Genomic DNA, 223,577 nt, shown 5'->3' on the forward strand with positions numbered 1-223,577 from the left:
GGTCGCAGACCTCACAAACGTCCTCGGTATAACCCTCAATAAATGCAGATACACTCAAGGCGCTTACGGATACGAAGACGGATATTACTGAGGAGTGCGATGACGCTGGGCCGAAGCCCGGCTCAGCGGCGCAGGTGCATCTCGGGCGGGACGAATTCGAACTGGTCCTCGACGAAGAAGCGCAACCAGGGGCTGTTCGGCGCGGTTGACACCTCCGGTGCCACCTCGGGCCGATGCGATCCATCGCACGGCGGGGCCTTTACGGCAGGGGAATTCATCCCTTCCGCGACTCTCAGAAGGTGAAAGATCGCATCGCGGGAGCCGTGCAGCTCCGCCGGTACCGCGGGGTAGAGCGCGCCTTTGCGGCCGGGATTCCGGGCGGGATGAGATGACATTCGAGCCAGACTCCGCGATTGGCACTGGAAATTTAACTAATTCAACATGACGCGATAAAGCGCGCGTGATCAACGGTGACCGGCCGTGACCGCGGAGCGGCGGCGGGATTGCGCCGATGCGCCCGTCCCAAGCCCCACCTTCCGGATGGCGCCCTACCGCCACAAGTTACCGCGACGTCAAGAATTGCTTGCTCGATCCGTCCAGCGCGCCTTAGGGTTGTCACCGGCACCTGCCCCGCATTTTAAAGAGACTTTCACATGCCGCATTACCTGATCGCCCACGAAGGGTCCCTCCCGTATATCCGCAGCGTCACCCGCTTCCTCCATGACACGTTGTCGGACCAACTCGGCGACGTCACCTTCGCCACTGCCGCCCGCACCATCGACGAGGTCGCCACCGCAGCCCCCGCCACCGTCTTCATAATCGGCGAGCGCCTTGACCCCTTCACCCGCCGCCCCGGCCACGGCTACGTCTATTTCAACTTCTCCGTCGTCGCCCGCCTGGGCTCCCCCTTCGCCACCTCGCTCAAGGGCCTCAAGCAGATCCGCGGCAAGCAGAAGCTGCTGCGCGCCAAGCTCCCCCTCATCGACGCCGTGCTCGACTATTACCCGGCCCAGACCCCGCGCCTCGCCCGCCAGCTCCCGGTTCCCACCGCCGGCTTCCTCCCCTGCTCCGAACCGCAGCCGCAGCCCCTCACCCGCACATACGACATCGCCTTCGTCGGCGGCCTCAACCCGCGCCGCCAGCAGGTGCTCGACGCCCTCACCGCCCGCGGCATCTCTCTCTCCCCCACCTCCGGCGCCGATCTGGAGACGCTGACCGCGCAGTCCCGCCTCGCCCTCAACGTCCACACCCATCGCACCAACCACCTGGAAATACCGCGCATCATCGGCGCGCTCTCCACCGGGACGCCGGTGATCACCGAGCCCAGCTACGGCCTCAAGCACCTCTTCGACACGCCCGCCGTGATCGAGGCCGATCTGCCCGACATCCCCGCAACCGCCGCCGCCCTCCTCGCCGATCCCGGCCGCCTCGCCGCCCTCTCGGCCGAGGCCGCCGCGCATTTCACCGCCTACCACCGCCGCGCCACCGACAGCCTCTCCGCCGCCCTCGCGCAGCTGCAGCGGGCCAGCGCACCGCAGTACGCGCAGCAAACGCTCGCTTAACCCGGCCCTGCCACCCTCCTGCGCCGCGGCACAGGAGGACCCGATGCGCATTCCCATCCACCAGATCGACGAAACCGCGCTGATCCGCGACCGCACCGCGATCAACGCCGCCACCCAGGACGAGCTGCAGCAATCCATCGCCGCCAACGGCCTGCGCATGCCCATCGAGGTCTTCGCCATCGGCGCCGGGCCCGACCCGCGCTTCGCCCTGATCTCCGGCTACCGCCGCCTGATGGCCGTCCGCGCCCTGCACGAGATCACTGGCGACCCGCGCCATGCCGGGATCGAGGCGCTGATCCGCAAACCCGCCTCGCAGGCAGAGGCCCTCGCGGCCATGGTCGAGGAGAACGAGATCCGCGCGCCCCTTTCCCCTTGGGAACGCGCCCATATCGCCATCGCCACCCGCGACGCCGGCACCTTCGACACGCTCGACACCGCGCTGGCCGCGCTCTACCCGCACGCCCCGCGCCAGAAACGCTTCAAACTGCGCGCGGTGGCCGAGGTCGTCGAGGCCCTCGACGGCACCCTCGCCGAACCCGAAACCCTGACAGAGCGCCGCCTGATCCGCATCGCCAACGCCCTCCGCCTCGGCTGGGGCGAGATCCTCGAGGCCGCGCTCGCCACCGCCGCCTCCAATCCAACCGCGCAATGGCAGGCGATCACCGGCACCCTGCAGGAATGCGAGGGTCTCCTCGCCCGCGGCCAGCCCACCACGCCCAACGAGCCCAGACGCATCTCGCATCCCCGGTCATCCGTGACGATCCGGCGTGAAAGGACCCGCGCCGGCTACCTGCTCCACGTGACGGGACGTGGCGCAAACGACGCTCTGGTGACCGATGTTCTGGAGGAGGTGGAGCGGCTCTTCTCGTAGGGTGGGCAATCTGCCCACCTGTTTTGGAACCCCGGTCGGATGGTGGGCAGATTGCCCACCCTACGCCTCCCCGAAATCACCTTCCACACTGTCCCCGACCCACGCCGCATCCACGCGCCCCGCCCGCACCTCGCGCTGGAACGACGAAAACGGCCAGTCCGCCGCCCGCTGCACCAGCCCGTGCCGCACCGGATTGCTCCAGCAATAGGTGAGGTGCGCAGTGAAATCCCGCTCGTCCCGGATCGTGTGTTCCCAGAATCGCCGCTGCCAGATCCCGCATTCCCGCTTCGCCCGCTTGCTTGCCGACCGAGCACGCGCCTGACCGACCGAGCGCGAGAACCGCGCCTTGATCCTGCGCCACCGTTCCGAATAGGCGCTGTCCCCCTCCGGCAGAGTCCACAGCGCGTGCAGGTGATCCGGCAGCACCACCATCGCCTCGCAGCGGAACGGCGCCTCCGCCACGGTCCGGCGATAGGCCTCCCGCAGCGCCCCGATCTCATCGACCAGCAGCGAGCCGCCCCGCTCCGCCAGATTGACGGTGAAAAAGTAGGTTCCCCCGGCGACCCGGGCACGCCGATACTCCGACATGCCCCCACCGCTCCCACACCACGGTTAACACCACGTGTAGGGTGGGCAATCTGCCCACCAACATCCCCGCCCTCCTACGTAGGGTGGGCAATCTGCCCACCACGACATGGCCAACGAAAACCGTGTGGGTGTGGTGGGCAAATTGCCCACCCTACGGGTTATTGGGCAGTTCCAGCGGCTTCGCCACTTGGCAATTGGGGACAGTTTGCTACCCCTTGCTGGAAAAAGTCAGCTGCGGAAATAAAAACTCAAATTCTGCGGCTCGCTGAAATTCAATCTTAGTCAGGAACTACTTCAACATCGTCTTCGTCTTCGCCTTCGTCTTCGTACAACCCGATTACATCTTCCAAAGCTTCATCAACATCTTCAATCTGATCGATCCCTTGGAAAACAAAAGGAAGCTCACCGCTTCCGTAAAAGCTTGCACCGCCACCAATCAAATCGCCAAACACACTGTAATCGGCTCTATTCTTTGTTTTCAAACGATAATCAAAAGCTCTTTCTGCTTCGTATGATAGAAGCCAGTCATTCCCTAACATAGGGTGATCATCTAATCTTTCATGTATAAGTCTCTTTTGATTTCTTCCTTGCACAAGCCCTTTCGAATGCAAATCCACCGCAAGAAGAGCCGAAAATGGCCCACACCTATTTACAATACTCTTGTATGAATTCTCGTGAAGTTTCCCCTTAATTTCCTTTAAGAGCCAACACGCCCAAACTACCTCGCTATCATTCCCTTGGGGAGCATGATACGCAATCGCGATATTACACACATTTGCCCAGTTGCTGGTTTCAACACCATGGCGTCGGTTATACCAAACGACGACTCTGGAAACATAATCCAAACAATGCGGGAAGTTTACGGCCGCACGTTTCAAGAAATGTTCTAGAACATCCCAGTAGGGCAACCAGAGCTTTCTTTCATCCATTTTCCTGATCGCATACTTTACAATTCCATCATCATTTTCTTCATTTGCAATTCTAATAATTTGATCTAGGTAGGCTGTTAACTCCGTCTTCAAGTGTGACGTTGGCTTTCGGCCAGAAAATCCCTCTATTTCTCTTCTAATCTCAATCGGCCAAAATGGCTCCAAGTCACGTTTAGCTTCAAAAATCGCGGTTTTGGATTCGTTAATATCAAGCTCGTAACGGCGCACAGCATCCCTGTATGAGCTCAAGTACTGCTCTGCGAATTCTAGGCTCGGTGCGCCAATGTAGATGTCGTCCACCAATCTGGCAGCCGTTACGTTGCTTCCAACGTTCTTCAAAAACTCTTCATCAATTGCCGATGAAATCAGTTCGGATATTATTCTTGAAGTATCTGGTCCTACAGGTATCCCCACCGTCTGTTGATCCTGCGCCTGCCTTACAAGATAATCGAGTTTATTTGTGAATGCACCAGATGACTTAATACTTCTGTCGATCTTGCTTGCGCTTTTTCCGTGAACGGCCCAAGGAATTGAGTGCGTGTAGATTGAAGGGAAAAATCTTGATATATCTGTCTTGATTATGTATCTCGCCGTAGAAAGCTTTGATCTTCTGAATCTTGTGAATTCTGCGTGCGATTCTATCTTCAATGCTCGGCCAAATAACTCCTGATAGACAGGAATCGACCGAGAAATATTAGATCTTTTTAGAAATGGGTTTAATTTTGCGCGATACTCACCGAGATAGTTGGCCACATCGATAAAGAACAATGGATTGGGAGTAGAGAATATTCGACGTTGTCCGCCACGTTTTGTCTCGTTGTACCTGGAAAGAGCAAGAGGCTTGTTTCGCTCAATTTGGTCGCTATCCAGCAGGCCATTTCCATAGGCAGTGGAATAGAAATCTCTTACTTTAAATGCTGGAGGCAGGTTCTCAGGATAAAATCCTTTCTCCATTATGGCGCGCTGAAAAGAGGCCTTCGATCCTTTTACGATAGACATTCTGACGACGAGCCTTTTTACTTGTGGACAATGTTATGTGCGCAATTTCGATCCGGCATAGCAAGCGTAGAGTGCGTGTTTTCTTTTCGTTAGCTGCCATAACACACGCAGCCTAGGCATCCATACTCATCACCACCGCGCAAGCTTTCGCCCCTCCAATCTCCCTCCCACCCCTCCCCAAACCACGCTATCCTCCCACCACAAAACCACCCCGATCCCGCCTCCGTCCCCACTCCCGTCCCCACCCTAGGTTAGCGCCAACACGCCTGAAATCAATCACTTGACCCCCCGTCCCCATGGGGACGCCCCGTGGTATACTCCCCCATGCCCGCCCTTTGCCGAGACTGTCTGGAGCGCTTCCCCACCGGCCGCAGGTGCCCCGCCTGCCGGTCCCCCCGCACCCTCGACCACCCCGAGCTCGAGACCCTCTCCATCGCCCATATGGACTGCGACGCCTTCTACGCCTCGGTCGAGAAGCGGGAAGACCCCACCCTCTCCGATAAACCCGTCATCATAGGCGGCGGCCGCCGAGGCGTCGTCTCCACCGCCTGCTACATCGCCCGGATCAAGGGCGTCCGCTCCGCCATGCCCATGTTCCAGGCCCTCAAGCTCTGCCCCGAGGCCGTGGTCCTGAAGCCCCGCATGTCCCTCTATGCCGAGGTCTCGCGGCAGGTCCGCCAGATGATGGAGGACCTCACCCCCGCCATCGAGCCGCTTTCCCTCGACGAGGCCTTCCTCGATCTCACCGGCACCGCCCGCCTCCACGGCGCGCCCCCCGCCGTCCTCCTCGCCCGCCTCGTCAACCGGATGCAGGCCGAGCTCGGCATCACCGGCTCCATCGGCCTCTCCCACAACAAGTTCCTCGCCAAGGTCGCCTCCGACCTCGACAAGCCCCGCGGCTTCTCGATCATCGGCCGCGCCGAGACCGAGGCCTTCCTCGACCCGAAACCCGTCAGCCTCATCTGGGGCATCGGCCCCGCCGCCCGCCAGAGCCTCGAGGCCGCCGGCATCCGCACCTTCGCCGACCTCAAGCGCTGGGACCTCCGCGACCTCCACGCCCGCTTCGGCGCCATGGGCGACCGGCTCTGGCACCTCGCCCGCGGCCAGGACCACCGCCGCGTCACCCGCGACGCGCCGATCAAGTCGATCTCGAACGAGACCACCTTCCACGAGGACACCAACGACCCCGACATCCTCGACGGCCACATCTGGCGGCTGGCGGAAAAGGTCGCCGACCGCGCCAAGGCCAAGAACCAGGCCGGCCGCGTCGTGACCCTCAAGCTCAAGCGCGCCAACCACCGGATCCTGACCCGTCAGTCGCAGCTGACCGATCCCACCCAGATCGCCGACCGCATCTACCGCACCGCGCGGGAGCTTTTCGACATCGTCGGCGACGAGGGCCCCTACCGCCTGCTCGGCGTCGGCCTCAGCCACCTGACCGGATCCGAGGCCGCCGACCGCTCCGGCGACCTCCTTGATCCCGACGCCTCGAAACGGGCCGAGGCAGAACGCGCCACCGACGCGATCCGCGACCGTTTCGGCCCCGACGCTATCGTAAAGGGCCGGTCGCTGCGGTGACCCCCACAATCCCGGCGAAAGATTTCGCTTTACCTCGACCGGACTTGAGGTCGTAAGCCTTCCCTCCCAAGGAAGGAATCGCATGTCCGATTACGTCGCAGATACCGAAGACCCGCAGGACGGTTTCGTCTCCTGGCCGGAATTCCTGGCCCGCACCGACCGTGCCGCGCTGGCGCTGGTCTGCCTTGCTGTCTGGCTGCACGCGGCAGACAGTCTCATCGTGGCGACGATGCTGCCCGCCATCGTCGGCGATATCGGCGGCGCCGAACTGGTGGGCTGGAGCATCGCATTATACGAACTCGGCTCTATCGTGGCTGGCGCGGGCAGCGCGCTGCTGACCATGCGGCGCGGCTTGCGCATGCCGATGAGCCTCGCCGCGGCTCTTTTTGCCGCCGGCTGTGCGATCAGCGCCTTCAGCCCGACGATGCCGGTCCTTCTGGCAGGCCGCTGCCTGCAGGGGTTGGGCGGGGGCGGGCTGGTCTCGATGTGCTTCATCTCCGTCGGCCTGCTCTTCGAACGGCGCGACCGGGCGCGTGCACTGGCCGCCGTATCGCTGCTCTGGGGCGTCTCCGCCTTCCTCGGCCCGCTGATCGGCGGCGTCTTCGTCGATTACCTGAACTGGCGCCTCGGCTTCGGGTTCTTCGCCGCGCAGGCCGTGGCGCCGGCGCTCTGGATTGCCCTGTCGCGCGCGCAGCTTAGCCACCGGGTGCAGGGAGATGCCACGACGTTCCCCGTCACGCGCCTCGCCCTTCTCTGCCTCGGCGTCCTGCTGATCGCGGCGGGAGGGATCGACGTGGCTCCGCTCCGCACCACGCTCCTGGTCCTCGCCGGAATCGTACTGCTGGCCGCCTTCCTATTGCGCGACGCACGCGCCGGGGTTGACCGGCTGCTGCCAAACCACCCGCTCGACCCGCGCACGAGAACCGGCGCGGCGCTGGCGATGCTGCTCTTCATGTCCATCGCCACCATCGCCATCCTCGGTTTCGGACCGATCCTGATGGCGGTCATCCACGGCGTCACGCCGCTGACTGCGGGCTACATTATCGCCTGCTCCTCCATCGGCTGGACCGTGACAGCCATCGTTGTAAGCGGCGCGCCGGAAAGGCTGGACCCGCTGTTCATCGCGCTCGGCATGGGGGCCACCGCGCTCAGCGTTCCGGCCTTCGCATATGCGGTGCCGCACGGGCCGGTCTGGCTGATCGCCGCAGTCGCGGCGGTGGAGGGCGGCGGCTTCGGCCTCGCATGGACCTTCGTGATGCGCCGCGGCACTGTGGGCGCCACCCCGGAAGAGGCACAGCGTTTCGCCGGGGCCATGCCGGTGATCCAGCGGCTGGGCCTGGCGCTCGGTGCCGCCTATGCGGGGATCGTCGCCAATGCCGCCGGGTTCCTGACGATGCAGACACCGGCCGAGGCGGGCGCGGTCGCGCGCGCGATTTTCCTGGCGGGGTTCCCGTTCGCGGCGGCGGGGCTCATTGCGATGATCGGCCTGGTCAGGCGCTAACGGTGTGACGCTATTCCGCGGCCAGCGGCAGTTCCGCCAGACCGATCTCGGCGATCTCCGAAATCACACTACGCATCAGAGAGCGGAATTCGTCGAACCGCGAATTCGGTCGGATCATCCGCTCGTTCATGTAAAGCGAGCGGTCGATCTCTACCTGCACCACGTGCTGGCCGCGCGACGGGCGGCCGTAATGCTGTGCCGTGTAGGCGCCGGCAAAGGGAGAGTTACGCACCACTCGTAGCCCGGCACGGGCAAAGGCGGCCTCGATCCGGTCCACGATCACGCCATCGGCGGCGGCACCGAACCGGTCGCCCAGCACGATCTGCGGATGCGGCGTACCGGCGGTGCCAATGCTGTCGATCGCCTCGTGCGGCATCGAGTGGCAGTCGATCAATATCGCCCGCCCATGGGTCGCGCGGGTCGCGTCCAGCAACGCCTGCAATTGTTCGTGATAGGGCCGCCAGTGATCGCGCAGACGCTCATGCGCCTCTTCATGCGTCAGCTTTCCGCGATAAATCGCGCGGCCATTTGCCACAACGCGGGGAATCACCCCCAGCCCAGAGGTAACGCGCGGATTATGTGCCGACCGGCGCACTCCTTCGATCAGGGCCGGGTCCAGTTCATCGGCGCTGCGATTCAGGTCTATGTAGGCCCTTGGCGCGGTGGCCGTCAGCAGCGGCGCGCCGAAACCGGGGGCGCAGTCAAACAACTTGTCGACATAGTAGTCTTCGGAGGACCGAATCGAACGTTCGTCCAGTACGGATCGGCGCAAAAACGCGGCCGGATAGTCCCGCCCGCTGTGGGGCGAAGCAAAGACCACAGACGTGGTCTGGATGTCAGGCAGCCTTAAGGTAAACGCTGACTTGCTCAATCGGGACTCCTCTTCCCCCCAATATACCCTATTTTTTGGGGGTACCAAAAGCCCTTGAACAGGGCGCGCCGGTCTTTTATACGCTTGCCGGACCGGCGCGGGGGATTCCCGCGTCTTGTTCGTTAGGGACGGGACGCGCGGAGCCTGCGCAAGGACGGGCGGTTAGCTCAGCGGTAGAGCACTACGTTGACATCGTAGGGGTCACTGGTTCGATCCCAGTACCGCCCACCATCCCCGAAAGGGGAAGAATTCACCGCCTCCGCAAGGGGGCAGAACCGAAACACAGGCGCCCATGCGCCGCGCTAGAGGAGAGGACCGATGAAGGTCAGAAACTCGCTCCGCTCGCTGAAGAACCGGCACCGCGACTGCCGGATCGTGCGCCGCAAGGGCCGCGTGTACGTGATCAACAAGACCCAGCGGCGGTTCAAAGCCCGTCAGGGCTGAGACGCGACAAGCGCGATTGCCGCGCGAAAAGGGCCGCCCAACCGGGCGGCCCTTTCCTTTTCGGGAAGTCTCTGGGCTGGCTGAACGCCGCGGTCACGTGCTTGTGGACATTGCAGCGCAAGCAAGGCGCTCACCGCCTCAGATCGACGGAAGCCACAGCACCAGCAGCGGGAACATCAAGAGCAGCATCACGTGAACGACGTCGGCCACGACGAAGGGCGCGGTGCCGCGGAAAATCGTCGGCAGCGGCACGTCGCGCGCCACGCCCGCCAGCACGTAGACGTTCATGCCCACCGGCGGCGTGATCAGTGCGATCTCGGTCATGCGCACGACCAGCACCCCGAACAGCACCGCGTCGTAGCCCAGCCCGGTGACCAGCGGAAAGAACAATGGCACCGTCAGTGTCATCATCGCCGAAGCGTCGAGGATCATCCCGAGGAAGAAATAGACCATCAGGATGATCAGCAGCACCGCCAGCGGCGGCAGCGACATCTGCGTGACCCAGCCGACGATGTTGAGCGGAATGGTCGTTACCGTCACGAAGGCATTGAACACCAGCGCGCCGAACAGGATGCCGAAGATCATTCCCGTCGTCCGCAGAGTGTCGAAAACCGCCTCTTTCAGTGAGTCCCAGGTCAGCCGTTTCCGCGCCGCCGCGATCACCAGCGCACCGAAGGCGCCCATCGCGCCGGCCTCGGTCGGGGTGAAAAAGCCCCAGATGATGCCGCCCATGACGAAGCCGAACAGGACGATCACATCCACGGTCTTGCCCAGCCCTTCCAGCCTGTCGCGCCAGCCGAAGCGCGGCCCGGGGGGCCCGGCGGCCGGGTCGAGCCGGCAGCGCAGGGCGATGACGCCCATGTAAAACAGCGCCAGCAGGACGCCCGGCACGATCCCGGCGGCGAACATGTCGCCGATCGAGGTCTCGGTCAGGATGCCGTAGATGATGAACATGCCCGAGGGCGGGATCAGGCTGCCGATGGTGCCGCCCGCCGCCACGGCCCCGGAGGACAGCGACAGCGAATAGCCGTGCTTGCGCATCTCGGGCAGGGCGACCAGGCCCATGGTCGCGGTCGTCGCCAGCGACGAGGCGTTGACCGCAGCGAACCCGGCGGATGCGCCCACGGTTGCCATTGCAAGCCCGCCGCGACGGTGCCCGAGCATCCGGGCGGCGAAATCGTAAAGGTCCTTTCCGATCCCGGAGGCGAACAGCACGTGCGCCATGAACAGGAACAGCGGCACGGTTCCGATGGAATAGTTGGTGGACAGGTCGAAGGCGATGACGCCGACCTTGATGACCGCGGCGTGAAAGCTGATCAGCAGGCCGAAGCCGATGACGCCGACCAGCCCCATGGCAAAGCCGATGGGCATGCCGAAGGCGAGCATGGCGAACATCACCGCGATGCCGGCAAGGCCGGTGGCGACAGGGGTCATTTGCTGCTCTCCCGGCCGGAGGCGAGCTGCACCGCGCGCAGAAGGCAGACGGCGATCATCAGGCAGAGCGCCGCGACCATCAGCCAGCGGAAGGGCGCGACCGGGATATCCAGTAGCGGCGTCACCTCGCCCTGCCGGCCGCGGCGCAGCGCTTCTTCAGTGGCGGCATAGACGACGAACACCCAGAAGATCGTTCCCAGCAGCAGCATCAGGCCGTTCGACCAGCCTGCCGTGCGCGTGGACAGCCGGCTGGTCAGAAGGTCCACGCGGGTATGGGCGCTGTCCCAGGCGGCATAGACCAGCGCGCAGCTGACCGTCGGGATCAGCAGCAGTTCGGCCAGCACGTAGGTACCGGGAAAGGCGATGCCGATGGCGCGGAAGGTGACCGTGACCACCGTCAGGCCCATCAGCGCCAGCAGGGAGAGAACGCCGACCGCCGCCGCCAGCCGCACCAGGACCCTCAGAACCGCTTCGATGCCGCGCATGCCACCCCCTTCAGGACGCAGAGGCGCGGGACGCGCCCCTGCCGGTTTCACTCAGATCCGCTTATTCGCCGTAGGCTTCGCGGATCTTGCCCAGAACCTCGGTGCCGGGCTTGCCCATGTCGTCCAGCGTTTTTGCGACATCGGTAATGGCGGGCGCGAACGCCTCGGAATAATCGGCCACGACGGCCGGATCGACCGAGTTGAACACGACGCCCTTCTCCTCGCCATAGGCACGGCCCGCATCCTCGGCTTCCTGCGCCAGCTCCAGCGTGCGCAGGCTCAGCCACTCGGCATTGTCATCGAAGACCGCCTTTATGTCGTCGGGCAGGCTGGCCCAGACGTCGCCGTTGACCGCCCGCGACGGATAGGCCCCGCGCGAGTGCGGCAGTTCGGAGTAGTACTTGACCACCTCGGCGAAGCTGAGGGATTTCAGCGCCTCGTAGGGTGCGATCACTCCATCGACCACGCCTTTTTCAAGCGACGGGTAGGTTTCCGTCATCGGCATGGTCACGCCCTCGGCTCCGAAGGCGGCCAGCGGGCCGATGAAGTCTACCGCCGAGCGGATGCGCAGCCCTTTCAGATCTTCCAGCGAGTTGACCGGTCCCTCGCGCAGCAGCAGGTGCATCGGCGTGCCGACGTTGTAGCCGACCACGTGAACCCCGTTCAGCTCTTCGCCGAACTGCGGGAACTCACCGACGAGGTCCATGTAGACACCCAGCACCTTTTCCGGGTCGGTGTAGCCGTAGAACATCCCCGGCACGAGCCGGTTCATGTCGTAACCCGACCGCGCGTAGATCGGCGCGATATAGGCGATGTCCGCAACCCCGGCGGAAAGCTCGTCGACCCCTTCCCGCGAGGTGATCAGCGACCCGCCCCAGTAGGGCGTGATGTCGACGCGTCCGCCGGACTGCTCCTCGATACGGGCGATCCATTCGGCATCGGCCGCGCCATAAGGATGCGACTCGGTATAGGGCGAGGCGTAGCTCAGGTTGAAGTCGGCGGCCCAGGCAGGCATCGCCGACAGGCAAAGCGCGAAAAGTGTTGTTGTCCGTAGCATGGGGTCCTCCCTTGGACTGGGTTAACTGGATGCCGGGCTTGGCTGCCCGGTCTGTTGCGCATCGGCGGACCGCGCCAACGCGGAAATCTCGGTATCGCTCAGGCCGATCCGGGCCAGAATTTCGTGGGTATGGGCGCCGGGCATCGCAGCGGGCGCCGGGGCGACGAAATCGCCCAGCCGCACCGGCGGGCCGATCTGGCGCAGCGCGCCTTCGGGCGCGTCGAGACGGATGACCATGCCGCGCGTCTCGAAATGCGGCTCCGCCAGTGCCTCCGCGACGCTGTTGACCGGGGCGAACTGCGTGCCGGCGGCCTCAAGATGCTCCAGCCAGTGCGCGCGCGGCTTGATGGCAAAGACGGCCTGCAGCCCCTCGCGGATCTCGGCCCGCTTGTCCGGATCCATTTGCCAGGCGGCATAGTCCGGCTTGCCCATGGCGGTGCAGAACGCCGCCCAGTAGCGCGGCTCCATATCGGTGGTGCACAGCCATTCGCCGTCGCCGCAGCGCCAGAGCCCCAGATCCGCGCGCCGTGTGCCGCGTGGCGGCGCGTCGTCGGGGTTCTCATAGCGGGCGATCAGGTTGGCCAGCAGGGCCAGCGAACAATCGGCCATCGCGACGTCGACATGTTGTCCCTTGCCGGTTTCGCGCGCCGCCATCACGGCGCAGAGCGTGGCAAAGGCGGCATGGGCGCCTGTCGCCACGTCGGCGGCGGCGAAACCTGGCAGACTGGGGGCATCCGGGTCCTCGCCGGTCCGGCTTAATACACCCGACATGGCCAGCGCGACCGGATCATGCCCGGGCTTGTCGCGGTAAGGGCCGACTTGCCCGCAGAGCGTTAGCGAGGTGTAGACGAGTGTCGGGTTGTCCCACGACAGGGCGGCATGGCCAAGCCCCAGCCCTTCGAGCACGCCGGGTCGATAATCCTCGACCACCACGTCCACGGTCGCCGCGAGGCGCTGAAGTGCGTCCCGCGCCGCCGGGTCGCCTATGTCGAGGCAGATGGACTTTTTCCCGCGCGCCAGCATGTCCCGCGCCCGCTGCCGCGCCTGACCCGCGGCGTCCAGCCTGTCCCAGCCGAAGACCTTCGCCTGCTTGGCCAGTTCGCGCGGGTTTTCCACGCGGATGACCTCTGCCCCCTGATCGGCCAGCAGCCAGGTGCAGTAGGGCCCCGGCAGAAGCCGGGAGAAATCCAGAACGCGCAGGCCGCTCAGCGCACTCATGCCGCACCTCCGGGATGGACGGCGAACAGCGGACCGGGCAGGCCGTCCTCGAACATGCCGCGCGCCTGCATCTGCGGGCTGTCGGGCACCTCGGACAGGCGCATGATCGGCGACAGGCCCCAGCCGTGTTCCAGCGACCACTGCGCCAGTGTCTGGCGGTCGTGCCGGACGAAGAACGCCTCGACCACGCCCTGCCAGCGCTCGATGACCGCCTGATCGGTATCGGCGACAAGGATCGCGTCCCAGTCGATCTCTGCCAGTTCGCCCGCCGCATCCTCTGCCTGCATCACGCGGACCAGCGCGCGCATCATGCCGGGGTTGTCGATAATCGACCATGTCACGTAGCCGTCGGCACAGGGCCAGATCTGCCGCACCCCGGACTTGCCGCGCACCAGCATGTTGCCCTGCCGGTGTCCGATGCGACCGGTATGCTCGTACATCACCGCTTCGCGGTAGTTCGCCAGCGCCGCCGATTGCAAGGCGGACACCGCGATGCGCTGACCGCTGCCCGTCATGCGCCGCGCCCGCAGCCCCATCAGCGCGGCAGTCGCGGTCTGGATGGCGGTCAGTGCATAGGCCTGCTCTCCCGGCAGGCGCAGCGGCGGGCGGTCGGGCGTGCCGATCACCGTCATCAGCCCCGACTGCGCCATCAGCGTCAGGTCCGTCACCGGACGTGTGCCCTGCCCTTCGGGCCAGCCGGTAACCACGACATGGACCAGGCGCGAATAGCCGGCGGCGAGCGCGTCGATCCCCTTGCGCGCGTCGGTCCGCCGGTCGTCCAGCAGCACATCGGCACCGTCCAGAAGTTCGGCGAGGGGAGCAGCGGACCGGGTCATTCCCTTGTGCCAGGCCGCGGCACGCGGGGCCGTCAGCTCCGACGCGCCGGCCAGTACAACCTCAGCTCCCAGCCGCGCGAGCATGCTGCCCGCGAAATCAGCAAGGTGGTCGGCAAGAACGACGACGCGGGATCCAGAGAGCAGGGTCATGCCAGCACCCCCTCTTCGGTCAGCGCGGCGATCTCTGTCTCGGTCAGTCCGACCTCGGCGAAAACCTCGGCATTGTCCGCGCCAAGGCAGGGCGACGGCCCGACCGTTCCCGGCGTGGCCGAGAAGGTGTAGGGCGGCGCAGGCATTTTGGCGGCGCCGATCACCGGGTGATCCACCGTCACGAAATGCCCCGCCGCGTTCAGCGCCGGATGCTCCGACAGTCCCTTGCCATCCAGAACCGCGCCCGCCGGAACTCCTGCCGCCACAAGCGAGGCTTCCAGCGCGTCGCGATCCTGCGCGGTGGTCAGCACAGACAGCGCGGCATCCAGTTCCTCGCCAGCCGTATGGCGCGCGGCTGCATCGGGCCAGCGCCCGCTCAGGTCCCCGGCGCCCAGCACGCCGCACAGCGCCCACCACTGGGCGTCGTCCTCGCAGGCGATGGCGATCCACGCCTCCTCGCCTGCGCAGGGGTATACTCCGTGCGGCGCCATGACGGGGTCGCTGTTGGCCGGCTTCTCCTGCGGCATCTCGGCAAAGAGATCGCCGGCCACATGCACCATCGCTTCGATCTGGCTGACATCGACATGGCAGCCCTCTCCGGTCCGGTCGCGCTGTTCCAGCGCGGACAGGATCGCGACCGTCAGCATCATCGGCGCTACCACGTCGCCATAGGCGAAGGGCGGCATGTGCGGATCCGATCCGGGCCAGCCTGTCATGTCGCAATGGCCCGAATACGCGGCCGCAGAGTTGCCGTAGCCCCGGAACCCCGCCAGCGGCCCGCTGCGGCCCGCGACCGACACGCTGGCAAGAATGATGCCCGGCCTGACCTGCTGCAGCGTCGCCCAGTCCAGCCCGATCCGATCCATGTAGCCGGGGCCGAAATTCTCGACCACGACGTCCGACCAGGCCACCAGCCGCTTGGCAACCTCGACACCGCGCGGATCGCCCAGGTTGATCGTCACGCTTTTCTTCGAGGTATTCGTCTGCGCGAAAAAGACAGAGGCGTCATGATTGCGCCGGTCCCCGCCCGCGAAAGGCGGCGAGCGGCGGCCGAGATCCAGCCGCCTGCGCGACTCGATCTTGACCACGGTCGCGCCGTTATCCGCCAGGTCCTTCGTCGAGCGTGGGCCCGCGCCGACCCAGCTGAAATCGGCGACCTTCAACCCGGTGAGCGCACCCGTCGTCATCCTGTCACCTCGTCCAGCACCGCCGTCACCTGCGCCTTGACCGCGTCGCCATCCCAGTCGCGCGGGTCCACCATGTCCGACACGATCTCGACCACCCGGACCCCCGCCGCCTTCAGCGCCTCGCGCGCGAAATTGCTGCCATAGCCGGAAAACCGGTCGTGTTCGGGCACCAGCATCAGCGCCACTTCGATCCGATAGCGCCGCGCCTGCTCGACCATCCATTCATTGACCCAGGGCGGCTGGTGCAGCTGTTCGTTCATCGCCGACACGCGCGCCGCCAGCGCGCGCAACGGGTCGCCATGATCGGCGCGGATGTATCCGTCGGCGGCAAAGGGCAGGTACATCGACCATGCGAATACCGCCCCGTGGCTTTCCTCGAAGGCGGAATAGAACGACGTGTCGAACCACAGCCCCGCGCCGATCCACATCATGCGGATGCGCTCGTTCTCGCAGGCCGCGTGGCCGTCGCGGACACGGGCCTCCACCTCGTCCCGGAATGCCTCTACATGCGCCAGCGCCCAGTCGGAGCCGCGATGCCATTGCGGGATCATGACGTTGGGCATCTGTTCCGATATCCGCATCGGCGTCTTCGGCGCCTCCGCCATCATCGTCGAGACCTCGTCGAGCATACGCTCCTGCCGGTCGATCCGCTCCATGTAGGCGCCGAAGCCGTCCGCCGGGAAAGCCCGGCCGGTCAGGTCCTCGAGCTGCGCTATCACCTCCTGCATCTCGGCCACCAGCAGGTCCAGCCTGTCGGTGCCGTAGAACGCTTCCCATCCGTCGCGCGCCTGTTCCCACCAGCGCGGTTCCGGGTTCGGCACGCCGGGGGCCGACAGCATGTGCAACGGTGCGCCGCTCAGCTCGGACCAGCGCTGGAAAATACGCGCGTGCTCATCCGAACTGGCGCGCGCGCACAGCAGCGACGGCGGTGGCAGGCCGCCCCAAGGCTGGCGGTCGAAATCGCCTTCGATCTGCGCGATCAGCGGCAGGCTGGAATAACGCGGCAGGTGGCCGTGGAAGCCGAGTTCCTCCATCCGGTCGAAATAGGACGGCGCCAGCTGCTTGGCCGAAATCACGGCGGACCACCACTGGTTGGTGACCATCGGGATGTCCATGAAATGGAACAGCTCGTGCGGTGTGTCGGCGTTGACGAAGGCATAGGCCTCGCCGCCCGAGATTCGCTGCCGCAGCCCGCGCAGCCAGTCGCGCTGATAGTCTGTAGCCCGCTTCGCGCAGATCATGCGAGCGCCTCCTCGATCCGGCGGCGCGCGTTGGCACGCCAGGCTGCGTCGGGGCGGAACGGCCGGAACCCGAGGTCGAGGAACCTGCCGCCATTCGCTTCGACGGCGGTGCGCAGGCCGGGAACCTCCCAGCCGAAGCCATCGTCGTTGGGGTCGACCGACGCGATGACCAGATCTGCCCCCGCCGCCTCCGCGTGCAGGGCAGAGGTGAAGCGGGCCGGCGGCGCCGCGCGGATGTGTAGCGGATCGCAGGACAGACCGCGCAGGATCGCCGTGGGGGTTGTTTCTTCCGACGGCGCAGGCACGCGTCCGTATTCCTGCAGATCGGCCATCACCTGGCCCAGCCCTGCGCAGATCTCGTGCATCACCGGGATGTCGCAGGCCGTGCCGACCAGCACGATGCGGGGGCCTTCGCCTGAATCGGGCAGATCGGCCAGCAGCGCGGCATGCGTGTCCGGCGCCATCCAGCGCCCGGCATTCCGCGCCATGAAAGCGTCGGACCCGTGCTGCGGCAGGCGGGCCAGCGCCGCACGGCGCAGCGCCTCGCGCGCAATAGCGTCCTTGAGCGACTGCGCGTCGGCTTCGCCGCCCAGCACATCGCGCAGACAAACCTGAAGGCGCGCATATTCCGTCAGATTGAACGTCTCGGCGGGCGCGCTGTCAGTGTGCAGCATGTTCCACAGGTACAGCCGCGGGCCTTGACTCCGGACGCGCCCCTGCCGCCGCAGTTCCAGTGCGTACTGGTAAGCCGCCAGTCCGGCGACATCGTCACGGGCAAAGACGATCAGCGCGAAGTCATCGAAGGCCCCCGCCGCGAAACGGTGCAGGAAACGAACCGCGAAGGGATCGAGGAAGTATTCCGCCACCGCGTCCACGGCCGGAACCCGCGGGCCATCCGCCGCGTCGGCCAGTGGTGGCGCCTTGACGTCGGCCAACTGTCCGCCATGCGCCGCGATCAGGACCTCCGGCACACCTGCGCCGAATACGCCGACCAAAGGCGTGCCACCGGCCCGCAAACCATCGGCGCGCTGTTCGAAGGCTACCCGCAGGGCAGGCGCAAGTGGCACGTGATCCTCCCGATCATTTTAGTTCACTCTGGAAACTTTTTTCTGCCCTGTCAATACCGCGCATTTGACAGGGAAGGCGCCCGCGCCGTACCCATGTCCGAGCACCGAGGAGATGACCGCTTGCAAGACCGCGCCACCCCGGAAGACCAGGACCGGATAGAACTGGGCCACCTTTCCCACGACCTGTCCTTCGTCTCGCGGATACTGCGGGCCCACATTGTTGAACGAAACGCGCCGTTCTTTGACGCGCACGGCGTGGCTGGCGGCGAAGTCGCTCTGCTCAACCTGATCGGGCAGAACCCCGGCATCTCGCAAAAAGGGCTGGCCGAGGTTGTGGTCCTGAAGAAATCGGCGATCACGAAACTGGTCAATGAAATGGAGCGCAACGGCCTTATCACACGCCGCAAGGAGGGCGACGACCTGCGCGTGAACGCGCTGCACCTGACCGAGGGCGGGCAGGAAAAGCTGGCCCGCATGCGCGCGGACATGGATGCGCTGCAAAGCGAATTGCTGGCGGTGCTCAGCCCGGCCGAGCGTGGCATGCTGTTCGAACTGATGTGGCGGCTGATCGACGGGCTTGGCGGAATACCGTTGACGGGACACCGTTCCAAATCTTGACCTGATCGTAAAATTGGTTTCCAATAGAAACTAATTGTCGGACCAGAGCAGGAGAGCGCAGCGTGCCCAAACCCCTCGAAGGCGTCAGGGTCGCGGATTTCAGCCACGTGATCGCGGGGCCGCTGGCGACGCAGTTCCTCAACCTACTCGGCGCCGAGGTCATCAAGGTCGAGCCGCCCGCAGGCGACCCAATGCGTTACTATACCCGCGATCCCGCCCGGCGCGGCATGGCCGAACCTTTTGTCGGCGCCAATGCCGGAAAGAAATCCATCATGCTGGACCTCAAAGATCCGGCCGACTGCAAGACAGCGCATGAGCTGATCGCTGGATGCGATATCTTCGTCGAGAACTTCCGCCCCGGCGTCGCGGACCGTCTCGGCCTAGGGGCGAAGGCGTTGACCGCCCTCAATCCCGGTCTGATCTACTGCTCGGTCTCCGGCTTCGGGCAGACTGGCCCGATGCGGGACTTTCCCGCTATTGACCAGGTCATTCAAAGCGTCTCCGGCCTGATGCTCCTCTCAGGTCAGGAGGGCACGCCCGCCGAACGCATCGGCTTTCCCATCGTCGACACCTACAGCGCCCTGCTGACCGCCTTTGCTATCCTCGCCGCGCATACGCAGAAGCTCACAGACCCTCAGCGGCGAGGCCAGGTCATCGACGTGTCGATGATGGATGCGACCCTTGTCATGATGAGCTCGGTCGTCATGCCGTTCCTGCTATCCGGCATCAAACCAAAACGCGCCGGAAACCGGGGCTTTTCGGGCGCACCGACCGCCGACACGTTTCCGACAGCAGATGGCGAGATCACGATCGGCGCGGTTCAGCAGGTTCAGGTGGACCGCCTGTTCCGCGCATTGGGTTGCCCCCAACTACTCGACCAGCCCCGCTATGCGACCCCGGACGCGCGGATCGAGAACGACGGCGCCTTGCGCGAAACGCTCTTGCCCTACTTCGCGCAGCGGACCGCCGCGGAATGGGAAGACCTTCTGGCCGCAGCCGGTGTCCCGGCCGGCAAGGTTCGCGACGTCGAAGAAGCGCTGCAACTCGACCAGATCGCGGACCGCGACCTATTCATCGACCTGCCGAGCGGTGATAAGGCGATGAATGCCGGCTTCCGCTTTGCCCATAACGGCCCGGGTATATCAGACAACGCGCCAGGGCTTGGAGAGCATCGAGATGAAATCCTCCGCTCGCTCGGGCTGGGCTCTGTCGCGGAACGCTGAATCCGCACGGTGACGTACGCCAACGCCGCGCGGCATTTCGGTCCCACCCACGTTTACCGATAAGGTTGCAGCCGCCCGACCGTCAATGCACCTCACCCATACTCCCGCTGGTCGTCGATTACCTTGCCGTCATTCGGCAAGCTGCCCATTGGCACAAGCGCGACCTCGCCCTTTAGCTTCAGAACCTCCGCCACGCTCCCCTCGTAAGCGCCGGCGTCGGAAGCCTCGGTCTCCAGTTGCACCAGCATCACGTCGCGCTCGTCTTTACGTGTCACCGTCACCCGTGCCTTCGTGACCTCGGCATGCCGTGCGACAAGGTCGGCCACCTGCTCGGGCCGCACGAACATGCCCTTGATCTTGGCGGTCTGGTCGGCCCGGCCCATCCAGCCCTTGATTCGCATATTGGTGCGGCCACAGGGACTGGTGCCCGGCATCACTGCCGACAGGTCGCCTGTCGCGAAGCGGATCAGCGGATAGTCGGGGTTCAACGTCGTAACCAGCACTTCGCCTACATCGCCATCCGCAACCGGCGTTCCCGTACCCGGCGTCACGATCTCGACGATGACGCTCTCGTCCACGATCATCCCTTCCATCGCGGCGCTTTCGTAGGCGATCAGCCCGAGGTCGGCGGTCGCGTAGCATTGCAGGCATGCAATGCCGCGATCCGCGTATCCTTGCCGAAGAGACGGAAACAACGCGCCACCGCTTACCGCCGCCCGCGCGATCTTCAACTCCAGCCCGATTTCGTCCGCCTTGTCGATGATGGCCTTCAGGTAATCCGGCGTCCCGGCATAGGCGGTCACGCCGAGGTCATGTGCCGCCCGGGCCTGCAGTTCGGTCTGCCCTGTTCCAGCGGGAAACACCGTCGCGCCCACCGCATGCGCACCGTTCTCGAACATCATGCCCGCCGGAGTCATATGGTAGGAGAAACAGTTCTGCACGATATCCCCTGGCCCGATCCCCGCCGCGTGCAGGAATCGCGCAAAGCGCCACCAGTCCTTTGCCGTGCGCCCCGGCTCGTAGATCGGTCCCGGCGACTGGAACACATGCTCGAACCCCGCGGCCGCCTGCGCCGTGTAGCCTCCGAAGGGTGGCGCCGCCTTCTGCGCCGCGCCCAGCGCCGTCTTGCGCAGGACCGGCAGGGAAGCCAAAGCGCTGCGGCTGTCGACTTCCGCCGCCTCGACTCCTGCAAGCAAGTCCACCATCGCGGGAGCCTTCGACTTGGCTTGGGCGATCTGGCGCGGCAGAGCCTCGGCAATCGCCGCGACACGTTCGTCGGGCGCACGCGTTTCCAGTGCGTCGTAGTAAGACGTCATGGCTTCCTCCCTGCTTCCGCCGCTCCCCGCGGCCACGCGATTCCCGGCGTGTATGTTCTGAAATTCTACGCGGCGGATCGCCCATTCTGCTACCCCCGCCCCGCCTAGTCTGCGATTCGCCTTATGCGGGAATGCTGCACTGCGGCGAAACAGCGCGCGGCATTCTACGCAATTGCCCAGTTCCCGCGCCTTACGTAGCAACCCTTTCCATGGGACGCGCGGAAATGCGCGGGGAGAAGAGGAAGTTCATTGTGATGATTACGCAAGCCGATCCGCAGGCCGTTGAAGGCCTGTCCGCGGGGGAGATCGATCGCCGCATTACTTTTCATCCGGAGACCGAGACGATGGAGGTCGATTTTTCGGGCCTGCATTTCGAAACCTCGGCGCAGGTCAACGCCTTCTACGACCGCATTGAGGACCGCATCGACGACTCGGGCGAAAACCTGTGGTTCTTCCTGGTGATCTATTCCGGCAACCGCATCGATCCTGACGCCTGGTTTGCCCATGCCCGTCGCGGCAAGACACTTAACCTGGCACATTCCATGGGAACCGTCCGCGTCGACGCCTCCGACGAAACACGCCTTCAGATCGAGCGTGCGGCAGGCACCGAGGCATTTGACGCCAACCTTTTTGCCGAGCGTGACAGTGCGATCCGGCGGCTGGCGGAACTGCCTTCCAAACGGCGACAGAAAATCACGCACGAACCGAACCACAGCACCGAGGAAATCGCGCGCCGCGTCCGTTTTCTGGAGGCTGATCAGATCCTGGAAATCGACCTGTCGAAATTCCTGCTGGAACATGACCGGGACGTCGACGATCTCTACGACCACCTCGAAATGCGGATCGAGGCGACCAGCCAGCGCTGGTACTTCCTGATCAACTATAACGATACACGCATCATGCCGGAGGCGTGGATCCAGTTCGCGAGGCGCGGCAAGATTCTGAACCTAGGCGGCTCGCTCGGCACCGTGCGCTACGAGGCTGGCACCGATACAGAGGCCGACATCCGCCTGCGGGCTGAAAGCCAGGGCTTCCGCCCAAACATTCGTAACAGCCGCGATGCGGCTTTGGCACGGATCGAGGAAATCAAGCGCGGAGGTTGACGCTGTCCATTCGTGACATGACCGCGCCTCCTTTCATGGCCAACGGTCGCGCCGCGCCACCAGTTCCGTCACCAAAGCCACCTCAGCTTAGCCAGCGCTTTCTTCGCCGGTAGCTGCGCACGTCACGGAACGACTTCCGCCCTTCCTCCGACATGCCGAGGTAGAATTCCTTGACATCCGGGTTCTCGCGTAGCTCCTCGCCCGGCCCGTCCATCACCACGCGCCCGGATTCCAGGATGTACCCGTAATGCGCAAACCGGAGTGCCACGTTGGTGTTCTGCTCCGCCAGCAGGAACGACACCCCTTCGTTCTCGTTCAGCCCCTTAACGATGCCGAAGATCTCCTCGACCAGTTGCGGCGCCAGCCCCATCGAGGGCTCGTCCAGCAGGATCGTCTCGGGTTTGGACATCAGCGCCCGGCCAATCGCGCACATCTGCTGCTCTCCGCCCGAAGTATAGCCAGCCTGCGACCGCCGCCGCTCTTTCAGCCGCGGGAAGTAGCTGTAAACCATCTCCAGGTCTGCCGAGACGGCCGCCATCCCGTCCTTGCGGGTATAGGCGCCGGTCATCAGGTTTTCCTCGACCGTCAGGTGCTCGAAACAGTGTCGCCCCTCCATCACCTGCACCACTCCGCGCTCGACAAGATCGGACGGTGTCAGGTCCTGTACCCGCTCGCCGCGATACTGGATCGACCCCTTGGTCACCTCGCCACGCTCTGACCGCAGCAGGTTGGAGATAGCCTTCAAAGTCGTCGTTTTCCCCGCGCCGTTGCCTCCCAGAAGCGCCGTGATCCCGCCCTTCGGTACCGACAGGGACACACCCTTCAGTACAAGGATCACGTGGTTGTAGATCACCTCGATATTGTTGACCTCGAGCAGGGCCTCGTCCGTCCGTCCCGCATCCAGCATTGCAGCCTCACCGCCAGAAATCGTATCGCCCGCCCCGAGCTGAGGGCGGGCGAAGGTCGTCACTCGCAGCGCATCTCGACGCTGTTTTCCTCGGCATATGCCATGGAATCCTCAGCGATCAGCGGGTTGATCACGTCCTTGTCCGACTCGATGTAGTCGGTGATCTGAGTCCATTCGCCGGCAGCCGCATCCCATTGCTGCACGATGCCTAGCCCGGACCCGCCATGGTTCTCGCAGGACACATCGAATTCGGGACCGAAGTTCGGAATGCTCAGGCTTTCCATCAGCGCCGCATCGACCACCAGCGCCTCCATCCCGTCCCGCATCATTGACGGGGTGATCTGGGCCGTGCCGTGGATCTCCTGCGCTTTCTTCGCCGCCTCGACGGCCAGCATCGCGGCATAGAGCCCCCGGTTGTACAGGACCGACCCCGCCTGATCGCCGGCGCCCGCAGCCAGACCGGTGTCGTAGACGTGGGTTTTCAGGTCCTCGTAGATCGGGAAATCGTCGCCGGGCAGGTGCATGTTCAACGCCTTGTAGCCGTTGGCGCCGTCGCCCACTGGCAGCACGTCATTCTCCGACCCGGACCACCAGATGCCGATGAAGTTCTCCATCGGGAAGCGGATGTTCGCGGCCTCCTGGATGGCGACCTGGTTCATCACACCCCAGCCCCACATCAGCACGTAGTCCGGCCGTTCGCGGCGGATCTGAAGCCATTGCGATTTCTGTTCCTGCCCCGGATGATCCACTGGCAGCAGGCTCAGTTCATAGCCATGCTTCGCCGCAAGCTCCTCCAGCGTTCGGATCGGCTCCTTGCCGTAGGCCGAGTTGTGATAGACCAGCGCAATCTTCTTGCCTTCGAGGCTGCCGCCATTGATCTCCAGCAGGTGCTTGACCGCGATCGAGGCGCCGTCCCAGTAGTTGGCCGGATAGTTGAAGACCCACTCGAACACCTTGCCATTCGCGGCAGAGGTACGGCCATAACCCATCGAGTGCAGCGGGATCCCGTCGGCCGACATCTTGGGAATTAGCTGATAAGTGATGCCAGTCGACAGCGGCTGGTAAATCAGCGAGCCCTCGCCCTTGGTCGCCTCATAGCACTCGACACCCTTCTCGGTGTTGTACCCAGTCTCGCACTCGATCATTTTGATCATTTCGCCGCCGATACCGCCATCCCGCTGGTTGATCAGCGTGAAATAGTCGGCATAGCCGTCGGCAAACGGGATGCCGTTCGCGGCATAGGGCCCGGTCCGGTAGCTCAGCGACGGGAACACTAGATCCGCCATTGCCGGCGCCGCGGCGACAATGCCCGCCAGCGCCATAGTTGCCAGTTTCAGTCTCATCGGTCGATTTCCTCCCTTGTTGATCTGTCCGATGCCGCCGGTTTCCCCGGCTCTCTCTCCTTCCGTCTCCGGCCCTCCTAGTAGGGGAACGGCCAGAGTCGCAGTTTCTCTTTCGCGATCCTCCACAGCTGTGCCAGCCCGTGCGGCTCCGCGATCAGGAAGATAATGATCAGCGCCCCCACGATCATGAATTCCAAGTGCGCCGCCAGGTCCGTGGGCCAGCCCAGCCCGCCCACCAGCACGTTTTTCAGAAGCACCGGCATCAGCACCAGGAATGCCGCCCCCGCGAATGCGCCGAAGATCGAGCCGAGCCCGCCGATGATGATCATGAACAGCACCAGGAATGACTTGTTGATCCCGAACGCCTCGCCCACCTCGACCGCGCCCAGGTAGACCGCAAAGAACAGCGCACCGGCCACGCCGATGAAGAAAGACGACACCGCGAAGGCAGACAGCTTCGCCGCCAGCGGGTTCACCCCGATGATTTCCGCCGCGATGTCCATGTCGCGGATCGCCATCCACTTCCGCCCGACACTCCCCCGCGTCAGGTTTCGCGCGACCCAGGCCAGCACCACCACGAAGACCAGGCAGAAGAGATAGGCCGCCCAGGGTTCCGTCTCAGGCCCCGTCACCGGATGGCCGAATACCGTCCGCTCCGGCGCCGAGATCTGACCGGAGGCCGAGTAGTTGTAGAACCACGGCACCCGGTTGAAGAGCCAGACGAGGAAGAACTGCGCCGCCAGCGTCGCCACCGCCAGGTAGAACCCTTTGATCCGCAAGGATGGCAGACCGAACAGCAGCCCCACCGCCGCGGTGATGAAACCCGCGATGATTACGTGGAAAAAGATGTTCACTTCCGGGAAGGCGGTCATCAGCTTGTAGCAGCCATAGGCTCCCACCGCCATAAAACCGCCCGTCCCTAGCGACACCTGCCCGCAATAGCCCACAAGGATGTTCAGCCCTATCGCGGCGATGGCATAGATCAGGAACGGCAGAAAGATCGCGTTCGCCCAGTAGTCGTTGATGACGAAGGGAATGACTAGAAACGCCACCGCCAGAACCAGGTAATAGCGCCACCGGTCGAAGGCGATGGGAAACGTCTGCCCGTCCTCGACATAGGATGTCCGGTATTCGCCGGCCTCACGATAAAACATCGGCTTCCTCCCCCGCCCTCTCGGGCCAGTCGTCTCCCTGCGGCCCGACGATGCAGAACCGGTGGCCCGTGGGCGCCTGCATCACGATCCAGCCCTTGATCCGTTCCACTTCCTCCGTGCCCAGCGCCACGAGCCGCGCAAACTCAGCGTCCTTGTTGTCGGTCTCCAGGTCGATATGAACGCGCGGGTCGTGATCCACCTTCTGCAGCAGGAACTTCGGATAGCCCCTGTGCCCGCCCAGAGAGGCGTATTTCCCGTCCCCGTCGAATTCCGGTGCATCTTTCAGTCCCAGCGCCGCCGTCCAGAAGGCGGCGCCTTCGGTCAGGTCGTCCACCCTGCAGTCGATACACAATGCGCCGATCCGCGACCGGTGCGTGCCGCTCGCTCCCGGCCATTCCTTCGGCGTCGCATTCACCGCCTCGTCCCGCTCCCGCACCACGCAGAACCGGTGCCCGGTCGGCGCCTCCAGCACGATCCATGTGCTGATCCGCGCCACAATAGTGGCCCCAAGGCCGACCAGCCGCGCCGCCTCCGCTTCGACGTCTTCGGCGGCAAGGTCGATATGCACCCGGCTCGGATGGTCGACTTTCTGCACCTCGACATTCATCCCGAGCCGCCCGAGCTTGCGATAACTCCCGCGACCGCTGGCGCGCGTCCCCAGCACAGCCGACCAATAGGCCGCCGCCGCGTCGATACCGCCGGTCTCGCAATCGATGATGATCCCGCGAAAACGGCCGCCCTGCGTCATTCAGACCTCGCCCCGCATCAGCCGAAGCCAGCACCAGACACCCAGCAAAAGCCCCATGAAGGCCAGTACCGCCGCGCCCACCATCTGCACTGTGGCCTCCGCCGGCGCCGTCAACGCCAGGAACCCGAACACCCAGAACGCCGACCAGCCCAACACGTTTCCGTTGGCGATCCATTTCAATGCCGTCTTCCGAGACATCTTTCCTCCCGTCTCCTCCACTCTCCGCCCCCGGCTTCTTCTGGCTGAAAATACCCCGCCGGAGGCATGGCCCGCAGGGCCATTCGTTACCTACACCCTTTCGATGATACGCTCCCCGAACAGCCCTTGCGGCCGGAACACCAGGAACAGCAACGCCAGCACATAGGCGAACCAGTTCTCCGTCGCGCCACCGACGAGCGGCCCCACAAGGAACTCGAACAGCTTTTCGCCCACCCCGATGATCAGCCCGCCAACGATGGCGCCGGGGATCGAGGTGAAGCCGCCCAGCATCAGCACCGGCAGCGCCTTGAGCGCGATCAGCGACAGCGAGAACTGCACCCCCGATTTCGCACCCCACATGATCCCGGCGACCAGCGCCACGAAGCCGGCAATGGACCAGACCAGCACCCAGATGAAGTTCAGCGAGATCCCGACCGACAGCGCCGCCTGATGATCGTCCGCCACCGCGCGCAGCGCCCGGCCCTGCTTGGTATATTGCGAGAACACCACCAGCCCCACCACAAGCAGCGCCGCCACCACCGTCGCGACGATATCGAGATTGTCGATGAAGAAGCCGTAGCCGAACGCATTGAAGGTGATCTCGTCGATCCACAGGTTGATCCCCTGCGGCAGGCCGACATCAAGTTTCCGGATATCCGCGCCCCACATCAGGTCGCCGAAGCCTTCGAGGAAATAGGCCAGCCCGATGGTGGCCATGAACAGGATGATCGGCTCCTGGTTCACCAGATGGCGGAAGATGAAATGGTTCACCGCCCAGGCGAGGAATATCATCACTCCCATGGTCAGAACAATTGCCGCCAGCGCCGGCACGGTCCAGCCAAAATGGTGAATGTCCGTGCCGAACATGGCATTGATCAGGTGCGCGAAGGGCACCTGCCCTTCCATCATCCCTACCAACGTCAGCGCCGCGAACAGCGCCATGACACCCTGCGCGTAATTGAAGATGCCGCTGGCCTTGTAGATCAGCACGAAGCCGAGAGCCACGAGCGCATAGAGCACCCCGGCCATCAGCCCGTTCAGCGTCACTTCCATGGCAAAGAGGAATTGCTCGTTCATTCCTGGCCTCCCTTTGCTGGCGGGCACTTGTCGGCGTGATCCGCGGCGGGCCGCGCGGCTATCTGCAGAGGCAGCGCCTCGGCCGGCTCCGCGATCTCGCCGCGCACCACTTCCGGACTGGCCGACACCATCACCGGCTCCGGCCCGCCGCAGACAAGCCGGGTGACAGACCCGTCCGCAACCGGCACTTCAGTTCCGCCCAACGCGTCCATCGCAGCAACGGCGGCCGCGCGTCCGTCGCCCCAGGTCAGCTTGTCCTCTGCGACCGCAATACAGATGCCACCGGCCGATTTGACCGTCATCCGCACACCACTCTCGGCAATTCGCCCTTCTAGGAAGGCATGCGTCCGCGCCGCGGCCATGCACAGGTCCAACGCCTCCGCCACAAGATCCGCCGCCGCACTCTGCCCCGACCCGGCCGTGACCAGTCCCGCCAGAACCAGCGCCTTCGGAGCGTGGACCTGCACGCCTCCAAATCCAACATGGCTACGGGCGGGGCGAACACCGGGGCGAGCGGCCCGCATAGCTACTCCTCGTGCACATCCTGAATAAGGTAGGAGTGCGTCCGGGGCACATAGCGTTTCAGTCATGTGCCACCCCCAGATAGGCGTCGATCACGTCCTGGTTCGCGCGCACTTCGTCGGGTGTCCCGTCGCCGATCTTTTTGCCGTAATCCATGACCACGACCCGGTCGGACAGGTCCATCACCACACCCATATCGTGCTCGATCAGCGCGATTGTGGTGCCGAATTCATCATTCACATCAAGGATGAAGCGGGACATGTCCTCCTTCTCCTCGACGTTCATCCCAGCCATCGGCTCGTCGAGCAGCAGCAGCTTCGGCTCCGCCGCCAGCGCCCGCGCCAGTTCCACCCGCTTCTTCAGCCCGTAGGGCAGCCGCCCCACGGGCGTTTTCCGGATCGCCTGGATCTCGAGAAAATCAATGATCCGCTCGACCTGCGCCCGGTGTTCCACCTCTTCGGCCTCTGCCCGGCCCCACCACACCGCCTGGCTCCAGAGCCCGGTACTCATATGGGTGATCCGTCCGGTCATGACGTTGTCGAGAACCGTCATCCCCTCGAACAGGGCGATGTTCTGGAAGGTCCGTGCGATCCCCTGACGCGCCACCTCGTAGGGCTTCATCGGCCCGCGTTTCGCGCCCCGGAACCAGACCTCCCCTTCCTGCGGCTTGTAGAAGCCCGAGATCACGTTCAGCATAGAGGACTTGCCCGCGCCGTTCGGCCCGATGATCGCCCGGATCTCCCCCTCGCGGATGTCGAAGGAGATGTCCTTGATCGCGACAACTCCGCCGAACCTCAGGGTGATATTCCGCATTTCCATCAGCACGCCGCCGATGGTGCGGCCGTCCGGGGTGGTGTAATTCTCCACGGTATCCTTCACGCTCAAACCTCCCGGCGGGATGGCGGGCGGGGCGATGGCGAAGCCGAGCGTAGACCCGTCATTCCGCCGCCATCCTCGGTTCTCCCTCTCCGACAACCGCCACGTCCCGGATCTTCAGCGTCGCCCTGATTTTCCCCTTGCGGCCGTCCTCGTAAGTCACCTCGGTCTCGGTATAGACCTCCTCCGACCCATCGTAGAGTGCCGTCACGAGATCGGCGAATTTCTCTCCGATAATCGCCCGGCGCACCTTGCGCGTCCTGGTCAGTTCGCCGTCATCCGCGTCCAGTTCCTTGTGCAGGATCAGGAACCTGTGGATCTGGCAGCCCGACAGCATCTCGTCCTCGGCAACCGAACGGTTCACCTCTTCGACGTGATGTTGCACCATCTCATAGACCTTCGGATGCTGAGCCAGTTCCTGGTAGGAGCCATAAGCAATGTTATTGCGCTCCGCCCACGATCCCACCGCCGCGAGGTCGATATTGACGAAGGCGCAGCAGCGGTCGCGCCCGGCGCCGAACACCACTGCTTCCAGGATGTTCGGATAGAACTTCAGCTTGTTCTCAACGTATTTCGGCGCAAACAGGCGCCCGTCGGCCATCTTGCCGACGTCCTTCGCGCGGTCGATGATCCGCAGATGCCCGGTTCCCTCCTCCATGAACCCGGCATCCCCCGTCGCGACCCAGCCTTCTGGATCCTTGGTAGAGGCCGTGCTGTCGGGATTCTTGTAGTATTCCACGAAAGTTCCGGCAGAGCGGTAGAACACTTCTCCGCTGTCGGCGATCTTGATCTCCACACCCGGCGAGGGCACGCCCACCGTGTCCGCCCGTACCTCGTGATCCGGCTGCTGGGTGATGAAGACCGAGGCTTCTGTCTGTCCGTAAAGCTGTTTTAGGTTGATCCCCAGCGAGCGATAGAATTCGAAGATCTCCGGCCCGATCGCCTCGCCCGCCGTATAGCCCACGCGCACCCGGCTCATCCCGGCCCGGCTGCGCAGCGGCCCGATGATCACCACCTTCGCCAGTGCATATTTCAAGCGATCCCAGGCGCTTACCGGACGCCCGTCGAGGATGTCCCAGCCCACCCGTTTGGCCAATGCAAGGCAACGGTGGAACAGCCAGTACTTGAACCGCCCCGCATCCTCCATCCGGATCATCAGGAGCGTCAGGCGTTCCTCGAAATAACGCGGCGGGGCAAAGAAATAGGTCGGTGCAATCTCGTGCAGGTTCTCGTACATCGTCTCCGGGCTTTCCGGACAGTTCACGCAGAACCCGTTCCAGTAGGCCTGGCCGATTGAGAAGATGAAATCGCCGACCCAGGCCATCGGCAGGTAGGCCAGCACCTCGTCGGTCTCGCGCAGGTGGTCGAATTCCGACGATGCCTTCGAGCTTTCGATGATGTTCCGGTTCGACAGCACCACGCCCTTCGGCCGCCCGGTCGTGCCCGACGTATAGAGCATCACACAGGTGTCGTCGTAGCCGATCGCCGCCTCGCGCGCCTGCAGTTCCGCCTCGAACCGCTCATGCGCCGCGCGGCCCTCGGCGGACACATCGTTCAGCGAATGCAGTCGTGTATGGTCGTACTTCCGCAAGCCCCGCGGGTCGAGATAGAGAATATGCTCGATCGAGTGCACCTTCTCCTGCACCTCGATCACCTTGTCGACCTGCTCCTGATCGCCGCAGACGGCAAAGCGCGCGCCGCAATGCTCGAGGACATAGGCCATCTCCTCGGCCACCGCATCCTGGTACAGCGGCACCGGAATGGCGCCGACCTTCTGCGCGGCCACCATCGACCAGTACAGCGCGGGCCTGTTCCGCCCGATGATCGCGACGTAGTCCCCCTTGGCTACGCCCAGCGCCAGGAATCCCAGCGCCATCGACCTGATTTCCTCGGATGTCTCGATCCAGGTCCAGCACTGCCAGATCCCGAATTCCTTTTCCCGGTAGGCCGGCCTCGCCCCCCATTTCCGCGCATTGCGTGTCAGCAATGCCGGAATGGATATCAGCCCGCCTTCGGCGCCTAACCCAGTCAATCGCAATCCTCCCTCGCGCCTTTACGGCGCCCGGCCCGCGTTTCCCGCGATGTCCGGATGACAGGAGCATGACGCATCCGCAGAATATTTCAACAGGCGCGTTGGGGAAGGTTCGTTTCGCCTTGCAGCCCAAGCCGGCATCGCCCATCAACCCTCCCGGCACTATCGGATATAGGCAGGGTAAGATGGGCGAAGTCATCCTGGTCCGCCACGGACAGGCGAATTCCGGTGCGCAGGATGAAGAATCCTACGACCGCCTCTCCGATCTTGGCCGGCAACAGGCGATGTGGCTGGGTGAATGGCTGCGCGCCAACGAGGCGCCGTTCGACAGGGTTGTTACCGGCTCGCTGCTTCGCCACCGCCAGACCGCCGAAGCCATGGGCGACATGGGTGCCGCGTCGCAGATCGACCCGCGTCTGAACGAGATGGATTACTTCAATCTCGGCCATGCGCTGGAGGATCAGCATGGCGTGCCGATGCCGGGCCCGGAGAATTTCGCCGAGCACTCGGTACAGGTCATGGAAGCCTGGCACCGGGCCGAAATCCGCGGCAACGAGGATTTCACTGAGTTCGAGGGCCGCGTCACCGAGATCCTGCGCGAGGCGTCCGAACCTGGCGTCCGCGTCATCTGCATCACCTCCGGCGGCGTCATCGGCATGGCTCTGCGCAGTCTTCTGGGCGTCGACCCCAGGCGGCTCGCGCACCTGTTGATGCCGATCCGCAATTCCTCCCTGCACCGCGTCACCGTGGCTCCGCATGGCACAATCCTGTCCGGCTTCAACGCGACACCGCATCTCGACGCCCCGGACCGCGCCTACGCACGCACCACATTTTGAAGCCCAGTTCATGCCGCAGGCAATGTTGCCCCGCTAGTGATCTTGTCCGGCTTGCAAAATTCCCCACCGATGACACGCTTCACGGCGAATGAATGGTAAGCGAAAGGGACAGGTTTAATGACCATCCACTGGTGCGGCACCGGCCTGTCATCTCTCCCCGGCCTGCGGCGGCTGATCGGCGAGGGTCACGACATCGCCGTCTACAGCCGCACGCTGGGAGAGGTCCAGGCAGCCGTTGGCGACCTGACTGACCGTACCGCAGCCTTCGACATGGACGAACTGGAAGCGACCCTCACGGCAGGCGATGTGGTCGTCTCTATGCTTCCAGCCGACATGCACATGCCGCTTGCCAACCTCGCCGTCGCAAAAGGTACGCATTTTGTCTCGTCGTCCTACATCACGCCCGAGATGCGCGACCTGCAAGACAGCGCGTTAACCGCCGGGGTGGCGCTGGTGAATGAGGTCGGGCTGGATCCCGGCATAGACCACGTCATGGCGCATTGGCTGATGGCCGATTACCGCAGATCGCCGGCCTACAATCCGAAGAACACGCTTAGCTTCCTATCGTTCTGCGGCGGCGTGCCGATGCAGTCCAATGCCTTTCGCTACAAGTTCAGCTGGTCGCCGCTGGGTGTGCTGAAAGCTCTGAAATCGCCGTCGAAATCCATTCGGGACTTCTCAGAGCTGGAGGTACGCTGCCCATGGCATGCGCTCACCACCTACTCCGCACCTCTGCCGCAGCCGGAGACCTTCGAGGTCTATCCGAACCGCGACAGCCTGCCCTTCATGGCGCAATACGGGTTTGAGCCCGGCTGGCCGGTAAAGCAGTTCGTCCGCGGCACCCTGCGGCTGAACGGGTGGGCGGACGCCTGGTCGGAGGTGTTCGACGTGATCGACGCAGCCGAGGGACCGGAGGGCGACGAGCGCCTGCGCGCCCTGTCCGACGAGCTTTGGGCGAAATACGCCTACGAAAAGGACGAGCCCGATCGCGTGGTCCTGTGCGTCGCGTTGCTGGCGGAGGATCACGGTGTTCCGGTCTACCACAAGACCTATGCGCTGGAGGCTTGGGGCGATGCCCGCGGTTCCGCCATGGCGCGGCTGGTTTCCGGGTCCGTGGCGCTGGCGGTCGAAGCCGTGCTGAACCGCGAGATCCCGGTTGGCGTCAGCGCCGCGCCAAGCGACCCGAAACTGGTAGCGTGGTGGATGGAGGCCACCGACTGTCTGGCGCAGCACCTGCAGGTGGTGAACCACCTGCGCTAGGCGTCACGGGTTGCGTGCGGTGAAGACCGCGACGCAGCCCCTAAACCAGACCTCGACGTCTTCGAACCGCGCCTTCAGGTTCCGCTCCAGCGCGGCGGCGGTGTCCTGCTCGTTCGAGAAGATGCCTTTGCGATTGTACACCGCCATCAGTTTCCGGGCGCCGGCATTTACCGGCACGTCGCCCTGCACGATGCTTGCCCCGAACACAGCTGCGCCGGGGTATAGCGCCGCCTTGAGATGATCGAAGGCAACGGATTTCTGATCCATCGTTCCCGGCATGCAGTGCATCAGGTACGTCGCGCCGAGTGAATCGTATCGCTCGTGCGCAAATTCGAAGGGTTCCAGAAGATTCTCGCAATAGGTCTCGACCGTCTCCGCCGTCGCCCGTTCCGTCGCGCGCGCCAGACAGCGCTCGTCGATGTCGATCAGCCCCAGCCGCTGGCCCTGCCGAGGCAGCCGCGCGGTGTAATACCCGGTGCCAACCCCGGCATCGAGGTGATTGAGGCTGGCAAGCTGACGGTAAAGCTCCACCAGTTCCGGTGTCGGACATTTCCACAGGAACCGGTTGGAAAAGTACAGGACCATCGGGTCGTAGACGACCCGCAGGTTCAGGTTGGTGTAGATCGCATGACCCCTCGCCACCGCCTCGGCGGTTGCGTAGGGCCGATTCTGGTCAGGCATCGGAAAATCTCCGAACAAATGACTTGGAGAGCGCCCTTAGATGCCGGGCGCCGTAACGTCAACAAACCCGGCTGAGATCAGAGGAAATCTTCCTCGATCCCGCTCACGTCGACGTCAAGTTTCTCAAGCCCCGACTCGAGATAGTCGGCGAGGTGCGGGATGCCCAGAAGGTAATCCTCGGTCGGCGACGTGCGTTCATTCACGGCCGTTTCAACCGCCTCGTCCCACTCTTCCGCATCGAAGGTCTCGCGCCCGATCCACATGATCGCCACCAGTTCGGCCTGCTCATCCTCGGGCAGCTTGGCGATGAACTCACGCAGTTCCGCCTCGGTCGCGTCACCGCGGCGCGCTTCCAGGATGGTCTCGGCATCGGCCGAGTCACCGGGGCTGTCCCAGCGGCCGACCTTTGCATCGATCTCACGGGCCCGTACGATGACATGCGCCACGCGGCGCGGCGAAATCTGGGGCATGGTCCGATCCTCTCCTTTATGCTTCCCAGCGGTATATGCGGGATCGGACCGGCAATACAACAGGACGGTGACCTTGTGTCACTGCTCTCCCGCAGGATCGATCACGCCCCGGTCGCAGCCGGCGGAGACCGGATCCGCTGCCAGCATCAGCGCCCCGAGATCAGGCGTCTCGGTGATTTCTCCGATCAGCGAGATCCAAAGTTCCACCAGCAGAGTACGTCCACCGTCGCCTGTGCAATGCACCTGCACCCGGTCGCCGGCGCCATCACCGAACTCCTGATCGAACAGCGCGCGTATCTCAAGCGCGTCCACTTCGCCGCCCACATGGCTGGCAAGAAATGCTGCGATGGGGGAGTCGTTTATCCGGTCGACCAGCCGCAGCGTGTCGTCGAAGTATTCATCCGCGCCGCCCTCGGCCTTGTAACAAGTGCCGTGCTTGATCCATTCATGCCGCTCAAGAAAACTTGCCGTGCCCGGCATCACGACGTTCAGCGCCTCGCGCGTATCGGCGTCGATCTCGGGTTCCGGCAACTGATCCCACATGCTGGGCCGGTCGAGGTTCTCGATTGACTGCGGCACGCCGCAGAAAAACTTGCCGTTCGGCTGCGGCCATAGCCCATGCAGCGACAGTTGCGTCTCGGTGATCGGCAGCTGCCCCCCATTCAGCGCCAGGCATTCTTCCTTCGCTGGCCGCGTTTCGCAAAAGGCCGGCTGCCAGCTGAGCGTCAGCAGATTGTCGGTAGATTCCGGCCCGGTCTCCAACGAGATGTCGCCACCGTCGGCCGGCACCGCGCCGCTGCCCGTTCCGCTATCGACCACGTGCACGCCGCACGAGATATGCACCCAGCGATCCTCGGTCACCGGCGCGCCGGGGATGCGCACCTGGTAGAAGTCGCCCCCGGCCTTGTTGATGCCGATTATCTCGTACGCACGCATTTCCTCGGTCTGGATATCGCCCGGATTGGTCATCCGGTTCTTCGACTGGAACGCGTCACAGACCCTTTGGGCGATGAAGAACCCGTCCAGCGGCTCCTGAGCAAAGGCCGGAATGGCGGTAACGATCAACGCTGCGGCTAGGTAAACTCGCATGAATGTCTCCCATAAAATGACGTCGTTTTAATGGAAGATATTCTACCCCGATTCTCGCATCGCGATGATGACAGTTGCGTGCTTCCCGTTCAGGTGGTGCCGCCCACCATCGCACACAGCATCTCGAACATGATCGACACGCCAAGGTAAGCCGTTCCGCCAGACGCATCGAAGGGCGGCGAGACCTCGACAAGATCGGCGCCGACGATATCCACGCCCGCCAGTTCCCGCGCCACCGTCAGCGCCTGGTATGAATTCGGGCCACCGACCTCCGGCGTGCCGGTTCCGGGCGCAAAGGCCGGATCGACAAAGTCGATATCGTAGCTGACATAGGTCGGCTTGCCACCAGCCACTTCGCGCGCCTCTGCCATCACGTCGGGGATGCCACGGTCGAAGAATTCCTCGATCTCGATGATCCGCACCCCGTGCGAGCGGGCGAAATCCTTGTCTTCGCTGTCATAGGCCGTGCCACGGATTCCGATCTGGATTACCCGTTTCGGGTCAAGCAGCCCTTCCTCCAGCGCGCGTCGGAACGGCGTACCATGAGTGTATTTCGTGCCGCCGAAATACCCGTCGAAGAAATCGGTGTGGCTGTCGAAATGGATCATCCCGACCGGCGCGTCTTTCGCCACCGCCCGCAGGATCGGCAGGCTCGACAGGTGATCGCCGCCGGCGGTCAGCGGCCTGATCCCGGCCGCGACCACGGTGTCGTAGAACTTGGTGATCCGCTCCATGCTGTCGAGGATATCCGCCGGGTTCGGCCCGACATCCCCAAGATCGGCGCAGTTCACCGTCTCGAACGGGCGCACGCCGGTGGCGTGGTTCTGCGCCCGGATCATCGTCGACGCATCGCGCAGCTGGCGCGGGCCGTGGCGAGGCCCCGGTCGGTTGGTCGTTCCGCTGTCCCAGGGCACGCCGATCAGCCCCACCTGCACCTCACCGAACCGGTCATGTTCCGGCGGTACATGCGGCAGACGCATGAAAGTCGGCACACCGGCATAACGCGGCAGGTCGAAGCCGGAAACCGGCTTGAAGAAGGGATCGCTCATCGGGAACTCCTGCGGGAAGTGATCGGCGCGAGCCTAGCAAAGCGGCGGGCGCCTGCAAGCTTGCCTTCCGGTCGCTTCTGCGCTTTGGCTCCGGGCAGAAGCGAACAGGAACCGCCCCGATGCAGACCCGCCCCGCCACTGAAGCCGACGCCCATGGCATGAGCCAGGTCCTGCAGGATATCGCCTCCGCCGGGCTGAGGCGTAAGCCGACCGACCCCGACTTTGCCCTGTCGCATTACATCCTCGACCCCGGCCGCATCGAATGCACGGTCGCAGTCGACGATGACGGCACCATCCTCGGCTTCCAGTCGCTGAAGTTGGCCACCGAAGGCAATGCCTATGGCGTGACACCCGGCTGGGGTATCATCGGCACACATGTCAGTCCCCGCGCCGCCCGGCGCGGCGCCGGAACAGCCCTGTTCGCCGCGACGAAGATCGCCGCGAAAGCCGCAGGTATCGAGAACATCGACGCCACCATCGGCGCGACGAACGAGATGGGGCTGGCCTATTACGAGGCGATGGGGTTCCGCACCTATGGCACCGAGGAAGGCACCATCCGCAAACAATTCAATGTTGGCTGAAATACCGCACACGGCCCTGTCGCGTGCCGTCACGAGACCGAGAAACTCGACAAATCCAGATCACCGCTCCACCGCCATGCGCCTAAAAACGGCTGTTCCAGTGTCCGCCGACCGTGCCGCGCCCAAGCCGGATGATGCACGAAGCTACCCGGAGGCTTTTCCGTGTAGGAGGCGCCTTCCAGCACCCACTCAGCCGTGCCAGCCAGAACGAAGTAAGTCTCCTCCCCGGAATGGCTGGACAACGGATAGTCAGTGAAGCTCCGCGACACCAACAAACCCACCCGCACTTCTTTTTCTGCTACATGGCCGTCCGGCCCAACAAGTTCGGCTGTGAAGAGATTGGCCGACACCTCCGGCGCCAGCCCCTCGCCCGCCCAGCTCGTCCAGTCCAGCAAGTTACGCACGCCAAGCACCTGTTCTGCCAGTGGCAACGCGCCCGGAAGCGCAACCGCGGCGTCCAGCACGGTGCCCGGATCGCTATTCGATGCAGCACGTCGATAGCGCCCGGATTGCGCCCGACGCAGGGCAGCCGAAGCCTGCTCGCCGCCGGGCCTGCCTTCCTTGGCAAAAACCTCCGCCAGTCCGCCGAGCAGTTCGTTGAAGTGCATCTCCTCCGATACCGTCACGTTCTCGCCCTCCTGTCTATCAGGACGACCCCTGCGCTGCCCCCGGCGTCCGCAGTTCCAGAACCGACCGCTCGCCCTCCGGCTCCAGTTCCTCGAAGTCGAAATTGTCCAGTTTCGCCGCCCGTTTCCCGGCGCGTTCTGCGGCGATGCCGATCCCCTCGACATCCTCCCGCGCCTGGCGGAAATGATTGTCCAGCTTACCAACGCGCTCCACCACCAGCTCCACATCCCGGTGCAACTGGCGCAGCGTCTTGCGGATCGCGCCCGCCTGTTCCCGCATCCGCGCGTCTTTCAGGATGGCACGCATCGTGTTCAGCGTCGCCATGCATGTGGTGGGCGAGACAATCCAGACCCGGCTATCGAACCCTTCGCGTACCAGATCGGCAAAATTCGCGTGCAATTCGGCATAGACCGCCTCTGACGGCAGGAACATCAGCGCTCCGTCCGCCGTCTCGCCGTCGATGATGTACTTCTCCGAGATCGCCCGGATATGCGTCCGCACTGCCGTACGCATCATTTTGGCCGCCTCGCCTTGTTCGTAAGGCGTCGTGGCCGCGCGAAGTTTCTCGTAGGCCTCCAGGGGGAATTTCGCGTCGATCACGATCGGTCCCGGCGGGTTCGGAAGATGGATCAGACAATCCGCCCGCCGTCCGTTCGACAGCGTCGCCTGCAGCGAATAGCTGTCCGAGGGCAGCGCCTTACCGACGATATCGTTCAGCTGAATCTCTCCGAACGCCCCTCGCGTCTGCTTGTTCGACAGGATGTCCTGCAGCGACAGCACGTCCCCCGATAGCTTGGTGATGTTGTCCTGCGCCTTGTCGATGGCGGCCAGCCGCTCCTGCAGTTCGGTCAGCGATTTCGTCGTCTTCTCGGTGCCGCCGGTCAGAACCTCGTTCATCCGCTCCTGCATCTCGGATAGCGCGCGCGCCGATTTCATCGCGTTGTCGTGCAGCCGGTCGTTCATCTGCTGCTGCACGGCAGCCAGCCGCATTTCCATCGACTGGATTACCTGTGTCTGACCTGTCGCCTGGGCGTCGGACACGTTGCGCAGGCCACCCGTCAACTGCTCCTGCCCGCCCTGCAAGCCCTGCACGGCGCGGCCCAGCTGATCCATCTGGTAGATCAGCGGCTCGGCAAGGTTGGCAGACATCCGCGCGGAGCGCACGGCCATGACCAGCAGGAACAGGATCAGCAGCACGATCACGCCGCCGGCCAGCGCCACGATGACCAGTGGGTCGGCAAAGGAATAGGTCTGTCCGCCGATCTCGATCATTTGCGCCCGAACAGCTTTTCGATATCCGACAGCTTCAGTTCCACATAGGTGGGCCGGCCATGGTTGCACTGGCCCGAATGCGGCGTCGCTTCCATCTCGCGCAGCAACGCGTTCATCTCCTCGCCCGACATGCGCCGGCCGGAACGGACAGAGCCATGGCAGGCCACACGCGACAGGATCGCCTCGATCCGGGCCTGCACCGTCTGGCTCTCGCCCAGGTCGTCCAGCTCATCAAGGATGTCCCGCAGCATCGCCTTGGCATCGACCTGCCCGAGCACGGCAGGCGTTTCGCGCACAGCAACGGCGCCCTGCCCGAAAGGTTCGATCCCAAGGCCTAGCCGCCCCAGATCTTCGGACAACTCCAGCAGCCGTGCGGCATCGCCTTCCGACAGTTCCACGACCTCGGGGATCAGCAGCGCCTGCGCGGCGACGCCATTCTCTGCCATCTGCCGCTTGAGCTTTTCATAGACCAGCCGTTCATGCGCCGCGTGCTGGTCCACGATCACCATCCCATCGGCGGTCTGGGCGACGATGTAGTTCTCGTGCACCTGCCCGCGCGCCGCGCCGAGCGGATAAACCGGCGTCGGCGCCTCTTCCGTCTCCGGCGAAACCTCCTCAACGTCGACACGCGCAAAGACCGGGGCCGTCTCGGCAAAGCCCTGCTGCGGCGCCTGCCAGCCTCGCGCGGTGTTGAGCGCTCTCTGCGATGGCCGTTCCATTTGGTATACACGCGGCACTGACACCGCCGTGCTTTCCGCCCGCATCGCCCCAAGCGTCGCCCCGGCAACCGTGGTCGACGCCCTATGCCCCGCCTCGGCCAGCGCGTGACGCAGCCCCGAGACGATCAGCCCTCGCGCCATCCCCGGCTCGCGGAAACGCACCTCCGCCTTGGCCGGATGCACGTTCACATCCACCAGATGCGGGTCACATTCGATGAATAACACCGCCGCGGGATGCCGGTCGCGCGACAGGAAATCAGAATAGGCCGCGCGCAGTGCGCCCAGCAGCATCTTGTCCCGCACCGGGCGCCCGTTCACGAACAGGTACTGCGCCACAGACGAGCCCCGCGAGTAAGTCGGCAGGGCCGCATATCCCGACAGCGCCAGCCCGTTTCGCTCCGCGTCGATGCGAAGAGCGTTTTCCGCGAAATCAGCCCCCAGAACCCGCGCCAGCCGCCCGTGCAGCGCGTCGAACAGGTCACCGGACTCGGCTTCGGCGCGAAAGGTCACGCGACCCTCGCCGCCGCCCGTCACGTCGCGCAGAACAAAGCCCACATAGGGCTCCGCCATCGCCAGCCGCCGGACGACATCACCAACCGCCTGCACTTCTGCCCGGTCCGAGCGCAGGAACTTCAGCCGCGCGGGCGTGGCGTAGAAAATGTCGCGCAGCTCCACCACGGTGCCCGCGTTCAGCGCCGCCGGTTTCACCGGCCCGAGCTGCCCGCCAGAAACTGAAATCGTGGCCGCCTCCGATCCGGAACGAGAGGTGATCGACAGCCGCCCGACTGCGCCCAGCGACGGTAGGGCCTCTCCCCGGAACCCGAAGGAATGGATGTTCAGCAGGTCCGAACCGTCGATCTTGGATGTCGCATGCCGCGACAGGGCCAGCGGCAGCTCGTCGGCCGGTATCCCGTGCCCGTCATCGCTGACACGGATCAGTGTTTTGCCGCCGTCAGCAATGCAGACCTCGACCCGTGTCGCACCCGCATCCAGCGCGTTTTCCACCAGCTCCTTCACGGCAGAGGCTGGCCGTTCCACGACCTCACCCGCCGCGATCCGGTTGATCGCGCCTTCGTCAAGCTGGCGGATAGGCGTGCGACCCGGGTCTATCTTGGGGTTTGGAACGGACATGCCACTAGGGATAGCATGCCCGGATCCGATTCTGCCACGGCAAATCGCGCAACCAGCCGCCCCTACGGGGTCTCATATGTAAGCGGCACCCGAAGAAAACGACGCACGCAGGCTCAGTTCGTGGTTTCCAGCCCTTCCGGCTGCCCGACCACGACGAACTGCAGGTTCTCCGGCTGGATCAGCCGTTTCGCGACCCGCTTGATATCGTCCAGCGTCACCGCGTTCACCTTGTCGTTCCGCGTCGCAATGTAATCCAGTGGCAAATCGGACAGTTGCATCCCCACAAGGATGCCGGCAATCCGGCCATTGCCATCGAAGCGGAGGGGATAGGCGCCGGTCAGGTAGGTCTTGGCATCTTCCAGTTCGTCAGCGGTCACTCCTTCCTCGGAGATCTTGGTCCATTCCGCCTGGATCACCTCGATTGCATCTGCGATCCGGTCATTGCCCGACCTGACATGCCCCATCAGCAGGTCCGCATAATCCCCGTCGACCAAGTAAGTGTAGATGCCATAGGTCAGCCCACGCTTCTCGCGCACCTCTTCCATCAGGCGCGAGGTGCGTCCGCTGCCGCCAAGAATTTCGTCCAGCACGAAGGCCGCGAAGAAATCAGGGTCATCACGCTCGATACCCGTCTGGCCAAACATCGCAACGGATTGCGGCGTGTCGTAGGGTATGACCGTGATCCCGCCTTCAATGGTCAGATCGGCCATGCCAGGCAACGGTGCGCCTTCGGCCGGCAGATCGCCCAGAAGTTCGTCCAGCAGGAGCCCCAGTTCCTCGGCGGCGATGTCGCCCACTGCGCCGACATAGATGTGATCTAGGGTCAGAACGTTGCGATGTGCCGCGACGATGTCGTCCCGTGTCAGCGCGGTAACGCTCTCCACCGTGCCGCGAAGCGGCGTGGCATAGGGGTGGTCGCCATAGACCATCTTGTTGAACGCGTCGCCTGCGATCTTGTCGGGATCAGTGGCATCCGACCGGATCCCAGACAAGACCTGCTCGCGCACGCGTTCCACCGCATCCTCGTCGAACCGGGGCTCGGTCAGCGCCGCTTTCAGCAGTGCAACCGCCTCGTCGCGGTTCTCGGTCAGGAACTTCGCGCCAATCGACAGCGAGTCGTCGTAGACATCGAAATCGAACCGTGCCGCCAGCGTCTCCTGAGCAGTTGCGAACGCCTGCGCGTTCATGTCTGCGGCACCTTCCTCGATCAGGCCGGTCATCAGGTTGATGGCCCCACGTTTTCCGGGCTCCTCCAGCGACGCGCCGCCCTTGAACCGGATCTCCAGCGCGGTGAACGGGATGGAATGCTCTTCGACCAGCCAGGCGGTGATACCGCCGGGGGAGGTCACTTCCTGGATATCGACGGCGGCGCGGGCGGGGATCGCCGCGAAGAGCGCCAGGAATGTCAGGGCGAACCGGATCATTGGATCACCTCCTCTTCGGTCTGGGGCTGGCGAACCCAACCGGTGACAGCATGGCGTTTGTCAAAGACATTGCGGGCGGCGTCCAGGACATCCTCCTCGGTAACGGCCTGCAGGATATCCGGCCAAGCTTCCACGTCTTCCACTGTCAGCCCGGAAGACAGCGCTCCGCCATAGCGGCGGGCTAGGCTCTGTACCGAGTCCTCGGCATAGATCTGCGAGGCTCGAAGCTGAAATTTCACCCGCTCGAATTGCTCCGCATCAACGCCTTCCTCAAGGAACTCTGCCAGCGCCTTGTCGAGTGCCGCCTCCGCGTCTTCCAGCGACACTCCGGGTACCGGCAGGATACCGATACCGAAGGTCGTATCGTCGTAGTTGACGCCGCTGTAATAGGCCCAGGTGTAAAGCGCCTTCTGATCCTCGAAGACAAGCTTGCGCTGCAGGACCGAAGTAAAGCTGTTGCCGCCAAGGAGCGAGGACAGGATCTCGAGCGCCGCGGCCTCTTCCTGCGCGCCCGGATCGCGTTCGGGTGCCAGGTAGTTTCGGGTCACGTACGCATCTGACACCCGTGGGTCTTCGAAGATCAAGCGTCGTTCGGCAAGTTGCGGTGGCTCCTGAGGACGCATCCGCTCTCCCAGCCCAGGCGTCGGCTCTAATGGCCCGTAATAGGTATCAGCCAGCGCTTTGACCTCCTGAGGATCGACATCGCCCGCCACAATCAGGATCGCGTTGTTTGGCGCGTAGTACTTTTTGTAGAAGGCTTCGGCATCGTCCAGACCGAGCTCTTCCATCTCCTGCCGCCAACCTATGATCGGGATACCATAGGGGTGGTTCATGTACAGCGCCGACATCCATTGTTCGCCATATAGCGAGTTCGGGTCCGAGTCGGTGCGCTGGTTGCGTTCCTCCAGGATCACCTGGCGTTCCGTAGTGATATCGTCTTCGGTCAGCTGCAGGTCGCGCATCCTGTCGGCTTCCATCTTCATGACCAGCTCCAACCGGTCAGCGGCGACGCGCTGGAAATAGGCCGTATGGTCCCAGGAGGTGAAAGCGTTGTCCGACCCGCCGATGCGGGCGACAGTGTTCGAAAGTTCTCCGGAGGCGAGGTCGTCAGTCGCCTTGAACATCAGATGTTCCAGGAAATGCGCAATGCCAGAGACGCCGGGTGGCTCGTCGGCGGCGCCTGCCCTGTACCAGACCATTTGTACGGCAACTGGCGCGCGGTGATCTTCCAACACCACGACATCCATACCGTTGTCGAGAGTGTAGGTCGTGACCTCGGCCGCAGAGGCCGGCATGCCGACGAAACAGACGAGTATCAAAGACAGGAAACGGCGCATTCAGCCCTCTCTTCCAGTTTGGGAAACGGCAGCGCCCAACCTACACACGGACCCGAACCGCGCAAGCAGGGGCAACGGAGATGTGAGCGTATGGTTATTACCAGATCCCTAACGCCGCGCACGGACAGAGAGGGCGACCCCGCCCAGGACCAGCGTCGACGCGCCGATCACCTCCCACTTAAGCACCTCTCCCAGAAAAACTACGCCACCTAAAATGGCGATCACTGGCACGGTCAGCTGTGCGACCGCCGCCTGACTGGCCGGCAGGCGCGGCAGCACGGAATACCACAGCGCGTATCCCATAGCGGATGTCACGATGCCGGAAGTGAGCGCAAGGGCAAGGCCGACGTTGCTCATTTCGACCGTCGAAGCCGGCAATACCAGCGCGGCGGTAACGCAGACTGGCACCGCGAGAGCGAAATTTGCGGCCGTTGCCTTCAGCGGCTCTCCGGACACCCGGCCGATAAGCGAATAAAGTCCCCATCCCACGGCCGCCGCCGCCATCAGGGCACCGTGGCGCCAGGATATCGCTGCGCCACTGCCAGGCCAGAACAGCCAGGCAAGACCGGCCAACGCAACGCAGGCCCCGGCCCAGCGCATCGGCGGCACCCGTTCACCGCCGATAACGGCGCCCACAAACATCGTGATCTGCACGCCACCGAACAGGATCAAAGCACCCACGCCGGTGTCCAGAGACAGATAGGCAAGCGAAAAGGCCAGCATATAGACTGTCAGTGACACCACCCCGACGAGCCGGTACGGGCCGCCCAGCCGCAATCTGCCGCCGCGGGCGAGCACAAGGATCGCCAGGGCCACGGCTCCGGAGGCCACACGCCATACCGCAAACTCGGTGGCGCCGATCTCACCACCCGCCAGCGCCAGGCGGTTCAACACGGAATTTGCCGCGAAGGCGATCATCACCAGCGCTGTCAGCAAGAACAAATGCATAGCCACTCCTTGCATCCGGCCACACTGGACCGCCCCGCGCCCTTCGCGTAGCAGTGATCTGCGGTCCGGCCCAGCCCGGCCAGTCGAGGAGTTCAGAGATTCCGATCCCCGCCTCACCCATGAACACGGCGCCACCCCCGAGCGCACCGGACAACATGCGTGCATTGGCGCTGATGGGGCTGGCCTTTTTCATCTTCTCTGCGGTCGACACACAAGCGAAATTCCTGACAGGCACATTACACCCGATTCAGGTGACATGGGCACGCCAGTTCGGCCTGTTCGTCGCAGTCCTTTACCTGCTCGCCCGGCTCGGTCCCTCGATCCTGAAGACACAGAACCTACCACTGCAACTCGTACGGGGCGCACTCGCCGGTGGTTCTGCTGTTTTGTTCATAACCGGGGTCAGCTTCGTGCCGCTGGCCGATGCCGTTGCCGTCACCTTCGTGGCGCCGTTCATGGTCACCCTGCTCTCCGCTCTCGTGCTGAGAGAGCCGGTCGGCATCCGCCGCTGGACCGCCGTCTTCATCGGTTTCATCGGCACACTGATCGTGATCCGGCCCGGAATGGGTGTCATCCACCCCGCCGTCTTCCTCGTCCTTGCCGCCGCCTTCTTCTTTGCGCTGCGCCAGATCTTGTCGCGCGCCCTCGGCCGTACCGACCGTACGATCACCACCGTCGCCTATACCGCCCTGACAGGCACCGCGCTGCTATCGCTGCCGCTACCGTTCCTGTGGCGCACTCCAACAACCTGGCTGGAGGTCGCGCTGATGGTCGGTATCGCCGTGGCCGCGGGCCTTGGCGAATTCCTTCTCATCAAGGCACTGGAGATCGGTCAGGCCGCCGTCGTCGCGCCGATGCAGTACTCGATGCTGATCTGGGGCACATTTTATGGCTGGCTGGTCTTCGGCCACCTGCCCGACTTCTGGACGCTCGTCGGCGCCGCGATCATCATCGCGACAGGGCTATACACCCTGCAGCGCGAGCGCATCGCTGCGCGCGCATCACGTCAGTAAGGCCGCCTTAACTCAGGGCTCGGCAAAGAAACGCGGCCGGAACATACTTGCGCCCAGCACCCCGGCACCCGCGAAGGTGAGGCCAAGGACAAAGAGCCAGCCGACGAACGGGATCAGGGCCAGCAACCCCGCCAGCAGCGCCCCGACAAAAGCCGCAAGCGCGCGATGGCTGATCCGATAGGGCTCTGGTCGGCCGATTGCCAGCAGAACACCGACGCCCAGCGCATACGCCCCGATGACATAGCCCAAGAACCAGACGATCCCGGCCGCCACCAGCACAGCGGGGGTCAGCAGAATGCCGATCACCGTCAGGATGAACAGGAACGCCCCGCCGATCAGCGCGGACAGGAACAGGAACCCGATCCAGACCGCCCAGAATGGATGCTCCAGCAACCGCCGCCGCAGTTTGGCAAGGTATTCCGGCGCCACCGCTGCGATTACTGCCGCAATCGCGGCGATAAGGATGACGCCGCCGATCCACCCGGCGAGAACCTGCCAGAAGCTGACCGGCGCCACCTCGTCGGCCACGACTTCGGTGAACTCATCCTGCTCGTGGCGCATCACGCGGTCCGCCGGAATCACGCTTTCCGGCACCTCGATACCGCCAAGTTCGTTCTCGTAGAGGGTAAGGGTGCCGTCTATGGCGGCCTCCGGCCCGAATGTGACATCGCCTGCCGAGATCCGCACATCGCCGCTGATCCGGCCTTCGATCCGCACGTCCTCGCCTGCAACAACGACATAGCCGCCCACAGGCCCGGCCAGCGTCACATTGGATCCGCTGGCGCGCAGGTCGCCGCCGACGCTGCCGACAGACACCGAATACCCAGAAGCAGTCACGTCGCCCGCGACGGCCCCTGCAATCTGAACGTTGAACCCGAACGCGTAAACGTCGCCGCCAACCGCGCCGTCGATCCACACCCGACGTCCGGCCATATGCGCCGACCCGTCGATATCGCTCTCGATCCGAACCCGGTCGCCGGCGGCAAAGACGTCATCTGCCCCCGCCACGCTCTGCACCACGCGCCAGCCGGTCCGGTAGAAGTCATTGCCAAAACTGAACCCGACATCGCTGGCCGCCTCGTCCTCCTGCGCCACGGCCAATCCGGCAAGCCACACGAATAAGATCGAAAACAGAAACCGCTTCATCGGGGCCTCCCACCAAAACCGCACCGCAATCCGGCGCTTCAGCCCGAGTTTGCAACGAGCCCGGGCAAATGCAAAGAAGTACTCCCGCTCCACGTTTTATTGACAAACATCACAACAGAGCCCGATGCCACACGTCCATTTTGCCCCGAAAGCCGAACTTGCAACCGATTTGCTGCCGCATGCGATTGATGCCGGTGAGGACGGCTCGCACGACTTGTCACACCTGATCCGGGTCTGGGGGAACGTCCTGACGATACATGCGAACGAGGGCGGCGATATCGAGAGCCTCGCCGCCGCAACGCTGCTACACGACTGCGTCGCGGTGGAGAAGACGTCTCCCCAACGGAGCCAGGCATCGCGCATGGCCGCCGCCAAGGCACAGCAGTTGCTGGCAGCGCTAGATTGGCCCCTCGACCGAATAACCGCCACCTGCCACGCCATCGAAGCCCACAGTTTCTCTGCCGGAATCACACCCGAAACGCTGGAGGCGAAAATCCTGCGCGATGCCGACCGTCTGGACGCGATCGGCCTTATCGGCGTCGCCCGCTGCTTCTACGTGGCGGGCCGCACCGGCGCCGCGCTCTACGACCCCGAAGACCCCGAAGCGCGCAACCGGGACCTCGACGACACCCGCTTCGCACTCGACCACTTCCGCACCAAGCTCCTGACTCTGGCGGACGGCTTCCTGACCGAGACGGGCCGCAACCTCGCCCGGCAGAGGCACCGCGACATCGCGGAATTCCGTGATGCTTTCCTGGCGGAGGTGGCGACAGGACTGGTGATTTGAGCCTGCGGCAATCTCGCTCTGTCGAGCCCGGTTAAACCAGTTGAGAAAAGAAAGGGCGCCCGAAGGCGCCCTTTCCCTGTCTGACTGGCAGAGCAGCTTACATCATGCCGCCCATGCCGCCCATGTCGGGCATGCCGCCACCGGCGGGTGCTTCTTTCTGCGGCTTGTCGGCCACCATCGCTTCGGTGGTGATCAGCAGGCCGGCAACCGAAGCAGCGTCTTCCAGCGCGGTGCGGACGACCTTCGCCGGGTCGATCACGCCGAACTTGAACATGTCGCCATATTCTTCGGTCTGAGCGTTGAAGCCGAACTTCAGGTCGTCGGATTCGCGGATCTTGCCCGCAACCACCGAGCCGTCGACGCCGGAGTTCTCGGCGATCTGGCGCAGCGGAGCTTCCAGCGCGCGGCGCACGATGGCGATACCGGCGTTCTGGTCGCCGTTCTCGCCGGTCAGGCCTTCGAGAACCTTGGCGCCTTGAACCAGGGCGACGCCGCCGCCGACCACGATGCCTTCCTGAACGGCGGCACGAGTGGCGTTCAGCGCGTCGTCGACGCGGTCCTTACGCTCTTTCACTTCGACTTCGGTCATGCCGCCGACGCGGATGACGGCAACGCCGCCGGCCAGCTTGGCAACACGTTCCTGCAGCTTCTCGCGGTCGTAGTCCGAGGTGGTTTCCTCGATCTGCTGGCGGATCTGCGAAACGCGGGCTTCGATTTCTGCCTTGTCGCCAGCACCGTCGACGATGGTCGTTTCGTCCTTGGTGATCGAGACGCGCTTGGCCGAACCCAGCATGTCGATGGTCACGTTCTCGAGCTTCATGCCGAGATCTTCCGAGATCACCTGGCCGCCGGTCAGGATCGCGATGTCCTGCAGCATGGCCTTGCGGCGATCGCCGAAGCCCGGAGCCTTGACGGCAGCGATCTTCAGGCCGCCGCGCAGCTTGTTGACCACGAGGGTGGCCAGCGCTTCGCCTTCGACGTCTTCCGCGATGATCAGCAGCGGCTTCTGCGACTGGATCACGGACTCGAGCAGCGGAACCATCGGCTGCAGCGACGAGAGTTTCTTCTCGTGCAGCAGGATGACAGCGTCTTCCAGCTCGGCGGTCATCTTGTCCGGGTTGGTCACGAAGTAGGGCGACAGGTAGCCGCGGTCGAACTGCATGCCTTCGACGACCTCGGTCTCGGTCTCCAGGCCCTTGTTCTCTTCCACGGTGATGACGCCGTCGTTGCCGACTTTCTGCATCGCGTCGGCGATCTGGCGGCCGATTTCGGTTTCGCCGTTGGCCGAGATGGTGCCGACCTGAGCGACTTCAGCCGAGTCGTTCACTTCGCGGGCAGCGTTCTTGATGTGCTCGACGACTTTGGCGGTGGCCATGTCGATGCCGCGCTTCAGATCCATCGGGTTCATGCCGGCGGCAACCGACTTCATGCCTTCGCGTACGATGGCCTGGGCCAGAACGGTGGCGGTGGTGGTGCCGTCGCCAGCCTCGTCGTTGGTGCGGGAAGCGACTTCCTTCACCATCTGGGCGCCCATGTTCTCGAACTTGTCTTCCAGTTCGATTTCCTTCGCGACGGTCACACCGTCCTTGGTGATGCGCGGAGCGCCGAAGGATTTCTCGATGACCACGTTGCGGCCTTTCGGGCCCAGGGTCACTTTCACCGCATCGGCCAGGATGTTCACACCCTTGAGCATGCGGTTGCGGGCGTCGGTGTCGAACTTGACGTCCTTAGCAGCCATATCTGCTTCTCCTATCGAATTCGTTTAGCCATGAGACGGGCCGGGGCCCGCCGCTCAGCGACAAGCTCAGGCGATGATGCCCAGGATGTCGCTTTCCTTCATGATCAGCAGCTCTTCGCCATCCAGCGAGATCTCTGTACCCGACCATTTGCCGAACAGGATCTTGTCGCCAGCCTTGACGTCCATCGCGATGCGATCGCCTTCGTCGTCCTTGGCGCCGGCGCCCACGGCGACAACTTCGCCTTCGGCCGGTTTTTCCTTCGCGCTGTCGGGGATGATCAGACCGCCTTTGGTCTTCTCGTCGGACTCCACGCGGCGGACCAGCACACGGTCATGCAACGGAGTGAAAGCCATTTCTGAACGCTCCTTGGTTCATTGTTCTCCCAGCGTTAGCACTCACCTCCGTCGAGTGCTAACGAGGCGGATGTAGGGAAAGCCGTTCAGCGAGTCAACAGGTCGTGACCGGGTTTTTCAGCGTTTCGCGGCCGTTTCGAACCGCGCCCACGCGCCGGGACAAAGCGCCTCGATATCTGTCCGGCTCAGGGCCGCACCGTCAGGCGAGAATGCCCGCATTTCCTCGCCGGAGCGGACAAGAACCGCGACGGGTCGTTTCATCGCCGCGAGAACTGCTGCCCTTTGAAACCCTTGAAAGGACACACGCGCCTCGCAAATCGCGGCGACCGCTGCATCGCCGGTTCGTACCAGGGTGTCAAGCCGAACGCTCATCGCCGTGGTCCAAACACCGCCCAACCGAACTTCAGTGCTGGAACCAACAGCCGGAAAGGTATCGCCGCAACTGTCACATCCACGCGCCCTTCCAGGCATGCCCGATCGAACACCGGCTCCACGCTCACATGATTGTCCTGCCCGAACAGCATGCCGGATCCGTATGCGACCGGAGCAACCAGCCCATAGATCTGCCCCGTCTCTGCCGGATCACCCAGCCCGAAACGGCAATCGAGGTCACAACGCTCGATCTTCATCCGACGTAGTAACCCACCCAACAGCCGCGGTGCCGCTCTCAGCACGCGCATGCCGCGATCGGACTTTTTCCCAATGGCGGTTCGCTTCTTCGGTTGCGATTGCGAAAGTGCCTCACTTGAGGCCGAAACCTCGGTTTTAACCCGCTGCCGACGCTGTGCGCTGTTGAAAACCGAGAAATTAGGCAAAGCTCCACCGAACAGGCCAAGTTCCATGCGCGCCCAAAGCTCCGGTTCCGACTGGGCGAGCAGACGCAGGCGGACGGGCAGTGCCAGCACCAAGATCACCGCCAGAACAACCGCCAGCAGGAGCCACAGCAGCCCCTGCAATACGATCATTCGTCCGACTTCTCGCTCGACGACTTATCCATCGCCTTCGACGCGACACCGCCGATCACCTCCGCGAGGTTGCTCACCGCACCCTTCACTGCTTCGACCCGGGCGCCGTCGCCATCGATGATGATCGCACCCAGCGGTTTGATGCCGCCACCGCCCGCCGTGCCTCCGCCGGTACCGGCCTTGGCACCCTCGCCGCCGGTACCACCCCCGGCGCCGAATCCGAACCCGTAGCTGACCAGCGGAATGACCGTCGCTCCGTCTTTCTCGATCGGGGCACCCAGAACGTTCTTGGCGTTGAGTAGGCGTTCCAGTTCTTCCACGGTACCTTTCAGCAGTCGCTCCACGTCTTCCATGTCACCCTCCTCGGTGATGGCATTCGCGCGATGGCAGGACGTTAACCGATTCTCGTGACACCCGCTTTGATCCGCGTCACGCTTGCCCCGGATGCCGCCTTGCACATGCCAGCGGCGCCCTTACCTTGAGGGGAGTCAATAGAGGACCCTCATGCGCCGCCTGCTTGTCTGCCTTCTGATCCTGCTTGCCGGCCCCGCCGCCGCGCAATGCACCGGCACCGACCTCATCGCCGCGATGCCCGAAGACGAACGCCTTGCGATGGAACAGGAAGCGGCGGCGCAGCCTTACTCCGAAGGCATCCTCTGGCGCGCCGCGAAGGACGGCCGCTCCATCCATCTCGTCGGCACGATGCACACCTACGATTCGCGCCACCAGGCCACGCTCGACCGCATCGCGCCCTTTCTTGAAAACGCCAAGACAGTGTTGATGGAGCTGGGCGAAGGCGACGAAGCTCGCCTGCAGCGGATGATCGCAGAAACGCCCGATCTGGCCTTCATCACCGAGGGCCCGACCCTGCCAGAGCTACTGTCCAAGGAAGACTGGGACGCATTGCGAGTAGCCATGTCGGACCGAGGCATCCCCGGCTTCCTCGCCGCGAAGATGAAACCGTGGATGGCGATGGCCAACCTGTCGATCTCGAAATGCATGTTTCAGGATCTGCTCGCCGGCCGCCGCGGGCTGGACGCGCAGCTGATGGAACGCGCCGCGGAACTTGGCCGTCCCGCCGTCGCGCTGGAACCGCTGGACACCGCACTGAAGCTCTTCGGCGCATATTCCGAAGAGGAACAACTCGACCTCCTGCGCCTCGCCCTAGCCCAGCAGGATGCCGAGGATGCCTCATATGACGTAACCGTCGCCGAAGCCTATTTCCGCGAAGATGTCCTGCAGATCTGGCTCTGGTCGCTGAAGCTGATGGAAGAGCTTACGCCCCTGCCGCCGGAGGAAATGGACACCCAGATCGCCCTGTTTGAAGACCTGCTGCTGACCGCCCGCAACCGCGCATGGATCGACGAAATCCTGACAGCCGAAGGCGACACACTGGTCGCCGTTGGCGCAATGCACCTGCCGGGAGATGAAGGCGTGCTGAACCTGCTGGAACAGGAAGGTTTCGAGATCACGCGCCTGCCGCTGACGCAGTAGCCCTCAGGCCGCGCGGACCCGCTTGTCGGGATCACCAACACCCAGAGCATGCCCGTTGAACCGCTGCAGATGCTTGCGCAGCAGCAGCCGGCGCACGCGCTTCTTTATCGCCGGCATATGCCCGCCCGAGATCATGCGCTGCAGAACCGGATCGGCTGCCAGCGCCTCCTCGCCGGTGAACACGGTTTCGGTCCAGACCCCTTCGGCGCGGACCAGATGATGGCGGTCCATCAGCAGGTGAATATAGCTGACCGGCGCATCCACTAGTTCCACGAGCGTCGCGCACCCGATCTCCTCGGCGATATGCCGGGCTCGGACGAGTACCTCGCCCTTGCCATTGGGTCGGCCGTCCCAGGCCAGGAAAGCATGCTGCAGCGACACCTGCATCGGCCGCCGCGGCAGCCCCTCGCCAAACGCGCTCGCCGCGATCGCCACTGGCCGCAGCGTCGCATGCTCTGCAAGAGCCTCTACCGGAACCCGGTTTCGCAACACCGCCCGAAGCGGCTGCGCCCCCGCGTCGTATGTCAGAACCAGATCGCCGGGTTTCAGTGTCTCAACAGCGCGCGGACCCTGCGGCGTGTCGACCATCGTGCCTTCGGTCAGACAGATCGGTGACGGATAGGGATCCGTCGGCATCGGTCCATCGTCTTCTTCGGTGATGACCTGCTCGGTAAGTTCCTCGACCGATATCCCGGAATCCCAGTAGTACTGGAAATTGATCGTCAGACTGGAATCGGCCACTCCCTTGAGGGTTAGCACCCAGATTTTCGGATCGTCGGTCGGTGTAAGGATCACATCGTCCAGTGAAGCGCCGCGGATATATATCTTGTCATCCGCCGGGCTGAATCCGTCCACCGTATCGTTCCCGCTGTCGGCGCCGAAAACGATAGTATCCTGGCCGCCCTCGTAACCGCCCTCAAGGATCAGGTCGTCGCCGGCGCCACCATCGATGTAGTCGGAATCGGAGCCGCCGAACAGCGTATCGTTGCCAGCGCCACCAAAGAGCGAGTCACTCTGCGAGCCGCCTTCCAGGTAATCGTCGCCGTCGCCGCCGGACAGCACGTCGTCTTCGCTGCCGCCCTTGAGTGTGTCGTTCCCGGCACCGCCGGACAGAGTGTCCTTTTGCGATCCGCCATCAAGGCTGTCGTCGCCCTCGCCGCCGAACAGCTGATCCTCGCCGGAATCGCCCGACAGCGTATCGTTGCCGGCGCCGCCGTCGATCGTATCGTCACCGGACTTCCCGGAAATGCTGTCGTCGTCCGACGTACCGGTCAGAGAATCGTCTTTCCAGTCGCCATCTTTCTTGTTCGGCATGTTTGCTCAGCCCTGCGGCGCGGTTGATCTTCGGTTGGTAATTGGATGCGCGGCTCCGTCGCATGATAAGTTAACGCCTGTTTGGGGCGAAATTACAGCAATGCGCTCGCATCTTCGTGATATCGCTGCGCCATTGCGACGCAGCGGTCATCCTGCCGGCAGTTTGCCTGCATATGCGGAGACACCGCGCCGCCCCGCCTCCGTCAGCGCGTAGACGCCGCGCTCGACCCGTTCGAACCACCCATAGTGGTCGTCCGCCATGATTCGCGTTGCGCGGCCGACGCCCGTCGCCTTGGCCACCGCCGCACCCCGGCTTGGCCCTTGATCCGACAGATATCCCGCGATCCGTACGGCGTCCTGCCGGTACGCCGTCACCAGCCCGGCCACCGTTGCGCCGCCCGTCGCCGGATCACCCTGACGCCGCGCGAATTCCCGCAACAATCGCCCTTGTCGAGCCTTCGACTTCCGCGGAGCGTAGGGGCCCGGATCGCACAGCACTTCCACCAGCCCGTCCGACAGCCGCACCTGGATCACGCCCAGCCCCAGCCTCCGGCACAGCTTCACGTTCTCCTTCATTGCCGCCGCATGCGCCCGCCCCGCGCGGCGCGGCACGCATAGATAAACCGCATCCGTCACCGCCAGCCGCGCCACGCCCTGCCGCAGCAGCGCCAGCGAGAACCCGGTTTTCAGCTCGACGATCACCGGCAGGTCACCATCGCGGCAGGCCACGACATCCGCGCCCGCTACCTCGCCCTTCACCTCGTATCCCTGCCCTTCGAGGAACGCCTTCACCGGCGGGTAGAGATCGGTTTCCTTCATCGCACCCATGCGTCACATGAACCCGTCCCGCGCCCCGTGACAAGCCGTCCGCATCCCCCTATAGAGGCCCGCGAAATCCTGCCCTTTTTTCAACGCCAATCCAGACGGACCCGCGATATGACCATCAAAGTTTTCGGCCACAAATCCCCCGACACCGATTCTACAGGCTCACCGCTGATCTGGGCCTGGTACCTGACCGAGCACCGTAACCAGCCCGCCGAGGCGAAACTGCTTGGCGAACCCAACACCGAGGCCGCCTTCGTGCTGGAACGCTGGGGCTTTAAGAAGCCCGAGATCATCTCCGGCGTCGACGCCGGCGAGCAGGTCGTCATCGTCGACACCAACAACCCCGCCGAACTGCCGGACGCGATCAACGACGCCGACATCCTGCAGATCATCGACCACCACAAGCTGACCGGCGGGCTCGAAACCAAGGGGCCGATCGACATCACGATCAAGCCGCTCGCCTGCACCGCGACCATCATGCACAACCTGATGGGCCCGAACGCCGACAAGATGCCCGAGAACATCAAAGGCGCGATGCTGTCCTGCATCCTCTCCGACACGCTGGAATTCCGGTCGCCCACCACCACCGATCAGGACAAGGAACTGGCAGAGGAACTGGCCGCCGATCTCGGCCTGTCGATCCCCGATTACGCCGCCGAAATGTTCGCCGCCAAATCCGACGTTTCCGCCTTCTCCGATGCCGAACTGATCCGCATGGATTCCAAGGAATACGAGGTAGGCGGCAAGAAGTTCCGCGTCTCGGTTCTGGAAACCACCGCCCCGGATATCCCGCTCGACCGCAAGGCCAGCCTGATGGCCTCGATGACCGATGTCGCGAAAGAGGACGGCGTGGATGAGGTCCTGCTGTTTGTCGTCGACATCCTGAAGGAAGAAGCCACGCTGCTGGTCCCGAACGACACGGTCAAGACCGTCGCCGAGAAGAGCTTCGGCGCCTCGGTGTCCGGTGACAGCGTTGTCCTGCCGGGCATCATGTCCCGCAAGAAACAGATCATTCCGGCACTGACGCTGTAATGCTTCCCGGGCGGGGTATCGTACTCCCGCCCGTTCCCCCGGGGACCCGATGACAGACGATCCGTTCCGCCACCATCCGGGTCTCCGCGGCAAGATCACCGACCCGCACAAGTCCTTCTTCCGCACCTTCCAGCCTGCGGATATCGACGCCCACATGGCGGCCCAGGGCATTGGCCCCGACTGGCGCTATACCGACGAGACGCGCGAAGCCTTTCGTAACGCTGCCCTCGAGGGCCGCCGCGATCAGGATCTCTGGGTCTTCGCCTACGGCTCCCTGATGTGGGATCCGGCCCTTGACTTCGAGGAAGTTCGCCGCGCCCGCGTCACTGGCTACGCGCGACGCTTCATCCTGAAGGACGTGATGGGCGGCCGCGGCACAGCCGAGGTGCCCGGCGTCATGGCCGCGCTCGATACCGGCCCGGGCTGCGACGGCCTCGTTTTCCGCATCGCCGCTGCCCGCCTCGAAGAGGAAACCCGAATCCTCTGGAATCGAGAGCGGCTCTCACCCTGCTATCACGAAACCTTCGTCACCGCGGAAACCGACCAGGGCCGGGTCACCGCGCTCGCCTTCACGGCGGATTATTCGGCCAGGATGATCGTTCCGGACCTGCCGCATGACCTGCAGGTGCAATATGCCGCCACCGGCGCGGGCATTCTGGGCACCAGCCTCGAATACCTCGAAAACCTCGCCGAACATTTCGAGATCATGCGCATCGAGGATCACGACCTCACGCATTTCCTCGCCGAGGTCCACGCCTACCGCGCCGCCAATGGAGGCCCGCCGCTCTAGCCGGCACCACTCCTGTTCTGCACCACCATGTCAAAACGGCCAGTTCCAGGATGGCCAGCGCTCGCACCGCCTGCCCGTTGCCGGATCGCTCCAGCGCCCAAGTTTCAGAATGATCATGTGGATGTGGTCGTAATAGGCCATCTCGCGGCACCTCCTTGCGTTTCCGCGAAAGTGCCGCGACGCTCCTGACAGACTGTTGTCAGGGGATGTCGCTATCCTGTCAGCAGCCGCAGGACCCGATCATGCAACGCGTTACCCGCCTATTCGAAGTCATCCAGATTCTCCGTGCCAGCCCGCGTCCGATCCGCGCCGAGGACCTCGCCGATCAGCTCGAGGTATCGACGCGCACGATCTACCGCGACATCGCCTCGCTGCAGGCGATGGGCACGCCGATCGAAGGCGAGGCGGGCATAGGCTACGTCATGCGCCGCGGCTACGACCTGCCGCCCCTGAACTTCGACGAGGAGGAGCTGGAGGCGCTCCGCGTCGGGCTATCGATGCTCGCCCGTTCCGGAGACAGCGGCCTGCAGCGCGCCGCGCAGCGGATCTGCGACAAGGTCGCCGCGCTGAACGAGCCTGCCGACTGGCTGCAGGTCGCACCCTGGGGCGCGGCTCCCGACGACCCGGCGCAGGGATGTACGCGTATCGCCCTCTATAGGCAGGCGGTGCGCCAGGAACGGAAGCTGCGCATCGTCTACCGCGACGGCGACGGAACCGAGACCACGCGCACGATCCGGCCGATCGGTCTGGTCTACAATCTTGAAAGCGTCATGGTCGCCGCATGGTGCGAGCTGCGCGCCGGGTTTCGCCATTTCCGCACCGACCGGGTGTGGGGATGCGACCTGCTGGACGAGTCCTTCACCGGTCAGGGCGATGCGCTACGCGCGGTCTGGCGCGAAACCAACGGCTGGACCCACGTCGCCTAATCGGCTTTCCGCGCGCCCGCCTTCATGCCATAGGACAGGCGACACGCGGACCCAGCCAAGGCCAGCCATGACCCGGATCATCCACCACCTTTCCGAGATCTCCGATCAGTACGATGCCGTCTTCTGCGACGTCTGGGGCTGTCTGCATAACGGCCGCGAACCCTTCGCCGAGGCTGTCGCCGCGCTGCAGGGTTTCCGCGAACGGGGTGGTGCCGTGGTGCTGGTCACCAACGCCCCCCGTGCCTGGGGCGAAGTCGCGAAACAGCTCGACGGCATTGGCGTACCGCGCGACTGCTGGGATGCCATCGCCACCTCGGGCGACAGCGCGCGCGTGGCGATGTTCCAGGGTGCCGTGGGCGAAAAAGTCTGGTTCATGGGCTACGATCGCGACCTGACGATCTTCGAACCGATGAAGATCGTCGAAAATCCAGTGAACGTCCGGCGCGTGCCGCTGGAGGAAGCCGACGGCATCGTCTGCTGCGGCCCCGAAGATCCCTATGCCGACCCCGCCGTCTATCGTTCGGAGTTCCTGTACGCCAAGACCAAGGGCATGAAGCTGCTGTGCTTCAACCCGGACATCATCGTCGACGTGGGCGACAAGCGGCAATGGTGCGCCGGGGCGCTGGCGCAGCTCTATATCGAGATGGGAGGCGTCAGTCTCTATTTCGGCAAGCCGCATCCGCCGATCTATGACCTTGCCCGCCGCCGTCTCACGGCGCTGGACAAGCCGGTGCCCGACAACCGCATCCTCTGCATCGGCGACGGCATCGCCACCGACGTGGCCGGCGCGATGGGAGAGGACCTGGACGTTCTCTTCGTCACCGGGGGAATCGCCGCCGAGGAAACCAAGACCGAGGAACACCCGAATCCCGACGCGCTGATCGATTATCTGCGCGCGCAGGATTATGCGCCGGCATATTCGATTGGCTTTCTTCGTTAACAGCTTAAGGGCAAGAAAGTTTCAAAAGCTGCAGCGTAATTTGACATAAAATTACTTTTGTGATTGAATATTCCGCACTGCCGCGTTAAATGCTGCAGCGCAACAATCACAGGAACCGGGCCTATGCTCGACACCATTCAGCGCGGCACAATCTTTATCGAGGATCTCGAACTCGGCATGAGCCGCCACCTCGACAAGATCGTCACGGATCGCGACATCCAGATGTTCGCCGAAGTCTCGACAGACCGCAACCCGGTACATCTCGATGACGGTTATGCCGCCGACACCATCTTCGGCGGTCGCATCGCCCATGGCATCCTGACCGCCGGACTTATATCTGCCGTGATTGGTGAACAGCTGCCCGGCCACGGCACCGTTTACCTGAAGCAGTCGCTGACGTTCCTTGCCCCGGTCCGCCCCGGCGACACAGTCCGCGCCGAGGTCACAGTTGCCGCCATCGACTCGACTCGTCGCCGGGTTACCCTCGACTGCCGCTGCAGCGTCGGCAAGACCGCCGTGCTCAAAGGCGAGGCGGTTGTGCTCGCACCTAGCAACAAGCTCGACTGACAAAGGTCAAATCCGGTCAACGGCTTGATTGTCTGCGGCTGCTGGGCGATAGCTCGCCAAAGGGCAGCGGCGCTGCCAGTGCGTAACCAGCCAGGCGGGCTACCGTTTTCCGGGGACCGATGCGAACCTTCACCAACTGGACCGGCCTCAAGCCCGGCGACAAGGGCGCCGCAGCCGCGATCGGCAACTTCGACGGCGTGCATATCGGCCACCAGGCGGTGATCGGACTGACCCGCGAGATCGCCGCGAAATCCGGCGCCCCGCTTGGCCTCGTCACCTTCGAGCCGCACCCGCGAGAGGTCTTCGCGCCCGACGCCCCTCCCTTTCGCCTGATGAGCGCCGAGACCAAGGCGAACCGTCTGGCCAAGCTCGGCATCGACCACCTCTATCAGATCGAGTTCGACCGCGGCCTCGCCGGCCTGTCGCCGGAGGAATTCGCCCGCGCCGTCATCGCCGAAGGGCTTGGCCTGTCGCATGTCGTGGTCGGCCACGACTTCTGCTTCGGCAAGGCCCGCGCCGGAAATGCCGATGATCTGGAACGACTTGGCAGGGAACTGGGCTTCGGCGTGACCATCGCCGACCTCGTCGCCACCGGCGACCAGCGCGTCAGCTCCACCAGCATCCGTCAGGCCCTGACCGACGGCCGCCCGCGCGACGCCGCCGCCATGCTGGGCCACTGGCACCGCATCGACGGTCAGGTGATCCACGGCGAAAAGCGCGGCCGCGAACTGGGCTTCCCCACCGCGAACATGTCCATCGACCGCCTGCATCCGCCGAAGTTCGGCGTCTACGCGGTCAAGGCCGACGTGCTGACCGGCCCTCATGCAGGTACCTATGACGGCGCCGCCAGCATCGGCGTCCGCCCCATGTTCGGCGAGAACCGCGCCAATCTCGAAACCTACCTGTTCGACTTCACCGGCGACCTCTATGGCCATCATCTGTCGATCGCTCTGGTCGACTTCCTGCGTCCCGAACTGAAGTTCGACAGCCTGGACGCGCTGATCGCGCAGATGGGCGAGGATTGCGACAGGGCCCGCGCGATACTAGCTGACATCGCATGAAAGACCCGATCAACCGCGATGGCCTGCGCGACCAGTATTGGGAGCGGGTCCCGCTGAAGAACATGACCCCGCGCGAGTGGGAGGCGCTGTGCGACGGCTGCGGCAAGTGCTGCCTCAACAAGCTCGAGGACCCCGACACGCAGGAGATCGCCTTCACCCGCATCGCCTGCCGCCTGCTGGACGACGAGACCTGCCGCTGCGCGCAATACGAGATCCGCAAACAGTTCGTCCCCGACTGCGTCGTCCTGACCCCGCAGAACATCTCCCAGATCGCCTACTGGATGCCCGAAACCTGCGCCTACCGCCTGCTCTACGAGGGCAAGGCGCTGTACGACTGGCACCCGCTGATCTCCGGCACGCCCGAGACCGTGCACGAGGCAGGCGTGTCGGTGAAGGGATGGACAGTACCCGAGTTCGAGGTGCCGGAAGAAGACTGGGAAGACTACATCATCGAAGAGCCGCGCTGACCGCCCTCAAATCGTAAGCAATTTTCGAACGGTGGACCCAAAGCCAAAGCGGCAATGCAACCAGCTTCCGCGTTCAACTCGGCCTCACCGGAAAACCTTTGGCAGATCTCTTCGCATCCAGTTTCCTACCGCGACGCTTTCAAATCCGACCAAAGCTTTTCGTAGGCTGCATGAACCGTCTCTGACACCGGCTTCACGAACTGCACGCGCGCAATCGTCGCCGGATGGTCCACCAGAATTCGGTTGAAGCTCGTCTCCGGCAAGGCGGCGAGAGCCTTTGCGTTGGACGACACCGGCGCGCCTTCGGCATCCCATTTCACATAGAACTCCGGATCGATCATCCAATCGATGAAAGCTGCCGCCGCATCCTTGTGCCTGGAACCTGCCGGAATCGACAGTCCGTCGAGCCAGCCGATAGCGCCCTCCTCGGGCACAATAAAAGTGACAGGCAACCCCAGGGCCTGCGCATGCGCCACCGAGCCGGACCAATAGGTCGCCACGGCGAGTTCGCCGGCAGACATAGCCCGGTTCCACTCGGTTTCGGACGTCCAGAACATCCCGATCTGGGGCAGAAGCTGTTCCAGCTTCGCTTCGACTGACGCAAGATCGGTGATGTGGTTGATGCTCTGCCCGGTCGCCATCGCCGCGAACTGCACCGCTTCAAGGCCATCGTCGCGGATCGAGACCCGGCCCGTCCACTGCGGATCCCAAAGCACCGACAGCGAGCTCGGCAACTCGGTAAAGTCGTCGGTATTGACCGCGATCGAGGTCAGACCCCAGGTCCAGGGCACTCCGTAAAGTTCACCGCCGGGATTCAAATCGCCATTGTTCGCCAGGGACGGATCGATATCCCCGAAATTCGGGATCTTGGTCGTATCGATCCGAGCGATCAGCCCCTCCTCCTTGGCCTCGGCAGTATAGGCGGAGTTGACGAGGACGACGTCGTACGCATCGGGGCTGTTGCGCAGCTTCGCGAGCATCTCCTCCTCAGAGGTAAAATACTCATGGACAACGGTGTTGCCGGTCCTCGCGGTATAGGCCGCAACGGCCCAGTCCAGATCGGTGCCGTAGTCACGCCAGTTCAAAACCCGGATTTCTTCGGCCGATACAGCTTGCGAAATCAAGAGCAGCGGAAGTACCCCAACCAGACTTCTCAAGGGTTTCTCCTTCTTCCCGGGCTTTCCGAACGTTGCCGGCCTCATCCGTGTGCGCCGCGAGGGGGCCCAAGTATTCTGCTACATATCCGCCTCCGCGTCGAAGCTGCCATCTCACTAACGAAAAACACTTAAACACGCCCGTTTTTCCGCCGCATAGATGCGCTTTCGGTCACCAAGGTTCCAGGCGCGTGGAAACGTCGAAAAGGGCGGCCTCCCCTGGGCGCGGCTCCGATTGCTTTCCCGTCTTCAATATGGTCTCTGACCCGCAACAGCCCAAAGAATGCGCGCCTCATGTACTTCTCCTCCGACAACAGTTCGCCCGCCCATCCCAAGGTTCTGGAAGCCATTTCCAAAGCCAACGAGGGCTACATGCCCTCCTACGGCACCGATCCGATCATGGACGAGGTGCGCGCCCGGATCCGCGAAACCTTCGAGGCGCCGGAGGCCGCCGTCTATCTCGTCGCCACCGGCTCGACCGCCAACGCCCTGTCGCTCGCCTGCTTCTGCCCGCCCTGGGCTACGGTCTTCTGCCATCGCAACGCGCATATCGAGGAAGACGAATGCGGCGCGCCGGAATTCTACACCGGCGGCGCCAAGATGACGCTCGTTGAGGGCCCCCACGCCAAGATGACGCCCGCGAACCTGCGCCGCACCATCGAGTTCACCGGCCGCGGCGGTGTTCACAACGTGCAGCGCGGCATGGTCTCGATCACCAACGTGACCGAGGCCGGCACGGTCTATACCACGGCCGAAGTGGCCGAACTGGCTGGTATCGCCAAGGAATACAAGCTACCCGTCCATCTCGACGGAGCCCGCTTCGCCAATGCCCTCGCCACGTCGAATGCATCGCCCGCCGAAATGACCTGGCGCGCCGGCGTCGACGTGCTCAGCTTCGGCGGCACAAAGAACGGGCTGATCGGGGTCGAGGCGGTCGTGATCTTCGACCCCGCCAAAGCCTGGGAATTCGAGCTTCGCCGCAAACGCGGCGGGCACCTGTTCTCCAAGCACCGCTATCTCTCGGCGCAGATGCTCTCCTATCTCGAGGATAACCTCTGGCTGGATCTAGCCCGCGCCTCCAACCGCGCCGCGCAACGCCTGTCCGACGGTATCCTGAAAATCGGCGGCTCGTCCCTGATCCACCCTGCCGATGCAAATATGGTATTCCCGGCCCTCCCCCGCGCCCTGCACCGCAAGGCGATGGAGGGTGGCGCGAAATACTACATCTGGCCCGGCAACCAGTCTCTGGACGGCCCCGCGGACGAAGCCGTCTCTGCCCGCCTCGTCTGCTCGTGGTGCACGACGGACGAGGATGTCGACGGCTTTCTCGGGCTGATCAGCTAGAACCCACCCGAAACGCGAGCCAAATCAGGAAGCTAGGCTACAGCTTGCCCGCCAGGTGCACGTCGAGGTCGTCAAGCCTGTCATGTCCCCAGAACCGCTCGTCCCCGTCGGTTATGTAGAAGGGCGAGCCGAAGACACCGACATTCACCGCTTCTTCCAGGTTCGCGGCATACGTCTCAGCGCCAACCAGCAAACCGCTGTCTGCCAGCGAAGGATCGAACCCGGCACCCTCCAGGCAGCCCTTCACAACCGCATCCTCTGCGATGTCCTTCTCCTCGACCCAGACCGCGCGCAAAAGCGAATGCACCAGCGCACCGACATCGCCGCCACCGGCGGACTGCGCCGCGATCACGGCATAGGAAGACGGCGCCGCATTGGTCGGGAAATGTGCCGGCTGCAGATTGATCGGTAGTCCGGTCTTGACCCCAGCCCGCCGCAATTCCTGCAGGCGATACGCCTTGCGGCTTTCGTGCCGCTGCGGCGGCGGCGTGCCCCCGGTCCGCGAAAAGATCGCGCCGATGTCGAATGGCTTGTAGGTGATCCCTGCGCCGTGCTTATCGGCGATCTCCTCCAGCCGGGTACCGGCGAGGTAGGTAAAGGGCGAAATGGTCGAGAAATAGTAGTTGATATGTGCCAACGGCACGTCCTCCCTGCCCGCGCTATGTTTGCAAGACCGTACCGGGGTGCTAAGCGAAGTCAACGTCACGAATCCGTCACCTGACCCCTTCGGAAAAGCTGCCATGCCCACCATTCACGAACCGAAACTGATGTCCGGCAATGCCAACCTGTCGCTTGCCACGGCAGTCGCGCGGCGGATGTCGATGCATCGCGGAATGAGCGTCGGACTGGTCGATGCCCGGGTTGAACGGTTCAACGACGGCGAGATCTTCGTCGAGGTCTACGAGAACGTCCGTGGCGAGGACATGTTCATCATCCAGCCGACGTCCAACCCGGCGAACGACAACCTGATGGAACTGCTGATCATGGCCGACGCGCTGCGCCGGTCGTCGGCGGCCCGGATCACCGCCGTGATCCCCTATTTCGGCTACGCCCGGCAGGACCGCCGCACCAAGGCTCGCACACCGATCACCGCGAAACTCGTCGCCAACATGATCGTCGGCGCAGGGATCGAGCGGGTCCTGACCATGGACCTGCACGCGGCGCAGATTCAGGGCTTCTTCGACATCCCGGTGGACAACCTATACGCCGCACCGGTCTTCGCGCTGGATATCGAACACACGTTCAAGGGCAAGCTCCAGGACGTCACAGTCGTATCTCCCGATGTCGGCGGCGTGGCGCGCGCCCGCGAACTGGCCAAGCGGATCGGCGTTCAGCTTGCCATCGTCGACAAGCGCCGCGAACGGCCGGGCGAAGTGGCAGAGATGACCGTGATCGGCGACGTGAAGGGCAAGACCTGCATCATCGTCGACGACATCTGCGACACCGCCGGCACGCTCTGCAAGGCCGCTGAGACCCTTCTGGAGGCTGGCGCGTCAGAGGTTCACTCGTACATCACACATGGCGTGCTGTCCGGCCCCGCCATCGACCGCGTGACCAAATCGGTGATGAAAAGCCTCGTGATCACCGACACGATCGAGCCGTCGCAGGCGGTCAAGAACGCCAAGAACATCCGCATCGTCCCGACCGCGCCGATCTTCGCGCAGGCGATCCTGAACATCTGGAACGGCACCAGCGTGTCGTCGCTGTTCGAGACAGAGACGCTGCATCCGATCTACGAGGGAACCTATTCGCGGATCTGACCGCGGCACCCGATCCTTCAGGTACGGCTAGGAGCGGCGACGCGAAATGTGTTTCGCTCCCTTCGGGCCGTCTGCGCCTGAAGCCCCAGCAACACCGCAACGAATAGCGCCAGCAACGCGCCGGCGCCGATCGCGGCCCGCGGAAAATCTCCGGCAAATACCTGATCGAGGCCCAGGAAGAACGGCCAGCTCGTCAGGACTGCGGCCGACACCACCACCGCGGTCCCATAGGGCCTCGGCAAGAGCGTCAGCAGCGCTGGCAGCAGTAATATCTGCGGCAGGAAATAGAAGACCCAGCCCAAGGGTCCGAACAGGGAGCACAGCAACGAGAGCAGAAAGAACCGTGCCACCCGGCGTTTCTCGGGATCGAGAGAGGCGGTGACTTTCAGCATCCAGATTGCGCCCCCCACCATGATCGCCTTGCCGATCAGTCCGATCACGAACGGCGTTTCCGCGATACGCAGGCTTCGCTCGGCCATGTCGATCGGCGGCAGCAGCCCCATCTGCGCCGCGAAGCCATTCAGCAGTACCTCGGCGGAGAACGTCACGCCGGTTACCATCGTTCCCGCAACGGCATCCGAAACGCTTTCCAGGAACGCGTAGTGCATCTCGATACCCGCGACGGCGAGGCTGGTCACGATACAGACCGCCACTGTTGCCGCGAACCAGCCCGTCGCGCGCCAATTCCGCTCCAGCAGGAACAGCAACACAAGCGGCGCCGGGCTCAGCTTCATCGCTACCGCAAGACCAAGCGCCACGCCCGCCGCCGCCGACCGCCCTGCACCGAGCCGTTCGAAAGCCAGCAGCGTCAGAAAAACGACCAGGACATGGGGCTGAAGCTGCATCACCGCCATCTGCACCGCAACGGAGGTGGCGAGGATCGGCGCGCTGACCAGGATCCAGGCCCACAACGGAATGGCCCATCCCCGGGCCATCCGCCAGGCAAGGATCACCGACGCGCCAAGCAGCGAAATCAACAGCAATGCGCCGCCACGAAAGAACGTCTGCGGGGCCACTGCCTCAGCCAGTGGCGCCAGCAGGGCGGACCAAAGCGGCGGGTAGACATACGGCAGGACCAGCTCTTCCTGAAACTCAGGGAAGGTCCGGATTTCGCCGTACCATTGCGGCGGTGTGCCACCAAAGAAACCGTCCGGTGCGGCGTAGACGAGTTCCGTCTGACCGGAAGCAAAGAGATGCCCCGCCATATACAACGCCGACAGATCCGCAGGATGATGCCACCAGACCGATATTGCAGCCAGGTACAGCAACAATGCCAGCAGAACGAAGGACAGTTGCAGCCTGGTCCTGGATTGATGCGAGGTCACGACGGAATCCATCACAGAAACGGTTAACTGTTTCTGAATTTGGATTTTGTTTGAAATTTGACCGATCCAAAGCATTTCCCTGACGTAACGTCAGCGCCCATGCGGGGTCAGTACAAGGCCCAATCGTCCTCGCTCGTCACCTCTCCCACGGCCATCCAGTCCGCCCGGATCCTCGCCACGCGAGAGTCGCCCCAGGTGCGGAACACCAGCACGAAGCTTCCTTTGGTGACCTTTTCGGCTGTCAGATCCGCGCGTGCATTGCTCGAATTATCCATGTCCCACATCGAGATAGAGACATGCACAACGGGTTCCGCCAGAAACGGTTCAGAGAAGGTGACAGTCTTGCGCCGGATTCTCGGACCGGTACCGGACCACATCCGGCCGCCATGCTCGAAATCGGAAAACAGCATCTCGCTGCCACGGTCGACACCGACCATTCCCTTGCGCAACCGTTTCACCAGGCCGTCTCCCCGCACATCCTGAAGGATTTATGCCCAGAAATGGTTAATGCAAAGAAAAAGCCCCGGAAAACCGGGGCTTTTCTGTAACTTGGCGATGCGAAACGCTCAGACCATGTCCTCGGCCAGATGCGCCAGATCGGCGATGGCCTTGGCGGCGGCGTCCTTTTCCTCGTCCTCGGCAGCGGCGTGCGCCGCCTCGGCTTCCTTGCGCAGGTCGTCCAGGAAGTCCTGCGTCACCTCGGCGCGCGGAACTGCGCGTTCGGCAAGAACGGAAATCGACGTCCCGGTGATCTCGGCGAACCCACCGGAAACCACGTAGTCCGTGTTGCCGTCCGGACCCTGGGCTGAAACCAGCCCGGGGCGCAGGGTGGTGATGACGGGCGTGTGGCCCGGCATCGCCGTCATGTCACCCTCGGCACCGGGGATCTTCACCGCGGTGGCCTCGACCGAAGCCAGCATCCGCTCCGGCGAGACGAGGTCGAATTGCATGGTATCGGCCATGAGGTGCCTTCCTTACGCCGCTTCCGCGGCCATACGTTCGGCCTTGGCGATCACTTCGTCGATGTCGCCGACCATGTAGAACGCGCCTTCCGGCAGGTGGTCGAATTCGCCGGCAACGACACGCTTGAACGAGTCGATGGTCTTCTCCAGCGGCACCTGAACGCCGTCGGAACCGGTGAACACCTTCGCCACGTCGAACGGCTGCGAAAGGAAACGCTGGATCTTACGGGCGCGGGCCACGGTCAGCTTGTCCTCTTCCGAAAGTTCGTCCATCCCGAGAATGGCGATGATATCCTGAAGCGACTTGTAGCGCTGCAGGATCCCCTGCACTTCACGCGCGACGTTGTAGTGCTCCTCGCCCACGATCGCCGGGTCGAGGATCCGCGAGGACGAGTCCAGCGGGTCCACGGCCGGGTAGATGCCCAGCTCCGAGATCGCGCGCGACAGAACGGTCGTGGCGTCGAGGTGGGCAAAGGTCGTGGCCGGTGCCGGGTCGGTAAGGTCGTCCGCGGGCACGTACACGGCCTGGATCGAGGTGATCGAACCGGCCTTCGTCGAGGTGATGCGTTCCTGCATCGCGCCCATGTCGGTGGCCAGCGTAGGCTGGTAGCCCACGGCCGAAGGGATACGGCCCAGAAGCGCCGACACCTCGGAACCCGCCTGCGTGAAGCGGAAGATGTTGTCGACGAAGAACAGAACGTCGGTCCCGGACTGGTCGCGGAACTGCTCGGCCAGGGTCAGGCCGGTCAGCGCGACGCGGGCACGGGCTCCCGGAGGCTCGTTCATCTGACCATAGACAAGCGCCACCTGCGACTCCGACAGGTTGTCCGGCTTGATGACGTTGGATTCGATCATCTCGTGGTACAGGTCGTTACCCTCGCGCGTCCGTTCACCCACACCGGCGAAAACCGAGTAGCCGGAGTGCACCTTGGCGATGTTATTGATCAGTTCCATGATCAGAACCGTCTTGCCTACGCCGGCGCCGCCGAACAGGCCGATCTTGCCGCCCTTGGAGTAGGGGGCCAGCAGGTCGACGACCTTGATGCCGGTGACGAGGATCTCGGACTCGGTGGCCTGCTCGTCGAATTCCGGGGCCGGCTGGTGGATCGCACGACGCTCTTCGGCCTCGACCGGCGCACCTTCGTCCACCGGCTCGCCGATCACGTTCAGGATTCGGCCCAGCGTTGCGTTGCCGACCGGCACCATGATCGGGCCGCCGGTGTCGGTCACTACCTGACCGCGCACCAGGCCTTCGGACGCATCCATAGCGATGCAGCGCACGGTGCTTTCACCCAGGTGCTGCGCGACTTCCAGAACCAGGCGGTTGCCGTGGTTGTCGGTTTCCAGCGCGTTCAGGATTTCGGGCAGGTGATCGTCGAACTGCACGTCGACGACGGCGCCGATGACCTGGGTCACTTTGCCTTTCGCGTTTGCCATGTAAGTGTCTCCGGTTAGGTCAGAGCGCCTCGGCGCCCGAGATAATTTCGATAAGCTCGTTGGTGATCACGGCCTGACGCGAGCGGTTGAATTCGATGGTCAACCGGTCGATCATCTCGCCCGCGTTGCGGGTGGCGTTGTCCATCGCGGTCATCCGCGCGCCCTGTTCCGAGGCGCCGTTCTCCAGCAGACCCGCAAAGATCTGCGTGGCGACGGCTTTCGGCAGCAATTCGGCAAGGATGCCTTCCTCGCTGGGCTCGTAATCGTAGTTGCCGGTGGCGGCTTCGCCCGCATCCTCGAAGCTGGCGGGGATCACCTGCAGCTCCGTCGGCTTCTGGCTGATCACCGACTCGAACTTCGAGAAGTAGATCTTGGCCACGTCGAACTCTTCGTTCTCGAAGCGTTCGAGCACCTGCTTGGCGATGTCCTGCGCGTTGGCATAGCCGATGCGCTTCACCTCGCTCAGGTCCACGTGGCCGATGAACAGATCCGCATAGTCCCGCTTCAGCTGCTCGCGGCCCTTCTTGCCGACGGTCAGGATCTTGACGGTCTTCCCGGCGCCCCGCAGCTCGGCGATCTTCGTGCGGACAAGCCGCACGATCGACGAGTTGAAGCCGCCGCACAGGCCCTTCTCGGACGTCATGACGACCAGAAGCTGAACCTTGTCGTCGCCGGTTCCCAGCAGCAGCTTCGGCCCCTGCCCGGATTCCTGCGCCGATGCGGCAAGCCCGCCCAGCACCGCGTTGAAGCGTTCGGCATAGGGGCGCGCGGCCTCCGCGGCCTCCTGCGCCCGGCGCAGCTTGGCCGCGGCCACCATCTGCATGGCCTTGGTGATCTTCCGCGTCGACTTGACGCTGTCGATCCTGTTTTTCAGGTCCTTCAGAGACGGCATTCGCCTTCCCCCTTACGCGAAGTCTTTGGCGAATTCCTCGATCGCGGCTTTCAGCTTGTCAGCCGGTTCGCCCTTGATCTTCGGATCCTCGCTGGAAATCCAGTCGAGGATATCCTTCCGGTTGTTCCGCATATGGTTCAGCAGGCCATCTTCGAACGCCTTCACCCGGTTCAGCGGCAGCTTGTCGAGGTAGCCGTTGGTGCCGGCAAAGATCACGCACACGATCTCCGCGTTGGTCAGCGGCGAATACTGCGGCTGCTTCATCAGCTCGGTCAGGCGCGCGCCCCGGTTCAGCAACTGCTGGGTCGAAGCGTCGAGGTCGGAACCGAACTGCGCGAACGCCGCCATCTCGCGGTACTGCGCCAGCGACAGCTTCACCGGACCGGCGACCGAGGACATAGCCTTGGTCTGGGCCGACGAACCCACCCGCGACACCGACAGACCGGTGTTCACGGCCGGACGGATGCCCTGGAAGAACAGTTCCGTTTCCAGAAAGATCTGGCCGTCGGTGATCGAGATCACGTTGGTCGGAATGAACGCCGACACGTCGCCACCCTGGGTTTCGATGATCGGCAGCGCGGTCAGCGAACCGGCACCGTTATCCTCGTTCAGCTTCGCCGAACGCTCCAGCAGGCGGGAGTGCAGGTAGAACACGTCGCCCGGATAGGCTTCACGCCCCGGCGGACGGCGCAGCAGCAGCGACATCTGGCGATAGGCCACGGCCTGCTTCGACAGGTCGTCGTAGATCATCAGCGCGTGGCGGCCGTTGTCCCGGAAGAACTCGCCCATCGCGGTTGCGGTGTAGGGGGCGAGGTACTGCATCGGCGCAGGGTCGGACGCGGTGGCGGCAACGACGATCGAGTACTCGATCGCGCCGGTTTCCTCCAGGCGCTTCACCAGCTGCGCAACGGTCGAACGCTTCTGGCCCACGGCGACGTAGACGCAGTAAAGCTTCTTCGACTCGTCGTCTCCGGCGGCTTCGTTATAGGATTTCTGGTTCAGGATCGTGTCCAGCGCCACTGCGGTCTTGCCGGTCTGGCGGTCGCCGATGATCAGCTCGCGCTGACCTCGGCCGATCGGGATCATGGCGTCGATGGCCTTCAGGCCGGTCGCCATCGGCTCGTGCACCGATTTGCGCGGGATGATGCCCGGCGCCTTGACGTCGGCCACGCGGCTTTCATCGGTCTTGATCGGGCCCTTGCCGTCGATCGGGTTGCCCAGCGCGTCCACGACGCGGCCCAGCAGCGCATCGCCCACGCCGACCGACACGATGTCGTTGGTCCGCTTGACGGTGTCGCCTTCCTTGATGTCCCGGTCAGAACCGAAGATCACGACGCCGACGTTGTCGCTTTCCAGGTTCAGCGCCATCCCCATGATGCCGCCCGGGAACTCGACCATCTCGCCGGCCTGCACGTTGTCCAGGCCGAACACGCGGGCGATACCGTCCCCGACGGACAGCACGCGGCCCACTTCTGCAACTTCGGCCTCCTGGCCGAAATTCTTGATCTGGTCCTTCAGGATCGCAGAAATCTCTGCAGCTTGGATCGCCATGTTATCCGACCTCTTTCATTGCATTCTGTAGGTTCGCAAGCTTCGACCGGATCGAGGTATCGATCATCTTCGAGCCCACCTTAACGACAAGACCACCGATGAGTCCCTCATCGACGGCCAGATTGATCTTCACATCCTTGCCAACGGTCGCTTTCAGCGACTTGGCGAGCTTGTCCTGCTGGGTCTTCGTCAGTGCCTTTGCAGCCACCACGTCCGCAGTCACCTCGCCCTTGTCCTCGGCGATCATACCGCGCAGGCCGCGCAGCACGAAGGGCAGCACGAACAGGCGCCGCTTCGAGGCCATGAGGCCCAGAACATTGGTGAATGTCGCTGACAGGTTCATTTTCTGCGCGACCGCGGTGATCGCCTTGCCCTGCGCGTCGCGGCTGTAGATCGGGGAACCGATCAGGTTCCGCAGATCCTCGCTCTCGGCCAGAGCCGTTTCCAGTGCGTCGACATCGGATTCGATGGCGGAAAGGGATTTGTCTTCTTTGGCCAGTTCGAAGATGGCCGTGGCATAGCGCGCGGCGATGCCGGTCGAAATCGAAGCTGTCTCGGACACGTCGATCCTTCCGATGTTTTAGCCAAGGTCCCCCCCGCGAACGCCCCGCGGGCCAAGGCAGCCCAAACAGCAAGGCAAAGAGCCCAGCCGCTCAAAATCGGCGTCGGTCTAGCAGAGGCTTTCCGCGCCCGCAACATTCTTAGCCGCAATACGGATTTCCGCCAAACTCAATAAAACAAGGGCGTTGATGCAGTCGGAGCGAAAGCGCCGCACGGGAAACGAAAATAATTAATGAACTGTTGCGGTTGGATTTACCCAAATCGAACGAATCCACCCCGCGATCACCGCCGCGGAAGGGTCAGACAGGGTTCGGATTGGGCTCCGGCTGGGTCAGCCCTTCGAGCACCCGAAGCGGCCGCCGGACCCGTTCCTTCAGCCCGTTCGTCGGCGCCTTCACCTGCCGTGTCGCCTCAACGATTAGCACACCGCCGGCGAACCGCATCGACAGCTTGCGCCCGGTCTTTTCCCAGAAGCCACCGGTTTTCAGCCAGAACCGGCTGTCGAATGGCGGCTGATACAGTGCCGCGGTGTTCCGCGTCGGCTCGAACGCGTGCCGCTCCAGTTGCGTCTCCAGCTGTGTCAGCGAAAACGGCCGCCCGAAACCAAAGGGCGTCTGATCGCGCCGCGCCCACAGTCCGGCGCGGTTCGGAACGATGAACAGCGCCTTGCCCCCCGGCGCCAGCACGCGCCGGCATTCTTCCAGCAGCTTCGTCGGGTTCTCGCTGGTCTCCAGCCCGTGCAGCAGCACCAGCTTGTCCGCCAGCCCGGTCTGCAACGGCCAGAATGTCTCCTCGCACAGAACCGACAGGTTCGGCTGCCCGCTGGGCCAGGGCATCACCCCCTGCTGCCCCGGCATCAGGGCGATCACCCGTTCGGCGTCCGTCAGGTACGGTCGCAGCAGCGGCGCCGCGAATCCGAAACCGACGACCGTCTCGTTCCGCGCCGCCGGCCAGAAACCCAGCATCTCGGCACGGATCGACCGCTGCACCGCGCGTCCCAGCCCGGTCCGGTAGTAGAAGTTCCTCAGATCAAGCACGTCCAGGTGCATTGCGGCCCGCTCTCGGATCGGCAAGGTTGGAACGAAGCATACCTACGCCCGGAGGAAAGACCATGCCCCTCGACATCGTCACCATTCCCTGTCTCAGCGACAACTATGCATACCTCGTCAAGGGACCCGATGGCGTCTGCCTGATCGACGCGCCCGAAGCGGGGCCCATTGTTGACGCGCTGGAAACACGCGGCTGGTCGCTTGGCGCGATCATGATCACGCACCACCACCACGACCATGTCGGCGGCGTGGCGGAGCTTCGGTCGAAATACAACTGCCACGTCATGGGCCCGAAGGCCGAGGAGTCAAAGCTGCCCCCGCTGGACATGGCGCTGGAAGAAGGCATGAACGGCGGCAACGGCGACGCATACACCGTGCCGCTGATGGTTCCCGGACACACGCTGGGCCACATGGCGTTTCACTTCCCCAATGCACAAGCCGTCTTCACCGCCGACAGCCTGATGGCGCTCGGCTGCGGTCGCCTTTTCGAGGGCACACCCGAGATGATGTGGAACAGCCTGTCCAAATTCCTCGAAATGCCCGACGAAACGATGGTTTACTCCGGCCACGAATACACGGCGTCGAATGCGCGCTTTGCCCTGACCATCGAACCGGACAACGAGGCGCTGCAGGCGCGGGCGAAAGAAATCGAGGCCAAACGGGCCAAAGGCGAACCGACGGTGCCCTCGTCGATCGGCGAAGAGAAGGCGACAAATCCCTTCCTCCGGGCGGGCTTGCAGGAAATGAAAGACCGCCTAGATATGTCAGACGCGTCAGACGCCGAGGTCTTCGCCGAAATCCGGCACCGCAAGGATGTGTTCTGACGACGTTGATCCTATGAGCAACACCCGTTGCCGTTCTGCCCAAATTCCGGTCGCTTCACTAAAAATGTGACTGGACCCTTAAAGAAAATCCTTGAAGCGCGGACCCGGACAACCGAACTTTAAAGGTATGAGGTCACGGTGGGGTCGGGGCCCTCGCGCCTGGGCCGCCAAAGCGAAGGAGCACGACAGGTGCCGTCATTTTCGAACACCCTCGAGCAAGCAATTCACTCTGCGCTGGCGCTGGCCAACGCACGCCGGCACGAGCTTGCGACGCTGGAACACCTGCTTCTGGCACTGATCGACGAACCGGACGCGGCCAAGGTGATGCAGGCCTGCTCCGTCGATCTTGAGGCGCTGCGCAAGACACTCGTGGACTTCATCGACGACGATCTTTCGACCCTCGTAACCGATGTCGACGGGTCCGAGGCGGTCCCGACTGCCGCGTTCCAGCGCGTCATCCAGCGCGCCGCGATCCACGTGCAATCCTCCGGCCGCACAGAGGTTACCGGCGCGAACGTCCTCGTCGCGATATTCGCGGAACGGGAATCGAACGCCGCCTACTTCCTGCAGGAACAGGACATGACCCGCTACGACGCGGTGAATTTCATCGCGCACGGCGTGGCCAAGGATCCCTCCTATGGTGAATCCCGCCCCGTGCAGGGCGCCACCGAGCTGGAGGAAGAGGCCCAGACGCAGGAAGAAGAGCAGAAGGGCGAAAGCGCCCTCGCCAAATACTGCGTCGACCTGAACGCCAAATCCCGCAAGGGCGACGTGGACCCGCTGATTGGCCGCGACCTCGAGGTCGAACGCTGCATCCAGGTCCTGTGCCGCCGGCGCAAGAACAACCCGCTGCTCGTGGGCGACCCCGGCGTCGGCAAGACCGCCATCGCCGAGGGGCTCGCGCACAAGATCGTCCAGGGCGAAACCCCGGACGTGCTCAAGGGCGCGACCATCTACTCGCTCGACATGGGCGCGCTGCTGGCCGGCACCCGTTATCGCGGCGACTTCGAGGAACGGCTCAAGGCCGTCGTGTCCGAGCTCGAGGAGCATCCCGACGCAATCCTCTTCATAGACGAGATTCACACGGTGATCGGCGCCGGCGCCACCTCCGGCGGCGCGATGGACGCCTCCAACCTCCTGAAGCCCGCGCTTCAGGGCGGCAAGCTGCGCTGCATGGGTTCCACGACCTACAAGGAATTCCGTCAGCACTTCGAAAAGGACCGCGCGCTCAGCCGCCGGTTCCAGAAGATCGACGTGAACGAGCCGACGGTCGAGGATTCCGTCAAGATCCTGAAGGGCCTGAAGCCCTATTTCGAGAAGCACCACGAGATCAAGTACACCTCCGACGCGATCAAATCGGCGGTCGAACTCTCGGCGCGTTACATCCACGACCGCAAGCTGCCCGACAAGGCCATCGACGTCATCGACGAGGCTGGCGCGGCGCAGCACCTGGTTGCGGACTCGAAACGCCGCAAGACCATCGGTGCCAAGGAGATCGAGGCCGTCGTCGCCAAGATCGCTCGCATCCCGCCCAAGAACGTCTCCAAGGACGATGCAGAGGTGCTGAAGGATCTCGAAGCGACGCTCAAACGCGTGGTCTTCGGTCAGGATGACGCGATCACCGCGCTGTCCTCGGCGATCAAGCTGGCACGTGCCGGCCTGCGCGAACCCGAAAAGCCGATCGGCAACTACCTGTTCGCCGGTCCCACCGGCGTCGGCAAGACCGAGGTCGCGCGTCAGCTGGCCGACACGCTCGGCGTGGAACTCCTGCGTTTCGACATGTCCGAATACATGGAGAAACACGCGGTCTCCCGCCTGATCGGCGCGCCTCCGGGCTATGTCGGCTTCGACCAGGGCGGCATGCTGACCGACGGCGTCGACCAGCACCCGCACTGCGTGCTGCTGCTCGACGAGATCGAAAAGGCGCACCCGGATGTCTACAACATCCTGCTGCAGGTGATGGACCACGGCAAACTGACAGACCACAACGGCCGTCAGGTGGATTTCCGCAACGTGATCCTGATCATGACCACCAACGCGGGCGCCGCGGAGCAGGCCAAGGAAGCCATCGGCTTCGGGCGCGACCGGCGCGAGGGAGAGGACACTGCCGCCATCGAACGGCTGTTCACCCCCGAATTCCGCAACCGGCTGGACGCGGTCATCTCCTTCGGCGCCCTGCCGAAAGAGGTCATCCTGCAGGTGGTCGAGAAGTTCGTGCTGCAGCTCGAAGCACAGCTCATGGATCGCGGCGTGACCATCGAACTTACCAAGCCGGCGGCCGAATGGCTGGCCGACAAGGGGTACGACGACAAGATGGGCGCGCGCCCGCTGGGCCGCGTGATCCAGGAAAACATCAAGAAGCCGCTGGCGGAAGAGCTGCTCTTCGGCAAGCTCGCCAAGGGCGGCATCGTCAAGGTCGGCGTCAAGGACGGCAAGATCGATCTGCGGATCGAAGACGCCAAGCCACCGCGGCTGCAGTCCAAGAAGCCGCCGCTGCTAACAGCGGACTGACGACGGACGCTGGAATAGACGGCCACGCATTACATTGAAATTCCGGGCCACTCGGCCCGGAATTTTCTTTTTACGCCCATAGTCAGTTTGTGCCTGCCCATCCAGCTCAGAGACGCGAACGAAATCGCCAGTTGTCCCCAATACCTTTGACATTGCCGCGCCAAGGCAGACAGCGACCGCGCACCAGGATCGGGGCCCTTCGTCCGATCACTTTTCCAGGCACCGCCAGCGCGCAGAAATCCTGAGGCCTCCCGAATTTCTCCAAGCCGCCTCCAAGCTTACAGCAATCTGCTCGGCTACAGCTGCCGCGGATGACCGCTACCGATCACTGCCGGCGATGTCACCGCCGCGCGAATGCAAGGTACAGGATGTAAGGGAAACAAAATGAGCTTCCAAAAGAAATGGTCCCGAACTGTGATGGCGGCGCTTTCGCTTGTCGTTGCTGCGGCCGGCGCCGCAAATGCTACTAAGTGCGTACGCGAAGATACAATCTCAGTTGATTTTACAGTAAAATATACGGACTCTGACTTGATGTCTGACTATTACAAGAATGGTGGAATTGAAGGTTTAGAAATCAAGAAATTCTATATACTAAATGACTACGATAACCAGGCGCAAATATCTGATATTAAAATACACCTTAAAGACTCAAAAGGAAATACGCTTGCGACGGTACTACGTGGCGAAAACTTGACTTGGTCCCCAGATGGCTCAAACCAGGGAGCCGCGTTCAATGTGCCGTGGGAAGACGATTATGAACTCTGGTTGCTGATAAAATGGAAAGGCGACGAGCACTATAAGCCGTTCAATACCAAGATTGATGATGACAACGTCCCTTTCAAATTCACAGAACACAAGAACGGACTCATAGTTTGGCGGGACACGACCCTGAAACTCGCGCCGCTTTACAGCTGCTACTCCTAGCACTGGCCGGCAGCTATACGACAAACCTCGGAATGACCGGTCGAGACCGCAGATCGAACGCGGCTATCGGCCGGCTGGCCAACAGGGGCTACAATAACAGAGGGGGGGCGCCTCCACCGGGCGCGTGATCGGGGAAGCTAATGAAACCGCTGCGGTAAGCGGTGGACTAATCCGCGACCAAGGGCAACCGACCCAGTTTACGTGACTGCAATTGACCCAACCGACCGGCCACTGTGCCGGTCGGTTTTTTTGGCACATCGCCGCCGGCGCCCGCCCGGCGTTCCGTTGTCGAACCAATCGGCACACGGCGCCACGCGGCTACATGAAAAATCCCAAAGCTCTCCAAGCTTGCCGCCCCAAATTGTGCATAGTGTTTTTTGCTCCCACGGCTGTCGTGTCCCTGACTGGAAGACAGCGTCTAGAGCCGATTACCAAAAAAAAGAAAGATCAAGCGCATGACCTCATTCAAGAAGACCTTAGTCGCTCAAGCTTTGGCACTGTCGTTCCTGGCAGGGCTGGCGGGCAGCGCACAGGCCACATCATGCTACACTCAGTCCGATCTACGGATCAAATTCACACGAAAGTACGAAGACACGGGCCTGAGGGACGATTTTTATAACAGGGGCGGCAGCCGCTCGGTGGAGGTGAAGAAATTCTTCATCCACAATCTGGAAGCCGATCATCAGATCAATGATGTGCAGTTGCTGTTGTATGATCAGGACAAGAACCTTCTCGCACGGATTGCACGTGGGCCGGATATCTCCGACGCCATTACCGGCGCGAACACCGGCGCGATCTTCAACATCCCCTGGGAAGATACCTATCAGCTTTGGGTTGAAGTCCGCTGGAACGGTCACAGCGGTTATGAGAAGTTTCTTTCGAATGTGGACCAGGACTACGCGCCATTCAGGTTCACCGATAACCTGAATGGACTGGGGGTTCACTACAACAGCGATTACCTGCAGGTCTCACCGCTTTACAGCTGCTCCTAGCACTGGCCGGCAGCTATACGACAAACCTCGGAATGACCGGTCGAAACCGCAGATCGAACGCGGCTTTCGACCGGTCTGCCAGACGAACATTGGGTCGGCCAGAGGAGCGCACGAGCCCGGGAACGGGTGACCTCGGGACCAGGTGACTCTGGAAGCCTCTCGCTGCGGCTTCAGCAGCAGACATGTCGCGCCCGGACCAACGCCGGCAGCAAGCAATGTCATCCAGCTCGCGGCCGGCGGGCAGTTTCAAGCCCCCGGAAATTGCCAGGATCACGTATAGAGAATCTCCCAGCTTTCTGCATCCGGACTCCAAGCTTTGCGCGGTCGTTCCAGCTAACCTCGCTGCGGGCTTCCGCAACCTGTCTCTACTGGCGCTGAAACCGTTGCGATCCCCTGAATTTTCGAAAAGGAAACAGAATGCTCACGCGAATGAAGCAGGCAAAAATTGCGGTGGTGGCTATTTCTCTTACCGTTGTAGCGGCAGGATCCGCCCAAGCGACTACTTGCAAAATGCAAGACGACTCTGAAATCAAATTCACGAGGAAATACGAAGATACCGACTTGAAAGCTAATTACTACAGTAATGGTGGCAGTAAAAACGCGGAAATCAAAAAGTTCTATATTTATAATTGGCTCATGCAGGATGTTAACGTGGACGATATCCAATTGCTTCTCAGAGATGAAAAGGGGGATCTTCTCGCGCGCGTTCACCGGGGGCCAAACCTCACCCACACCCTCGGAGGCGCAAATGCGGGTGCCATTTTTGATGTTCCGTGGGAAGACGGTTACGAGCTTTGGGTCGAAGTCCGGTGGAAAGGCGATGTTCACTACAAGCACATGGACACGTCCGTCGACGACGACAACGTGCCATTCAAATTCACCGAAACCAAGAACGGGCTGATCGTCGCACGGAACACGAACCTGGAGGTTGCACCGCTCTACAGCTGCTCCTGACGCTGGTTTACCGACGTTCCGAATGCCTTCGATCAGTCAACGCACCGGCCTGGACAAAGACTGACCGTTAGCTTCCTGCGGATCTACCGCATGCACCGCATACCGGCAGGTATTCGAAGGAAGCCGCTCAATCTTGTCGAGCGGCCTGTCGTTTGCAGGTGCCACATCGGCAAGACAATCCGCGCCGCCAGTCCGGCTACGCGGTGCCGTGCCGAATTTCTCCAGGTATTCTCCCGATTTCCAGCATCCAAACTACAAGCATAGCCCACAGTCTTATGGCATTCGTGCGCGCAAGGGGTCGCTGCACAACCTTGGCAGTTTGAGCCTAATGTAATTGCTTCCCAAGACCAACCGGATCAGTCACATGAACTCGCTCGCCAAATATACAGCTCTCGTGGCGATGGTTATGGGTTTCACACCATCCGCTTCGACCGCAGAAATCAAATACAGCTGCATGTACTTGGACAGCAACGGCCAGATGACCAGGGAGCGGATAAACGGCTCCGTCGAGTACTCGGATACAGGTTTGTTCGAAGACTACGTCAAACGTGGCGGCAGCGAATCCGCGCCTACGAAGACCTTTTTCATCATCAACGGGCAAAACAAGGACATCGGAGACATTCGGCTCCGCCTATACGATGAAGAAAACGAACTTATCCTTGCCGCGCAGAAGACCCAGACTTCCCTGGAAGTGCGCAGTGAGTACAACACCGTAAAACCGACGCCAAGTTCAATGTCCCTTGGTACAAGATCTATCAAATCTACGTTCAGATACGGTGGAGGCAGAACGTACATTAAAAAAGCATGGATAAAGGAGCCATGTTTGACTTTGGTTCCAATAGAAATGGCCTCGTCTCAACCAGAAGCAAAACCCTGGGAACAGAAGCGATACACTACTGGTAGTGTACTCCACTTTCGACGCCGCTTTTAACTGGCAAATCTGAAAACCCGCCGTGGCCGCATCGGCTGACCCTTCCCGCTGATCATTCCGTGTAAAACAAAACAGGAAACATCACATGTCATACCTCAGGAAGTCTCTCAACATTGCGGCGATACAAATACTGACCTCAGTGGCGCTGACAGGCTCGGCGTTCGCATTTACTTGCGAGAAAGATGACGGCACCAAATTAGACATCGGGCAAAAGTATGCGGACATCTCGATGTGGCATGGAAATCAGACAGGAAAAGAAATTTATATCGTAAACGGAGAAGACACTAATCCCATAAACGAAGTTCAACTTTTGATAAACGACAAATCTGGGAACATTGTTGACCGGACAGTTGGCGAACCGGAAATAGACTCTTCCGATCATCTTAAAGCCGTGCTGGTTACGTCTGAGAAAGTCGAAAATGACGACGCTGAAATCGGCGCGCGTTTCACCATGAGCTGGGAGGAAGGCTATTCACTTTATGTAGAGGTGAAATGGAAAGGCGATATACATTACAAGCGGTATAACAAAGACTTGGACAATGGCTACGCACCATTCACGTTTCCGGTCGAAAATGGAAGAGCAGTGAACGGTATGATCGTTACACGGCATAGTTCCGGCCTGGGCGTCGTACCCCTCTATGATTGCGAGTGAAAAGGATAACTACACGTCCTTCTGATCGCCTGCAGCAACGCAGATTGGGTCGCCACACCAGAGGTCCGGTCACGCCACTCATGCAGCCCTACATCGGGAAACGGGCGGATCACCGTAGAAAGCCTGCAACTCGAGGACCTCACCTGCTCTCCAAGGGGCTTTCGAGACTGCCTCAGACAATCCAGCACGAGCTTATCGGCGTACTCCAGGCCCCCCTGATCAATCCCTGGTAAATAGCAACAGGAAACAACAAATGAACTGCCTGAAAAAATCTCTCAACATTGCTGCCCTAAATGCACTGACCTCGGTGGCGCTTACTACCTCCGCATTTGCGTTTACATGTAAAGATGAGGTTGGAAACTCTATCACCGTCGATCCGGTATATGAAGACGTATCCATGTGGCATGCCTCCAAGCCATCAAAGGAAATCTTCATTATTAATGGTGATGTTAAGAGAGACATAAACGAAATTCAGCTTCTGATAAATGACAAAGACGGAAATATTGTTGACCGGACAGTTGGAGAACCGGATATAGAATCGACTGAAACAGCACAATATGTCATGCCGGGAACTGCAATTATTGTGGTTGGTAATTCCGATATTGGCGCGCGATTCAGCATGAGCTGGGAGGATGACTACTCTCTCTATGTAGAAGTAAAGTGGAGAGGCGATGTTCATTACAAGCGGTTTAATAAAGATTTGGACAACGGCTACGCGCCATTCACATTTCCTGTTGAATATGGAAAGGCTGTGAATGGCCTGATCGTTACGCGGCACGGTTCGGGACTAGGTGTCGAACCGCTCTATGAATGTAGATGACAAGGATGACTCCACATCCTTCTGCTCGCCCCCAGGCAAACCACCATTCCATCGCCACAACGAAGGTCCGGTCGTACTCATCCCCCAGCTCAACATGAAGCTAAGGAAAACGGGCGGTCCATCGTAGAAAACCCGAAAAGCCAGGACCTCAACTGCTGGCCAACGGGATCCCGAGGCTGGCCCTGGGCACATCCGATCGCCTGGCAAGGATAGCCGGGGCGTCATCCGGCGCCCCTTCCGCTTCCAAAGGCTCACTTAACCGCAACGATGTCCGCTTCAGAGACGCCGCCAAAGATCGGCTGACGCAGGGCACCCCTGATCAATCCCTGATACAGAACAAAGGAAAAGACACATGATCTCTCACAGGAAGTCACTCGGCATTGCCGCGATACTTGCAATAACCTCAGTGGCGCTGACAGGCTCCGCGTCCGCCTTCACCTGTAAAAATGAGAATGGTGACGCTTTAAGCTTCGGGCAGAAATATGAAGACAATTCCTTGTTGCGTGACTCCGGAGCATCAAAGGAATTTTTCATTGTAAACGGCGAGGCAAAAATAGCCATAAATGAAGTTAAACTCGTAATTCACGAAGAAGACGGAAGCGTCGTTGACAGCACCGTTGGAGAACCGGATATCGATTCCGATGAGGACGTTTATGCCGTCTTCAATGGAGAGGCATATGTATTCGAGAATACTGACATTGGCGCGCGTTTCGGCCTGACTTGGGATGATGATTACCATCTTTATGTCATGGTCAAATGGCGTTATGACGTTCACTCTAAGGGCCTGAACGACGATCTTGATGGCGACTACAATCCATTCACATTTCCAGTCGAAGAGGCAGGAACTGTGAACGGCCTGATCGTTACGCGGCACGGTTCGGGACTAGGTGTCGATCCGCTCTATGACTGCGAGTAACTTGGTTAGCACCATATCCTGCTGATCACCTGCCTTGGCGACAGGGGCGCCGTCCGGCGTCCCTGTCGCCTCCGGGAGTTCACCCGAAGGTAACTCTAGCCGCTTGAATTGATCGCCCGATCCGTTATCGCACCCCAGGTGCACAGCGATCAGATCCACATAGACCACGGGCTCGTCTCCGCCCTGCTGCGGCAGCAGGTACCCGCTCTCGCGGACCGCCCCCTGCGCCGCCTGAACACAGGCGGCACCGAAAACGCCCTGTTCCGCCTTGGCGAAAGCCACGCGGTGCGCCTGCCGATCCGGCCCGGCGCCGCGGACTCCATGGCGCGCGAGATCCGCTGGCTGCCGCATCTTGTGCCCCACCTGCCGCTCGCTTCGCCCGGGCTGGTCCACGCAGGAACCGCGACCGATGCCTACCCATATCCGTGGATCGTCCAGCACTGGCTACCGGGCGACGACGCGGCCACCACACCGCCCGATGACCTGACTGCCGCCGCGGACACGCTCGCCGGTCTCATCCGCGCCCTGCATGCCATCCCGGTCCCTGTTCCCGCCCCCAGCGGCGGCCGCGGCGGCCCGCTTGTTACCCGCGACGAACCCTTCGCCGCCGCCCTCACGCAAAGCACCGGCCTCACGGACACCGAACGCGCCGCCGCCCACTGGCAGGCCGCGCGCGCCGTGCCGGCATGGCAGGGCGCGCCGGTCTGGATACATGGAGACCTGATCCCCGCGAACCTGCTGGTCCGCGACGGCCGTATCGCCGGCCTGCTCGATTTCGGCGCGATGGGGGTCGGCGATCCCGCCTACGACCTGATCCCTGCATGGTTCGTGCTGGATGCCGCTGCGCGCCGGCGTTTCCGTGCCATCACCGAAACCGATGACGCCACCTGGATCCGCGCCCGCGGGCTCGTCGTGTCGCAAAGCATTATCGCCCTGCCTTATTATCTGAATACCAACCCGACGATGGTCGCACTCGCCCGCCGCGGGTTGACCGAGGCGCTGCCCGAACCGGTTTAACCCGGCCTGTTTCTCGCTCGACTTCCGCTCGATGCGCCCGTTCACGCCCCCGCCTGGCTCGGCTCCCGGTCGTCGGCACCCCCCCGCCGCCCCGGATCCGCGCGTTGCCGCTATGCCCACCCACGCGCAGCACCTCCGCGAACACGAACCGGCATCCAGGCTGCGAGCGGACCGTAGAACCCGGACCGATACAGCTCCAGCGCGTCCTTCGAGCCCCGCTGGCTGCGCATCCCCGACCCATCCAGATGATCGGCGGTCGCGCCGGGGAAATACACATAATCTCCCGTATTTCGGCAGGCAATCTGCAAGCTGCAACCGCACCCTTATGGCACACTACCCGCGCAATGCCGCTGCTTACGCCAGGCAGGTGAAGCCCAGAGTAACCGTTCACCAAATCCAATCCGGAGCAGTCTCATGAACCTGTTAGTCAAATCAGCCGCCCTTGCGGGAATGGTGCTGAGCCTCACGTCCACCGCTTCGAGCGCGTACACGAATTATTCCTGTCTGTACAAAGTCGGAAACGGACAAGCGAATGGAACGATCAAATATCAAAGCACGGGCCTTTTCGATGACTATGTCGACCGCGGAGGCAGCGCTTCAACTTCAAAAAAGACGTTCTTCATCGTTAACCACCAAAACAAGGAAGTCGGCAATGTACGGCTTAAGTTATACGACAAAGACAACAAACTGATCGCACAGAAAACTGAAACTTCAATGGAAGCATACAATGAATACAATGACGTAAATACAGGCGCTAAGTTTACTATTCCTTGGGTGAGCACCTATCAACTCTACGTTCAGGTACGGTGGAGGAAAGACGACCATTACAAAAGCATGGATAAGAATGATATGTACGAATTCGGCTCAAACAGCAATGGACTGGTCGTGACCCGCAGCAAAACTCTGGGAACAAAAGAGGTCTACTGCTGGTAGCTCACATCGCGGAACAGCCAGAATAATACCGGCGGGAAAGCTAGTCTGCCAGGACCGGATCGGCTGTCCGGGATGAATCAAACCCAGTCGGCCCCATACTATAATAGGAAACGACTCATGACCTTGCGTAAGAAACTTCTCGCGGCCGCAGTGATAATCCCACCACTTTCAATTGCGCTGACAGGCGCAGCATTCGCAAATGCCACCTTCACCTGTGAAAAGGAGGATGGGACAACTTTTTCGGCCCAGGTAAAATACAGCGACAAATCCCTTAAAGTGGAAAATGCCACCGCAAAAACCTTGTACCTTGTAAACGGCGACGACAATCGGGACATTAACGAGATACAGCTATTACTATGGGACAAAGACGGAAATCTTGTAAGCCGCACCATTGGACAACCTGATATCAGCTCTACAAAGGATATAGTCGCCGCTGCCGGTGGCTCCGGTTTGATTGAAACCACGAACGCCGATATTGCCGCCCAATTTAACATAACCTGGGAAGACGGCTATGAACTGTGGGTTGAGGCCAAGTGGAGACAGGATGTGCATTACAAGCGGCGCAGTGAGTCTCACGACTACGGTTATCTACCATTCGTGTATCCCGTCGAAAGCAATGGAACCGTTAATGGCCTGATACTCTCACGCAATAGCTGGGGTTTGGGTGCTAGGCCGCTCTACAATTGTCACGCGCAATAGCTGGGGTTTGGTTGCTAGGCCGCTCTACAATTGCCATTAGCGGGGCTCGGGCGTGGACTTACCCCTCGCCCGAGTTTCCATCCGCGCTGATACAGCCTATTTCTCTGTCAGCTTCAGCTCGATGCGCCGGTTCGCCGCCCGTGCCTCTGGCGAATTGCCCTCCGCAATCGGCTGCCCGCGATCAGCCCGGGCCAATCACCTATACACTACACAAGGAGACGGCTTTGGGAACGTGCGCCGGATCGGCAAGGACGACGCCAGGCGGCGCGGACAGCATAGAAAAGCGCATTTTCGGCCGGCGCACCAAGCGTCAACATGTCATCTCCCCGATTTCTCCATTCAGTCTCCAAGCATCGCGGACAGGTCTACGGGCATGATCAATGGTGTTGGTGGTCGATATGTCCGGCCCGGGTCGGGACGAACTCAGCCACCAACCCTACCGGATAAAGACCTTTAAGCTTGATAGCCCCAAGCTTTGTCCATGTAGAGATGACCGTCATGAGCGACAACAAAAATCTAAGGAGAACTAGAAGTGAGAAGTCTTTTGGCGCACGTCATCGCAGCGTCGCTGGCAATCGCACCTGCATCTTCTGCCCTGGCCTATTCTTGTACCGGCTTAAACTATAATGGAAATACAGAATATACGGACGACAACCTGCAGACCCAGTTTGATCAGATTGACGCGAGCCACACAAGCTCTCCTAGTTTTTGGGTTCTTAACGACAACTATGTCGCTTTTGGTGGAAAATCGATCAAAGACGTACAGATTCTCCAGTTCTGTGAAAATAACTCGGGAGAGTCATTCATTGTTCGGGAAGTTCTATCGCACAACATAAGTTATTCAAATGCGGCAAGGATCAAACTCAGGTGGAATGACACCTGCAGGCTGCAGGTGGAAGTGAGATGGAAGACGAGTGGGGACTACCATCGGATCCATGACGCTTATGACCCTGGCGAGAATAACGGCGTCGCTGTTTTCATAAAGAATAACGGCGATTTCGGGTACAAGGGCGTGGACGACTGCAGGTAGCGTGCTTCGGTTTGAGGCGGCCGGCTTCGGATTGTACGTCGACAAAGTCACCGTCTTGACGTCTGTGGCCCATACAGGATGCAGACGCGGAAACGTCAACCTTCTCGATATTCCGCCAATGCGTTAGATGCCCATCCTCTCCGTGGAGTCGCCAGAAAGCTCGGGCGGCCCACCTTTGGTATCGCTTTACTTCTCAGTCAGCTTCAGCTCGATGCGCCGGTTCGCGGCCCGAGCCTCGGGAGAGTCGCCCTCTGCAATCGGCTGCCACTCTCCGAACCCGGTGGCCGCCAGCCGGTCGGGCGGGAAATCCAGCTCGTCGATCATGAACCGCACAACCGACAGCGCCCGTGCCTGGCTCAGCTCCCAGTTATCCGCAAACCGTCCGCCGCCCCGGATCGGCGCGTTGTCTGTATGCCCGTCGACCCGCAACACCCAGTCGATGGTATCCGGGATCTCGTCCGCAACCTCGCGCAGGATCTCCACGACCCGAGCGATCTGTTCCTCGCCGCCTTCCGACAGTTCCGCCTGCCCGACCTCGAACAGCACCTCGGACGAGAACACGAACCGGTCGCCCTCGATCCGGACGCCCTCACGCCCCTGCAACAGCGCCACGAGCTGACCGAAGAACTCGGACCGATACAGCTCCAGCTCTTCCTTCTGCTTCTCCAGCTCCTTGCGCAGGGCCTCTTCGGCATCCGCGCGCCGCTTTTCCTCCTGCGCCGCCCGCGCCAGGGCCGCGTTCAGCTGGCTGCCCAGAGACTCGATCCGCACGTCCGAGGCTTCGTCGGCCTCCGCTGCGGCATCGAGAAGCGCCTGCAGCGTTCCCAGCTGACGCCGCAGTTCCTCGACCTGCTGGCGCAGCGCCTCGACCTCGCGCCGTCCGTCTGCAGCCAGCGCCTCGGCATCCTCCAGCTCCGCATTCGCCGTCGCCAGTAATGCCGCCCGCTGCTCCGCCTCAGTCAGCGCCGTCTCCGTGGCCCGTTCCGCCCGCGCCTGCGCCGCAAGCGCCGCCGCAAGCTGGGACCGCAGCTCATCTTCGTCGGTGCCGCTCGACCCACGCAGCGATTCCAGCTCGGTCTGCGCCTCTTCCAGCGCCTCGTCCGATTCCTGCTTCGCCGCCAGCGCCGCCATCAGCCGCTCGGTCAGATCCGCCTCGGCATCCCGCGCCGCAGCCAGCAGCGTCAGCGTCTCCTCGGCTTCCTTGCGCTTCTCCTCCAGCGTCAGCGCCATCGCCGACAGCTCCGCATCCGAATCCTTCAGCCTCTCGCGCAGTGCCTCGGCCGCTGCCGCCTCCGCCAGCCGCGCCTGCTCCTCCTCGTCCAGCGAGGCTTCCATCCCGGCCAGATCCTCACGCAGCTTCGCCGCCGCCGCCGCCTCGGCCAGCCGCGCCTGCTCTTCCTCGCTCAGTTCCGCTTCCGCGCCGTCCAGCCGTTCCTGCAATTCCAGCGCGGCGGCCTCCGCCGCCAGCCGTGCGGCCTCTTCGTTGGACAGCGACGCCTCGGCTTCCTCCATCCGCCGCCGCATGTCCTCCAGCGCCGCCTGCTCCGCCAGCCGCGCCGCATCCGCCTCGCTCATCTGGTTGATCATGCTGTCCAGCGACCGCCGCAATTCCTCCGCCGCCGCATCCTGCGCCAGCCGCTCCGCCTCCGTAGTCGACAGCGAGGTTTCCAGCTGTTCTAGACGCGCCCGCAACGCCTCCGCCGCCGCCTGTTCCGCCAGCTTCGCGGTTTCTTCTTTGGACAGTTCGGTCTGCACCTGATCCAGCCGCGCCTGCAGCACCGCCACCGTCGCCGATTCCGCAAGCTTCGCCTGTTCCTCGGTCGTCAGCTCCGCCTGCAGCTCCGCGACCTGCGCCTGCAGCCCCGCGGCCTCGTCCGCCGCCGTATCCCGCGCCTCGGTCACCTCGGACAGCTGCGCAAGCAAGGCCGTCAGCCGGTCCGACATATCCGCATTCTCGGTCTCGACCCCCTGCAGATCCGCCAGCTGCGCCTCTAGCCGCACCAGCCGTTCCGCCAGCGTCTCGTTCTCCGCCACCGCCGTCGTCCGCGCCTCTTCCTCCTCGGCCAGCCGGTCCCGCAGCTCCGCCAGCAGCGACATCGTGTCGGTCTTTTCCTGCTCCGCGTCGCTCAGGCTCGCGCTCAGCGCCAGGATCCGGTCGCGCAGCGTCGCCGCCTCGTCCTCCGCCGCCTCCAGCGTTGCCTCGCCCTCGTCCAGCGCCGCCTGCAGCGCCGCCAGACGGTCGTTGAGGTTCGCGTTCTCGTCCTGCGCGCCTTCCAGTTTCGCCAGCATCTCGGCCAGCGAGGCATCCCGCTCCTCGACCCGCCCGCGCAGGTCGGAAATCAGGGCCTCCAAAGCCTCCCGCCGCGCCGCCGCCAGCCGCGCCGCCTCCGCCTGCTCGTCGATCTCGTCCCGCGCCTGCGCCAGCGCCAGCTGCAGCGCCTCCTGCTCCGAGATCAGTTCGGCATTCTCGCCCCGAACGGCCTCCAGATCCGCGGTCAGCGCCACACCCTCGGCCCGCGCCTGATCCCGCTCGGCGATCAGCGACGCCACCTGCTCCTCGAAGGATGCGATCCGCGCGGCACGCGCCTCCAACTCGTCGGCCTGCTGCGCCGTCTCCGACTGCAGCGCGGCGATCAGCGAAGCCTGCTGCCGCCCCAGTTCCCGCGCCTCGTCCAGCTCGGATCCAAGCCCGGTAACCTCTTCCTCGAGTTCGAAATTCTTCTGCTGCTCCAGCCCAAGCGCCCGCGACAGGGCATTCAGCTCGTCGGTCAGTTCGTGCAGCTCGTCTTCCTGTCCGGTGATCGTCTCCTGCAGCACGAACTGCACGACCATGAAGATCGTCAGCACGAACATCAGCACCAGCAACAGGCCCGTCATGGCGTCCACGAAGCCGGGCCAGATATTGCCCGACATGCGGTTTACCGATCTCCGGCTAAGGGCCATCTATCAGCGCCTCGCTGCCTCTGCTTCTCGGGTCAGGTCCCGCACCGCCTTGGTCAGCGCCGCAAGATCCGTCCGCAGGTTGCTGGTGGTTTCCTGCCGGCCTGCCGACATCTCCTCCAGTATACGCAGAAGCTGCACGTCGATCGACCGCAACCGCATCCGGCTTTCCGCGTCGACATTGCCACCGCCGGCCTGCGTTGCCTGCCCCTCCAGAACTTCGATCAGGCGCTCCTGCGCATCCGCGATCTGGGCCAGCACCTGCGTGTTGGAATCCTCGCGGTCCATCCGCTGCACCATGCGCTCGATGCTGTCGGACAGGTAGCCAAGCCGCTCGTCCACCATCGAGCGGCTGACATCGGACTGCACGAACATCTCGCGCATGCCCTCCATCTGCCGGTCCATGTGCTCCAGCACCGCGATGACCGCGTCCTGATCGGTGGAACCCTCGCCGTCGCCCGACGAAAAGCCCAGCCGGGTGATCGTCGACAGCCATTCCTCCAGTTCGCGGTAGAACCGGTTCTGCCCGTGCCCGGCGAACAGCTCCAGCAGCCCGACGACCAGCGACCCGGCAAGCCCCAGCAGAGACGAGGAAAACGCCACGCCCATGCCGCCAAGCTGCGCCTCGAGCCCGGACATCAGACGCTCGAAAACCTCGATCCCGGTCTCGCCGCCCTGCGGCGCCAGCGACCGGATGGTTTCCACGACCGCAGGAACCGTCGTCGCCAGACCGTAGAAAGTACCGAGAAGGCCCAGGAAGATCAGAAGGTTGACGACATACCGCGTAATATCCCGGACTTCATCGATACGCGTTGCGACAGAGTCGAGGATCGACCGGGACGACGCCGCGCTGATCTGCATCTGCGAGGCGCGCGATCTCAGCAGAGCGGCGAGAGGCGCCAGCAGCCGCGGCGCATCGCCGGCGCGCACCTCGGGGTCTCCGCCGGCGAACCCGACGATCCAGCGCACCGAGAAGACAAGCTGAATAAGCTGCCAGAAACAGGCAAGGATACCGAAGACGAAGACTGCAAAGATGAAGCCGTTCAACCACGGGTTCGCAAGAAACACCGGTTTGACACTGGGAAACGCAACATATGCGCCAGCAGCGACGAGGCCCAGAACAACCAGCATCAATACGATCTGGCGGATTGGCTGCGAGAAATACGGCTCGGCCTCGCGATCCGATTGGGCCATCAGCGGCTATCCTGGAATAAGCAAATTTGCGCCGAGAATATGGGGGAATGCTGCAAGTGCCAACACCTGCCGTTTTACCCTCGCAATTCGGTCAACTGGCGTACCCTTTCTGCCAGCCAGCGCAGATCGTCGTCCTCAATCCCCAACTCGTCCAGATGGCTCTGCGTGTTGTACAGATATTCGGTGTTCGGCCCGCGCCCGCCCACGGCATGGGCGATGACATCCGCCTGTTTCTCCAGCGGCAGCCCACCGCAATACTGGACATGTTCGGTATCCACGACATAGGCCACCGCCCGAACGTCGCGCCCGTCCGCAAGTTCCAGCGTGACCCAGGTCTCCAGATAGGCGGAAGAGATCAGTTCACGCTCCCGCAGATAGGCGAGCGTCGCCTCCTCCTGCTCCGGCGCCACGGCGAATCCCAGGCCGCGGCAATGTGCGTCCTCATGGGGATCGAGGGCGAGCACCAGACCCGGATTTTCCTCGGTGCCGCGATGATGAATCGACCACATGCAGAAGGTACGGGCATAGCCGGGCAGACTGGCAAGTACCCGTTCTTCATAGGCAAAGCCCGGATTCCACATCAACGAGCCATAGCCGAAAACCCAAAGCATTTCCTGCGCGTTGTGTCTGGTGTCTGTCATCCGGACCCTCTAAACACGCTGCGGGGACAGGGTCAAAGGGGAAGACATGCGATTTCTGATCGCAGCGATTCTGCTCGCCTCCTCACTGTGGGCTGGGTACTGGTGGTTCGGTTCGGGGAAGGAGGAAGACGGCATTCGCGCCTGGTTCGACCGGCACGACTACGCACGCTATGGCGCGGTCAGCATCGCCGGATTCCCGAACCGTTTCGACAGCCACATCACCGAACCGGAAATTACCGGGCCGAATGGCGGGTTTGCCTGGTCGGCGCCGTTCCTTGACCTGCTGCGGATGTCCTACCAACCCGGGCACTACATTCTCGTATTCGCCGACATGCAAAAGCTCACGCTCGGCGGCCAGACCATCGGCATCGAAACGACGGACGCCGACGCCAGCGCGGTATTCAAACGCGATGGCAGCCTGGACCGCTCGTCCTTCGTGCTGCAGGGCGTGGGCCTGATGGGGCCGAACTGGACGGCGAACTGCGAGCTTTTGCATTTCGCCAGCGAAAGCAATGGCGACGGCAGTCACACGATCTGGCTCCAGGCGGCGAACCTGCACCGCACGGATGGGACGGTGCCACCCGTCAACGTCACGATCCGGGCCACCGGCCAGGTCGCGCTGAACGAACGGGGGGAACTGACCGGAGAACTGACCCTGACGGCCCCGGACATGACAGCCGCGCTGCAACTGGCAACGGATTTCGGCTGGCTGCCTGCGTCCACGGCAAACGAACTTGCACTGGCAACCGGGGATCTGGTGCTCAAATTCGAGGCGGGAGAGGTGACCATCGGCAACCGCCCCCTGAACCGCGCGCCGCAATTGCCGCTCTTGTTCGAATAGGCGTTCGCAGCCGGTTCGCTCCATCATCCAGTCCAAAAGAAAAACGCGCCGCTGGATGCGGCGCGTTATCGGGATCGAATGCGGAACTCAGGCTTTCAGCTTGGTCTTCCGCAGATACGGCAGCACCGTCTCGAACTCGCCGAACTTGGTCTTCGCTTCCTCGTCCGACACGGCGGTCGGGATGATCACATCCTGCCCCACGTTCCAGTCGGCGGGCGTGGCCACACCGGCTTTCACGGTGGTCTGCAACGCATCCAGCGCCCGCACCACCTCGGCAAAGTTCCGGCCCACCGTCATCGGATAGGTCATCGACAGCTTCAGCTTCTTGTCCGGCCCGATGATGAAGACCGACCGCACCGTCTGGCTGTCCGCCGGCGTCGGATTGTCGGGCAGGTAATACTCCGCTGGCAGCATGTCGAACGCCTTCGACACCGCCAGATCGGTATCCGCGATGATCGGGAACCCGACACCGGCGCCACCGGCCGTCTCGATATCCTTGATCCAGCCCTTGTGATCCTCGACGCCGTCAACCGACACGCCGATCACCTTGGTGCCACGCTTGGCCCATTCATCGGCCAGCCGCGCCACCGCACCGAACTCGGTGGTGCAGACCGGCGTGTAATCCTTCGGGTGCGAGAACAGGATCGCCCAGCTGTCGCCGATCCAGTCGTGAAACTTGATGGTTCCCTGGCTCGTTTCGGCGGTGAAGTCCGGAACAGTCTCGTTGATACGCAAAGCCATGACATCTCCCTCTTCGTGAACCCCAGACCGGGGTGAATAGCCGCGGCGGGCAAAACTGCCCGCCTCTCCCTAGATGCTGTCGGCACACGGCGGTGACAAGTCGGTCACATGGCCGCAATGCACTCAGCGCAAGCGCTGGCCGTTCGCCGTGACCTGCCCGGTCTCGCCATCCACCACGATCTCCGAGCGGAACTCGTCCTCGCCCACGGACCGCGCGAAACCGCCCAGCATCATCCGGAACCCCATCGCCTGATCCTCCGGCAACAGCCCCATCTCGACCAGCTTGTCGACCAGCGCCATCACGCCCGTCAAAGCCACCTCGACGCTGCCATCCGGCGCCGGCATGCCGTCGAAGGTCTCAAGATCGTCATTGTCGAAGGTGAACGACCCCTGCGCCGACACCTCGGCGCCCAGCGCCTTGAGGAAGACCTGGCGCAGGTCCGCCGTATGCAGTTCCAGCGGCATCTCGTTCGGACCCATCGCTTCCAGCGCGGCGAAGTCCACAAGGTCGACCAGCATCTTCACCCCGGCAGACACATCGATCTCCAGCGCCGCCGGATCACGCGGAAGCTGCTCCTGCGGATCCAGCATCGCCCACAATCCCGGGTCGACCTCCAGCCCGTCGACCATCATCTTCAGCACGCCGTCCTGAACCGCATCCTCCGCCAGCAGCGGCATCGCGAACTCGGCCTCTACATGCTCCATCCCGAACGCGATCGGAAACGGCATCATCATCGGCTGCTCGACCGAAATCGCATAGCTGTCGACGGTGCCGCTGGCGCGCAGCCCGGCGGCATCCAGCGTCAGATCCTGCACAAGCGGCCCGATCTCGAAGACCTGCCGCATGAACACCTCGTCCCCGACCCGTGTCGTCTGGTCAGAGCTTTGACCCGCGCCTTCTGCCTTGAAATTCACCAGCATCCCGGCCCGCAGCGCATCGCCCAGCGCCAGCAGCGACACCCCGTCTGACGGCAGCTCGATCTCACCCTCGGCGGTCATCTCGCCATAGGTCGCAGTCATGTCGGTCGTCACGCTTTCGTCGTCCGGCCCGGAAATGCTGTAGGACACGTCCATGGCGCCTTCGCCGAACGATCCGTTCGTCTCCAGCCGGAACATGTCTCCCTCGATATAGCGATAGGTGCCCACCATATCGGCAATCTCGAAGGTCCCGGACATGTCGAACGTCCCGGCCTCCTCGCTCAGCGCTTCATCCAGCTCGATACCATCGTAGCTGATGACAATCCCGCCGATTTCGTAGTCGTAGGACACGTTCCCGGGCTCGCCCGAGGCGGTGTTGCTGTAGCCGTCCATCACGTAGGACATGCGCAGCGTGCCGCTGCCTTCCCCGGTGATATCGGCCGACATGGCGATTTCCTGCTCCGCCGGTCCGCCCATGCTCACTGTCCCGTCGCCATTGTCGGTCAGCGTCATGTCCCCGGCCGCAATTTCCGCGCTGCCGGAGCCAAGCGGCAGCTGGAAAACGATCCGCATGTCAGACACTGAAAGGACGTCGCCGTCGCGGGCCACGTCGGCGCTCATCTCGCCACCCAGTGCGGCTGCGGCAGCCTGAAGGTTGCTCCAGACGTCCTCCGGCGTGACATCTGCAAGGGCAGGCAAGGGCGCCAGAAGCGCAAAGGTAGAAACAGAAATCAGGGGGGCACGCATCTATGAGTCTCCTTCAAAGCAAATGTGCCGCCACGATATCGCGGCGGCACGCAAGTTTAGTGACGAACGCTTTACTGCAGGCGCTGGCCGTTGGCAGAAACCGCGCCGGTCGCTCCGTCCACCTCGATCTCGGACACCAGCGTATCGTCGCCGTCACCGGGACGGGCGAACAGGCCCATCATCATCCGGGCGCCCATGGCCTGATCTTCCGGAACCAGACCCATCGACACCAGCTTGTCCAGCAGCGCGTTCGCGCCCACCAGCTGCAGGCTGATCTTCCCGGTCGGGGCCGGCATCCCGTCGAAGGTCTCGAGGTTGTCCATGTCGAAGGTAAACCCGCCCTCGCCGGTCAGCTCGGCGCCGGCCAGCGTCAGCTGCAGCTTGTTGAGGTCCATCGACTCCAGCGAGACGGGCATCTCCTCGTCCTCCATCTCCATCGCCGCTTCCGGATCGAACATGTCGAACAGCGGGCTCGCCTTGCCGGAGATGTCGATGATCAGGGTCGCCGGATCATGCGGCAGCTGACCGCTCGGATCGATGATACCCCAGATCATTTCGCTGACCGAAAGATCGGCCATCGTTATGCCAAAAGCCACGTCCTTGGGTTCTTCGCTTTTGGATACCGGCATCTGCATATTGAAACCGAATTCTCCGGCAGAGAACGCGACTTCCGGCAGCGGAATTTCGGACCCGGACATCGTCATGTCCACCCCGGTGTTCGAGACGTTGTAAAGCAACTCATCCGCGCTCAGCCCGATCTCGATCTGACCGCCCTCGGCGCTACCGGTTACCGACATGCTTTCCTCGTCGTCCTTGAAATCGAACGTATAGTTCGACGGACCGTGGGTGAAAGACGTCGCGCTCGCCATCCCGGCGTTCAGCATCTCCGGCAGCTCTTTGAACCCTCCGCCGAAGAGAGACATCGAGCCTTCGGATTCCGCCGACAGCGCGGTGAGGTTGATCGAACCGTCGATCACGCCGTCACCACCGTCGGGCTCGTCCATGTGGAAGGTGATGTCCATCGCCTCCGCCGCGAAAGTCGACGTCATCGTCGCCGAGTCGTCGCCCGAGGTCACGTAGGTGCCGGACAGGCCGGACACCTTGATCAGCGCGTCCAGGGTGACCTCTTCGCCGTCAACGACAAGCTGGGCCACCGTCATGTCCATCTCGGCGATGTCGTATTCGTAGGTCACCGCATCGGGGGTGCCCGAAGCGACCATGTCCAGCCCGTCGAACGCGAAGTTCATGGTGATCTCGGCTTGCTCGCCGGATTCCGGCTCGACGTCGATCTGCATGTCGTAGGACGGCGAAAAGCCGATCGAAACGGTTCCGTCACCTTGCTCGGTGAAGACGACTTCGGGGATGGTGCCGCTCACCGATACATCGGTGGTCTCCATCGAAACCTGCAGGTCGGTCAGGGTCAGCGTTCCGCCGTCCTCGTCAACCGAACCCGGCGTCAAAGTCTGGCCCATGGCCTCTGCCGCGGACTGCCAGGCTTCCCAAACTTCGGTGCTGGTCACGTCGGCCTGGGCCGCGGTGCCTGCTGCGAATATCATCGCTGCTGCTCCGCTAAGGGGCTTCCAGTGTTTCACGTCAATTTTCCTTCCGGGACAAATAAGAGTGCTTCGCAGCTTCGTTCGGGTTGCGGATCGGGTCAAGCTACGTCTTTGTTAACGGGACGCAATTCCAAACCCTGAAGGGGTTTTAAACCGGGGGCTTTTCATGGACATGACAGGCAAGAACGTACTGATCACCGGCGCCAGCCGCGGCATCGGCGAAGCGGCGGCACGCGAATTTATTCAGGCGGGGGCAAAGGTTGCATTGGCCGCACGCAGCCGTCCCGCGATCACCGCTCTGGCCGGAGAGCTGGGGTCTTCGGCGCTGGCGATCCCCTGCGACGTCAGCCGCTACTGGGAGGTCGAGACAGCCGTGAAGGCAACGCAGGAAGCCTTCGGCAGCCTGGACATCCTGATCAACAATGCCGGCGTGATCGAACCCATTGCGCATGTGGCGGTCTCCGACCCCGAGGGTTGGTCCCACGCCGTCGATATCAACCTCAAGGGCGTCTACAACGGCATGCGCGCCGCCCTTCCGGCAATGCTGGCCGCGGGCGGCGGGACGATCCTGACCGTTTCCTCCGGCGCCGCACACAACCCGATCGAGGCGTGGTCGCACTATTGCGCCTCCAAGGCCGGTGCCGCGATGCTGACCCGCAGCGTCGACCTGGAATACCGTGGCCAGGGTATCCGCGCGATGGGCCTCTCGCCCGGCACCGTCGCCACCCAGATGCAGCGCGAGATCAAGACATCCGGCATCAACCCGGTCAGCCAGCTCGAATGGACCGACCATATCCCCCCCGACTGGCCCGCCAAGGCGCTGCTCTGGATGTCCACCGCCGAGGCCGACGAATATCTCGGAGAGGAGCTGAAGCTGCGCGACGAAACACTGCGGGCCCGCCTCGGCCTCACCGCATGATCGCGCTGGAAAAGGACGGTCCGCTCTGGACCGTCCGCCTCGACCGCCCTGCCAAGGCGAACTCCCTCACCCGCGCCATGCTCGCCGACCTCGTAGCAATCGCCGAACAGGCAGGCGGCGCCGCAAAGGCCCTCATCCTCACCGGCGAGGGCCGCGTCTTCTCCGCCGGCGCCGACCTCGACGAAGCCCGCGCCGGCCTCGCCACCGATCCGGTCTGGGAGCTGCTCTCCGGCACGCTCGCCCGCCTCCCCTGCCTCACCATCGCCGCGCTCAACGGCACCCTCGCCGGTGGCGCCTTCGGCATGGCGCTGGCCTGCGACATCCGCCTCGCCGTCCCCGACGCGAAATTCTTCTACCCCGTCATGAAGCTCGGCTTCCTGCCCCAGCCCTCCGATCCCACGCGCCTCACTGCGCTCATCGGCCCCGCCCGCGCCAAACTGATCCTCATGTCCGGCGTGAAACTCACCGCCCAACAAGCCCTCACCTACGGCCTCATCGACGAGATCACCGACCCGGCAGGCCTCCTCCCCCGCGCCCGCGCCCTCTGCGAGGACGCAAGCGCCGCCGACGCCTCCCACGTCGCGGCGATCAAGCGGATGATCTGACTACCCGATCTTCCGCACCGCATCGCCGACCGCCACGGCCCCGTCCTTCACCACGCGCCCGTAGATCCCCCGCAGCCGCATCGCCTTGCCCGTACCGGTATTCACGAACACGCAGGCATCCCGCCCGTACCGCTCGATAAAGCTCTCGCAGCCGTTATGCGGAACGCCGGTGATCTCCAGCTCCACCGACCCCATCGACAGCCGCGTCCCCGGCGGACAGTTCGCCGGGCTCAGGTCCATGTCGATGAACAGGTTGTCCCCCGCCGGCCCCCAGGCCGCCGTGTCCTCACCCGCGATCGCCGCGATCATCCGCGCCGGCATCATGCAGATCTGCACATCCGGATGCGGCTGCCCGTCCTCGGTCGACAGCCAGCAACCCTTTTCCCAGTGATCGCCATGCATGCCACGCGCCAGGCTCATCTCGGCGCTCTCCGGCATCTCGCGCATCCCGCTCGAGGGCCGCACCACGATCGCCCGGATCACCCCTTCCTTCGGTGCTGCCTCGATCTCCGGCAGTGCCGCCTTCAACTCGTCCATCGTCCGATGCGCCATCCGAACCTCCATCCTGCCGCGCGACAAGCCTTACCGCTTCCGCCGCTTTCCCGGAACCTTCGAATGAAACCCCGGTGGCCGTTTCCCCACCCATGCGATGAACTTCGCCAGCCGCGGATGCGCCCGCAGCGCCTCGACCGTCGCGAATTCCCGCGCCAGCTCCGCCTCGGTCAGGGTCGCATGGATCTCGGCATGGCAGATCGCGTGCAACAGCACCGTCTCGCCGCCCTTGCCGCCCTTCAGTTTCGGTACAAGGTGATGCTGGCTCTGCCGCACCCCCGGCGGGATCGGCCGCCCGCACAAAGGACAGATCGGATCGCTCATCTTGCCTCCCGCGCCCCGGAATGTCACATCCTGCCACCCGACACGCCAGAGGCAAGCCGCCCATGCCAGATCCAGACGCCCTCGTCATAGGCGCCGGCCCCGCCGGCCTCATGGCCGCCGGGGAGCTTTCGGCCGCGGGCCTCTCCACCCTGATCGCCGAGGCGAAACCGTCCCCCGCCCGCAAGTTCCTGATGGCCGGCAAATCCGGCCTGAACCTGACGAAGGACGAGGCACCCGAAACCTTCCTAGCCGCCTATGCCGAAGCAGCTCCCTGGCTGCGCCCCATGCTCGAAGGATTCGGCCCCGGGGACATAAAGGCCTGGGCGCAATCGCTGGGGCAGGATCTCTTCACCGGCAGCACGGGCCGCGTCTTCCCCACCACGATGAAGGCGTCTCCGCTGCTGCGCGCATGGCTCGCACGCCTCAACCAGCAGGGCGCGACCCTGCGGACCCGCTGGCGCTGGACCGGCTGGAACGGCGATACCGTCACCTTCGACACACCGGACGGTGCGCGGGCGGTCACTCCCAAGGTCACCATCCTCGCCACCGGCGGCGCAAGCTGGCCGCGCCTCGGCTCCGACGGCGCATGGGCGCCGATGCTCGCGGAACAGGGCATCCCGCTCGCCCCTTTCCAGCCCGCCAATGCCGGTCTGAAAATCGACTGGTCCGGCCACATGACCCGCCGGTTCGGCACACCGGTAAAGGGTACCCGGCTCACTGCGGGCGAGACGGAAACACGCGGTGAATTCGTGATCTCCGAACGCGGCATTGAAGGCGGCGCCATCTACATGCTGACCCGCGCCCTGCGCGATGGCGCATCGCTCTCCATCGACCTCACCCCCGACCTCACCGAATCCGAAATCGAATCCCGCCTCGCCCGGCCGCGCGGCAAGGACAGCCTGTCGAACCATCTCCGCAAGGCGCTGAAACTCGACCCGGCGAAACGCGCGCTCCTGAACGAATTCGGCCAGCCTCTCCCCGGCGATCCCGCCAGTCTCGCCCGCCTCGTCAAAGCCCTGCCAATCCGCCACGCCGGCCTCCGCCCGATGGCAGAGGCGATATCCACCGCAGGCGGCCTGCCCCGCGCCTCGCTCGACGAAAACTTGATGCTGATCGCCCGCCCCGGCACCTTTGCCTGCGGCGAGATGCTGGACTGGGAGGCGCCGACCGGCGGCTACCTTCTTACCGCATGCCTCGCCACCGGCCGCTGGGCCGGCCGCGCCGCCGCAGGCCGGGTACGCTCCGGCGAAACGGGCTGAGCACATCCCGGTTCAGTGCGACCAGTCGATCAGCGGCCCCGCGGGCACGATCCCCAGCGGGTTCCGTTTCTCGGACGGCGAAAAATATCCTCGCTTGTAGATCTCGAAATCCACCGTCCGCATTACCCCAGGCATCCGGTAGACCCGCCGCGCGTACAGCCACAGACGGGGGTAATCCAAGATCCGCCGGATGTTGCACTTGAAGGCATAGTGATAGGCGACGTCGAACCGCGCCAGCGTCGGGAACAGCCGCAGATCGGCCTCGGTGAACCGCTCCCCGGTCAGGAAATCCGTCGAGCCAAGCTGCGCCTCGATCAGGTCCAGCGTGTCGAAGACCTCGCGCACCGCCTTGTCATAGGCCTCCTGCGTTTCGGCGAAACCGGCGCGGTACACGCCGTTGTTCAGCCCCGGATAGATCAGCCCGTTCCACCGGTCGATCTCGTCTCTCAGGTCCTCCGGATAAAGGTCCGGCCCGCGCCCGAACGCCGAAAGCATCCGCACGATATCGGCAGATTCGTTGCTGACGATCTGTTCCGTTTCCCGGTCCCACAGCACTGGCACCGTCAGCCGGCCGGTATAGCCCGGCTTCTGCCGCGCATAGACCTCGTGCAGGGCGGACACCCCGAGGCAGGGATCCGCGAACGGACCTTCCGCATCGTAGACCCAGCCATCCGCTGTCCGGCGCGGCCGCGCATACGAGACTGTGATCGCGTCCTCCAGCCCAAGGATCGCCCGCGTCAGCAGCGACCGGTGGGCCCAAGGGCAGTTCCACGCGACGTAAAGGTGATAGCGCCCGGGTTCCGGCCGGAACGGACCGTCCGTGGTGATCCAGTCCCGGATTGTCGACGCCTCCCGCTCGAACTCGCCCCGTTCGTTGGTCCCGACACCGGGGTCCTCCGCCCGGTACCTGCCGTCGATCATCACGCCCATGCGCCTGCCCCCTACTGGGCCATCGCCCGCCGGAAGGCCGGACGCGCCCGCAGCCGCTCCAGATAGTCCGCCACGGCGCCCTCACCACGCGGGAACCTCGCCACCACCGCCCAGCTCAGGCAATGCCCGGCGATGATGTCGGCAACGGTCATCGTGTCGCCCATCAGGTACGGCCCGTCGCCCAGCCGCCCCGCCAGCCGCTCAAGGCTGCGCCCGTATTCCCAACGCAGGCTGTCTTTCACCGCCGGAACCCGCCGCACTTCCGGCAGGGCAAAGCTGTGCCGGGCAGAGAACCACAGCAGCGCGTCGAACTCGTCGAGCAGGAAGAACGTGGCTGCATCCTGCCGGGCCCGGTCCACTGTTCCGGCGGGAAAGGTCAGGGCTTCGTTTGAGTCAGCCAGGTAGTGCAGGATCGCGGTGGAATCGGTCAGTGCCGTCCCGTCCGCGACCATCACCGGGATCTTGCCCGAAGGGTTCAGCGACCGGACCTCCGGCGCCTGTGGCGGCACCTCGGTCAGCCGGTATTCCGCGCCGATCTCTTCCAGCATCCAGAGCACGCGCGTCGTGCGGCTGTTCCGGTTTCCGATCACCTCGTACATCGCGGTCTCCCTCCGGATCTGCCGTGTCCCCAATCAGACGTTTGCGCTAACATTCCTGAAATCAATGACTTAACCCCCCGTCCCCATGGGGACGCCTACTTGCGCACCCCCGCCAGCATCGACAGCCGGATCAAAGTTCGCTCCACCAGAGCCATCGCCGGAGCCCTCTGATTGGCCGACCTCAGCTGCAGGTCGAGGTCAGTCAGCATCTGCAGCGCCTCCGCCAGCTTCGCCGCCCCCCACGCCTGCGCCTGCCGCTGCATCCGGTCCCGTCTCGGGCCAAAAACCGGCGGCCTCGCCCGGGCGATCCCCGCCCCCGGTCCTCCCGGATCCGAGGCGGCGGCATAGAGGGTCCTGAAATGCCGGGTCGCCCCGATCGCCAGCCCCACCGGCTGCACCCCCTGCCCCTCCAGCCGCTGCATCAGCGGCCCGATCTCGCGCGTATTCGCCTCGGCCACGGTATTCAGAACGTCGTCCATCGCCGCCTCGGTCGTCGCCGGCGCGCAGGCGGCCACATCCTCGTGCCCCACCGGTTTGGGATCATCCAGCTTGTACAGCGCCAGCTTCTCGATGGTCTGCCGCAGGTCGCCCGGATCCAGCACCCGCGCCAGCGCCACGATATCCGCCATCGCCTCGGGCGCGATGTTCTTCAGACCCGCCTTCCCCAGCTCCGCCTCCAGCTCCTCGCGGGTCGGCGGGTCGTTGTAGATGGCGATGGCGAAGCCGTTCCTCAGGCCCTCGAAGTATTTCCGAAGCGCCGACCGCGCGGCGAGCGAGCCGGCGGTGACGACGAGGTGTGCATCGCCCTCGCGCCAGTCCTCCAGCGCCGCCTCGACGGTCTTGGCCAGCCCGTCGCCGGCATCCTCGACGACCACAGCACGGCGGCCGGGGAAGAAGCCGGTCTCGCGGATCGAGTCGATCAGCAGGGCCGCGTCCTTCCGAAGGTCGGCGGCGGCGAAGCGGGTCAGGCGCATTTCCTCCTCGCCCTGCGGGCCGACGATGGCGGCGGCCAGCTCCTGCCGCTTCAGCGACACGCGCATCGGGTCCTGGCCGTAGATCAGGGTCGCGCAGGCGGAGGGGTCGGGCTTGGCGAAATGGCCGGCGGCGTCGCGGGCGTTGAGTTTCATCCGCGCCAGTCCGGGGCGGTGGCGATCAGCTCGGTCACCAGCTGGTCGGCGAGGATGACCATCAGCCGCTCGGACGCGTCCTCTGTGGCCGAGACGGTGCCGACGATCGAGCCGGTGGCGGAGTAGCCGGTGAAGTTCTCGACCTTGCCGGTCCGGATGATGGCGCCGGTCGCGCGGTCCTTGATGGTGTAGTCGACCCGGCCGAGGACGTTGTATCGAGTGGTGGCGCCGGTGGTGGTCACGCCGAGGCCGGTGCGGGAGGTCTGGATGCGGTATTCGAGGAGGTAGGGGCCCGCCTGGGGCTGGCCGAGGCGGTCCTCGAGATGGGCGACGAAGACAAAGCCGTTCCGGTCGGCGGGGTCGGCGACGAAGATCTGGCCGCGGAGGCCATGGGCCTGGCCGGAGGGGCCATAGACCGGGGTGAAGCCGCAGGCGGCGAGGGCCAGCGAGGCGGTGCCGAGGGCGAGGAAATTCCGGCGGTTTCGGGGGGCGTCCCCATGGGGACGGGGGGTCAAGTTATTGATTTCAGGCATGTTAGCGCAAACGTCGGGTGAGGACGCACCTGTTTTCGCGGGCGTGGCTACGGCACCGAGACCCGCCGCCCGCGCCCGGAACCGCGCAAGAAACCGACCGCGGCCATTGCCGGGCTGCGATACGGGATTTTCGGCACTTTCCCCGGCATGGGGCCGCGAAGAACACCGACCGACACGGCGCGCAAGACTGGGACGCGACGCGCCCCGAAGTCCTGCGATGTCGCGCGTGTCGTTGGTCACCTAGAGAACCACGTTGACGATCCTGCCCGGCACGACGATCAGCTTTTTCGGCGCGCCGCCGTCCAGCGCCTTCACGACAGCATTGTCGGCCAGCACCAGCTTTTCAACCTCTTCCTTGGCGAGATCCTTGGCGACGGTCAGCTCTGACTTTCGCTTGCCGTTGATCTGGATCGGCAGGGTCACCGTGTCCTCGACCAGCATCGACTCGTCCGCCACCGGCCAGGGGGCGCCGGTTACCAGACCTTCGCCGCCCAGCAACCGCCAGCATTCCTCTGACAGGTGCGGGGTCATCGGCGACATCAGCTGCGCCAGGATCCGGGCAGCCTCGCGCTTTGCGTCCGTGCCGGCCTTCGACTTCTGAAGCGTGTTGGTGAAGGCGTAGAGCTTGGCGATGGCGGCGTTGAAGCCAAAGGATTCAATCCCCATCGTCACGTCCTGGATCGCCCGGTGCATGGCGCGGGTCAGCTCTATGTCGGCTTCTTTCGAGCCATCGTCGGAGCTTTCCGCGATCTCGGCGATTATCCGGTGGACGCGGGCCAGATGCTTGTAAGCCGCATCGGCGCCGGCCGCGGTCCATTCCACGTCCCGTTCAGGCGGAGAATCGGACAGGACAAACCAGCGGGCCGTGTCCGCACCGTAGTCGCGGATGATCGTCTCGGGGTCGACGACGTTCTTCTTTGACTTCGACATCTTGGCCGAAGGGATAACCTCGACCGGCTCACCGGTCGCGCCCAGCCGCGCACCCGATTCCGTCCATTCGATGTGTTCGGGCAGGTGATAGACCGGCCGATCCTTTTCATCGCGCGTGACATAGATCTCGTGCGTGACCATGCCCTGCGTAAACAGCGCGTTGAACGGCTCGATCGCCGAGGCCGGCAGATGGCCACAGATATGCATCGCCCGTGCGTAGAAGCGCGAGTAGAGCAGGTGCAGAATCGCATGCTCGATGCCGCCGATATACTGGTCGACATTCATCCAGTAGGCGGCTTCCTCCGGATCGGTCGGCGTTGCCGCGTTCGGCGCAGTGAACCGGGCGAAGTACCACGAGGAATCGACGAAGGTGTCCATCGTGTCGGTCTCGCGCTTGGCCGGCTTGCCGCAGGCGGGGCAAGGCACGTCGCGCCATGTCGGGTGCCGGTCCAGCGGGTTGCCGGGGATGTCGAAGCTGACATCGTAGGGCAGCTCGACCGGCAGGTTTTCCTTCTTCTCGGGCACCACGCCGCAATCGTCGCAATGGACCACCGGAATCGGCGCGCCCCAGAACCGCTGACGGCTTAAGCCCCAGTCGCGCAGGCGGAACTTGGTCACGCCCTGGCCGACACCGTTCGCCTCGCAGAACGCGATGGCCGAATCGATTCCCTCTTCGCCGGTCTGCATCGCGTCGCCGGCGAATCCCTTGACGTAATGCACCTTTTCCGACTTCGGCGGGACATAGGCGTCGCCGCCCGACTCGGGCAGCACATGGCCCTCATCGTCCCTGGGCGCGTAGGTCGAAATCACCGGCAGTTCGTATTTCCGCGCGAAATCGAGGTCGCGCTGGTCATGTGCCGGGCAGCCGAAGATCGCGCCGGTTCCGTAATCCATCAGGATGAAGTTGGCGATGTAGACCGGCAGTTCCCACGACGTATCGAACGGGTGGCGGACCGTCAGGCCGGTGTCGAAACCGAGCTTTTCGGCTCGTTCCAATTCCTCCTCCGACGTCCCCATCTGGCGCGCCTTTGCGTTGAAGGCGGCCACATCGTCGCGCTCGCGCTCCAGCATCTTCGCCAGCGGGTGATCCGGCGAAATGCCAACGAAGCTCGCCCCCATCAGCGTGTCGGGCCGGGTGGTGTAGACCTCGATTCGGTCATGCCCGTGGGGGCCGTCCACCATCGAGAAGGAGAACTGCAGGCCGCGCGACTTGCCGATCCAGTTCCGCTGCATGACCTTGACCTTTTCGGGCCAGTCGTCGAGACCGTCGATGGCCTCCAGCAGTTCTTCGGCGAAGTCAGAGATGTGGAAGAACCACTGGGTCAGTTCGCGCCGTTCCACCGGTGCGCCGGAACGCCAGCCCTTGCCGTCAATCACCTGCTCGTTGGCCAGAACGGTCATGTCGACCGGGTCCCAGTTGACCGTAGCCGCCTTGCGGTAGACCAGCCCTTTTTCCATGAAATCCAGGAACATGGACTGCTGCTGGCCGTAATATTCCGGATCGCAGGTGGCGAATTCGCGGCTCCAGTCGATGGACAGGCCCAGCGGCTTCATCTGCTGCTTCATCGTGGCGATGTTGTCGTAGGTCCAGTCCTTCGGGTGGCCGCCAGAGGCCATCGCGGCATTTTCCGCCGGCATGCCGAACGCGTCCCAGCCCATCGGGTGCAGGACCGAGAACCCGCAGGACGCCTTGTAGCGCGCGATCACGTCGCCCATCGTGTAGTTCCGGACGTGGCCCATGTGGATCCGGCCCGACGGATACGGGAACATCTCGAGCACGTAGTATTTCGGCTTCGACTCGTCTCGCCGGGCGAGGAAGCTGCCGGCCTGTTCCCAGGCTGCCTGCCATTTCGGTTCGATGTCGCTGGCGTCGTAGCGGGACATGGTGCGGGCTCTTTTTCGTCGTCGTGATCACATGAAAACGCCGGGCAAACGGCCCGGCGTTGATACTTTCAACGGATGATGGGGTCTAGAGCCGACTGTCGCGTACCCGGTACTGGCGCGCGCGGGTGAGAATCGCGTCCTCGACCGCCCTCACGGTGGCCGGGCTGACCGGGCCCGCCTGGCTGTTCAGGGCAACCGTCAGCGAGCGGGCGTCAAGCGCCGGGTCCTGGATGTAGACGGTGGCGCGGTAGGCGCGGCCGCCGCCGGGCGGTGTACCGTAACCTGTTACGATAACACCGGAAAACGGATCAGCGGCCTGAATCGGCAGGAACGACAGCACGTCGAGCGTGGCGTTCCAGATGTACTTGTTGACCTCGACGGTGACGTTCGGATCGTCGTTGTTGCCGAACAGGTCCCAGATCGTGCCCTGTTCCTCGGCCTCGCGGCGGTAGATCTCGGGCGGAGTGTTCTCGCGCTGACGCAGCACGGCATCACTGGGCGGACCAGCGCTGTCCGACGGCCCGAAGACCCCGCCGACGTTCGAAGAGCCGCCACAGCTGGCCACACCCAGCCCCAGGGCCAGAATGCCAATAGCTTTCAACGGTTTGGATTGCGTCATACGAAGTTGCCCCGATCCCGCCTTTTCGCCGTAAGTATCGGACACGGCAGAAAGCGACAAGGCATTTTCATTTCAAAGGCTTTTGCCGCGCGAAAAATCACTGTGGCATTGGTGCATCAACTTGCGGCGCTTTGGCCGCGGTGTCCCGGGGAAACATTGCATTCACAGGCGTCAGGAGCGACACACCAGCATACTCAATTCGAATACCGGGTTGAGGTGCACCTTTTAACGAATGAGGGAAAACCAATGAAAAAGGTTCTCTTCGCGACCACCGCCCTCGTGGCCTCTGCCGGTATCGCGTCCGCCCAAGGCGTGTCGCTCTCCGGTTCGGCTGAGATGGGTATCGTCGGCGGCAGCGGCCACGGCGATGAAGTACAGTTCTGGCACGATCTGGACGTTCGTTTCACGCTTTCCGGCGAAACTGACGGCGGCCTGACCTTCGGCGCCACCATCGACCTCGACGAAGTCGGCGACGACACCTGCTCGCTCGGCATCGGCGCCACCGGCTCCGCCGGCTGCGTTGAAGAGCAATCCGTCTTCATCTCCGGCGCCTTCGGCACCGTGACCATCGGTGACACCGACGGTGCGTTCGACTGGGCCCTGGCTGACGCTGCCATCGGCGGCGCCATCGACGACGCTCACACCACCCACGCCGGCTTCAGCGGCACCTCGGGCCTCGACGGCATCTACGACGGTCAGATCGCTCGTTACGACTACAGCTTCGGCGACTTCGCCTTCGCTGCGTCGGTTGAGCTGGACGACACCGGTGTTGGCGACCCGGCCTTCGGCCTGGGCTTCACCTACTCGGCTTCGCTGAGCGGCACCGACCTGGGCTTCGGCCTTGGTTACCAAACCGCTGACACCGGCGCGATGTCCTACGACATCTGGGGTGCCAGCGTTGACGCTTCCTTCGGCGGCGGCTTCCAGGTTGTTCTGGAATACCAAGAGCTGGACGGCTTCGGCGGCAACGACTCGCACGTTGGTGTTGGCCTCGGCTACTCCATGGACGCCATCACTCTGGGCGCCAACTGGGGTCAGTACGACACCACCGCCGGCGACAGCGTCGACGGCTGGGGTGTTGCTGCGAACTACGACCTGGGCGGCGGCGCCGAGGTTCAGTTCGGCTACGGCCAAGACGACACCTACGACTGGTGGTCGCTGGGTATCGCGATGAGCTTCTGATCCAACCCGGATCAATCGCTTACGAAGAGCGGGCCAATCGGCCCGCTCTTTTCTTTTGTAGGGTGAGCTTTGCCTCCCGGGGGTTCGACACGCCCCCGGCTTGGTGATAGGCATTTCCGGCGATTGCCGCCGGAGTCCCGCACAGAATGCCCCCGCTGAACCCTTCCCAGCTTCCACAGATGTTCCAGCAGGGCCGGCGCGCGGAAGCCGCAGGCAACACGGCGCAGGCACGACAGACTTATCAGGCGATCCTTTCCACCAACCCGAACATCGCCGAAGTCCAGTTTCAGCTGGGTAGCCTATTGCTGAAGGCTGGCCGCGCCGCCGAAGCGGCCGATCACCTGGACCGGGCCGCAGACCTGCGCCCCGGCGAGAAGGCGATCTGGCAGGTCTACGGTCAGGCCGTTCAGAAACTCGGGAACCCGGAGCGGGCGTCGCAGTTCCTGGCCAAGGCCAAAAAGGCCCGGATCGACCGTGACCTGCTGATTGCCCTGCAGAAGGCTCTGCGTCCGCAGGCAAAGAAATCCACCACTTCGCTGGGTTCGGCACCGCCGCAAGAAGTTCAACGCGCGATCTCGCTTCTGAACGCCGGCAGGACGGACGAAGCTCTCGCACTGGCGCAACGCCTGTTCAAAGCTCACCCGGACGTGGCCGTGCTCGCGGACATCATCGGCTACCTGCTGTCCATGGCCGGTCAGAACGAGAGCGCAGAGGCCCATTACCGGCGTGCGATGGAGCTGGATCCGAACTACGCCGAGACCCGCGCGAACTACGGCCAGTTCCTCGTCCGCGAGCATCGCTATGACGAGGCGATCCCGGTACTGAAATCCGCCCTCGCCCTGGTGCCAAATCTGCCCAAGGCGCTTGCCGCCCTCGGGACGGCAGCATCACGCACATATCAGTTCAAACTGGTGATAACGGCACTGTCTCGCCTGATCGAACTTGACCCGGACAACGATTCCGCGCGGATCGAACTTGCCGAGGCCTTGCTGAACGAGAAGCAGTACGACCAGACGCTGGACCTGCTGGAGCCACTGATTGACCGCGACTCTCCGGAAGGCTACGCGTTTACGCTTCGTGGCCTCGCCCATGCCGCCAAGGACGACAACGGTGCGGCAATGGCCGCCTTCGACCGAGCCATCGAAATCGATCCGAAGGCAAGTGCCGCCTATGCCGAAAAGGCCCGCCTGCTGCAGTTCCTCGGCAAGTTCGACGAGGCCGATGCCTTCTTTACCAGCACCATCGCACTGAACCCGGAAATCGGCGCGATTTACCGGATGTACGTGGCCACCCACAAATTCGGCCCGGACGACCCGCTGATCCCCCAGATGGAAGCGCAGTTCGAAAAGGCCACCGGGCAGAACCGCGCCAATTTCGGCTTCGCCCTTGCCAAGGCGCTGGAGGACAGCAAGCAGTACGACCGCGTGTTCACCTATCTGCGTCCCGCGAACGAATACTACCGAACCCTACAGCCCTATGACGTGAGCAGCCGCAAGGCGCTGGTCGACCGCTATATCGAGATGTTCCGCGACGTGGACTTCAGCGCAAAGAAGGTTCCGAATGCCAGCGGCTTCGCCCCGATCTTCGTCACCGGCCTGCCCCGGTCCGGCACCACTCTGGTGGAACAGATCATCGCCAGCCACTCCACGGTCGCGGGCGGCGGCGAGTTGGGATATGCGCATGGCCAGTTATCGCGGGCAATCGATGTGGGCGGCGCAAATTCGCGCAGCTTCGACCTGTCAGGCGAAGAGCTTGCGGCACTGGGCCGCGAGGCGGCGGAACAGATGCGCCCCATCGCGCCTGGCAGTGATCACATCACGGACAAGAGCGTGCAGACCTATCTGCTGATCGGGCCGGTCCGGCTGGCACTGCCGAAATCCCGGATCGTCGTCGTTCACCGCGACCCGCGCGATACCGCGCTTTCGATGTACAAGAACCAGTTCATGCCGGGGCGGCACCTGTATACCTACAGCCTCTCGGACCTTGGCCACTACTATCACTACCACCGCGAAATCGTGGATTTCTGGCGCGAGAAACTGCCCGGCTGGTTCTACGAGATCGAGTACGAGGCGCTGCTGGACGATCCCGAGACGCAGGCGCGGGCGTTGATCGATGCCTGTGGCCTTGAATGGGAAGACGCCTGCCTGAAGTTCCACGAGAACAAACGGCGCGTCGACACGTTGAGCATGCACCAGGTACGACAGCCGCTTTACAAGAGCTCGGTGAAATCCTGGGAACGGTACACGTCCGAACTGGGCGAGCTGTTTGATGCACTGGGCCCGGAATGGGCCCCGGAGACGGTCTGATGGGGCTGAGCGACATTGTCGGGCGGGTACACGCCGCCGAGGAAACGGCCGGGCGCGCGGCGGGATCGGTGAAGCTGGTGGCCGTGTCCAAGGTGCAGCCGCTGGAGCGCGTGGAAGCGGTGCTGGAGGAAGGGCACCGTCTGTTCGGCGAGAACAAGGTTCAGGAGGCGTCGGGCAAGTGGCCCGCGTTCCGGGAGAGATTTCCCGGCGTGCGGCTGCATCTGATCGGGCCGCTGCAGACCAACAAGGCGCGGCAGGCGATGGAACTGTTCGACTGCATCGAGACGGTGGACCGGCCGAAACTGGCGCGAACTTTGGCGCGGCTGCGGGACGAGACGGGCGGCTGCCCGGAGCTGTTCGTGCAGGTGAATACCGGCGAGGAGCCGCAGAAGGCGGGGGTGCTGCCGGCGGAGACGGACGAGCTGGTGGCGCTGTGCCGGGAGCTGGAGCTGCCGCTGATCGGGCTGATGTGCATCCCGCCGGTGGAGGAGGAGCCGGCGCTGCATTTCGCCTTGTTGAAGAAGATTGCAGAGCGGAACGGGCTGGGCGAGCTGTCGATGGGAATGAGCGCGGATTTCGAGACGGCGATAGCTCAGGGGGCGACTTATGTCAGGGTCGGGTCGGCGATCTTCGGTGAGCGGGTTTATGGGTGATTTCGGGGCGTCCCCATGGAGACAGTTCGTAACCTTTTGCTATCGTTGCAGAACTTCCCTAACGCGATCTTAACCCCGCGGGGACGATGAGCCGCGTGCCCGGTTCCGTCAGCGCTGCGATGCGCAGCAGGTGGTCGCGGCGGAACGCGATGCAGCCCGCCGTGGGATGCCGCGGTTTCCTCCACTGGTGCAGGAAAATGGCCGAACCTTTCCCCGGAACGGCGTCCGGCCAGTTCCAGTCTGTCAGCAGCACGATGTCATACATCGGGTCGGCGCGGCGCAGCTTTTCGTGGCTGAAGCCGTAGGGCGCGCGGACGTGATGGTTGTAGTCCGGCGCGCCGGGATCGTCGGACCACAGGTCGCGCGGACCGATGGCGCGGGCCCAGGGTGCCGGGGCGAGCATCCGGTCGCCGCGATAGAGGCAGCCGGTGATGCGGTGCACACCGGCGGGCGTGGCGCCGTCGCCCTCGCGCTTTTCCGTGGTCACGCCGCCGCGGCCAATCGCGCAGGGAACCGACCATTGTCCGCAGCGAAGTGCCGTTGCACTAAGCACCAGGCAGGGTTTCGAGCCGAACTTCAAGGACTTGGACAGCCAGTTGGTGACGCTGGGCCACGTGGAATGCTAGGATGATTCCGCGTAATCGTAGTTGTGGGGCTATGAACATGAGCGAGAAAGGCGTGCATTGGAACGCAATTGCGGCCATTGCGGCGATCGTGTCAATCCTCGGTGGAATTGCCTATGGAGTCTCGGAATTCTATTTCGGGGCGCGGGTCGCTTCCCCGGCCGATGTCAGAACCGAGGGTGACAACAGCCCCGCGATTGTTGGGAACACCGGCAATGTCAAAATCGGCAATTAGCGTTCTGCTGTTCGTTCTGCTGCTTCCCGTTTCGGTCTTTGCGCAGAACGTCCAGACCAGCGGCGAGTGCAGTCCGGCGGTCGTGGACAATGCCGGGACGATCAGTGTGAACTGCTACATCGACGACGTGCCGCTGGAATCCGTTGTGCGGCAGGGGTTGGCGCAGGAGCTGTTGGAAGCGCTTGAATCCGGTCTGTCCGCCGAGACGATCCTGCAGGGCTTTGTCCTTGGGAATCCGCGCTCTTTGTCCGGGGTCAGCTTTTTCAGGAATGCCGATCCCAAGCAGCTTGCCGCGTTGCTCAATGCCCTGGCCGATCACGTGAACCTCAACAATCGGATCTATTTCCGGGAGGATTCGTTTACGACCCTGTTCCAGCTTGCCGCATCCTCGACGAACGGACAGAGCACCGTCGAGATGGCCAGATTGGGAATGGCCGTGCATGCCCCGCAGCATATCGACGGCGGGGCGCAGGACCGTTTTCTTCTTCCCGAGCTGTTTCCGGTGCTGGACCTTGTGCGGAACGGTTCGGTTTCGGTCCAGGATGCCGACGCGCTTACCGCTCTCTATGCGCTGTCGTTCCCGGTTCCGGGGTTCGAAGCCGGACGTGAAAACACCGACGGCATGCGGGCGGAGCGGGATTTTATCGAAGCGCTCGATCTGCGCCGGAAACTGGTCTCGAGGGTTCCGGACATGCAGGCGCGCGCGCCCTATGATTTCGGAAACGCTGCCGCAATCTGCGAGCTCGCTTCCCGGTCGGACAATTTCGACTGGTGTGCCCGGCTCCGCTCGGTGTCGACGGTCTACCGGAAAGACAGCATGAATGACGGCATGCATTACCCGCTGAGCATCGCCCTGCTGGGCCTGATGAACATCCGGGACGACAACGCGGTATTTCTTGCGCACCACACCCGCGCCTGGGGCGGCATCGGGATGTTCTTTGTCCCAAGGGTCGGCACGAAGTACCGCCTGGGGATGTGGAACTCGGGGTCTGGCGGCGTGCAATGCTGGAGCGAAACGCTGAACGGATACGACAAAAGCTGCTGGCGCTATTATCTTTACGAAGAAGACATATTCGAACCCGGACGGCTGGCAGGCCCGGATGGGTTTCCGGTCTACATTGCAGGTGAGGAAAAGGTCGATTTCTGAGACCCGGCGCCGGGTTACAGAATATGCCCCGACTTTTTCGCCTTGGTGTCGAGGTACTTTTCGTTCAGCGGATTCAGCCCGACCTTCAGCGGCACCCGCTCTACCACGTCGATGCCATGCGACTGCATCATCGCGACCTTGGCCGGGTTGTTGGTCAGCAGCCGGACGCGGGAAAACCCGAGCCGCGACAGGATCTCGGCGCCGATGCGGAAATCGCGCTCGTCATCCTCGAAGCCGAGGCGGTGGTTTGCCTCGACCGTATCGAAGCCCTGATCCTGCAGCGAATAGGCGCGCATCTTGTTGGCCAGGCCGATGCCGCGGCCTTCCTGATTGAGGTAGAGCAGCACGCCGGCGCCCTCGCGCCCCATATGTTCCAGTGCGGCGCGCAGCTGCGGGCCGCAGTCGCATTTGAGGGAACCGAGCAGGTCGCCGGTGAAACAGGCGGAATGCAACCGCGACAGGACCGGCTCGTCGCGCGGCGGGTGGCCGATCTCTACGGCATAATGCTCTTCGGCCCCATCATCGGGACGGAATACATGCAGGCGGCCGGCCTCCGACACCTGCAGCGGCACTCGGGCGGAGATGATCTCTTCCATCTCGTGCGGGCCTTCCAGGACCGGCGCCGCCTCGGTGACGTCAAGGCGCGTCAGGCTGTGGTCCGAGGCGAAACCGGCGCTGCCCGGAAGGTCAACCAGCAGCGCGGCGGGCAATAGGCGGGCGGATTTCACCAGCCGAATGGCGGCACGGTGCAACGTGGCGGCCCCGCCGCGTTCCGAGATATGCGGGCCCTTCATCGGCATGATCAGGTCGTCGGCCGGGTCGGCCATGGCGGCGACCCAGTCGATGCCCGCATCCGGCGGCACCGCGATGCGGGCGAGGTCGCCGTCATAGGCACGGGCCTTCAGCGTCTCGGCCCGCCGAGCCGTGATGGCGAGCACGGGCCGCCCCAGCCCCCGCATTTCAGAGAGCAGCCCGGCATCGAGCGTTTCCGCCGCCGCCGCCAGAGCCGCGCCGTCGGGACCGGTCAGAACCACCGGCAGCCCCAAGCGCAGGTCGCCACGGGCGCGGGCGACTCGTTCCACGATGGAGGGGGCAAGCGGCATAGAGCGGCCTTCGGATGTTACAGTCCGTCTGAAATATGAAACATTTGCTGCGCTGTCGACACGAGCGCGTGAAAAGCTTGCAGCAAATCTTGCAGCCTCGCGACCGAAAGCTCACCTCCCGGTGAAACACACGGAGGCAGTTTCATGTCCAACCTGAAGAAGATCCTGCTGGTCGACGACGAGGAAGACCTGCGCGAGGCGTTGAGCGAACAGCTTGTCATGACCGAGGAGTTCGACGTCTTCGAAGCCGGCAATGGCCAGGAGGCGATGACCAAGGCCAAGGAAGGTCTGTACGACCTGGTGATCCTGGATGTCGGCCTGCCGGATACGGATGGCCGCGAACTGTGCCGGGTGATGCGCAAGCACGGCGTGAAATGCCCGATCATCATGCTGACCGGTCATGACAGCGACAGCGATACGATCCTGGGCCTGGACGCGGGTGCCAACGACTACGTCACCAAGCCGTTCAAGTTTCCGGTGCTGCTTGCACGTATCCGCGCGCAATTGCGCCAGCACGAACAGTCCGAGGATGCCGTATTTCAGCTAGGGCCGTACACATTCAAGCCGGCGATGAAGATGCTGCTGACCGAAGACGAGCGGAAGATCCGGCTGACGGAAAAAGAGACGAATATCCTGAAATTCCTGTACCGTGCGTCTGAAGGCGTGGTGGCGCGCGACGTGCTTCTGCACGAGGTCTGGGGCTACAATGCCGGCGTAACCACCCACACGCTGGAGACACATATCTACAGACTTCGCCAGAAAATTGAACCGGATCCGTCCAATGCCCGCCTTCTTGTCACCGAATCTGGCGGCTATCGTCTTGTAGCGTAGGGTATTCCAGACTACCTTGATTCTCGCTAGGGTGGCATTGTTCCCCTCATGAGATCAGGTGCAAAGATCCCGCGCATGTCCGGGTTATGACATGCAAACCTCCCTGTTGGACTGAGCCCGGGCCTTGTGCCCGGGTCTTTTTTTGTACGGGGCCCTAGTCGGGTTCCGGCAGGTCCAGCGGCGCGGCGCCGCACAGTTCGGGCACCTTGTCGATGGCGGCCTGCGATCCGGACAGCGAGACCGGGTAGATCTTGGCATCCGGGCCGATCCCGAAGATCAGCATGGCACGGCTGCCGGCGCGCAGGGCGGCGAGCAGAGACGCGTCGCGCGCCGGATCGTAGGGCTTGCCGAAATCGTACATTTCCGTGTGTTCCAGCAGCGGCATGAACATCATGCCCACCGTCTTGCCGTCCACGTGAACGGACAGCGGCGGCGCCTCCTGCGCGATCTCGGGGCCCTGGATGGCGACGCGGAACATCAGCTGTCCCTCGGCCCCCGGCAGGCAGGCAAAGGCGAAGCAGAAGAATTCGCCGGTGTCGGCGTCGTCATAGGGACAGACCGCGGCGCCCGCGCCAAGGTCATGGTCAAAGGTTTCCCATCCCTGCGCGGTGGCGGGCGAGGCGAGCAGCATCGAGAGGACGACTGCGAGGCGCGGCATGACGACCGGTCCGGGATTGCCTGTACGACGTCCGGACAGTTTGACAGCAGGCGGACCGGTCCGGTCAAGCGCGGTCGGCGCCGGGCCGCGCATCCGGCATTTCCGCGCTTCCGCCGGGGCGGGCGGCGTGGTTAGGATCGGGATCGATCGGATCGCGGGGAGCTTGATCGTGCGGATAGTTGTATTGCTGGTACTGGCCCTTGCCGTCGCGGGCTGCGGACAGCGCGTGAAACAGCAGGAAATCGCGCTGCACCCGAACGAGACGATCGCGCTGCGGAACCTGATCAACGAATATGCCGATCACTACCAGGTGCCGCGCCCGCTGGTGCACAAGGTGGTGCAGCGCGAAAGCGGCTATGTCCCGACGGCGCGGAACGGCCCCTATATGGGGCTTATGCAGATCCACCCGGTGACGGCGCGGACGATGGGCTATCGTGGCCAGCCGCAGGGGCTGCTCGATGCCGAGACCAACCTCAGATACGCGGTGAAGTACCTGCGCGGGGCCTGGATGGTTTCTGACGGGAACATGGACCGGGCCGTGGGCTGGTATGCCCGCGGATACTATTACGAGGCAAAGCGGCGCGGGCTTCTGGAAGCGACCGGGCTGCGCGGCTAGGCGGCCTTTGCGCGTTCCGCCTTCTGCTTTCGCTGCGCGCGGATGCGGTCGTCCTTGTAATCGATCGACCTGAGGTCGGGCGCGTAGTCCCGGATGATCCGCTTGACCAGCCGCCGGTTCTTGCGGACAGGCGGCTCGACCATCGCGGTCAGGTGGATCAGCCGGCGGTCGTTGAACGGGTTGATCAGGAAATGCCGGTGCTCGCGGATGTACTGGGCGCTGTTGGCATGCGGGACCCAGAGTTCCGCGTGCAGGATGTCATAGATGCGCGGGATCGTTGCGTCGGGAAGCGCGGCCTTCCAAGTCTCGAACCGGTCCTGCCAGAAGGCATAGTGCGGCCCGGAGCTGTCAGGGAGCACGAACAGCGCCGCCAGTGCATGGGCGGTGTCGTGGGGGTTCGACATGACGGCGCGGCTCCAGCGGATGGCGCGGGTCATCTCGGCCACGTTGCCGCGCAGGATCAGGCGGTTATCGGAGATTTGCTGCATGGCGCGGATGCTCTCGGCATCGGCGCTGCTGGGCTCGCAGCCGCCACGCAGGCGGCGTTGGGCGAGGACGGTATCGAAACGATCGCCGGAGAACGCGGTGCGGAAGGCGGCGTCGTCGCGGCTGATGGTCTGCAGGGGAATACCGGTGACTTCGGCGATTTCCTCGGCAGCGGTCAGATCGAAGGTGTTGGACCAGTTGGTCTGGTAGACGAAATAGTCGCGGATCCGGCCCAGATCGTTGCGCATCGTGGCGAGCAGGAGGCGGCTGTCGGTGCCGCCGGTGACGCCCATGGCGCAGGCATGGCGGCCGGTCAGGGCCAGCATGTTGGATTGCAGCTTTGCCCCGATTTCCCGCGCCAGGTGTTTGTGGTTACGTTCCCCGGGATCGAAGGACGTGTCCGGTCCCGGCCAGTGGCGGTGCTCGGTGAAGTCGGCAAGATCGAGGTAATGGTTCGGCGCTGCGCGGCGCACGCGGGCGTCGGCGGTGTGGCCAAAGAGGTAGCGGGTGCGTCCGGCGGCCACCTCGTCGGCCGGCACCTCGGGGTTGTCGGTCAGGTCATCGGTCAGCGCGAGCAGGGTGGAGGCGGCGGCGCGCCGTTCCTGCGGGTTGTAGACGGGACCGAGCGAGGCGGTCGGGTCCGGATAGATCCGCGCGCCCTTGCCCTGCGCCAGCAGCACGACATAGCGCCCGGCGAGTTCGGCGATCTGCGTCTCTACCTGCGTCAGGCAGTCAGCGTCATTCGGCGAGGCGGGCAGCCTGTAGCGCGCGCCCAGCATCCTGCCTTCGGGAGAGATCGCGTAACCCAGCAGCAGGCCCACGGTCTTGCCGCCGGACAGGATCAGCTTCGTCACCGGAAGGTCCGGGCAATGGCTCAGCCGCCAGCCGCCGAGGACCAGAGAGGTCCAGCCACGCGGACCGGAAACGCCGCGCTCGGTAATCGTGTACTGGTAACGGAACACCTTGCGAAACTGCCACCGATTCTGATGGCACTCGCGTTCTGCGAGCGTCTTGCCTGTCATCGCCCCACCCGATGTGTTCTTGATCCCCGAAGGGTTATCCACAGGCTAGGCCGCATGATGACTCCCTGTCAAAGGCAGGCTGGCCGGAGCTGCGCCGTTTGCGGCTTTTCCACAACGGCGTGGTTGAGGCCGCACGGCAGAGCGCCTAAACCTGCCGGACACCCCCGTCAGGAGACTACCATGCCTTTCACGCTCGCCACATGGAATATCAACTCTGTCCGCCTGCGCGAGCCGCTGGTGCTGAAACTTCTGGCAGAGGAGGCGCCGGACATCCTGTGCCTGCAGGAATGCAAGTCGCCGGTCGAGAAGATCCCGGTCGAAGGGTTCCGGTCGCTGGGCTACCAGCACATGGTCGCGCGCGGACAGAAGGGGTACAACGGCGTCGCGATCCTGTCGAAACTGCCGATCACCGATATCGGCGACAAGGATTTCGCGGGGCTCGGTCATGCGCGGCACCTGGCGGTGACGCTGGAGAACGGGGTGACCATTCAAAACTTCTATGTCCCGGCGGGCGGCGACGTGCCCGACCGCGAGGTGAACGTGAAATTCGGGCAGAAGCTGGATTACCTGACCGAGATGCGCGACTGGTTCCACGCGGAGAAGCCCGAAAAGGCGATCCTCGTCGGCGACCTGAACATCGCGCCGCGCGAGGATGACGTATGGTCGCACAAGCAGCTTCTGAAGATCGTCAGCCACACGCCGATCGAGGTGGAACATCTTGGCGAGACGCAGGACGCGGGCGGCTGGGTCGACATCACGCGCAAGGACATCCCCGAGGGGCTGCTTTACAGCTGGTGGTCCTATCGCGCAAAGGACTGGGACGCCGCCGACAAGGGCCGGCGCCTGGATCACGTGTGGGCCACACCCGACATCGCCAATGCCGGCCATTCCAGCCGCGTCCTGCGCGCCGCGCGCGGCTGGGACAAGCCGTCGGACCACGCGCCGGTCTTCGCCAGCTTCGACCTCTAGGGCCAGAGCCCTTGCAACGGTGGAGCCTATGCTCCATCTAACGCAGCGACACGGATGTTAGACGGACGGGATCCCGAGATGCTGGAACTGGGCCAAACTGCCGACGCTGCCGCGCCGGCCGATCTGATCAAGGACGTGACCGAAGAAAGCTTCGTCGCCGATGTCATGGAGGCGTCGAAAGAGGTTCCGGTCATCGTCGATTTCTGGGCGCCGTGGTGCGGCCCGTGCAAGACGCTGGGCCCGCAGCTGGAGGCCGCGGTGACCGCGGCGCGCGGCAAGGTCCGGATGGCCAAACTCAACGTCGACGAGAACCAGCGGCTCGCCGCGGCGCTGGCGCAGCAGGGGCTGCCGCTGCAATCGATCCCGACGGTCGTCGCGTTTTTCGACGGACGCCCGGTGGACATGTTTCAGGGCGCGATCCCGCAATCGCAGATCAAGGAATTCGTCGACCGCGTTGCGGGGATGGCGGGTGACGGCGGGCTTGGCGAAGCGCTGGAAGCCGCCGAGCAGATGCTGACCGACGGCGCCGCGGTGGATGCCGCGCAGACCTTTGCCGCGATCCTCGGCGAGGAGCCGGAGAACGCCGCCGCCTATGGCGGGATGGTGCGTGCGCATGTGGCGATGGGCGACCTGGAACAGGCCGAGGCGATCCTGAACGGGGCGCCGGCGGCGATCTCTGATGCGCCGGAACTGGAAGCGGCCCACGCCCAGATCGAGCTTGCGAAACAGGCGGCGGGCGCCGGCCCGGTGGACGACCTGCGCGCCGCGGTCGAGGCCGACCCTTCGAACCTGCAGGCGCGGTTCGACCTTGCCCAGGCGCTGCATGCCAAGGGCGACGTGCAGGGCGCCGTCGAAGAGCTGCTGGACCTGTTCCGCCGCGACCGCGAATGGAACGACGGCGCCGCCAAGGCGCAGCTTTTCACCATCTTCGAGGCGCTGAAACCGCAGGACCCGATCGCGCTGAACGGGCGCCGGAAACTGTCCTCGATGATATTTGCCTGAGCGGGGCGGCGGGCTAGGTTAGCGGGCATGTTTTCCGCAGCCGATCTGCCCGACATGATCCCGGTGTTTCCGCTTCCCGGGGCGCTTTTGCTGCCCCGGGCGAAGCTTCCGCTGCATATCTTCGAACCGCGCTACCTGGCGATGCTGGACGACACGCTGAAGACGTCGCACCGGCTGATCGGGATGGTGCAGCCCTACGAGACGCCCGGCACCAGCGAGAGCAAGCTGCACCGGATCGGCTGTGCCGGGCGGCTGACCGCGTTTTCCGAAACCGAGGACGGGCGCTACCTGATCACGCTGACCGGGATCTCGCGCTATCGGCTGCTCAAGGAGGTCGAGGGCTTTACTCCTTACCGCCGCTGCGAGGTCAGCTGGGACGGGTTCGACCGCGACCTGGGTACAACCGAGCACGACCGGGAGTTCGACCGCAAGCCGTTCCTGCGGCTGCTGAACCGGTATTTCGACGAACAGAGCCTGAAGACCGACTGGGACGCGCTGGGCGATGCCGACGACGAGCTGCTGATCAACTCGCTGTCGATGCTGTGCCCGTTCGAGCCGGAGGACAAGCAGGCGCTGCTGGAGGCGCCATCGCTGACGACGCGGCGTGAGACGCTGGTGACGCTGATCGAGTTCGCGCTTCGCGGCGGCAACAGCGAGGAGATCATGCAATGAACGACACGCCCCGCAGTCCCGGTTTTGATCGCAAGATGCTGGAGGCGCTGGTCTGTCCGCAGACGCATGCCGTGCTGAGCTACGACGCCGAGAACCAGGAACTGATCTCCAAGGCGGCGCATCTCGCCTTTCCGATCCGCGGCGGCATCCCCGTGATGCTGATCGACGAGGCGCGGCCGCTGGAATAGCGGTGCCGATCCGGGCCCTTCTTCTGGCCGAAAATATCCCGGGGAGCGCGAGGGGCAGAGCCCCTCGCATCTTCAAGTAAAGGATTGCGCCGCAGGCGCTCCGTCAGATGGGGCGGCCCTGCAGCAGGCGCGGGACGTCGCCGGTCACGCCCGCCGCTTCGCGCATCAGGGTGCGGCGCAGGCCGGGCAGCGCGTTGATCACTCCCAGTCCAAGATCGCGGCCCATCCGCAGCAGGGTGTTGTCGTTGGAAAACAGCCGGTTGACCCCGTCGGTGGCCAGCGCCAGCGCGGCGACGTCGAAGCGGCGCCAGCGTTCGTAGCGGTCCAGCACGTCGAGGCGGCCGATATCCTCGCCACGGCGGGCGGCGGTGACCAGCACCTCGGCCAACGCGCCCACGTCCTTCAGCCCGGCGTTCAGCCCCTGCCCCGCCAGCGGATGCACCCGGTGCGCCGCATCGCCGACCAGAGCCACGCGTGGCGCGGCGAAGCGGTGCGCTATGGACAACGGCACGGGATAGGCGAAGCGTTTGCCCTCCAGCCGGAAGTCGCCGAGGTAGTCGCCGATCCGGGGGCGGAGCATGGCGATATAGGCGTCGTCGTCGAGGGTGGAGATGCGGGCCGCGGCGGCCTCGTCCTCGGTCCAGACGATGGAACTGCGGTTGCCTTTGAGCGGCAGGATGCCCAGCGGGCCGGGCGGCATGAAGAACTGGTGCGCGATGCCGTGATGCGGGCGGTCATGGGCGATGGCGCAGGAGAACGAGGTCTGGCTGTAGGACCAGCCCATGCGGCCGATGCCGGCGCGCTGCGCTGTCGGGGAGGCCATGCCGTCGGCGCCGACGATCATCTTTGCGGTCAGGGTTCGGCCGTCGGACAGGGTGACGGTGGCATTCGCCTCGGTCACCTCGTGTCCAGTGACGTCGGTGCCGGTGATCTGAGTGACGTTCGGCGCGGCGTCGAGCGCCTCCTGCAGAGCGCGGCGCAGGTAGCGGTCTTCGAGCATGTAGCCCAGCGGTGATTCCTCGACCTCGGCGCCGTCGAAGAGCAGCGACAGGGGCGAGGGACCTTCGCCCGCGCGGCCGTCGCTGACCTTGATCTGCAGGATCGGCTGGGCGTTGTCGGCGACCGCGTTCCAGATACCGATGGCGCGCAGCAGGCGGGCGGAGGCATGGGCCAGCGCATAGCCGCGCCCGTCGAATTCGGGATCGGTGCGGATGTCGGGGGCGAGGCGTTCCACAAGCGTCACGTCCAGCCCCGCGCCCGCCAACGCGAGGGCAAGGGCCGATCCGTTGAGGCCGCCGCCGATGATCACCGTGTCCATGGGGCGCAATATGCCCCGCCTGCCGGGATTGTCCATGCGCCGCTCTGCCGCTAGCGTCGCGGACGGAACAGGAGGCGCGCATGTCCGACAAATGGCTCTGGATGACGGCGGCAGATCTCGGACGCGGGATCGGCGCCGGGGAGATCGACCCGGTGGCGCTGACCGAGCGGTACCTGTCGGAGATCGCGTCGCACCCGCACCGGGACCGGATCTATGCGCGGCTGACCGAAGAACGCGCGCTGGCGGAGGCGGACGCGGCGGCCAAGCGGGCGGCGCTTGGGCAGCGGCGGTCGCTGCTGGATGGCGTGCCGGTGTCGTGGAAGGACCTGTTCGACACGGCGGGGGTGGGAACAGAGGCGGGATCTGCCCTGCTGGAGGGCCGGGTGCCGGAGACGGATGCGCGGGTGTTGCGGAATGCGACGGCGGCTGGGCTGGTGTGCCTGGGCAAGACGCACATGTCGGAGCTGGCGTTTTCCGGGCTGGGGCTGAACCCGATCACGGCGACGCCGCCCTGTGTCAACGACGAGAATGCGGTGCCGGGCGGATCCTCTTCCGGCGCGGCGGCGTCGGTGGCGTTCGGGCTGGCGGCGGCGGGGATCGGCTCGGACACCGGGGGATCGGTGCGGGTGCCTTCGGTTTGGAACGATCTTGTCGGGCTGAAAACCACGTCCGGGCGGCTTTCACTGGAAGGCGTCGTGCCGCTTTGTGCCCGGTTCGACACGGTCGGTCCGCTCTGCCGGTCGGTGGAGGATGCGGCGGAATTGCTGGCGGTTCTGGAAGGCGGAAAACCCGCCGATCTGCGCGGAGGGACGCTGGAGGGCACGCGGCTGATGGTGCTGGAAACCGGCGCGATGGAGGATCTGCGCGACCAGCCGGCGGCGGGGTTCGGGCACGCGGTCGAGCGGCTGGAAAGCGCCGGTGCCACCGTCGAGTGGCGCGAAATCCCGCTGATCGCCGAGGCGCTGCAGCTGTCGCCGGTGCTTTACGCGACCGAAGCATACGGCACCTGGAAGGACGTGATCGAGGCCGACCCGGACAAGATGTACCCCGAAATACTTGCCAGATTCCGCGGCGGCGCGGCGTTCAAGGGGACCGATTTCGTGCAGGCCTGGCAGAAGCTGGAGGCTTTCCGCGCCGAATGGGCGGACGCGGTGGCGCAATATGATGCGGTGATCATCCCGACGGCCCCCAACATGCCGCCGAATACGGAGCGGCTGCTGGCGGATCACGATTATTACGTGACCGAGAACCTGATGACCCTGCGCAACACGCGGATCGGCAATCTCATGGGATTGCCGGGGCTTACACTGCCCACAGGCATCCCCTCGACCGGGATCCTGTTCATGACACCGGCAGGAACCGAGGAACGGTTGCTGCGCCTGGGTGCCGCTGCGGAAGTCGCGCTGACCTAAATGCCACAATTCGCGGCCTCAAGGTCCGAAAAACGCGGGGATTTTCTAGACCTCGGCGGCATTGGCCGGTAACCTTGCCGTCAATAACGGGGCGTCAATGACCCCGGACCTTGAGGCAACATAGAACGATGACGTTCCCCGAGCGGTTTTCGAACCTGCCTGAATACGCGTTTCCGCGCCTGCGGACGCTGCTGGACGGCCATGCGCCCGGCGGCGAGCCCGTATTCATGTCTCTGGGGGAACCGAAACACGCCTTTCCCGACTGGGTCGGCCGCGTCGTTGCCGAACATGCCCATGAATTCGGGATCTACCCGCCGAATGACGGCTCTCCCGAGCTTCTGAACGCCATCGCCGGTTGGATCGGCCGCCGCTACGGCGTGCCGGTGGCACTGGACCGTCAGATCATGGCGCTGAACGGCACCCGCGAGGGGCTGTTCAACGCGTGCATGGCGCTTTGCCCCGAGGTGTCGAACGGCAAAACGCCGGCCGTGCTGGTGCCGAACCCGTTTTACCAGGTCTATGCCGTTGCCGCGCTGGCCGTGGGCGCCGACCCGGTCTACGTGCCCGCCACCGCCGAAACCGGGTTCCTGCCCGATTATGCCTCGGTCGGAGAGGACATTCTGGCTCGGACCGAGGTGGTCTATTGCTGTTCGCCCGCGAACCCGCAGGGCGTCGTGGCGTCGCGGGAATACTGGGCGCGGCTGATCGAACTGGCCGAACACTACGATTTCCGGATCTTCGCCGACGAATGCTATTCCGAGCTCTACCGCGACACGCCGCCGGTGGGTGCGATGCAGGTCGCCTACGAGATGGGCGCCTCGCCGGAACGCGTGGTGATCTTTCATTCGCTGTCCAAGCGGTCGTCGCTGCCCGGTTTGCGGTCCGGCTTCGTCGCCGGCGGGCCGGAAAGCCTGGCGCGGATCAAGCGCCTGCGCGCCTATGCCGGCGCGCCTCTGGCGCTGCCGCTGCAGCGCGCGGCGGAACGGCTGTGGGCCGACGAGGAGCATGTCGAGGTCAATCGCGCGCTCTATCAGGACAAGTACAAGCTGGCCGACGAGATCTTTGCCGGCGTGCCGGGCTACATGCCGCCGGAGGCCGGGTTCTTCCTTTGGCTGCCGGTCGAGGACAGCGAGACGGCAACGCTGAAGCTTTGGACCGAGACCGGCGTGCGGGTTCTGCCCGGCGCCTTTCTTGGCCGCGACACCGGGACAGGCAACCCGGGCGCAGGATTTATCAGGGTCGCGATGGTGGCCCCAATTGAAGAAATGCAGCGCGCGCTGATCCAGCTGCGCGACTGCCTATTCGGGTGAGGACGAGCTACGCATGGCATCATATCAGGTCAGACAACGCGAGCGGCTGTTCGACAGCAAGACGCAGGCGGCGCTGGAAAAGCGCAGCAAGGAGCTGCTGGGCGTCGCGCTGATCGTTCTGGGTGTTCTGACGGCGATGATCCTGGGGTCCTACGTGCCCGACGATCCGTCGTGGATGGCCGCAACCGACGAGCCCGCGCAGAACCTGCTGGGGCGCTTCGGCGCCTCCATCGCCTCGCCGCTGTTCATCATCGTGGGCTTTGGCGCATGGGGCTTTGCGCTGGTCTTCCTGGCTTGGGGCGTGCGTTTCGTGACCCATCGCGGGTCTGACCGCGCGCTGCCGCGGGTGATCTTTGCGCCAATCGCGATCGCGCTGGCGTCGGTCTATGCCTCGACCCATGTGCCGACCAGCGAGTGGACGCATTCCTTCGGGCTGGGTGGCCTGTTCGGCGACACGGTTCTGGGCGCGATTCTGGGCGTTGTGCCTGTCTCTGCCACCTTTGGTCTGAAGGTGCTGGCGGTCGCGATGGCGCTGGCCGCGCTGGGAATGGCGCTGTTCGTGCTGGGCTTCACCACGGCGGAACTGCGGGCGATCGGGCGGTTCATGGTGGTCAGCCTTGTCGTGGCCTATGCGAACCTGATGACGTTGCTTGGCGTAGGTGCGCGCGGCGTGGTGCGCGGCGCGTCGGCGGTGAACGCGGCCCGGATGGAGCGGGCGGAACGCCGCCGCCTTGCCGCCGAGCAGGCCGCCGATGAAGAAGCCGCCATGGCCGCGGAAATGGAGATCGCGCCGCGGATGTCGCGTAGCGAGCCGCTGGTCGCGCGGCGGCCGGTCCATGGCCGCGTGCAGGAACCCGAGTTCGAGATCGATCCGGCGCCCGCGCCTGTGCCCGAGGGCAAATCCGGCCTGCGCCTGCGCCTGCCCGGCCTGATGAAGCGCGTGCCGGAACCGGAGCTGATCGAACAGCCGGACGCGATGGACGAGCCCGACTTTGCTGAGACCGACGACCGCATCAAGGCGAAGATCGCCGACGTGATCCGCAACCGTGTGCGGCAGACGCCTGTGATGCAGCTGAACCGTCCGGAGCCGCCGGTAGAACGCCCGCGCGGGCCGAAGCCGATGATGCTGAACAATCCGAACCCGGTCTACGGAAAGGCGCGTGACGCGGCACCGGAGCCGGAAGCGGGCCACGAGATGCCCTATGCGATGCCGCAGGATATCGAGGTCTATGATATCGACGACGACGAGGATTACGCCGCCGAGGCCGAAGCGGCGGAAATCTTCCATCGTGCGGATCCGTATACGCAGGAAGAGCCCGCCCAGCGCGCGGTGGTTCAACACGCGCCGAAGAAACCGGTGCAGCCGTCGCGGCAGGCGCAGGCAGAGGCGCAGCCGCAGCTTCAGTTCGAGGATCGGGGCGTCGCCTACGAACACCCGCCGCTGTCGCTGCTGACCAGCCCGTCCAACATCGAGCGTCATGTGCTGGCCGACGAGGCGCTGGAGCAGAACGCGCGGATGCTGGAAACCGTACTGGACGATTACGGCGTGAAGGGCGAGATCGTGTCGGTCCGCCCCGGCCCGGTCGTCACCATGTACGAGCTGGAACCGGCGCCGGGCCTCAAGGCATCGCGGGTGATCGGCCTGGCCGATGACATCGCGCGGTCGATGTCGGCGCTGTCGGCACGGGTTTCCACGGTGCCGGGCCGCTCGGTGATCGGGATCGAACTGCCGAATGCGAACCGCGAGAAGGTCGTGCTGCGCGAGATCCTGTCGGCGCGCGATTTCGGCGACAGCAACATGCGGCTGCCTCTGGCGCTGGGTAAGGATATCGGCGGCGGCGCGGTCGTCGCGAACCTCGCCAAGATGCCTCACCTGCTGATCGCGGGGACCACCGGTTCCGGTAAGTCGGTGGCGATCAACACGATGATCCTGTCGCTGCTGTACCGGCTGACGCCGGAAGAATGCCGGCTGATCATGATCGACCCGAAGATGCTGGAGCTGTCCGTCTACGACGGCATCCCGCACCTGCTGTCGCCCGTCGTCACCGACCCGAAAAAGGCCGTCGTGGCGCTGAAATGGGTCGTCGGCGAGATGGAAGAACGCTACCGCAAGATGTCCAAAATGGGCGTGCGGAACATCGAGGGCTATAACGGCCGTGTCGAGGACGCGAAGTCGCGCAACGAGATGTTCAGCCGCACGGTGCAGACCGGATTCGACGACGAGACCGGCGATCCGGTCTTCGAGACAGAGGAATTCCTGCCCGAGAAGCTGCCCTATATAGTGGTCATCGTCGACGAGATGGCCGACCTGATGATGGTCGCCGGCAAGGAGATCGAAGCCTGCATCCAGCGTCTGGCACAGATGGCGCGGGCCTCTGGCATCCACCTGATCATGGCGACGCAGCGGCCTTCGGTCGACGTCATCACCGGTACGATCAAGGCGAACTTCCCGACCCGGATCTCTTTCCAGGTGACTTCGAAGGTCGACTCGCGGACGATCCTGGGCGAGCAGGGCGCCGAACAGCTACTGGGCATGGGCGACATGCTGTACATGGCGGGCGGCGCCAAGATCACCCGTGTCCACGGCCCCTTTGTCAGCGACGAGGAAGTCGAGGAGATCGTGAACTACCTCAAGACCTTCGGGCCGCCGGATTATGTCGGCGGCGTCGTGGAAGGACCGGCCGACGATCAGGAAAGCGATATCGACCTGGTGCTGGGCCTTGGCGGCAATACCGATGGCGAGGATGCGCTTTATGATCAGGCCGTGCAGGTGGTGATCAAGGACCGCAAATGCTCGACCTCGTACATCCAGCGCAAGCTGGCCATCGGCTATAACAAGGCCGCGCGGCTGGTGGAGCAGATGGAGGACGAAGGTCTGGTCTCTGCCGCGAACCACGTCGGCAAGCGCGAGATCCTGGTGCCGGAGCAGCAGTAGGGGCTTCGGCAATTCTCTGCAAAGTGATGCGGGGAGAGGTGCAATCCGCGCGATCCGGCGCTACATGCGGATCATGAAATACTTGCGCCTCCTCCTTATGCCGCTGTTGCTTGCCGCCACGCTGCAGCCAGCCGCCGCCGCGGAAAAACTGTCGCTGAACGCGATTTCCCGCTATCTCAACGATCTGACGACGGCGCAGGGCCGGTTTACCCAGATCAACGAAGACGGCACGATTGCGACCGGCAACATCTATATCAACCGTCCCGGCCGGATCCGCTTTGAATACGATCCGCCGGAAAAGACGCTGGTGATGGCCGGCGGCGGGCAGGTGGCGGTGTTCGACGGCAAGTCGAACCTGCCGCCGGAGCAGTACCCGATCAAGCGCACGCCGCTGAACCTGATCCTTGAAAGGAACGTCGATCTGAACCGCCGCAACATGGTGGTCGGCTACGATTTCGACGGTACGGCGACATCTGTCCTGGCCCAGGATCCCGAAAACCCGGAATACGGCAACATCCGCCTGAAATTCACCGGACCGCCGGTCGAGCTGCGGCAGTGGATCGTGACCAGCGGCGACGGCACCCGGACCACCGTGACGCTGAACGATATGAAGACCGGCGGCGGCGTGCCCGCGCGGCTGTTCGCGATCCCTCAGGAACTGGAAGCCCGCGGGTTCTGAACCGGGCCCCGGCCCTATCTGCGGCAGCGGTTGAGCTGAATCTCGTAAACCAGCGCGCGGTCCTGGACCCGGTCCGCGTAGGCCAGCAGCCAGGACTTGCGGTTGTGGCTTCCCCGGGCAAAGCCGGCGCGCCCCTCGTGATAGGCGAGATACTGGTTGCGGGCGTCGAGCTTGGAAATACGCAGGTCGCGCGCGCTTTCGTTCAGATACCAGCCGATGAAATCGGTGGCGTCACGGATATCGTCGCGCTTTGCCCGCCGCTTGCCCGGACCGTTCTGGTATTCCTCCCACGTGGCGTCTAGCGCCTGGGAATAACCGTAGGCCGAGCTTTGCCGTCCCATCGGAATGACGCCCAGCGCGAACTGCAGCGGTGTGCGCGCGTCGCCCTCGAATTTCGATTCGTGGTAGATGATCGACATCTGGACGTGCACGGGCACGCCCCAGCGCCGCTCGGTCCGGTCGAACGCCTTCTTGAAATCCGGACGTTGCCGCAAGATCGAACATGCGTCATCCAGGTGGCGCGGCGGCCGGACGCTCCCGCCGCCGCCGCATGACGCGACGAAAGCCAGGAGTATGAGTACTCGGAGGGCCCTGCTCATCTGCCCCTCTGTTTCTTATTTTATCCACAGGTATATCCGAAACTTACGGGCGTTGAAACGGCAATTCCGACAGCGCAGATAACAAATCCGCGGGCTTGCCGTTTTCCGCCGCGCCGCAGCGACGGGCAGGCTGCCCCGCGGGGCGGCAGGCCGACTGTCGGACACGGCTTCACACACTGTTTCCCCGAATTTCCGGGCAACTGCGTGGACAACACCCGCCGGTTTTGTCTAGGAACAAGGGTAACGGGGGCGAATTACTATGTTTAAGACACGCGCTAAATACGCATTAGGACAGGTTGTCCGTCATAAAAAACACCCTTTTCGCGGTGTTGTTTTTGATGTTGATGCGATGTTTTCCAATACTGAGGAATGGTACCGGGCAATTCCGGAGGACAGCCGTCCCGCGAGGGACCAGCCGTTCTATCATCTTCTGGCTGAAAACGATAACAGCTATTACGTTGCTTATGTTTCGGAACAGAACCTGGTGGCCGATTATTCAGGCGAACCTGTGGATCATCCCGACCTGCCCGACCTGTTCGGGGATTTCGAGGATGGGCACTATCCGCTGCAGGTGCAGCTGAACTGAGCCGCGGTGCGGCTCAGCCTTCCTTGTCGACTGGCAGCCCGGCCTCGCGCCAGGCGCTGAACCCCCCCTGCATCTCGGCGATGTTGTCGGCGCCCATCTGCTGCAGCTGATCGGCTGAAATGGCCGAGCGCCAGGAACTGGCGCAGAACAGCACCAGCGTCCTGTCGGTCGCCAGCGGCGGCTTGTGATAGGGCGAGGCGGGGTCGATCCAGAATTCCAGCATGCCGCGCGGCGCGTGGAAGGCGCCGGGAATGCGACCGTCGCGCTGCAGTTCGCGGATGTCCCGGATGTCGACGAGAAGGATCTCTCCGGCCTCGGCCTGCTGCTGCGCCTCCTCGACCGAGAGGCTGCGGATGCGGTTCTTGGCCTCGGCGACGAGTTCCTTGACGGGGCGAAGCGGCATGGTCTGTCTCCTTCAGTAGCCCAGCGCGCAGCCGTCCTTGCGCGGGTCGGACCCGCCCTCGAGCACGCCGATATCGTGGTGGATGCGGATCGCCTGGGCGCCGCCGATGCCGACGGGCGCGCGGGTGATGTCGTGCCCCTTGTCGGCCAGCGCCTGGCGGACCGCGTCGGTATATCCATCCTCGACCTCCAGCGCGCCGCCGGGGCGGGAGAACAGGCGCGGGCCGTCGATGGCGGCCTGCGGGTCCATCCCGAAATCCACCATGTTCGACAGGAACCGCGCGTGGCCGCAGGACTGGTACTGTCCGCCCATCACGCCGAAGGCGGTATCGAGCCGCCCATCGCGCCGCAGCATTCCGGGAATGATCGTGTGCATCGGGCGTTTGCCGCCCGCCGCCTCGTTCGGATGACCCGCCTCCAGCGTGAACCCGGCGCCGCGGTTCTGTAGCAGGATGCCGTATTTCTCCGACGCGATGCCGGAGCCGAAGCTGTGGAAGATCGAGTAGATCAGCGACACCGCCATGTGGTCACGGTCGATGACCGTGATGTAGATCGTGTCCTTGTGGACCGCTTCCGACAGCGCGGCCGGGTTCGGCGCGGCCTTGCCGGGGTCGATCAGAGCCGCGAGTTTCTTCGCCGTGGCCGGGTCCAGCATATGGGCCAGCCGGGTCATGTGATCGGCATCGGCCATGAAGCGGTTGCGCGCGTCGTAGGCCAGTTTCGACGCCTCGGTCTCGATATGCGCGCGCTGCGCGCCGAATGGGTCGAGGGAGGCGAGGTCGAACTCGGAGAGGATGTTGGCGAGCAGGATGGCAGTGGCGCCCTGACCATTGGGCGGATGCTCCACGAGGTCCGTGCCGCGATAGTCGCCGCTCACCGGATCGCCGTAGTCGCAGGCGGTGGCCGCGAAATCCTCCAGCGTGTGGCAGCCGCCCAGAGCGGTGAGCGCGGCGACCATGTCCTCTGCCACCTCACCTTCGTAGAAACCGGCTCGGCCCCCGACTGCGATCCGGCGCAGCACCTCGGCCTGGCGCGGATGGCGGAACAGGATGCCCGGGCGCGGCGGCTTGCCGTCCTTGCACAGGTAGTATTTCCGGGCTTCGCCCTGCAGGTCGCCTGCGGCTTCGGCCCAGTCCAGCGCCACGCGCGGCGCGACGGGCACGCCGGCCTCGGCATAATGGATCGCCGGGGCCAGTACTTCGTCCAAGCCCTTCAGGCCGAAATCGTCCGACAGGCGGCAGAAGGCGTCGATGGCGCCGGGTATGGTGACGGCCTCGGGCCGGTCCAGCGGGATGGTGGTAAGGCCCGCCTCGCGCATCGCTTCGGCGGACAGTGCGGCGGGTGCGCGGCCCGACCCGTTCAGCGCAACGATCCGCTCGTCCCCGGCTGGCTTGACCAGTGCGAAACAGTCGCCGCCGATGCCGGTCATCTGCGGTTCGCAGATGCCCAGCAGCACCGCGCCCGCAATCGCGGCGTCGACCGCGTTGCCACCCTGTTCGAGTATCGAGACGGCGGCTTTGGCCGCAAGCGGATGCGAGGTGGCGCAAAGGCCGTTCTCGGCGAAGACCGGCGAACGGCCGGGACGTTGGAAAGTGCGCATGGGGCTCCCTGCTGGCTGCGCCGTAAGCTAATGCGCAATCCGGGCGGGGGAAACCGGGTTTCGAGGGCCTGATCTGTCGGAAGGATCGAACCCGACGCCGCGCACTGGGTGGGGGCTATGACGGCGCGGCGCCGGGTGAAGCCATGCAGCTACAGGTTCCTTGTCGCCCGGCAACCGGGCCGGCGTTGGACCGTCGCGGGGTAATTTCAGGGCATCGGGCTGCAAATGGCACGCGGTTGCCGCAAGTGTTAATGCCGCGCTTCCGATCCGCCGCGCGCCGGGCCGGCGCATCAGCCCGGCTCCGCGCGGACATCTCCGGCCGCGCAGCGCCGTGCGGGCCTGTCGTTGCCATCCTCTTCGCGTATCTCGACGCACAGGCAGTTGCAGCCGTCCCGTCGACAGTAATCCAGCCGATGCGTCAGGCTGCGGATCAGGTACCAGCCGAACCCGCCCTCGGGCAGTTCCTCTGTTGTCTCGGGAATTTCCGGCGCCAGCCCGCAGGGCGCTGCGCCGCCGGGCATCGGCCCGCCATTATCGCGCACCAGCAGGATTACGGCTTTGTCCGAAGCATGCGACACAACCTCGATCTCGCCATCGTGCCCGCCGGCAAAGCCGTGTTCCACCACGTTGGTCAGAACCTCCGCCGCCACCAGTTCCGCCCGCATCAGCAGTGGCCCGCTCGCCCCGCCGCCGCGCCAGCCCTCTGTCAGCTGTTCGATTGCGCGCCGCACATCCCGCAACAGCGGCTTCAGCCGCAAGCTCTCCGCCTCCGGCAGGCAACCATTCGCAGGGCAGCCCTCAGGACGCATCCGTCGCAGCGCCGCCACAGGCGCTGGCCACGTCGGCATGGATCGGAAAGACGCTGTCCATCTTGGTCAGGCTGAACACCTTCTCGACAATCGGCGTCAGGCCGGCGAGTTCCAGAAGCCGATCCGGCGCGAGATGCTTCATCGCCGCGACGATGGCGCCAAGGCCGCTGCTGTCCACGAAATCGACCTGGCTGAGGTCGAGCAGCACACGCGGCGGCACCTCGACCGCCATTTCGCGGAACATGTCCTTGAACTCCACGGCCACCGCCGCGTCGATCCGGGGTTCGCATACCCGGATCACCAGTATCTCGCCGATGGCATCCGCCTGCAGGTTCACGGGGCACCTCCTGATTGGCACGCGGTATAGATTAGAGCGCAATTCTTACCATTGCGTATCCGGCGCCCAGTGGCTCTGGACCCTTCTTCTGGCTGGAAATATCCTCGGGGGGCCACCCGCAGGGTGGCGGGGGCAGACAGCCCCCTCTCCGGCCAGCCAAGGAGCGCGGAATGCGGATCGACTATCCGGCGATATCGAAGACCATCGCCTCGCTGACCGAAGGCGAGACCGACGCGGTCGCGCTGATGGCCACTGTGGTCTGCGAGCTGCACCATGCGGATGACCGGTTTGACTGGACCGGGTTTTACCGCGTGACAGAGCCGGGGATGCTGAAGATCGGGCCGTATCAGGGCGGTCACGGCTGCCTTGTGATCCCGTTCGACCGAGGCGTGTGCGGCGCGGCGGCGCGGACCGGCGAGGTGCAGCTGGTGCCCGACGTGGAAGCCTTCCCGGGACATATCGCCTGCGCCAGTTCCACCAAGTCGGAAATCGTGCTGCCGGTCTGGAACCGCAGCGGCGAGCTGATCGCGGTGCTGGACATCGACAGCGACCGGCCCGACGCCTTCGATGAGACCGACGCGCGCGAACTGGCGACGATCCTTGGTGCGGTCTTCGCCGGCCAGATCGGCTGAGCCCCCGGTTGCCTGCCGCCCGGGTTCCGGCTAGGGCCGGGGCATGGATGCCTACAATCCGCCCGACGTGCCGCTGGAGGTACTGCATGCCGATCACGAGATCCTCGTGGTGGACAAACCGTCGGGCCTGCTTTCGGTACCCGGCAAGGGGGAACACCTGTCCGACTGCCTGCTGACGCGGGTGCAGGCGGCCTTTCCCGAGGCGCTGCTGGTACACCGGCTGGACCGCGACACATCCGGCGTGATGGTCTTTGCCCTGACGCAGCCGGCGCAGCGGCATCTGGGGCTGCAATTCGAGAAGCGGCAGTTGAAAAAGACTTATGTCGCCCGTCTCTGGGGCCGGCTGGAGCCGAAGACCGGCACAGTGGACCTGCCGCTGATCGTGGACTGGCCGAACCGGCCGCTGCAGATGGTGGACCACGAGAACGGGCGCCCGGCGCAGACCGACTGGCGCGTGCTGCGCTACGAGGATCAGACGACGCGGGTGCGGCTGATGCCGCATACCGGGCGCAGCCACCAGCTGCGGGTTCATATGCGCGAACTGGGGCATCCGATCCTTGGGGATCCGTTCTATGCCACCGGGGAGGCGCGGGACTTTCCGCGGCTGATGCTGCATTCGGAGAGCCTGCGGCTGCGGCATCCGGACGGCGGCGCCGGCGTGACGTTCAAGGCGAAGGTGCCGTTTTAGGCGGGACGCGCGTTAGTCAGCGGCCGCGCCTTCGAGGCCCCGACCCCGGGCCCGCAGCCGGCGCCCGGTCCGGTCGCCTGCTTTGTCACACTTCCCCCGCGATCGCGCGGCGCCGTCTTGATAATTTCCCGGTTCTGCCGCTAACCTCAGGCAGTCCCCGCGTTCGGAGAGGTATCTGTGTCCAACGACGACATCGCGAATGCAAACCGCCCCTTGACCCTGCGCGACGTTTCCCTTGCCTCCGGTGTCAGCGAAATGACCGTCAGCCGGGTGCTGCGCAACCGCGGCGATGTGAGCAAGGCGACGCGGGAAAAGGTTCTGCAGGCGGCGCGGGACCTCGGATATGTTCCCAACAAGATCGCCGGCGCGCTGGCCTCGCAGCGGGTGAACCTTGTGGCTGTGATCATCCCATCGCTGCAGAACCTGGTGTTCCCGGAGGTGCTGTCAGGCGTGTCCGAGGTGCTGGACGAAACGCCGCTGCAGCCGGTGGTCGGCGTGACCAACTACAAGCCCGAGCGCGAGGAAAAGGTGCTGTACGAGATGCTCTCGTGGCGGCCCTCCGGCGTGATCCTGGCCGGGCTAGAGCATTCCGATGCCAGCCGCGCGATGCTGATGGCGGCACGGATCCCGATCGTCGAGATCATGGATACCGACGGCGAACCGGTCGACGCGATGGTCGGCATTTCGCACCGCCGTGCGGGCCGTGAGATGGCGAAGGCGATCGTGACGCAGGGCTACAAGAAAATCGGCTTTCTCGGCACCAAGATGCCGCTGGATCACCGCGCGCGGAAACGCTTTGAAGGGTTCACCGAGGCGCTGGCCAAGGAAGGGCTGGAGGTTGCGGACCAGGAATTCTACGAAGGCGGATCGGCTCTGGTGAAGGGGCGCGAGATGACCGAGACCATCCTCACCCGCTCTCCGGATCTTGATTTCCTTTATTACTCCAACGACATGATCGGCGCCGGCGGGCTGATGTACTGCCTCGACAAGGGCATCGACGTGCCCGGGCAGGTCGGGCTTGCCGGTTTCAACGGCGTACGCCTGCTTGACGGGCTGCCGAAGCGGCTGGCCACGATGGATGCCTGCCGCGCCGAGATCGGGCGCGAGGCGGCGCGGATCGTCGCGGAACGCGCCGAGGCAGAGGATGGCGGCGGCGAGCGGATCGTTCTGACGCCGACGCTGCAGCTGGGCGACACGCTGAAGCGATAGCTCAGGCGCGCCGGCTCTGACGTGGTCCGCGCACGGCGGCGGCGCGCTTGTCCAGGTACATTCGGCTGTTGGCGATTCGAATCAGGGACTCAACATCGGTGGTATCCTCGGGCGCCCGTGCAATCCCCAGCGATACACCGACGCATACCGTGATGTCGCCCGAAGCAGCGCTTTGCAACGGGATCGGCGGGCGGATACTGGCGGCGATCCGTTCCGGAACGGCGGGATCGAACGCAGCCGTCCCGGGCTTCAGCCAGACCGCGAATTCATCGCCACCGAGCCGGGCGACGATGTCGGTGTCGCGCACCGCGTCGCACAGCCGCTGCGCGACGACCGCAAGCACCGCATCCCCGGCCGCATGTCCGTGGCGGTCGTTGACCTTCTTGAACCCGTCGAGATCCAGGTAGACCATAACGCCGCGCGGGTCGTGCCCCCGAAGCGCGGCGCCGACCATCCGTTCGAACGCCATGGCGTTGTAAAGCCCGGTCCTGCCGTCGCGATGAGCCGCGTATTCCAACCGCTCCGCCTCGGATTCCAGCCTTAGCCGCTGGTTTTCGCTTATGCGAAGCGATGTCTTCAGGCGCGCAGCTTCCCGCCGGTGCACCAGACGGTCGCCGAGGCTCGCAGTTTCGGGATCTGCCTGCAGGATCAGGTATGAGTCACCATGGCGCAGCCCGGACAGGCGGAACGGCCGCAACGCGCCGCCGACTATCAGCGGGGCCGTCTGCGGGACGGTGCTGCGCAGCGCGCGCTCCATCCTGTGGCGCAGACCGTGGTCGTCGCCGCCCAGCAGGTCAGGCAGACACGCCCCCTCGACACAGCCGTCGGGCAAATGCCGCGGTTCGGCGCTGCGGCTGAGGGCGACGACCGTACCGGCCCGATCCAGGAGGACCGTTGGCAGTGGCATCGCGCCAATCAGCGCCCGCAGCAGTCCGACGTCACGATCACTCAGCGAAGAATTCGTACCCGTCCTGGCATTCATCACGCTTCAACCGCACCTCTACCCGGCAGGCCGGGTGCCCCAACGCAATTGCCTTGTCGATCCGTACCGCCGCATAGCCGGTGGCACGGGCGGCAACGGTCCCGAAGACGGTGGTCGTCATCATGCAAAGCGACGGGCGCCCGCGCACTCTGGTCGCAAACGGGCAGCGCAGGTTGGTCAGGACGATTTCATCCTCGGTCACCGACTCGACACGGAAGTCTCCGCCGATCCGGCGTTTGAGGTCTACGAGGACCTCCGCCACCTGCTCCCCGGTCCAGGCCCGCGTGCCGATGGCATCGGTGTACTGTTCGCTGATGCCCTCGCCGATCTCGGACCCGACCTCGGAAATGAAGGTCGACGCGCCCTTCAATCCGACCGAGTCCTCCAGCCCGCCGGCAAGCGAGCAGAGCGTATCCGCAAAAAACGTTTCCTGCCCCAAAGGCAGATCCAGGGTTTCGACAACTTGCTGATGCATGACGGATCACTCCTTCGCCCCATGGGCGCAGTGTGGGCGAGGAGTCTTTAGATCGCCTTAACGAATCTTGCCAAGTGCCGCTGTGGACAAGCCACGGCCTATTCTGTTTAACGTTTCCACCCTAGGCGCGAGTGGAGCCGTTCATGGCTTTGGTATCCATCGTCATTCCGATGCGGAACGAGGCGGAGAACATCCGCCCGCTGGTGGAGGATATCGTCGATGCCTGCGCGGCGCTGGACAGCTACGAGGTGATTGTGGTCGATGACGGCTCGACCGACGGGACCGTCGCGCGCGCCACCCAACTGGGCACAGAGCACCCGCAGGTGCGACTGGTGCGCCATGCCGCGTCCGGCGGGCAGAGTGCGGCGGTTCACTCCGGTGTGCTGGCCGCGGCCGCGCCCATCGTCTGCACGCTGGACGGCGACGGGCAGAACCCGCCTTCGGAGTTGCCGAAGCTCTGGGGACCGCTGCTTGCCGACACCACCGGGCGGATCGGGCTGGTCGCTGGGCAGCGGGTGAACCGACAGGATACTTGGTCGAAACGGTTCGGCTCTCGCTTTGCCAACGGGCTGCGGGCGTGGATGCTGAAGGACGGCACGCGGGATACCGGCTGCGGGCTGAAGGGGTTCCGGCGCGACGCGTTCCTGCGGCTTCCCTATTTCGATCACATGCACCGCTATCTGCCGGCGCTGTTCAAGCGCGACGGCTGGGAAGTGGTGCTGGTCGACGTCGCCCACAGGGAGCGGCATGCGGGGCGGTCGAATTATTCGAACCTGCAGCGCGCGCTGGTGGGGGTCCACGACCTGTTCGGCGTGGCGTGGCTGATCCGGCGCCGGAAGAAGACCGCGCCAATCGAGGCGGACGAGTGATGATGGAAACGCTTTTCACCTGGCTGCACGTTCACAGCTGGACGGAATTCTGGTGGGTCGTCTTCGGGCTGGCGGGGCAGCTTCTGTTCATGGGGCGGTTCCTGGTGCAGTGGATTGCATCCGAACGGCAGCGCAAGTCGGTGGTGCCGCTGGCCTTCTGGTACTTTTCCATCGGCGGCGGGATCATCCTGTTCCTCTACGCTTGCTACAGGAAGGACCCCGTGTTCATCCTTGGGCAGTCGCTGGGTGTGTTCATTTACGGACGGAATTTGTGGTTGATCTATGCAGAGAAACGTAACGCCGCCTGACACCCGCGACTGGCCGCGCCGGGCGGCCCTGGCGGTTCTGGCAATTACGGCGGTGCGGGTCCTGCTGCTGGCGTTCAACCGGACCGACCTGTTCGTGGACGAGGCGCAGTACTGGCTGTGGGGCGAGGAGCTGGCCTTTGGCTATTATTCCAAGCCGCCGCTGATCGGCTGGGTTCTGGCCTTTTTCACCGCCTTCAGCGACGGGACGTTCTGGGTGAGGTTGCCGGGGCCGCTGTTTCATGGCGCGACGGCAATGATCATCGGCAGCATAGCGCACCGGCTTTATGGCGGGCGCACGGCGTTCTTCGTTGCGGTCAGCTACGTGACGCTGCCGATGGTGGCGCTGGCGAGTTTGCTGATCTCCACCGACACGATCATGTTTCCGTTCCTTGCCGGATCGTTGGCCTGCTATTTGCGGCTGCTGGACAAGAAGGAAACCAGGTTCGCAGTGCTGACAGGGCTGCTGCTGGGGCTGGCGTTCCTGGGCAAATACGCGGCGATTTATTACCCGATCTGCGCGGCGCTGGCGGCACTGGTGTTCCACGAAGCGCGGCCATCGCGGCGGCATATCGGCATCCTTCTGGGCGTCTTCGCCGTGACGATCCTGCCGAACCTGATCTGGAACGTTCTGAACGGGTTCTCGACACTGTCGCATACGCTCGACAACGCCGACTGGGTGCGCGCGCCCGGCTCGCGAGCAGGCCTGCATCCCGGCGCGCTGGCCGAGTTCTTCCTGTCGCAGTTCGCGGTGTTCGGGCCGGTCCTGTTCAGCGCGCTGCTGATCGTTGCGGCCACGGCAAAGCGCCGCTCGCCGGTGGCGCAATTCCTTCTGATCTTTTCGATCCCGATCCTGCTGATCGTCTGCGTGCAGGCGCTCCTGAGCCGCGCCTATGCCAACTGGGCGGCGGCGGCCTACATTGCGGGGCTTCTGGTCGCGGTGCCGTGGCTGATGGGCAGGCACCGGCGGTGGATGATCGCCTCTTTCGCGATCAACGGTTTCTTCTGCGTTGTCCTGCCGCTGCTGACGCTATTCCCGGAACAACTGAAGATCCGGGGGCAGCAGGTGCTGTCGCGCTACACCGGACGGGCGGAGATGAGCGAGACGATCCTGGATATCGCCACGGACCTGCGGGTGGGCGCTATCGTGGCCGAGAACCGGGATGTGCTGGCGGACCTGTTCTATACCGGGCGCGACAGCGGCATCGGGATCTACGCGATCCCGCCGCAGGGACGTGCGCCGCATCACTATGCGCAGAAACACCCCTATGTGCCGGACGGGCGCGACGTGCTGCTGGTGCAGCCGCCGCAGGTCGAGGTGCCCTGTCCTGAAGAGGTCGTAGAGCTGGCCGAGATGGAACCGGAAGACGGCGCCTATCGCGACAAGCCACAGATGCTGTACCTGGTGCCGGGGGTCTGTATTGCCGCGCCTTAGGGCTTTCAGGTATGCGCCCTAGCGGCAGGCGACCATGGTAACTTCGTCTGTCTGCTGCAGGATGCGGCAGAGGCCGTCATTGGAATCCACCAGTTCCGACAGCGTCACTGTATCGAGATGGGAATAGAACGCCTCCAGCGCCTCCATGATGGAGCCGCGCAACCGGCAGGCACCGACCAGCGGGCAGGTGTTCTCGTCCATCTGCATGCATTCGACGACCGGCACATCCGCTTCGAGGTTGCGAAACACATCGCCGACGGAGATCTGGCCTGCCGGACGGCCAAGCCGGATACCGCCGCGCCGTCCGCGAATGGTGTCGAGATATCCCAACTGGCCCAGCCGGTTGACCACGTGGCCCAAGTGGTTCTCCGAGGAATTGCAGCCTTCGGCGATCTGCGACTTGGTGACGTTCCGGTCATTGTTCACCGCGCAGAACATCAATACCCGCATCGCCAGGTTGGTACGCTTCGTGATCCGCATATGACCCGCCTCCACAAACGACGTCTGATCGTGTCTAGCACCAGCCGCGCTTTGGGGAATTGATGTGGGTCAAATGCCGATTTTTTGGACGGCGCCCGGCGAAGCGGCCTGTCAGACGTCGTTCGTGTCCGGATAGGCGCCCGCGACCTGCTGGTCGAAATCCATTACCGACCCGGTGACGACACCGGATTGCGGACCAAGGAAGAACGCCGTCTGCCGCGCCACGTGCTCCGGCTTGACCAGCATGCCGAACGGCATGCTCGCCTCCACATCGGCCAGCCAGCCTTCGGGGCGGTCATGGTATTTCTGCTGGATCACGTCCTCGCCGGGCGTGTCCATCCAGCCGACATTGATCGCGTTCACCCGGATGCGGTGCTTTGACAGGGCGGCGGCGGAGTTCTTGGTAATGTTCAGGAGCGCCGCCTTCGATGCCGAATAGGGCGCGAGGAACGGCAGCCCGCAATGCACCACGATGGACAGGATGTTCACGCAGGTGCCGGGGATCCGCTCGTCGATACAGCGCTGGGCAAAACGCTGCAGCGCAAAGAACGGTCCCTTGGTGTTGGTGTTCAGGATCTGATCCCAAAGCGCCGGCGTGGTGTCGAGAATCGAACCGCGGTCCGTCATCGCGGCGCAGTTCACCAGAGAGGTGACGCCCTCCATATGCTCGCCCGCGCTGTCGACCATGTAGATCGCCGCGTCGGCATCGGACATGTCGACCTGCAGGTAATAGGCCTCGGCCCCGGTCTCGCGCAGCGCGTCGGCAGCCTTGGCGCCTCGGTGCGGGTTGCGGCCGGTCACCACCACCCTGCGGCAACCCTGCGCAACAAGTTCCTGCGCGATGGCAAAGCCCAGCCCCTGCGTGCCGCCCGTGATCAGGGCGCGCGTGCCCGCGTGGAAATCGGTCATGATACGTCCCTCCCTGACGTCATGAAATTGGTGACGCCGTGGCGCGAAACGGTCAAGCGGAACCCGCGAGAGCCTCTGCGATGGCGGTGAACAGCGCGGCGCGGTTGACGGGCTTCAGCAGCACGGGCAGACCGTCCTTCTCTGCCACCGCGTTGCTTTCCTCCGGCAGGTAGCCGGAAATCAGGATCGTCCGCAGCTCCGGCTGCCTCTCGTGCAGTTTCCGCACCAGTTCCGGGCCGCGCATTGCGCCCGGCATCACGACATCGCTCAGAAGCAGATCGAAGGGACCGTCCGCATCGAAGCGGCGCAGCGCCTCGGCGGCATCGGAAACATGGACGATATGGTGCCCTTCGCTGCGCAGCATTGCGACGAGGACGTCGCCGACCTGGGCATCGTCTTCGGCCAACATGATACGCAAAGGGCGCAGCTTCGGCACAGGCGCCTCGGTGCCGTCATCGTCACCATCGGCGGGTGCCACACCCTCGGCGGCGGGAAAGTAGAGGCGGAACTCCGTGCCACGCCCCGGTTCGGATTCCAGTTCCACGCGTCCGCCGAGACTTTTGACAAAGTTCCTGACCTCGGCCAGTCCGAGCCCGTTATTGGTGGCCAACGACTTGGTGCTGAAAAACGGCCGGAACACATCCTCCCTGATGGCGGGGTCGATACCGCGGCCGGTATCAGAGACCGTCAGAACCACGATGCGCCTTGCCGGATTGTCCCCCTTCGCCGGCGTCACGATCGTCCGGGTACCAACGTCGATGCGCCCGCCCTTTGGCATCGCGTCACGCGCATTGATGACGAGGTTCAGCAACGCGTTTCCCGCCAGAGTGCGATCTGCCTCGACCGAAGGCAGATCGGGCGCAAGATCGAAAGTCAGATCGATGTTCGCCGGCAGGCTGCGACGCAGCAGCGGTTGCATGTCCGAAATCGCATGGTTCAGGTCGATGCGCCGCTGACCGTCCGGATCGGCGCGGGCGAAGCCGAGCATGTTGCGCGTCAGGTCGCTGCCGCGGTTCGTGGCTGAAATGGCCTCCTCCACCAGTTTCGCCTGTTCCGCGGTGGGCTGCGTGTCCTGCAGCAGTTCCAGATTGCCAAGGATCACGGCCAGCAGGTTGTTGAAGTCATGCGCAATGCCACCGCTGAGCCGACCAAGGCTTTCCAGACGCTTGGTCTCGGCCTCGCGGGCCTGTCGCTCGCGCTGCTCGGTGATGTCGATGGCGGCATAGAGAACCTTCACCATCCGCCCGCTCTCGTCGAAGACAGGAGTCGCGGTTTCGTGCAGCCAGCGCATGTCGCCCGGTTTCTGCGTCCGATAGACGATGTCGCGCGGCTTGCCCTCCGGCAGCCGGGCGTAGGCTTCCTCCATTGCCTCCCTGTCGTCGGGATAGATGAGGAACCGCCCCTGGTCCGGATCGTTCGCGGTCTTGCGGCAGAATTCCTCGACGGTCAGGCCGAAAGCGGCCGCCATGCGCGGCGAACAGCATTCGCATCGCTGTTCGACGAAGTCCCAGACATAGTACCCGAGCTGCGCAAGGTCGGCGGCCTGTTCGAGGCGCCGATGCTGCAACTGGGCGCGGGTCCTGCTTTCGCGAAGCTCCGCCTCCAGACGCTTCACCTGCGCCTGCAGGTCCGAGGCGCTCGGCATGTGGCCGGCTCCGAAAAGGCCGAAGAAGCCGCGTTTGGCAGGTTTGGTATGGGTCGTGCCCGGTTTGTCGCCCGGCGCGCCAGAGTCACCCAGCCGTTCGTTCCCGTCCGCCTTCTGGCCGGACGGCGTATCCGACCGGGAAAACAAAGTCACATTTACACCCTCCGCGAGCAGCATGGCGCGCGTTTCGAGGCAGTCTGGCGCGCCAAGGCGCGTGAAACAAGGTTTAAGAGGTTAACGCCGGGTACCGCGCAGACCGAGGGTGCCTTTGGCGTCGACCTTGCCGCCGGACAGGACCACCCCGAATTCCGCCTCTGCCTGCGCTTCGGTGTAGTAGCCCAGCGCGACGTCACGGCGCACGGCTTCGGGATCGCGCGTGAAGGGATCGCCATAGCCGCCCCCGCCCGGCGTGCGCACGTGCACGCGGTCGCCGGGGCCGAGCGGGATGCCCTGTTCCTTCGACAGATGCGGCGGAACGTGCGGCGCGCCGTTCTGGTAGACGGTCACCTCGTTCGGTGCGCCGTCGCTGCCGCCCAGCGCGCCCTGCGGACCAAAGCGGCCGTGGTCCATGACGAAGCTCGCCTGCGCCTGCCCGCGTCTGAGTTCGACCATGTAATCGAGGCCGAAACCGCCGCGGTGCTGTCCTGCGCCACCGGAACCTTCGTGCAGGCGGTAGTGGTGATAGAGAACCGGGAAGGCCTGTTCCATGATCTCGACCGGCGGCGCCTTGGAGATGCCGATGGTGGAGCAGCCGTTCGACAGCCCGTCGTGGTCGGCATTGCCGCCATAGCCGCCGCCGGAGAGCTGGTACATCACGAAGCCGCGGTTGCGCGCCGGGTCGTGGCCGCCGAGGGCGAAGTTGCCGGAGGTTCCTGCGGGCGCGGCGGTGATGCGGTCGGGGAGCGCCGGGACGAGGGCGGCGAAGACGGCCTCGGCGATGCGCTGCGAGACCTCAGCCGCGCATCCCGATACGGGCCGGGGGTACTGCGCGTCGAGGAAGGTGTCCTCGATGCCGGTGACGTGCAGCGGCTCGAAGGCGCCGGCGGAGATCGGGACCTCCGGGAAGATATGGCGCATGGCGAGGTAGACCGAGGAGAGTGTCGTTGCGCGGACGGAGTTCATCGGGCCAAGGCAGGGGGCGCTGGAGCCGGTGAAGTCGAAGGTCAGCGCGTCGTTCTTGCGGGTGACGGTCAGGCGGATCGCGAGCGGTTCGTCCACCACGCCGTCACTATCGACCCACGCGGTGCTTTCATAGCGCCCTTCCGGGATCTCCGCGATGAAGGCGCGCATTTGCTGCGCTGCACGGGTGCGGAGTTCGGCGATGGCCTCTGTCACCGTTTCGTCGCCGTAACGGTCCATCAGCGCGTTCAGCCGGTCCTCGCCCACGATCAGCGCGGCGGCCTGCGCCTTGACGTCGCCGATGCGCTGGTCGGCGACGCGGATGTTGGAGCAGATGATCTGGTAGATCTCCCGGTCCAGTTCCCCGCGCTTGAAGAGTTTCACGGGCGGCAGGCGCAGGCCCTCCTGTTCCACGGCGGTGGCGCTGGCGGAAAACCCGCCGGGAACGGCGCCGCCGGTATCGGGCCAGTGGCCGGTGTTGGAGAGCCAGCAGTAGAGCTTGCCGTTCCGGTAGAACGGCCGGGCGAAACGGACGTCCATCAGGTGGGTGCCGCCGAGATAGGGATCGTTGACGATGTAGATGTCGTTGGGGTCTGGGGCCGCGGTGATACCCGCCGCGATGCGCTCGATCAGGGTGCGGGTGCTGTATTGCATGGTGCCGACGAAGACCGGCAGCCCACCCGCCCCCTGCGCGATGAGGGAGCCGTCTTCGGCGGAATAGATGCCGTCTGAGCGGTCGTTGGCCTCGGCGATCACCGGAGAGAAAGCGGCACGGGAGAAGCTCAGGTCCATCTCGTCACAGACCTGCAGCAGCCCCGCCTGGATGACGGAGAGGGTGATGGGATCGAGAGTCATGACGCCGCCCTCTTTGCCCGGTGATAGGTCAGCGCGCGGGTCAGACAGAGAGCGAGCGCGTCGGGGTCGCTGGACTCTGCCAGGATCAGGGCGCGGTTGCCCGAGTAGTCGAAGGCGTCCGGCAGGTCTGTGCGGAAGCTGTCGACGAGGGTGGTCTGGCAGTGGAACAGCACGGCGGGCTGGCCGCCGACGAGGCCGAGGCGGATGGTGCTGCCTGCCTTCGTCTGCTCGGTCAGGTAGGCAGGTTCGCCCCATTTGAGCGTCTCGGTCATGGGACCGGCCTTGGTTTCGTCGGCGAGCTGGAGGATCGTTTCGCGGGCCTGTAGGAGAAGCGCGCGGGGTTCTGGCGGGAAGGCGTCGAAGGCCTTTGCGACAGCTGCGGGCATGGCGGTAGTCATCGGGCGACCTCCACCATCAGGTTGCCCTGCGCGTCGCAGGTGGCCACGTCGCCGGGTTCGATCAGCACGGTCGTGTCCATCTGCTCCACCACGGCGGGGCCGTGCAGGGTGGCGCCCAGCGGCAGGAGTTCGCGGCGGTAGATCGGGGTCTGGTGCAGGCCGGCGTCGAATTGCACCGGGCGGGCGGTGATGCGCGCCTCGGCCATGGTGGCGGCGCGGCCCGCGGGGTCGATGAGGGTGGAGAGGTCGACGGGAGGACGCTCTCCGATGACGGAGGTGTTCACGTTGACGACGGCCGCGCGGATTTCTGCGAGGTCGACGCGGAAGCGGTCGTGGTAGACCTTCTCGAATTCGGCCTGCAGGTCGGCGCGGCTGATGCCCGGGTCGGCGACGGGCACTCGGATCAGGTGAGTCTGGCCGATGAACTGCATATCGACCGAATGAACGCTGCGGATGCTGCGCAGCGAAACGCTCTCTCCATCGATCATGTCGCGGCCCTCGGCGGTCTGCGCGTCGAAAATGCTGCGCAGCATTTCCATGTCGAGATTGTCCAGCGGGGTGCCGATCGTGCGGACGTAATTGTGGCGCAAGTCGGCGACGACGCAGCCGATGGCGTTGGTGATGCCGGGGCGCGGCGGGATCATCACGCGAGGAATCCCAAGCTCTTTCGCGAGTGCTGAAGCATGCAGCGGGCCGGCACCGCCGAAGGCGAACAGGGCGAAATCGCGGGGGTCGGCGCCGAGCGAGACAGAGACCATGCGGATCGCGCCGGCCATGCGGGCGTTGGCGACGCGGATCACGGCTGCGGCGGCATCCTCAGGGCTGAGTCCGAGCGGATCACCAAGTTTCGCCGCGAAAATGCTGCGGACGTCCTGCAGCGAAACGCCGCCTTCGACGTTGATATGTCCCGGGTCGAGGCGGCCGAGGAGGAGGTTCGCGTCGGAGATGGTGGGTTCCGCTCCGCCGCGTCCATAGCAGATCGGGCCGGGGTTCGACCCGGCGCTTTCGGGGCCGACCTGCAGCAGCCCCGCCGCGTTCACCCGCGCGATGGAGCCGCCGCCTGCGCCGACGGTGCGGACATCGACCATCGGCACGTGGATCGGCATGGCGTATTCGATCTCGGTCTCGTTGGAGACCTGCGGCTCGGCATTGCGGATCAATGCCACGTCGGTGGAGGTGCCGCCCATGTCGTAGGTGATCAGGTTCTCGACGCCCGCCGCCCGTCCGGCATAGGCGGCCGCCATGACGCCGGAGGCGGGGCCGGACATGACCGTCTTCGCCGCTTCCTCGGCGACGCGGTCGGCAGAGACCATGCCGCCGTTGCCGTTCATCACAAGCAGTTCGCTGCGGTATCCGCCGCGCTTCAGCTCTGCCTCAAGGTGGCGGATGTAGCGGGCGAGCAGCGGCTGGACCGAGGCGTTGACGGCGGCGGTCACGCCACGCTCGAACTCGCGGCTTTCCGATAGCAGGGCGTGGCCCATGGTGATGTAGTCGTTCGGCCAGATGCTGCGCAGCATTTCCGCGCAGCGAAGCTCGTGCGCGGGGTTGGCGTAGGCGTGCAGGAAGTGGACGACGACCGACTCGCAGCCCATTTCCAGCAGCGCCTTTCCCGCTGTCAGAACGGCGTTTTCGTCCAGCGGGACGACTACTTCGCCGGCCGCGTCCATGCGTTCCGGTACTTCCAGCCGCAGGTCGCGGGGGATGATCGGGCGGAAGTCGCCCTTCATCCCGTAGGCCTGCGGCCGGGTGCGGCGGCCAAGTTCCAACACGTCGCGGAAGCCCTGCGTCGTGATCAGGCCGGTATTGGACAGTTTGCGTTCCAGCACCGCGTTGGTGGTCGTCGTGGTGCCGTGAACGATCAGGTCCAGCGCGGCAAGGTCACTGTCGGCGGCCGCCAGCGCGTTCAGCACGCCGAGGGCCTGATTGTCGGTGGTGGAAGACACCTTGGCGAGGCGGACGGCCCCCGTCGCCTGGTCGATCTGAACCAGGTCGGTGAACGTTCCGCCAACATCGATGCCGACAACCTGCCCGGAGTCTGCGCGCTTCATACCTGCCCACATTCAAAGACCGGGCAATCAAGGACAGCCATGACGGCGGGTGTCAATCCACCGAGACCCGGGCGGCGGCAGTAACGGGCGCACCGTCCACGAAATAGGCGCGGTGGTCGTTGGTGTTGAGCGTGACGCGAAGCTCGTGGTCGCCGGGCGGCAGAGCGCCGACATGCTGTTCGGTTCCATAGACCCGGCCCAGCTTCAGCCCGTCGAGATACAGGTGCCCGTGGCCGATGCCCGGTACGTGCGGGGAATCGGCGGCCTCGGCGGAAAAGGTGAAGTTCTCTGCCTGCAGCATGATCTTCCAGCCGTCGTCCTCCGGCCCGACCAGCATCTCCAGATGCGGTGCGGGCTCGTCCGGCGGAACCGGGTAATAATCGGAATGGTCCATGTCCATTCCGCCCGCGACGCGGGCACGGGTCGAGACGGCGCCGGCCTCGGCAAAGCGCAGGGTGATCGGCACCAGGCGACCTTCCTCGGTCTCGCCCGGCAGGCCCATCAGCATGCCGTGCGCGCCATCCATCGCAAGCGCGGGGGTCGAACCGGCGGGAACCGGCAGTCCTTCGGTAAAGGATGCGCCCGCCATCATCAGCTGGCCCTCGCCGGTCGACACCTCGATCAGCCGGTCCGGCGGGCCGGGGTTGTCGATCTTGACGGTCAGCGCATAGCCGCCGCCCATCGGCACCAGCTGCGCATCGGTCAGGGCGATATCCGTCGCGCGCCCGAAGATCAGGAACAGGGCCGCACCGGCCGCCAGCACGGCGACGGATGCGGCAAGAATCGCAAGGGGTTTCACTTCACCCTCCGCCGCGTACTCTCCCCGCATGAACCCTAGCCGCCGGACGCGATTCCCGAAAGTGTTGTCTGTCTTTCCTGCGCTGGCCGCGGGCCGGGCGGATGCGCATGCCTCGGAACAGAGCCTCGTGCTGCTTTTGCCGACAGATGTTTACACCGGCGCCGGGGTTGCGGCGGTGGCGGCGACGGTGGTGTTGCTGGCGGTGCTTCCGGCCCGTTGGGTGCGGGGAGTGTTTGCCTCGGCGGCCCTGTGGCGGTGGCAGGTCGGCCGGGCGAAGCTGGTCACGAGCTGGCTGTCGTTTCTGTTCCTTGTCGTGCTGATCGTGGCCGGGCTGGAAGGGCCGCGCGATCCGCTGGCGAACCCGCTGCCGCTGGTGATCTGGACGGTGTTCTGGGCGGGGCTGGTGTTCGTTCAGGGACTGGTCGGCGACGTCTGGAGCTGGGTGAATCCGTGGCGCGGGCCGGTAGCGGCGGCGCGGCGGTTCACCGGTCGGCCAGTGCGGTGGCGCTTCGGCGTCTGGCCGGGCGTGGCGACGTTCCTTGCCTTCGCGGGATTCCTGCTGGCTGACCCGGCTCCGTCCGATCCGGACCGGCTGGCCGTGGTTGTGGGGCTATACTGGATTTTCACCTTTGCGATGGCACTGGTCTTCGGCCCGCGCTGGCTGCGGCATGGCGAGGGGCTGACGCTGGCGTTGACGGCCTATGCGCGGGTCGGTCTGTTCGGGCGACGGGGCGGGAAGTTGCGGATTGGCCTGCCCGGCTGGCAGATCGCGACGGGGCGCGCCGCGCCGGGACTGGCGCTGATCTCGGTTCTGCTGCTCGGCACCGGCAGCTTCGATGGCGTCAACGAGACGTTCTGGTGGCTCAACCGGCTGGGCCTGAACCCGTTCGAGTTTCCCGGCCGGTCCGCGGTGGTCCCGCAGACGCTGATCGGGCTGGCGGTGGCGAATGCGCTTCTGCTGGCGGTTCTGACCGTCAGCCTGTGGATTGGCCTGCGTCTGGTCGGTGGCGGCATGGGTCTGCGAGCCGCATTCATCCGCTTCGCGCCGACGCTGCTGCCCATCGCGCTTGGCTATCACCTCGCGCATTACCTCACGAGTTTCCTTGTCGACGGGCAATACTCGCTGGTGGCACTGAGCGATCCGTTCCTCACCGGCGCGGACCTGCTGGGGCTGGGCGAATTCTACGTGACGACCGGCTTCTTCAACACGACCGGCACCGTGCGGACCATCTACCTGACGCAGGCGGGCGCGGTCGTGGCGGGGCATATCCTTGCCGTCCTCCTCGCCCACGCGGTCGCGCTGCGCGCGTTCGGAGACAGCCGGCGCGCAGCGATCAGTCAGATCCCTTTGGCGCTGTTCATGATTGCCTACACTTTGTTCGGACTCTGGCTGCTGTCCTCGCCGCGCTTCTGAGCCGAGGAAAAACCATTGGACAGGCAGCGGGCTGCTTTGCAGAGTTGGGGTCAGAACAGGCGGAGCCGGGGTTTCCGCGATAATCCACGAACCGGGGGGTTCTGATCATGACGAACAAGACCGACACCACACGCCGCGGCGCGCTCAAGACGCTGGCCGCCGGGGGCGCCGCTGCCGCCTCTATGCCGCTTTGGGCGCGCTACACACATGCGCAAAGCGCCGAGCCGATCAAGATCGGCTTTCAGGTACACAAGACCGGCATCGGCGCCGCCTATGGCCGCTGGTACGACCGCACTACGACGGCCGCCGCCGCGCTGATCAACGAGGCCGGCGGTATCAACGGCCGCCCGGTTGAGATCATCGCCGAGGATGACGGCACCGATCCGGCGCGCGGCGCCGAGGTGGTCGCGAAATTCGCCAACCAGCATGGCTGCGACCTGGCCTTCGGTACGCTGTTCAGCCACGTCGTCGTCGGCTCTGCCCCGACGGCCGGAGAGCTGAAGCTGCCCTATTTCGTGGTCTCCGAAGGCCACCACGTCGCTTCGGGCGCGCTGAACCGCTGGACGCTTCAGCCGGGCATCACCGATGTGAAGAGCCAGGTGATGTCGATGGCGCCCTATGTCGTGGGTAATCTCGGCAAGAAGGTCACCATGCTCTTCCCCGACTACGCCTTCGGCCATGACCACCGCGATTTCTTCTCTGCCGCGGTCGAGGCGAATGGCGGCGAGATCGCCGCGCTGATCCCGATCCCGCCGACGGAGACCTCGTTCACCAAGTACTTCCCGAAGATCCCGCGCGATACCGAGGTGCTGTACCACGTGATGGTCGGTCCCGCCGTGCTGACCTTCGTCAAGGAACTGGGCGAATTCTTCGGCCCGTCGGCGCCCGCGATCTTCGGCTTCATCGACTCGTTGGAGGCGGTCGACCTTGCCTCGCCCGGGCTGGAATTCCTGGACGGCACCTATTTCTGGGAAGGCAACCCGCGCTACGCGCAGGCCGACCAGACCGAGTACGACAAGTTCTACCGCGAGAAGGTCGGCGTCGACGCCAACGGCGCCTCGGTCAGCGACCCGACCGACGTGTCGACCTACGCCCACATGTTCGGCTGCTGGGAAACGCTTTACGTGATCAAGGCGGGCATGGAAGCGGCGGGTTATTCCGGGCCGGAAGACCGGCAGGCGCTGGTGGAGGCGGTCGAGGCGATCACCGACATGCCGCAGTCGAACGAGCACCCGCAGGGCGCCAAGCTGTTCAACGGCAAGACGCACCAGGTCTTCGGCCCTCAATACATCAGCCAGGTCGGCGGCGGAAAGCTGAACGTGGTGCACACGACCTCGATCGAGGACACGCTGTATCCGGACGAGGTGGATTACACGACGATGTCGTTCTGAGCCTTCCGACGGGGGCTTTCGCGGTTGATGCGGGAGCCTCCGGCGGGGATATTTCTGGCCAGAAGAAGCAGGGGGCCGGACCACAGGCCCCCGAGGCGCGCGGGGTGGCGCCGTTCCTGTTGAAAGACCTGTCCATGCCGGGAGCCATCCGATGATCACCGCGATTTCGCCTTTCCTCGCGTTCCGCAAAGGCGCGCGCGAGGCGCTGGAATTCTACGTCTCGGCCTTTCCGGACGCCATCGTGCTGCAGGCGGAAATCTACGGGCCGGGTGAGGAAGGGCCGGAGGGCAACCTGCGGCTGGCCGTCCTACAGATCGGGGCGGCGCGGCTGCGGCTGATCGACGGGCACGACGTGCCGCAGTTCGACTTCACCGCCGCGATGTCGGTTTTCGTCGAATGCGATGCGGCGAAGGACGTGGACGGCGCCGCGGAGAAACTGCTGGAGGGCGGCGCGGCGATGATGCCGGTGGACGAATACCCGTTCGCGGAACGTTTCGTCTGGCTGGCGGACAAGTTCGGCGTGAACTGGCAGTTGATCCACAGGCCCAAGCTGGAGACGGCGGCGTGACCGCATTGGGGAGCTAGGCCGTTGGAATTCGGACCCTATTTAATGCTCGCCTCGCTGGAGGGCGCGGTGACGGCGGCGGTGCTGGCGCTGACCGCCGTGGGGCTGAGCCTTGTCTTCGGGATCATGCGGGTGGTCAACGTCGCGCATGGCGAGTTCTTCATGCTGGGCGCGGTGCTGGCCTGGTGGGTGTCGTCCTGGTTTGGCGGCCACGTGGCCATCGGGTTCGTCGCGGCGCTGGTGATCGCGCCCATGCTGGTCGGCGCGGTGGCGGCGCTGGCCGATGTGACGATCCTGAAGCGGATCGACTATGACCCGGAGCGCACCATCGTGGTGACGATCGGGCTTCTCTACGTGATCCAGCAGGTCGTGCTGATGACCTATGGGCCGGAAGCGCGGCCGGTGGAGCCGCCGTTCAACACGCGGCTGGCGTTGCCCTGGTTCGAATGGGGCGAGAACGGGCTGCAGCTGTACTGGCCGTGGGGCCTGTCGACCACGTCCTACAAGCTTTTCGTGATCGCCGCGGCGGCGGTGGTGCTGGAAGCCGTCTGGCTGCTGATGCGGCACACGAAGATGGGGCTGGTGATGCGGGCGACGCAGCTTGACGGCGAGATGGCGCAGGTCTTCGGCATCCCGGTGGAGCGGGTCTATGCCTTTACCTTCGGCCTTGGCGCGGGACTGGCGGCGCTGGGGGCGGTGCTGATCGTGCCGATTCAGCAGGCGCATTACCTGATGGGGGGCGATCCGCTGCTCTTGTCCTTCATCGTGGTGATCATCGGCGGGTTGGGATCGCTGCCGGGAACCGTGGTCGCGGCGCTGCTGATTGGGATGTCGGACGGGATCATTTCGGTGTTCTTCTCGCCGACGCTGGCGAAGATCCTCGCGACGCTGCTTGTCGCGCTGGTGCTGGTGTTCCGGCCGCAGGGGCTGTTCGGGACGCGCACCGCATGACCGAGACGGCGAAGGCGGTGATCCTGCATCTTGGCCTGATCGCGGTGCTCTTCGCGCTGCAGTTCGTGCTGCCGGCCTATCATCACGGCAACATGGCGCGGGTCATGGTGCTGGCCACCTACGCGATGGGGTATAACCTGCTGTTCGGATATACCGGGCTTCTGAGCCTCGGCCATGCGATGTTCTTTGCCGCGGGCATGTACGGCATGGCGCTGACTGTCCGGCATCTCGGCTGGACGCCACCCCCGGCGCTGCTGGCGGGGCTTCTTTCCGGCGCGGTGCTGTCTGCGCTGGTGGGGGCGCTGGCGCTTCGCACGGTGGGCGTGGCCTTCATGATCGTGACGCTGATGTTCTCGCAGGCGGCGTACCTGACGATCCTGTACTTCACCACCTGGACCCGGGGCGAGGAAGGCTTTGTCCTGCAGCAGGTGCAACGCGTGTTCTGGGGTATCGACCCAAGCGACCCGACGACGCGCTATTTCCTCGCGCTGCTGGTCTTCGCTACCTGCCTGATGCTGTCGCTGTGGCTTGTGCGGAGCGGGTTCGGAAAGGTCCTGATCGCGATCCGCGAGAACGAGGACCGGGCGCAGATGCTGGGCTACGACATCTTCGCACACAAGCTGGGGGCGGTGGTGATATCCGGCACGATGTCGGCCACAGCGGGCGCGGTCTATGCGCTGCTGTTCGGCTATGCGGGGGCAAGTTTCGCGGGCGTGCAGTATTCGATCCTGCCGCTGCTCTGGGTGCTGCTGGGCGGTGCTGGCACGCTGATCGGGCCATTCATCGGGGCGCTTTTCACGTTCTACCTGATCGACATAACTAGCGGCTACACGTCGGCCTACATGGCGGTCGTCGGCGCGGTGCTGATCGCGCTGACACTGTTCGCGCGGCAGGGGATTGGCGGGGAGATCCGCGCCCGGGTCTGGCGGGGGCTGCCATGAGCCTGTTGTCGACCTCCGGCCTGTCGAAGGAGTTCGGCGGTCTGCGCGCCGTACATGACGTGTCCTTCGCGCTGGAGGAGGGCGAGGTCCGCGCGCTGATCGGGCCGAATGGCGCGGGGAAGACCACATTTGTCGGCATGCTCTGCGGCCGGATCGAGCCCTCGGCGGGGACGGTGCGGTTCGACGGCACCGATATCTCGCGCCTGCCAGCGCATCGCCGGATCCGGGCCGGGATGGCCTATACGTTCCAGATCACATCGGTCTTTGCGCGGCTGTCCTGCCACGAGAACGTGGCGCTGGCGGTGCGGCGGCGGAAGGGCAACGTAGCCAAGGACGTTCCCGAGGCGCTACGCCGGGTCGGGCTGGCGGACCGCGCCGAACAGCTGGCGGGCGACCTGTCCTATGGTCATCAGCGGCTTCTGGAGATCGCGATGGGTCTGGCGCAGAAGCCGCGTCTGCTGATCCTCGACGAGCCGACGCAGGGGCTGGCGGACAGCGAGATCGAGGATTTCGTCGCGCTGATCCGCGAACTGAAGGCCGAGGCCACGATCCTGCTGATCGAGCACAACATGGCCGTGGTGATGGAGGTCGCAGACGCGATCACCGTGCTGAACTTCGGCGAAGTGCTGGCGGAGGGCGCCCCGGCGGAGATCCGCGCCAACCGCGAGGTGCAGGCCGCCTATCTGGGGACCGGGTGATGCTGGAACTCAAGGGCATCTCCACAGGGTACGGACAGGCGCAGGTGCTGCGCGAGGTGTCGCTGGATGTGCAGGCGGGTGAGATCCACTGCCTGCTGGGCCGAAACGGCGCCGGGAAGACCACGACGATGAAGGCCATTGCCGGGGTGCTGCCGCTCTGGTCCGGCGAGATCGTGCTGGACGGCGAGGGGATCGGCGCGCTTCCGGCGCACAAGGTCGGGCGCACGGGTGTGGGGTACATCCCGCAGGGGCGGCGGCTTTTCGGGGAACTGACGGTGGCGCAGAACCTCGAGATCGGGCTGATGACGCGCCGATCCGGCCCCGCCGTCCGCGAGCGGGTGCTGGACCTGTTTCCCCGCCTGCGCGAACGCCTGACCCAACGGGCGCAGACCCTGTCCGGCGGCGAACAGCAGATGCTGGCGACGGCGCGCGCGCTTTGCGTCGAGCCCAAGGTCTTGCTGCTGGACGAACCCACCGAGGGCCTGCAGCCGTCGATGATCGATGCAATCCGCGAGGTGATCGTGCGCCTCCGTTCCGAGGGTGTCGCCATTCTGCTGGTGGAGCAGCGCGTCGACGCGGTGCTGAACGTCGCCGACCGCGTGACATTTCTGGAGAACGGGCATGCACGCGAAACCTGGGCTGCCGAAGATTTGCGCGGGCAGCATGTCGTGATTGACCGGTACCTCGGGGTCTAGGGCGGCACCATTGACAGTGCTCGGGGCGCGGGCGCAGTCTTTTACCGACGCTTGCCACAGGAGGGGTGCTTGACCGCCTATCACCGACCCATGGAGCTGCAGGAAGCGCTGGATCTTCTGGCGGCGGGCGGGCTGACGGTGGCGGCAGGCTGTACGGACCTTTACCCGGCGACGACGGCCAAGGCGCTGAAGGGCGATATCCTCGACATCACCGCTATTCCTGCCTTGCGTGGGATTTCTCTGGATGCGGGTGTTTGGCGGATCGGCGCGGCAACGACCTGGACGGACCTGCGGCGCGCCGACCTGCCGCCGAGTTTTGCAGGTCTGCAGGCGGCGGCGCGCGAGGTGGGATCGGTGCAGATCCAGAACGCGGGAACCGTGGCGGGCAACCTCTGCACCGCCTCGCCCGCCGCGGATGGCGCGCCCTGCCTTCTGACGCTGGACGCGTCCGTCGAACTGCGCTCCGCCGAAGGTGCGCGGGTGCTGTCGCTACAGGAATTCCTGCTTGGCGCGAGGCGCACCGCGCTGCGGCCGGGAGAGATTGTGACGGCCATCCTGATGCCGGAAGCGTCAGCGTCGGGACAAGGTGACTTCCTGAAGCTCGGCGCGCGGAAGTATCTGGTGATCTCCATCGCCATGGCCGCGGCGCGGGTGGAGATCGAAGACGGGCTGATCCGAAGCGCGGCCATCGCGGTGGGGGCCTGCGCGCCTGTGGCGGTCCGGCTTGCCGCGCTGGAGCAGCGCCTTGCGGGTCACCCGGTCACCGAGGCGGCGGCGATGGTCACCGAGGACATCGTCACGCCCGAGTTGTCGCCCATCGACGACATCCGGGGGGATGCCGCCTACAGGCTGACCGCCGCCACCGAACTCGTCCGGCGACTGCTGCTTCGCTGCGCAGCGAAACCGGCGGAGGCTGCGGCATGAACCGGCCCTTCGGAAAGCTGCAGATGCGCGTCAATGGGGCGGTTACGCCATTTGCCGCCACGCCCGGCCGCCGCCTGTCGGAGGTACTGCGCGAGGATCTGCGGCTGTTCGGAACGAAGATTGGCTGCGACGCCGGCGACTGCGGCGCGTGTACCGTCCTGCTGAACGGCGAGCCGGTCTGCGCCTGCCTTACCCCCGCCATCCGGGCCGACGGGGCAGAGGTCACGACGGTCGAGGGTATGGCCAGCGAACTGCCCCGGCTGCAGCAAAGCTTTCTGCGCCATGGCGCGGCGCAATGCGGCATCTGCACGCCCGGCTTGCTGACCACCGCCGCGGCATTGCTGCGCAGCAATCCGGCGCCGTCGCGTGCCGAGGTCGAGGATGCGCTTGGCGGCGTTCTCTGCCGGTGCACCGGCTATGCCAAGATCGTGGATGCTGTCTGCGATACCGGCGCCGAGCGACCGGCGGCAGCGTGCCCGGTGTCCGGCAAAGCCGTTGGCGCAAGGCTCGAACGGCTGGACGGAGGCCCCAAGGTCACGGGCGAGGAAAGTTATGGTGCCGACCTCGTGCTGCCCGATACGCTGGAAGTGCGCGCGATCCGCTCGCCGCACCACGCGGCGCGGTTCACGCTCGGCGACATCGCTGGGTGGGCGGCGAAGGCGACCGGGAAGGTAGAGGTCTTCACCGCCGCCGATATCCCGGGCGAGAACCTGTTCGGCACGATCCCCGATTTCGTCGACCAGCCCGCCATCGCTGGTGACCGAGTGAGGCAACGCGGCGAAGCGATCGCCATCGTCGTCGGCGAAGCCGCGACACTCGACGGGCTGGACCTTTCTACCTTCCCCGTTGACTGGACCCCGGAAGACTCTGGCATCGACCTCGACCACCTGCCCGAGGCAGATCTGCACCCGACGCGACCCGGCAACCGGATGATCGCCGGTCTTGTCCGCTGCGGCGATGCCGAGGGAGCGCTGGCGCAATCCGCCTTTACCGCGCAAACCACCATCGACACCGCCTATGTCGAGCACGCCTATATCGAGCCCGAGGCCGGTATCGCCTGGCTCGACGGCGACACGCTGGTGATCCGTGCCTGCACCCAGGCGCCGGTGATGGACCGCGACGAAACCGCCAAGGTCCTTGGCCTGCCGCGCGACAGGGTCCGCGTAATTCCGGCGGCGACCGGCGGCGGGTTTGGCGCGAAGCTCGACGTTTCGCTGCAGCCGTTGATCGGCCTCGCTGCGCTTAGGACCGGGCGTCCCTGCCGCATGGTCTACACCCGCTCTGAAAGCATGGCCTCGACGACGAAGCGGCACCCGGCGCGGATGACCGGCCGGATCGGTTGTGACGCCGAGGGCCACGTCACCGCGATGACCTTCGACGGCGATTTCAACACTGGTGCCTATGCCAGCTGGGGTCCGACCGTCGCCGTGCGCGTGCCGGTCCACGCCTCCGGCCCTTACCGCACGCCGAATTACCACGCCGAGGCGCGCGCAATGCACACCAACGGCCCGGCCGCCGGGGCCTTCCGTGGCTTCGGCGTGCCGCAAGCGGCGCTGGTGCAGGAGGCGCTTTATGACGACCTCGCCAAGGCAGCCGGGATCGACCGTCTGGATTTCCGCCTGATCAATGCCCTGCGCGATGGGGACCGTACCGTCTGCGGTCAGAAACCCGGTGGCATCGGTATCGCGGAGTGCCTTGAAGCGTTGAAACCGCATTGGGAACGCGCGTCCGATGAGGTCCGAGTACAGGGCATCGCCGGGAGTATCCGCCGCGGTATCGGCGTTGCCTCCTGCTGGTATGGCTGCGGCAATACCGGGCTGCCGAACCCCTCGACCATCCGCCTTGGCATCACCGCTAGCGGAGCGCTGGTCCTGCATCAGGGCGCAGCGGATATCGGACAGGGGTCGAATACTGTCGTCGCGCAGCTCTGTGCCGACGCGCTCGGCCTGCCGGTCGGGCAGATGACGCTGGTCGATGGCGACACAGCTAAGACGCCCGATTGCGGCAAGACTTCCGCCTCGCGCCAGACCTTCGTGACAGGAAAGGCGGCGATGCTGGCGGGGAAAATGCTGCGCAGCAAGATCCTCGTCATGAGCAACATGGGCGACGATGCGACCCTGTCGCTGGAGGGTGACGCATTGACAGTCACCGACGGCAAGGCGGCCCGCGAAATCCGCCTCGGCGATCTGCCTGCAGATGCGCACGGCTATGTCCTCGCGGCCGAGGAGACCTACGACCCGCCTACCCTGCCGCTCGACGAGAACGGGCAGGGCGAGCCTTATGCCGTCTACGGCTACGGCGCGCAGATCGCAGAGGTCGCGGTGGACATGACGCTGGGCACCGTGAAGGTCCTGCGCATCACCGCCGCCCACGATCTGGGCCGCGTGGTGAACCCGTTGCTGGCCGAGGGACAGGTGGAAGGTGGCGTCGCGCAGGGACTCGGCATGGCGCTTATGGAGGAGTACATCCCCGGCCGGACGGAGAACCTGCACGACTACCTGATCCCGACCTTCGGCGATATGCCCGAGATCCGCTCGATCTTCATCGAGAAGGCTGACCCCGAGGGGCCGATGGGCGCCAAGGGCCTTGGCGAGCATGTCCTTATCCCAACCGCCCCGGCGATCCTCAACGCGATCCGCGACGCGTCCGGCGCGCGCATCACCCGGCTGCCTGCCCTGCCGCATCGGGTGCTGGCCGCGATCAGGTCCGCAGAATGACAACCCGCGCCGATACCTCGACGGGCGACATCCCGGCGGCAAAGACGGAGAAGATCCGCTGCGACGCCTGCCCGGTGATGTGCTACATCGCCGAGGGCCGCGCGGGAGCCTGCGACCGTTATGCCAATATCGACGGGCGGATCACGCGCTGCGACCCGCTGACCGTGATCGACAAGCGCATCGAGGAGGGCGGAGAGATCGTGCCGTTTCTCGGCCGCGACTGGGACGGCAACATCGTTCCCGACGACGATCTTTTCATCACCGCCGTCGGCGCAGGCACGACCTATCCCGATTACAAGCCCGCGCCCTTCATTATCTCGCGCCAGGTCGACGGCGCGGATCTCGTCACCGTCGTGACCGAAGCGATCTTCAGCTACTGTGGCGTCAAGGTGAAGATCGACACAGACCGTCATCTTGGCCACGAGGCCTCTGCCGTGCGTGCGGGCGGCGAGGTGATCGGGCATGTGATGACCTCGGAATACGGCTCGCAGATGCTGTCGCTGGGCGGCGTCGATCATCTGACGGGTGGGTCCAAAGCCGAGGGCCGCGCCACCTGCGACGCGCTGATGAAGCTCTGCAATCGCGAGGCGGTGACGCTGACCATCGACAGCGGCGCCGAGGTGGTGGTGCAGGCGGGTCAGCCGCCCATCGTCGACGGCCGGCGCGAGGAGCGGATGCGTGTCGGCTGCGGGTCCGCCACCATCGGCATGTTTGCCGCGCAGTGGCAGGGGCTGGTGGACGAGGTGGTCGTGGTCGACGATCACATCACCGGGGTGGTCAGCGAGCATCAGGCGGGAAAGGTCATTGGCTGGCCCGACACCGGCATCCGTATCAAGGGGCGCCGGTCGACACCCGGACGCTATTTCCAGGTGGCTGAGCCGGGCCTTGGCTGGGGCGGCACGGATATCGAGGATCCTTTGACCATCCTCGGCCCGTGGCGGCCGGAGAAGGGGGCGCATCCGGGGCTGACCCTGCTGATGGTTTCCACCACCGGTGAGCAGTACGGCTACTATGTTCTGAATGACGACCTGGTGCCGGAACCCGCGCCGCTGCCCGACACGTTGGTCCGCACCGTGGAGCTGATCGCCGAGAACTGCGAACCAGCGCTTTGCACGGTCATGTTCATGGGCGGCGCGGGAGGATCGTTGCGCTCGGGCGTGACAACCAACCCCGTGAAGCTGACCCGCTCGGTGCAGGCGCTGAAGACGCAGGTCACCTGCGGTGGCGCGCCGGTCTATGTCTGGCCGGGGGGCGGCATCACCCTGATGGTCGACGTCACCACGATGCCGACCAATTCCTTCGGCTACGTACCGACGCCTGCTCTAGTGGCGCCGCTGGAATTCACCCTGCGGCGCGAAGACTACCGCGCGCTCGGCGGCCATGACGCGGCGGTGCGCGACGTGGATGATATCCTCGCCACCGGTGGCGAATACGGGGCGGCGGCCCGCGGGATCGCGCCGCGGCGGAAGTAACCGGTGGAACGCGCCAGTGCCGTGCGGCTGCCGGACGGGCGGCTCCATTTGCAGCACGGGCCCATCGACATCATCGCCGGGGCGGAGGGGCCGGGCCGCGAGGCGGCCTATGCGCGTGCTGAGTTTCGGTTCGAAGGGCTGCTCGCCGAACTGGCCGCCGAGCTCCCTGAACTCCGCCGCCCGGTCACCGACGCCCCGAGGCTGTACGGGCCTGTCGCTCAGGCGATGCTTGCCGCTACCGGACCCTTTGCGCCAGTCTTCGTGACTCCGATGGCCGCCGTGGCGGGCGCCGTGGCGGATGAGATCTGCGGTTTGTTGGGCGGCGACGGCGTCGACAAGGCCTACGCCAACAACGGCGGCGACGTCGCGATCCACCTTACGCCGGGCGCCAGCACCAACGCCGCTATCGCCGCGCCGGTCCCGGCGCAGGTGACGATCACCCATGCCGATCCGATCCGTGGCATCGCGACGTCCGGCTGGCGCGGGCGCAGTCATTCGCTGGGAATTGCCGACAGTGTAACGGTGCTAGCGCGGACCGCGGCGATGGCCGACGTTGCGGCGACGCTGATCGCCAATGCGGTGGACCTGCCGGACCATTCCGGAATAACCCGCACACCAGCACGCGACCTGTCCCCCGACAGCGACCTTGGCGACCGCCCGGTCACGACCGGTGTACCGATCCTGTCAAAGGAGGAAGTCCGTGCGGCTCTCAACCGGGGTCTGACAATTGCCGAAGACTACCGCCAGCGTGGTTTGATCGTGGCGGCGTTTCTCGTGCTTCAGGGCGAAACCACGCAGGTCGGACCCTTCGCCCCGGCCCTGACACCGGGCTGAGGCGTCAGCTGCGTGCCTCGTCCATCAGCTCGCGCATCCGCGCGATTGCCGGCTTCAGCCCGAGGAAAATCGCCTCGCCGATCAGGAAATGGCCGATGTTCAGCTCCATCACCTCGGGAAAGGCGGCGACCGGCTGCACCGTGTCATAGGTCAGCCCGTGGCCCGCATGCACCTCGAGCCCCAGCGAATGGGCGAAGCTCGCCATCTCGCGCATCCGCTCCAGCTCGGCGTCGCGCTCTTCTGATTTTCCCTCGGCATGAAAGTCACAATAGGCCCCGGTGTGCAGTTCCACCACCGCCGCACCGATCCGCGCGGCAGCCTCGATCTGGCGCCGATCAGCGGCGATGAAGATCGACACCCGGCACCCGGCATCGGCCAACGGCGCGATGAAATGCGCCAGCTTGTTCTCCTCTCGCGCCACTTCGAGCCCGCCCTCGGTCGTCCGCTCCTCGCGCTTCTCCGGAACGAGGCACACGGCGTGCGGCCGGTGTCGCAGCGCGATTGCCTGCATCTCCTCGGTCGCCGCCATCTCGAAGTTCAGCGGCACCGTCAGCGTTTCCGCAAGCCGCGCGATATCCTCGTCTGAAATATGCCGCCGGTCTTCGCGCAGATGCGCTGTGATACCGTCGGCGCCGGCCTCTTCCGCCAATTGCGCGGCGCGCACCGGGTCCGGATAGGCCGAGCCGCGCGCATTCCGCACGGTGGCGACGTGGTCGATATTCACACCAAGCCGAAGCTTGCCCAAGGGCTGCATGGCGGCCTCCTTACTCGGCGGGAGCGCTGCCCGATTTCGCCGCCCCGGCCCGCGCCATCGCGATCCGGCGTTTCTCGTAGCGTTCCCGCAGCTTCTTCACCCGTCGCGCCTGATAGGCCTTCACGGCGGGAAGCGCCAGTGCGTAGGAGATCGTACCGAAGATGATGCCTGGAATGATCCCGCCGACGATGTATGGCAAGAACACCGTGTACCAGAACCGCTGCAGCCGATCCCAGTGTGCCAAGTCGTCGTTGAAGACGGATTGCAGGTTGTGCCAGATTTCCTGGCTCGCCTGGCTGAAGGCGCCAAAAACACGGTGGATCGGCACCGTGGCATGGTGATCCAGGATCCAGCTTCCGACCTCCAGGCTGATGGCTGCGATGAAAGGAAAAGTCAGCGGGTTGCCGACGAAAGTGGCCATCAGCGCCGCAAGTATGTTGCCCTGCATAATGAAAGCCAGAATTGCCGCCAGCAGGAAATGAAACCCGAAGAAAGGCGTAAAGCAGACAAAGACCCCGGCGGCGATTCCGCGTGCGATGCGGTGCGGCGGGTCGGGCAGGCGGCGCAGACGGTGGACGACATAATAGAATGCGCGGTTCCAGCCGCCCCTCGGCCAGAACCCCTCGGCGATGAACTGCAGCCAGGTGCGAGGCGTCCGCCGTTTAAAGACCACTGACTGTCTGCTGCCTCCTTAGGGCTTGCGTTCCAGATCGCGGTGCCGCTCGATCGCGGCGACATCACTTTCCGCCTCAACCGCCAGCATTACCGCGTGCAGGTGCTCTGCATCCCTCAGGTCGACGTCGATAATGAGGCGAAAGAAGTCCGGTTTCCTGTCGACAAATTGCAGGTTGGAGATATTGGCCTTCTGCTCTCCGATCAATGTGCAAATCCTGCCAAGCACGCCAGAGTCGTTTGCGATCGTGACGTCAAGGCTGACCGTATGCACCGCCGGATGGTTGCCGGAATGCCAGTGCAGGTCGACCCAGCGCTCGGGACTGTCCTGGAATTCCTCAAGCGCCAGGCACTCGATTGCGTGGATGATCACGCCCTTGCCGCGGTAGGAAATGCCGACGATGCGCTCTCCGGGCACCGGCTGACAACAATTCGCGCGCTCGAAATGTTGATCGGGATCCAGGCCGATGACGGCACGGGACACGTCGATTTCGTCCTCGGTCGCATCGCTGATATCCGGATACAGGGTCGCCACGACCTCGCGTGCGGTCAGTTCCGCAGACCCGAGCCGGGCCAGCAGTTCCTCGGACGTCACGAGCCCCATCTGCTTGGCGGCAGTTGACAGCGCCTTGTCGGTGACCCGCTTGCCGACATGCTCAAACGCGACCCGGGCCAGCTCCCAGCCGAGTTTCACGAACCGCTCGCGATCCTCCTCGCGCAGAGAGCGGCGGATCGCCGCCTTAGCCCGGCCGGTCACGACGATGTCGATCCAGGTCGATTGCGGTCGCTGGCCAGCGGCGGTGATGATTTCGCAGGATTGTCCGTTCTTCAGCCGCGTCCACAACGGCACGCGCATTGCATCGACCTTTGCGCCAACACAGCTGTCACCGATCCGGGTGTGGATTGCGTAGGCGAAGTCCAGCGGTGTGGCGCCGCGCGGCAACTTCACCACGTCACCCTTGGGCGTGAAGCAGAACACCTGGTCGGCGTACATCTCCAGCTTCACATGCTCGAGGAACTCGTCATGATCCTCGGCATTCTCGAACTGCTCGGTCAGGCTGGCGATCCACTTGGTAGGATCGACGGCGAAGGGGTTCTCCGACGGCACACCATCACGATAGGACCAGTGCGCGGCAACGCCGGTCTCTGCCACGTCGTGCATCTGGAAAGTGCGGATCTGGATCTCCACCCGCCGTCCGTCACGCCCGGACACCGTGGTATGGATGGAACGATAACCGTTCGTCTTAGGCTGGCTGATATAATCCTTGAAACGTCCCGGCACAGCACGCCAGCGCTGGTGCATCGCGCCCAGCACGCGGTAACAGTCCGCCTCGTCCCTGCACAGGATGCGAAATCCGTAGATGTCCGACAGGCGCGAGAACGACAGGCCCTTTTCCTGCATCTTGCGCCAGATCGAATAGGGACGCTTCGCGCGGCCCTCGACCTCGGCCGCGATGCCGTTCTTCTTCAGTTCCTTGCGGATGTCGGCGGTGATCTTCTTGACGACGTCGCCGGTCTCGCGCTGGAGCCGGACGAAGCGCCGCATGATCGAGTTCCGGCCATCCGGGTTCAGCACCGCGAAGGCCAGATCCTCCAGCTCGTCGCGCATCCACTGCATGCCCATGCGGCCGGCGAGCGGAGCGAAGATGTCCATCGTCTCGCGCGCCTTCTGGGCCTGCTTTTCGGGCCGCATCGCCTTGATGGTTCGCATGTTGTGCAGACGGTCGGCGAGCTTCACGAGAATCACCCGCAGGTCCTTGGACATGGCCATGAACAGCTTGCGGAAGTTCTCTGCCTGTTTCGATTCCGAGGACGATAGCTGCAGATTGGTCAGCTTTGTCACGCCATCGACAAGTTCAGCCACTTCATTGCCGAACCGCTCGGAAATTTCTCCGTAGGTCGACCGAGTATCCTCGATCGTGTCGTGCAGCAGCGCGGTGATGATGGTCGCATCGTCCAGCCGCATCTCTGTCAGGATCGAGGCAACGGCAACCGGATGGGTGAAGTAGGCTTCGCCCGAATGCCGGAACTGCCCGGCATGCATCCGGCCACCATAGTCATAGGCGGCGCGGATCAGATCTTCGTTGGTGCGGGGGTTGTAGGCGCGGACCCTGTCGATCAGGTCATCGACCTCGATCAATCGGTCCAGCGCCATGGAAGCTTCCCCTTACTTCGGCTCCTGCGCTTCCATCAGCGCGCGCAGCAGCTTCTCTTCGGACATGTCGTCGTCGGCGGGCTTGTCCTGTTCGGCCCCCATGAGGAGCGCCATCGCATCCTCTTCGGGCTCGTCGACCTCGATCTGGGTCTGGTTGCTTTCGATCATCCGCTCGCGCAGATCCTCGGCCTGCTGGGTTTCCTCGGCGATCTCACGCAGAGAAACGACAGGGTTCTTATCGTTGTCGCGGTCGACCGTCAGCGACGCACCAGAAGAGATTTCGCGCGCACGATGGGCCGCAAGCATTACCAGCTCAAACCGGTTCGGGACCTTGTCAACGCAATCTTCGACCGTAACGCGGGCCATGTGTACTCCAATCCTAGTCTGGGAGATCTAGAGGCGCCTGAATACGCGTTCTTTCCACGCTTGACAAGGTTATCTGGGGTGTTTCGCCGTGATTTACAGGGGGATTACGGCCTCGACGTCCGCTTTCGGCAGGGCCGCGACCATTTCGCGCACTGTGACCCCAAGCACCGGATGCGGCCAGTCGGGCGCGATATCCAGCATCGGAACCAGCACAAAGGCACGCTCGTGCATCCGCGGGTGCGGCAGGATCAGCTGGTCCGGCGCGGTCTTCGGCTGCTCCACCACCGGCAGATCGTGCCATCTTTCAAAGGTGTTGCGGTCCGGCAGAACCGCGTCGTCCAGCGCCAGAAGATCCAGATCCAGCGTGCGGCTGCCCCAGCGCTGCACGCGGTGCCGGCCGAATTCTGCCTCGATCGCATGTAGCAGCGCCAAGACCTGACCGGGCTGTAGATCACCCTCCAGTTGCACAACGGAATTCACATAGTCGGGGCCCGCCCCGGCCGGAAAGCACGGTGTTTTGAACAGGCGGCTCTTCGCTGTCACCTCGAGTGGCGAATCATGCAGCCGGTCCAGCGCCTTGGTCAGTGTCTCTGCCGGCGTACTGCATGAAAGCTGCAGATTTGCGCCCAGTGCGACGAAGGTTTTTCGCTGCGTCGTGACGAAATTATGACGCATTTCACCTCATAGGTCTCTTGCGAGCAGGGATTTTCAGCCTATTCTACCCGGCAGTTTCGCCACAACGATTGTTAAACACACACTCACGGACGTCATTGGCGAAACTCATTAACCGAAGGGGCAAAATTTATGTTCTACAGAGACGAACGGCTTGCGCTGTTCATCGACGGATCGAACCTTTACGCCGCTGCAAAATCGCTCGGGTTCGATATCGACTATAAACTGCTACGCCAAGAGTTCATGCGACGCGGGAAACTGCTACGTGCATTCTACTACACGGCGCTGCTGGAGAATGACGACTATTCGCCGATTCGTCCTCTCGTCGACTGGCTGCATTATAATGGCTTCTCGATGGTGACGAAACCGGCCAAGGAGTATGTCGACAGCCAGGGTCGGCGCAAGGTCAAGGGAAACATGGATATCGAGCTCACCGTCGATGCCATGGAACTTGCCGCCTATGTCGACCATATCGTGCTGTTCTCCGGCGACGGCGATTTCCGCCCACTGGTCGAGGCATTGCAACGCAAAGGTGTGCGCGTATCCGTCGTTTCGACGATCCGCAGCCAACCGCCGATGATCGCCGACGAACTTCGCCGCCAGGCCGATAACTTCATCGAGTTGGACGAGTTGAAGGAAGTGATCGGACGGCCACCGCGCGAACCGCGCGATGCGTCCGAGCCGGCGCAGCAGGAAACCGTCGAGTAAATCGCGCGACCCTGCAAAATCTCGGGCCTCGCGGGTTTCACCCGCGCGGTTCTTTGGCATGTACGCCGCGGTACTCTGGACCTGATGGCCAAGGCATCCTAGGTCTGGGGCAAAGAACAAGGCGCGCGAATGTCCAAACCCTCCCTCATCCTCTATCTCGCCGCGCCGCGCGGGTTCTGTGCGGGCGTGGACCGGGCGATCAAGATCGTCGAGATGGCGCTGCAGAAATGGGGCGCGCCGGTCTATGTCCGGCACGAGATCGTGCACAATCGCTTCGTCGTCGACGGGCTGCGCGCAAAGGGCGCCGTCTTCGTCGAAGAGCTGGACGAATGCCCGCCGGACCGCCCGGTGATCTTCTCCGCCCACGGCGTGCCCAAGGCCGTCCCGGCTGAGGCAAGGCGGCGCAACATGGTCTATGTCGACGCCACCTGCCCGCTGGTTTCGAAGGTGCATATCGAAGCCGAGCGCCATTTCGCGAACGGCCTGCAGATGGTCATGATCGGCCATGCCGGCCACCCCGAGACGCTTGGCACCATGGGCCAGCTACCCGAGGGCGAAGTGCTGCTGGTCGAAACCGTGGACGACGTGGCCGGCCTGGACCCGCGCGATCCCGAGAAGCTTGCCTTCATCACCCAGACAACCCTGTCGGTCGATGACACCGCGGGCATCGTCGCCGCGCTGAAGGCGCGCTTCCCGCAGATCGTCGGCCCGCACAAGGAAGACATCTGCTACGCGACCACCAACCGGCAGGAAGCGGTGAAGTCGGTCGCTCCCAAGGTCGACGCGATCCTGGTGATCGGCGCGCCGAACTCGTCGAACTCGAAACGGCTGGTGGAGGTCGGTGCGGCCGCGGGCTGTTCCTATTCGCAGCTGGTGCAGCGTGCCACCGACATCGACTGGCGCGCGCTTGAAGGAATTACCTCGGTCGGGATCACCGCGGGTGCCTCGGCGCCGGAGGTGCTGGTGAACGAGGTGATCGACGCGTTCCGCGCCCGCTTCGACGTCACGGTCGAGCCGGTGGAAACCGCCATCGAGCGCGTCGAGTTCAAGGTTCCGCGCGTGTTGCGGGAACCTGCCTGACGGGCTGGCTGCATGGTTGACCATTCCGGCGGCGCGGGCGATTGTCAGCGCCGTTGAAGGAGCCTCCCATGACCGCCGAATTCCTGCTGACCGCGATCGTAGTCTGCCTGATCCCCGGCACCGGCGTGATCTACACGCTCGCCATCGGACTGGGTCAGGGCACGAAAGCTTCTATCTGGGCCGCGCTCGGCTGCGCCTTCGGGATCGTGCCGCATCTGGCGGCGGCGATACTGGGATTGGCGGCGGTTCTGCACGCCTCGGCAGTCCTGTTCACGGTCGTGAAATTCGCCGGTGTCGCCTACCTGCTCTGGCTGGCCCGGCAGGCGCTGCAGGCTGATGGCGCTCTCTCCGTGCAGGCGGAAACCCGGCGAGAAGCTGGACCGCGCATCGCGTGGCGGGGCGTGCTGCTGAATGTCCTGAACCCGAAATTGTCGATCTTCTTCCTGGCGCTGCTGCCGCCGTTCCTGTCGGGCAATCCCGCCACGGCGACGCTGGAGATGGCCGAACTGGGCGCAGTGTTCATGGCCCTGACGTTTGGCATCTTCGTCTGCTACGGCCTTTTCGCCGCCGAGGCGCGGCGCTGGCTGCTGTCCAGCGCACGGGCGATGCGCTGGCTGAACCGCTCTTTCGCCGCGATCTTCGCGCTGCTCGCCGGGCGGCTGGCGCTGGAGCGGGCATGACCGGCGCCGATGCGGAAACTCTGGGCGTCTACGCCCGCGACGCGGCGCGTTATGCCGAGATCGTGGCGGACACCGATAAGGACCCGGTCCTCAAGGCGCTGCTGAATACGCTGCCCGAACAGTCGCGGGTGCTCGACCTCGGCTGCGGCCCTGGCCACCTCGCCGCAAGGCTGCGCGACCTCGGGCACGAGGTGACGGCCACCGACGCCTCTCCCGAAATGGCCGCGCAGGCCAAGGTGCTGTTCGACCTCGACGTCACCGTCGCGACCTTCGACGATCTCGATGAGGTGGACACCTATGACGGTGTACTCGCTTCGTTCAGCCTGCTTCATGCGCCGAAGGACCGGATGCCGGAGCATCTTGCCACAATACGCCGCGCGCTGCGGCCCGACGGCGTTCTGTCCATCGGGTTGAAGATGGGCGAGGGCGCGCATCGCGACACGCTTGGCCGGTTTTACGCCTATTACACCGATGAAGAGATTACCGGGTTGCTGGAAGCTGCCGGGTTTACCGTAATTTCGCGGTCTTTCGGCGAGGGCAAGGGCCTGGACGGCAAGCTGGCGAAATCCATCGTGCTGGGCGCCCGTGCCTGACCTTTTCGCCTATACCGACGGTGCCTGTTCCGGGAATCCCGGGCCGGGGGGCTGGGGCGTGCTGCTGCTTGCGAAGGACGGCGACACCGTCCTGAAGGAACGCGAGCTGAAGGGCGGCGAGGCCGAGACCACCAACAACCGCATGGAGTTGATGGCCGCGATCCGCGCACTTGAGGCGCTGGGGCGACCAAGCGAGATCACCGTGGTGACGGACAGCGCCTATGTGAAGAACGGTGTGACCGGCTGGATCCATGGCTGGAAGCGGAACGGCTGGAAAACATCCGGCGGCAAACCAGTGAAGAATGTCGAGCTTTGGCAGCGGCTGGACGAGGCGCAGGCGCGGCACCGGGTGACGTGGGAATGGATCAAGGGCCACGCCGGCCATCCTGAGAACGAGAAGGCCGACGAGCTTGCCCGCGCCGGGATGGCGCCGTTCAAGCCGAAGAAAAAGGCAAGCTGAGGCCCGCCAGAACGCTACCGCCGGAAATGCGTCGGCACGATGATTAGCGCGCCGATGGACGAGATGATCGCGTTCAGCCCGTGGCTGCCGAAACTGATCCCGAACATCACGCGCAGGAAATAGAACGCCACCGCGCCGCCAAGGCAGATCAGCACCGACGGGATGTAGCCGTTGCGGGTAAAGCCGGAGCGTTCCGACAGGACACCGACGCAGAACGCGATAAACAGCGTACCGAAGAACGCGAAGAACATGGCCTACTCTCCGCCCATCGATTCGCCCGGCGCAATGTCCCAGCCGCGCAGCACCTCCGCCGTGTCCTGCGCCCCGCGCCCGGCCCGCTGCAGCCGCGTGATCCGCACCGCGCCGGACCCGCAGGCCACCGTCAGCGCATCGTCCAGAACGGTGCCCGGCACGCCCGACATATCGGCAACCCGGGACGACAAAAGCTTCAACCGTTCGCCGCGCAGCATGGTCCAGGCGCCGGGAAAAGGCGAGAGACCGCGGATCAACCGGTCGACCTCTGCCGCCGGCTTCGACCAGTCGATCCGTGCCTCGGCCTTGTCGATCTTTTCGGCATAGGTCACGCCCTCCTCCGGCTGTACCTCCGGCACCAGATCCGGCAACCGCGCCAGAGCTTCGACGATCAGTCGCGCGCCCAGCGCCGACAGCCGGTCGTGCAGCGTCCCGGCCGCCTCCTCCGCCCCGATCCCCAGCGCCTCGCGCAACAGCACCGGCCCGGTATCCAGCCCCGCCTCCATCTGCATGATGCAGACCCCGGTCTCGGCATCCCCCGCCATGATCGCCCGCTGAATTGGCGCCGCGCCGCGCCAGCGCGGCAGCAGCGAGGCATGGATGTTCAGGCAGCCGTGCTTCGGCGCCTCGAGCACCGGTTTCGGCAGGATCAGCCCATAGGCGACGACCACGGCCACATCGGCCTCCAGCTCGGCAAACGCCTGCTGGTCGGCAGCATCGCGCAGCCGCGCCGGATGCCGCACCGGCAGCCCCAACGCCTCCGCCCGCGCCAGCACCGGCGACGGCCGCTCTTTCTTACCCCGGCCCGCCGGGCGCGGCGGCTGACAATAGACGCAGGCAATCTCGTGCCCGGCCTCGACCAAAGCGTCCAGCACCGGCACCGAAAAGTCCGGCGTTCCCATGAAGACGACGCGCATGTTCAGGCTCCCGTTCGCTTCGCCGGTCCGCAGCACGCCCGCACCGTCGGGTGGCCGCCGCAGCAATCCTCGATCAGGTAGCCCATAAGCCCGCCGAGCGCATCAAAATCCACCCGATAGATGATCTGTCGCGACACGCGCTCCGGAACGACCAGCCCCGCCTGCGCCAGCGCGGCAAGATGGAACGACGCCCGCGACGGCGCGGCACCTGCATGCTCTCCGATGGAACCGGCCGGGGCGCCGTCCTCCCCTGCGGTCACGAGGAAGCGTAGCATCCGCAGTCGCGTAGCGTCGGACAGAGCGGACAGTGATTTCAGTGCTTGACTCTCTTCCATGTCTCAATATTTCTTGAATTGTTGAGATATGCAAGGAGAATCGCCGATGACACGTGCCCCCGCCTCCCTGCTGGCCCTTGCCGAAACGCTGGAAAGCGCCGATCCCGCCCTGCCCGTCCGGTTCCACGTGCAGGGCGCGGCGCTTGGCGACGGCTACCACATCACCGAACTGAAACTGGCCGATATCGAAAGCATCGACTGCGGCGGCCGCCGCAACGCCTGGCGCGAGGCGCTGGTGCAGGTGCTCGACGGGCAGGATGGCGAAGCGTTGGTGGCCGGTAAGGTCGCATCGATCCTGCGGAAAGGCCTGGCGGCAATTCCGGGGCTGGCCGACGTGCCGTTTGCCGTCGAATGCGCGCCGGGCAATCTGGGACTGTCCCGGTTCGCGCCGGGCAGGCCGGAAACGGCGGGCGGACAGATCGTGATCCCGCTGGAAAACGAACGCGCCCTCTGCAAACCGGCCATCGAGTCTGGCTGCTGCGCCCCAACGAACGCCTGCTGCGCCTAAGGCTGGGCGCGGCCCGACTATTCCAGTAAAACTTGCGCCCTCAGCGCCGCTTCGCCGCCCTCTTCAGCAGCATCTTCCGTTTCAGCGGGCTGAGATTGTCGAAGTACATCCGCCCGTTCAGATGGTCGATCTGGTGCTGCACCGAGGTCGCCCAAAGCTGCACGAAGTCGCGCTCCTCCACTTCGCCGTGATCGTTCAGGAACCGCACCGTCACCGCCCTCGGACGCTCCAGTCTGGCAGAGACACCGGGCAGGCAGGGGCTCGCCTCCTCGTGCCCGCGCGGTTTGACCGAGGCGTGCAGGATCTCCGGGTTGGCCAGCCGCACCGCCTGACCGCGCTCTTCCGAGGCGTCCACCACAGCCAGCCGCAGCATCACACCGATCTGCGGCGCGGCGAGGCCCACGCCGGGCATCGCCTCCATCGTATCGATCATGTCGTCCCAGATCGCGCGGATCTCGTCGGTGATCTCTTCCACGGGATCCGCAATCGTCTGCAGCCGCTTGTCTGGCCATTGCAGGATGGTCCGGGCGGTCACACGGTGCCCCCGTGCGCCGCAAGCTCCTTCAACTGCGGTTCCAACGCAGCAAGGCGCAGATGCGGAACGCGGTCGGTGATCAGTACGCCATCGAGATGGTCGTATTCATGCTGCGCGCATCTGGCTTCCGGCCCGGTCAGGTGCCGCTCAACGGTCTCGCCATCGAGCGTGCGCCAAAGCAGCCGGATCTCCGCCGGACGCCGCACATCCATCGGCAAGCCGGGGATCGACAAACACCCCTCCTCGCCGGTCGCCCGTTCCTCGGATTCCCAGACAATCTCCGGGTCGATAACCACCACCGGATCGCGTTCCGCTCCGTCCTTCCAGTGGCAGTCCATCACGAACAGACGCAGCCCGACGCCCACCTGCGGCGCGGCCAGCCCGCGCCCGGGCGCGTCGTACATGGTCTCGGCCATGTCCGCCGCCAGCCGGCGGATCTCGTCGGTGATCTCTCCCACCGGGCGGGCCACCTGCTTCAGGCGCTCGTCGCCATAGACCAGGACCGGCAGACGGCTCACAGCCGTGCCCTTTCCCGCTTCAGCTTGACCATCTTGCGGGTGATCATCTGGCGTTTCAGTGGCTTCAGGTAATCGATAAACAGCTTGCCGTTGAGATGGTCGATCTCGTGCTGAACACAGGTCGCCCAGAGCCCATCGAACTGTTCTTCCTGCGGCTTGCCGTCGATATCCAGCCAGGCGACGCTCACCTCGGCAGGACGCTCCACTTCGGCATATTGCTCGGGGATCGACAGGCAGCCTTCCTCGTAGGTGTTCATCTCCTCCGACGTCCAGGTGACCTCGGGATTGATCAGCACCATCGGACGTGGCGCTGCATTCTCTTCTTTGACACAATCCATGACCAGAAGCCGCGTCATCTCGCCCACCTGCGGCGCAGCGAGCCCGATTCCGGGTGCCTCGTACATCGTCTGCAGCATGTCGTCGGCCAGCGCCCGGAGCTCCGGCGTGAACTCGGCGACGGGCGGGCAGACCTTTTTCAGGCGCGGATCTGGGTGGATCAGGATGTCTCTCACGGTCATGGGACGCATTTAGGTCAAGCAGTTGCGAGGCGCAATGTTACTTGCGCCCGCCGGTCAGGGGGATAGCTTGCCCCGGCACTCACTGAACGACAGGACACGACTTATGAACTTCGACGAGATCCGGGACCGGAGCGGTATCGATTCCTCGAAATGGGGACGCATGGAAGAGTTTTCCGGGGTTTCGCCGACGGACGGCATCGCGATGTGGGTCGCGGACATGGATTTCGGCTGCGCCCCGGCGATCCGAGAGGCGGTGCGCCGCGAGGCGGAACACGGGTTTTTCGGCTATTTCGGCGACCCATCTTCGGTCAGCGAGGCGATCTCGGGCTGGATGACCGACCGGCACGGCTGGGCGGTCGACCCGAAATGGATCAGCTACAGCACCGGGGTTGTCGCCGGCTTCGGCCAGGTGCTGGAGGCATACACCGAACGCGGCGACGGTGTAGTCCTGTTCTCGCCGGTCTACCACGCGTTCTTCTACAAGCTGCAGGCGATGGGGCGCGAGATCGTGCAGTCCGAACTCGTCAACAACGACGGCCGCTACGAGATGGACCTCGATGCGCTGGAAGATCTGGTGACCGACCGGGTCAAGGCTGTGGTGCTCTGCTCGCCGCACAATCCCGGCGGCCGGCTGTGGGAGGCGGAAGAAATCTCGGCACTGGCCGATTTCTGCGTCAAGCATGACCTGATCCTGATCTCGGACGAGATCCACATGGACCTCGTCTTTCCCGATTCGAAGCATGTGCCAACTGCCATCGCCGCACCGCGGGCGAAGGACCGGCTGGTGACCCTGACCGCTGCCTCCAAGGGCTTCAATATCGCCGGCGGCGAGACAGGGTTCATCATTGCCGAGGACGAGGAGATCCGGAAACGGCTGGAACCGGTGCAGAAATACATGTCGGGCCCGCCGAACCGCTTTGGCATGATCATGGTCCGCGCGGCACTGACCAGCGGCGGCGACTGGAGTGACGCGGTACGCGCCTATCTCAAGGACAACTTCGACCTCTGGCGCGAGCACATCGAGGGCATACCGGGCGTCCGCGTCATGGACATGAAATCGACCTATCTGACCTGGATCGATTTCTCACGCACCGGGCTGCTGCCCGGGCAGACATCCGACCGGATCCGCAAGGATGCTAAGATTGCGATGAGCCCAGGCGCACAGTTCGGCATGGGCGGCGACCATTTCCACCGCTTCAATATCGCCATGCCGCGCCCGCTGCTTATCGAGGCTATCGAGCGGATGGAACGCGCCTTCGGCGACCTTCAGTAATCAGTCGGGAGACCCCAGAAGCGCGACGGGCGCATTCTCGTCGCGCACGAAGTCCAGCGGCGCCTTGTCGACAGCGGCTGTGTTGCGCTTAAACTCATAGACCATCTCGCCATTCTCTTCGGCGCTGGCAACGATCAGAGCCTGATACAGGTGCTGCCCACCGTTGTAGAGGTCGACAAAGCCGCGCAGATGCGGCGCATCGTGCCTGTCCAGCGCAAAGCCGTCTTCCCAGTAACGCAGCACACGGAACAGTTCATCGCCCACCCGCACGCGCAGGCGGCTCTTTTTCTTGAGGTCCGCCTTGCGGGCAGCCTCCAGCCCTTCGAGGACCTCCTTTGGCAGGTAGTCGGTCATCGTGTACCCCTCCATTGGGGAAATGAATCGCGCCATATTTGGATTCGGTCAAGTTAACTTTCGGTAAACCCGAAACTAGGTGCTATTTCGCAACCGGCCGCAGCACGTGGGGGTGGTGCGGATCGTAGAGCGCACTGTCGCGAAAGTCGCGGCCGCGCGCCAGCGCCGGACCGACGAGGATCAGCGCGGTACGCGTGATCTTCTCTGCCCGCGCTTTTTCCCGCAGGTCCGACAGCGTGCCACGGATCAGGATCTGATCGGGCCAGCCGACGCGATAGGCGATCACCGCCGGGCAATCGGCCCCATAGTAAGGAATGAGCTGTCGCTCGATCTCCCGCAACGCCCGAATGCCAAGGTGGATCGCCAGCGTCGCGCCGGTGCGCGCGAAATTCTCCAGCGTTTCGCCGGCCGGCATCGCGGTGGATTTCATCGACATCCGGGTCAGGACGACCGATTGCGCGATCTCAGGGATCGTCAGTTCCTGCCCCAGCGCCGCGGCAGCAGCGGCATAGGCCGGTACGCCCGGCACGATCTCGTACGCGATGCCGTCCACCTCCAGCCGCCGGATCTGTTCGGCGATGGCGCCGTAGAGCGACGGATCGCCCGAATGTACCCGCGCTACGTCCTGCCCGCGCGCCTGCGCCGCTACGATTTCCGCGTGGGTTTCGTCCAGCGTCATCGGCGCCGTGTCCATCACTCGCGCTCCTTCCGGCGCCCGCGCAACCACATCCGAGGGCACAAGCGAACCGGCGTAGAGGCAGACTGGGCAGCTCTCGATGATCCGCGCCGCTTTCAGCGTCAGCAGTTCCGGGTCCCCGGGGCCCGCGCCGACGAAAAACACCGTCATGAAAGCCACCCGGCTCGGTCGAAACGGGCCGATTGCGGCATATCACCCCGCATCCGACAGATCCCCGTCGATCTTGCGCGCATAACCGCGCGGCGTGTACATCCGCGGCCCCTCACTGGAGGCCCAGAGCCGCGACTGCGATGACCCGACGAGCACCACGGTCAGCATGTCGACCTCGTCTACCTGCAGCTCCTCCAGCCGCCGGTACCGCAGTTCTTCTTCCGGCCGCCCCAGAGAGGACGCCAGCAGTACTGGGCAATCACCGGGCCGATGCCGCAAAAGGATATCCCGCGCCAGCGCCAGCAGATCTCGGCGGCGCTTCGACACAGGGTTGTAGAAGGCGATCACGAAGTCCCCCTCGGCGGCGGCCCGGATCCGCCGCAGGATATCTTCGCGCGGTGTCAGAAGGTCCGACAGTGAGATCGCGCAGAAATCGTGACCCAGCGGCGCGCCCGCCCGAGCCGCCGCTGCCTGCAGCGCCGACACGCCGGGCGCCGAGATCACCTCCACCCGTCGCGCTGCGTCGGACACGCCATGACTCTCGCGGTCCAGCAGTTCGAAGACCAGCGCGCCCATCGCGTAGATCCCGGCATCGCCCGAGCAGATCAGCGACACGTCGCGACCCTCTCCGGCGCGCTCCAGTGCGAAACGGCAGCGGTCTTCCTCACCGCCCAGCGGGAAATCGTGGCGAGGCTTGCCCGCCGCCAGCGGACCCAGAAGGTCGATATAGAGACCGTAGCCGACAAGTTCGTTCGCCTCCGCGATCAACCGCGACGCCTCGGGCGTGCGCCATGTCGCTTGCCCCGGCCCGATGCCGACCAGCGACAGCCGCCCACGCCTGCGCCCGGTGAAGGCCGTGATTGCATTTGGGGCCCGCGCCACCGCGCAGGTGGCATTGGCGCTCTTGCGCTTTTCCATCGCCAGCAACGATTCCGCGCCTGCCGCCGCCAGCGCTGCGCCCTCGGCGACCCCGTGACAGCCGACTTCGGAAAAGACCACCTCGGACGGGTTCGCCAGTCGCGGTGCCTCAGCCTCCAAAGTCTCGGCCTCGAAGAACCGCAATGGCACGTCCAGCCGCGCCGCCAGCGCCAGAATCGCCGGCTCATCGGCCTTCAGGACGATGGTATTGACCGACGCGACGGACTGCTCCGGCACTTCGGCCTCGACCAGCGCAGCGCTTACCAGCCGCCAGAGTTCATCAGGCGGGCAGTTCCGCGCGCAGCCGACGCCCAGCGCATGGTCCTGCCGGTGATAGGTCAGGAACGGCGCCCGCAGGTCGGGCTTGCCGCCCTCCAGCCGGAACAGCACCGCCATCGACGGCCCGCGCATCACCGCGGGAAAAGCGCCTGTCGTCACGTTCGGCGCAGCGACGAGCGGCGTCATCCATTCGAACCCGCCGGCCAGTCCATAGCTGTCCCCGGCCAGCAGCCCAGCCATGACCTCACGCGCGTCCTCCGGGTTCTCCAGCCGGAAGCCTGCTGGCGGCGCATCCAGCGCGACACCCAATGCCACATCCCCTGCCGTGGTGACTGCGGCGGTCCCCGACAGGGCCTCTGCGATCTGTTTCGCGAGCCGGTTCGCGCCGCGATGCCCGCCCAGCAGAGGCACCACCACGGCGCCATCGTCGGACACGGAAATCACCGGCGGCTCGCCCTGCTTGTCGGACAGCAGCGGGGCAACCGCGCGGATCAGGATGCCGCTGGCGCAGACGCCGATCACCGGCGTCCCCGACGCGAACAGGTCCCGCGCATGATCCAGTGCGTTCGGGAAGAACACGTCGGCTTCGTCAACACGCCCCTCGCGCCCGTGCAGGGACGCATCCAGAGCATCCGCTACCTTCCGCGCCACGGGTGCGCCGGAGCGCGACAGCGCCAGAACGACTGGTGTCACAACCACGGGTCCGCACCCTTGGTCAGCAGTATCATCGAGAAATACGGCGCCGCATCCGGCGCTCCGGCCAGCGGGAGCACCCGTTCACCGGCCATCGTCGCGCGCTCCACATAGATCGCCTGCTCCGCCAGTCCCAGCCGGTCCAGCACCGCGCGGATGCGCGGCAGGTGCCGTCCGACTTTCAGGATCGCAAGGCTCTCCGCCCCGGCGATACGCCATTCCAGCTCGTCATCCGGCAGAGGGCCGGGCAGCACCGTCACCCGCTCGTTCCGCGCCGCCAGCGGCATCGCGGCGCGGGCAGCGCAGGCGGTCAGGGACGTCACACCCGGCACGACCTCCACCGCGAATTCGCCTTTAAGCCGCGCGTGCAGATACATGAAGGAGCCGTAGAAGAATGGGTCACCCTCGCACAGGCACACCACGTCGTCGCCTGCCTTCAGCGTCTCGCGGATTTCCGAAGCCGCCGCGTCGTACGCCGCCTGCGCCGGTTCACGCTCCCGCGTCATCGGGATGTCCATCACGATCTCCCGCGCCGTCTCGGGGATCAGGTCGGCGGCAATCGACCGCGCCAGGCTCTCCGACCCTGCCAGCGCCGGATAGGCCACGACCCGCGCGGTCTCAATCAGCCGCGCCGCCTTTCGCGTGATCAGTTCCGGGTCGCCCGGACCCAGACCGACGCCATAAAGTGTGCCGCTCATCGCTTGACGAGGCTCCATTGCGTCACCGGCATCAGCGGCCGCCAGCCGGTCAATCCGCCCACCGGTTCCGCCCGGTGAACCAACAGCTTCACCAACTGCCCGCCATGCTCCTTGTGCAGCGCCAGCAGTTCCGCCTCGGATTCCAACGTCACCGCGTTGGCGACCAGCCGGCCCAGCGGCTTCAGTGCCGCCCAGGCGGCGTTGAAGACCTCGACTGACAGGCCCCCGCCGATGAAGATCGCGTCCGGCGCTTCCAGACCGGTCAGAGCCTCCGGTGCTTCTCCCGCGATGAGCTCCAGCCGGGGGGTGCCCAGCGCCAGCGCGTTGGCGGCGGCCATCTCGCGCCGGTCCGGGCGCGGCTCTATGCCGATGGCGCGGGCGTATCGGGCGGCGCGCATCCACTCGACGGCGATAGAGCCGCAGCCGGTCCCGATATCCCACAGCAGCGCCGCGCGCATCGGCATCAGTTTCGCCAGCGTCGCTGCACGCACCTCCTGCTTGGTCATCGTGCCGTCGTTGCGGAACAGGTCATCCGACAGCCCCGGCACTCGCGGCAGCAGCGCCGCATCCGGCGCGGCAATACACTCGACAGCCAGCGTATTGAAGGCGGGCACCTGCTTGTCCCAGGTTTCCGCGACGCCGTCGAACCGCTGTTCTCTGTCGCCGCCCATTGCAGCGAAGACGGTCATCCGAGATTGTCCGAATCCGCGCTCCGTCAGGAACCGGGCGATCTGCGCCGGCGTCTCCTCGCCCGTGGTCAGGATCAAAAGCCGCGCATCGGGCTGGATGAAAGCGATCATCTGTTCGACCGGGCGGCCATGTACCGTCAGCGTCTCGACATCGGCCAGCGACCAACCCATCCGGGCCGAGGCGAGCTGAAACGCCGACAGCTGCGGGTGAAACACGATCTCCGATGCCGGAATCCCGCGGGTGATCCGCGCTCCGACCGAGAACCACAGCGGATCGCCTGTCACCAGCACAACCGCACGGCGGCCTTGCAGCCCCCGGATCGTCTCGATCATCGCGTCGAAAGGGCTGGGCCAGGCGATGCGCTCGGCGCTGACTGTCTCCGACAGATCATGATGCCGGTCGCCGCCGACGATTACCTCGGCGGCCTCTACCACAGCGCGGGTAGCGGGCGTCAGCCCTGCCAGCCCGTCCTCACCGATGCCAACGACATGCAGCCATGGGGCGCTCATTGCGTTTCCTCCGGTAATCCTGCCGCCAGGGCGTTCACGGCCGCCGACGCCATCGCCGACCCGCCGCGCCGCCCCCGCAGCGTCAGAAACTCCGTGCCGCGCGGATCGCTGGCCAGTTCCGCCTTCGATTCCGCCGCACCGACAAACCCCACGGGAAAAGCCAGGATCGCGGCAGGCTTAGGCCATCCCCGGTCCAGCTTTTCCAGCAAGTGGAACAGGGCTGTCGGCGCATTGCCGATGGCCACCACCGCGCCATCAATCCGGTCATGCCACAGTTCAACCGCAGCGGCGGAGCGCGTCGTCTCCAGCTCCTTCGCCAGCCCCGGCACCAGGTCGTCGTTCAGCGTCACCACGATCTCGTTCCCCGCCAGCCGCCCCGCGATGATCCCCGAGGCGACCATCTGACAATCGCACAGCACCGGCGCGCCGGCCGCCAGCGCGGCGCGGGCGCTGGCGGCGACGCCCGTCGAAAACGCCAGCCGGTCCGCCACTTCCGGCATTCCGCACGCATGCACCACCCGGATCGCCACCTCGGCGAGGTCCGGCGGAAACCGATCCAGCCGCGTCTCGCGCCGGACGGTCGCAAAGCTCTCCGCATAGATCGCGGCGGGGTCTTTCAGATAGGGGCGCACGCAGCCTCCTTCACGGCTGCGGACCGAAGGGCTGTTTCGTGGCCAAGGCCCAATATCCAGGCCTCTTCGGTCTCGATAACACGCCGTTCTTCTTCGGTCAGGTCCGACGACCCGCCGAACAGTGCGGCAAGGCCGCCGGATCTGTCGAGGCGCGAGAAGGCTTCCGCATTGATGCGCACCTGTGCGGAGTCGAGCACCTCGGCGTCCTCCCGCGCCGCATGGGCCTCTTTCTGCAGCAGCGACGGATAGATTTCCGCCAGCACGATCTGGGCATCCGGCACAGCGAGGCCCGAGTCGAATGGCCACACGGCGATGCGGCCCGCCAGTTCGGGATGGTTGCGCAGGGCTGCGAGGGTGGGCAGCCCGAGTATCACCTGAGAACCAACCGAGCCGGTATAGGCAAGTTGCCAGACTGTCTTGGCACCCTTCGCCAGACGATCGGCTATTCGGCGCTCCGGTGGATGGCCATGCCCATGACGCGCCCGTCCGCCGATGGGAATTTCGGGATAGTCCCACGATTGCGGCCGCCCCCAGAACGGGCCGACCCCCGGATAAAGACGGTTAATCTCGGCTGCGACTTCGAAGCGGTTCGACGTGTTGTCGTCGCGGTCCTGAACCCGTCCCGCGATCCAGTCCCAAAGGTCCAGTGCGCCTTTTCCCCCGCTGACCTTCGCAGCAACTCCAGCCGGGTAGCCGAACGGAAAGTCGAAACCAGCCAGCACGCGGCGTCCCGCATCCGCCTCGGCGACGAACAACTCTGTCAGCCGTCCGCGGGCCTCGTGACGGGTACGGCAATAGACCGGCGCCTCCGCCTCGCCGTAACGAACAACCGCAAACCAGATTGCGTCTTTCGTCGGCCTTGCAGGGCTGGGCCGCGAGCGCGCCGACCAGTCGATGACGACATGCGTATCGAACAGCGGTCCGCTCATTTGCGGCGCGCGCTCTCCGGGCCGAGCGGGTGATCCGCATGCGGGTAGGGCGCGTGATGATGATCGTGATGGTGGTGGCCGTGATCGTGGCCATGATCATGGGAATGCCCGTGATCATGATCGTGGTGATGGTGATGATGGTCCGCCATCTCCAGCCGGCATTCCCCGGTACAGAAATCGCCGCACAGCGTACAGTCCGCCACATTCGAACCCGGCGCGGCGGCGCCCTGGCCCTCGACATGGTGATGGTGGCTTTCCTGCACTGCGCCGACTTCGGCCTCGAAGCCAAGCACCTGCGTACGGTACTTGCACATGGCGCAGTTTGGCGGCGGCACTTCCCCGACCTGTTCGGTGACCCGCTCAGCGAAGGTTTCCAGCACCTTGTCATGGTCGTTCAGGTAGCCCGCCTTGACGAACTGGATCTCCGGATGCGCGGCGGCGACCTTATCGGTGAAACCATAGATCCGGTCGATCAGGATGCCGGTGAACAGGAAATAGGGAAACACCACGACACGTTTATAGTCCAGCCGCGTGACATGGCTCAGGCAGGGTTCCACCAGCGGGAAGGTGACGCCGGAATAACCCACCTCGCACCAGCCGAACCCGATCCCCTCCCACAGCATCCGCGCGATCTTGGACACGTTGGCATTGGCGTCGGGGTCCGACGCGCCTCGGCCGATCACCAGGAGGCAGGTTTCGTGCAGCGGCACCTCGCCCTGTTCGGCATTCGCGCGATCCAGCGCCTCCCGGATCCGCGCCCCTGCGGCGGCGATCATCTTCGGATCGACGCCCAGCTCTCGCCCATATGTGATCTCGATCCCGTGCTTCGCCGCGTAGGTGTTGAGTACGGTCGGGATGTCGTTCTTCGCATGCATCGCCGCGAACAGCATCCCTGGCACTGCGAGGATCCGGTCGCAGCCTGCCTCGCGCAGCCGGTCGAGCCCGTCGCGGATCACAGGGTTAGCGAATTCCAGGTAACCGTAATCGGTCAGCCATTCGTCGGGCAGGTAGTCCGGCAACTTCCGTGCCAGCACCGCGAACTCATCTACCGCGGCCTGGCTGCGAGAGCCGTGGCCGCAGATCATTACACCGGTCTTGCCCATGGAGCTCAGGCCTCCTGTGGCTCGTCTCCGGCGGCCTCGGCGTCTTCCTCCGCCGCCTCCTTGGACTTGCGGCTTTTCAGTCCGGCCCAGGCGGCCACGGCAATGGCGGCGCCGATTGCGGCCAGCCCGATCCAGTGATTATGGCCCGCGGCCTCGGCCAGGTGGCCGGGATGCGCAGCGGCGGGGCCGGCGGCGAACAGAGCAACAAGGACTATCGGCTGTTTCATCTGGCTTCCCTTTCCTCTGGCCCGCGCCGGAAAGGAAAAGCGCGCCACACGGCGCGGCGCCCTGACGATGCGGCGCCTGGCCCCCTGTTTGGGTCGGCCCCTGCCGCGCTCCTGTCCGACCCGGGTCTCGGGTTTCGTCCGATCCGGTATAGGCGCCGCCCTACAACGATGCAAAGGGAAAGGCGGCGGCTTTCGGCCCGGAACCGACATCGCCGGTTGTGCGCCAATGCGGGAGGCTCCGTGCCCTGAGATGCATTTTCCTTCGCAGGAAAGAGTCTAGGTCTGGGCACAACACAGTAATTGCAAGGAGATCCCCGATGGGTGAGCTCGTGAACGGCAAATGGCAGGACGCCCCGGTCGCAGGAAAGACCGAAAATGGCCGCTTCGTCCGAAAGGACTCGAAGTTCCGCAACTGGATCACCGCCAACGGCAGCGCCGGTCCAACCGGCGAAGAAGGCTTTCGCGCCGAAGCGGGACGCTATCACCTCTACGTCTCCTTCGCCTGCCCGTGGGCTCACCGGACCCTGATCTTTCGCAAGCTCAAGGGGCTGGAGGACCTGATCACCGTGTCGGTGGTCCATCCCGACATGCTGTCCGACGGCTGGAGTTTCGACACGGATTTCGGTGGTGCGACTGGCGACACGCTCTACGGCCTGCCGTTCCTGCGCGACGTTTACGTCAAGGCCAAGCCCGACGTTTCCGGCAAGGTCACGGTTCCGGTCCTCTGGGACAAGCAGCGTGAGACCATCGTGTCGAACGAATCGTCCGAAATCATCCGCATGTTCAACACAGCCTTCGACGGCATCACCGGCAACACCGCCGATTATTGGCCCGAGGACCTGCACGACGCCATCGAGCCGGTGAACAAGCGCGTCTACGACACGCTGAACAACGGCGTCTACCGGTCAGGCTTCGCAACAAGCCAGTCGGCCTATGACGAGGCGGTGCACGAACTGTTCGACACGCTCGACTGGCTGGAGGAACGGCTGGAAGAAAACCGCTACCTGATGGGCGAACAGGTGACCGAAGCCGACTGGCGGCTGGTGCCGACGCTGTTCCGCTTCGACCCGGTTTACCACACGCATTTCAGGTGCAACCGAGACTACCTGCGCAACTTCCCCAACCTCTGGGGCTATGCGCGCGAACTCTATCAGTGGGAAACGCCGCACGGCCGGGTCGCCGACACCGTGAACTTTGACCACATCGTGCGGCACTACCATTACAGCCACGAGTCTATTAACCCCTACCGGATCATCCCGATCAATCCGGTCCTCGACTGGGAGGAACCTCACGGCCGCGGAGTGTAGCCTGCCGCCGGCGACCCGCTCGTCGCAGTGTCAGGCGTGCTTTACCCGTTCCAGCACGGTGTCCTCCGCTTCGCCGTAATGGTCGACCAGCACCGCCAGATCCTCTGGCGGGATGCTGCTGGGCAGGAAAGCGCAAGCGTTCGGGATGTGCCGAAAGATCGAACCGTCTGAAAAGAAGGACGTTCCGGTCACGAAGATTACCCGTGCCTTGGGCTGGCGATAGCTGGCATAATCGGCAACGGCAAAGGCACTGCCGTTCTCCAGCACCAGGTCCAGTACGATCACCTCTACCAGGTTGTTCTCAAGGGCAGACACCGCCTCGGCCTCGGAATGCGCGGCGAGGACCGCCGCGCCCTGCCGGCGCAAATGCCTGGACCACATGTCGGCCAGTTCGGGTTCGCTCTCGACAATCAGAACTTTCATTCCGTCCTCCGCGAGCAGGATGGCAGCATGGGACGCCACTCGCGTTGCGGGTATACTGTATATAGAGTCCTACCAAAATCCTAACAGGTAGTTAACAAAGCCGTCACTTATTCCTGAAATCGAAAACTTGCCTAAGGCAAACAGATCGGTTTGAAGAGGGGTCGGCAAGGCGGGAACTTCATGACCACCTGGATCACGATCTGCGACAGTTGCAAACGCGACGGCTGGGAAGACAGCGGCGCCGCGGAAACCGACGGCGCCCGGCTGGCGGAGTGCGTCGAACGCCTGGCGCCGAAGGGGGATGTCCGCGTACGGCGGCATACCTGCCTTATGGGCTGCGGAAAGGGCTGCAACGTGGCGATCCAGGCGGAAGGCAAGCTTTGCTACACGCTCGGCGGATTCGAACCCGACGCCGACTCGGCCGAGGCGATCCTCGCATACGCCGCGCTTCATTCGGAAAGCGAGACTGGCCAGGTACCCTACCGACAATGGCCGCAGGGCGTGAAGGGCCATTTCGTCACCCGCCACCCGCCTCTGCCAAAGCCATGAGCCCGCCGCGCGATCACGGTGGCGGCCTAGACGCGGCGATCGCACGGCACGGCGGCACGCGGGCGGAGTGGCTGGATCTCTCGACAGGAATTAACCCGGGGCCCTACCCGGTGCCACAACTTCCCGCGACTGCGTGGACGGCCCTGCCCGACCAGAAGGCGGCGGTAAGGCTGATCGCGGCGGCGCGCCGGTTCTGGAACGTACCCGACGACGCGGCCCTGATCGCCGCGCCCGGCGCGTCCTCGCTGATCGCGCGGATGCCGCAGATGGTGCCGGGGCTGGAGGCCTTCATCCCCGGCCCTACGTACAACGAGCACGCGGCCGCCTTCGGTGATCGCGTGACAGTGGACGAGTCGGCGCCTGTGCATGTCTATGTCCATCCGAACAATCCCGACGGGCATCTGTGGGTCGCAAGTGACATCGGCAACCGCGAACTGACCATCGTGGATGAAAGCTTCTGCGATGTGACGCCGGCGATCAGCCATGTCTCCCGCGCAGGTGAGCGCGTGGCGATCCTGAAGAGCTTCGGCAAGTTCTGGGGGCTGGCGGGCCTGCGGCTTGGCTTCCTGATCTGCGATCCGGCCGTTGCCGCGCGGATGGCCGAGGCACTCGGCCCTTGGCCCGTCTCCGGCCCGGCGCTGGAAATCGGCGCAACGGCGCTGGAAGATATTGCCTGGGCCCAAGAAACCCGCGCCAGACTGACCCACGACGCCACCCGTCTCGACGCGCTGATGACCTGGGGCGGCGCCTCGCCGGTTGGCGGCAGCGCCCTGTTCCGGCTCTATGAGGTGGATGACGCCGCCGGCTGGCAGAACCGGCTGGCGCGGTCGCGCATCTGGACCCGCATCTTCCCCTATTCCAAGCGCTGGCTGCGGCTTGGCCTGCCGCATCCCGACCGCTGGGAGCAGCTCGAAGATTCGCTGGAGGCGCGAACGTGAGCCACGCGGCGATCCTCTGTGGCGCGCTGCTGCTGGACGCGGCGCTGGGAGAGCCCCGTTGGCTCTGGTCCCGCGTCCCACATCCCGCCGTACTGATGGGCCGCGGCATCGGCTTGGCCGACACACGCTGGAACCGCGGCAAGGACCGCCGCGAAAAGGGCATTGCCGTCATCGCCGCAGCCTGCATCGCTGCTGCACTCGTCGGCTGGGCCATCGCCTGTCTTCCCGGCGGCTGGCTGCTGCAACTGTTGATCGCCGCGATCCTGCTGGCCCAGCGCAGCCTTTGCGATCACGTCTCCGCCGTCGCCGACGCACTCAGGCTCTCCACCGGAGAGGGGCGGCGCGCTGTGGCGAAGATCGTCGGTCGCGACACTGCAGCGATGGACGATCCCGCCATCGCCCGTGCCGCCCTCGAAAGTGCGGCCGAGAATCTCTCCGACGGAGTCATCGCCCCTGCTTTCTGGTTCCTGGTCGCCGGGCTGCCGGGGCTGCTGGTCTACAAGATCGTCAACACCGCCGACAGCATGATCGGCTACCGCACCCCGCGCCACGCCGAATTCGGATGGGCAGCCGCCCGGCTCGACGATCTGCTGAACTGGCTGCCCGCGCGCGGCACTGCCCTCCTGATCTGGCTGATCCATGGCCGCCCCGGCCGTTGGCAGGACATCGTCCGCGACGCAGGACTGCACCGTTCCCCCAATGCTGGCTGGCCCGAGGCAGCGATCGCCCGCGCGCTCGACACCGCACTCGCCGGCCCGCGCAGCTATGACGGCACACTGCGCGATTTCCCCTTCGTCCATCCAGCCGGCAACCTTACCCCGGGACCGAACCAGATTGACGCCGCCGTTCGCATACTCTGGCGCACATGGACCGGCACCCTGATTATCGCGGTGGCCATTGCCGTTGTCTGACCCTTTTCGCCCGCTAGATTGCCGCCAAACGAATAAAGAGGTTCGAATGCGTTTTGTGAAAATCGCCGCGCTGTCGGCACTTGGCCTTGTCGCCGGTCCGCTCGCCGCCGAGGAAACCCGCAAACTCTACGTTGAATGCGGAGGCAGCTTTCCCGAATTCGTCGCCCGCATGAAGGCCCAGGCAGAGGCGATGACCTACCCGCCGCAGATCACGCAGCCGTTCTTTGCCGCCGCCGACTATTCGCAGCGCACCATCGATGCTGACCGCCGACAGGGCATCTTCAAGACCGATTTCATCAGCTTCTCGCGCAAGCTGATCGCGCAGTACCGCCTCGATATGGGGCGGCAGAAAGCGCAGCAGCACGACGCAATCTTTTCACGGATCGAAAGCGAACTCGGCGTGCCGCGCGGCATTCTCCTGTCCTTCTGGGCCTTCGAGACCGATTTCGGCGCCTTCACCGGCGACTTCAACACGCTCGACACCCTGATGACCCTGTCGCATGACTGCCGGCGCCCCGACCTGTTCCAGCCGCAGGTCTTCGCCGCGCTGGAACTCTACGCCCGCGGCGACTTTCCGCTGGACACCCAGGGCGCTTGGGCCGGCGAGGTCGGGCAGGTGCAGATGCTTCCAATGGACATCATGCAGCGTGGCTATGACGGCGACGGCGACGGTCATGTCGACCTCGATCATTCGGTCGCCGACGCGCTGTTCTCGGGCGCCAACATGCTGCGCAGCTTTGGCTGGCGCCCGAACGAACCCTGGATGCAGGAAGTGGTGCTACCCGCCGACTTGCCGTGGGAAGCATCCGGCGTGCAGCCGGAAGACTACCGCCCGGTCGACGAATGGGCCGCCTGGGGTGTCACTCCGCGTTCCGGCGGCTGGCAGGGTCCGAACCTCGATGCCGCGCTCATGCTGCCAATGGGCCGCAAGGGGCCCGCCTTCCTGATTTATCCGAACTACCAGTCGCTGTTTCAGTGGAACCAGAGTTTCGTCTACGTCGCGACCGCCGCCTATTTCGCCACCCGGCTTGAGGGCGCCCCGGTCTATGATCCCGGCAACCCGGATCCGCTGCTTTCGGACGGTGAAATGAAGGCGTTGCAGCAGAAACTCTCAGATCTCGGCCATGATGTCGGCAAGATCGACGGAATCCTCGGTTCCGGTACCCGCGCGGCGGTTCAAGCCGAACAACTACGGCTCGGATTGCCTGCCGATGCCTGGCCAACGCGGGAGCTGCTGAACCGGCTCTGATGAACTAAACGTGTCACCGACATGTTAACCTTGAGGAAAATTAAAGTTTTACATACGAGCAAAGTAGAGCTATCTCCACAGGAAGAAGGTTTCTGAAACCTCTTTCTCCAGAATGCCAAACCCGCGGCGCCCATGGCCCGCGGGTTTCTGTTTTCTTATCCGATTTCCGCGAGCGACGGATACCAGTCCGGCCGACGTCCCTGCGGGGTCATGTCAAGGTAATGCCACAACGGATCGACCTCCGGCGCGCTTCGGGGATCCTGGCCCGGGTCCGCTTCGGTCATCTCGCCGGACCAAAAATGGCGCACTGTCTCGCCGTCCATACGGAACACGTTCAGCCCCGGAACATCGGCATCCTCAGGATGCACCCAGTCCCGCGTGTAGTCGCCGGTCAGGTCGGAAAAGACCGGCAGCTGCAACATGCCCAGGTCCGTCTTCGCTGCAACCAGCCTGTCGATCGGCGAGCGCGCCACGAAGGCAATGGCAACGTTCTGCCGGATCGACCCGATCCGCGGCGCTGACGCGGCCATCAGCGAACTGCACATCGGGCAGGGTCGTTCCCGCTGCGGGCCGAACATGTAGCTGTAGACGATCAGCGTGTCGTAAGACCCGAACATGTCGGCCAGCGTTGTCGGCCCATGCTCGCCCTCGAACTCATAGGTTTTGACTTCCGCCCCCGGCGGCAAAGACCGGCGCTGTGCCGCCACAGCTTCAGTCACACGACGCAATTCGTACTCCTTCACTAGCAGCGCCTGCCGGGCCTTTCGGTACTCTTTCGACTCCCCCGGATGCCGGATCGGATTGCGCGCCGCCAGCGCTTCCGCGGGTTCGAGTTTGGGGTGTTCGTTCATTAGGTCTCCTCCCGGATCTGCCTTTAAGTTGATATCAACTTAGATATGCGTTGTCGACGCGTTCGTGTGATCGACCTTCGGACTGGCAAGACAACGCTATTAACCAAAGAATCCCGGACCCCGTTTTCCTGCAGTGAGGTTTTGTGGTACAACTTGGTAATGCGAAATGGTGTTCTTAAGAGACATCACTTCCGTTCACCGCGAAGGATCGCGGCAACCGAATGATCTGCATATTAGGTTAAAGAGGCGTTCGCAGCGGCTCAGGCCACCATCTGCTCAGCCTTTTTGAGGTCGACGGAAACCAGTTGGCTGACACCCTGCTCCTGCATTGTCACCCCGAACAGTCTGTCCATCCGCGCCATCGTCACTGCGTGGTGCGTGATCACGAGGAACCGGGTCGAAGTCCGCCGGGTCATCTCGTCCATCATGTCGCAGAAGCGGGTTACGTTCGCATCGTCCAAGGGCGCATCGACCTCGTCCAGCACACAGATCGGCGCCGGGTTAGCCAGGAACACGCCGAAGATCAGCGCGAGCGCAGTCAGCGTCTGCTCACCGCCCGACAGCAGCGACAGAGTCGACAGCTTCTTGCCGGGCGGCTGGCACATGATCTCCAGCCCGGCTTCCAGCGGATCGTCCGACTCGACCAGCACAAGGTTCGCCTCACCGCCACCGAAGAGATGCGTGAACAGCATCCCGAAATTGCTGTTCACCTGCTCGAAGGCGGTCAGCAGGCGTTCCCGCCCTTCCTTGTTCAGGCTGGCGATACCAGTCCGCAGCTTGGCGATAGCGGCCTCGAGGTCCGCCTTCTCGGTCACCAGCGTGTCGTGCTCCTCCTGCACTTCCTTCGCATCCTCCTCGGCACGCAGGTTCACCGCGCCCAGCGCATCGCGCTGGCGCTTCAGGCGGTTCACCTCGTGCTCGATGGTCTCGGCAGAAGGCATCCGGTCCGCCTCAGCGCCCAGTTGCGCGAGCAGCGCCGATGGGCTCAGTTCCAGCGCTTCCTCGATCCGGTCCGCGGCAGTTTCGACCCCTTCGCGCGCGGCCTCGGCACGGGCCTCGGCGGCGGCACGCGCCTCGCGCGCATTCCCAGCCTCTCGCTCCGCCTCACGTTCGGCAGTCAATGCCTCGCGCGTTGCCGTCTCCCCTGCCGCCAGCGCATCGGCGGCCGCGTTTCGCCGCGCCTCCGCCTCGGATATCGCGTCGGACAGCTTCGCCCGCTCACCCGCCAGTTTTTCCGGCACCGCAGATGCCGTCTTAAGCTCCGCCTCCGACGACGTCTTGCGCTCCACCAGTTCCGCGATCCGCGTATCCGCCGTCTCCAGCCGCTTCTGCCAGCCGGCGATATCCTTCGCCACCGTCCGCAGCCTCGACTCCCGCGCCTCGCCTGCACGCTTCAGTTCGTCATGCGAGGCGCGCTTGGCCATCATGGTCATCCGCGCCGCCTCGACCGTCATCTTGACGTCCTCAACCTGCGCACGGGCCGCGTCGAGGTCACCCAGATCAGCCATCCCCTTCTCGGCATCCTTCAGCGCCAGCCGAGCGCGGCCGGCCTCTTCCTCGTGCCGGGTCACGGCGAGCTGCGCCGATTCCAGCTTGCCTTCGGCGATGTTGCGATCGGCCTCGGCCCGCGACAGCGCGCGGTTCGCGTCCGCCACCTGTCCGTCCGCAGCGCGCCGCGCCTCGCGGGCGGCCCGGTCCGCTTCGGTCAGTTCCTTCAGCCGCTCCTTCAGCATCTCATGCGCACGGCTCGCGCCATCGGCGCGCGCATTGGCCGCCTCAAGAGACTGCTTCAACTCTTCCAGCCGGTTCAGCTGCTGCAAACGGAGCGCGGCAGCTGACGGCGCATCCTCCGCCCCGGCACGGAAACCGTCCCAGCGCCAGAGGTCGCCCTCTGTGCTGACCAGACGCTGGCCCGGCTTCAGTTCGGCCTGCAGGCGCGGTCCATCGGCCGGGTCGACCACGCCAACCTGCCCGACCCGGCGTGCCAAAACGGCCGGCACCGTCACAAAATTCGACAGGGCCTTCACGCCCGTCGGCAACTCCTGCGGCTGCGAGTATCCCGGTAGCAGCGCCCAGCCCGACGTCCCCTCGGCGCCGATCTCGGGCGCGCGCAGGTCGTCGGCCAGCGCCGCGCCGATGGCCTTCTCGTATCCGGGGTTCACCCGCAGCGCGTCCATCACCCCGCCTTCGGAGGTGTCGCGCTGCACCAGCTTGGCCAGCGCCCCCGCCTCGGCGCGCAGAGCGCTGGCCTCGCCCTCGGCTTCCGACCGGCTGGCGCGGGCATCCGCCTCGCGCGACTGCGCGTCGGCACGCGCCTCGTCGGCCTCGGTCAGCGCGGTTTCCGCCGCCTCCGCCGCCTGCGTCGCCGCCTCCAGCGCTGCCCGCGCCGCGGTGAAACTCTCGTCCGACCCGTCCAGCGCCGCCTTCGCGGCACCCACCGCATCGCGCGCCTTGCCGGCCTCGCTTTCGCTGCGCTCCAGCGTCTTGCGGGTGTCGTCCAGCAGCCGACGTGCCGACTGGTGCCGCGCGGCCAAGCGGGCGGTGTCCTCGGTCAACTGACCCAGCGCATCCTCGCGCTCCTGCAGGACCTTGGACGCCTCATGCGCGGCATCCGACGCTTCGGCAAGCGCCGATTCATGCCCCTCACCGGTGGCTGTCAGTTCCGCCTCTTCCTCCTGCAGCAGGGCAATCGACTCGCCCGCGTCGCGGTTCAGAGCCTCCTCGCGGTCGAGGTCGCGAGCCAGCTGTGTGATCCGCGCGGTCAGAGTCTCTATCGCCTTCTGCGCCTGCGTCTCCTGATCGGCCAGCGTATCGCGCTGCACCATCAGGCGCTGCAGGATCGCGGCGGCGATGGCTTCTTCCTCGCGCAGCGGCGGCAATGCGGTCTCCGCCTCCTCCCGCGCCTTCGCGGCGGCCAGGGCGGCACGTTCGGCGGCGGAAGCCGCCTGAATCCGTCCGCGCAAGCCCTCCTCGGCGGACAGCCGAGCCTCGTCAGCCTCGCGCCAGCGGCGATAAAGCAGCATGCCCTCAGCCGTACGCAGGTCGGCCCCGATCTCGCGATACCGCGCCGCCTGCCGCGCCTGCCGGGCCAGCTGTGCCAGTTGACCGGCCAGTTGCTCGACCACGTCATCAACGCGCAGCAAGTTCTGCTCCGCGCCTTTCAGCTTCAGCTCCGCCTCGTGCCGCCGCTGGTACAGGCCAGAGATCCCGGCGGCCTCCTCCAGCACCCGGCGGCGCGATTTCGGTTTGGCGTTGATCAGTTCGGAAATCTGCCCCTGCCGCACAAGCGCCGGCGAATGCGCACCGGTCGAGGCGTCGGCGAACAGCATCTGCACGTCGCGGGCGCGCGTTTCCTTCGAGTTCACCTTATAGGCCGACCCCGCATCGCGGGTGATCCGGCGGGTGATGTCCAGAAGGTCGCTTTCGTTGAACCCCGACGGCGCCAGCCGCTCGCTATTGTCGATCTGCAGCGACACCTCGGCGAAGTTCCGTGCTGGCCGTGTCGCCGCCCCGGCGAAAATCACGTCTTCCATGCCGCCGCCGCGCATCGCAGTCGGGCGGTTCTCGCCCATCACCCAGCGCAATGCCTCAAGCAGGTTCGACTTGCCGCAGCCGTTCGGGCCCACAACGCCAGTCAGCCCGTCCGCGATCACCAGATCGGTCGGGTCGACGAAGCTCTTGAAGCCGTTGAGGCGCAGACGGTTGAAGCGCAAGTATCCTGCCCGCGGTTGATTCCCGTTTCGGGTCATTGTCCGGGCTTGCAGCGGTGAGTCAACGCTGAACCGCTGTATCTGGCGGGAACGCGCTGTTTGTCCACAAGATATTGTCGGCAGCCGAGAGCCGGAAAATAGGCGTTACCCGACCCCGCCAGCGTCATCTTCAGGGCCGGAAGCCTCTCGATTCCCGTCAGAAATCCGCCAGCGTCTCCGGCATCCAATGGGTTTCCTTGCGGCTGGCCTTGAAGAAGCAGTGCCCGTATTTCTCGAGCACACCAAAGTCGATGTCGAAGCCCAGACCGGGCGCCTGGGGCATGTTGAACCAGCCCTTGTCGTGCAGGAACGGCTGCGTGAAGATCTGGTCGCGGGCTTCCGGTATCCAGCCCGGCGGCGCCAGCGGATACTCGAACAGCGCCTCACCGGCAAAGCCGCTCGCGGCGAAGACATGTGCGTTGGCAATGAAACCGAACCCGTTCGACCAGCAATGCGGCGTGAACGTCCGGCCCGTTTCACGGCACAGCTTCGCGACCTGCAGACCCTGCGCGATACCGCCCGCCCACATGGCATCGGGCTGATAGAAATCGTAGCAACCCATCTTCAGCATCCGCGCCAGTTCGCGGTAGCCCATCAGGTGAAGCTCGCCCCCGGCGACGGGAACGCGGGAATATTCCGTCAGCTCGGCGATCTCCTCGTGCCATTCGCCGAACAGTGGCTCCTCCACCCAGGCAAGACCTGCATCCGCCGCCGCATCGACAAAGCGTTTCGCCCGATCCAGCGACCACAGCGGCGCTTCGCCGTTCTGGGTCAGGCGGAAGGCCTGGTTGCAGTCGACGGAGATATTCATCCGCCCCTGCATGTAGGTCGCGGCATCTGTGATGTGGTCGATATCCACGGCCTCGTCGAAGTCGTGGACCCGGATCTTCATCGTCTCGAAGCCTTCGGCTAGCCGCGCTTCGGCCTCGTCGCGCCGGGCCATCGGAACGCGAAGTTCGCCCGCCGACGCGTAAAGTTTCAGGCGGTCGTCGGTGCCGCCGAGATACTTGTAAAGCGGCAGGCCCGCGGCCTTGGCCTTGATGTCCCAGAAGGCGGGTTCCAGCCACCAGTTGTAATTGCCGCCCGCGGCCATGATCAGGATGCGCTCGGCCATCGTATCGATATCCTCGGCATCCTGGCCAAGGAACAGTCCAGCGATGGGGTCGCCCAGCCCGGCACGCTCGCGCCCCGATGCGGGAAAGCCGCTCCATCCTTCGATGCCATCCTCGGTGATGAATCGGACGATGCACATGGACACATGGGTCCGGATTGTTCCGGGGATCCACGACGGCGCATGCGGCGCAGGTAACGGCGTTCTCACCAAGTAAAGCTCGACCCGGTCAAGCAGCTGCATGTTTCGTCCTTTCCAAGAATGTCAAAGCTTCCGAGGCTTTCGGCGCACCGTCTGGTCGCGGAACCATTTCGCGAACGATAGGCAGGCAATGGTCTGGCAGATATATCCGTTTTGCCGGATTCAGTGGACCAATCGTATCGGGAGCGCTGCTGAGTCTTGCCCACCTACACGGCCGTAGGTCGGAAAACGTACCCACCGAAAACCACGACAGTCACTTCAGGCTGTCAGCCGTCTCTTTCAGCAATTCAGCCGATGCGCGCAGCGCCGCATGTTCGCGCTCGTCCAGCTGCGGCATTAGCGTCTCCATCACCCCGGCTCGGCCAACGACACGTGGAAGGCTCAGCGCGACATCCGTCACGCCTTCCACCTCCGGCGTCGATATCGAAACCGACAGGACCGAGCGCTGGTCGTCTCGGATCGCCTGCACGACCCGCGCCAGCCCGGCGCCGATGCCGTACCACGTAGCACCCTTGCCCTCGATAATCCGGTAGGCCGCGCGCCGCACGCCGTCATCTATCCGGGCACGGACCTCCTCGGTGATCGGCGCGCCGATCTGCTCGGCGAAATGGCTGACGGTGACGGCCCCGGCGCGGGCAGGCGACCAGGCCAGCACCTCGGAATCGCCATGCTCACCCAGCACATAAGCATGGACTGATTGCGGCGCGACGCCCAGGTGGCGGCCCAGCAGGCTGCGGAATCGCGCCGTGTCCAGAATGGTGCCGGAACCGATCACCCGTTCGCGCGGCAGCCGCGACGCCCGCATCGCGACATCTGTCATCACGTCGACGGGGTTCGACGCGACCAGCAGGATCGCATCGGGCGCGGCCGACTGCACTCCCGCAATAACGCTGGCAAAGACATCGGCATTGCGAGTCAGCAGGCTCAGTCGGCTCTCGCCCGGCTTCTGCGCCACCCCGGCGGCGAGGATTACGACGTCAGCGCCGCCGAGCGCTTCGTATCCACCGGCCAGCACCCGTGCCGGATGCGCGAAAGGCACCGCGTGGGCAATATCCTCGGCCTGCGCCACTGCCAGAGCCTCGTTCTGGTCGACCAGCACGATTTCGCTGGCACCGCCGCGCAGGGCCAGCGCATAGCCCGCCGCCGACCCGACCATTCCAACACCGACGATCCCGACCTTCATCGTTGCCTCCATGTGCAGCTGTCGCTTCAAGGTTGCACGGAAATGCCCATCGCAACAGACGGAAATTGCCGCGCTGCAGCGTCCGACCCGCATTCCACGGTGACACCCCCGCAATCAGCGGCGCCGCAATCCGCCTTGACCTCGCCACACCCAAAGGCGCACAAAGGCAGGACATGGTGCCCGGAAATGCGCAAAGCGCAAAGGGCTTGATTGGGAATTCGGGCGGGTGACCCAAATCGGGACCCGAAGCCGGAGCCGCCCCCGCGACTGTTAGCGGAGAGCGCCCGCCATACGCCACTGGGGCAGCCCCCGGGAAGGCGGCGGCGCGCCGAGACCCGCGAAGCCAGGAGACCAGCCATGTTCAACGCAACCTGCCGTCGGGGTGACGGGGAAGGAGGAGTTCGAAATGACTACGCAAACGCAGACCGCGCAGGGTCAGGCCGCCAGGGGCTCGGCCGCGGGCGCCGCCATTGCCGCGCTTCTGATCGGCGCCGCGATCATCTTCGTCACCGGCCACGTGCAGGCATCGACGCTGCATGACGCGGCCCATGACGTGCGCCACGCCACCGGCTTTCCCTGCCACTGACCCATGTTCGGCAAGGTTGTCACCAGCGCGTTGTTCGCTGGCTTTGCGGCGGGGCTGATTGCCGCCCTCCTGCAATTGTATTTCGTCCAGCCCGTCCTGCTTCATGCGGAACTCTATGAGGGCGGAGAACTGATCCATTTCGGCGCCGAAAGCGCGGTACCCGCGCATCTGGATGTCGGCGGCATCGACGTCGTGCGCGACGGGCTCAGTGTGCTGTTCACCGTACTGGTCTACACCGGCTATGCTTTCATCATGGTGGGTGCCATGGCACTAGCCTCGGATCGTGGCATCGCCGTCGATGCGCGGCGCGGCATCCTCTGGGGTCTCGCAGGATTCGTCGCCTTCCAATTCGCGCCGGCCTTCAGCCTGCCGCCGGAACTGCCCGGCGTGGCTGCGGCGGACGTGACCCTGCGCCAGATCTGGTGGGCCGCCACCGCGATCTCGACCGCTCTCGCCCTGGCACTTATCGCATTTGGCAAGGGCTGGGCGGCATGGGGCGCGGCGATCGTGCTGCTGCTGGCGCCTCATGTCATCGGCGCTCCACAGCCCGAGGTCTTCACCGGTCCGGTTCCGCCGGAACTTGGCGGCGAATTCGCGGGCCGTGCGCTCGGCGTCGGCATGGCCGCCTGGGTCACGCTGGGCGCTTTCGCCGGCTTCTTCTGGAGCCGTGAACTCGCCGGCGCTCTGCAGACCGCCTGAGCATCCGCCCGCCCGGTCGACCGGGCGGGCGCCTGACCAAGGAACAGAGTATTGCCGAAACACCTGATGATGCTGGTCATCGGCCTTTTCTTCGGCGCCGGCGCAGGCTTTCTGGCGGCGGCTTCCTATGGCGTGACACTGGACGGCCACGACCACGGCGCCCATGATCATGGCAATGCCGCGATGGCATCAATGGCCCATAACCACGATACGCTGCTGCCGGTGCCCGAAGATACCCCGGCGCCGGAAATCGCGCTCGACCTGCAGCCTGAAGGCGACGACGCCTGGAACCTGCATATCCTGACCGAGAATTTCCGTTTCGCGCCTGAACACGTGAATACACCCGCCGTCCCTGGCGAAGGGCATGCCCATGTCTACGTCGACGGCGTGAAGATCGCCCGCGTCTACGGGCCCTGGGTACACCTCGCCAGTCTGCCCGAGGGCGCGTCTGAACTGCGTGTCACACTCAACGCCAACAGCCACGAAACGCTCTCCGTGGGCGACACGCCCATCGACGCCACCGTGACGCTGGAGCGCTAGGGAATGGCCGGAACCCGCGTCACGAGGCAAAAGCGCAGTCGCCCCAGCGGCCGCGCATCCTCGATCCAGCCCTTCGGCGCCGCCGCGTATTCGGCGAGGAACGCACGGATATCAGCCTCGTCTGCAATGCCGACGCCCGAGAACACGTATGTCGCCCGCCCCTCCGCCTGCGCCGCTACCGTCGCCGGATCGGTGCAGACCGACAGGCAATCCGCGCGCGCTATCTCGGCCTCCGGCAGCGCCTCACGCAACACATCCGCCAGCGCGTCGCCGCCGCTGCATCCCGCACATATCGTCAACCTGACCATCTGACCCCCTTACCGGAGCCACCCATGCCCGCCAAGATCCCCGCCACCGTCGTCACCGGCTTTCTCGGCGCCGGCAAGACCACCCTGATCCGGCACATGCTGGCCAATGCAAACGGTCGCCGCATCGCGCTGATCATCAACGAGTTCGGCGATCTCGGCGTCGATGGCAGCATTCTGACCGGCTGCGGTGACGAGACCTGCACCGAGGATGACGTGATGGAGCTGTCGAATGGCTGCATCTGCTGCACCGTCGCCGAGGATTTCGTGCCCACCCTGCAAAAGCTGCTCGACCGCGACACACCGCCAGACCACATCGTCATCGAGACCTCCGGCCTCGCCCTGCCGCAGCCACTCGTCCGCGCTTTCAACTGGCCCGAGATCTCGACCCGCGTCACCGTCGACGGAGTCGTGACCGTGGTCGACGGCAAGGCGGTGACCGAAGGGCGCTTCGCCCATGACGTGGCCGCCGTCGACGCCCAGCGCGCGATGGACGAGAACCTCGACCACGAAACCCCGCTCAGCGAGCTTTTCGAAGACCAGATCGCCTGCGCGGACATGATCGTGGTGAACAAGACAGACCTGTTGGATACCGCCGAAGCAGAAGCGCTGACCGCCCGCCTCACCGGCGAAAGCCGCGACGGAGTACATGTGGTGAAGACTGCGATGGGCGCTCTACCGGTCGACGTGCTGCTCGGACGCGGCCAGGCCGCCGAATCCGACATCGCCGCCCGGCACGAGGTTCATCACCACCATCACCACGATGACGAGGAAGATGACCACGATCACGACCATGAGCACGAGCACGGCCATGACGAATTCGAAAGCTTCGTCGTCTCCCTGCCCGAAATCACAGATCCGCAAGGATTTGCCGAACATGTCGCGGATGTGATCCGCCGCCACGACATCCTGCGGCTGAAGGGTTTCGCCGCCGTCGCCGGCAAGCCGCTTCGGATGACCGTGCAGGCCGTCGGCCCGCGCATCGCCACCTATTTCGACCGGCCTTTCGCCTCGGGCGAGCCTCGCGAAACCCGCCTCGTCGTGATCGGCCAGTCAGGCCTCAACCGCGCCGCGATCGAAGCGGCCCTCACATGAGCCTGACGGTCACACCCGGCGATCCCCGCGACCCGGCGGCCACCGCACTGCTTCAGGCGAGCCACACGCTGATGCAGGAACTCTTCCCGCCGGAGGACAACCACTACCTCTCCATCGACGCGCTCTGCGGCCCCGGCATACGCTTCTTCACCGCCACCCGCGACGGCCGGACCCTCGGCTGCGCCGCCCTCGCGCTCCGCGACGATTACGGCGAGATCAAGTCGATGTTCGTCGCGCCCGAGGCGCGCGGCACCGGCGCCGCCGACGCCCTCATGCAGGCGCTGGAAGCGGAAGCCCGCGCCAACACCCTCCCGCTCCTCCGCCTCGAAACCGGCGACAGCCTCCACGCCGCCCACCGCCTCTACGCCCGCCACGGCTTCACCGAATGCGGCCCGTTCGGCGACTATGCGCCCGGTGGCAGCAGCCTCTTCATGGAAAAACCTCTCGCCTGAGGGCGATCCGCGATGCTTCTTCTGGCCCGAAATATCCCCGCCGGAGGCTCCCGCCCCGACCGCCCGCGCAAGGGCCGGGCCTGATGCACCTCCTCGCCGCCACCCCCGGCGCCGTCGACGACGGCACCGAACCTGTAGATCTAGGCCAGACCCCGGCCGAAATCGTCTTTCTCTCTGCTGCCGACACGGAACTCGCCGCCCTCTCCGAAGCGCGCGCCGAGATGACGGACCCGCCCACGCTCCGCCTCGCCTCGCTCAACCACCTGCGCCATCCGATGTCGGTGGACCTTCATATCGAGCAATGCGCCGCGAGATCGAAGCTCGTCATCGCCCGGGTCCTGGGCGGCACCGGCTACTGGCGCTACGGCGCGGAGCAATACGCCGCCCATCTCCATGCTGCCGGCGTCTCGCTGGCCCTGCTCCCCGGCGACGACAAGCCAGACGCCGACCTCCGCACCCTCTCCACCGTCTCCGATACCGATTACGATGCGCTCTGGTCCTACCTCGTCGAGGGTGGGCCAGAGAACAGCGCCAGCCTGCTGCGCTACGCCCAGTGGATGCTCGCCAGCACCGGTCGGGAACCGCCCCCTGCGAAACCGCTCCTCCGCGCCGGCCTCTACTGGCCCGGCGCAGGTCTGAGCGACCTCGCCACTATCCGCGAGACTTGGACCGACAACGCCCCGACCGTCCCCATCATCTTCTACCGCGCCCTCGTGCAGGGCGCCGGGCTCAACCCGATCAACCGCCTGACCCGCGCCCTGCTGCTCCGCGACCTGAACCCTCTCCCGATCTTCGTCGCCTCACTCAAGGACCCGGTCAGCGCCGCCACCCTCGACACACTTTTCGCCGAAACCGAACCCGAGGCGATCCTCAACTGCACCGCCTTCGCCGTCGGTACGCCCCAGGGAGACGGCGGCGACAATCCCCTCGCCGCTCCCTCCACCAACGGCGCCCCGGTCTTTCAGGTCGTCCTCTCCGCCGGTTCCGAAGTGGCGTGGGAACAGGGCCTCACCGGCCTCTCAGCCCGCGACATCGCGATGAACGTGGCCCTGCCAGAGGTCGACGGACGCATCCTTTCCCGCGCCATCAGCTTTAAGGGCGAAGCCTATTACGATGACGCCACCCAGTGCCCGGTCGCCGCCTACCGCGCCCGCGGCGACCGCGTCGATTTCGTCGCCGACCTAGCCGCCCGCTGGACCCGCCTGCGCCGCACCCCCGCACCCGAGCGCAAGGTCGCGCTCGTCCTCGCCAACTACCCCAACAAGGACGGCCGCCTCGCCAACGGAGTCGGCCTCGACACCCCCGCCGCTACCGTCCATGCCCTCCGCCTGCTCCACGAAAACGGCTACACCATCGAAACCACCCCCGCCGACAGCGACGCCCTGATGCGCCGCCTGATGGCTGGTCCCACCAACTGGCTCACCGACCGCGCCGACAGCGACGGCGGAGAAATGCTCCCCCTCGACACCTATCTCGACCACTACAAGCGCCTCCCCTGGGCGACCCGCGAACAGATCGAAACCCGTTGGGGCAGACCGGAAGAAGATCCCTTCTTCTGGCCCCAAATATCCCCGCCGGAGGCAGCCTCCGCAGGAGGCTTCAAGCTCTCCATCCACCGCTTCGGCAACGCCACCGTCGCGCTGCAGCCCGCCCGCGGCTACAACATCGACCCGACCGACACCTACCATTCCCCCGATCTCGTCCCGCCGCACAACTACCTCGCCTTCTACATCTGGCTGCGCGATCACTGGGGCGCCGACGCCATCGTCCACATGGGCAAGCACGGCAATCTCGAATGGCTCCCCGGCAAGGCGCTGGCCCTTTCCGACAGCTGCCTGCCAGAGGCGGTGCTCGGCCCCGTCCCCCATATCTACCCCTTCATCGTCAATGACCCGGGCGAGGGCACCCAGGCCAAGCGCCGGAGCCAGGCGGTGATCGTCGACCACCTGACCCCGCCGCTCACCCGCGCCGAAACCTACGGGCCGCTGAAGGACCTCGAAGCACTCGTCGACGAGTATTTCGAGGCCGCCGGCGTCGACCCCCGCCGCATCGCTCACCTGCGCCGGGAGATCCTGTCGCTCACCTCTGCCACCGGGCTCGACGCCGATGCAGGACTCACCGGCGAGGACGAGGAAACCGATCTGGCGAAACTCGACGCCTATCTCTGCGAGCTGAAAGAGGCGCAGATCCGCGACGGCCTCCACATCTTCGGCCAGTCCCCCACCGGCGACCTCGCCGCCAACCTCGCCATCGCGCTCGCCCGCACGCCCAGGGGTGACGGAAAAGGCACAGACGCCTCGCTGCTGCGCGCCCTGGCCACCGATCTCGGCTTGACCCTCGACCCGCTCGATTGCGACATGGCCGGCAGCGCGGCGGAAAGGCCCGACGCGCTAAGCCGGCTTTCACCGGACCCGTGGCGCTCCAACGGCGACACGGTGGAGCGCCTGGAACTGCTCGCCCAGGCGCTCCTGCGGGCTCCGCGGGACGGCGCACAGGGCGATACAAACACAGCTCCGCAACCACCCGGCCCGGCGTCCCGCCTGGTCCTCGATGAAATCGAAACCTGCCTCGCCCCCGCCATCGCCGCCTGCGGCCCGGCCGAGAGCGACGGTCTCCTCACCGCCCTCTCCGGCCGGTTCCTCACCCCCGGTCCCTCCGGCGCGCCAACCCGCGGCCGGCCCGACGTGCTGCCCACCGGCCGCAATTTCTTCTCCGTCGACAGCCGCGCCGTCCCCACCCGCACCGCCTGGTCGCTGGGATGGAAATCCGCGAACCTGCTGATCGACAAGCATCTTCAGACCCACGGCGACTGGCCGCGCACCATGCTGCTAACCGCGTGGGGCACCGCCAACATGCGGACCGGCGGCGACGACATCGCTCAGGGCCTCGCGCTGATGGGCGTGAAACCCGAATGGGACGCCGCCAGCCGCCGCGTCACCGGGTTCGAGATCATTCCGCACACCGCCCTCGGCCGCCCCCGCGTCGACGTCACTCTCCGCGTCTCCGGATTCTTCCGCGACGCCTTCCCGCACCAGATCGCCCTTTTCGACAGTGCCGCGCGCGCCGTCATGGCCCTCGACGAACCGGAAGACGAGAACCCGGCCGCCGCCCGCGCCCGATCCGAAGGCGCCGACGGCCAGTACCGCGTCTTCGGCGCCAAGCCCGGCGCCTATGGCGCGGGCCTGCAGGCAATGATCGACGAACGGCTCTGGAACGACACCGCCGACCTCGCCGAGGCTTACCTGACTTGGGGCAGCTATGCCTATGGCAGGGAGGCCGAGGGCGCGCCTGCACGGCAGGCCCTCGAAACCCGGCTCTCCCAGACCGAGGCCATTGTCCAGAATCAGGACAACCGCGAACACGACCTGCTCGACAGCGACGACTACTACCAGTTCGAAGGCGGCGCGGCGGCGGCCGTTCAACACCTGCAGGGCAAACAGCGCCCGGTCTACCACAACGACCATTCCCGCCCCGAACGCCCCGTCATACGCACGTTGGAAGACGAGATCGGCCGCGTCGTCCGGTCCCGCGTGGTGAACCCGAAATGGATCGAAGGCATCAAGCGCCACGGCTACAAGGGCGCCTTCGAAATCGCCGCGACCGTCGACTACCTCTTCGCCTTCGCCGCCACCACCGGCGCCGTCCGCGACCACCATTTCGACCTCGTCCACGCCGCGTATCTCGAGAACCAGGAGACGCGCGACTTCATCGAAACCCACAACGCCCCGGCCTTGCGCGAGATAGCCCAGCGCCTGACAGAGGCCATCGACCGGGGCCTCTGGACCCCGCGCTCGAACTCGGCCAGAAGCCTTCTCGAAAGGCTGACCGCATGACCCTTACGATCCTCGACACGACCCCCGGCATCGGCAACACCCGGGACCGGATCCTCGACCTGCTCGACGAGCATGCCGACGGGCTCGGCCTGCCGTTCAACGAAAGCGAATTCAGTCTGGAGGCGCGCGACGGCGACACCTTCCTCGGCGCGCTGACCGCCAAGATCGTGCACAACTGGGTCTTCCTCGCCCTGCTGGCCGTCAGCCCCGACGCGCGGGGCCAGGGCGTCGGCAGCGCCCTGATGGCGGCGTTGGAAGACACTTCGCGCAGCATGGGCGCTACCGGTATCTGGCTCGACACCTTCTCCTTCCAGGCGCCGGATTTCTACCAGCGTCTCGGCTACAAGGTCTTCGGCGAACTTCCCGATGCCCCTGCTGGTCATTCCCGCTTCTTCCTTCTCAAGCGGCTCGACGGCAAGGACTAAGACCGGTGGTCAGGGCGCGCCGCGACACTGCGCGCCTTAGGTGCAAGGCAACACGATACTACCGCGACGAACAAACACCTGTTCGCCTTTTCGGTTACGGCAGCGCTACGCATTCGAATTCCCGCGTCTCACCGTCCCACGGCAACTGTCCGACGAAACCACATTCCAGTTCAAGACGCTGCGGTCGCGGCACCGGCCGTCTCCCCGCGCCGGGGCAGTCGATCTCCGCGCGGACGACCGTGGAATCGCCTTCAAGCGTGCTGCTGCGCAACCGGCAGCCACTGACCGCCGCGATCGCCTCGGCTGCCAGACGTAGGATCCCGGCGCGATCCGGCGCCGCATCCGCATTCAGCCGAATCGCTTCCGCGGCGAAGGGCGTGTAGCGGACCGAGAACACCGCGTCACCCACGGTCACGTACCGTGCGGGCTGGTTCGCAAAACCGGCGCTGGGGCTGTCGCAGGCCGCCAGCCCGGCAGAGAAAATCGTCCCGGCAGCAAGCGCCAAAACTCTGAAAACCCTGCAATGCATGGCTCCTGCATAGGCGCAAACCGGTTAACAACCGGTGCAAACCCGGCCTGCCTGACAGATTGACGCAGATCAATGTAATCGCCGCCGCAGCTCATATATTCATATTCGGGAATTTGAATATGGAGGGTCAGATGCCCCGTACCGCAACTCGTCCGGCGGATCGCTATTCGCCACTCTACTTCCTCGGCGCGCTGGGTGCCGGGGGCCTTGCCGTCACCTTCTTCATGTACCTGATGTTCTGGGTGCCGCATCCCGGCCGCGCCGTTCCGAACTTCGAGGATATCGCCGCCACATTCACCACCGGCGGCCCTGCCATCCAGACAGCCATCGCCGTCGCCATGGCCGGCATCGCCGTCTTTGTCGTGCTGCACTTCAAGTCGCTGATCTGGAACCTGCGCCAGTACAGCGCCTTCAAGAAAACAGAGGCTTATCAAAAGCTGAAAGCCTCCAACGCCGAAACTCAGCTTCTCGCGATGCCGCTGGCACTGGCGATGGCGATCAACGCCGGTTTCGTCGCCGGGCTGGTCTTCGTTCCGGGGCTCTGGTCCATCGTCGAATTTCTGTTTCCCTTCGCCATGGTCGCCTTCACGGCGGTGGGCATCCTTGCCCTGATCATGATCGGCGACTTCCTTGGCCGGGTGCTGACCAAGGGCGGCGTCTTCGACGTCACCGCCCATAACAGCTTCGCACAACTCCTGCCGGCCTTCGCGCTGACCATGACAGCCGTCGGCTTTGCCGCCCCGGCCGCCATGAGCACTGTGCCGCTGACCCAGGGTATCAGCCTGATCGGCTCCACCTTCTTCGGCATGGCCGGCGTGATCTATGCCGCGGTCGCGGCGATCACCGCGTTCAACTCGATGCTGCACTATGGCACCGCGAAGGAATCCGGCCCCACGCTGATGATCATCGTGCCGCTTTTGACGATCCTCGGCATCCTCGCCATGCGTCAGGGCCACGGGCTGCACGTCTCTTTCGATGCCCACGCCCAGGCCGCCGACACGCTGATGTTCCTGACCCGGATCGTCGCCGTGCAGGTTCTGTTCCTGCTGCTTGGCATGCTGGTTCTGCGCCGGCAGGGCTATTTCCAGAGCTTCGTCTTCGGCTCGGAAAATTCCCCCGGCGCCTATGCGCTGGTCTGCCCCGGCGTCGCGATGAGCGTGATGCTGCACTTCTGGATCAACAAGGGTCTCGTCGCCAACGGTCTGGTCGAGAAATTCTCTACCGGCTACTGGGCGCTGACCGCTCTGGCGATCGCCTTCCAGATCGCGATGATCTGGCTGGTCTTCCATCTGAACCGGCGGCATTTCGGCAAACCCGTCGCCGGCACGGCGGTTCCCGCCGAGTGAACTCGATCCCCCGGTCCGGCAACGGGCCGGGGGATCACAACTGCCCGCGCTTCTCGCGCAGAAAGTCCAGCGAGTCGTCGATCTCCAGCTCGACCCAGATTGGATAGTGATCCGACAGCTGGTTCTCCCGCCAGGTATCGAGATAGTAAGTCCGCAGCTCCCCCTCGTCCCCCGCCAGATCCTTGTCGCCGCCGTAATCCTCCAGCATCTCGGCGCGGTAGGTGGCGACATCCTCCGCGCGATAGACAAATCCGAACGGGTCGAAGACACCGCCACTCTCGGCGCCACCGCTGAGAGCGAACCGAAAGTAATCGTTGGCGCGAAAAAACATGCGATCATAGGTTTCGACCGGCCCGTCTACCGCATCCGCCGGCCGCGCATTCGTCGGCTTCCCAACCAGCCCGCCATTCTCCACATAGCCAGCCGTCTCCAGCGCCGTCACGTTCGCCTGATCCTTGGAGCGGTAGAAATTCATGTCTCCCACCAGCACCAGGTTGTCCGACCAGAGCCCCCGCCGCTTCTTCTCCAAAGCCGCCAACAACAGCCGCACCTCCTCCGACCGCAGCCGCACCGCGTCCCGCGTATCGCTCGGCTCCAGATGCAGGTTGATCATCGCGAACCGCTTCCACGCGGTGACGAACCCGGTCATGAACGGCGCCCGCGCCAGCTGTTCCAGCTCCACGTCCGCCTCACCCGGCACCGCCTCGCGCAATTCCTTCCAAAGCGCGATCTCGCCTGCCAGCCCCGAAAGCTGCACGCGGTTCCTGTTGTAGACATAGGCAGAGCGTTCGTCGTTCCCGGCCACGCCTTCGGTCACGTCATTGACCAGATAGCTCCAGTCCGGCCCCAGCAGCCGCATCACCTGATCGAGCTGCAGCAGCTTCGACTTCACCTCCTGAATGGCGATCAGATCGAACGTCGCAAGGATCTCGGCGATATAGAAATAGGCCTCGTCCAGCCGCTGCTGGCTGGTGCCGAAATTCTTGATGTTCCAGCTCGCGACAAGCAGGTTCGCCTCGGTGCGCCGCGACGGAACCGCCGCCTGCAGCCCGGGCTTCAGCCGCAGCAGGCCGTCGATGCAGCGCTTTCGCGCCTCCACGGTCATGTTCGGGAATACGCGCTCGAAATCGCGCTCCTTGAAATCCGCCTCCGGCCGCAGGTCGTTGTAGAATGGCATACCCCAATCCCTCCCGGTCAATGCGCGTCGATCAATCGACGCCAGCCTAGCACGCCTCGTCGCGCACTGGTCCGGAAATACCCACACAGTCGATATCCCTTGCGCGCGCCCGCAACCGGCTGTCATCTGTCGCGATGCCAGACGATATCCCGTTCCGCGTCACCGACCCCTATGACTGGCCCTCGCTCCTCGCGCTGATCCAGGCGGAATTCGCCTATATGGAGGGCCGGATCGACCCGCCCTCCTCGATGCACCGCCTGACACCCGAAGCCATAGCCGCGCAGGCCGAAACCGGCGAGATCTGGGTGATCGAGCACGGCGGCACCCCCGCCGCCTGCATCTTCCTCACGCCACAGCCGCCCGCGCTCTACCTCGGCAAGCTCGCAGTTTCCTCAAACCATCGCGGCCAGGGCCTTGCCCGCCGCCTGATCGGCACAGCAGAGACCCGCGCCCGCGCCCTTGGCCTCACCGCGCTCAAACTCCAGACCCGCGTCGAGTTGACCGAGAACCACGCCGCCTTCACCGCCCTCGGATTTGCAATCACCGGCACGACGGCGCATGAAGGCTACGACCGGCCGACAAGCCTCACGATGCTGCGCCCAGTGGAGGAACAATGACCGAGGACACAGAGCGCCACGCCGCCAAGATGGCCAAGAAGAAGGCCGCGCGCGACAAGATCATGGCCACCAAGACCGGCGAAAAGGGCCTGATCATCGTCCATTCCGGCAAGGGCAAGGGCAAGTCGACCGCGGGGTTCGGCATGATCTTCCGCTGCATTGCGCACGACATGCAATGCGCCGTTGTCCAGTTCATCAAGGGCGGCATGTCCACAGGCGAACGCGACCTGATCGAAACCCGCTTTTCCAACATCTGCGCCTTCCACACGATGGGCGAGGGCTTCACCTGGGAAACCCAGGACAAGACCCGCGACATCGAAATGGCGCAGGCCGCCTGGGCCAAGGCGAAGGACCTGATCCGCGACCCGGCGAACCGCATGGTCCTGCTCGACGAGATCAACATCGCGCTGCGCTACGACTACATCGACATCGCCGAGGTGGTGGCCTTCCTCGAGACAGAGAAACCCGAGATGACCCATGTCGTCCTTACCGGCCGCAACGCCAAGGAAGAGTTGATCGAGATCGCCGACCTCGTGACCGAGATGGAACTTGTGAAACACCCTTTCCGGTCAGGGGTAAAAGCGCAGCAGGGCGTGGAGTTCTAGGCAGAAGGGGAACACCCCGACCGCAAACGCAGCGTCGGATAGACGCATCAACCGACCACAGCCGTACTCCGCCAACGAGCGGAGAGAAAAAGCTTGGCGCCAAAGGCGCCTCTGCTTAACAACGTCCGAGGCGCGCCTCACCCGCCGGAACGGCCGCCCGACATATCCCAATCGTTTCCGGAGCCGAAAAATGACACCCTCCCGCATCCTGTTTACCCTTGCCGTCATGTTGACCGCGACCGCCGCCGCCGCCCATACCGGCGAAGGCGCCGCGGGCGGTTTCGCCAGCGGCTTCTTTCACCCGATCTTCGGCTGGGACCACGTGATCGCGATGGTGGCGGTGGGGCTCTGGGGCGCGTTCCTCGGCCAGCCCGCGATCTGGATTCTGCCGGTAGTGTTCCCGCTGGTCATGGCCATCGGCGGCGCACTGGGCGTCGCGGGCGTGCCGCTCCCCGCAGTGGAAACCGGCATCGCGCTCTCCGGCATCGTGCTCGGTCTGATGATCGCGCTCGCGGTGCGAGCCCCGCTCTGGGTCGCCGCGGTGATCGTGGGCATCTTCGCGATCTTCCACGGCCATGCCCACGGCACCGAGTTGCCCGAGGCAGCCAACCCCTATGCCTACGCGGTGGGCTTCGTCATCGCCACTGGCCTGCTGCACCTCTGCGGCATCGCGCTCGGCTTCCTGACGCTGCTGCCCTGGGGCAGGAACGCGATCCGCGCCACCGGGGTTGCGATTGCGGCCATCGGCGGCGCCTTCCTCGTCGGGATTGCATGAGGCGCGCCACCACCGCGCTGACCCTCGCCATCGCGCTGCGCCCAGACACGGGCGCGGCGCATGCGTTTCAGGCCGGCAGCGGCCTCTACACGCAGTTCCTCGAGGGGCTGACTGTCACCCTCACCTATCCCGCCATCCTGCTCTGCCTCCTGCCGATGGGCCTTCTCGCCGGCGTCTGGCGCTCCGGCGGACTGCTGAGTGTCTGGCACTGGTTCATCGCCGCCCAGGTCGTCGGGATCTTCCTCGCTCCGCTGGTCCCGCCAGAGATCTATCTCGCCACCCTCTCCCTCGGAATCGTGACGGCGGTGCTGGCCGCGCTCTACCCGCAGCCGCCCCGCACCGTGGTCATCACCCTCGCCGCACTCACCGGTCTCGTCGCCACCTGCGCCGCCTTCGAGGGGCACGCGCTGCTCGAACCGCCCATCGCCGCCCGCGCCGGCGTGATCCTGGGTGCCAATCTCGCCCTCTCCGTGGCCGCCGCCCTGCCAGACTCGACACTCGAGCGCTGGCCCTACCCCTGGCTCCGCATCGGCTGGCGCATCGCCGCCAGCTGGCTCGCCGCCATTACCGTCATGGTCTTCGCCTTCGAACTGAGCCCCTACCTCAATCCCTGATCCCGAGAGTCGGTTTCGGGGTCACGGTTGCGCAGCACCGCCGAAGGCGGCTTGACCTTGACGCCGGAACCGACTCGCACACCCTCGATCATGGCAGCCCCCGGCGGCCTTCCCAGCAGAAAGGGAAACTCCGTCACAAGCATCCGGATGGGTAATTGCGACGCGCCACCACAACCCGCCTCTGCCAAAGCCAAAGCAACGGCGCAGAGACAAACCGCCCCGCGCCGGCGGCGCTACTTAACAGCCGCCGCCCGCACCTCGCTCAGTGTCTGCGTCGCCGTCAGCATCTCCGGGTCCAGCCGCAGCTCAATCACCGCGACTGTCCCCGACGCCCGCGCCGCCTCGAAGGCCGCCGGGAAATCCGCCCCGTCCTCCACCACGGCGCCGAACCCGCCATAGGCCCGCGCCAGGGCCGCATAGTCGGGGCTCAAACACTCCGTCCCCGACACCCGCCCCGGGTAATTCCGTTCCTGGTGCATTCGGATCGTCCCGTAGCGCCCGTTATTCGCCACCACCACGATCGGCGTCGCCCCGAACTGCACGGCGGTCGACATCTCGTTCAGGGTCATCTGGAAACAGCCATCCCCCGCCATGCAGACGACCACCCGTTCCGGGTGCTGCAGAGACGCCGCGATCGCCGCCGGAAACCCGTATCCCATGGAGCCCGACGTCGGCGCCACCTGCGTCCCATACCGCCGGAACCGGTAATATCGCTGCAGGAACACGGCGTAGTTCCCCGCCCCGTTGGTCAAAACGGAATCCTCCGGCAAGGTCTCCGCCAGCCAGCCGACCACCTGCTCCAGCTTCACAGCTCCCGGCGTCTCTGCCGGGTCCAGCCAGCCTTCGTAATCCGCCCGCGCCGCCGCCTGCCACGCCCCCCAGTCCCCGGCTTTCGGAGCCTGCGCCAGCCGCGCCAGCACGTCCGGAGCCCGCGCCGCCACCGCCAGATCACAGCGATACACGGACCCCGGCGTCTCCGGCTCGGGATGCACATGCGCAATCCGCTTGCCCGGCATCGCGGGGTCCAGAGACTCATAGCCTTGAGTCACGCAATCCCCGATCCGCGACCCCAGCACCAGCAGCGCATCCGCCTCGCGCAGCCGCGCAAACAGCTTCGGATTGCCCCCGACCCCCAGGTCGCCGGCATAGCAGGACGACCCGTTGTCGATGTAATCCTGCCGCCGGAACGACACCGCCACCGGCAGCCCCTGCGCCTCGCCGAAGGTGGCAAGGTCCCGCGCCGCTTCGGCGGACCAGCCCGGCCCGCCAGCCACCACCAAGGGCTTCTCCGCCGACCCCAGGAACCCCAGCAAGGCAGACACCTGCCCGTCGCTCACACCCGCCACGGCCGCCGCTGTCGGCGCCAGGTCCGGCGCATCCGACACGTCCGACAGCATGTCCTCCGGCAGGGCCAGTACCACCGGCCCCGGCCGCCCGGACATCGCCACGTGGAACGCCCGGTTCACGTATTCCGGGATCCGGTCCGTCTGCTCGATCTCCGCCACCCACTTGGCCAGCGGCCCGAACATCGCCCGGTAATCCACCTCCTGGAATGCCTCGCGGTCCCGGTGGCCCCGCGCGATCTGCCCGACGAACAGGATCATCGGCGTCGAATCCTGCCGCGCCACATGCACGCCGGCCGAAGCATTCGTCGCCCCCGGCCCCCGCGTCACGAAGGCGATCCCCGGCCGCCCGGTCAGCTTCCCCGTCGCCTCGGCCATCATCGCGGCACCGCCTTCCTGCCGGCACACGACATTCGTGATCCCGCTCTCGTAGAACCCGTCCAGCGCCGCCAGGAAACTCTCGCCGGGCACCGAGAACACCCGCTCCACCCCATGCGCCGCCAGCGCATCCGTCAGTATCTTGCCGCCGTGCCGCATCGCTGCCTCCTGCTCCCGGTCATCGCGCGCCACCATTCCATCCGCCCCGGGGAACGGCAAGCCTTGCCCTTCGCCCGCGCGTCGCTACCCTGAGCCGCGACCCCGGAACGGGCAGGAAACGGAAAGGGACGGACATGGCGGACCACACAATTCTCGGCATCCCCGGCGCGCTGCGGGCGGGCTCCACCAACCGCCAGCTTCTGGCCGAGGCGATCCGCCTCTACGGCCCCGCCGAGGTGACCATCGCCGACCTGCGCCTGCCGCTCTATGACGGCGACCTGGAAACGTCAGAGGGCATCCCCGACGCCGTCACTACGCTCCACGCCCAGATCCGCGACGCCGATGCGGTGATCATCTCCAGCCCGGAATACAACCGCGCCATTACCGGCGTGCTGAAGAACGCCCTCGACTGGGTCAGCCGCGTGAAGGGAGGCCCGTGGGCCGGCAAACCCGTCGCCGTGATGTCCGCCAATGACGGCCGCGCCGGCGGCGAGGTCGGCCAGTACACCGTCCGCCACGCCCTTACTCCGTTCCGCCCCAAATTCATCCTCGGCCCCGTCGTCGCCGTCGCCGACAGCTCCAACGCCTTCGACGAGGACGGCCGGCTGAAGGACGAGCGCTACGTGAAGGCGCTGACCGCTATGATGGAGACGCTGAGGGCGGAGGTGGAGTTGGGGCGTCAGAGTACAAGATGATACAATGTTTGTGCTTGGTCCTATTGCTTGCCAGTGCTTTCCACGGTCGAGTTGTACGTCGGGCTACGTGGAACAATGATGTTAGAGAAGTACGAGACGAGACCACGCTCCTCCGCAAGTACAGCGGGCTCAACTGCCTGGAATTCACCGACCTCATTCTCTTGGCTGTACTCGAAACAAACTTCGTCTGGATCAAAGTTCGTGCCTTCACCGCAGCCACCGGCAGCCTTGCTACGGGCCCGCACCTTAACTTCCACACAATCTTTAAAGAATAGAAGGAGTTTTTGACACCTTGGCATAGCGCGTGAAACTGTATTAATGTGTATCGCATCAATACCGTCTTTGTTCCTTAAGAAAAGCGTAAATATGTCTGATATTTTTTCCCCGGGTTGAAGTATGCAGTTCGGAAAATGAAAGTTTCTATACACGGTTTCGCCTACACCTTGAAATAATCTTGTATGAAGGCTTATCACAGATCCGCCAACCAAATCAAAATCTATTTCTTCCGGCTTTAATCGACCTTGTTCGTTAAGAGAAATTGATTTAACTTCACTTGCGGTCAAAAGTAATGAAATTTCATCTTCGCTTTCGTTTACCGCATCAACTCTAATCGTAATGTAGTCAAAGCTATCGCCTCCCTTTAATATACTGCCGCGATCAATGATATGATTGCTTAAATTTACGTGTCGCTCCTTATCCCTATCCTCGATACCAAAAACTAAAAGAATCCACACCCCGCCAACGATAATTGCAATGGACTGAATGATCTTGCTGCAAGTTTCGACAATGTCTTTGAATTCCATATCTGAAATCCTATATTATCTAATATAATAAAAAACTATAACACACGATCTAAGAGTCGCAAAGCAGGGCTATACGTGTGGCCGCGTCTCCCGACTGCTCTGGTGCAAAGCGGTCTACGCAGCATTCATCATCTTCGGTCGAGATCAGCATTCGTAGGTTAGGTGCTCGCAGCTTTCTTCACTCACACCAACCCGTAGGGTGCGCATTCATGCGCACCGCCCCCTCCCCAATCACACGCACCATCCCCTCCGCACGGCCCAAACCCGACCACGCAACGCCCCGGACCCGCGTACACACCCCCCGTGTACGGCCTGTGTACATCCCGTGTACGCCCGGTGCCCCTTAACGAACGGTTTCCGGCCCGTCCCCCGATCACCCGGCCACTGACACCTCGATCAAATTCCCATCCGGATCCCGAACGTAAAGAGAGGTCAGCGGCCCCGTCGCTCCGGTGCGCGCCACCGGCCCGTCCAAGACCTCCACCGAGTGCCGCCCGAAATGCTCCTGCCACTCCGCCAACGGCACTTCGGTCAGGAAACACAGGTCCGCCGAGCCCGGCACCGGCCGCGCCGCCTTCGGCTCGAATTCCGCCCCCGCCTGATGCAGGTTTATCTTCTGCGATCCAAAGCTCAGCGCCACGCGCGGCGTGCCATCTCCGCCGTGGAAATCCTCCCGCACCATGCCCAGAACTTCGGTATAAAACTCGACCGCCCCGTCGATGCTCTCCACCGTCAGAACCAGATGATCCAGCGCGATCACAGCCATTTGCCCAATCCCTTTCCCGCCGCTACGGTCGCGGCATCATGCACGAAAGCGTCGGCCGCTCCCAAACCCTGACATGCGCGCTGGATCCGGCCCGGGCCGCGGCGCTGCACGCAACGCTCGACCGCCCCGGCCCGCCGCCCGGCGCCGGCGACCCTCTGCCGCCGTTCTGGCACCAGATCTATTTCTGGGAGGCCCGCCGTCCAGCCGACCTTGGCCCCGACGGCCACCCCGCTACCGGCACCGGCCTGATCCCAGATCTCGGCCTGCCGCAGCGGATGTGGGCCGGCGGCCGCCTCGCCTTCCACGCGGCACCCCGCCTCGGCGCCCCCGCCGAAAAGACCACGACTATCGAGAACGTCACCGAGAAATCCGGCCGCACCGGCCGTCTCGGCTTCGTCACGCTGCGCCACGAGATCACCCAGGACGGCCGCCTCTGCGTCACCGAGCACCAGGATCTCGTCTATCGCGAGCCGCCGGAAGACCGCACCCCCGTCGCACCGCCGCAGGCCCCCACCGACGAGCTTCACAGCCAGACGATCACCTTCACCACCACCCTGCTCTTCCGCTACTCGGCCTTGACCTTCAACGGGCACCGCATCCATTACGACCTCGACTACGCCACCGGGACCGAAGGCTACGCCGGCCTCGTCACCCACGGCCCGCTCCTCGCGCAGCTCCTGATCCATTTCGCCGAAAAACACCTCGGACCGCTCGCCGGGTTCACCTTCCGCGGCACCGCCCCCCTGATGCATTTCGAATCCGCCACCCTCTGCCTCGGTCGCGAAAACCGTCTCTGGGTTCGCGCCGCCGATGGCCGCCAATGCATGGAAGCCACCGCCACCCCGGCCTGACAGGCGCGCACCCCCTGCTTCTTCTGGTCAAAAATATCCCCGCCAGAGGCTCCCGCACCCGCCACCAGAACGCCGCCGGGACCTCAGAGATTATCCTCCACCCGGAACCCTTCCGGCACCGCGTCGTGCCCCTCCAGCACCAGATCGGCGATCACCGCGCCCACCTTGGGCGCCATGCCGAAACCGATCTTGAACCCGCCATTCGCAATGAAATGCCCGTCCCGCCCCGGCCAGCCCCCCAGCATCGGCGCCCGGCTCCTGGCCCGTGGCCGCACCCCGGCACAGCGCTGCATCACCTTGGCGCCATAGAGCACCGGGCAGGCCGCCACCGCCCGCTCCACCAGCGCATCCGCCGCCGCATCCACGGCATCCGGTGCATCGAACTCCCGCTCGCTGGTTGACCCAACCGCCACGGTCCCGTCCGCATGCGGCACGATATGCAGCCCGTCCACGAACAGCTGCGCCTTGTCATGGGCGTCGAAGCGCAGCGACACCGCCTGCCCCTTCACCCCGTTGCCGACATCGCGTCCCAGCTCCTCCGACAACGCGATCAACCCCTCATACCCCGTCGCCCAGACAACCGGCCCGTCCCCCGGCGCATCGCCAACCTCCACCGCGCCGCCCAAAGCCTGCACCGCCCCCGCAAGGCTCTCGCAGCAGCGCCGCGGATGCGCCCGAGCCGTCAGCGTGTCCCAGATATACAGCCCCGTCGCGCTCTCCGGCCGCCAGTCGCCGGCGTCCACCGCATCCACGACCGTCCAGTCTGCCGCGTCGCCCCACAGCTCCCGCGCCGTCTCTTCCCGAGCCAGCGCCAGCCCGACGGCGGCCTCATCCGGAATGGGCTGCAGCCGCCCCAGCCGCGCGTAACCCGATTGCACACCCGACAGCGCATCCGCCTCTTTCCAGAAAGCCTCCGCCATCAGCAGGCTCTCCAGCTGGAACGCCTTCTTCGAATTCCAGTTCTCCGGCACATGCGGCGCCAGCGCGCCGACCACCCCGCCCGACGAACCCGCCGCCACGCCGCGCCTGTCCAGCACCCGCACCGTTGCGCCCCGCCGTGCGCAGGCAAATGCCACCGACAGGCCGAAGATCCCCGCCCCCATCACCGTCACGTCGGCCATTGCCATTGTCCGGACCCTTCCGCATTGTCGCCGCCGCAACCTTCTAGGCCATCCGATGCCCGAAACCCAAGTGACAGAATGGAAAGGCGCAGTGCCGGTCTCCACCCGGTTCGACGACCCGTACTATTCACTGGACAACGGGCTGGCCGAAACACGCCATGTCTTCCTCGCCGGGAACGGTCTGCCGGGGCGGTTCACACCGGGCTTCCGCATCGCCGAACTGGGCTTCGGCACCGGGCTCAACATGTTGACCGCTCTGCAGGCATGGCGGCAATCCGGCACCGAAGGACGGCTCCGCTATACCAGTTTCGAGGCTTTCCCCCTCCCCGCCGCCGACCTGACCCGCGCGCTGGAACAGTTCCCCGAGCTCGCGCCCATCGCCACCCCGCTGATCGACGCGTGGACCAGGGGCGACCGCCGCATCACGACGGAACAACTCGACGCCGAAATCATCGAGGGCGATGCCCGAAAGACCCTGTCCAAATGGAATGACAAGGCGAACGCCTGGTTCCTCGACGGCTTCTCTCCCGCCAAGAACCCCGAACTCTGGGAGGCCGATCTGCTGACAGAGGTCGCCCGCCACACCGCCCCCGGCGGCACCGCGGCCACCTATACCGCCGCCGGCTTCGTCCGCCGCAATCTCGAAGCGGCCGGTTTCGCCGTCACCCGCAGCCCCGGCTTCGGCCGCAAGCGCCACATGACCACGGCGGTCCTGACGTGAGACCCGACAATCCCCGCCTCGGCATCGCGCTGATGGTGCTGACCACCTTCATATTCGCCCTGCAGGACGGCATCTCGCGCCACCTCGCCGGCACTTACAACGTGCTGATGGTGGTGATGATCCGCTACTGGTTCTTCGCCGCCTTCGTGATGCTGATCGCCAGCCGGCAGGCGGGCGGCCTGCGCGCCGCCGCGGCAACAACGCAACCGGTGATCCAAGCGTTCCGCGGCGTGCTGCTGGCGGGAGAGGTCTGCGTCATGGTCCTCGCCTTCACGCTTTTGGGCCTCGTCGAAAGCCACGCCGTCTTCGCCGTCTACCCGCTGCTGATCGCAGCGCTCTCCGGCCCGATCCTCGGCGAAAAGGTCGGCTGGCGCCGCTGGGCGGCCATCGGCGCGGGCTTCGTTGGCATGCTCATCATCCTGCAGCCGGGGCTGCACGTCTTCGACCCTGCAGCGCTTGTGGCGCTGACCTCGGCGCTTATGTTCGCGCTCTACGGCCTGCTGACCCGCTTCGTCGCCCGCAAGGACAGCGCCGCGACCTCGTTCTTCTGGACCGGCACCTACGGCGCGGTGGTGATGACCGCCGTCGGCGTCTGGTTCTGGGAACCGATGACCGGGCCGGACTGGATCTGGATGGCCGTGCTCTGCGTCACCGGCGCGGCGGGTCACTACACGCTGATCAAGGTCTACGAGGTTGCAGAGGCCAGCACGGTCCAGCCCTTCGCCTACCTGCAGCTTGTATTCGCGTCCGCCTTCGGGGTCGTGATCTTTGGCGAGGCGATCCGCTGGAACGTGGCCGCCGGCGCCGCGCTGATCGTCGCCGCCGGCCTGTTCGCGCTGTGGCGGGAAAGGGTCCGTTCCCGCCGCGCCTGACGGGTGGCCTCTAGCCGCCCACAATCGCCGCCAGCGGCGCCACCGCCGCCTGCCACGAAGGCCGATCGCCCATCCGCGCCCACCACGCCGCGACATTCGGGAAACCGTCCAGCGAGATCCCGGCGGGCGCCGCATAGACGAAGGTCGAGGCCAGCGTGAAATCGGCAAGGCTCAGATCGCCGACGATCCAGTCCTTCCCCTCCAGCGCCGAGTCGAGCAGCGCCAGCAGGCTGTTCAGCTCCTCCCGGTCGCTCTCGACCGCCGACGGATCGGGATCGCCCATGCCGAACATCGGCTTCATCACCATCTCGAACACGATCTTCTGCGCCACCGGCGACAGGTGCACCGTCTGCCAGTAGGTCCACTGGTCCACCAGCGCGCGCTTCTTGGGATCGTCGGGATAAAGCCCCGCCTCGGGCTTTAGCGCCGAAAGGTAGGACAGGATCGCGCGGCTTTCCCACAGCCGGAAATCGCCATCCTCCAGCACCGGCACCTTGCCCATGGGATGCTTTTCCATGAACTCTGGCGCCTTGTTGGCGCGGCTGCGCAGATCGACCTGCACGACTTCGACCGGCAGGTCCAGCTCGTTGATGACGGCGCGCACGCGCAGCGCGTTCGGCGAAAGATCGGCGTTGTACAGCTTCATGACGGCACCTGCAGTGTAAGGAGGGCGGATGCGGAATCGCTACGCCTCTCCGCACCCGGTCCGCAATGCCTAATCCGCCAGTGTCACCAGCGCATGACGCTTCCGCCCCGCCGACAGCTTCACCGGAGAGGAAAGCGCTGCCGCATCCAGCACCATCCCGGCATCGGTAAGCGGCGCATCGTCCAGACGCGCGCCGTTGTCGGCGATCAGCCGCTTCGCCTCCTTGCCGGACTTCGCCAGCCCGGAGCGCACGATCAGCTGCACGACAGAGATCCCGTCGCCCACCTCCTCTGCCGACAGCGCCAGCGTCGGCAGGTCATCGCCCACGCCGCCTTTCTCGAACACCTCGCGCGCGGTGGCCTCCGCCGCCGCGGCCGCGTCCGGACCATGGTTCAGCGCCGTCACCTCGTTGGCCAGCCGCACTTTGGCCTCGTTGATCTCGGCCCCGCCCAGAGCCCCCAGCCGCTCGCATTCGTCGACCGGCAGGTCGGTAAACATCTTCAGGAACTTGCCGACATCGGCATCGTCCACGTTCCGCCACCACTGCCAGAATTCATAGGACGACATCATGTTTTCGTTCAGCCAGACCGCGCCGTCCACCGACTTGCCCATTTTCTTGCCGTCCGACCGGGTGACCAGCGGCGTGGTCAGGCCGAAGGCCTCCGCCGCCTCGACCCGGCGGATCAGGTCGGTGCCGGATACGATGTTGCCCCACTGATCCGACCCGCCCATCTGCAGCAGGCAGCCATAGCGCCGGTACAGCTCCAGATAGTCGTAGGACTGCAGCAGCATGTAGTTGAACTCGATGAAGCTCAGCGCCTGCTCGCGGTCCAGCCGCGACTTGACCGATTCAAACGACAGCAGGCGGTTCACGGTGAAATGCCGCCCGATATCGCGCAGGAACGGCACATAACGCAGCTCGTCCAGCCATTCCGCGTTGTTGACCAGCGGCGAATCCGTCGGCCCGTCGCCATAGGTGATGTAGCGCGAGAAAACCTTGCGGATGCTGGCGGCGTTCGCGTCGATCTGCTCGACCGACAGCATCTTCCGCATCTCGTCTTTGCCGGACGGATCGCCAACCTTTGTCGTACCGCCGCCCATCAGCGTGATCGGCCGGTGCCCTGTCCGCTGCATCCAGCGCAGCAGCCGGATCTGAACCAGGTTGCCGATATGCAGCGACGATGCGGTCAGGTCGAACCCGATATAACCGGTGACCGTCCCCTTCAGCAGACGTTCGTCCAACTCCTGGAGATTGGTGCAATCGGCCAGGAACCCGCGCGAGCCGATCTCGTGCAAGAAATCCGATTTCGGGTGGTAGGTCATTTTGTTTCGGTCCATCGTGCCACTGGTGCCGCGCCTATGTACGCGCGCGAGGGACGAAGGAAAAGGATGAAGATAACCGGACCGGTCTGGGCCCTGGGAACCATGTCTGGCACCTCGCTGGACGGGGTCGACGCCGCGATGGTGCTGACCGACGGGCACCGGATCCACGACTTCGGCGAAACCGCCTACCGGCCCTATTCCGAGGCCGAGCGCGCGGTGATCCGCGCCGCCCTCGGCCGTTGGCCCGGGGATGACGCGGTCGAGGAAGCAGCCGAGGTGGTAGAGAACGCCCATGCCGAACTCATGGCGCAGTTCCCGGACGCGCAGCTCGCCGGCTTCCACGGCCAGACGCTCGCCCATGACCCCGGCGGGCACGGAACGCATCAGGCCGGCAACGGTGCGCTGCTGGCCGAGGTCCTGAGCATTCCCGTGGTCTGGGATTTCCGCAGCTCAGATGTGCAGCTCGGCGGTGAGGGCGCGCCGCTCGCGCCGTTCTACCACTTTGCCTGCGCCCGCCACATCGGCGCGACCGAGCCGTTGGCCTTCCTCAATCTCGGTGGCGTCGGCAACCTGACCTGGATCGACCCGTCACAGCCCGGCCCGGACACACAGAGCGCTCTCCTCGCCTTCGACACCGGCCCCGCCAACGCACCGCTGAACGATCTGATGCGCATCCGGCTCGGCAAGGATCGTGACGACAGCGGCGCGCTCGCCTCTTCCGGCATCCCGGTGAAGGAAGTCATCAGCCGGTTCCTCGACCATCCCTATTTCCACCGCATCCCGCCGAAATCGCTGGACCGCGACGATTTCCGCAGCCTCTCCGATCAGGTTTCCGGGCTGTCCGACATCGACGCCGCCGCCACGCTCGCCGCCTGCACCGTCGCCGCTGTGATCCGGGGAATGGAGCATTGCCCGTCGCCGCCGGCCCGCCTGCTGGTTACCGGCGGCGGACGCCATAACGCGGCGATGATGAACGGCCTGGCCGATACGCTGCCCTGCCCGGTCGAGCCCGTCGAGGCGGCAGGTCTCGACGGCGACATGCTGGAGGCGCAGGCCTTCGCCCATCTCGCCACCCGAGTTGCCTCCGGTCTGCCGACCACATGCCCCGGCACCACGGGCGTCGCCGCGCCGGTCGGTGGCGGCCGGATCAGTTATCCGCAGGGGATGGCGGCGCTAAGGCAATAGCCTAGCGACCGCCCAGCTCCGCCAGCAGCCGGATCGGCTGCACCTCTCCGGTCAACCGCGCCCGATAGATCGGCAGGCTCTCGGTCACCCGCATCACGTAGGTCTGGGTCTCGTTGAACGGGATATGCTCGATCCAGTCCACCGGGTCGGTGCCGGAATAGCGCGGGTCGCCGAACAGGTTGATCCAGGATCGCGCCCGGCTCGGCCCGGCATTGTACCCAACCGCGACCAGCACGTAGTTCTTGCCGAACTCCTCGATCAGCTCTTCCAGATAGGCGCTGCCCAGCGTCGTGTTGTAGACCGGATCCGTGGTCAGCTTGGCGGGCGTGTAGCTCAGCCCGGCCCGCGCCGACATCTGCTTCGCCGTGCCCGGCATAAGCTGCATCAGCCCGCGCGCACCGACGGGGCTCACCGCGCCGATGTTGAACTCGCTCTCGCGCCGCGCGATCGACAACGCCAGAGCTTCTTCGACATTGATCTTCCCGCCCAGCCCGGCCAGCGGGTAATAGGCACGCGGCGCCACCACGCCCTCGCTCGCCGCCTGCTTCGCGACGCGCACCGCGATATAGGGATCGCCCAGCGACAGCGCGAAGTCGGTCAGCTGCACCAGCTCGTCCTGCGGCGTGATTTCGGCCAGGTGCGACAGGAAACGGATCGTCTCCCACTGCTCCCCCGCGCCGAAGAACAGCCGCGCGGCCTGAAAGACAGAGGATTTAGTGAACCCCGCCTCGCGCCAGTCCGGCGCCGGGTCGCGCCCGGTCAGCGACGGGTCCATCGGCAGGCCCGCCTTTTCCGCCGACAGCAGCCCGTAAAAGCTGGTCTGGTGCGCACCGCCCTTGTGATAGGCTTCCTGCGCAGCTTCGTCATTGCCCAGCGCCGACAGCGCCCGGCCTTCCCAGTAGTAGCCGCGGCCCAGGCTGATCGGGGTAGAGACCGCTTCGGTGAACTTCTTGAAGTGGCTCAGCGCCAGTTCCGCGTCCTTCAGGTAGCGCAGCGCCAGATAACCAGACAGCCATTCCAGGTCGGCATAATCGAACCCGTCCGTCGTCGCCGGCATGAAATGCCTGCTCGCCAGCTGATAGGCCCGCTTCGCATTGCCGCCGCGCATCTCCTGCCGCGCCAGCACCCGCCGCCAGTACGCCCATTCCTCCGGCCGGCCCAGCGCCTCGGCGCTGGTGCTCTGTTCGATCATCAGGTCGCCCGCGGAATCGCGCCGGCCCTTTTCGATCCGCCAGATCGCCCGGTCATAGGCCAGCCCGCCGTCGTTCCGCAGCGAGGCGGGCACCTTCTCGATCAGCGCGTCGACCCCGGCATCCTCGCGCTGCAGCGCGACGCGGGCCTCGGCCAGCGCCTTGTGGCCGGGATCGACCCGCGCCATCGCGCGCAGCGTGCCATTGCGGTCCTTGCGCCATAGCAGCATATCCAGCCGCTCGGCATGGTGGCCCTTCAGGTGACTGCCGAAGGCTGCGACCAGCGCCTCCTCCTCGACAGCGCTCATCTCCAGCTCCAGCCAGGCGCGCAGCGCCTCGGCATTCGCCTTCTCCGCCTGCCCCGACGCCGAATAGGCTTGAGCCAGCCGCAGCGCGCCACGCCCGGTCTGCGGCGGTTCCGGCTCGAAGTAACCGATGACATCCGCCGCCGCGGCGCCGGCCGGGATCTCACCTTCGCCCCTCAGCCGAAGATACTTCAGACCCGGCCAGTCGCCATTTCGCGCCAGGAACGCCCGGTAATCCGCGAAATTGCCCTTACCGGCCCGCAGCCGCTGCCACTCGATGATATCCGCCGTCACCCGGCCGCCTGCCGCCGCGGTACGCGCCGCCAGCTCCCAGTCGCCTCCGGACGCCGCCGCCAGCGCCAGCCGCAACTCCTGCCCGCTCATCAGGTCGGTCGGTCGCGGCGCCGGCAACCTGTTCATCACGGCCACGGCAAGGTCGGAAACCGCGGCTTCTTCCAGTTCCGCAGCCACGCCGCCTTCGGCGTCTACTGTCGCCTCGGCCACGCTTCTCGTCTCCGGCCGCGGCAAGGGCCGCATGTCCGGCTGAGCTACAACCGCCGGCGCGTAGAGCGCCAGCGCAATCACACACACCGCGATTCCGCGCATTCCTGCCTCTGTCCACACTTGACGCATCCCGACCCACAGGGTAGCGGGCGGCGGCCCGGACGAAAACACACAAACTTGGCAACAACGCACCGTTTGGCTAGGGTCCGCCAAATTTCCGCACCGTCACGGTGCCACCCGCGAACAGTAAAAGGAGCGCATCATGATCAAGGGTTCACTTCCTGCCCTGGTGACGCCGTTCAAGAACGGCGAGCTGGATCTCGATACGCTCAAACGCCTGGTGGAGTGGCATATCGAACAGGGCAGCAATGGCCTCGTCCCCGTCGGCACCACCGGCGAAAGCCCGACGCTGACGCACCGGGAACACGAAACGGTGGTGGAAGAGGTGGTCAAGGCTGTCGACGGCCGCATCCCGGTGATTGCCGGTGCGGGCTCGAACAACACCGCCGAGACCATCCGCCTGATGCGCCACGCCGAATCCGTCGGTGCCGATGCCGCGCTCGTCGTCACGCCCTATTACAACAAGCCGACCCAGGCGGGGCTGATCGCGCATTTCACCGCCGCGCATGACTGCTGCGACCTGCCGATCATCATCTACAACATCCCGCCGCGCTCGGTCGTCGACATGACGCCCGAAACGATGGGAGAGCTGGCCAAGCTGCCGCGCATCATCGGCGTCAAGGACGCCACCGGCGACCTCGCCCGCGTCTCGATGCAGCGGATCACCTGCGGCGCCGACTTCATCCAGCTCTCGGGCGAAGACCCGACCGCCCACGGCTTCAACGCCCAGGGCGGCACCGGCTGCATCTCGGTCACCGCCAACGTCGCGCCCAAGCTCTGCTCCGAACTGCAGCAGGCCTGCGCCGCCGGCGACTACGCCACCGCGCTGACCATCCAGGACCGGCTGATGCCGCTTCACAAGGCGATCTTCACCGAGCCCGGCCTCTGCGGTGCCAAGTACGGCATGTCAGTGCTCGGCCTCTGCTCGGACGAGGTTCGCTCGCCCCTGATCACGCTGACCGAGCCGACCAAGGCCAAGGTCCGCGACGCGATGGTCCATGCCGGTCTGATCAACTGAAGCGTTGGCGGGTCAGTCCTTGCTGGCCCGCCGCTTCGCCCGGAACGCCCGGATCTCCAGCTGCAGCGCCCGCACCCGCCGCATCACATCGACGAAGGTCGCCGACAGCAGGCCGACCATGAACAGCCCGTTGATCGCCATCATCCCGGACAGCACGTTCCACTCCTCCGGCAGCACGATGTCGCCGAAGCCGAGCGTCGTGAAGGCGACCATCGAAAAGTAAAGCGCCTCTTCCAGAGTCTCGAAAAGACCCAGGAATTTCAATAGCGTGGCCCAGGCCCAGCAGGCCGCCACCATCAGACTGGTCAGCCACAGGACCGAGGTCGCCACCAGCAGCACCACCCGAACCGTCCGCGGATCGTCGTGCACATGCTGCTCTTCGCGCTCGAAGATCGATTCAACAATCGGAAACGCCGCAAGCCCCAGCAGCGTCGTGAACATCGTCAGGGCGCCGCCTATCAGTATCTGCACGAACATGCAGCGATCATCCCGAAGACGCGCGCGCCGTCAATCCCCGCGCAATCACTGGACTCGAAGCCTGCAAGCCCCTAAATCCACGCCGTTATGGCCAAGAATGACGAAAACAGGAACTACAAGGTCGTCGCCGAGAACCGGCGCGCGCGGTTCGACTATGCCATCGAGGAGGATCTCGAGGTCGGTATCGTGCTGGAAGGGTCCGAGGTGAAGTCGCTGCGCGAGGGTCAGGCCAACATCGCCGAAAGCTACGCGGCGGTGGAGGATGGCGAACTTTGGCTGGTGAACAGCTACATCGCCCCCTACGCGCAGGCCAAGACCTTCGGGCATGACGAACGCCGCCGCCGCAAGCTGCTGGTGAACCGCAAGGAACTCGCCAACCTCTGGTCCGAGACCCAGCGCAAGGGGATGACCCTCGTGCCGCTGGTGCTCTACTTCAACCATCGCGGCATGGCGAAGATGAAGATCGGCATCGCCAAGGGCAAGAAGGTCGCCGACAAGCGCGAGACCTCCGCCAAACGCGACTGGAACCGCCAGAAGGCGCGGCTTCTGAAAGAGCACGGGTAGGGCGATGGCCGTCCGGATCACCGGTTATGGCCCCTCCGTCTACACCTGGATCGCGCGCCTCGCCCTGACCTGGCGCGGCGTGCCATTCGACTACACCGAGGCCGACCCATTCGCAGATCCCCCGCCCGAGATGCTTCTCGCCCTGCATCCCTTCGGCCGCGTCCCCGTGCTGCAGCATGACGGTTTCATCCTCTACGAGACCCGCGCAATCCTGCATTACATCGCCCGCGCCTTCCCCGGCCCGCCGCTGATCCCCGACGATCCTCAAGCTGCGGCCCGCATGGAACAGATCATCGGCATCACCGACGCCTATGCCTACTGGCCGCTGGTCCGGCAGGTCTATTCCCAGGCGGTCTTCGCCCCCGCCCATGGTCGCGAACCGGACCCCGCCATCATCGCTCAGGGTCTCGCCGCAGCCACCCGCGTCCTCTCGGCTCTCGAACCGCTCGCCGACCGCGACGGTCCCAACCTCCTCGGCGCAGATCCCACCCTCGCCGACCTCCACCTCACCCCCATCCTCGACTATTTCGCGCAGGCCGCCGAAGGCGCCAACGCCCTCGCCGCCTGCCCGAACCTCCACCGCTTCCTTGCCCACTGGCACGCGCAGCCGGTCTTCCGGCAAACCCGCCCGCTCCTCCTACCCGGCTAGGCTTGCACCGCCGCCAGCCCGGCTGTAGCAAGACGCCACACCGCCAAGGGGACCGGTATGGCCAAGGACGACCCGAAAACGCTTGTTTCCACCGACTGGCTGGCCGCGCATCTGAACGATCCCGACCTGCGGATCTTCGATGCCTCCTGGTATCTGCCGGATATGGGCCGCGACGGCCGCGCCGAATACGAACGCGGCCACATCCCCGGCGCGCGCTACTTCGACATCGACGATGTTTCCGACGCGCGTTCCACGCTTCCCCACATGGCTCCGCCGCCAGAAAAATTCGTCTCCCGCATGCGTGCGATGGGCGTGGGCGATGGCCATCAGGTGGTAGTCTACGACGGCGCCGGCATGTTTTCCGCCCCGCGCGTCTGGTGGCTCTTCCGCTACATGGGCAAGACAGACATCGCCGTGCTCGACGGCGGCTACGCAAAATGGACGGCAGAGGGCCGCCCGACCGATGATATGCCGCCAATCATGCGCGACCGGCACATCACCGTCTCGGTGCAGAACCACCTGATCCGCGACGTGACCCAGGTCGCCCACGCCTCGAAGCTCCGGGATCACGAGATCCTCGACGCACGCGGCCCGGCCCGATTTCGCGGCGATGCGCCCGAACCGCGCGAGGGCCTGCGTTTGGGTCACATCCCGGGCTCGAAGAACGTTCATTATGCCACGCTTCTGAACGAAGACGGCACGATGAAGGATCCCGACGCCCTGCGGGCCGCCTTCGATGCCGCCGGCGTGGATCTGTCGAAACCCGTGATCAGCTCCTGCGGCTCCGGCGTGACCGCCGCGATCATCGACCTTGCGCTGGAACGCATCGGCCATGACCGGCACTCGGTCTACGATGGCTCCTGGTCGGAATGGGGCATGTATGGCGACCTGAAGGTCGAAACCGGAGGTTAATCGGATGCTGCAAGATCTCACCCCCCAGCCCAAGGACAAGATCCTGATGCTGATGGAGATGTTCAAGGAAGACCCGCGCGAGCAGAAGGTCGACCTTGGCGTCGGGGTCTACAAGAACGCGCAGGGCGTCACGCCGGTCATGCGCGCGATCAAGACCGCCGAGGAACACCTCTGGGAAACCGAGACCACCAAGACCTATACCGGCCTCGCCGGTGATCCTGCCTTTACCGGTGGCATGCGCGACCTTGTGCTGGATGGCGTGGTCCCGGCCGACCGAGTCGCCGCGGCGGCCACGCCCGGCGGCACCGGCGCCGTGCATCAGGCATTCGACCTCGTGCGCATGGCCTCTCCCGAGGCCCGCATCTGGGTGTCGGATCCGACCTGGCCGAACCACCTGTCGATCCTGAAACACCTCGACATCCCGTTCAGCGCCTATCGCTACTTCGACAACGAAACCCGCGCCGTCGACTTCGAGGGCATGCTCGCTGACCTGAAAACCGTGAACGCCGGCGACGTCGTGCTGCTGCACGGCTGCTGCCACAACCCCACCGGCGCGAACCTGACTCTGCCGCAGTGGAAAGAGGTCGCCCAGATCCTGAACGAGCGTGGCGCGATCCCGATGATCGACATCGCCTACCAGGGTTTCGGCGACGGGATCGAAGCGGATGCCGCCGGCACCCGCCACATCGTCTCGACCTGCCCCGAGGCGATGATCGCCGCTTCCTGTTCCAAGAACTTCGGAATCTACCGCGAGCGCACCGGTGTCCTGATGGCGATTCAGCCCGACGCCTCCAAGACCGCCACCGCACAGGGAACGCTTAACCACCTGAACCGGCAGAACTTTTCCTTCCCGCCGGATCATGGTGCGCGGCTGGTCTCGATGATCCTCGCCGATGACGCGCTAAAGGCCGACTGGATGGCGGAACTGGAAGAGATGCGCAAAAGCATGCTCGCCAACCGCGAGGCGCTGGCCGCCGAACTGCGCCGCCTCACCGGCTCCGACCGCTTCGGCTTCATCGCCCAGCACCGCGGCATGTTCAGCCGGATCGGCGCGACGCCGGAACAGGTGGTCGAGATGCGCGAGAAGCACGGCATCTACATGGTCGGCGACAGCCGCATGAACATCGCCGGGCTGAACGATGAAAGCATCAGGGTTCTGGCCAAGGCGATCGCCGACGTCGGCGTCTGACGCCGCCCCGTTACCAGAAAGCTCAAGGCGCCCCTCGGGGCGCCTTTTTCGTTCCGACAGCCCGGTACCGCTGCGGCGCCTGAAGAATTTCATGCCTCCGGCGGGGATATTTCAAACCAGAAGAAGCAGGCGGATCCGCGCATGAAAAAGCCCGGGCGCGAACGCCCGGGCCAGTTTGTCTCGGACTGACAGGAAGGGAAATCAGCCCTTGGAGAATTCCGGGTAACTCTCCATGCCCAGTTCGGCCATGTCGAGACCGGTGATCTCGGCTTCCTCGCTGACGCGGATCCCCATGATGGCCTTCAGGATGAACCAGACCACGGCGGAGACCACGAAGGTGAAGATGCCGACCACGACGATCGAGTAGAGCTGCGTGCCGAAGGACGCGTCGCTGTTGGTGATCGGAACCGCGATGGTGCCCCAGATGCCGGCGCAGAGGTGCACCGGGATGGCGCCCACGACGTCGTCGATCTTCAGCTTGTCCAGCAGCGGCACCACGAAGACCACGATCACGCCGCCGACGGCACCGATCAGCGTGGCCGCGCCCAGCGACGGGGTCAGCGGTTCGGCGGTGATCGACACCAGGCCGGCCAGGGCGCCGTTCAGCACCATGGTCAGGTCCGGCTTCTTGTACAT

Annotated in this window: 227 protein-coding genes, 1 tRNA gene and 1 riboswitch (1 of these 229 running past the window's edge); of the genes, 108 read left to right on the top strand and 120 right to left on the bottom strand. The window is 64.6% G+C overall.

From position 1 onward, the window contains the following. Positions 1-122: 122 nt before the first annotated feature. Positions 123-395: a hypothetical protein gene (locus HCO70_RS21845; RefSeq protein ID WP_172300028.1), complete on the bottom strand. Its 273-nt coding sequence runs from the start codon at positions 393-395 to the stop codon at positions 123-125. Between the two features lie 258 nt (positions 396-653). Between HCO70_RS21845 and HCO70_RS21850 the strand changes: the two genes are divergently transcribed. Further along, complete coding sequence (locus HCO70_RS21850) at positions 654-1,562, top strand: glycosyltransferase (RefSeq protein ID WP_172300029.1); 909 nt, start codon at positions 654-656, stop codon at positions 1,560-1,562. A gap of 43 nt (positions 1,563-1,605) precedes the next feature. Further along, positions 1,606-2,433 carry a ParB/RepB/Spo0J family partition protein gene (locus HCO70_RS21855; protein ID WP_172300030.1) on the top strand — a complete coding sequence of 276 codons (828 nt, stop codon included), beginning with the start codon at positions 1,606-1,608 and terminating at the stop codon, positions 2,431-2,433. A 60-nt stretch (positions 2,434-2,493) separates the two neighbouring features. Here the strand turns inward: HCO70_RS21855 and HCO70_RS21860 are convergent, their stop codons facing one another. Continuing rightward, positions 2,494-3,021: a transposase gene (locus HCO70_RS21860; protein WP_172300031.1), complete on the bottom strand. Its 528-nt coding sequence runs from the start codon at positions 3,019-3,021 to the stop codon at positions 2,494-2,496. Between the two features lie 278 nt (positions 3,022-3,299). After that, on the bottom strand, positions 3,300-4,949 hold the full coding sequence (locus tag HCO70_RS21865; protein WP_172300032.1) for an RNA-directed DNA polymerase: 1,650 nt from the start codon (positions 4,947-4,949) through the stop codon (positions 3,300-3,302). 324 nt (positions 4,950-5,273) lie between these two features. Here HCO70_RS21865 and HCO70_RS21870 point away from each other — a divergent pair, with 324 nt between their 5' ends. Both HCO70_RS21870 and HCO70_RS21875 read left to right on the top strand, forming a co-directional pair. Next, positions 5,274-6,527: a DNA polymerase IV gene (locus tag HCO70_RS21870; RefSeq protein WP_172300304.1), complete on the top strand. Its 1,254-nt coding sequence runs from the start codon at positions 5,274-5,276 to the stop codon at positions 6,525-6,527. Positions 6,528-6,609: 82 nt separating this feature from the next. Next, on the top strand, positions 6,610-8,028 hold the full coding sequence (locus HCO70_RS21875; RefSeq protein WP_172300033.1) for an MFS transporter: 1,419 nt from the start codon (positions 6,610-6,612) through the stop codon (positions 8,026-8,028). A gap of 10 nt (positions 8,029-8,038) precedes the next feature. Here the strand turns inward: HCO70_RS21875 and HCO70_RS21880 are convergent, their stop codons facing one another. Then, positions 8,039-8,899 (bottom strand): N-formylglutamate amidohydrolase, encoded by an 861-nt coding sequence (locus tag HCO70_RS21880; protein ID WP_172300034.1) that lies wholly within the window; start codon positions 8,897-8,899, stop codon positions 8,039-8,041. A gap of 156 nt (positions 8,900-9,055) precedes the next feature. Between HCO70_RS21880 and HCO70_RS21885 the strand changes: the two genes are divergently transcribed. Together HCO70_RS21885 and ykgO are read left to right on the top strand one after the other, a co-directional pair. Then, positions 9,056-9,130: transfer RNA gene (locus HCO70_RS21885), tRNA-Val, on the top strand. An 87-nt stretch (positions 9,131-9,217) separates the two neighbouring features. Beyond that, positions 9,218-9,343 (top strand): type B 50S ribosomal protein L36, encoded by a 126-nt coding sequence (ykgO, locus tag HCO70_RS21890; RefSeq protein WP_039685556.1) that lies wholly within the window; start codon positions 9,218-9,220, stop codon positions 9,341-9,343. 138 nt (positions 9,344-9,481) lie between these two features. Here ykgO and HCO70_RS21895 read toward each other — a convergent pair whose 3' ends face one another. The 8 genes from HCO70_RS21895 to HCO70_RS21930 all read right to left on the bottom strand — a co-directional run bounded on the left by HCO70_RS21895 (position 9,482) and on the right by HCO70_RS21930 (position 17,922). Beyond that, on the bottom strand, positions 9,482-10,777 hold the full coding sequence (locus HCO70_RS21895) for a TRAP transporter large permease (protein ID WP_172300035.1): 1,296 nt from the start codon (positions 10,775-10,777) through the stop codon (positions 9,482-9,484). Beyond that, positions 10,774-11,262, bottom strand: a complete 489-nt coding sequence (locus HCO70_RS21900) for a TRAP transporter small permease (protein ID WP_172300036.1) — start codon at positions 11,260-11,262, stop codon at positions 10,774-10,776. Before HCO70_RS21900 ends, HCO70_RS21895 begins: the two co-directional genes overlap by 4 nt. 61 nt (positions 11,263-11,323) lie before the next feature. Continuing rightward, complete coding sequence (locus tag HCO70_RS21905; RefSeq protein WP_172300037.1) at positions 11,324-12,319, bottom strand: TRAP transporter substrate-binding protein; 996 nt, start codon at positions 12,317-12,319, stop codon at positions 11,324-11,326. Between the two features lie 21 nt (positions 12,320-12,340). Then, positions 12,341-13,537, bottom strand: coding sequence for a CaiB/BaiF CoA-transferase family protein (locus HCO70_RS21910; protein ID WP_172300038.1), 1,197 nt, complete (start codon positions 13,535-13,537; stop codon positions 12,341-12,343). Further along, positions 13,534-14,523: a CoA transferase gene (locus HCO70_RS21915; RefSeq protein ID WP_172300039.1), complete on the bottom strand. Its 990-nt coding sequence runs from the start codon at positions 14,521-14,523 to the stop codon at positions 13,534-13,536. The genes HCO70_RS21910 and HCO70_RS21915 overlap by 4 nt, the downstream gene beginning before the upstream one ends. Then, positions 14,520-15,710, bottom strand: a complete 1,191-nt coding sequence (locus HCO70_RS21920; RefSeq protein WP_172300040.1) for a CaiB/BaiF CoA-transferase family protein — start codon at positions 15,708-15,710, stop codon at positions 14,520-14,522. The genes HCO70_RS21915 and HCO70_RS21920 overlap by 4 nt, the downstream gene beginning before the upstream one ends. Next, positions 15,707-16,951 carry a 2-hydroxyacyl-CoA dehydratase family protein gene (locus HCO70_RS21925; RefSeq protein ID WP_172300041.1) on the bottom strand — a complete coding sequence of 415 codons (1,245 nt, stop codon included), beginning with the start codon at positions 16,949-16,951 and terminating at the stop codon, positions 15,707-15,709. The genes HCO70_RS21920 and HCO70_RS21925 overlap by 4 nt, the downstream gene beginning before the upstream one ends. After that, complete coding sequence (locus tag HCO70_RS21930; protein ID WP_216665574.1) at positions 16,948-17,922, bottom strand: hypothetical protein; 975 nt, start codon at positions 17,920-17,922, stop codon at positions 16,948-16,950. The genes HCO70_RS21925 and HCO70_RS21930 overlap by 4 nt, the downstream gene beginning before the upstream one ends. On the opposite strand from HCO70_RS21930, the gene HCO70_RS21935 reads away from it, so the two are divergent. Continuing rightward, complete coding sequence (locus HCO70_RS21935; protein ID WP_216665575.1) at positions 17,896-18,636, top strand: MarR family winged helix-turn-helix transcriptional regulator; 741 nt, start codon at positions 17,896-17,898, stop codon at positions 18,634-18,636. The two genes, HCO70_RS21930 and HCO70_RS21935, sit on opposite strands and share 27 nt — an antisense overlap. A 62-nt stretch (positions 18,637-18,698) precedes the next feature. Further along, positions 18,699-19,859 carry a CoA transferase gene (locus HCO70_RS21940; protein WP_172300044.1) on the top strand — a complete coding sequence of 387 codons (1,161 nt, stop codon included), beginning with the start codon at positions 18,699-18,701 and terminating at the stop codon, positions 19,857-19,859. Between the two features lie 92 nt (positions 19,860-19,951). Here HCO70_RS21940 and HCO70_RS21945 read toward each other — a convergent pair whose 3' ends face one another. Beyond that, complete coding sequence (locus HCO70_RS21945; RefSeq protein WP_172300045.1) at positions 19,952-21,175, bottom strand: phenylacetate--CoA ligase family protein; 1,224 nt, start codon at positions 21,173-21,175, stop codon at positions 19,952-19,954. A 254-nt stretch (positions 21,176-21,429) separates the two neighbouring features. Here HCO70_RS21945 and HCO70_RS21950 point away from each other — a divergent pair, with 254 nt between their 5' ends. Further along, entirely contained in the window at positions 21,430-22,278 is an 849-nt protein-coding gene (locus HCO70_RS21950; protein WP_172300046.1) for a hypothetical protein, read from the top strand. A gap of 82 nt (positions 22,279-22,360) precedes the next feature. On the opposite strand, the gene HCO70_RS21955 is transcribed toward HCO70_RS21950, so the two are convergent. The 9 genes from HCO70_RS21955 to HCO70_RS22000 all read right to left on the bottom strand — a co-directional run bounded on the left by HCO70_RS21955 (position 22,361) and on the right by HCO70_RS22000 (position 31,141). After that, the gene (locus HCO70_RS21955) at positions 22,361-23,185 is read right to left on the bottom strand and encodes an ABC transporter ATP-binding protein (RefSeq protein WP_172300305.1); all 825 of its coding nucleotides are present in this window, start codon (positions 23,183-23,185) and stop codon (positions 22,361-22,363) included. Positions 23,186-23,244: 59 nt separating this feature from the next. Continuing rightward, positions 23,245-24,528, bottom strand: a complete 1,284-nt coding sequence (locus HCO70_RS21960) for an ABC transporter substrate-binding protein (protein WP_172300047.1) — start codon at positions 24,526-24,528, stop codon at positions 23,245-23,247. Between the two features lie 77 nt (positions 24,529-24,605). Next, positions 24,606-25,682 (bottom strand): branched-chain amino acid ABC transporter permease, encoded by a 1,077-nt coding sequence (locus HCO70_RS21965; protein WP_172300048.1) that lies wholly within the window; start codon positions 25,680-25,682, stop codon positions 24,606-24,608. Further along, complete coding sequence (locus tag HCO70_RS24685; RefSeq protein ID WP_216665576.1) at positions 25,669-26,430, bottom strand: VOC family protein; 762 nt, start codon at positions 26,428-26,430, stop codon at positions 25,669-25,671. Before HCO70_RS24685 ends, HCO70_RS21965 begins: the two co-directional genes overlap by 14 nt. Further along, complete coding sequence (locus HCO70_RS21980) at positions 26,431-26,628, bottom strand: hypothetical protein (protein WP_172300049.1); 198 nt, start codon at positions 26,626-26,628, stop codon at positions 26,431-26,433. 90 nt (positions 26,629-26,718) lie between these two features. After that, positions 26,719-27,705 (bottom strand): branched-chain amino acid ABC transporter permease, encoded by a 987-nt coding sequence (locus HCO70_RS21985; RefSeq protein ID WP_172300050.1) that lies wholly within the window; start codon positions 27,703-27,705, stop codon positions 26,719-26,721. Beyond that, a complete protein-coding gene (locus HCO70_RS21990; RefSeq protein WP_172300051.1) occupies positions 27,702-28,229 on the bottom strand; it encodes a hypothetical protein in 528 nt (175 codons plus the stop codon). Before HCO70_RS21990 ends, HCO70_RS21985 begins: the two co-directional genes overlap by 4 nt. A 58-nt stretch (positions 28,230-28,287) precedes the next feature. Next, complete coding sequence (locus HCO70_RS21995; RefSeq protein WP_216665586.1) at positions 28,288-29,046, bottom strand: ABC transporter ATP-binding protein; 759 nt, start codon at positions 29,044-29,046, stop codon at positions 28,288-28,290. 118 nt (positions 29,047-29,164) lie between these two features. Next, positions 29,165-31,141 carry an AMP-binding protein gene (locus HCO70_RS22000; RefSeq protein WP_371742301.1) on the bottom strand — a complete coding sequence of 659 codons (1,977 nt, stop codon included), beginning with the start codon at positions 31,139-31,141 and terminating at the stop codon, positions 29,165-29,167. Positions 31,142-31,320: 179 nt separating this feature from the next. On the opposite strand from HCO70_RS22000, the gene HCO70_RS22005 reads away from it, so the two are divergent. Then, entirely contained in the window at positions 31,321-31,971 is a 651-nt protein-coding gene (locus tag HCO70_RS22005; RefSeq protein WP_172300054.1) for a histidine phosphatase family protein, read from the top strand. Between the two features lie 117 nt (positions 31,972-32,088). Continuing rightward, entirely contained in the window at positions 32,089-33,231 is a 1,143-nt protein-coding gene (locus tag HCO70_RS22010; RefSeq protein ID WP_172300055.1) for a saccharopine dehydrogenase family protein, read from the top strand. A 3-nt stretch (positions 33,232-33,234) separates the two neighbouring features. On the opposite strand, the gene HCO70_RS22015 is transcribed toward HCO70_RS22010, so the two are convergent. The 4 genes from HCO70_RS22015 to speB all read right to left on the bottom strand — a co-directional run bounded on the left by HCO70_RS22015 (position 33,235) and on the right by speB (position 36,520). Further along, positions 33,235-33,912 carry a bifunctional 2-polyprenyl-6-hydroxyphenol methylase/3-demethylubiquinol 3-O-methyltransferase UbiG gene (locus HCO70_RS22015; protein WP_172300056.1) on the bottom strand — a complete coding sequence of 226 codons (678 nt, stop codon included), beginning with the start codon at positions 33,910-33,912 and terminating at the stop codon, positions 33,235-33,237. A gap of 77 nt (positions 33,913-33,989) precedes the next feature. Further along, on the bottom strand, positions 33,990-34,382 hold the full coding sequence (locus tag HCO70_RS22020; protein ID WP_172300057.1) for a DUF3775 domain-containing protein: 393 nt from the start codon (positions 34,380-34,382) through the stop codon (positions 33,990-33,992). Between the two features lie 78 nt (positions 34,383-34,460). Further along, complete coding sequence (locus tag HCO70_RS22025) at positions 34,461-35,471, bottom strand: ribonuclease T (RefSeq protein WP_172300058.1); 1,011 nt, start codon at positions 35,469-35,471, stop codon at positions 34,461-34,463. Between the two features lie 89 nt (positions 35,472-35,560). Beyond that, positions 35,561-36,520 (bottom strand): agmatinase, encoded by a 960-nt coding sequence (speB, locus tag HCO70_RS22030; RefSeq protein WP_172300059.1) that lies wholly within the window; start codon positions 36,518-36,520, stop codon positions 35,561-35,563. A gap of 119 nt (positions 36,521-36,639) precedes the next feature. Between speB and HCO70_RS22035 the strand changes: the two genes are divergently transcribed. Continuing rightward, entirely contained in the window at positions 36,640-37,101 is a 462-nt protein-coding gene (locus HCO70_RS22035) for a GNAT family N-acetyltransferase (RefSeq protein ID WP_172300060.1), read from the top strand. Positions 37,102-37,130: 29 nt separating this feature from the next. On the opposite strand, the gene HCO70_RS22040 is transcribed toward HCO70_RS22035, so the two are convergent. From HCO70_RS22040 to HCO70_RS22065, 6 genes are all read right to left on the bottom strand, one after another. Then, entirely contained in the window at positions 37,131-37,727 is a 597-nt protein-coding gene (locus tag HCO70_RS22040) for a dimethylsulfonioproprionate lyase family protein (protein WP_172300061.1), read from the bottom strand. Between the two features lie 19 nt (positions 37,728-37,746). Then, positions 37,747-39,000 carry a DNA recombination protein RmuC gene (locus HCO70_RS22045; RefSeq protein ID WP_172300062.1) on the bottom strand — a complete coding sequence of 418 codons (1,254 nt, stop codon included), beginning with the start codon at positions 38,998-39,000 and terminating at the stop codon, positions 37,747-37,749. Continuing rightward, on the bottom strand, positions 38,997-40,850 hold the full coding sequence (gene mutL, locus HCO70_RS22050; RefSeq protein ID WP_172300063.1) for a DNA mismatch repair endonuclease MutL: 1,854 nt from the start codon (positions 40,848-40,850) through the stop codon (positions 38,997-38,999). Before mutL ends, HCO70_RS22045 begins: the two co-directional genes overlap by 4 nt. 113 nt (positions 40,851-40,963) lie before the next feature. Next, on the bottom strand, positions 40,964-42,274 hold the full coding sequence (locus HCO70_RS22055; RefSeq protein WP_172300064.1) for a pitrilysin family protein: 1,311 nt from the start codon (positions 42,272-42,274) through the stop codon (positions 40,964-40,966). Continuing rightward, positions 42,271-43,611, bottom strand: coding sequence for a pitrilysin family protein (locus HCO70_RS22060; RefSeq protein ID WP_172300065.1), 1,341 nt, complete (start codon positions 43,609-43,611; stop codon positions 42,271-42,273). Before HCO70_RS22060 ends, HCO70_RS22055 begins: the two co-directional genes overlap by 4 nt. 108 nt (positions 43,612-43,719) lie before the next feature. Then, entirely contained in the window at positions 43,720-44,559 is an 840-nt protein-coding gene (locus HCO70_RS22065) for a DMT family transporter (RefSeq protein WP_172300066.1), read from the bottom strand. Positions 44,560-44,714: 155 nt separating this feature from the next. On the opposite strand from HCO70_RS22065, the gene HCO70_RS22070 reads away from it, so the two are divergent. Continuing rightward, positions 44,715-45,572, top strand: a complete 858-nt coding sequence (locus tag HCO70_RS22070) for a DMT family transporter (RefSeq protein WP_253913431.1) — start codon at positions 44,715-44,717, stop codon at positions 45,570-45,572. Between the two features lie 12 nt (positions 45,573-45,584). Here the strand turns inward: HCO70_RS22070 and HCO70_RS22075 are convergent, their stop codons facing one another. Then, complete coding sequence (locus tag HCO70_RS22075; protein WP_172300068.1) at positions 45,585-46,718, bottom strand: hypothetical protein; 1,134 nt, start codon at positions 46,716-46,718, stop codon at positions 45,585-45,587. 124 nt (positions 46,719-46,842) lie between these two features. On the opposite strand from HCO70_RS22075, the gene HCO70_RS22080 reads away from it, so the two are divergent. Next, positions 46,843-47,505 carry an HD domain-containing protein gene (locus HCO70_RS22080; RefSeq protein WP_172300069.1) on the top strand — a complete coding sequence of 221 codons (663 nt, stop codon included), beginning with the start codon at positions 46,843-46,845 and terminating at the stop codon, positions 47,503-47,505. 97 nt (positions 47,506-47,602) lie between these two features. Here HCO70_RS22080 and groL read toward each other — a convergent pair whose 3' ends face one another. The 5 genes from groL to HCO70_RS22105 form a co-directional block, all read right to left on the bottom strand. Next, entirely contained in the window at positions 47,603-49,243 is a 1,641-nt protein-coding gene (groL, locus tag HCO70_RS22085; RefSeq protein ID WP_172300070.1) for a chaperonin GroEL, read from the bottom strand. A 66-nt stretch (positions 49,244-49,309) separates the two neighbouring features. Further along, positions 49,310-49,597 (bottom strand): co-chaperone GroES, encoded by a 288-nt coding sequence (gene groES, locus HCO70_RS22090; RefSeq protein WP_172300071.1) that lies wholly within the window; start codon positions 49,595-49,597, stop codon positions 49,310-49,312. 117 nt (positions 49,598-49,714) lie between these two features. Beyond that, entirely contained in the window at positions 49,715-49,858 is a 144-nt protein-coding gene (locus tag HCO70_RS24690) for a hypothetical protein (protein ID WP_216665577.1), read from the bottom strand. 107 nt (positions 49,859-49,965) lie between these two features. Then, positions 49,966-50,562 (bottom strand): DUF2953 domain-containing protein, encoded by a 597-nt coding sequence (locus HCO70_RS22100; RefSeq protein ID WP_172300073.1) that lies wholly within the window; start codon positions 50,560-50,562, stop codon positions 49,966-49,968. Further along, positions 50,559-50,915, bottom strand: coding sequence for a GerW family sporulation protein (locus tag HCO70_RS22105; protein WP_172300074.1), 357 nt, complete (start codon positions 50,913-50,915; stop codon positions 50,559-50,561). Before HCO70_RS22105 ends, HCO70_RS22100 begins: the two co-directional genes overlap by 4 nt. Before the next feature lie 151 nt (positions 50,916-51,066). Here HCO70_RS22105 and HCO70_RS22110 point away from each other — a divergent pair, with 151 nt between their 5' ends. Beyond that, positions 51,067-52,056 (top strand): TraB/GumN family protein, encoded by a 990-nt coding sequence (locus HCO70_RS22110; protein ID WP_172300075.1) that lies wholly within the window; start codon positions 51,067-51,069, stop codon positions 52,054-52,056. A 3-nt stretch (positions 52,057-52,059) separates the two neighbouring features. Here HCO70_RS22110 and HCO70_RS22115 read toward each other — a convergent pair whose 3' ends face one another. Together HCO70_RS22115 and HCO70_RS22120 are read right to left on the bottom strand one after the other, a co-directional pair. Then, positions 52,060-53,370: a Hint domain-containing protein gene (locus HCO70_RS22115; protein WP_172300076.1), complete on the bottom strand. Its 1,311-nt coding sequence runs from the start codon at positions 53,368-53,370 to the stop codon at positions 52,060-52,062. A gap of 147 nt (positions 53,371-53,517) precedes the next feature. Next, complete coding sequence (locus tag HCO70_RS22120; protein WP_371742321.1) at positions 53,518-54,189, bottom strand: DUF2161 domain-containing phosphodiesterase; 672 nt, start codon at positions 54,187-54,189, stop codon at positions 53,518-53,520. A 117-nt stretch (positions 54,190-54,306) separates the two neighbouring features. Between HCO70_RS22120 and HCO70_RS22125 the strand changes: the two genes are divergently transcribed. The 7 genes from HCO70_RS22125 (at position 54,307) to HCO70_RS22155 (ending at position 59,978) form a co-directional block, all read left to right on the top strand. Next, positions 54,307-55,227 (top strand): manganese-dependent inorganic pyrophosphatase, encoded by a 921-nt coding sequence (locus tag HCO70_RS22125; protein ID WP_172300078.1) that lies wholly within the window; start codon positions 54,307-54,309, stop codon positions 55,225-55,227. Positions 55,228-55,276: 49 nt separating this feature from the next. After that, positions 55,277-56,017: a gamma-glutamylcyclotransferase gene (locus HCO70_RS22130; RefSeq protein ID WP_172300079.1), complete on the top strand. Its 741-nt coding sequence runs from the start codon at positions 55,277-55,279 to the stop codon at positions 56,015-56,017. Positions 56,018-56,259: 242 nt separating this feature from the next. Then, positions 56,260-56,943, top strand: coding sequence for a YafY family protein (locus HCO70_RS22135; protein WP_172300080.1), 684 nt, complete (start codon positions 56,260-56,262; stop codon positions 56,941-56,943). A gap of 67 nt (positions 56,944-57,010) precedes the next feature. Next, complete coding sequence (locus HCO70_RS22140) at positions 57,011-57,883, top strand: TIGR01459 family HAD-type hydrolase (protein WP_172300081.1); 873 nt, start codon at positions 57,011-57,013, stop codon at positions 57,881-57,883. Positions 57,884-58,006: 123 nt separating this feature from the next. Continuing rightward, the gene (locus HCO70_RS22145) at positions 58,007-58,450 is read left to right on the top strand and encodes a MaoC family dehydratase (protein WP_172300082.1); all 444 of its coding nucleotides are present in this window, start codon (positions 58,007-58,009) and stop codon (positions 58,448-58,450) included. Between the two features lie 119 nt (positions 58,451-58,569). Then, positions 58,570-59,511, top strand: coding sequence for a bifunctional riboflavin kinase/FAD synthetase (locus tag HCO70_RS22150; protein WP_172300083.1), 942 nt, complete (start codon positions 58,570-58,572; stop codon positions 59,509-59,511). Then, positions 59,508-59,978, top strand: a complete 471-nt coding sequence (locus HCO70_RS22155) for a YcgN family cysteine cluster protein (protein ID WP_172300084.1) — start codon at positions 59,508-59,510, stop codon at positions 59,976-59,978. Before HCO70_RS22150 ends, HCO70_RS22155 begins: the two co-directional genes overlap by 4 nt. Before the next feature lie 125 nt (positions 59,979-60,103). Here HCO70_RS22155 and HCO70_RS22160 read toward each other — a convergent pair whose 3' ends face one another. Continuing rightward, the gene (locus HCO70_RS22160; protein ID WP_253913432.1) at positions 60,104-61,063 is read right to left on the bottom strand and encodes a PotD/PotF family extracellular solute-binding protein; all 960 of its coding nucleotides are present in this window, start codon (positions 61,061-61,063) and stop codon (positions 60,104-60,106) included. Positions 61,064-61,426: 363 nt separating this feature from the next. Here HCO70_RS22160 and HCO70_RS22165 point away from each other — a divergent pair, with 363 nt between their 5' ends. Further along, positions 61,427-62,476, top strand: a complete 1,050-nt coding sequence (locus tag HCO70_RS22165) for a low specificity L-threonine aldolase (RefSeq protein ID WP_172300086.1) — start codon at positions 61,427-61,429, stop codon at positions 62,474-62,476. A 37-nt stretch (positions 62,477-62,513) separates the two neighbouring features. Here the strand turns inward: HCO70_RS22165 and HCO70_RS22170 are convergent, their stop codons facing one another. Then, the gene (locus HCO70_RS22170; protein WP_172300087.1) at positions 62,514-63,113 is read right to left on the bottom strand and encodes a 2-hydroxychromene-2-carboxylate isomerase; all 600 of its coding nucleotides are present in this window, start codon (positions 63,111-63,113) and stop codon (positions 62,514-62,516) included. Positions 63,114-63,216: 103 nt separating this feature from the next. Here HCO70_RS22170 and HCO70_RS22175 point away from each other — a divergent pair, with 103 nt between their 5' ends. Continuing rightward, positions 63,217-64,236: a ribose-phosphate pyrophosphokinase gene (locus HCO70_RS22175; RefSeq protein WP_172300088.1), complete on the top strand. Its 1,020-nt coding sequence runs from the start codon at positions 63,217-63,219 to the stop codon at positions 64,234-64,236. A gap of 17 nt (positions 64,237-64,253) precedes the next feature. On the opposite strand, the gene HCO70_RS22180 is transcribed toward HCO70_RS22175, so the two are convergent. The 8 genes from HCO70_RS22180 to HCO70_RS22215 form a co-directional block, all read right to left on the bottom strand. Then, positions 64,254-65,573: a glycosyltransferase family 87 protein gene (locus HCO70_RS22180; protein WP_216665578.1), complete on the bottom strand. Its 1,320-nt coding sequence runs from the start codon at positions 65,571-65,573 to the stop codon at positions 64,254-64,256. A 95-nt stretch (positions 65,574-65,668) separates the two neighbouring features. Beyond that, positions 65,669-66,019 (bottom strand): H-type lectin domain-containing protein, encoded by a 351-nt coding sequence (locus HCO70_RS22185; RefSeq protein WP_371742306.1) that lies wholly within the window; start codon positions 66,017-66,019, stop codon positions 65,669-65,671. A gap of 108 nt (positions 66,020-66,127) precedes the next feature. After that, positions 66,128-66,523: a F0F1 ATP synthase subunit epsilon gene (locus HCO70_RS22190; RefSeq protein ID WP_172300090.1), complete on the bottom strand. Its 396-nt coding sequence runs from the start codon at positions 66,521-66,523 to the stop codon at positions 66,128-66,130. Positions 66,524-66,535: 12 nt separating this feature from the next. Then, positions 66,536-67,960, bottom strand: coding sequence for a F0F1 ATP synthase subunit beta (atpD, locus tag HCO70_RS22195; protein ID WP_172300091.1), 1,425 nt, complete (start codon positions 67,958-67,960; stop codon positions 66,536-66,538). Between the two features lie 19 nt (positions 67,961-67,979). Continuing rightward, positions 67,980-68,852 carry a F0F1 ATP synthase subunit gamma gene (locus tag HCO70_RS22200; protein WP_172300092.1) on the bottom strand — a complete coding sequence of 291 codons (873 nt, stop codon included), beginning with the start codon at positions 68,850-68,852 and terminating at the stop codon, positions 67,980-67,982. A gap of 12 nt (positions 68,853-68,864) precedes the next feature. Continuing rightward, positions 68,865-70,403: a F0F1 ATP synthase subunit alpha gene (gene atpA / locus HCO70_RS22205; RefSeq protein WP_172300093.1), complete on the bottom strand. Its 1,539-nt coding sequence runs from the start codon at positions 70,401-70,403 to the stop codon at positions 68,865-68,867. 1 nt (position 70,404) lies between these two features. Continuing rightward, on the bottom strand, positions 70,405-70,965 hold the full coding sequence (locus HCO70_RS22210) for a F0F1 ATP synthase subunit delta (RefSeq protein WP_172300094.1): 561 nt from the start codon (positions 70,963-70,965) through the stop codon (positions 70,405-70,407). Between the two features lie 298 nt (positions 70,966-71,263). Continuing rightward, positions 71,264-72,013, bottom strand: coding sequence for a methyltransferase domain-containing protein (locus tag HCO70_RS22215; protein ID WP_172300095.1), 750 nt, complete (start codon positions 72,011-72,013; stop codon positions 71,264-71,266). 62 nt (positions 72,014-72,075) lie between these two features. On the opposite strand from HCO70_RS22215, the gene gloB reads away from it, so the two are divergent. The 13 genes from gloB to HCO70_RS22280 all read left to right on the top strand — a co-directional run bounded on the left by gloB (position 72,076) and on the right by HCO70_RS22280 (position 85,216). After that, positions 72,076-72,837 (top strand): hydroxyacylglutathione hydrolase, encoded by a 762-nt coding sequence (gene gloB, locus HCO70_RS22220; protein WP_172300096.1) that lies wholly within the window; start codon positions 72,076-72,078, stop codon positions 72,835-72,837. 189 nt (positions 72,838-73,026) lie between these two features. Further along, positions 73,027-75,348 carry an ATP-dependent Clp protease ATP-binding subunit ClpA gene (clpA, locus tag HCO70_RS22225; RefSeq protein WP_172300097.1) on the top strand — a complete coding sequence of 774 codons (2,322 nt, stop codon included), beginning with the start codon at positions 73,027-73,029 and terminating at the stop codon, positions 75,346-75,348. A 384-nt stretch (positions 75,349-75,732) separates the two neighbouring features. Then, positions 75,733-76,272 (top strand): hypothetical protein, encoded by a 540-nt coding sequence (locus tag HCO70_RS22230; RefSeq protein ID WP_172300098.1) that lies wholly within the window; start codon positions 75,733-75,735, stop codon positions 76,270-76,272. Positions 76,273-76,727: 455 nt separating this feature from the next. Beyond that, positions 76,728-77,264 carry a hypothetical protein gene (locus HCO70_RS22235; protein ID WP_172300099.1) on the top strand — a complete coding sequence of 179 codons (537 nt, stop codon included), beginning with the start codon at positions 76,728-76,730 and terminating at the stop codon, positions 77,262-77,264. A 429-nt stretch (positions 77,265-77,693) separates the two neighbouring features. After that, a complete protein-coding gene (locus HCO70_RS22240) occupies positions 77,694-78,218 on the top strand; it encodes a hypothetical protein (protein ID WP_216665579.1) in 525 nt (174 codons plus the stop codon). A gap of 364 nt (positions 78,219-78,582) precedes the next feature. Beyond that, positions 78,583-79,149 carry a hypothetical protein gene (locus tag HCO70_RS22245; RefSeq protein WP_172300101.1) on the top strand — a complete coding sequence of 189 codons (567 nt, stop codon included), beginning with the start codon at positions 78,583-78,585 and terminating at the stop codon, positions 79,147-79,149. 85 nt (positions 79,150-79,234) lie between these two features. Next, positions 79,235-79,801 (top strand): hypothetical protein, encoded by a 567-nt coding sequence (locus tag HCO70_RS22250; protein WP_172300102.1) that lies wholly within the window; start codon positions 79,235-79,237, stop codon positions 79,799-79,801. Between the two features lie 253 nt (positions 79,802-80,054). Further along, a complete protein-coding gene (locus tag HCO70_RS22255; protein ID WP_172300103.1) occupies positions 80,055-80,621 on the top strand; it encodes a hypothetical protein in 567 nt (188 codons plus the stop codon). Between the two features lie 352 nt (positions 80,622-80,973). Next, positions 80,974-81,537, top strand: a complete 564-nt coding sequence (locus HCO70_RS22260) for a hypothetical protein (protein WP_172300104.1) — start codon at positions 80,974-80,976, stop codon at positions 81,535-81,537. A gap of 138 nt (positions 81,538-81,675) precedes the next feature. Next, positions 81,676-82,554 (top strand): aminoglycoside phosphotransferase family protein, encoded by an 879-nt coding sequence (locus HCO70_RS22265; RefSeq protein ID WP_172300105.1) that lies wholly within the window; start codon positions 81,676-81,678, stop codon positions 82,552-82,554. A gap of 414 nt (positions 82,555-82,968) precedes the next feature. Beyond that, positions 82,969-83,487 carry a hypothetical protein gene (locus HCO70_RS22270; RefSeq protein WP_172300106.1) on the top strand — a complete coding sequence of 173 codons (519 nt, stop codon included), beginning with the start codon at positions 82,969-82,971 and terminating at the stop codon, positions 83,485-83,487. 117 nt (positions 83,488-83,604) lie between these two features. Next, entirely contained in the window at positions 83,605-84,186 is a 582-nt protein-coding gene (locus tag HCO70_RS22275) for a hypothetical protein (RefSeq protein WP_172300107.1), read from the top strand. Positions 84,187-84,730: 544 nt separating this feature from the next. Continuing rightward, on the top strand, positions 84,731-85,216 hold the full coding sequence (locus HCO70_RS22280) for a hypothetical protein (protein ID WP_172300108.1): 486 nt from the start codon (positions 84,731-84,733) through the stop codon (positions 85,214-85,216). A gap of 186 nt (positions 85,217-85,402) precedes the next feature. Here the strand turns inward: HCO70_RS22280 and HCO70_RS25070 are convergent, their stop codons facing one another. The 3 genes from HCO70_RS25070 to HCO70_RS22295 all read right to left on the bottom strand — a co-directional run bounded on the left by HCO70_RS25070 (position 85,403) and on the right by HCO70_RS22295 (position 89,991). After that, positions 85,403-88,159, bottom strand: a complete 2,757-nt coding sequence (locus tag HCO70_RS25070) for a peptidoglycan -binding protein (RefSeq protein ID WP_172300109.1) — start codon at positions 88,157-88,159, stop codon at positions 85,403-85,405. A 3-nt stretch (positions 88,160-88,162) separates the two neighbouring features. Next, entirely contained in the window at positions 88,163-89,350 is a 1,188-nt protein-coding gene (locus tag HCO70_RS22290) for a biopolymer transporter ExbB (RefSeq protein WP_172300110.1), read from the bottom strand. A 74-nt stretch (positions 89,351-89,424) separates the two neighbouring features. Beyond that, on the bottom strand, positions 89,425-89,991 hold the full coding sequence (locus tag HCO70_RS22295) for a gamma-glutamylcyclotransferase (protein WP_253913434.1): 567 nt from the start codon (positions 89,989-89,991) through the stop codon (positions 89,425-89,427). 46 nt (positions 89,992-90,037) lie between these two features. Here HCO70_RS22295 and HCO70_RS22300 point away from each other — a divergent pair, with 46 nt between their 5' ends. Next, the gene (locus tag HCO70_RS22300) at positions 90,038-90,832 is read left to right on the top strand and encodes a DUF2125 domain-containing protein (RefSeq protein ID WP_172300111.1); all 795 of its coding nucleotides are present in this window, start codon (positions 90,038-90,040) and stop codon (positions 90,830-90,832) included. Between the two features lie 87 nt (positions 90,833-90,919). Here the strand turns inward: HCO70_RS22300 and HCO70_RS22305 are convergent, their stop codons facing one another. The 3 genes from HCO70_RS22305 to HCO70_RS22315 form a co-directional block, all read right to left on the bottom strand. Then, entirely contained in the window at positions 90,920-91,573 is a 654-nt protein-coding gene (locus HCO70_RS22305; RefSeq protein ID WP_172300112.1) for a peroxiredoxin, read from the bottom strand. Between the two features lie 123 nt (positions 91,574-91,696). After that, entirely contained in the window at positions 91,697-93,238 is a 1,542-nt protein-coding gene (locus tag HCO70_RS22310; protein ID WP_172300113.1) for a DUF2125 domain-containing protein, read from the bottom strand. A 71-nt stretch (positions 93,239-93,309) separates the two neighbouring features. Next, positions 93,310-94,794 carry a DUF2125 domain-containing protein gene (locus tag HCO70_RS22315; protein WP_172300114.1) on the bottom strand — a complete coding sequence of 495 codons (1,485 nt, stop codon included), beginning with the start codon at positions 94,792-94,794 and terminating at the stop codon, positions 93,310-93,312. A gap of 166 nt (positions 94,795-94,960) precedes the next feature. On the opposite strand from HCO70_RS22315, the gene HCO70_RS22320 reads away from it, so the two are divergent. Both HCO70_RS22320 and HCO70_RS22325 read left to right on the top strand, forming a co-directional pair. Next, complete coding sequence (locus HCO70_RS22320; protein WP_172300115.1) at positions 94,961-95,713, top strand: SDR family oxidoreductase; 753 nt, start codon at positions 94,961-94,963, stop codon at positions 95,711-95,713. Next, entirely contained in the window at positions 95,710-96,318 is a 609-nt protein-coding gene (locus tag HCO70_RS22325; RefSeq protein WP_172300116.1) for an enoyl-CoA hydratase/isomerase family protein, read from the top strand. Before HCO70_RS22320 ends, HCO70_RS22325 begins: the two co-directional genes overlap by 4 nt. Here HCO70_RS22325 and HCO70_RS22330 read toward each other — a convergent pair whose 3' ends face one another. Beyond that, positions 96,319-96,870 (bottom strand): MOSC domain-containing protein, encoded by a 552-nt coding sequence (locus HCO70_RS22330; RefSeq protein ID WP_172300117.1) that lies wholly within the window; start codon positions 96,868-96,870, stop codon positions 96,319-96,321. A gap of 30 nt (positions 96,871-96,900) precedes the next feature. Beyond that, on the bottom strand, positions 96,901-97,194 hold the full coding sequence (locus HCO70_RS22335) for an HNH endonuclease (RefSeq protein ID WP_172300118.1): 294 nt from the start codon (positions 97,192-97,194) through the stop codon (positions 96,901-96,903). A 62-nt stretch (positions 97,195-97,256) separates the two neighbouring features. Here HCO70_RS22335 and HCO70_RS22340 point away from each other — a divergent pair, with 62 nt between their 5' ends. Beyond that, the gene (locus HCO70_RS22340; RefSeq protein ID WP_172300119.1) at positions 97,257-98,453 is read left to right on the top strand and encodes a TIGR03862 family flavoprotein; all 1,197 of its coding nucleotides are present in this window, start codon (positions 97,257-97,259) and stop codon (positions 98,451-98,453) included. Positions 98,454-98,465: 12 nt separating this feature from the next. Here HCO70_RS22340 and HCO70_RS22345 read toward each other — a convergent pair whose 3' ends face one another. From HCO70_RS22345 to HCO70_RS22370, 6 genes are all read right to left on the bottom strand, one after another. Then, the gene (locus tag HCO70_RS22345) at positions 98,466-99,383 is read right to left on the bottom strand and encodes a glutathione S-transferase family protein (RefSeq protein ID WP_172300120.1); all 918 of its coding nucleotides are present in this window, start codon (positions 99,381-99,383) and stop codon (positions 98,466-98,468) included. A gap of 11 nt (positions 99,384-99,394) precedes the next feature. Further along, complete coding sequence (locus tag HCO70_RS22350) at positions 99,395-99,982, bottom strand: glutathione S-transferase family protein (RefSeq protein WP_172300121.1); 588 nt, start codon at positions 99,980-99,982, stop codon at positions 99,395-99,397. A 95-nt stretch (positions 99,983-100,077) separates the two neighbouring features. Further along, positions 100,078-101,109 (bottom strand): DNA polymerase III subunit delta, encoded by a 1,032-nt coding sequence (holA, locus tag HCO70_RS22355; RefSeq protein WP_172300122.1) that lies wholly within the window; start codon positions 101,107-101,109, stop codon positions 100,078-100,080. Continuing rightward, positions 101,106-101,624, bottom strand: a complete 519-nt coding sequence (lptE, locus tag HCO70_RS22360) for an LPS assembly lipoprotein LptE (protein ID WP_253913435.1) — start codon at positions 101,622-101,624, stop codon at positions 101,106-101,108. The genes holA and lptE overlap by 4 nt, the downstream gene beginning before the upstream one ends. A gap of 258 nt (positions 101,625-101,882) precedes the next feature. After that, the gene (leuS, locus tag HCO70_RS22365; RefSeq protein ID WP_172300124.1) at positions 101,883-104,456 is read right to left on the bottom strand and encodes a leucine--tRNA ligase; all 2,574 of its coding nucleotides are present in this window, start codon (positions 104,454-104,456) and stop codon (positions 101,883-101,885) included. Positions 104,457-104,541: 85 nt separating this feature from the next. Next, positions 104,542-105,075 carry a DUF3576 domain-containing protein gene (locus HCO70_RS22370; protein WP_172300125.1) on the bottom strand — a complete coding sequence of 178 codons (534 nt, stop codon included), beginning with the start codon at positions 105,073-105,075 and terminating at the stop codon, positions 104,542-104,544. A 246-nt stretch (positions 105,076-105,321) separates the two neighbouring features. Between HCO70_RS22370 and HCO70_RS22375 the strand changes: the two genes are divergently transcribed. The 3 genes from HCO70_RS22375 to HCO70_RS22385 all read left to right on the top strand — a co-directional run bounded on the left by HCO70_RS22375 (position 105,322) and on the right by HCO70_RS22385 (position 109,216). Next, positions 105,322-106,257: a porin gene (locus HCO70_RS22375; RefSeq protein ID WP_172300126.1), complete on the top strand. Its 936-nt coding sequence runs from the start codon at positions 105,322-105,324 to the stop codon at positions 106,255-106,257. Positions 106,258-106,403: 146 nt separating this feature from the next. Next, positions 106,404-108,563, top strand: a complete 2,160-nt coding sequence (locus HCO70_RS22380; protein ID WP_172300127.1) for a tetratricopeptide repeat-containing sulfotransferase family protein — start codon at positions 106,404-106,406, stop codon at positions 108,561-108,563. Further along, entirely contained in the window at positions 108,563-109,216 is a 654-nt protein-coding gene (locus HCO70_RS22385; RefSeq protein ID WP_172300128.1) for a YggS family pyridoxal phosphate-dependent enzyme, read from the top strand. The genes HCO70_RS22380 and HCO70_RS22385 overlap by 1 nt, the downstream gene beginning before the upstream one ends. Before the next feature lie 58 nt (positions 109,217-109,274). Here HCO70_RS22385 and HCO70_RS22390 read toward each other — a convergent pair whose 3' ends face one another. After that, positions 109,275-109,772: a L,D-transpeptidase gene (locus HCO70_RS22390; RefSeq protein WP_172300309.1), complete on the bottom strand. Its 498-nt coding sequence runs from the start codon at positions 109,770-109,772 to the stop codon at positions 109,275-109,277. A 107-nt stretch (positions 109,773-109,879) separates the two neighbouring features. Here HCO70_RS22390 and HCO70_RS22395 point away from each other — a divergent pair, with 107 nt between their 5' ends. Then, positions 109,880-110,074 (top strand): hypothetical protein, encoded by a 195-nt coding sequence (locus HCO70_RS22395; protein ID WP_172300129.1) that lies wholly within the window; start codon positions 109,880-109,882, stop codon positions 110,072-110,074. Further along, a complete protein-coding gene (locus tag HCO70_RS22400; protein ID WP_172300130.1) occupies positions 110,055-111,221 on the top strand; it encodes a hypothetical protein in 1,167 nt (388 codons plus the stop codon). The genes HCO70_RS22395 and HCO70_RS22400 overlap by 20 nt, the downstream gene beginning before the upstream one ends. Before the next feature lie 14 nt (positions 111,222-111,235). Here HCO70_RS22400 and ribA read toward each other — a convergent pair whose 3' ends face one another. Continuing rightward, a complete protein-coding gene (ribA, locus tag HCO70_RS22405) occupies positions 111,236-112,324 on the bottom strand; it encodes a GTP cyclohydrolase II (protein WP_172300131.1) in 1,089 nt (362 codons plus the stop codon). Positions 112,325-112,468: 144 nt separating this feature from the next. Here ribA and HCO70_RS22410 point away from each other — a divergent pair, with 144 nt between their 5' ends. Continuing rightward, a complete protein-coding gene (locus HCO70_RS22410; RefSeq protein WP_172300132.1) occupies positions 112,469-113,155 on the top strand; it encodes a response regulator transcription factor in 687 nt (228 codons plus the stop codon). A 154-nt stretch (positions 113,156-113,309) separates the two neighbouring features. Here HCO70_RS22410 and HCO70_RS22415 read toward each other — a convergent pair whose 3' ends face one another. Beyond that, the gene (locus HCO70_RS22415) at positions 113,310-113,813 is read right to left on the bottom strand and encodes a hypothetical protein (RefSeq protein WP_172300133.1); all 504 of its coding nucleotides are present in this window, start codon (positions 113,811-113,813) and stop codon (positions 113,310-113,312) included. A 169-nt stretch (positions 113,814-113,982) separates the two neighbouring features. Between HCO70_RS22415 and HCO70_RS22420 the strand changes: the two genes are divergently transcribed. Then, positions 113,983-114,429 carry a transglycosylase SLT domain-containing protein gene (locus tag HCO70_RS22420; protein ID WP_371742308.1) on the top strand — a complete coding sequence of 149 codons (447 nt, stop codon included), beginning with the start codon at positions 113,983-113,985 and terminating at the stop codon, positions 114,427-114,429. On the opposite strand, the gene HCO70_RS22425 is transcribed toward HCO70_RS22420, so the two are convergent. After that, positions 114,426-115,937, bottom strand: a complete 1,512-nt coding sequence (locus HCO70_RS22425) for a hypothetical protein (protein ID WP_172300135.1) — start codon at positions 115,935-115,937, stop codon at positions 114,426-114,428. The genes HCO70_RS22420 and HCO70_RS22425 overlap by 4 nt on opposite strands. Before the next feature lie 180 nt (positions 115,938-116,117). On the opposite strand from HCO70_RS22425, the gene HCO70_RS22430 reads away from it, so the two are divergent. The 4 genes from HCO70_RS22430 to HCO70_RS22445 all read left to right on the top strand — a co-directional run bounded on the left by HCO70_RS22430 (position 116,118) and on the right by HCO70_RS22445 (position 118,768). Then, positions 116,118-116,906 (top strand): exodeoxyribonuclease III, encoded by a 789-nt coding sequence (locus HCO70_RS22430; protein WP_172300136.1) that lies wholly within the window; start codon positions 116,118-116,120, stop codon positions 116,904-116,906. Positions 116,907-116,984: 78 nt separating this feature from the next. Next, positions 116,985-117,908: a co-chaperone YbbN gene (locus tag HCO70_RS22435; RefSeq protein WP_172300310.1), complete on the top strand. Its 924-nt coding sequence runs from the start codon at positions 116,985-116,987 to the stop codon at positions 117,906-117,908. A gap of 27 nt (positions 117,909-117,935) precedes the next feature. Beyond that, positions 117,936-118,580, top strand: coding sequence for an LON peptidase substrate-binding domain-containing protein (locus HCO70_RS22440; protein ID WP_172300137.1), 645 nt, complete (start codon positions 117,936-117,938; stop codon positions 118,578-118,580). Then, a complete protein-coding gene (locus HCO70_RS22445) occupies positions 118,577-118,768 on the top strand; it encodes a Trm112 family protein (protein WP_172300138.1) in 192 nt (63 codons plus the stop codon). Before HCO70_RS22440 ends, HCO70_RS22445 begins: the two co-directional genes overlap by 4 nt. A gap of 103 nt (positions 118,769-118,871) precedes the next feature. Here HCO70_RS22445 and HCO70_RS22450 read toward each other — a convergent pair whose 3' ends face one another. Further along, positions 118,872-120,122 carry an FAD-dependent monooxygenase gene (locus HCO70_RS22450; RefSeq protein ID WP_172300139.1) on the bottom strand — a complete coding sequence of 417 codons (1,251 nt, stop codon included), beginning with the start codon at positions 120,120-120,122 and terminating at the stop codon, positions 118,872-118,874. A 44-nt stretch (positions 120,123-120,166) separates the two neighbouring features. Between HCO70_RS22450 and HCO70_RS22455 the strand changes: the two genes are divergently transcribed. The 4 genes from HCO70_RS22455 to HCO70_RS22470 all read left to right on the top strand — a co-directional run bounded on the left by HCO70_RS22455 (position 120,167) and on the right by HCO70_RS22470 (position 126,422). After that, the gene (locus HCO70_RS22455; protein ID WP_172300140.1) at positions 120,167-121,498 is read left to right on the top strand and encodes an amidase; all 1,332 of its coding nucleotides are present in this window, start codon (positions 120,167-120,169) and stop codon (positions 121,496-121,498) included. 128 nt (positions 121,499-121,626) lie between these two features. Then, complete coding sequence (locus tag HCO70_RS22460) at positions 121,627-122,808, top strand: aminotransferase class I/II-fold pyridoxal phosphate-dependent enzyme (protein ID WP_172300141.1); 1,182 nt, start codon at positions 121,627-121,629, stop codon at positions 122,806-122,808. Positions 122,809-122,821: 13 nt separating this feature from the next. Continuing rightward, positions 122,822-125,743 carry a DNA translocase FtsK gene (locus HCO70_RS22465; protein WP_172300142.1) on the top strand — a complete coding sequence of 974 codons (2,922 nt, stop codon included), beginning with the start codon at positions 122,822-122,824 and terminating at the stop codon, positions 125,741-125,743. Between the two features lie 73 nt (positions 125,744-125,816). Beyond that, entirely contained in the window at positions 125,817-126,422 is a 606-nt protein-coding gene (locus HCO70_RS22470; protein WP_172300143.1) for an outer membrane lipoprotein carrier protein LolA, read from the top strand. Positions 126,423-126,436: 14 nt separating this feature from the next. Here HCO70_RS22470 and HCO70_RS22475 read toward each other — a convergent pair whose 3' ends face one another. Next, positions 126,437-127,021: a lytic transglycosylase gene (locus HCO70_RS22475; RefSeq protein ID WP_172300144.1), complete on the bottom strand. Its 585-nt coding sequence runs from the start codon at positions 127,019-127,021 to the stop codon at positions 126,437-126,439. Between the two features lie 259 nt (positions 127,022-127,280). On the opposite strand from HCO70_RS22475, the gene hspQ reads away from it, so the two are divergent. Further along, a complete protein-coding gene (gene hspQ / locus HCO70_RS22480) occupies positions 127,281-127,607 on the top strand; it encodes a heat shock protein HspQ (RefSeq protein ID WP_172300145.1) in 327 nt (108 codons plus the stop codon). A 13-nt stretch (positions 127,608-127,620) separates the two neighbouring features. On the opposite strand, the gene HCO70_RS22485 is transcribed toward hspQ, so the two are convergent. The 4 genes from HCO70_RS22485 to HCO70_RS22500 all read right to left on the bottom strand — a co-directional run bounded on the left by HCO70_RS22485 (position 127,621) and on the right by HCO70_RS22500 (position 130,755). After that, a complete protein-coding gene (locus HCO70_RS22485) occupies positions 127,621-128,010 on the bottom strand; it encodes a rhodanese-like domain-containing protein (protein ID WP_172300146.1) in 390 nt (129 codons plus the stop codon). A 12-nt stretch (positions 128,011-128,022) separates the two neighbouring features. Next, entirely contained in the window at positions 128,023-129,609 is a 1,587-nt protein-coding gene (locus HCO70_RS22490) for a gamma-glutamyltransferase family protein (RefSeq protein WP_172300147.1), read from the bottom strand. Positions 129,610-129,899: 290 nt separating this feature from the next. After that, a complete protein-coding gene (locus tag HCO70_RS22495) occupies positions 129,900-130,367 on the bottom strand; it encodes an ATP-binding protein (protein ID WP_172300148.1) in 468 nt (155 codons plus the stop codon). A 40-nt stretch (positions 130,368-130,407) separates the two neighbouring features. Continuing rightward, positions 130,408-130,755 carry an anti-sigma factor antagonist gene (locus HCO70_RS22500; protein WP_172300149.1) on the bottom strand — a complete coding sequence of 116 codons (348 nt, stop codon included), beginning with the start codon at positions 130,753-130,755 and terminating at the stop codon, positions 130,408-130,410. A gap of 170 nt (positions 130,756-130,925) precedes the next feature. On the opposite strand from HCO70_RS22500, the gene HCO70_RS22505 reads away from it, so the two are divergent. The 3 genes from HCO70_RS22505 (at position 130,926) to HCO70_RS22515 (ending at position 133,284) form a co-directional block, all read left to right on the top strand. After that, a complete protein-coding gene (locus tag HCO70_RS22505; protein WP_172300150.1) occupies positions 130,926-131,387 on the top strand; it encodes a GAF domain-containing protein in 462 nt (153 codons plus the stop codon). Positions 131,388-131,430: 43 nt separating this feature from the next. Then, a complete protein-coding gene (locus tag HCO70_RS22510) occupies positions 131,431-132,075 on the top strand; it encodes an RluA family pseudouridine synthase (RefSeq protein ID WP_172300151.1) in 645 nt (214 codons plus the stop codon). A 177-nt stretch (positions 132,076-132,252) separates the two neighbouring features. Continuing rightward, on the top strand, positions 132,253-133,284 hold the full coding sequence (locus HCO70_RS22515) for a LacI family DNA-binding transcriptional regulator (RefSeq protein WP_172300152.1): 1,032 nt from the start codon (positions 132,253-132,255) through the stop codon (positions 133,282-133,284). A 1-nt stretch (position 133,285) separates the two neighbouring features. On the opposite strand, the gene HCO70_RS22520 is transcribed toward HCO70_RS22515, so the two are convergent. Next, positions 133,286-134,191: a GGDEF domain-containing protein gene (locus HCO70_RS22520; protein WP_305849444.1), complete on the bottom strand. Its 906-nt coding sequence runs from the start codon at positions 134,189-134,191 to the stop codon at positions 133,286-133,288. 37 nt (positions 134,192-134,228) lie between these two features. Next, the gene (locus HCO70_RS22525; protein ID WP_172300154.1) at positions 134,229-134,741 is read right to left on the bottom strand and encodes a methanogen output domain 1-containing protein; all 513 of its coding nucleotides are present in this window, start codon (positions 134,739-134,741) and stop codon (positions 134,229-134,231) included. Between the two features lie 143 nt (positions 134,742-134,884). Here HCO70_RS22525 and HCO70_RS22530 point away from each other — a divergent pair, with 143 nt between their 5' ends. The 3 genes from HCO70_RS22530 to HCO70_RS22540 are packed head-to-tail and all read left to right on the top strand — an operon-like array spanning position 134,885 to position 137,350. After that, complete coding sequence (locus HCO70_RS22530; RefSeq protein ID WP_172300155.1) at positions 134,885-135,610, top strand: glycosyltransferase family 2 protein; 726 nt, start codon at positions 134,885-134,887, stop codon at positions 135,608-135,610. After that, positions 135,610-135,918, top strand: coding sequence for a lipid-A-disaccharide synthase N-terminal domain-containing protein (locus HCO70_RS22535; RefSeq protein WP_172300156.1), 309 nt, complete (start codon positions 135,610-135,612; stop codon positions 135,916-135,918). The genes HCO70_RS22530 and HCO70_RS22535 overlap by 1 nt, the downstream gene beginning before the upstream one ends. Then, entirely contained in the window at positions 135,893-137,350 is a 1,458-nt protein-coding gene (locus HCO70_RS22540; protein WP_172300157.1) for a glycosyltransferase family 39 protein, read from the top strand. The genes HCO70_RS22535 and HCO70_RS22540 overlap by 26 nt, the downstream gene beginning before the upstream one ends. A gap of 18 nt (positions 137,351-137,368) precedes the next feature. On the opposite strand, the gene HCO70_RS22545 is transcribed toward HCO70_RS22540, so the two are convergent. The 7 genes from HCO70_RS22545 to HCO70_RS22575 form a co-directional block, all read right to left on the bottom strand. Beyond that, on the bottom strand, positions 137,369-137,830 hold the full coding sequence (locus HCO70_RS22545) for an Rrf2 family transcriptional regulator (protein WP_172300158.1): 462 nt from the start codon (positions 137,828-137,830) through the stop codon (positions 137,369-137,371). A gap of 111 nt (positions 137,831-137,941) precedes the next feature. Beyond that, positions 137,942-138,739 carry an SDR family oxidoreductase gene (locus HCO70_RS22550; RefSeq protein WP_172300159.1) on the bottom strand — a complete coding sequence of 266 codons (798 nt, stop codon included), beginning with the start codon at positions 138,737-138,739 and terminating at the stop codon, positions 137,942-137,944. 52 nt (positions 138,740-138,791) lie between these two features. After that, positions 138,792-140,537 carry an ATP-binding protein gene (locus tag HCO70_RS22555; protein WP_172300160.1) on the bottom strand — a complete coding sequence of 582 codons (1,746 nt, stop codon included), beginning with the start codon at positions 140,535-140,537 and terminating at the stop codon, positions 138,792-138,794. A gap of 81 nt (positions 140,538-140,618) precedes the next feature. Next, the gene (locus HCO70_RS22560) at positions 140,619-142,358 is read right to left on the bottom strand and encodes a hydantoinase B/oxoprolinase family protein (protein WP_172300161.1); all 1,740 of its coding nucleotides are present in this window, start codon (positions 142,356-142,358) and stop codon (positions 140,619-140,621) included. Further along, positions 142,355-142,756: a DUF1801 domain-containing protein gene (locus HCO70_RS22565; RefSeq protein WP_172300162.1), complete on the bottom strand. Its 402-nt coding sequence runs from the start codon at positions 142,754-142,756 to the stop codon at positions 142,355-142,357. The genes HCO70_RS22560 and HCO70_RS22565 overlap by 4 nt, the downstream gene beginning before the upstream one ends. Then, complete coding sequence (locus HCO70_RS22570; RefSeq protein ID WP_172300163.1) at positions 142,753-144,804, bottom strand: hydantoinase/oxoprolinase family protein; 2,052 nt, start codon at positions 144,802-144,804, stop codon at positions 142,753-142,755. Before HCO70_RS22570 ends, HCO70_RS22565 begins: the two co-directional genes overlap by 4 nt. 52 nt (positions 144,805-144,856) lie before the next feature. Continuing rightward, on the bottom strand, positions 144,857-145,603 hold the full coding sequence (locus tag HCO70_RS22575; protein ID WP_172300164.1) for a copper chaperone PCu(A)C: 747 nt from the start codon (positions 145,601-145,603) through the stop codon (positions 144,857-144,859). A gap of 61 nt (positions 145,604-145,664) precedes the next feature. Here HCO70_RS22575 and HCO70_RS22580 point away from each other — a divergent pair, with 61 nt between their 5' ends. The 11 genes from HCO70_RS22580 to HCO70_RS22630 all read left to right on the top strand — a co-directional run bounded on the left by HCO70_RS22580 (position 145,665) and on the right by HCO70_RS22630 (position 158,205). Next, a complete protein-coding gene (locus tag HCO70_RS22580; RefSeq protein WP_172300165.1) occupies positions 145,665-147,017 on the top strand; it encodes a hypothetical protein in 1,353 nt (450 codons plus the stop codon). Between the two features lie 107 nt (positions 147,018-147,124). Further along, complete coding sequence (locus tag HCO70_RS22585; RefSeq protein WP_172300166.1) at positions 147,125-148,408, top strand: ABC transporter substrate-binding protein; 1,284 nt, start codon at positions 147,125-147,127, stop codon at positions 148,406-148,408. A 151-nt stretch (positions 148,409-148,559) separates the two neighbouring features. After that, positions 148,560-148,976, top strand: coding sequence for a VOC family protein (locus HCO70_RS22590; protein ID WP_172300167.1), 417 nt, complete (start codon positions 148,560-148,562; stop codon positions 148,974-148,976). A 21-nt stretch (positions 148,977-148,997) separates the two neighbouring features. Further along, a complete protein-coding gene (locus tag HCO70_RS22595; RefSeq protein ID WP_172300168.1) occupies positions 148,998-149,924 on the top strand; it encodes a branched-chain amino acid ABC transporter permease in 927 nt (308 codons plus the stop codon). Next, complete coding sequence (locus HCO70_RS22600) at positions 149,921-150,865, top strand: branched-chain amino acid ABC transporter permease (protein WP_172300169.1); 945 nt, start codon at positions 149,921-149,923, stop codon at positions 150,863-150,865. Before HCO70_RS22595 ends, HCO70_RS22600 begins: the two co-directional genes overlap by 4 nt. Beyond that, entirely contained in the window at positions 150,862-151,563 is a 702-nt protein-coding gene (locus tag HCO70_RS22605; protein WP_172300170.1) for an ABC transporter ATP-binding protein, read from the top strand. Before HCO70_RS22600 ends, HCO70_RS22605 begins: the two co-directional genes overlap by 4 nt. Then, positions 151,563-152,258: an ABC transporter ATP-binding protein gene (locus HCO70_RS22610; protein WP_172300171.1), complete on the top strand. Its 696-nt coding sequence runs from the start codon at positions 151,563-151,565 to the stop codon at positions 152,256-152,258. Before HCO70_RS22605 ends, HCO70_RS22610 begins: the two co-directional genes overlap by 1 nt. A gap of 69 nt (positions 152,259-152,327) precedes the next feature. Further along, a complete protein-coding gene (locus tag HCO70_RS22615; protein ID WP_172300172.1) occupies positions 152,328-153,182 on the top strand; it encodes a xanthine dehydrogenase family protein subunit M in 855 nt (284 codons plus the stop codon). Further along, positions 153,179-155,899 carry a molybdopterin cofactor-binding domain-containing protein gene (locus HCO70_RS22620; protein WP_172300173.1) on the top strand — a complete coding sequence of 907 codons (2,721 nt, stop codon included), beginning with the start codon at positions 153,179-153,181 and terminating at the stop codon, positions 155,897-155,899. The genes HCO70_RS22615 and HCO70_RS22620 overlap by 4 nt, the downstream gene beginning before the upstream one ends. Beyond that, on the top strand, positions 155,896-157,371 hold the full coding sequence (locus HCO70_RS22625) for a 6-hydroxynicotinate reductase (protein ID WP_172300174.1): 1,476 nt from the start codon (positions 155,896-155,898) through the stop codon (positions 157,369-157,371). The genes HCO70_RS22620 and HCO70_RS22625 overlap by 4 nt, the downstream gene beginning before the upstream one ends. Before the next feature lie 3 nt (positions 157,372-157,374). Next, the gene (locus HCO70_RS22630) at positions 157,375-158,205 is read left to right on the top strand and encodes a UPF0280 family protein (protein ID WP_172300175.1); all 831 of its coding nucleotides are present in this window, start codon (positions 157,375-157,377) and stop codon (positions 158,203-158,205) included. A 4-nt stretch (positions 158,206-158,209) separates the two neighbouring features. On the opposite strand, the gene HCO70_RS22635 is transcribed toward HCO70_RS22630, so the two are convergent. From HCO70_RS22635 to folK, 5 genes are all read right to left on the bottom strand, one after another. Then, positions 158,210-158,959: a pyridoxine 5'-phosphate synthase gene (locus HCO70_RS22635; RefSeq protein WP_172300176.1), complete on the bottom strand. Its 750-nt coding sequence runs from the start codon at positions 158,957-158,959 to the stop codon at positions 158,210-158,212. Positions 158,960-158,969: 10 nt separating this feature from the next. Next, positions 158,970-159,632, bottom strand: a complete 663-nt coding sequence (locus tag HCO70_RS22640; protein ID WP_172300177.1) for a DUF2062 domain-containing protein — start codon at positions 159,630-159,632, stop codon at positions 158,970-158,972. 18 nt (positions 159,633-159,650) lie between these two features. Then, positions 159,651-161,771 carry a bifunctional (p)ppGpp synthetase/guanosine-3',5'-bis(diphosphate) 3'-pyrophosphohydrolase gene (locus HCO70_RS22645; protein ID WP_172300311.1) on the bottom strand — a complete coding sequence of 707 codons (2,121 nt, stop codon included), beginning with the start codon at positions 161,769-161,771 and terminating at the stop codon, positions 159,651-159,653. Positions 161,772-161,798: 27 nt separating this feature from the next. Then, positions 161,799-162,152, bottom strand: coding sequence for a DNA-directed RNA polymerase subunit omega (gene rpoZ, locus HCO70_RS22650; RefSeq protein ID WP_172300178.1), 354 nt, complete (start codon positions 162,150-162,152; stop codon positions 161,799-161,801). A gap of 93 nt (positions 162,153-162,245) precedes the next feature. Beyond that, a complete protein-coding gene (gene folK / locus HCO70_RS22655) occupies positions 162,246-162,827 on the bottom strand; it encodes a 2-amino-4-hydroxy-6-hydroxymethyldihydropteridine diphosphokinase (RefSeq protein ID WP_172300179.1) in 582 nt (193 codons plus the stop codon). A 129-nt stretch (positions 162,828-162,956) separates the two neighbouring features. Between folK and HCO70_RS22660 the strand changes: the two genes are divergently transcribed. The 5 genes from HCO70_RS22660 to rnhA all read left to right on the top strand — a co-directional run bounded on the left by HCO70_RS22660 (position 162,957) and on the right by rnhA (position 166,345). After that, positions 162,957-163,532: an NYN domain-containing protein gene (locus HCO70_RS22660; protein WP_172300180.1), complete on the top strand. Its 576-nt coding sequence runs from the start codon at positions 162,957-162,959 to the stop codon at positions 163,530-163,532. A 129-nt stretch (positions 163,533-163,661) separates the two neighbouring features. Beyond that, positions 163,662-164,612: a 4-hydroxy-3-methylbut-2-enyl diphosphate reductase gene (gene ispH, locus HCO70_RS22665; RefSeq protein WP_172300181.1), complete on the top strand. Its 951-nt coding sequence runs from the start codon at positions 163,662-163,664 to the stop codon at positions 164,610-164,612. Between the two features lie 68 nt (positions 164,613-164,680). Further along, positions 164,681-165,292, top strand: a complete 612-nt coding sequence (locus HCO70_RS22670; RefSeq protein WP_172300182.1) for a LysE family translocator — start codon at positions 164,681-164,683, stop codon at positions 165,290-165,292. Then, positions 165,289-165,885, top strand: a complete 597-nt coding sequence (locus HCO70_RS22675) for a class I SAM-dependent methyltransferase (RefSeq protein WP_172300183.1) — start codon at positions 165,289-165,291, stop codon at positions 165,883-165,885. Before HCO70_RS22670 ends, HCO70_RS22675 begins: the two co-directional genes overlap by 4 nt. Then, positions 165,878-166,345, top strand: a complete 468-nt coding sequence (gene rnhA / locus HCO70_RS22680) for a ribonuclease HI (RefSeq protein WP_172300184.1) — start codon at positions 165,878-165,880, stop codon at positions 166,343-166,345. Before HCO70_RS22675 ends, rnhA begins: the two co-directional genes overlap by 8 nt. A gap of 14 nt (positions 166,346-166,359) precedes the next feature. Here the strand turns inward: rnhA and HCO70_RS22685 are convergent, their stop codons facing one another. The 3 genes from HCO70_RS22685 to HCO70_RS22695 are packed head-to-tail and all read right to left on the bottom strand — an operon-like array spanning position 166,360 to position 167,849. After that, the gene (locus HCO70_RS22685) at positions 166,360-166,596 is read right to left on the bottom strand and encodes a hypothetical protein (RefSeq protein WP_172300185.1); all 237 of its coding nucleotides are present in this window, start codon (positions 166,594-166,596) and stop codon (positions 166,360-166,362) included. Between the two features lie 3 nt (positions 166,597-166,599). After that, entirely contained in the window at positions 166,600-167,514 is a 915-nt protein-coding gene (fmt, locus tag HCO70_RS22690) for a methionyl-tRNA formyltransferase (RefSeq protein ID WP_172300186.1), read from the bottom strand. A gap of 2 nt (positions 167,515-167,516) precedes the next feature. After that, positions 167,517-167,849: a helix-turn-helix transcriptional regulator gene (locus HCO70_RS22695; RefSeq protein ID WP_172300187.1), complete on the bottom strand. Its 333-nt coding sequence runs from the start codon at positions 167,847-167,849 to the stop codon at positions 167,517-167,519. A gap of 46 nt (positions 167,850-167,895) precedes the next feature. Between HCO70_RS22695 and HCO70_RS22700 the strand changes: the two genes are divergently transcribed. Next, entirely contained in the window at positions 167,896-168,357 is a 462-nt protein-coding gene (locus HCO70_RS22700) for a DUF6428 family protein (protein WP_172300188.1), read from the top strand. Positions 168,358-168,397: 40 nt separating this feature from the next. Here the strand turns inward: HCO70_RS22700 and def (HCO70_RS22705) are convergent, their stop codons facing one another. From def (HCO70_RS22705) to def (HCO70_RS22715), 3 genes are read right to left on the bottom strand one after another with little or no spacing between them, the layout of a single operon-like run. Beyond that, positions 168,398-168,892 carry a peptide deformylase gene (def, locus tag HCO70_RS22705; protein WP_172300189.1) on the bottom strand — a complete coding sequence of 165 codons (495 nt, stop codon included), beginning with the start codon at positions 168,890-168,892 and terminating at the stop codon, positions 168,398-168,400. Further along, positions 168,889-169,410, bottom strand: coding sequence for a peptide deformylase (gene def / locus HCO70_RS22710; protein ID WP_172300190.1), 522 nt, complete (start codon positions 169,408-169,410; stop codon positions 168,889-168,891). Before def (HCO70_RS22710) ends, def (HCO70_RS22705) begins: the two co-directional genes overlap by 4 nt. Next, positions 169,407-169,928 (bottom strand): peptide deformylase, encoded by a 522-nt coding sequence (gene def, locus HCO70_RS22715; protein ID WP_172300191.1) that lies wholly within the window; start codon positions 169,926-169,928, stop codon positions 169,407-169,409. The genes def (HCO70_RS22710) and def (HCO70_RS22715) overlap by 4 nt, the downstream gene beginning before the upstream one ends. 103 nt (positions 169,929-170,031) lie before the next feature. Here def (HCO70_RS22715) and HCO70_RS22720 point away from each other — a divergent pair, with 103 nt between their 5' ends. Further along, on the top strand, positions 170,032-171,201 hold the full coding sequence (locus HCO70_RS22720) for a MalY/PatB family protein (protein ID WP_172300192.1): 1,170 nt from the start codon (positions 170,032-170,034) through the stop codon (positions 171,199-171,201). Here HCO70_RS22720 and HCO70_RS22725 read toward each other — a convergent pair whose 3' ends face one another. The 9 genes from HCO70_RS22725 to HCO70_RS22765 form a co-directional block, all read right to left on the bottom strand. After that, positions 171,202-171,555, bottom strand: coding sequence for a hypothetical protein (locus HCO70_RS22725; RefSeq protein WP_172300193.1), 354 nt, complete (start codon positions 171,553-171,555; stop codon positions 171,202-171,204). Between the two features lie 82 nt (positions 171,556-171,637). After that, positions 171,638-172,402, bottom strand: a complete 765-nt coding sequence (gene cobM, locus HCO70_RS22730; protein ID WP_172300194.1) for a precorrin-4 C(11)-methyltransferase — start codon at positions 172,400-172,402, stop codon at positions 171,638-171,640. Between the two features lie 42 nt (positions 172,403-172,444). Next, positions 172,445-174,298, bottom strand: a complete 1,854-nt coding sequence (gene cobJ / locus HCO70_RS22735) for a precorrin-3B C(17)-methyltransferase (protein ID WP_172300195.1) — start codon at positions 174,296-174,298, stop codon at positions 172,445-172,447. After that, a complete protein-coding gene (gene cobI / locus HCO70_RS22740; protein WP_172300196.1) occupies positions 174,289-174,990 on the bottom strand; it encodes a precorrin-2 C(20)-methyltransferase in 702 nt (233 codons plus the stop codon). Before cobI ends, cobJ begins: the two co-directional genes overlap by 10 nt. Then, a complete protein-coding gene (gene cbiE / locus HCO70_RS22745; protein ID WP_172300197.1) occupies positions 174,987-176,189 on the bottom strand; it encodes a precorrin-6y C5,15-methyltransferase (decarboxylating) subunit CbiE in 1,203 nt (400 codons plus the stop codon). The genes cobI and cbiE overlap by 4 nt, the downstream gene beginning before the upstream one ends. After that, positions 176,186-176,821 carry a precorrin-8X methylmutase gene (locus HCO70_RS22750; RefSeq protein ID WP_172300198.1) on the bottom strand — a complete coding sequence of 212 codons (636 nt, stop codon included), beginning with the start codon at positions 176,819-176,821 and terminating at the stop codon, positions 176,186-176,188. The genes cbiE and HCO70_RS22750 overlap by 4 nt, the downstream gene beginning before the upstream one ends. Continuing rightward, positions 176,806-177,750, bottom strand: coding sequence for a hypothetical protein (locus HCO70_RS22755; protein ID WP_172300199.1), 945 nt, complete (start codon positions 177,748-177,750; stop codon positions 176,806-176,808). Before HCO70_RS22755 ends, HCO70_RS22750 begins: the two co-directional genes overlap by 16 nt. Then, positions 177,747-178,853, bottom strand: a complete 1,107-nt coding sequence (locus HCO70_RS22760; RefSeq protein WP_172300200.1) for a sirohydrochlorin chelatase — start codon at positions 178,851-178,853, stop codon at positions 177,747-177,749. Before HCO70_RS22760 ends, HCO70_RS22755 begins: the two co-directional genes overlap by 4 nt. Positions 178,854-178,858: 5 nt before the next feature. Next, positions 178,859-179,080: a DUF6732 family protein gene (locus HCO70_RS22765; protein ID WP_172300201.1), complete on the bottom strand. Its 222-nt coding sequence runs from the start codon at positions 179,078-179,080 to the stop codon at positions 178,859-178,861. A gap of 317 nt (positions 179,081-179,397) precedes the next feature. Between HCO70_RS22765 and HCO70_RS22770 the strand changes: the two genes are divergently transcribed. Next, entirely contained in the window at positions 179,398-180,387 is a 990-nt protein-coding gene (locus HCO70_RS22770) for a glutathione S-transferase family protein (RefSeq protein WP_172300202.1), read from the top strand. Positions 180,388-180,417: 30 nt separating this feature from the next. On the opposite strand, the gene HCO70_RS22775 is transcribed toward HCO70_RS22770, so the two are convergent. After that, the gene (locus HCO70_RS22775) at positions 180,418-180,810 is read right to left on the bottom strand and encodes a response regulator transcription factor (RefSeq protein WP_172300203.1); all 393 of its coding nucleotides are present in this window, start codon (positions 180,808-180,810) and stop codon (positions 180,418-180,420) included. Between the two features lie 180 nt (positions 180,811-180,990). Here HCO70_RS22775 and HCO70_RS22780 point away from each other — a divergent pair, with 180 nt between their 5' ends. From HCO70_RS22780 to HCO70_RS22795, 4 genes are read left to right on the top strand one after another with little or no spacing between them, the layout of a single operon-like run. After that, positions 180,991-181,359, top strand: a complete 369-nt coding sequence (locus HCO70_RS22780) for a DUF1636 domain-containing protein (protein ID WP_172300204.1) — start codon at positions 180,991-180,993, stop codon at positions 181,357-181,359. After that, positions 181,356-182,297, top strand: a complete 942-nt coding sequence (locus tag HCO70_RS22785) for a threonine-phosphate decarboxylase (RefSeq protein WP_172300205.1) — start codon at positions 181,356-181,358, stop codon at positions 182,295-182,297. Before HCO70_RS22780 ends, HCO70_RS22785 begins: the two co-directional genes overlap by 4 nt. After that, positions 182,294-183,208 carry an adenosylcobinamide-phosphate synthase CbiB gene (gene cbiB / locus HCO70_RS22790; RefSeq protein ID WP_172300206.1) on the top strand — a complete coding sequence of 305 codons (915 nt, stop codon included), beginning with the start codon at positions 182,294-182,296 and terminating at the stop codon, positions 183,206-183,208. The genes HCO70_RS22785 and cbiB overlap by 4 nt, the downstream gene beginning before the upstream one ends. 46 nt (positions 183,209-183,254) lie before the next feature. Further along, a complete protein-coding gene (locus tag HCO70_RS22795) occupies positions 183,255-184,457 on the top strand; it encodes a lytic murein transglycosylase (protein WP_172300207.1) in 1,203 nt (400 codons plus the stop codon). A gap of 155 nt (positions 184,458-184,612) precedes the next feature. On the opposite strand, the gene HCO70_RS22800 is transcribed toward HCO70_RS22795, so the two are convergent. The 4 genes from HCO70_RS22800 to HCO70_RS22815 all read right to left on the bottom strand — a co-directional run bounded on the left by HCO70_RS22800 (position 184,613) and on the right by HCO70_RS22815 (position 191,552). Next, positions 184,613-185,308 (bottom strand): DUF899 family protein, encoded by a 696-nt coding sequence (locus tag HCO70_RS22800; RefSeq protein WP_172300208.1) that lies wholly within the window; start codon positions 185,306-185,308, stop codon positions 184,613-184,615. A gap of 260 nt (positions 185,309-185,568) precedes the next feature. Then, the gene (gene smc / locus HCO70_RS22805) at positions 185,569-189,021 is read right to left on the bottom strand and encodes a chromosome segregation protein SMC (RefSeq protein ID WP_172300209.1); all 3,453 of its coding nucleotides are present in this window, start codon (positions 189,019-189,021) and stop codon (positions 185,569-185,571) included. Positions 189,022-189,214: 193 nt separating this feature from the next. Beyond that, positions 189,215-190,411: a mandelate racemase/muconate lactonizing enzyme family protein gene (locus tag HCO70_RS22810; protein ID WP_172300210.1), complete on the bottom strand. Its 1,197-nt coding sequence runs from the start codon at positions 190,409-190,411 to the stop codon at positions 189,215-189,217. A gap of 211 nt (positions 190,412-190,622) precedes the next feature. After that, positions 190,623-191,552 carry an L-lactate dehydrogenase gene (locus HCO70_RS22815; protein ID WP_172300211.1) on the bottom strand — a complete coding sequence of 310 codons (930 nt, stop codon included), beginning with the start codon at positions 191,550-191,552 and terminating at the stop codon, positions 190,623-190,625. A 157-nt stretch (positions 191,553-191,709) separates the two neighbouring features. Beyond that, a riboswitch (cobalamin riboswitch) is annotated at positions 191,710-191,927 on the top strand. A gap of 31 nt (positions 191,928-191,958) precedes the next feature. On the opposite strand from HCO70_RS22815, the gene HCO70_RS22820 reads away from it, so the two are divergent. From HCO70_RS22820 to HCO70_RS22830, 3 genes are all read left to right on the top strand, one after another. Continuing rightward, complete coding sequence (locus tag HCO70_RS22820; protein ID WP_172300212.1) at positions 191,959-192,138, top strand: CbtB domain-containing protein; 180 nt, start codon at positions 191,959-191,961, stop codon at positions 192,136-192,138. A gap of 3 nt (positions 192,139-192,141) precedes the next feature. Next, entirely contained in the window at positions 192,142-192,837 is a 696-nt protein-coding gene (locus HCO70_RS22825) for a CbtA family protein (protein WP_172300213.1), read from the top strand. Positions 192,838-192,903: 66 nt separating this feature from the next. Further along, on the top strand, positions 192,904-193,377 hold the full coding sequence (locus HCO70_RS22830) for a hypothetical protein (RefSeq protein WP_172300312.1): 474 nt from the start codon (positions 192,904-192,906) through the stop codon (positions 193,375-193,377). On the opposite strand, the gene HCO70_RS22835 is transcribed toward HCO70_RS22830, so the two are convergent. After that, a complete protein-coding gene (locus tag HCO70_RS22835; RefSeq protein ID WP_172300214.1) occupies positions 193,374-193,685 on the bottom strand; it encodes a DUF1636 family protein in 312 nt (103 codons plus the stop codon). The two genes, HCO70_RS22830 and HCO70_RS22835, sit on opposite strands and share 4 nt — an antisense overlap. 24 nt (positions 193,686-193,709) lie before the next feature. Between HCO70_RS22835 and cobW the strand changes: the two genes are divergently transcribed. The 4 genes from cobW (at position 193,710) to HCO70_RS22855 (ending at position 199,487) form a co-directional block, all read left to right on the top strand. Continuing rightward, positions 193,710-194,777, top strand: coding sequence for a cobalamin biosynthesis protein CobW (cobW, locus tag HCO70_RS22840; RefSeq protein ID WP_172300215.1), 1,068 nt, complete (start codon positions 193,710-193,712; stop codon positions 194,775-194,777). Next, a complete protein-coding gene (locus HCO70_RS22845; RefSeq protein WP_172300216.1) occupies positions 194,774-195,229 on the top strand; it encodes a GNAT family N-acetyltransferase in 456 nt (151 codons plus the stop codon). The genes cobW and HCO70_RS22845 overlap by 4 nt, the downstream gene beginning before the upstream one ends. A gap of 83 nt (positions 195,230-195,312) precedes the next feature. After that, entirely contained in the window at positions 195,313-199,062 is a 3,750-nt protein-coding gene (gene cobN / locus HCO70_RS22850; protein ID WP_172300217.1) for a cobaltochelatase subunit CobN, read from the top strand. Further along, positions 199,059-199,487 (top strand): GNAT family N-acetyltransferase, encoded by a 429-nt coding sequence (locus HCO70_RS22855; protein ID WP_172300218.1) that lies wholly within the window; start codon positions 199,059-199,061, stop codon positions 199,485-199,487. Before cobN ends, HCO70_RS22855 begins: the two co-directional genes overlap by 4 nt. A gap of 94 nt (positions 199,488-199,581) precedes the next feature. Here the strand turns inward: HCO70_RS22855 and HCO70_RS22860 are convergent, their stop codons facing one another. Next, on the bottom strand, positions 199,582-199,992 hold the full coding sequence (locus HCO70_RS22860) for a hypothetical protein (RefSeq protein WP_172300219.1): 411 nt from the start codon (positions 199,990-199,992) through the stop codon (positions 199,582-199,584). A gap of 155 nt (positions 199,993-200,147) precedes the next feature. On the opposite strand from HCO70_RS22860, the gene HCO70_RS22865 reads away from it, so the two are divergent. Then, entirely contained in the window at positions 200,148-201,362 is a 1,215-nt protein-coding gene (locus HCO70_RS22865) for a hypothetical protein (RefSeq protein WP_172300220.1), read from the top strand. Between the two features lie 34 nt (positions 201,363-201,396). Here the strand turns inward: HCO70_RS22865 and HCO70_RS22870 are convergent, their stop codons facing one another. Continuing rightward, the gene (locus HCO70_RS22870; protein WP_172300221.1) at positions 201,397-202,539 is read right to left on the bottom strand and encodes an endonuclease/exonuclease/phosphatase family protein; all 1,143 of its coding nucleotides are present in this window, start codon (positions 202,537-202,539) and stop codon (positions 201,397-201,399) included. A gap of 134 nt (positions 202,540-202,673) precedes the next feature. Here HCO70_RS22870 and HCO70_RS22875 point away from each other — a divergent pair, with 134 nt between their 5' ends. From HCO70_RS22875 to HCO70_RS22890, 4 genes are all read left to right on the top strand, one after another. Next, on the top strand, positions 202,674-203,156 hold the full coding sequence (locus tag HCO70_RS22875; RefSeq protein ID WP_172300222.1) for a GNAT family N-acetyltransferase: 483 nt from the start codon (positions 202,674-202,676) through the stop codon (positions 203,154-203,156). Beyond that, a complete protein-coding gene (cobO, locus tag HCO70_RS22880) occupies positions 203,153-203,761 on the top strand; it encodes a cob(I)yrinic acid a,c-diamide adenosyltransferase (RefSeq protein WP_172300223.1) in 609 nt (202 codons plus the stop codon). Before HCO70_RS22875 ends, cobO begins: the two co-directional genes overlap by 4 nt. Positions 203,762-203,951: 190 nt before the next feature. Then, complete coding sequence (locus HCO70_RS22885; protein ID WP_172300224.1) at positions 203,952-204,536, top strand: HupE/UreJ family protein; 585 nt, start codon at positions 203,952-203,954, stop codon at positions 204,534-204,536. Then, positions 204,533-205,150 (top strand): hypothetical protein, encoded by a 618-nt coding sequence (locus HCO70_RS22890; RefSeq protein WP_172300225.1) that lies wholly within the window; start codon positions 204,533-204,535, stop codon positions 205,148-205,150. The genes HCO70_RS22885 and HCO70_RS22890 overlap by 4 nt, the downstream gene beginning before the upstream one ends. Before the next feature lie 233 nt (positions 205,151-205,383). Here HCO70_RS22890 and HCO70_RS22895 read toward each other — a convergent pair whose 3' ends face one another. Continuing rightward, on the bottom strand, positions 205,384-207,030 hold the full coding sequence (locus tag HCO70_RS22895; RefSeq protein WP_172300313.1) for a thiamine pyrophosphate-binding protein: 1,647 nt from the start codon (positions 207,028-207,030) through the stop codon (positions 205,384-205,386). Positions 207,031-207,164: 134 nt separating this feature from the next. On the opposite strand from HCO70_RS22895, the gene HCO70_RS22900 reads away from it, so the two are divergent. Further along, a complete protein-coding gene (locus HCO70_RS22900) occupies positions 207,165-207,725 on the top strand; it encodes an NADPH-dependent FMN reductase (RefSeq protein WP_172300226.1) in 561 nt (186 codons plus the stop codon). Positions 207,726-207,745: 20 nt separating this feature from the next. Here the strand turns inward: HCO70_RS22900 and HCO70_RS22905 are convergent, their stop codons facing one another. Next, positions 207,746-208,528 carry a hypothetical protein gene (locus HCO70_RS22905; RefSeq protein ID WP_172300227.1) on the bottom strand — a complete coding sequence of 261 codons (783 nt, stop codon included), beginning with the start codon at positions 208,526-208,528 and terminating at the stop codon, positions 207,746-207,748. 373 nt (positions 208,529-208,901) lie between these two features. Continuing rightward, positions 208,902-209,294, bottom strand: a complete 393-nt coding sequence (locus HCO70_RS22910) for a VOC family protein (protein ID WP_172300228.1) — start codon at positions 209,292-209,294, stop codon at positions 208,902-208,904. 38 nt (positions 209,295-209,332) lie between these two features. Between HCO70_RS22910 and HCO70_RS22915 the strand changes: the two genes are divergently transcribed. Next, positions 209,333-210,145 carry a MaoC family dehydratase N-terminal domain-containing protein gene (locus HCO70_RS22915; protein ID WP_172300229.1) on the top strand — a complete coding sequence of 271 codons (813 nt, stop codon included), beginning with the start codon at positions 209,333-209,335 and terminating at the stop codon, positions 210,143-210,145. A gap of 83 nt (positions 210,146-210,228) precedes the next feature. Here the strand turns inward: HCO70_RS22915 and HCO70_RS22920 are convergent, their stop codons facing one another. Continuing rightward, complete coding sequence (locus HCO70_RS22920; protein ID WP_172300230.1) at positions 210,229-211,272, bottom strand: FAD-binding oxidoreductase; 1,044 nt, start codon at positions 211,270-211,272, stop codon at positions 210,229-210,231. A 49-nt stretch (positions 211,273-211,321) separates the two neighbouring features. Between HCO70_RS22920 and mnmD the strand changes: the two genes are divergently transcribed. Continuing rightward, positions 211,322-211,987: a tRNA (5-methylaminomethyl-2-thiouridine)(34)-methyltransferase MnmD gene (mnmD, locus tag HCO70_RS22925; protein ID WP_172300231.1), complete on the top strand. Its 666-nt coding sequence runs from the start codon at positions 211,322-211,324 to the stop codon at positions 211,985-211,987. Then, complete coding sequence (locus tag HCO70_RS22930; RefSeq protein WP_371742316.1) at positions 211,984-212,859, top strand: DMT family transporter; 876 nt, start codon at positions 211,984-211,986, stop codon at positions 212,857-212,859. Before mnmD ends, HCO70_RS22930 begins: the two co-directional genes overlap by 4 nt. Positions 212,860-212,869: 10 nt before the next feature. On the opposite strand, the gene HCO70_RS22935 is transcribed toward HCO70_RS22930, so the two are convergent. Both HCO70_RS22935 and tyrS read right to left on the bottom strand, forming a co-directional pair. After that, positions 212,870-213,505, bottom strand: a complete 636-nt coding sequence (locus HCO70_RS22935; protein WP_172300232.1) for a glutathione S-transferase family protein — start codon at positions 213,503-213,505, stop codon at positions 212,870-212,872. A 69-nt stretch (positions 213,506-213,574) separates the two neighbouring features. Next, entirely contained in the window at positions 213,575-214,828 is a 1,254-nt protein-coding gene (tyrS, locus tag HCO70_RS22940) for a tyrosine--tRNA ligase (protein WP_172300315.1), read from the bottom strand. A 66-nt stretch (positions 214,829-214,894) separates the two neighbouring features. On the opposite strand from tyrS, the gene HCO70_RS22945 reads away from it, so the two are divergent. Beyond that, positions 214,895-216,013: an anhydro-N-acetylmuramic acid kinase gene (locus tag HCO70_RS22945; protein WP_172300233.1), complete on the top strand. Its 1,119-nt coding sequence runs from the start codon at positions 214,895-214,897 to the stop codon at positions 216,011-216,013. A 1-nt stretch (position 216,014) separates the two neighbouring features. Here the strand turns inward: HCO70_RS22945 and HCO70_RS22950 are convergent, their stop codons facing one another. Continuing rightward, positions 216,015-218,114: a lytic transglycosylase domain-containing protein gene (locus tag HCO70_RS22950; protein ID WP_172300234.1), complete on the bottom strand. Its 2,100-nt coding sequence runs from the start codon at positions 218,112-218,114 to the stop codon at positions 216,015-216,017. 160 nt (positions 218,115-218,274) lie between these two features. On the opposite strand from HCO70_RS22950, the gene dapA reads away from it, so the two are divergent. Continuing rightward, on the top strand, positions 218,275-219,150 hold the full coding sequence (dapA, locus tag HCO70_RS22955) for a 4-hydroxy-tetrahydrodipicolinate synthase (RefSeq protein WP_172300235.1): 876 nt from the start codon (positions 218,275-218,277) through the stop codon (positions 219,148-219,150). Between the two features lie 12 nt (positions 219,151-219,162). Here the strand turns inward: dapA and HCO70_RS22960 are convergent, their stop codons facing one another. After that, complete coding sequence (locus HCO70_RS22960) at positions 219,163-219,627, bottom strand: two pore domain potassium channel family protein (RefSeq protein WP_172300236.1); 465 nt, start codon at positions 219,625-219,627, stop codon at positions 219,163-219,165. An 87-nt stretch (positions 219,628-219,714) separates the two neighbouring features. Here HCO70_RS22960 and smpB point away from each other — a divergent pair, with 87 nt between their 5' ends. The 4 genes from smpB to HCO70_RS22980 are packed head-to-tail and all read left to right on the top strand — an operon-like array spanning position 219,715 to position 222,941. Then, complete coding sequence (gene smpB, locus HCO70_RS22965) at positions 219,715-220,191, top strand: SsrA-binding protein SmpB (RefSeq protein WP_172300237.1); 477 nt, start codon at positions 219,715-219,717, stop codon at positions 220,189-220,191. 4 nt (positions 220,192-220,195) lie between these two features. Further along, positions 220,196-220,840 (top strand): glutathione S-transferase family protein, encoded by a 645-nt coding sequence (locus HCO70_RS22970; RefSeq protein ID WP_172300238.1) that lies wholly within the window; start codon positions 220,196-220,198, stop codon positions 220,838-220,840. A gap of 57 nt (positions 220,841-220,897) precedes the next feature. Beyond that, positions 220,898-221,752: a 3-mercaptopyruvate sulfurtransferase gene (sseA, locus tag HCO70_RS22975; RefSeq protein ID WP_172300239.1), complete on the top strand. Its 855-nt coding sequence runs from the start codon at positions 220,898-220,900 to the stop codon at positions 221,750-221,752. 4 nt (positions 221,753-221,756) lie between these two features. Continuing rightward, positions 221,757-222,941, top strand: coding sequence for an amino acid aminotransferase (locus HCO70_RS22980; RefSeq protein ID WP_172300240.1), 1,185 nt, complete (start codon positions 221,757-221,759; stop codon positions 222,939-222,941). A gap of 201 nt (positions 222,942-223,142) precedes the next feature. On the opposite strand, the gene HCO70_RS22985 is transcribed toward HCO70_RS22980, so the two are convergent. Further along, positions 223,143-223,577, bottom strand: partial view of an ammonium transporter gene (locus HCO70_RS22985; protein WP_172300241.1) — the final stretch only. It continues 900 nt past the right edge of the window; 435 of the gene's 1,335 nt are visible here — the last part of the coding sequence; the start codon falls outside the window, past its right edge; the stop codon is at positions 223,143-223,145.

Source organism: Pseudoruegeria sp. HB172150, from assembly GCF_013184805.1.
Lineage (GTDB): Bacteria > Pseudomonadota > Alphaproteobacteria > Rhodobacterales > Rhodobacteraceae > Psychromarinibacter.

Excerpts from the sequence above, each read along its gene's own strand:
- HCO70_RS24685 (WP_216665576.1), bottom strand. The coding sequence starts at position 26,430 with ATGACGCAGGGCGGCCGTTTTCGCGGGATCATCATCGATTGCGAGACC.
- HCO70_RS22020 (WP_172300057.1), bottom strand. The coding sequence starts at position 34,382 with ATGCCCCAGATTTCGCCGCGCCGCGTGGCGCATGTCATCGTACGGGCC.
- HCO70_RS22315 (WP_172300114.1), bottom strand. The coding sequence starts at position 94,794 with ATGATATTCGCAGCAGGCACCGCGGCCCAGGCCGACGTGACCAGCACC.
- HCO70_RS21995 (WP_216665586.1), bottom strand. The coding sequence starts at position 29,046 with ATGGAAATGCGGAATATCACCCTGAGGTTCGGCGGAGTTGTCGCGATC.
- HCO70_RS22540 (WP_172300157.1), top strand. The coding sequence starts at position 135,893 with ATGCAGAGAAACGTAACGCCGCCTGACACCCGCGACTGGCCGCGCCGG.
- HCO70_RS22935 (WP_172300232.1), bottom strand. The coding sequence starts at position 213,505 with ATGAAGCTGTACAACGCCGATCTTTCGCCGAACGCGCTGCGCGTGCGC.
- HCO70_RS22455 (WP_172300140.1), top strand. The coding sequence starts at position 120,167 with ATGTCCGACAAATGGCTCTGGATGACGGCGGCAGATCTCGGACGCGGG.
- cobI (WP_172300196.1), bottom strand. The coding sequence starts at position 174,990 with ATGAGCGGCACACTTTATGGCGTCGGTCTGGGTCCGGGCGACCCGGAA.
- HCO70_RS22115 (WP_172300076.1), bottom strand. The coding sequence starts at position 53,370 with ATGCCGAACAAGAAAGATGGCGACTGGAAAGACGATTCTCTGACCGGT.
- HCO70_RS22005 (WP_172300054.1), top strand. The coding sequence starts at position 31,321 with ATGGGCGAAGTCATCCTGGTCCGCCACGGACAGGCGAATTCCGGTGCG.
- HCO70_RS22105 (WP_172300074.1), bottom strand. The coding sequence starts at position 50,915 with ATGGAAGACGTGGAGCGACTGCTGAAAGGTACCGTGGAAGAACTGGAA.
- HCO70_RS21900 (WP_172300036.1), bottom strand. The coding sequence starts at position 11,262 with ATGCGCGGCATCGAAGCGGTTCTGAGGGTCCTGGTGCGGCTGGCGGCG.
- HCO70_RS22855 (WP_172300218.1), top strand. The coding sequence starts at position 199,059 with ATGACCCTTACGATCCTCGACACGACCCCCGGCATCGGCAACACCCGG.
- HCO70_RS21860 (WP_172300031.1), bottom strand. The coding sequence starts at position 3,021 with ATGTCGGAGTATCGGCGTGCCCGGGTCGCCGGGGGAACCTACTTTTTC.
- HCO70_RS22310 (WP_172300113.1), bottom strand. The coding sequence starts at position 93,238 with ATGCGTGCCCCCCTGATTTCTGTTTCTACCTTTGCGCTTCTGGCGCCC.
- HCO70_RS22380 (WP_172300127.1), top strand. The coding sequence starts at position 106,404 with ATGCCCCCGCTGAACCCTTCCCAGCTTCCACAGATGTTCCAGCAGGGC.
- HCO70_RS22865 (WP_172300220.1), top strand. The coding sequence starts at position 200,148 with ATGCCCCGTACCGCAACTCGTCCGGCGGATCGCTATTCGCCACTCTAC.
- HCO70_RS22605 (WP_172300170.1), top strand. The coding sequence starts at position 150,862 with ATGAGCCTGTTGTCGACCTCCGGCCTGTCGAAGGAGTTCGGCGGTCTG.
- HCO70_RS22785 (WP_172300205.1), top strand. The coding sequence starts at position 181,356 with ATGAGCCCGCCGCGCGATCACGGTGGCGGCCTAGACGCGGCGATCGCA.
- HCO70_RS22250 (WP_172300102.1), top strand. The coding sequence starts at position 79,235 with ATGTCATACCTCAGGAAGTCTCTCAACATTGCGGCGATACAAATACTG.
- HCO70_RS22450 (WP_172300139.1), bottom strand. The coding sequence starts at position 120,122 with ATGGACAATCCCGGCAGGCGGGGCATATTGCGCCCCATGGACACGGTG.
- cobW (WP_172300215.1), top strand. The coding sequence starts at position 193,710 with ATGCCCGCCAAGATCCCCGCCACCGTCGTCACCGGCTTTCTCGGCGCC.
- cobM (WP_172300194.1), bottom strand. The coding sequence starts at position 172,402 with ATGACGGTGTTTTTCGTCGGCGCGGGCCCCGGGGACCCGGAACTGCTG.
- HCO70_RS22670 (WP_172300182.1), top strand. The coding sequence starts at position 164,681 with ATGACCGCCGAATTCCTGCTGACCGCGATCGTAGTCTGCCTGATCCCC.
- holA (WP_172300122.1), bottom strand. The coding sequence starts at position 101,109 with ATGAAACTCAACGCCCGCGACGCCGCCGGCCATTTCGCCAAGCCCGAC.
- HCO70_RS22465 (WP_172300142.1), top strand. The coding sequence starts at position 122,822 with ATGGCATCATATCAGGTCAGACAACGCGAGCGGCTGTTCGACAGCAAG.
- HCO70_RS22820 (WP_172300212.1), top strand. The coding sequence starts at position 191,959 with ATGACTACGCAAACGCAGACCGCGCAGGGTCAGGCCGCCAGGGGCTCG.
- HCO70_RS25070 (WP_172300109.1), bottom strand. The coding sequence starts at position 88,159 with ATGGCCCTTAGCCGGAGATCGGTAAACCGCATGTCGGGCAATATCTGG.
- HCO70_RS22425 (WP_172300135.1), bottom strand. The coding sequence starts at position 115,937 with ATGACAGGCAAGACGCTCGCAGAACGCGAGTGCCATCAGAATCGGTGG.
- HCO70_RS22590 (WP_172300167.1), top strand. The coding sequence starts at position 148,560 with ATGATCACCGCGATTTCGCCTTTCCTCGCGTTCCGCAAAGGCGCGCGC.
- HCO70_RS22570 (WP_172300163.1), bottom strand. The coding sequence starts at position 144,804 with ATGAAGCGCGCAGACTCCGGGCAGGTTGTCGGCATCGATGTTGGCGGA.
- HCO70_RS22445 (WP_172300138.1), top strand. The coding sequence starts at position 118,577 with ATGAACGACACGCCCCGCAGTCCCGGTTTTGATCGCAAGATGCTGGAG.
- HCO70_RS22245 (WP_172300101.1), top strand. The coding sequence starts at position 78,583 with ATGAACTCGCTCGCCAAATATACAGCTCTCGTGGCGATGGTTATGGGT.
- HCO70_RS22660 (WP_172300180.1), top strand. The coding sequence starts at position 162,957 with ATGTTCTACAGAGACGAACGGCTTGCGCTGTTCATCGACGGATCGAAC.
- HCO70_RS22545 (WP_172300158.1), bottom strand. The coding sequence starts at position 137,830 with ATGCGGATCACGAAGCGTACCAACCTGGCGATGCGGGTATTGATGTTC.
- HCO70_RS21850 (WP_172300029.1), top strand. The coding sequence starts at position 654 with ATGCCGCATTACCTGATCGCCCACGAAGGGTCCCTCCCGTATATCCGC.
- HCO70_RS24690 (WP_216665577.1), bottom strand. The coding sequence starts at position 49,858 with ATGAAACGACCCGTCGCGGTTCTTGTCCGCTCCGGCGAGGAAATGCGG.
- HCO70_RS22695 (WP_172300187.1), bottom strand. The coding sequence starts at position 167,849 with ATGGAAGAGAGTCAAGCACTGAAATCACTGTCCGCTCTGTCCGACGCT.
- HCO70_RS21845 (WP_172300028.1), bottom strand. The coding sequence starts at position 395 with ATGTCATCTCATCCCGCCCGGAATCCCGGCCGCAAAGGCGCGCTCTAC.
- HCO70_RS22130 (WP_172300079.1), top strand. The coding sequence starts at position 55,277 with ATGACAGACGATCCGTTCCGCCACCATCCGGGTCTCCGCGGCAAGATC.
- HCO70_RS22340 (WP_172300119.1), top strand. The coding sequence starts at position 97,257 with ATGCCAGATCCAGACGCCCTCGTCATAGGCGCCGGCCCCGCCGGCCTC.
- HCO70_RS21965 (WP_172300048.1), bottom strand. The coding sequence starts at position 25,682 with ATGTTTTATCGTGAGGCCGGCGAATACCGGACATCCTATGTCGAGGAC.
- HCO70_RS22520 (WP_305849444.1), bottom strand. The coding sequence starts at position 134,191 with ATGCCACTGCCAACGGTCCTCCTGGATCGGGCCGGTACGGTCGTCGCC.
- HCO70_RS22625 (WP_172300174.1), top strand. The coding sequence starts at position 155,896 with ATGACAACCCGCGCCGATACCTCGACGGGCGACATCCCGGCGGCAAAG.
- HCO70_RS22260 (WP_172300104.1), top strand. The coding sequence starts at position 80,974 with ATGATCTCTCACAGGAAGTCACTCGGCATTGCCGCGATACTTGCAATA.
- HCO70_RS21920 (WP_172300040.1), bottom strand. The coding sequence starts at position 15,710 with ATGACGACGGGTGCGCTCACCGGGTTGAAGGTCGCCGATTTCAGCTGG.
- HCO70_RS22675 (WP_172300183.1), top strand. The coding sequence starts at position 165,289 with ATGACCGGCGCCGATGCGGAAACTCTGGGCGTCTACGCCCGCGACGCG.
- HCO70_RS22215 (WP_172300095.1), bottom strand. The coding sequence starts at position 72,013 with ATGCACCTGGACGTGCTTGATCTGAGGAACTTCTACTACCGGACCGGG.
- HCO70_RS21950 (WP_172300046.1), top strand. The coding sequence starts at position 21,430 with ATGATTACGCAAGCCGATCCGCAGGCCGTTGAAGGCCTGTCCGCGGGG.
- HCO70_RS21960 (WP_172300047.1), bottom strand. The coding sequence starts at position 24,528 with ATGAGACTGAAACTGGCAACTATGGCGCTGGCGGGCATTGTCGCCGCG.
- mutL (WP_172300063.1), bottom strand. The coding sequence starts at position 40,850 with ATGTCCGTTCCAAACCCCAAGATAGACCCGGGTCGCACGCCTATCCGC.
- HCO70_RS22345 (WP_172300120.1), bottom strand. The coding sequence starts at position 99,383 with ATGGGCGTGATGATCGACGGCAGGTACCGGGCGGAGGACCCCGGTGTC.
- ykgO (WP_039685556.1), top strand. The coding sequence starts at position 9,218 with ATGAAGGTCAGAAACTCGCTCCGCTCGCTGAAGAACCGGCACCGCGAC.
- HCO70_RS21985 (WP_172300050.1), bottom strand. The coding sequence starts at position 27,705 with ATGAACGAGCAATTCCTCTTTGCCATGGAAGTGACGCTGAACGGGCTG.
- HCO70_RS22400 (WP_172300130.1), top strand. The coding sequence starts at position 110,055 with ATGTCAAAATCGGCAATTAGCGTTCTGCTGTTCGTTCTGCTGCTTCCC.
- HCO70_RS22795 (WP_172300207.1), top strand. The coding sequence starts at position 183,255 with ATGCGTTTTGTGAAAATCGCCGCGCTGTCGGCACTTGGCCTTGTCGCC.
- HCO70_RS22620 (WP_172300173.1), top strand. The coding sequence starts at position 153,179 with ATGAACCGGCCCTTCGGAAAGCTGCAGATGCGCGTCAATGGGGCGGTT.
- fmt (WP_172300186.1), bottom strand. The coding sequence starts at position 167,514 with ATGCGCGTCGTCTTCATGGGAACGCCGGACTTTTCGGTGCCGGTGCTG.
- HCO70_RS22015 (WP_172300056.1), bottom strand. The coding sequence starts at position 33,912 with ATGCCTGACCAGAATCGGCCCTACGCAACCGCCGAGGCGGTGGCGAGG.
- HCO70_RS22350 (WP_172300121.1), bottom strand. The coding sequence starts at position 99,982 with ATGTACGAGGTGATCGGAAACCGGAACAGCCGCACGACGCGCGTGCTC.
- HCO70_RS22300 (WP_172300111.1), top strand. The coding sequence starts at position 90,038 with ATGCGATTTCTGATCGCAGCGATTCTGCTCGCCTCCTCACTGTGGGCT.
- HCO70_RS21895 (WP_172300035.1), bottom strand. The coding sequence starts at position 10,777 with ATGACCCCTGTCGCCACCGGCCTTGCCGGCATCGCGGTGATGTTCGCC.
- HCO70_RS22490 (WP_172300147.1), bottom strand. The coding sequence starts at position 129,609 with ATGCGCACTTTCCAACGTCCCGGCCGTTCGCCGGTCTTCGCCGAGAAC.
- HCO70_RS22755 (WP_172300199.1), bottom strand. The coding sequence starts at position 177,750 with ATGAGCGGACCGCTGTTCGATACGCATGTCGTCATCGACTGGTCGGCG.
- def (WP_172300191.1), bottom strand. The coding sequence starts at position 169,928 with ATGACCGTGAGAGACATCCTGATCCACCCAGATCCGCGCCTGAAAAAG.
- HCO70_RS22970 (WP_172300238.1), top strand. The coding sequence starts at position 220,196 with ATGGCCGTCCGGATCACCGGTTATGGCCCCTCCGTCTACACCTGGATC.
- HCO70_RS21875 (WP_172300033.1), top strand. The coding sequence starts at position 6,610 with ATGTCCGATTACGTCGCAGATACCGAAGACCCGCAGGACGGTTTCGTC.
- HCO70_RS22375 (WP_172300126.1), top strand. The coding sequence starts at position 105,322 with ATGAAAAAGGTTCTCTTCGCGACCACCGCCCTCGTGGCCTCTGCCGGT.
- HCO70_RS22775 (WP_172300203.1), bottom strand. The coding sequence starts at position 180,810 with ATGAAAGTTCTGATTGTCGAGAGCGAACCCGAACTGGCCGACATGTGG.
- HCO70_RS22100 (WP_172300073.1), bottom strand. The coding sequence starts at position 50,562 with ATGATCGTATTGCAGGGGCTGCTGTGGCTCCTGCTGGCGGTTGTTCTG.
- HCO70_RS22530 (WP_172300155.1), top strand. The coding sequence starts at position 134,885 with ATGGCTTTGGTATCCATCGTCATTCCGATGCGGAACGAGGCGGAGAAC.
- HCO70_RS22535 (WP_172300156.1), top strand. The coding sequence starts at position 135,610 with ATGATGGAAACGCTTTTCACCTGGCTGCACGTTCACAGCTGGACGGAA.
- HCO70_RS22920 (WP_172300230.1), bottom strand. The coding sequence starts at position 211,272 with ATGGCAATGGCCGACGTGACGGTGATGGGGGCGGGGATCTTCGGCCTG.
- HCO70_RS22885 (WP_172300224.1), top strand. The coding sequence starts at position 203,952 with ATGACACCCTCCCGCATCCTGTTTACCCTTGCCGTCATGTTGACCGCG.
- HCO70_RS22430 (WP_172300136.1), top strand. The coding sequence starts at position 116,118 with ATGCCTTTCACGCTCGCCACATGGAATATCAACTCTGTCCGCCTGCGC.
- HCO70_RS22435 (WP_172300310.1), top strand. The coding sequence starts at position 116,985 with ATGCTGGAACTGGGCCAAACTGCCGACGCTGCCGCGCCGGCCGATCTG.
- HCO70_RS21915 (WP_172300039.1), bottom strand. The coding sequence starts at position 14,523 with ATGACCCTGCTCTCTGGATCCCGCGTCGTCGTTCTTGCCGACCACCTT.
- HCO70_RS22305 (WP_172300112.1), bottom strand. The coding sequence starts at position 91,573 with ATGGCTTTGCGTATCAACGAGACTGTTCCGGACTTCACCGCCGAAACG.
- cobO (WP_172300223.1), top strand. The coding sequence starts at position 203,153 with ATGACCGAGGACACAGAGCGCCACGCCGCCAAGATGGCCAAGAAGAAG.
- HCO70_RS21980 (WP_172300049.1), bottom strand. The coding sequence starts at position 26,628 with ATGTCTCGGAAGACGGCATTGAAATGGATCGCCAACGGAAACGTGTTG.
- HCO70_RS22395 (WP_172300129.1), top strand. The coding sequence starts at position 109,880 with ATGAGCGAGAAAGGCGTGCATTGGAACGCAATTGCGGCCATTGCGGCG.
- HCO70_RS22415 (WP_172300133.1), bottom strand. The coding sequence starts at position 113,813 with ATGCCGCGCCTCGCAGTCGTCCTCTCGATGCTGCTCGCCTCGCCCGCC.
- HCO70_RS22910 (WP_172300228.1), bottom strand. The coding sequence starts at position 209,294 with ATGGCTGTGATCGCGCTGGATCATCTGGTTCTGACGGTGGAGAGCATC.
- HCO70_RS22055 (WP_172300064.1), bottom strand. The coding sequence starts at position 42,274 with ATGATCCGGTTCGCCCTGACATTCCTGGCGCTCTTCGCGGCGATCCCC.
- HCO70_RS22080 (WP_172300069.1), top strand. The coding sequence starts at position 46,843 with ATGCCACACGTCCATTTTGCCCCGAAAGCCGAACTTGCAACCGATTTG.
- gloB (WP_172300096.1), top strand. The coding sequence starts at position 72,076 with ATGCCCCTCGACATCGTCACCATTCCCTGTCTCAGCGACAACTATGCA.
- HCO70_RS22060 (WP_172300065.1), bottom strand. The coding sequence starts at position 43,611 with ATGCGCCGTTTCCTGTCTTTGATACTCGTCTGTTTCGTCGGCATGCCG.
- HCO70_RS22155 (WP_172300084.1), top strand. The coding sequence starts at position 59,508 with ATGAAAGACCCGATCAACCGCGATGGCCTGCGCGACCAGTATTGGGAG.
- HCO70_RS22560 (WP_172300161.1), bottom strand. The coding sequence starts at position 142,358 with ATGACTCTCGATCCCATCACCCTCTCCGTCATCCAGGCGGGGCTGCTG.
- ispH (WP_172300181.1), top strand. The coding sequence starts at position 163,662 with ATGTCCAAACCCTCCCTCATCCTCTATCTCGCCGCGCCGCGCGGGTTC.
- HCO70_RS22905 (WP_172300227.1), bottom strand. The coding sequence starts at position 208,528 with ATGGAATTCAAAGACATTGTCGAAACTTGCAGCAAGATCATTCAGTCC.
- HCO70_RS22150 (WP_172300083.1), top strand. The coding sequence starts at position 58,570 with ATGCGAACCTTCACCAACTGGACCGGCCTCAAGCCCGGCGACAAGGGC.
- HCO70_RS22950 (WP_172300234.1), bottom strand. The coding sequence starts at position 218,114 with ATGCGCGGAATCGCGGTGTGTGTGATTGCGCTGGCGCTCTACGCGCCG.
- HCO70_RS22275 (WP_172300107.1), top strand. The coding sequence starts at position 83,605 with ATGACCTTGCGTAAGAAACTTCTCGCGGCCGCAGTGATAATCCCACCA.
- HCO70_RS22295 (WP_253913434.1), bottom strand. The coding sequence starts at position 89,991 with ATGACAGACACCAGACACAACGCGCAGGAAATGCTTTGGGTTTTCGGC.
- HCO70_RS22915 (WP_172300229.1), top strand. The coding sequence starts at position 209,333 with ATGCACGAAAGCGTCGGCCGCTCCCAAACCCTGACATGCGCGCTGGAT.
- HCO70_RS22190 (WP_172300090.1), bottom strand. The coding sequence starts at position 66,523 with ATGGCCGATACCATGCAATTCGACCTCGTCTCGCCGGAGCGGATGCTG.
- HCO70_RS22895 (WP_172300313.1), bottom strand. The coding sequence starts at position 207,030 with ATGCGGCACGGCGGCAAGATACTGACGGATGCGCTGGCGGCGCATGGG.
- HCO70_RS22610 (WP_172300171.1), top strand. The coding sequence starts at position 151,563 with ATGCTGGAACTCAAGGGCATCTCCACAGGGTACGGACAGGCGCAGGTG.
- HCO70_RS22010 (WP_172300055.1), top strand. The coding sequence starts at position 32,089 with ATGACCATCCACTGGTGCGGCACCGGCCTGTCATCTCTCCCCGGCCTG.
- HCO70_RS22980 (WP_172300240.1), top strand. The coding sequence starts at position 221,757 with ATGCTGCAAGATCTCACCCCCCAGCCCAAGGACAAGATCCTGATGCTG.
- cbiE (WP_172300197.1), bottom strand. The coding sequence starts at position 176,189 with ATGAGCGCCCCATGGCTGCATGTCGTTGGCATCGGTGAGGACGGGCTG.
- HCO70_RS22505 (WP_172300150.1), top strand. The coding sequence starts at position 130,926 with ATGCGGATCGACTATCCGGCGATATCGAAGACCATCGCCTCGCTGACC.
- HCO70_RS22330 (WP_172300117.1), bottom strand. The coding sequence starts at position 96,870 with ATGGCGCATCGGACGATGGACGAGTTGAAGGCGGCACTGCCGGAGATC.
- HCO70_RS21865 (WP_172300032.1), bottom strand. The coding sequence starts at position 4,949 with ATGTCTATCGTAAAAGGATCGAAGGCCTCTTTTCAGCGCGCCATAATG.
- HCO70_RS22065 (WP_172300066.1), bottom strand. The coding sequence starts at position 44,559 with ATGCATTTGTTCTTGCTGACAGCGCTGGTGATGATCGCCTTCGCGGCA.
- speB (WP_172300059.1), bottom strand. The coding sequence starts at position 36,520 with ATGAGCGATCCCTTCTTCAAGCCGGTTTCCGGCTTCGACCTGCCGCGT.
- HCO70_RS22475 (WP_172300144.1), bottom strand. The coding sequence starts at position 127,021 with ATGAGCAGGGCCCTCCGAGTACTCATACTCCTGGCTTTCGTCGCGTCA.
- HCO70_RS22325 (WP_172300116.1), top strand. The coding sequence starts at position 95,710 with ATGATCGCGCTGGAAAAGGACGGTCCGCTCTGGACCGTCCGCCTCGAC.
- HCO70_RS22760 (WP_172300200.1), bottom strand. The coding sequence starts at position 178,853 with ATGGGCAAGACCGGTGTAATGATCTGCGGCCACGGCTCTCGCAGCCAG.
- HCO70_RS22175 (WP_172300088.1), top strand. The coding sequence starts at position 63,217 with ATGCCCACCATTCACGAACCGAAACTGATGTCCGGCAATGCCAACCTG.
- HCO70_RS21855 (WP_172300030.1), top strand. The coding sequence starts at position 1,606 with ATGCGCATTCCCATCCACCAGATCGACGAAACCGCGCTGATCCGCGAC.
- sseA (WP_172300239.1), top strand. The coding sequence starts at position 220,898 with ATGGCCAAGGACGACCCGAAAACGCTTGTTTCCACCGACTGGCTGGCC.
- HCO70_RS21910 (WP_172300038.1), bottom strand. The coding sequence starts at position 13,537 with ATGAGTGCGCTGAGCGGCCTGCGCGTTCTGGATTTCTCCCGGCTTCTG.
- HCO70_RS22510 (WP_172300151.1), top strand. The coding sequence starts at position 131,431 with ATGGATGCCTACAATCCGCCCGACGTGCCGCTGGAGGTACTGCATGCC.
- HCO70_RS22525 (WP_172300154.1), bottom strand. The coding sequence starts at position 134,741 with ATGCATCAGCAAGTTGTCGAAACCCTGGATCTGCCTTTGGGGCAGGAA.
- HCO70_RS22070 (WP_253913431.1), top strand. The coding sequence starts at position 44,715 with ATGCGTGCATTGGCGCTGATGGGGCTGGCCTTTTTCATCTTCTCTGCG.
- HCO70_RS22145 (WP_172300082.1), top strand. The coding sequence starts at position 58,007 with ATGCTCGACACCATTCAGCGCGGCACAATCTTTATCGAGGATCTCGAA.
- HCO70_RS21945 (WP_172300045.1), bottom strand. The coding sequence starts at position 21,175 with ATGACGTCTTACTACGACGCACTGGAAACGCGTGCGCCCGACGAACGT.
- HCO70_RS21955 (WP_172300305.1), bottom strand. The coding sequence starts at position 23,185 with ATGCTGGATGCGGGACGGACGGACGAGGCCCTGCTCGAGGTCAACAAT.
- HCO70_RS22270 (WP_172300106.1), top strand. The coding sequence starts at position 82,969 with ATGAACCTGTTAGTCAAATCAGCCGCCCTTGCGGGAATGGTGCTGAGC.
- HCO70_RS22900 (WP_172300226.1), top strand. The coding sequence starts at position 207,165 with ATGGCGGACCACACAATTCTCGGCATCCCCGGCGCGCTGCGGGCGGGC.
- rpoZ (WP_172300178.1), bottom strand. The coding sequence starts at position 162,152 with ATGGCCCGCGTTACGGTCGAAGATTGCGTTGACAAGGTCCCGAACCGG.
- HCO70_RS22385 (WP_172300128.1), top strand. The coding sequence starts at position 108,563 with ATGGGGCTGAGCGACATTGTCGGGCGGGTACACGCCGCCGAGGAAACG.
- HCO70_RS22110 (WP_172300075.1), top strand. The coding sequence starts at position 51,067 with ATGCGCCGCCTGCTTGTCTGCCTTCTGATCCTGCTTGCCGGCCCCGCC.
- tyrS (WP_172300315.1), bottom strand. The coding sequence starts at position 214,828 with ATGACCTACCACCCGAAATCGGATTTCTTGCACGAGATCGGCTCGCGC.
- HCO70_RS22725 (WP_172300193.1), bottom strand. The coding sequence starts at position 171,555 with ATGACCGACTACCTGCCAAAGGAGGTCCTCGAAGGGCTGGAGGCTGCC.
- HCO70_RS22255 (WP_172300103.1), top strand. The coding sequence starts at position 80,055 with ATGAACTGCCTGAAAAAATCTCTCAACATTGCTGCCCTAAATGCACTG.
- HCO70_RS22720 (WP_172300192.1), top strand. The coding sequence starts at position 170,032 with ATGAACTTCGACGAGATCCGGGACCGGAGCGGTATCGATTCCTCGAAA.
- HCO70_RS22410 (WP_172300132.1), top strand. The coding sequence starts at position 112,469 with ATGTCCAACCTGAAGAAGATCCTGCTGGTCGACGACGAGGAAGACCTG.
- HCO70_RS22845 (WP_172300216.1), top strand. The coding sequence starts at position 194,774 with ATGAGCCTGACGGTCACACCCGGCGATCCCCGCGACCCGGCGGCCACC.
- HCO70_RS22235 (WP_172300099.1), top strand. The coding sequence starts at position 76,728 with ATGACCTCATTCAAGAAGACCTTAGTCGCTCAAGCTTTGGCACTGTCG.
- HCO70_RS22870 (WP_172300221.1), bottom strand. The coding sequence starts at position 202,539 with ATGCCATTCTACAACGACCTGCGGCCGGAGGCGGATTTCAAGGAGCGC.
- HCO70_RS22810 (WP_172300210.1), bottom strand. The coding sequence starts at position 190,411 with ATGCAGCTGCTTGACCGGGTCGAGCTTTACTTGGTGAGAACGCCGTTA.
- HCO70_RS22140 (WP_172300081.1), top strand. The coding sequence starts at position 57,011 with ATGACCCGGATCATCCACCACCTTTCCGAGATCTCCGATCAGTACGAT.
- HCO70_RS22290 (WP_172300110.1), bottom strand. The coding sequence starts at position 89,350 with ATGGCCCAATCGGATCGCGAGGCCGAGCCGTATTTCTCGCAGCCAATC.
- HCO70_RS22200 (WP_172300092.1), bottom strand. The coding sequence starts at position 68,852 with ATGCCGTCTCTGAAGGACCTGAAAAACAGGATCGACAGCGTCAAGTCG.
- HCO70_RS22825 (WP_172300213.1), top strand. The coding sequence starts at position 192,142 with ATGTTCGGCAAGGTTGTCACCAGCGCGTTGTTCGCTGGCTTTGCGGCG.
- HCO70_RS21905 (WP_172300037.1), bottom strand. The coding sequence starts at position 12,319 with ATGCTACGGACAACAACACTTTTCGCGCTTTGCCTGTCGGCGATGCCT.
- HCO70_RS22550 (WP_172300159.1), bottom strand. The coding sequence starts at position 138,739 with ATGACCGATTTCCACGCGGGCACGCGCGCCCTGATCACGGGCGGCACG.
- HCO70_RS21925 (WP_172300041.1), bottom strand. The coding sequence starts at position 16,951 with ATGATCTGCGCGAAGCGGGCTACAGACTATCAGCGCGACTGGCTGCGC.
- HCO70_RS22800 (WP_172300208.1), bottom strand. The coding sequence starts at position 185,308 with ATGAACGAACACCCCAAACTCGAACCCGCGGAAGCGCTGGCGGCGCGC.
- HCO70_RS22335 (WP_172300118.1), bottom strand. The coding sequence starts at position 97,194 with ATGAGCGATCCGATCTGTCCTTTGTGCGGGCGGCCGATCCCGCCGGGG.
- HCO70_RS22125 (WP_172300078.1), top strand. The coding sequence starts at position 54,307 with ATGACCATCAAAGTTTTCGGCCACAAATCCCCCGACACCGATTCTACA.
- HCO70_RS22835 (WP_172300214.1), bottom strand. The coding sequence starts at position 193,685 with ATGGTCAGGTTGACGATATGTGCGGGATGCAGCGGCGGCGACGCGCTG.
- HCO70_RS22890 (WP_172300225.1), top strand. The coding sequence starts at position 204,533 with ATGAGGCGCGCCACCACCGCGCTGACCCTCGCCATCGCGCTGCGCCCA.
- HCO70_RS22165 (WP_172300086.1), top strand. The coding sequence starts at position 61,427 with ATGTACTTCTCCTCCGACAACAGTTCGCCCGCCCATCCCAAGGTTCTG.
- HCO70_RS22460 (WP_172300141.1), top strand. The coding sequence starts at position 121,627 with ATGACGTTCCCCGAGCGGTTTTCGAACCTGCCTGAATACGCGTTTCCG.
- HCO70_RS22585 (WP_172300166.1), top strand. The coding sequence starts at position 147,125 with ATGACGAACAAGACCGACACCACACGCCGCGGCGCGCTCAAGACGCTG.
- groL (WP_172300070.1), bottom strand. The coding sequence starts at position 49,243 with ATGGCTGCTAAGGACGTCAAGTTCGACACCGACGCCCGCAACCGCATG.
- HCO70_RS22875 (WP_172300222.1), top strand. The coding sequence starts at position 202,674 with ATGCCAGACGATATCCCGTTCCGCGTCACCGACCCCTATGACTGGCCC.
- HCO70_RS22180 (WP_216665578.1), bottom strand. The coding sequence starts at position 65,573 with ATGGATTCCGTCGTGACCTCGCATCAATCCAGGACCAGGCTGCAACTG.
- hspQ (WP_172300145.1), top strand. The coding sequence starts at position 127,281 with ATGTTTAAGACACGCGCTAAATACGCATTAGGACAGGTTGTCCGTCAT.
- atpD (WP_172300091.1), bottom strand. The coding sequence starts at position 67,960 with ATGGCAAACGCGAAAGGCAAAGTGACCCAGGTCATCGGCGCCGTCGTC.
- HCO70_RS22780 (WP_172300204.1), top strand. The coding sequence starts at position 180,991 with ATGACCACCTGGATCACGATCTGCGACAGTTGCAAACGCGACGGCTGG.
- dapA (WP_172300235.1), top strand. The coding sequence starts at position 218,275 with ATGATCAAGGGTTCACTTCCTGCCCTGGTGACGCCGTTCAAGAACGGC.
- HCO70_RS22075 (WP_172300068.1), bottom strand. The coding sequence starts at position 46,718 with ATGAAGCGGTTTCTGTTTTCGATCTTATTCGTGTGGCTTGCCGGATTG.
- HCO70_RS22025 (WP_172300058.1), bottom strand. The coding sequence starts at position 35,471 with ATGCGAGTTTACCTAGCCGCAGCGTTGATCGTTACCGCCATTCCGGCC.
- HCO70_RS22120 (WP_371742321.1), bottom strand. The coding sequence starts at position 54,189 with ATGAAGGAAACCGATCTCTACCCGCCGGTGAAGGCGTTCCTCGAAGGG.
- folK (WP_172300179.1), bottom strand. The coding sequence starts at position 162,827 with ATGCGTCATAATTTCGTCACGACGCAGCGAAAAACCTTCGTCGCACTG.
- HCO70_RS22230 (WP_172300098.1), top strand. The coding sequence starts at position 75,733 with ATGAGCTTCCAAAAGAAATGGTCCCGAACTGTGATGGCGGCGCTTTCG.
- HCO70_RS22830 (WP_172300312.1), top strand. The coding sequence starts at position 192,904 with ATGATGCTGGTCATCGGCCTTTTCTTCGGCGCCGGCGCAGGCTTTCTG.
- HCO70_RS22485 (WP_172300146.1), bottom strand. The coding sequence starts at position 128,010 with ATGCCGCTTCGCCCCGTCAAGGAACTCGTCGCCGAGGCCAAGAACCGC.
- HCO70_RS22045 (WP_172300062.1), bottom strand. The coding sequence starts at position 39,000 with ATGATCGAGATCGGCGGACAGACCTATTCCTTTGCCGACCCACTGGTC.
- HCO70_RS22565 (WP_172300162.1), bottom strand. The coding sequence starts at position 142,756 with ATGACTACCGCCATGCCCGCAGCTGTCGCAAAGGCCTTCGACGCCTTC.
- HCO70_RS22035 (WP_172300060.1), top strand. The coding sequence starts at position 36,640 with ATGCAGACCCGCCCCGCCACTGAAGCCGACGCCCATGGCATGAGCCAG.
- cobN (WP_172300217.1), top strand. The coding sequence starts at position 195,313 with ATGCACCTCCTCGCCGCCACCCCCGGCGCCGTCGACGACGGCACCGAA.
- HCO70_RS22770 (WP_172300202.1), top strand. The coding sequence starts at position 179,398 with ATGGGTGAGCTCGTGAACGGCAAATGGCAGGACGCCCCGGTCGCAGGA.
- HCO70_RS22700 (WP_172300188.1), top strand. The coding sequence starts at position 167,896 with ATGACACGTGCCCCCGCCTCCCTGCTGGCCCTTGCCGAAACGCTGGAA.
- mnmD (WP_172300231.1), top strand. The coding sequence starts at position 211,322 with ATGCCCGAAACCCAAGTGACAGAATGGAAAGGCGCAGTGCCGGTCTCC.
- HCO70_RS22240 (WP_216665579.1), top strand. The coding sequence starts at position 77,694 with ATGAAGCAGGCAAAAATTGCGGTGGTGGCTATTTCTCTTACCGTTGTA.
- HCO70_RS22135 (WP_172300080.1), top strand. The coding sequence starts at position 56,260 with ATGCAACGCGTTACCCGCCTATTCGAAGTCATCCAGATTCTCCGTGCC.
- HCO70_RS22685 (WP_172300185.1), bottom strand. The coding sequence starts at position 166,596 with ATGTTCTTCGCGTTCTTCGGTACGCTGTTTATCGCGTTCTGCGTCGGT.
- HCO70_RS22440 (WP_172300137.1), top strand. The coding sequence starts at position 117,936 with ATGTTTTCCGCAGCCGATCTGCCCGACATGATCCCGGTGTTTCCGCTT.
- HCO70_RS22815 (WP_172300211.1), bottom strand. The coding sequence starts at position 191,552 with ATGAAGGTCGGGATCGTCGGTGTTGGAATGGTCGGGTCGGCGGCGGGC.
- smpB (WP_172300237.1), top strand. The coding sequence starts at position 219,715 with ATGGCCAAGAATGACGAAAACAGGAACTACAAGGTCGTCGCCGAGAAC.
- HCO70_RS21870 (WP_172300304.1), top strand. The coding sequence starts at position 5,274 with ATGCCCGCCCTTTGCCGAGACTGTCTGGAGCGCTTCCCCACCGGCCGC.
- ribA (WP_172300131.1), bottom strand. The coding sequence starts at position 112,324 with ATGCCGCTTGCCCCCTCCATCGTGGAACGAGTCGCCCGCGCCCGTGGC.
- HCO70_RS22635 (WP_172300176.1), bottom strand. The coding sequence starts at position 158,959 with ATGCAGCCCTTGGGCAAGCTTCGGCTTGGTGTGAATATCGACCACGTC.
- HCO70_RS22370 (WP_172300125.1), bottom strand. The coding sequence starts at position 105,075 with ATGACGCAATCCAAACCGTTGAAAGCTATTGGCATTCTGGCCCTGGGG.
- HCO70_RS22945 (WP_172300233.1), top strand. The coding sequence starts at position 214,895 with ATGAAGATAACCGGACCGGTCTGGGCCCTGGGAACCATGTCTGGCACC.
- HCO70_RS22320 (WP_172300115.1), top strand. The coding sequence starts at position 94,961 with ATGGACATGACAGGCAAGAACGTACTGATCACCGGCGCCAGCCGCGGC.
- HCO70_RS21990 (WP_172300051.1), bottom strand. The coding sequence starts at position 28,229 with ATGCGGGCCGCTCGCCCCGGTGTTCGCCCCGCCCGTAGCCATGTTGGA.
- HCO70_RS22960 (WP_172300236.1), bottom strand. The coding sequence starts at position 219,627 with ATGTTCGTGCAGATACTGATAGGCGGCGCCCTGACGATGTTCACGACG.
- HCO70_RS22765 (WP_172300201.1), bottom strand. The coding sequence starts at position 179,080 with ATGAAACAGCCGATAGTCCTTGTTGCTCTGTTCGCCGCCGGCCCCGCC.
- groES (WP_172300071.1), bottom strand. The coding sequence starts at position 49,597 with ATGGCTTTCACTCCGTTGCATGACCGTGTGCTGGTCCGCCGCGTGGAG.
- HCO70_RS21935 (WP_216665575.1), top strand. The coding sequence starts at position 17,896 with ATGCGCCGCGATCAGGACCTCCGGCACACCTGCGCCGAATACGCCGAC.
- leuS (WP_172300124.1), bottom strand. The coding sequence starts at position 104,456 with ATGTCCCGCTACGACGCCAGCGACATCGAACCGAAATGGCAGGCAGCC.
- HCO70_RS22600 (WP_172300169.1), top strand. The coding sequence starts at position 149,921 with ATGACCGAGACGGCGAAGGCGGTGATCCTGCATCTTGGCCTGATCGCG.
- HCO70_RS22470 (WP_172300143.1), top strand. The coding sequence starts at position 125,817 with ATGAAATACTTGCGCCTCCTCCTTATGCCGCTGTTGCTTGCCGCCACG.
- atpA (WP_172300093.1), bottom strand. The coding sequence starts at position 70,403 with ATGGCGATCCAAGCTGCAGAGATTTCTGCGATCCTGAAGGACCAGATC.